We start from the raw sequence: 230,686 nt of genomic DNA, 5'->3' as shown, positions 1-230,686 counted from the left end.
GCGACGCCCCTTGGGCATGGCTGGTCAATATTGATCACCTGTATCTGGTGAAGGATGGCTTGAACATTGGTGAACAACAGATTCACCCACATGGACATGGCTGGCCGGTGACATCCAATCTGGAGGAATGGTCCTGGGATGATAACTCGAAGTAGGCAATATAGTGCGAGTTCTGACCGACATTGAGGAGAGATGGTATGACAGGCATTCTTGAATGGGGAAGGTTTGTTGGAGTGAAGCTGCTGCGACTCCTATCGCTGTTGGCAGGAGTCAGCGTGGTGGCTTTTATATTGATGCAGTTCTCGCCTGTGGACCCGATTGAGGCCTACATCGGGGGAGACATGATCAGAGTGAGCGCCGAGCAGCGAAGTCTTATTGAAGAACGGTGGGGATTGAATGACCCGCCTGCCCAGCGTCTATTCAACTGGGGACAGGCGCTGCTCCAGGGTGATCTGGGAACGTCGATGATCTACAGGCAGCCGGTTGCGGATATCATTCAGGAACGATTCCTGAATTCTGTTGCGCTTATGGCGGTGGCATGGATTTTATCCGGACTGATTGGCTTCAGTCTGGGTGTAGTCGCAGCAATGAAACGGGAATCCTTGCTGGATCGCTTGATCTGTTGGTATTGCTATACGCTGGCTTCCACTCCGGTATTCTGGATGGCCTTGCTGCTGCTCATGCTGTTCGGCGTGTGGCTGGGCTGGCTTCCAGTTGGCCTGGGGGTTCCCGCAGGGATGGCAGCCGATCAGGTCACATGGACAGATCGAGCCATACATATGGTTCTTCCTGCATTAACCCTGAGTCTGACCGGTGTGGCAGCCATTGCCCTGCATACCCGCCAGAAGCTGCTGGATGTGCTGGATTCGGACTATATACTCTTCGCCAGAGCTAGGGGCGAACGAGGCGTGCAGCTGTTCCGCAGGCATGGGTTCAGACATGTCGTGCTGCCTGCGTTAACGCTGCAGTTTGCTTCATTTAGTGAACTGTTTGGAGGAGCTGTTCTTGCAGAACAGGTATTTTCTTATCCTGGCCTGGGACAGGCCACCGTTCAGGCTGGACTGCGAGGGGATGTGCCGCTGCTGCTCGGACTTGTACTGTGCAGTACGATCTTTGTTTTTACCGGCAATCTGCTGGCAGACATTCTCTATCGGTTCATTGATCCGCGGATGAAGGAGGAACTGTTAACATGAAGCAGGAAATGGAGCAGTCCTCCAGACCCATTCGTACTGTGCCGCGGCTGCGGTCAGGGAGATCTGAAGAAACGGAGAAGCGGAATCACGGTAACCCGTGGAGGCGTCAAGCTGGATTATCTTCTGGGCGTTCTCGTTTCGAGAAGCAGCGGAGCTATGCCAACCCGCGCAAACGAGCCCTGATCTGGGGGAGTTTGGCGCTCGGCTGGATTGTTATCGTATGGCTGGCTGGGTTCGTACTCCCCGCAGAATCCACGCTAACTTCGTTGAGAGACCGGAATTTGGCCCCGGTATGGGTACATCCCTTCGGCACGGACTGGTTGGGACGGGACATGTTCATGCGTACGCTGAAGGGATTGACGACCAGCATTCAGGTTGGTTTGCTTGCCGCGTGCGGAGGAGGGATCGTGGCGCTAGTGCTGGGATTGATCGCTGCTTCAGGCAAGCTTGCCGACAGGGTGGTTTCATGGCTAATCGATCTGTTCCTGAGTGTGCCTCATCTGGTGTCGCTCGTGATGCTGGCCTTTGTCTTCGGTGGAGGCCTGCCTGGTGTGGCGACTGCCATCGCCCTGACTCACTGGCCGAATCTGGCCCGGATTGTTCGTGCGGAGATGATTCAGCTGAAATCGGCAGAATTTATTCATATTTCCCGCAGGCTGGGCCAATCCCGGTTTCGGATTGCTGTACAGCACATGCTTCCTCACTTGGTTCCACAGTTGTTCGTGGGTACATTGCTGATCTTCCCTCATGCCATTCTGCATGAAGCTGCAATTACATTTCTGGGGCTTGGGCTGTCGCCGCAGCAACCGGCCATTGGGATTATTTTGTCAGAGTCGATGAGATATCTGTCCGCAGGCATGTGGTGGCTTGCTTTTTTCCCGGGGCTGGCGCTGTTATTGGTCGTTCGTGCCTTTGATGTGCTCGGGAACAGTTTGAAAGTGTTGACAGGGACAGGTAGTTCAAGGGAGGGAGGATAACCATGGCTCTTCTTGAAGTAAAAGGGGTCTCCGTTTCATTTAGACGAGCTCGTGGCTGGTTTGCACATGAGGAGAGCGAGGTCATTCAGGATCTGGATCTGACCGTGAACGAAGGCGAGATTGTAGCTGTCGTAGGTGCAAGTGGATCGGGCAAAAGCGTGCTGGCACAAGCGATTATGGGCATCCTTCCTGCCAGTGCCAGGCTTGAGGGACAGATCTGTTATGCTGAAGAACCGCTGACGAGAGAGCGGCAGCTTCGTCTGCGCGGAGATGAACTGGTGTACATCCCTCAATCGGTTACTCACCTGGACCCGCTGCTCAAGGTAGGTAAGCAGGTTCAGCCAGTTCACCGGAAGTCGGGTGAGCGCCGGGAATCCTCCAGGTTACAGATGCATAAGGCTGAGAGGGAACTTACGGATCGCTATCAATTGCCCAAGGGAACCAGCAAGAAGTATCCATATGAGCTCTCCGGAGGCATGGCACGGCGGGTACTCATGGCAACGGCGACTTCCGGTGAGCCCAAGCTGATTATTGCAGATGAGCCGACACCGGGAATCCATCCCGAAGTGCTGGCAGACACAATGAAGCAATTCCGGGACATGGCTGACCGGGGGGCAGGCATCCTGTGGATTACCCATGACATTGCCTCGGCACTGACTGCAGCAGATCGTATCGCTGTATTCTATGCCGGTTCCTGTGTGGAGATCGCACAGGTCGCGGATTTTACGAACACAGGAGATGGATTGAGACATCCTTATACACGTGCACTGTGGAATGCTTTACCGCAAAATGGCTTCCAGCCCATCCCGGGCTCTCAGCCACTAGCGAATCAGCGGAGGGGAAGCGGTTGCCCGTTTGCACCCCGCTGTACTGCTGCGACCCCTGCGTGTACAGATCAACATCCTGAATTGAGGAAGCTGCGAGGCGGAGAAGTGAGGTGCATTCATGCCACTTGAAGCACGGAATGTCAGCTATGGATACGACAAAAACCATTGGATATTTCGGGATATGAACCTGAAGCTGGAGCAGGGAGAAGTTGTAGGATTGTGGGGACCCAGTGGATCTGGCAAAACGAGCCTGGGACGCATCCTGGCAGGGTATGCAGAACCAATGGCAGGAGAAGTGCTGATGGACGGGAAGCCGCTTCCCCGAGCTGGAGTCTGTCCGGTTCAACTTGTATTTCAGCACCCGGAAAAAGCAGTCAACCCACGCTGGCGAATGCGACGTGTGTTACATGAAGCCGAGATGGCGGAACATCCCATTCTGAATGCTCTCGGCATTCAGCCTGAGTGGCTGGATCGCAGACCGGATGAATTGTCTGGTGGAGAGCTGCAGCGCTTCTGCGTGGCCCGCGCACTGGGCAAGGAAACACGTTACCTGATTGCGGATGAGATGACAACGATGCTGGATGCCATCACGCAAGCCCAGATCTGGCATACCGTAATGACAACGGCGCGACAGCGTAATTTGGGGCTGCTTGTGATCAGTCATGACCTGGACCTGCTGAATAGACTCAGTGACCGAATCATTCCCATGCCTGTAACCTAGCTGTAATGATAAGAAAAGCCATCTTCCTTCGACTTGATCGAGGAAGATGGCTTATTTTATAGGCATTAGTTTTGTTTGTTCAATTGATTCACCATCAGGGATAATCTGCGCATGGCTTCTTCAACGGTGGACCGTGGACAGGCGACATTCATCCGCATGTATCCCGTGCCTTCCGGTCCGAATGCGGTACCGTCGTTAAAGGCAAGACCTGCTTCGTTCAGGAGCAGCCGTACAAGTTCTTCCTGGGGAACACCCAGCTTGCTGAAGTCCATCCAGAGCAGATAAGTCGCTTCAGGCAAATCTATGCCTACATCAGGCATGTGCTTCGCCGCATACTCCTGAACGTATTCCATGTTTCCCCGAATATAGGCAAGGCAGTCGTCCAGCCATTGTTCGGCTCCGTTGTAAGCAGCCTCGGCTGCAATGGCGCCCAGTGTGCTGATGCTGGCGAGGCCCATCGTTTTGACGCCCTGGGCAAAGGATGCACGCAAGGAGGCGTTCGGAATGATGATATTGGAGGTGCATAGGCCGGGAATATTGAATGTTTTGCTTGGTGCCGTGCAGATGATACTTAGGTCAGCGATGGCCTCCGAGATCTGGGACAGCGGAGTATGCGTGCCGCGTTGGTGTACAAGATCGGCATGAATTTCATCCGACACCACAAGTACATTATATTGCACGCACAGGGCAGCAAGGCCTTCAAGCTCATCCCGAGACCATACACGTCCAACAGGATTATGAGGGCTGCAGAGGATGAGCATCTTCACCCGGCCTGTCTGCAGGCAGGATTCCAGATGATCCAGATCCATGGAATAGCGTCCGTCTTCGAAACGGAGGGGATTGGTCATCAATTCTCTGTCCTGGCCACGTACCACTTCGTAGAAGGGGGCGTAAACTGGAGTTTGAATCACAACAGCATCACCCGGTGCCGTAAAACGTTGAACGGCAATGCTTAGGGCTGGAACGATCCCAGGTGTAAACACAACCCAATCATCGTTGATGTTCCAGTTGTGGCGTCGTTCCATCCATCCTCTTAGTGCTTCGTGATATGCATCCGTACGCATGGTGTAACCGAAAATGCCATGTTCCATCCGTGCCTGCAATGCCTCGATAACGGATGGTGGTGCGGCAAAGTCCATATCAGCCACCCACATAGGGAGCGCATCCGCCACGCCAAAGATTTCCTCAAGTGCGTCCCATTTTTCCGAACCGGTAGAGAGACGATTAATCGGCTCATCAAATGTGTTTTTCTTCATCATTAGGTTCCCCCTTCTAATCCGTTCATTCGACCACAATCGACAGATAATTATCTAATATATTCGTTATTTTCGCAACTCTTGACCTGATTCTAAACTCCCTACGGTATGGTCCAAATTCCTTGGGTTTATTCAACTGAGCATTTACTTCAATGCTGACCTATGTAGTCTTTTGATCTCTTTCAACTCTAACCGTTATATAAAAGCTGCTGTTTGGCTAATAGGCTTAGTTCACACAAATAAAAAAACCATCGCAGCGCCATCTTCCCGATGACTTCCTTCCTGCGATGGTTATATCTCTACTTGGCTTGTCCCATGAATAACTTATAAGTGCTCGTTGAACCATCCGGCAATGTGCTCAAGTCGTCTCACTCTCAGATGCGGGTGACCGCCTCTGGAAAGTTCATGATTAGCCCCAGGGAAACGAACGAGGCGGGTCGTTTGTCTGCGTCGCTTCAGGGCAATATACAATTGCTCAGCTTGTTCAATTGGACAACGAAGGTCCTGTTCACCATGCAGGATCAGCAGGGGCGTGTTTATATTCCCTACATAAGCCAGAGGGGAGTGCTTCCATAACAGTTCCGTATCCTCCCATGCATTGCCGCCAATCTGATCTTCGGTGAAAAAATATCCAATGTCGCTGACACCGTAAAAAGAGAGCCAGTTGGAGATAGATCGCTGCGTGACGGCTGCCTTGAACCGGTCTGTATGTCCAACAATCCAGTTGGTCATGAAGCCCCCATAACTGCCTCCGGTGACGCCCAAGCGGCTTTCATCAATGAACTCATAGGTGGACAAGGCATAATCAACGGTCTCCATAAGGTCGCGGTAATCGCCACCGCCATAGTCACCACGACAGGCATTCACGAATTGTTGTCCATAACCCAATCCACCACGCGGGTTGGTATATACGACGGCATAGCCCTGCGCAGCAAGCATCTGGAATTCATGCATAAAGGTAAAGCCATACATCATGTGAGGACCGCCATGAATCTCAAGAATGGTTGGGATTTTGACACCGTCTACCATGCCGATTGGTTTCATGATCCATCCCTGCAGCTGAAGCCCATCCGAGGTATCAAACCAGAACGTTTCCGGTACGCTGAGCCGGATTTCTCCCTGCAGCTGGGGATTGCTGCGAGTCAGCTGGATGGACTCGGCTCCGTGATCATCCGGATTGGGATACCAAAAGAGATCTCCTGGGCTTTGCGTGTCAGCAGCGGCCGCTACAATGTCACCATTCTCCAGTTCCGCAAACTGATAAAACTCTTTCTCCGCAGGCAATACATACTCCGCTTGACTGCCATCCAGCGCAACGCGTGCGATTCGGACGCTGCCATGAACGGTTGCCAGACAGAGAATGGAAGAGCCGTCACGAGTAAATATTGGCCCCGTTGTTGTCAGGTGGGCACGCATATCTCCAACGATACTATGATTCATCTGTACGTCCCAGTCACGGGTCAGGCACAGAGGTTGACCGCCCGAGATCGGGAGTGTATAGAGCTTCACCAGAGTGGCATTTCCGTAAGAGCGATCACTGGCAAGCAGGGCGAGAGATTGTCCATCCGGTGCATAAGCCAATCGGCTGAAGGTGAACCCTTCCGGAGTCAGCTGCTGTATGTCAGACCCATCTGGTTTTGCGCGGTACACATGATTGGTCAGTGCATAATCGTTATGCTCCTCGCCTGCTTCCGGCAGCTGGGCAATCCAGGCAATGGCCGCTCCGTCAGGTGACCATGCATAATCACCGACGTCGAAATGACCAGAGGTAACTGGAGTGGCTTCACCGCCGTCAACCGAGATGCGGAAGAGGTGAGTGCGTCTGCCATTCCATAATCCTCCGCCGTCCGATTTCATACGAATTCGGTCAACAACAAGTTCTTGCGGCAGTTTGTTGTCTGAATTGGATTCGTCTTCAGCTTCACTGTGCATATCGACAGAGGATTTCACAAGTAACGCCTGGCAATCCGGAGACCAGATGAGGGAGCTTGCTCCATGCTTCAACTGGCTGACTTGTCGTGCTTCTCCGCCATCTGCGGCAATGATCCAGACTTGTGTTTTTCCCTCATGCTCCCGTAAAAAGGCAAGCTGTGACCCGTCCGGCGACCAGGAGGGCGAGTGATCCTTGTCACCGGAGGTAAATGCCCGGTCCTTCTGACTCTCCAGATTCAGAAGTCTCAGGTGAGAAGAATAACTGTCCCGTTTGTCGTTCGTCTTCCGGCTTACATATACCAGCTGTCCGCCTCCAGGAGACGGGGTTGGATCATTCACCCATGTAATCTCAAAAAGATCTTCCGATGTGATGCCACGCAGACTGTTCATTGATTGTCCTCCCACCTTGAATTCACAAATGTAATTTCCTAACCTTTCCATTTATATTAAAGGAAAGCAGGGGGGAGGACAACATGCTTCTGCATAAATGAAGATTGCTGCTCTGCATATGTTGTGCCCAGAAGGAATTGCTGAACGTATGGCGAATCCTAAAGGTTGAATTGTCAGGAACGAGATGGATTAGAGCCTGATTGTGCTGTTTGAAATTTGTTTGTTTTGGTTAATGACCTATGTATTTTCTGCTTTGCTGCAAACGTTACGAATCATATATAGAAGATATAAATCATTGCATATTTCGTTCAAATTAAAGGAGGAGCACGAGATTGTCGACATCCTATGACCAACAGCATGTGGAATATCCGAGCCGTAAACGAATGGGATGGCTTGCGTTAGGAGCTGCGCTTTTTGTGGCGGCCGGATTTTTTTTGATGTTCAGTGATTCTTCCAATACAGGGGATTCCGTAATTTCCGCGGTGGTGGGTCTGGTCTCCGTCCTGTTTTTTGGACTTTGTCTCGGATACAGCCTGGTGAAGATCATGAAGAAGGAACCTTCCTTTGTCGTCAATGAGCAAGGATTCGTGGACTCCTCCTCGTATACGTCGGGAGGCTTCATCCCGTGGAGAGATGTAGAGAACATTTTTATGTATGAGTTGATGGGGCAGCCCATGATCGGGGTTAAACTATGGGATGAGCAAGCCTTCCTGGATCGTCAGACTGGAGTGAAACGCAAGCAGATGACCGTGAATACACAGATGGTGGATGCTACGGTGAGTATTGCCCAGAGCAGTCTGTCGCTGCCGCTGGAACAGCTGTATATGATGATGGTTGGACGGTGGAAGCGGGCGAGTGAAGCCTACAAGCCGGGCCAAGACGACAATTCATAAGATCGAAAATACTACATAGAATAGGAGGAATGCAAAGTGGCGATACACGGAGAGAAGATGCGTACAGTTCAGCTCCCTGACGGTACGGCGCTGCCTGCAATAGGACAAGGTACATGGTACATGGGAGTAAACCGTACAGCTCGTGCACAAGAGGTACGAGCATTGCGTAACGGGATTGAACTTGGCATGACGGTGATTGATACGGCAGAGATGTATGCTGAAGGCGGGGCGGAAGAAGTCACCGGAGAAGCGATAGCGGACTGCCGGGATGATGTTTTTCTGGTCTCCAAGGTCTATCCGCACCATGCAGATCGCAAGCAGATGCTTACCGCCTGTGAGAACAGTCTCCGGCGTCTGGGGACAGACCGGTTGGATCTATATTTGCTGCATTGGCGTGGAAACGTACCGCTGGAAGAAACGGTTCAAGCGTTGGAAGAGCTGAAACAAGCGGGTAAAATCATGCGTTGGGGCGTATCCAATCTGGACACAGAGGATATGCAGGAGTTATGGGACGTTCCAGCTGGCCAGCATTGCGCCGTGAATCAGGTATTGTATCATGCGGCTTCGCGCGGCATTGAGACGGATCTGCTGCCCTGGCTCCGGGAAAAGCATGTTCCCGTAATGGCGTACTGCCCGCTCGCTCAGGGAGGCAGGCTGCGTACCGAGCTGCTGGAGCATCCGGTCATTCGCGACATTGCTGCAGAACATGGAGTGAGCACATCACAGATCGCATTGTCCTGGGTTATCCGGGATGGGGATGTGCTTGCGATTCCCAAAGCTGTACAGTTGTCTCATGTGGCAGAGAATGCCGCAGCGATGGATATGGTTTTAACAAGCGAAGAAGTGGAACGGTTGAATGAAGCATTCCCTGCACCTGAAGGTAAAGTTCCTTTGGATGTTGTATAAATTGGCGAAGTGCACCGGGCTAATTCACCAATTAGCTTGGTTGAAGATAGAGCAGATCATATATGATCTGCTCTTTTTTTATTTTGGCCCATAGTCATAGGACATCCATGTGGAATTGCAGCATAAGGATAGAAATAAATAGGCTTTACAACAACATAGCACTAGTGTACTATTTAACTAACACACCGGTACAGAGAGGAGCGAGTGCTTTGTGGCTATGGAATTCGATAACAACTTACCTATATACCTGCAGATTATGCAGCACATTAAGAAGCAGATTGTGACAGGCACACTGAAGGCAGGTGATAAGATTCCTTCGGTCCGGGAATTGGCGGCTGAGCTACAGATTAATCCCAACACGGTACAGCGGACATTTCAGGAATTGGAACGGGAAGAAGTGGTCGAAACGAAACGGGGTCTGGGCAGATATGTTACAAGTGAGGAGTCGAAAATAATGACCATCAAAAAAGAAATGGCAGGAGAACTGCTGGAGCGTTTTTTGACAGGCATGCAGGAACTCGGGATTGAAGAACAGGATATTGTTACGATTGTTGCGGATGCCATTGCTGGAGGTCAGTCGTCACAGCACAGTGATGAACAGTGGAAGGGAGGAGCAGGGCATGAGTAATATCCTTGAATTGAATCACATCAGTAAAATGTATGGCGGCAAGCGGGCACTAAGCGATGTCACGCTTACGGTTACGCCAGGCAGGATTGTCGGGCTTCTTGGCAGCAACGGCAGCGGCAAGAGTACCCTGATGAAGCTTGCTGCCGGATTGCTGCATCCTTCAAGTGGGACCATTCAGATCACGGGTAAACCGGTTGGGCTTGAGACCAAGTCACTCGTTTCCTTCATGCCGGATCGCCCATTGACCGAAAAATGGATGAAGGTTCGTGATGCGATTGCATACTACCGGGATTTTTATGCTGATTTTGATGAGGCGAAGGCCAGGGAAATGCTTGATTTCATGAAGCTTGCTGAGGGTGACAAGGTAAGACACTTATCCAAAGGTATGAATGAAAGACTTCAACTAACACTGGCACTTTCCCGCAAAGCTCGTCTGTATCTGCTAGACGAACCGATCGGCGGTGTTGACCCCGTTGCCCGCGGCAAAATTCTGGATGCCATCGTAAAATTCTATGACGAAGACAGCAGTCTGATGATTTCGACACATCTGGTGACCGATATTGAACGAATTTTTGATGAAGTCATTTTCATCCGTGAGGGCGAGAAAGTGATGCAGGAAGAGGTCGAGACGCTTCGTCTGAAATACGGTAAAAGTGTGGATGAAATGTTCAAGGAGGTGTATGCGGAATGATGACATTGTTGAAATATGACTTTAGAAGGAATTGGAATACCCTGTTGGCAGGGCTGGTTGTATTGATCATCGTTCAGATCGGTCTGGCATTGTTCATGTCCGAGGTGGCAGGGCTAATTATTGGTATTATTGCTTATGCGGGGGCAGGTGTAGCCATCTATGTGAGAATGATTAAGACATACTGGTCCAACATCCGTGCGTACAATCGTCGTCTCGTACCCGTAACAGGGCTGTCTCACCTATTGTCTCCGCTAATATTTGGTACACTGTGTGGGCTGGGGCTAACAGCAGTTGCCATCATTCATTACTTCCTCTATGTTGCCACGAATGCAAGAATGCACTTTCTCAGCTACATCCATCTTTCGGGTATCCATCTTTCGGATTGGCTTACTCTGCTGTTGTTTATTTGGTGGGTTGCCATCTTTATGACCATCATCATTTTTCTCTCCATATCCATTGGAGGCAGCTTCAGGTGGAAAGCAGGCCCGTGGATTAGTATCGTCTCATTCTTCGTGCTGACCAATCTAATCAGTTGGTTGGAGAATGTCATTCTTGCTGGTCGCTTCAACCCGAACGAGTTGTTCCGGTTTACTGAAGAGAGTACAGGGATCACACTTACAGCGAATGGAGTATTGTGGTCAGATGGAAGGTTGGGGAGTATCATATTTGAGATTATTGTGGCGTTAATTATGGTTGGAGCTGCTGTATATCTGAATAATAAAAAGGTAGAAGTTTAGCAGTATACTTCGGGGCGATATGAATCACACGGGCGATCACGATCGTCCGTTTTTTTATGGCTAGAATGCTAAGAATTCGACAAGTTATGAAGCCACTTCCAATTTACATACGTAAATACATATATAGTATGGACTTTACCGGGCAGGTTTAATTTCAGCAAAAGGGGAGGATGTTATGGAACTATACTTCAGAGATAACTTTTTCAACGCAGGATACACCGAAATCATGAACGGAAATCAGGAGCAGGCAGGACATTTGGATCTGAAAAGTCTATTCGGATCATCACTAGATGTGTTTGGTCCAGCGGGACTGATCTGCAGTGGTCGATTTGGGATGTTAAGCAATCGCTGGGATGTCACTTCAGCGGATGGAAGACACCTTGGGGTCCTCCGAGCCAGAATGAGCTTTTTTAGTAAACGATTTGAATACGATGCTGGACCACGAGGAATCTATGAAGTATCTGCCCCGGCATTTTCCCAGGAATATGATGTTACCGGAATGGGAGGCAGAACGGTGGCTAGCTTCAGGCGCACGAGCGGCTGGTTCAGTTCAGGAGCTTTTGTATTGAGTAACGAGTCCGAGCAGCTGGATACCTATGAGTTGATTGCTGTCGTTATGGGTGTGCATGCCATCAACAAAAGACGGAACTCCGCTGCCACATAGCGCGCTGATGAACAACCCGAACCACTTGGTTCGGGTTGTTGTTTGTTATGTGGACACCTTGGCCTCAGGAGTCAGGCCTGGCTCACCTTGAGCCTCGGGGGCTGCATAGCGTGCAAGCACCTTGGCTGCTGTCTCGGACATGCGATTGCGCAGCACAACGTTGTCTACAATCCGCACCCGTTTGCCAAGAAAACGCATTTTGGACAACACATAATCCATTTCACTCCGGGGGATTGTCAGCTCAATCCGGTAGGTATGCTGAGCTTCCACATACTGTACCTGTTTCTCGAAGCAGGAGAAGGCATATAGGATTCGTGATAATTCCTGATTGAATTCCGGCAGTACTTCAATCGTGATGGTTGTCTTACGTTTCTCAGTCAAATAGCGGATTTGCTCCGTATAACGTGAGATGTTTTCCGGTTCAAGCTGCTCGGACTCCGCAGTGATGATGCTGCGCAGCTTGGTTGACATCAATTTCCCGAAACGAGGGGCGTACCAGAGCACATACCACTCTTTTTTGACCATGGAGTATTCAAGCTTGTATGGGAATCCGAATTGATCCTGAATGATTCTTCCATTGCGGACATGCCCCGTTAGTCGAAAAGCTTGTTGGTTCATTATGATTTTGCGCAGTGGATTGAGCAGGGGGTGGGAGACGCTGTGTTCTTCGCTTTTGGCTTTCTCGGTCAAGTACTCCTGCAGGTTCATGTCCGGCTCGTCATCCAGCATTTCTTGCAGTTTATGGTAAGTGGAAGGAGTTAATGCTTCCTGGGCGGCAGTGTGATTCAGCATCATCCGGAGCCAGGCCCGTTCCTGTGAAGTCCAGGTAAACAGTCCAGTCTCATTCAATCTCGTCATGATCTGATAGTTGAACATCTTCTCGAACAGATTCATAATATTGCGCAATCTCCTTCCATTCCTTAATCATCTCCTGGCGAAGCCTGTGAGGTGCAATGACCTCGCAGCTGGAGCCAAAGCTCCGAAGCCATGGTTTTATCTCCGTCGTACCGTTAACCCGGATCTCATACAGAAAGGTATGCTCGGTTTCAGGCGTAATGGTGCCCCACTGGCCTTGCAGACGTACCCGATCCAGAATGAAGTTGCGCTGACCGCTCTCGGGATGGAAAAAACGGGCTTGAACCGTAACTGTCTTCGCCGTATCCACCAGCCAGCTGAACCGGCTGACTTCTGCCCATTGCTGTTTGAGATCATGCATATACTCTGCGCTTACCGCATCCAGTTCCTCCATCTGGGTGATGCCCTCCATTCGAAACTTCACGAACCCCCGGCGTCCCTGATATCCAATGACATACCACCGGCCATACTGGTGATCGTAAACGACTTCGAGCGGCAGGATCTGATTGGAATGTCCGCCGGCTTCGCGTTCAAATCGCGGATTCGTATTCTGCGAGCTGTAGCTGGATGGCTTTTTGGGTGAAAAATAGACAAACTGGACTCGCTTGCACTGGCGAATGGCACTAAGCAGGGTGTACAGATGTGCCTCATCCAGAATGCGGGAATAATAATGGTACTTGTATATAAAAGGTTCGGTTACTTCCTGCTTGGGATAGCTTGCGGCTATTGCCTTCTTCAGGCTGTCTCTTAGCAGATATCCCTGTACCGAGGGGACCTGGGTATTGGCCATGATGTCCACAAAATCATACAACTCCAGCTGTTCCTGGGCCGTTAGTTTGATGAGAACGTCCTGCTGCAGCATATACCGATAAGGTCTGCCGCCCGGCTCTTTCCGGATTACACCGACTTCCTCCAGATACTTCAGATCGGTGCGGATCGTTTTCTCGTCAGGTAATGCCAGTTCCTCAGGCAGATCGGCACAGCAGGCATCCAGCAGTTCCATGGCCGTCATCGCGCTGCCTTGCAGGGTATGTAAAATGACGGAAAGCCGCTGAACCTCTGTTTCTTTCATCGATTTGGCCCGAAAAAGGAAAAGCAGCAGGGGTTCCGCAGATTCCCCATATTGGAAACGGACGAGGTCTGTCATCTCTTTGCTTGGCTCTGAACCCTGGTGCTGGTCCGCCACAGATTGCATGATTTCTTTTAACCTGCGCGTTGTTTTATCAAAGGTATGTACGGATATGCCAAGTCGTTCGGCATACTGTTTGCGATTGTAAGCACCGCTTGTTAGTGACAGCATACGGAGAAACTGAATTTCTTTGTCAAAGCTTTCTTTGGCCATGAATCATCACTCCTTGGTGGCCTGGAGTCAGGCAAATATGGATAAAACAATGTGGAGCTTCCACTTCTCGTATCCCTTCATTGTAACAGGAAGACTGGCTGGTTTCATTTTAAACTTATCAAGGTCGCCATACTTTCGCCATGTTCTTGTGTGAATGAGTTAGGCATAATGAGGGTATGAAGAAGCGCGTAGCAAGCAACAGAAGAGATAAAGGAGGCGGGAGACATGACGGACGTCCATGAAGAAATGAGAGAAACGATCCGGCAGCAGCTTGCACTGATTGAACAGGAGGAACAGATTCGCATTATCTATGCATGCGAGTCGGGCAGCCGGGCCTGGGGGTTTCCTTCGCAGGATAGTGATTATGATGTACGTTTTCTGTACGTGAGGCCGCTGGATTGGTACTTGTCGATTGAAGATAAACGGGATGTGATTGAACGTCCGATCAGTGACCAGCTTGACATCAACGGCTGGGATCTGCAAAAGGCGCTGAAGTTATTTCGAAAATCCAATCCACCGCTGCTGGAGTGGCTGCAATCGCCCATTCGCTATGATGAAAAGTATAGTGTTACTGAGTACATTCGTGCGTGGTCTCCGCTTACGTTCTCGCCCAAGTCCTGCATGTACCATTATCTGAATATGGCCAAAGGGAACTTTCGGGATTACTTACAGGGTGAGCAGGTGAAAATCAAAAAGTACTTCTATGTGCTGCGTCCACTGCTCGCCTGCAGCTGGATTGAACGTTATGACGCCATGCCGCCTATGGAGTTTGATCAGTTGGTTGAAGAACTCGTTCCTGCCAATACGCCACTGTATGTGGAGATTCAAGAGCTTTTGAGAAGGAAGAGAGCTGGAGAGGAACTGGATCTGGAGCCGAAGCTGCCAGCCATTCATTCCTATTTGGCAGAGAAAATCGAGCATTACGAACATGTGGCTGCGGGCATGACGAACGAACAGGTTGTTGATTACGAAGAACTGAATCGAATTTTTCGATTTGCGCTGGATGAGGCATGGGCGGATGAAGAGTAGGAGCATAGGAAGAAGGAGGAGTAAGCAATGCATCTGATATTAAAAGCAAGCGGAGAGGGTGCAGGCATTGTATCACATCTGCTCTCGAAGAATCCCAATAATGTGTATGACCGGACCGACAAAGGTGTGCGCGTAAGAATGGTATATACGACAGCTACGGAAAGCGAAACCGAAGTGTTGATGCACGCCGAACCTGATCCCGTTGATCTGGTTAGAGGCACACCGGATGGTTACGATATTAAGCAGTATATTAATGACCGTGAATTTGTGACCAGCAGCTTGTTCTGCTCTTACATACGTTCGGCGCTGGGAACCGCGCTTAATGGCAAACCGAAGGAAGCTTATGCGCAGTGGGTGGGGCATCCGTTCGATATGGAGCTCTCATTCGGACCGGTAGCATCGGATCTCCCTGACCCAGCCATTGAGGAGTTGTTCTCGCCACTTGGTTACGCTGTAACCCTGGAGCGAGACGAGCTGACTTATACGTTTGATCTGAAAAAGAAAAGCACCGTCCGCCGCATCATTCTTCGCGGTCAGGTCACTGTGCAGAGTGCTTTGTGTCAGTTATTTCTGCTCATTCCCGTGCTTGATAACTATAAACATTATTTCATCAGCGAGGATGAAATCGATAAAATCAAGCGTTACGGCGAAGGTTGGCTGGATAGTCATCCACTGAAGGAAATGATTATCAAACGTACGCTGCGGTTCGCCGAATTGATTCGGCAGTATGAGCGTCAGGAGGGGGCTCTGTCTACACCTGCGGAAGCGGTGAATGCTGAGGACGATAACGTAAGTACAGAAGGAAAAGGCGATGGGATTGACGATCTTTCTCTGCAGGAGGAACCACCCGTCAGGTTAAACGAACTTCGCTATCGGGCGATCACAGATGTGGTCGCAGGTCTTCCGCTCAAGCGCCGCATTGTGGATATGGGTGCCGGTGAAGGCAAGTTATCCGCGAGGCTGGCCTATATTCCAGGGGTGGAGTCCATCTTGGCTGTGGAGCCTTCGGGACAGTCCCGGTTGCGGGCCATGGAACGATTCGCCAAGCTGGAAGGACGAAGTGGAATTGTGGCCATGCCGGAGCCGATTATTGGCTCACTGTTTTATTTTGATGAGCAATTGCAAAATCAGGACGTCATGATCCTGTGTGAGGTCATCGAACACATTGAAGCTTACCGTCTGAACAGCATCATGGATACGATTATGAACGAATACCAGCCGGAAGTTCTGCTCGTGACCACTCCGAACAAGGAATACAACGAAGTATATGCCATGGAACAGGAGAGCTTCCGCCATCACGATCATCGTTTCGAATGGACCAGGGCGGAACTGGCGGCCCAGTGCGAGACGTGGACGAAGCAGGGAGAGTACACCTTTGAACTCAAGGGAATAGGGGAGCATGCAGAAGGCTTTGGTCATCCGACACAGCTGGTGATTTTTAGGAAGGAAAGGAGAGATCAACATGAGGGATAAGCCGAGTAGGGCAGAGGAAACGGACACAGGCAGGATGCATCATGATGAGATGGCTGGAAGGGATCACAAAAGACGCCGTGAAATACGTCTGCCTCATGCAGGAATTGTCGTGCTTGTTGGTCCGTCCAATAGTGGCAAAAGCACATTGCTGGATCGTCTCGTGGCCGAAGGAGTCATCAAGCGAACAGAAGCCGTCTCATCGGATCAGTTCCGCATGCTGGTCGGAGATGACGAATATGTAGACTGGAAAAATCGCCCGCGAAGCGAAGCGGATGTGATCTATGCCGAATACCAGCAGGTATCGGCCAAGGCTTTTGAAGCCATGGAAGCGATGCTGGCGACACGCTGCAGGTTGAACAAGCTGACTTGGGTCGATGCGACCCATCTGTATACGGAAGATCGTCAACGTCTTATTCATCTCGCCAGAAAATCCCATGTACCTGTCATTGCGATCGTACTCGATGTTCCGGAAAAGGAACTGCTCGAGCGAGATGCTCAGCGTGATTTTCCACGTGGCCGTCAGCGGGTGAAGCAGCAGGTGCAGCAGTTCAAACGAACGCTGCGCGCCATCCGTGAAGATGGCTTCGATGCCAATTATGTGCTGAAGCAGCCGGATGAACTCGCATTTGTCCGCACGGCCAATCCGCTGATAATCGACATGGGCGCAGGAATTGATATCATTGGCGATATTCACGGCTGTTATGATGAAATGATGGAGTTAATCCTTCGTTTGGGGTATGTGAAAGAGGAAGAAAGCGGGTTATACCGCCACCCTGAGGGACGAAAGCTGGTTTCGGTAGGGGATGTATCCAGCCGCGGACCTGCATCGCTTCCATGTTTAATGTTCTGGCAGCAGCACTGTGCCGCAGGGTTAGCCTATATGGTTGACAGCAACCATGGGTGGAAAATCGCCCGTTATTTGGACGGTCGGGACGTTACGCTTAGTCATGGAGATGAGTTTGTTGAGCAGGAGCTGAGCGACCTGGAACGGGAACATGGCACAGAGACAGCGCAGCGAATACGCACAGATCTACGAGAGTTTCTGCTGAATGCCCCTTCCCATCTGGTATTCTGTCGGAACGGGGTACGCCAGGTGGTTGTGGCACACGCGGGTATTCGGGATCATTTTATCGGAAAACAATCCAAACGCATTCAGGATTACTGCCGCTATGGTGATGTGGATGGAACAGATGAGCATGGACGGCCGGTTCGGAAGGACTGGTACGTGGATCACGCTTCAGGCGAATGTATTGTCTGGGGGCATGACCCCCGTCCATATCCTACAATCGTCAATGATACGGTCAATATCGATCAAGGCGTTGTATTCGGGGGCCTGCTGACGGCCTGGCGCATGCCGGAACGGGAGTCCGTCAGCGTCGCGGCATTGCAGGATTATGCAGGGGATCCGGATAGCCCGCTCAAGCGTTGGGAACAGCGCCGGTTTGCACCGCCAAACCTTCGAAAATTTAAGGAAGGATTTACGGTGCAAACCGGATCCAAACTGAACGTATCCATCCAGGGTGAGGTGGCCCGTACAGCCATTGATACCTTTTCCCACTTTACTGTACCGCTCGAGGAATTGGTCTATATCCCGCCTACGATGAGTCCGCCACCAGTGGCCTCTTCGGTTGAAGGTTATCTGGAGCATCCACGTGACGCATTCCAATATTACCGCTCACAGGGCGTTACGCGCATGGTAGCAGAGAAGAAGCATATGGGAAGCCGGGCCATTCTGCTCCTCTTCCGCGACCAAGAAGCTGCGAAGCAGCGAGTGGGACGACCGATGCTGGGGAACATCGTGACCCGGACAGGACGATCTTTTTTTGACCCCACAACAGAACAGAAAGTACTGACCAGATTGCATGCAGATCTGACCACACACGGTTATTTTGAACGCCATCAGACGGAGTTTGTATTGCTGGATGCCGAGATTGTCCCCTGGAACCTGAAGGCTCGGGAACTGATTGCTTCGCAATATGCGCATGTGGCAGAGGCTTCGCTCATGGATCGCGGAACGGTGCTGGACAAACTGCGGGAAGCGAAAGCCGCCGGACGAGATGTGAGTGAGTGGTTGCAGGAAACCGAAGTCAAACTGGCGAATGCGACTACATTCCGTGACGTATTTCAGAACTACTGTTGGGATGTGAAGGAACTCGGGGATATCCGTATAGCTCCGTTCCACACCCTGGCTCACAGCACGGGAACGTTCTGGGATCAGACACATGAATGGCATATGGAGCAGAACCGCGAGTTCACCCGGATGTCCAGCTTCATGATGGAGACGGAATATCGGGTGATTACGAGTGAGGCGGATGAAGCGGAGGTTATTCGCTGGTGGGATGAGATGACGGCAGCAGGACATGAAGGCATTGTTATCAAGCCAGAAATATTCCGCACGTGGAACGGAAACAAAATGATCCAGCCTGCGATTAAAGTACGAGGGCGTGCATATTTGCACATCATCTATGGGATGGATTACCTGGCACCTGAGAATTTGTCCCGGCTCAGCAAACGTAAAACATCCAAAAAGGAACGCCATGCCCTGATGGAAAGTGCTCTGGGAATGGAGGGAGTTGAGCGTTTTGTCCGCAGGGAGCCTGTGGAGCGGGTTCATGAATGTGTGCTTGCAACACTGTCCCTGGAGTCCGAAAAGGTTGATCCGAGATTGTAATTGGCCTTGTGAAACAACGGAATATCCCTTTTTGGTTGTCATAAGAAGGCAGGCTTGGACGAGATCCAGGCCTGTTTTTCTTTTGATTTGTAAAAACTTTACATTTAAGATCATTCGAATTAGGAGTCTTAATTTCAATATAAACGAACCAAAGCCCTATATCCTTCCCCTGCCATCTGGGTAATAATGTTATATATAGCAAGTAGTCATTGGAATCTCATAACGTAACGATAGGAGGTAACCTGTATGGCGTCCATGATTCTGCTGGTAAAACAGACGGAAGACGATGAAAAGGTTATTTATCGATTCGGACCCAATGAGCGGAAGATGGGACTGATTGAAATGAACAAGATCAAGGAAAGTGTGAAGGAACTGGAACCTGTTCAGGTCGAAGGGGTAAACCCCAGCTTTTTCTTCAATCGGGCGGCACAGCGTCTGGTCCGATGTTTGTTCAGGGAAGGCGGCAAGTTTCCGGAACGGACGACGTTTGAATCCTAGTTTTTCTTTTTGGCTGTGCAAGTAGGGGTTACTCGCACAGATCGCATATGTCTTAACCAAAAAAAGTCCAAGCTCATCCGACTTGCGGAGCGCATGGACTTTTTTAGTTTCATCAAAACGTTTTGGCAAAAGAAATGAGTGCCGTAATGGTAATAATGTTCAAGAGTGTCGAGATCAGTACCGTTTGGGCGGCAAAGTCGGGTTCGTTATCATATTCCTCGGCCAGAATGGACGCATTTACCCCAGTAGGCATACCGGAAGCGATAATAAGTGCCTGTGCGGCAACCCCCTCCAGACCAAGAAGCAGTACAATGGAGATTCCGATGGCCGGGCCAATCAGGAGACGCAGAAATGTGCTAATATACACATCAAGACGGTACAGACGGATCGGATATTTGACAATCTGTGCTCCGAGGGTCAGCAGCGCAACGGCAACCATACTTTGCTGTGCATATGTCAGCGGCATGGAGAGGAACGTAGGCAGCGGCACCTTCCACATGTGGAACAGAATTCCCAGTAAGAGCGCATAGGGAACCGGCATTTTGAGGAATCCGATAATGACCGCACGGTAGTTACCTTTCAGCTTCGCACCCTGGATGGATAATACCCCATACGTGAAGGTCAGCAACGACTGTAAGGACATAACCAAAGCTTGGATGGAAGAGGCCAGCGGGTCTCCGCGAAATACGAGTGCATTAATCGGCAGACCATAGTTGCCTGCGTTGTCCAGCATGACACTATTGTTGAAGGCAGCCTTCATGCCTTTGTTCAATCGAAGTGTACGTGCAAATACGGATCCCACGATGTACAGAATAATTACATATATGGCATAGAAGAGAGTGACAGTCCCGAGCAGTTCACCCGACATATCGGAATGATACATGCTCATAAAGACGGCTGCGGGGGTAATACAATAGAAATTGATTTTGGCGAGGGTGTACAAGTCCAGCTTGAACACCTTTTGCATCCAGGACCCGACTCCGATCAGGAGAAAGACGGGCAGGACGACTTCAAGCATGATGTCTGCTATCATCAGTTCAGCTTCCTTTTTCATGAAAATTTCAGTCCGATTTCGAAAACACTTCAATCATTATATCATTTTATACACCAAGGAGGTCATGTGAATATGATTCCAGATCATCTGGATGTTGGATTATCGATTCTGTTTATCGGATTCAATCCCAGCATTACATCAGGCGAAACCGGCCATCATTATGCCTACAAAGGTAACCGTTTCTGGCGCATTCTTGAACGTTCGGGCCTAACCCCTCGATTGTATCATCCGGAAGAAGATGGAGAGCTGCTCAAGCTAGGGTATGGATTTACCAACATTGTAGCCCGGCCTACGAGAGGCGTGGAAGATATAACACGTGAAGAATATGCGGAGGGACGTCAGATTCTTCGGCAAAAGCTGGAACAGTACCGACCGGACATCGCCTGTTTTGTCGGGAAAGGGGTATACACCCAGTACAGCAAGCGTACCAAAGTGGAATGGGGATTTCAGGACGATCCGGTTGTCCCGGAAATTCAGGAATTCGTTGCACCTTCTTCGAGCGGACTGGTGCGCATGTCGATGGATGAGATTGTTGCTATTTACTCACAGCTTAGTGATTTTATTGCGCAGAAACGTTGAGGCTGACTATAGTGGATTCGCCCAACCGGCTTTGAACCGGACTTGAGCGAATTCTTTTTTTGAAGAAAGTGAGAAGTTTTGGAAAGTACTTCCGTCTATATAGTACAGAACCATGCATGGAAGCTGTAGAGAAGGGGGATTACATGACTCAACATATGCAGGAGGAGGAGCTCATCGAGCGTATTATTGCGGGGGATAAACAACTGTTCGCCTTGCTCGTGGATCGATATAAAAATAAAGTCTACGGCATTCTACGCGGAATGGGCGCGAGTCATCCGGATGCGCAGGATCTTGCACAGGACACGTTTATTCGGATCTATCGCTATCTCCCGTCCCGAAGGGTAGGAAGCAGTTTTTCTTCATGGGTATATACCATCGCTGTGAATCGGATGCGGGATTTTATACGGCAAAAGAAACCGGTGATGACGGCAGATGAACCGGTCATGGAGCGAGCCAGTGAAGAATCGCCGGAAAGGCATGTACTGCACAAGGAGATGCAGCGGGAAATATACCGCCAGATGGAACAGCTGCCGGAATCATACCGGCTTGTGCTGCTGCTGAAATATACCAATGAGCTGAGCTATGAAGAAATTTCAGATATTACCGGCATGAGTGCAGCGCAGGTCCGAAACGCAATGTACCGCGGGAAAAAGATGCTCAAGAAACAGATGGAGCGCAAAGGAGGGTTAGCCACATATGAAGCCTATTCCAAATGATGAGGACCGGTTATGGGAACAGCATTTATTCCGTGAGGAGCCTGAATCCGATTTTACGCTTCAGGTGATGAAAAAACTGGATGGTGTCTCCATGGAACGTGAAGCAGAAGTGAATTTTTCCGTGAAAAATGCTCCCAGAACCCATTGGATGCGCCGTACGGGAATCGCTGCAGCGGCTGTTGTAATTCTTGCAGGGGGAGCCTGGTTTGCTTGGGATTATAAAGTAGGACCTGAGCAACCGGCGGTGAATGCCGTGAATAATCCTCCTTTACCCAATATTACCGTACCGGAGGAGCTGAAGTACTCCTATCTCGCCGATGATTACAAACGTCTCAAGCCGCTTGGTCTTGTGGTTAATCCAAATATTCATATCGAGGATCAGGGTTACACGCTTAAAATCGAGGATGTACTAGTGGACCGTTCGCAGATCGTGATTACTACGCAACAAACCACGCCTGATGGGTTGAATTTAACTGCATTAACTCCTGAAATGGGAAGAATCCATATTACGGATGATCAAGGACGACAGGTTGCCAGTCTCGCTAGAGATACCCGATCAAGTAATTCTACAGTTGAACGATTTGCATTTCAGCTGCACGATGATATCCCCGACGAGGTGGTTGTACGTGGGGAGCTGGGGCATTTGAATATAGGAAGCTATTATAATTTCGAGACAAAATCGTACGAAGACAAAGAGGTCACGGTGGATTGGAGCTTCCAGTTCAACATTGATATGACCCAAGCCAAATCACTGGCTGTCGAAGCTCCTATGAATAACACATATACGACACCAGAAGGTTTGAAATTGGATATGACGCAGCTTGTACGAACGCCAAGCGGAACCCGGCTTGATATGAATGTAAGTCTAGACGATCAGTTGCTTGATAAAGTCGGAGAGGATTGGGCGGATTATGTGAACATTATGTATCATCTGGAAATTCCTCAAACCAATGAATATCGTATATTTAATGGGATTAGATCAGATACCCGCCAAGCCAAGTTTCGGCTCCGTGATCAAAGTGGCTTGAGGGATGGTGGGCCGTTAAAGTTGTCAGAGACATGGGATCCTGCGTTTGTAACAGTAGATGCCAAGGACATTCATTTTGTCCTGGACGGTTACACTATCCCCGTGAAAGAAGAGAAGTCAGTAGAAGTAGATCTGGACAAAAGGCGTAAGGACACCAATTTTTACACTTTTGTTGAATTTGAACAGCTGGGAGATCGAATATTATTTTACGATTATAATTACAAACCCCTGTTGGAATCCTATAACTCGCCGAATGGTGATGGGAAGGAAGGTTCGTCACTAGTTCTCGAGGGAACTGGAACTTTTCGTAATGCATTTAATGGGGATCGCTGGGTGGCCATAGATACAGAGGGGAAAGAGTATCCTGTTGAAGTGATCGGTTATCCAGATGAGCCAAATAATAACGGAGAATACGTTGCAGATAGTTTAAAATTGATCATACGAAATTTTTACAAAGAGAACGGTACGAAATTCACATTGAAACGTGTGGTAGTTGATCAAGAGTATCGTAATGTGAACTGGGCAGTGGATCTCCCTTCATTTAAAAGTCTACCTTGGCAAAAATAACATGGATTAGATGAGTCTTATAAACACGAAAGCCCCGCATTTAATGCGGGGCTATTTCCATATGTGCACGGGCCTTACTTAAAAAGTAGCACAGCGTATATCAAGCTAAGCGGAGTCCCGCGGAATAAGGGAAGTGGCGAGCATGACGGTCTCTTTCGGTGTCCCGGGGCGTTCAATTCGTCTCTGCAACGCTTCAATGGCACGCTGTCCAAGCTCTTCCTTGCACAGGTTGACTGTTGTCAAAGGTGGGGAGGATGCTGCGGCGGAGTGGACGTTATCAATGCCAATCACGAGGCAGTCTTGGGGTGTGGAGATTCCGATCTCCTGCAGTTTGTTCATCCATTGCAAGGCAATATCATCATTCACCCCGATCCAGGCATCGGGTCGTTCATGCTCCGGCATGTTTTGGATTTCGGCAGCAAGCTGGTCAACCCACTCTCCTTGCTCATAAGGAACATTCCATTCCCGGAATGTGGCAGCGTGACCCTGGCCTGTATGAAAATGATTCAATGCCAGTTCCATGCCGATCTTGCGCTGGGCGAAACTGGCCGCACGGCCATCGTCGGTGATTAACCCGATCCTGCGGGATTGCAGGGATAGTAGATATCGCACAACAGTGATACCTGCCTCCAGATTATCATGACTGATCGTATCACAGTTCAGGAGTGGTTCTTGATGATCCACCAGAACGATGGGACGGCCTGTCTGAGCCAACCGCTGTAGAACGGCATGAGGAAAGGCTCCCATGACAATGATGCCAGCACATCTTTCCCAGTCCAGATGGGGAGCGATTGCCCGTTCCGGTGGGGTATGTTCGTCCCCGGTACCAAGCGAAGGGGACACAATGGCGTGATGCCAGCCCCGTTCATTACAGCCCGAGATCATGCCGGACAGCACCCGCTGCCAGTAGTGAGGCTCCCCGCGGTTTAGCTGATTCATGCAAATGAGCGCAAAGGGCGGTTCCGAATGGTCTGCAACAGCGGGGGCACCGTGACTTCCGGGCGTATTTTGGCGGTATCCCAGAGCTCTGGCGAGTTCCAGCACACGGGCGCGGGTCGACTCGCTGACTCCTGTCTTGCCACTGAGTGCACGGGAAACGGCATATTTTGATAATCCAAGCTGGTCAGCCAGCGTCTGAATGGATACTTTGCGGGACATGTTCATGACTCCTTTATATGTAAACGAATATAAATGTTGAGATGCATTCGTGGCAATTATGAATTGACGACATCACCCAGGCACAGTACACTACATTTAATATCGTTATTATATATTATGATAACAAAAATAACAATAACAAAACCTACGAAAAGAATACATCAGCTCTGGGAGAGAAAAAGATTCACTAGATCCAAACACCCAACCACACTTCATGTCGAAGGAGACTACATCCATGGAACAGTTCAGATTACCGAAGATTCCCATGCCGCATCTGGAGTTGCCGCAGGCAGTGCAAGATATTCTGGTCGAGGCAGACAAGAAGCTGCAGCACAGACCAAGATTGCTCGCACAGTTCCGCAACTGCTTTCCGAGTACGTTGGAAACGACGACCAAACTGCTTGATGATGGGACAACGTTTGTCATTACAGGAGATATCCCAGCCATGTGGCTGCGCGATTCCGTGGAGCAAGTCATGCATTATGTGCCGCTCGCGAAGGAAGATGTGGCATTGCAGCGGATCATCGGCGGACTGATCAAGCGGCATATGTTCTACGCTGACATTGATGTGTATGCCAATGCATTCAACGAAACGGCCAATGGCTGGCACTGGGATGCCAATGATGAGACAGAGATGTCGCCATGGGTATGGGAACGAAAATTTGAACTGGATTCCCTTTGCTTCTCCATGAAGCTGGCCTACGCGTACTGGCGTGAGACGGAATTGACCGATATTTTCGATGAACGCTTCAAAAGGGTGATGGAGAGTGTGGTCCATCTCTGGCAAACGGAGCAGCACCATGCAGAGCAATCGCCCTATCGGTTTATGCGCCGCAATTGTCCCGCTCATGATACGATGCGCAATGCAGGACTCGGAATGCCAGTGAACTATACCGGAATGATCTGGTCCGGTTTCCGTCCGAGCGATGATGCCTGTGATTTTCATTACAATATCCCTGCGAATATGTTCGCTGCGGTGACCCTGCGCCAGATGGGGGAGATCGCCAAATGGGTATTCCGGGACGAACAATTGGTTAGCGAAATGGCAAGGCTTGAAGAAGAGATTCGTCATGGAATCTCTCTATATGGCATATACAATCATCCGGTCTATGGACGAATCTATGCCTACGAAACAGACGGATACGGCAATTATTGCCTGATGGATGATGCGGGTACGCCAGGACTGATGTCCATTCCATATTTGGAATATGCACCTGTTGAGGATACCGTGTATCAGAATACGCGCAGGTTTATTCTAAGTCAGGAGAATCCGTTCTATTATGAAGGACGAGCAGCCAAAGGGATCGGAAGCCCGCATACCCCGCCGGGATACATCTGGCATATGGCACTATCCATGCAGGGACTGACCGCGGACAATGACGAGGAAATGCTGGAGATGATTGAACGGTTGGAAATGACGGATGCAGGGACCGGGTTCATGCATGAAGGCTTTCATGCGGATGATCCCGATACATTTACAAGACCGTGGTTTGCCTGGTCCAACAGTCTGTTCTCACAGCTCGTGTACAAAGCCATGCAAAAAGGAATTCTATAGAGGGATATAATCATGTAAAAACGAGTTTCATTTTATAAAATGCAGCAAAATACGAACCAACCAAGCCCAACCTGCATAGATTCGCGGGTTGGGCTTGGCTAGTTCTGAAGTTAAGGAAGAAGCCATCTCTACGTTGCTTGCATCAGATCAGCAATGAGCACTTTCTGTCCGGTGCGGGCACTTTCGAGGGAAGCGAGCACCATCGCCATGCTAAACTGGTTGTCACTGCAATCCGTTTCGGGCAATTGCCCGGATTCCAGTGCAGTGAACATGTCTTCAAGACAGCCGTGATGTCCGCTTTTCTCCATGACAGGCAGCTGACCCTCGATTCGCTCTGAAGGCTGGAAGAAGGAAGGCTTACCGCTTGCATCCAGGTGCTTTGCAGCCACGACATCTGCATAAATGTCATCATGTCCATCCCAGATGGCCGTGCCTTTTTCCCCGGTTACACGCCATGATGCTTCCCACGAGGTTGGGGCGCCTTCTGCGCACCAGGACCCGCGGTAGTTGAATACGGAGCCGTCAGACATTTCGAAGATACATAGCGCCATCGCATTACCTGTGTACCAGGAGCCTGGAGGGTTGAATTCGTGACAATAGACCGATACCGGATTGGCTCCAAGAATAAGTCTGGCCTGATCAAACGTATGAATCGCCATGTCCAGCAGCAGCGGACTGTCCATCATATCCCGGAAACCGCCAAAGTGGGGTCCGAGAAAGAAGTCTGCGCCAGCATAACCGACCTTACCAATGGTGCCTCCGGCAATGAGCTTCTGAAAGGCACGAATCCGCGGGTCGAATCGGCGGTTCTGCATCACAGCCTGGATGTTGCCTGTTTTGCGTGCAGTTTGGACAATATCTTTACATTCAGCGAAAGATTCTGCCAGTGGTTTTTCACCAAACACATGGCAGCCTTGCTGCAGTGCTGTCATGGCAATGCCGTAATGACTTGCGGGAATCGTGACATCGAATACAATATTGGCTCCCGTAGCGGTAATGGCCTCAGTAATATCCGTGAAAATGGGACACGATAGGCCGTGCCTTGCCGACAGCGCCATAGCATTTTGTTCTTGCAAATCGACAAGCCCCACGATCTCCGTGTCATGTCTTTGCATAGCGTAATCTACCCAGGTGTTGGCCATGGCCCCACAGCCTGCGACAAGCACCCGATGTTGCTGACTCACTCGATCATCTCCTTATTCCGGATTGGGCACAAAATCCCCGCCGCGGCATTGTTTCAGATAGCGCAGGGCATGTACTTGCCCTGTCATTTCCAATTCGTCTTTGTATACCGGATCATGCCAGCCTTCAATGTCGATCGTTCCCTGGTATCCGTTTTGCCGCAGGATGGTGATGATGTCGGACCAGTTGGTATCCCCGAAGCCGGGCGTACGATGCCAGACATATTCATGCGGACCATGAACCCCGTATTCCTTGACGATATCCCAGGCAATGGTTGCATCTTTGCCATGCACGTGGAACACTTTGTTCGCCCATTTGCGAAGCTGGGGAATCGGGTCGATGAGGCTGGACATCTGATGGCAAGGCTCCCATTCAAGCCCAATGTTTTCTTCCGGAACAGCATTAAACATCATTTCCCAAGCCGTCGGATTATGAGCGATATTCCAGTCGCCCGTCTGCCAAGTTCCACCCATATCACAGTTTTCAAAAGCAATCCGAACTCCCCGGTCTGCCGCCCGGCGTGCCAGTTCGCCGAATACCTCCTTGAACCGCGGAATGGACTCGTCAATGGGCTGATTCGTCAGTCGTCCCGTGAACCCGGAGACAATGTCTGCTCCGAACAGATGGGCATGATCAATAACCCGTTCCCAGCTTGCTAATGTGTCTGCGTTGTTCCCGGCTCCCGTGAGCGGGTTGCCAAAAACACTGAGTGCAGAGATTTTGATATCCTGTTCGTCAACTAGTTCACGCACGCGTTTGGCTGTTTCGGCAAGGTCCAGTTCACCGGTGGTTTGCCAAAAGGTCAGATTGAACGACTCGAAACCGTGTTTCATGATCTGAGGGATGACGCGGACAGCGTCCGCTCCACCCACAAGGGTACCGATGCGTAATTGATTTTTCATGGTTGTATTTCACTCCAATATTGGCTTATAGTACTTCGTGACACACTCATTATAGCCGCGCATCTGCTGCATGGCTCTATACAATCTTGTGCAATATTAGTCTGATTTTGTGAGGGAGGGGAAGAGGCCGTGCTGGATCTGAAAGCGCTTCACGAAAATACCCGAATTGATCATAAATCACATCCGTTTCAACTGTTTCAGAATCGTTGTTCAGGTATGAAAACGGAGGAGTGTATCATGTATTTGCACTGGCATGAACACTTTGAGCTCATTGCCATGCGCAAGGGCCACGCCGTATTTCATATCGACAGCAGGCCTTATACGGCCGGGCCGGGCGAGGTGCTCGTTATTCCGGGAGGCACGCTTCATGTGGGTTATGCCCTGGAAGAGGGGGATGTGGAGTATGATTCGGTTGTCGTGAATGCCGCCTTATTCCACGACTTTACGCATGATCCGCTGCACCTGCAGTATGTGGCTCCTTATTTGGAGGGACGGATTCGCTTTCCGGTGAAGCCGGCGGATCAGGACAGAATCTGTCTGGATTACTATTCGCTCATCCATGACGCGATTGAAGAGATGGTTGCGCAGCCACCTGCCTACCAGCTCGTGGCGAAGTCCAAACTGCACGCCTTGTTTACCATGCTGGCTCGTACGTTTATGCCCCAGCAGCTGCCGGAAAAAACAACAGGCTCGTATTTTCCGAACCGCGAGCGGTTCAAACAATTGATTGAGCAGATTGAAGCCAATGCGGCGGAGAAAATATCCGTGACCGAAGCTGCCAGTCAGGTAGGGCTCAATACATATCATTTTTGCAAAATGTTCAAAAAACTGACGGGACGTACCTTCGTTGAATATGTGAACGGCTGTCGGATGACCGAAGCCGAACACCTGCTGCGAAGCAGCAATCTGACCATTACCGAGATTGCAGCCAGGGTGGGGTGCGACAATGCCAATTATTTTACGAAATTGTATAAGCAATACAAGGGAATGACTCCTTCCGAAGGACGGATGAAGAAGGAGAGTGGGGGCCTGCACTAAACAACCTTGCAGGTACGAGAAAACCCGGACACCTGCCATCTCTGGCAATGATCCGGGTTTAATTATTCATATGCTGAAGCGGGGGAGCTATCCAGCCCTGCCTTTTTATTTCATAAATCTGGCAAACAGGCGATTGGCTTTCTTGGAAAGGTCGTCCATCTTGAGGTTAGCCTGATCCAGCTGATTATAGCCCCATTTGATCGTTTGCAGCATACGCGGGGAAATGGGCGTGCCTTTGATTCTTGGATAAATGTTGTGATAGGCCCAGACGAGGTGTTCCCACCGATTGTCATTGCCTTCCTTAATGTACTCGGATACATCCAGAACCTTTGCGCGTCCGTTCTGGAGAAGTACATTTTTGAGGTGGATATCCCGTGGGTTGAGGCCTCGGCTGCGTACAGCTGACCGTGCTTCGTCCACATCGATCATCACCTGTTCGGGAACAGGGATTCCTTTTTCCAGACACTCCAGCAGCGTATCTCCCGGTTCAAAACTGATGACCAGAATATTTCGGCCACAGCCATAATAGGTGGGGAAATAGGGTAATCCACGGAGCTGTTCATAGACCCGCTTTTCATTTTCCAGTTTCTCCAGCGCATGATCCGAATACACTTTGAAGGCATACTGGGGCAAGCCGTCGTACGTAAAAACAGCCGCATCCGTACCTGTTCCGATACAATGTATTCCTTCTGCATGGCCGATGATGTTCACCAGCTCATTTCGGTCGCTGCCAATGACCTGGATCTGTTGCAAAGCCATTTCCGCCTGGAACCAATCCGGTCGATTCATGGGTGGTGCCTCCTTTTAGGATATGCCTGTACATGATTTTCCATATAAGATGAATCGATTAGGTTACACAAGTCTACTCCGCGTTCAGAACAATCTTCCAATCGCTGTTATCCCCAGATTTCTTCTATCCCTTTCAATAAGGGGAAATCCGGTGATAAATGCGAACGCTCCGCTTTTCCAGATTTATTCTGCCCTCTTCGTAATCGTGTAAATTTTTAATGCATCTTATATAACTGCAACATCCTGTCCTCTATTTACTATATTATGCGTTTTGCTTCGCCATTTCATCTTTTGGTGATGATACTATATAAACGTTACGCTTCGAATCGGAAACGGTTGCGTTCAGTACAAAATAGCAGGACAGCTTGCAGCATTTTTATCCTATCCTTTATACTGTGAGCATCAAGGGATCTTGTACAGATCCGGTATACAGAAAGGCAGAACAGCTTATGGCACAATACCCGCAGTGGTCGTATTCGCAGTCGCGGGCAAGCATGTTCGATGAGTGCCTGCGCAAATATTATTATCATTATTATGGAGCCCATAACGGCTGGAAAACAGAATCGGCGGATGAGATGCAGGTCCGTCTGTATCGATTAAAACAGCTCAGCAATCTATATCTCGTCTTTGGTGACCTCGCACACCGGATGTGTGAGTCAGCGGTCCGCAGCAGGGAGGAAGGCAAAGACAAGCCGCGTGAGTCTTTTTTGGAACAAACGATGCGGAAGCTGCTTAATCAGGCCTATGTGGAATCGATGGATCAGGATCAGTGGCGTCTGGACCCGAAGAACCGGGTGATGTTATCCGAGATCTATTACGGAGATGACACGCTGAATGACCGAATTGCGACCATCAAGGAGCGAGCTTCGGCATGTGTAAGCCATATGTATCAGACACTTACCTGGGAAGACCTGTCCCGGGCAAGTACGGATATTTTGGAAATTGAGAAATGGGACACCATGATTCTGCATGATACGCGCGTATATGTGAAGATGGACTTGTTGTATCGCCGCAGCAATGGCAACATTGTGATTGTGGACTGGAAGACGGGCAAGGAGGATGACTTCACGGATCAGCTGATGCTGTACGCCGCGTATGTGAGGGACCATTACCGGGTGCCGCTGGAGCAGATTGAGCTGCGAGTAGAATACCTGTTGACCGGGACACATCGCGAGTTTACGCCGACGGAAGAGGAGCTGCAGAAGGTCGAAGACAATGTGGGAAGATACATCGAGGAGATGCGTTCCTGCGTGGCAGATGAGTATTACAATCGTCCGAAGGACATGTCGTACTTTACTCCGATGCCTTCACGTCGTGCGTGCAGGGATTGTAACTTTCGTGAGGTGTGCAGCGAGCGGGCCGTTTGAACCGTTGGAATATCTCATAATCCAGAACTTATAACCTAACAGAACCTATTTCATGGAAAATAAACCGAGAAGCGCCAGTCCGGACTACATATGCCCGGACTGGCGCTTCTGTTCGTTCCACAGGCCAGAAAGACAAGGCGCCGGGTGGGAACGATCATCTACAGATTACTGGACAGCGGCGGGATGCTCCAGCGCCTGTCCTGCAGGAACATAAGCATGCCCGAGATCCCGGGCCACCGCCTCATACGTGATATGTCCATTCAGCACGTTGACCGCGCTGCGAATGGCTGCACTGCCGCGAATCGCGGAGGCTGCACCATGGTTGGCCAGCTGCAGCGCATAAGGCATGGTGGCGTTGGTCAGCGCCACCGTGGACGTGCGCGGCACCGCGCCAGGCATGTTCGCTACCGCGTAATGCACGACACCATGTTTCACATAAGTCGGTTCATCGTGGGTCGTGATATGATCAATGGTCTCGACAATTCCGCCCTGATCAATCGCGACATCCACAATGACCGAACCCGGTGCCATGGTCATTACCATCTGCTCGCTGACAAGTTTGGGCGCCTTGGCGCCAGGAATCAGCACCGCACAGATCAGCAGATCAGCTGCTGCGACCGCTGCCGCAATGTTGGATGCGCTGGATACCAGGGTATGGATCTGATTGCCGAATATGTCATCCAGCTGGCGCAGACGATTCAGATTCAGGTCGAGGATGGTCACGTCCGCTCCGAGACCAATCGCAATCTTGGCTGCATTGGTACCGACCGTACCTCCGCCGATGATGGCCACCCTGCCACGACTGACGCCAGGCACGCCGGATAATAGAATGCCTTTGCCACCTTCGGTTTTCTCCAGCAGTTGTGCCCCGATCTGAGCCGACATCCGTCCGGCAACCTCACTCATTGGAGTCAGCAAGGGGAGGGTACCGTTAACCTCCAGGGTCTCATACGCAATGGCAGTCACCCGGCTTTCGAGGAGGGCTTTGGCCAATGCGGGTTCTGCAGCCAGGTGCAGATAGGTGAAGAGAATCAGTCCGGGACGAAAATAGATATACTCACTCGCCAGAGGTTCTTTGACCTTGATAATCATGTCAGCCTCCGACCAAACGGATGGGGCCTGAGCCTGAATTACTGCTCCGGCGGCCTCATACTCGCTGTCAGTGAATCCGCTGCCCAATCCTGCGCCCTGTTCAATCACCACTTGATGCCCTGCTTTGACAAAATCAGCCGTTCCGGCAGGGGTTATGGCTACACGGTTTTCATTGTTTTTGATTTCTTTTGGGATACCGATTCTCATGCCCATGCACCTCGTCCATTTATTGGTTGTCAACTTATACTACAAGTTTATGACCTGACTATCCGTTTTGCACCTTACTTTATGTCTATGTTTCGAGAGATTCAATCAACATAATGTCGAAAAGGACTGTTCAGGACATTTGTCCATGAATTATAATGTAAGAAAAAATAACACTACGAGGGATCGATATTGAGAAATGATCGCGTGTTTACAATAAAGGATCTTTTGGCACGTCCTGTTTTTTCCAGAGCACGTCTGGTTGCAGGAAGTGAGGGAACATCCCGTCAGGTCGGATGGGTTCATGTATTGGAGATTACGAATGTATCTCCGTATGTCAGCCCCCATGATCTTATATTATCCACAGGGCTGTGGCTTCAATCGGAAGAGGGGCGTGAAGAATATCTGCTCCAACTGATTCACAGTGAAGCGGCGGGATTGTGTGTGGAGTTTGGCACCAGCATTCATGGCATCCCCGAACAATTGATTGAACTGGCGGACAGACATCAGTTTCCGCTCATCGTATTTGAACAGCCAGTAAGGTTCGTTGAGATTACGCAGGATATCCATGCTCTGCTCATTAATCATCAGCACCAGCTGCTGAAGAGTCTGGAGACATACTCCCGTCAGCTTCAGCAGCGGACATTGCAGAGCACCGACATGTCTGCTGTACTGGATCTGCTTCATGAATATGCGGCCAAACCGGTTGTCTACATTTCTTCCATGGAGCCAGGCAGCTTCGTGCCGGGTCTTCCCCCGGAGATGGAACAGGCAATCTATACCTGGTATGAACAGGAAGTGGAGCATTTGGATCTGAATGATTCGGATACCGAATTATGGTTTCGCATCGACGAAGAGCATATGCTGCTGTGTCATCCGGTGGTCTGCTTTGGTCAGGTATTCTCTGCTGTAGGCATGGTTGTGCATCCCTCTGCGCCAGTGGAGTATCTCAAATTGCTGCTTGATTATACGGCGAAGGCAGCAGCCGCACTGACGCTTCGTTCCCAATTTCTCGAAGAGAAGATGGTACGCAATCAGAATGAATTAATTCAGGATCTGATGAATGGTCACATCCATCAGGAAGAACAGGCACAGACCCGGATGGGACTCCGATTGCTGGTGAAGGGACAGTACTGGTTTGCAGGAGGGGTGATTGAGATTGAGCATCAGCTGAAGGGGACGGGACGGGAACGGATGGAGGCGAACCATCAGGATATTCTGGTTTTGCTTAGATCCTTGCTGAAGAAAAACAATCTGCCGAGCCTGATCATGCTGAAAAATAATCAGGTCTACCTGTGCTGTGCCAAGGAAGAGAGTGCTGCATCCTCCTCCGATAAGCTGGTTAGATCTCTTGAAAGTATTATTGGAGATGTAAAACGCTTCGCAGGTCGCAACCTGAAGCAGGTTGCGATTCATGCCGGGTTTGGCAAAATTCGCAACCGCTTGACCGGCATGCCGGACAGTCTGCAAGAAGCGTATCAGGTTATCGAAGTTTCACGTTCAGTGAAGCGGATGGAACATATCTACTTTTACGAACGTATGGGTATATATCAAATGTTGAAGGCACTGCCTCAATCCTTCCTTCAGCCCTTCGTGGAAGACCACCTTGGTGTGCTGATTGAATATGATCGGACACACCATCTGCAGCTTGTGGATACGCTTGAAGCCTACTTGAAAAATTTTGGTTCCAAGCGTGACGCTGCTGCCCAATTATTCATACATCGACAGACTTTGTACAATCGATTGGAGAAGCTGGAAGAACTGATGGGATCCGGTTTTATGGACCAGGGAAGAAGAATATGCCTGGAGATTGCGCTGCTTGCTCACGCGATGATGGAGGATGAACAGGCTCATCATTCTTGATGATGGGGAGCATCAGCGTGTGGTTTAGTAGTTTTTGCCGATATGGCGGGATGGACGGAGCTGTGGCAAGATCGAATGACCAGACATGGAACGCCTGCCGCGAAAGAGTTTGGGATGACCCGTGGAGGGAGCAAGTGATAATGATGTGGGGGCCGCCAATCGGTACGGAGATGACGCTAGATCCGCCCTGACCTCTGTCTCAAGCTCATGGGAATGCAATCCGTTTTCCTTGAACCATTCAGCAAGTCTTTCCTGTTGGATTCCGAGTTGTCCGCTCAGATTACAGATATCGAGTTCTTTTCTCACACAAATCCGCCTTTCCTGGAATCTTTATGGTTTTTGGAAGGTAAGCAAAAAGGTTGAGAGCGGTGAATGCTTATGTACTTCAGCATCTGGTATAGGCAAATGCGACTAGATTGGTGTGCTCGATAGGCGGAACGGTTGATGATGTTCAAGCCAGTAGAGAGATTCTAAAATGAAGTGCATGTATCCCGTGTTAAACGTTTGCAAGATGCTGCTCGGGTATTATCAATAATTTGGCTTTCTTCAAGATTTTATCATTTCATATGTCAGTGCGCGTCTCATTATAGTCTCAATTTTGCTAAGAAATGGCGTATAGTAAAAGTACCAGTATCTAGTACGGAGGACACAAATGGGAAACAGTAGTGAGGTACAAAGCGATAGACACTATGATCATGGCAAACGTTTCGTAGGACGAGTCAAGGAATTAAAGATCCTGGATCACTGGTTTGACCATCCGGAAGCTCCTTTGACCATTTTTTCGGTGACGGGAATGGGAGGAATCGGGAAATCCTCCCTCCTCTCGGAGATGTTGTCTGTATCCCGTGAGCGAGGGGCTACGGCCATATGGATGGATGGAAGATCCTGTGGTTCAACCCCCTCGGTCTTTCTGGAGTATCTGTCCTCGACATTGGGATTGGAAACGATGGGGAGTGAGGGCCATTTCCGGCCACTTAGCCGTCTGAATGAAACGTCGGTACACAAGAGACTGGTGATCGCCGTGGATAACTATGAAGAACTTGCTCTGCTGGAAAGTTGGTTTATAGAAGTTTTTGTCAATAAACTCTCCTCCAGCGGGGTGCTGATCATTTTGGCCTCGCGATCTGAACCGGCAACGGCATGGCGAACGCACCCTCGCTTGAGGCAGCATCTGGTGCAGATGCCGCTACAGCATTTTACGAATGAAGAAGTGTCGGAATACATTGCCGGTGCAGGACTCGTGAATATCAGCATGGCAGGCACGTTTGCACGCATGACGGACGGGCATCCGTTCGGACTTGCCCTTGCGGTAGAAGCCGCTGATCATCGACGAAACGTGCCTCTTGCTGAGTGGGCCGAGCTATCTTACATGATCAGTGCACGCTTATTGCTCGAATTGACGCTTCCGAGGCTGCATCCCATGATCGAGGTGCTCACACTGCTCGAAACAGCCAATCAGGAATTGTTATCCTCGGTCCTGCAAACGGAAGTAACGCTGGACGAATACCTGGCACTGAAGCGAATGTCGTTCATCCGCTCCGATCCGGATGGCCTGGCGCTGCATGACCTGGCCAGAGTGCACCTGCTTCGGGACTTTCGTCAGCGTGAACCGCAGCGTTTGCAAGCAATGCGAGTACGTATTGCGGGCTTATTAGTGCCCCTGCATGCACAGGCCGGACCACATGAGCAGCGGCAGATTGCTCGAAGAATGCTCCTGCTCTGTCAGGAATCCATGCTTCAGCATCGGAAATATGCGGATGTATCCACCGAGGCCCTGTTTTCACCGCTGGAGGTGATGCGGGAAGGAGACCTGCCCTTACTGCACAGATTATTGGAGGAATGGTGCGAATACAGTGTGGAGCCATGGCAGGCGGACCCTTACCGCCCCTTTTTGAATGAGCTGGCACAGCGTTATCCTGAAGGGATTGTGTTAATGCGTGACCGGAACGGGGAGCCTATTGCCATGTTTATTACGGTACTTGTCCACCGGGAGAGCAGTGAAATGCTCTTAAGGTATTTCCCGGCGGAAATGGAGGAATGCTTTAGCACGCAGGAACTGGAGTGCGATCCGGATCAGACGGATACTCATTTTGCCGTACTGGCTGCTGCCCGTGACGACGTACCAGGATACAGACGCGAAGAGCTCGTGGGCTACATGTCACTGGACAGGCTATCCCTTCTGGGTGATGGAGCAAGAGTCATGCTGGTGGCGACCAATCCGAATCTGAAGCTGTTTTTGCAGAGCATCGGTTTTCGGATGAGAAGAACACGTACTCGGATCTGTGACCGATATGGTGATCAAGCCGATGTCATGGACCTGGATTTGCGTAATGGCCTATTTGGGGAGTGGGTCATGTCGTTGCTGAATCCCGAGAAACAAGGGAGCCGGTTGCCGTATGAAGCGACGACGAGTGAAGAGACGAACCGGATTCCGTGGTCTGAGTCGGATTTGCGAAAAATGCTGGCGCATTTGCACTCCCCGGGAGAACTTCATACGTATGCTGAGCGGGTGAGCGGTGTAAAAGACGGCATACAGCTGCAGATGCATGTGCTGGATCTTCTGGAGGGTCGTGCTCATGGAATTTCCCAGCAGGATCAGATGCTCCTCTATGCAGCCTACTGGACTCATGAGGGCAATCCAACGGCAGCAGCCCAGGCCCGCTCGATGAGCCGCGCCACGTTTTACCGTCATTTGCGAACTGCACTGATTCGGCTGGCGCGCGTGTTATAACCGGATACGGATAATTAAATACGGAAGAGGCTGGTCATAGACCAAGCCTCTTCATTCGGTTATAGAGCGTCGCTCTGGAGATGCCAAGCTGCCTTGCAAGTGTGCGCTTATTTCCACCTGCCGAGTTCAGACACTGACGAAGGAGATTCGCTTCATATGAATCCAGCCTTTCCTGATAGGACAGAGGGGAGACTTCGAAGGACTCGCTCTTGTTCCCTTTTGGAATGATATCCGGGAATTCACGGGTTGAAGCCAGCGTGGGTTGTTCCGGTATGATGTGCAGGGCTGCGTTCTCATCCGGTATGGAAGAGTGGGGCTGCATGAATGAGGTAAGGGATTCCGGCAGATCATCCGGCTTGACTTCACCGTCCGTTGTAAGAATGGTAATTCGTTCAATGACATTGCGCAGCTCCCGTACGTTTCCCGGCCAATCGTAGCTGAACAGCAGCTTGAATACTTCGGGAGGGACGAGTTCGATGTGACGGTTATAGAGCAGCGAGAACTCCTGAAGGAACGTTTGAGTCAGTTCATATATATCTTCCTTGCGCACGCGTAGGGGTGGGATGTTGAGACTAATAACATTCAGGCGATAGTAGAGATCTTCCCGAAACTGATTCTTGGCAATCATGCCAAGCAGATTCTGATTGGTTGCCGCGATAATCCGGCAATTTGCCTGTTTCATGCGGGTTCCGCCAACTGGAAAGTAGCTTTTCTCCTGCAGGACACGCAGCAGCTTAACCTGCAATTCCAGAGGCATTTCGCCGATCTCATCCAAAAAAAGCGTACCGCCTTCGGCAAGTTCGATTTTCCCCTTTTTCCCTTTGGGATCAGCTCCGGAGAATGCCCCTTTTTCATACCCGAATAACTCACTTTCGAACAATGAAGCAGGTATGGCACCGCAGTTAATGGCGATAAAGGGCGCGGATGGCGACTCGCGCAGGTCATGAATGGCTTTGGCAAACAATTCCTTGCCTGTTCCACTTTCACCAAGGATGAGGACTGTAGCTGAAGTAGTGCTGATTTTGCGTATAGTTACGAGACACTGTTTGAGGACCGGGCTGCTGCCTTTGATTCTCGCGAACGGATCGGAATCCGGACGTAGTCGCGCCACGGCCTTCTCCAGGTGCTGGACTTTGGAGGTCATATGCAGCAGTTCCTGATGCAGACGGATTTCAGTCGTTATATCGACTTCGGCAGCTACCGCACCCACGATGCGACCATCAAGTATCACTGGACGTGCATTAATGAGAGCAAACAGCTCCGGACGGGGCTGGTGTTGTTTACGGTAGACCGTGTCGCCCGTGTACAACGTTTTGAGCGATTGAAGCCGATCAGGCGGAAAGAAGTCTGCTGCCGGCTGTCCGATAATGTCTTCTTTGTTAATGGAGAAAACACGCTCCGCATCCGTTGTCCAGTAAGCCACCTTGGCTTCTTCGTTAATCAGGGTAAGTGCTGTGCCTGCCGTTTCAATTGTGGTTTCAAAATAAGCCTCCATGAGACGGTAGGCTTGCAGCATGGATTGCAAAACATCGGTTACTTCAATATATCCAATAAGGGAGCCTTCATCCTGGATCAACAGGTGGGGGCTTTCGCTAAAATAGGGAATGGCTTCAGGCAGTGCAGTGGTCGAAGAAATAACAGGCATGTGCGCACTATCTTTTAGAATATTCAGGTCTGTCCGCAGAAGGGACATCACATCTGGAAGTACATGTTTCATCAATTTCACCTCGGGTTCGGGCATGACGATCAGAAACGACACTCGTGTGTCACTACTTGCAATGCGAATCGTTGTAGAGCAATAAAGTGATCAGAACGGAAAAGGATGGTTAGACCTATTATAGCGACCGAAATAAGTTGTGTATATATTTTTTGACATGAGGTGTAGGTGTTGTAGGGAAGGATTAATTGTATAGAAATATTTAGAAATTTTATGAACGAGTATACGCTTACATGTTGCTGTGATGCTTCTCTAATCAGCTGTTCCTAAGAGATTAAGCACTTAAAGTCATAGGGAGGTGAACTTAGATAACATCAAAGTGGTGTGCTTTAATTTTCGTTGACATCCAAGAGTGTCTCAATTGTTAGACATTTCAATTTGGGGATGCTTATTTTTTAGACATTGCAGCGTGGGAGGAGGTCATAAGTGTGAGGGGATAAAAAAACCATGCGATCTGAGGAAACAGCGATCACATGGTACCATATGAATGAGGAAAGTTTGATTATCTAAACATGTTTTTGACAACCATCCAGAGGTTTGCCGGTTTCTCAGCTAGCCGGCGAGTGTAATACGGGTACCACATGGTTCCATAGGGAACATAACAGCGAATGCGATATCCTTCCCGTGCAAGCCGTTCCTGTTCATTCATGCGCAGTCCGTACAGCATCTGGAATTCAAACGCATCAGGAGAGATACCCCGGTCTCTGGCATACTGTTTGGTCCACGAAATAATGTGATCATCATGCGAAGCGACCGCTGTGTATACGCCCTGATCCAGATGCTGGCGGATCATGGATTTGAATTGATCAATGACTTCGGAAGTATTCTGATACGCTACGGCTGCGGGCTCTTTGTAAGCGCCTTTGACGAGGCGAAGCCGAATGCCTTCACGAATCATGTCCCGTGTATCCTGCTCGGTGCGATGCAGGTAGGCTTGCAGTACTGTTCCCGTGTTATCAAGCCCCTCCGCGTGCAGGCGGCGAACAATATCCAGTGTAGCCTGGGTGAATGGGCTGTCCTCCATATCAATCCGGACAAACAGATCATGCAGCTTCGCCTGTGCCGCTACCGAACGGATATTCCGGTAACCCTCCTCTGGGTCGAGCGCAAGGCCCATCTGGGTTGGCTTCAAGGATACGTTGGAGTCTGCTCCCTGCCTAGCAATGCCTTCCACAAGTCTTATATATTCATCACGATACAAGGCTGCCTCGCTCAACCTTGTGATGCCTTCACCCAGATGATCCAGCGTTGCCATAATGCCCTTGTTGTTAAGAATACGGATCTCTTCCAATGCTTCTTCCAGTGTGCTGCCTGCGATAAACTTGCCTGCCAGCTTTTTGCCGTATTTAATGGACAGATTCTCCACAGCTTTATTGCCCGCAACGGTCAGTAGTGTTTTGCGGTACATTTCCGTTCCAATACTCACGCTAGTTTCCTCCTTAGGGATCATGCTCGTATAACCCTTTACCGAAGCAAGAATCGTGCCAGACCATTTATTTTATTAAAATATTCATTCTTAATCGGAGTTGGCACGGATCTTGCTACATATATTGGGTGAGAGTGAAATAGCATGGTAAATCAGGCGAGCAGCCAGCGATTCCAACATCCTGAAGGAGGAATTATTCATGAATATCCCTTTTGTTAACGAACCATTTACGCCCTTTGCTGTACCAGCGAACAAGGAAGCCTTTGAGAGCGCACTTCGCAAGGTGGAATCTGAGCTTGGACAGGAATATTCCATGATTATCGGCGGGCAGAAAATAACGAGCAGTCGCACGTCAACTTCCGTTAACCCGGCGGCTAAGGATCAGGTGATTGGAACCGTTTTTCAGGCTAATCAGGAGCTGGCAGAGCAGGCGATTCAGACAGCAGCAGAAACGTTCCGTACCTGGAAACATACAGATCCGAATGAACGTGCACGATATTTGTTCAAAGCAGCTGCGCTTATGCGTCTGCGCAAGCATGAATTCTCTGCATGGATGGTGTATGAAGCAGGCAAAACATGGCCGGAGGCGGATGCAGATACAGCGGAAGCTATTGATTTTATGGAGTTCTATGCGAGGGAAATGCAGCGTCTAAGCGAACCCCAGCCCTTGACCCGGATTGCAGGTGAAGATAATGAACTGACCTATATCCCGCTTGGCGTGGGGGTTGTTATTCCGCCGTGGAACTTCCCGCTGGCCATTATGGCTGGCATGACTTCTGCCGCGCTTGTTTCAGGAAATACGGTCGTTTTAAAGCCGGCCAGCCCGACGCCGGTAATTGCAGCCAAATTCATGGAACTGCTGGCTGAGGCAGGAGTACCGGATGGCGTAGTGAACTATTTGCCAGGCCCGGGCAGCGAAGTGGGCGATTACCTTGTGGACCATGCGCTGACCCGATTTATCAGCTTCACCGGTTCGAGAGATGTGGGTCTGCGGATCAATGAACGGGCTGCCCGCACGGCTCCAGGGCAAAAGTGGATCAAACGGGTGATTGCAGAAATGGGCGGTAAAGATTCCATCGTTGTGGACAGCGAAAGTGATCTGGAGCTGGCTGCGGACTCCATAACCGCTTCGGCATTCGGATTCTCCGGACAGAAATGTTCCGCGTGTTCCCGAGCCATTATTCATAAGGATGTATATGATGAAGTATTGCAGATGGTCATTGAGCGTACGAAGAAGCTTACGATGGGTAGTCCGCTCGAAGTGGGCAGTCAAGTAGGCCCAGTAATTGATGACAAGGCGTATGGCAAAATCAATGAATATATTGAAGTGGGCAAGGGAGAAGGAAGGCTTGTATTAGGCGGAGGCACAGGGGATACCCAAGGCTATTTCATTGAACCGACGATTATCGCGGATGTTGACCCGCTGGCCCGGATTGCACAGGAAGAGATTTTTGGACCTGTACTTGCGTTTATCAAGGCAGATACGTTTGAGGAAGCACTTCATATTGCGAACAACACCGATTATGGCTTGACAGGTGCAGTCATTTCACGGAATCGTGCGCATCTGGAACTGGCGAGACGAGAGTTTTTTGCCGGGAATCTGTACTTTAACCGGAAATGCACGGGTGCTTTGGTTGGCGCTCATCCGTTTGGCGGATTCAATATGTCAGGCACGGACTCCAAAGCGGGCGGAAGAGACTACCTGCTGCTGTTTACTCAAGCGAAGCTGGTTTCGGAAAAGTATTGAGGGGAACAGTCGCTGTGGCTTCTGACAAACCATTTACTTTTGTGCTATTTTTCTGGAAAATATAAATCAAATTCCAATCCGCGCAGAAGGAGGGGGAATCATGCTAGAGATGCAGCTGGTTCAGGAGCAGCGTGTTCGGCTGTCCATGACGCCAGAGATGAAACAGTCCATTCACTTGTTGACGTTAGCCGGTCAGGATTTGAACCGTTATTTGCAGGAAGCGGCAGATGAAAATCCGGTACTTGAAGTGGAGGAGCACACAGCACCGCTGGTCCGCCTCTCGCGGAAAGGAAATCAGAGAACATTTGCTTCCTACGACCCGCTGCTGCAGGCCAAAAGTGCTGAGCCAACGCTTGAGCAGCTGCTATCCGCTCAGATTCGCTTGCTGGATCTCCCGCCTGCGCTGGAGGCAGCAGCTGAATATTTGGCGGGGTGTGTCAATGATGACGGTTATCTGACGATGGATCTGGCCGAATTGTCATCGGTATTTCGCATATCCGCGGCTGAGGCGGAAGCAGGATTGGATATCCTTCAGTCGCTGGATCCGGCAGGCGTGGGGGCACGCACCGTGCATGAGTGCTTGCTGCTTCAGATCCGTCGGGATCCGTCAGCCGCTCGTCATGCAGAGCGGATGGTCGAGGCAGGGCTGGCGGAACTCGTACCATTCCATCCGGGCAAAGCGGGAACTAGGCTCGGCATATCCTCACGTGAGGCAGAAGCAGCGTATAATTACATTACTGGGCTTAATCCTAAGCCCTGCCGTTCCATTGGATGCCATGAGCGCCCTCATTACATCATTCCGGATGCCGTTGTGGAACTGCGGGATGGCGAGATTTATATGGAGCTCCACTCGGCAGGGAACCTTCGTGTATCCATGAATGAAGAATGTTCCCGCTGGATCAGGCGTGAAACTCCTGGTGAAGTCTGGTCGGCGCGGGCAGCGGAGGCGAGAGCCATTGTTCGCAGTGTGCAGCTGCGGCGCAGAACCTTGATGCGTGTTCTCACGGCGGTGATGAGTGAGCAGGTATATTTTTTGCATGAAGGACCAGCTGGCCTGAAACCGCTCAATCTGGCAATCGTTGCCGAGAGGATTGGCATGCATGAGTCCACGGTAAGCCGTGCCGTTAACGGAAAATATGTTCAGACACCCTATGGGGTATTTGAATTGAAGTCCTTTTTTACGACAGGTATTGAGACGGCTTCTGGAGATCCGGCTTCTGCCGCAGCGGTTAAACTTCGATTGAAGGTGCTCATCCGTACGGAGCAGGTTTGCCGGCCGTATTCGGACAGCCAATTGGCAGAGCTGCTCGCCGAGGAGGGAATCAGGATCTCCCGCAGAACGGTGGCAAAGTACAGGGAGGAGCTGCACATCCTGTCTTCGCTTGAGCGCAAGCGCTGGAGGTAAACAGACATTTGCAGTTATGTCTTCCTACTTATAGCAAGCATTATATCAACAGAAAGCCCCTGCTCACCAGAATTAACGGTGTGCAGGGGCTTTCTGTTTTGATCAATAATCATAATGAGTTCGAGTCAGTCAAACCTCATTACATATTGTGCAGGAAACGCTCACCAGCAATACCCGGTGTAGTCATCTGTTCGGGATGCATGATTTCTTCGAGCTCCTCGATTGTGAGCAATCCGCGTTCCAGAATGATTTCTTGGAGCGAAGCACCAGTTTTCAGAGCTTCCTTCACAATGGAGGCAGCCACATCATAGCCCAGATGCGGATTGAGTGCCGTAATGACGCTGAAGCTTTGCTTCATGATCAGTGCACAGCGTTCACGGTTTGCTTCCATTTCCTCCACGGCATAACGGGTGAACACATCAATGCCGTTATTCATGATTTTCAGGGATTGCAGCAGGTTGAACGCGATGACAGGGCCCATTACATTCAATTCGAATTGTCCGGCTTCACACGCCATGCAGATGGTATGATCGTTCCCCATGACCTGGAAGGAGACCTGGTTGATCACTTCGGCCATAACCGGATTGACCTTCCCTGGCATGATGGAGGAGCCTGGCTGACGGGCCGGAAGACGAAGCTCATTGAATCCTGCACGCGGTCCGGAAGCCATCATTCGAATATCATTACAGATCTTGGACAGGTTGACTGCGCATACCTTGAGGGCAGCAGACAGCTCCATATAAGCATCTGTATTCTGAGTAGCATCCACGAGATCATCAGCCGTCTGAAGCTTCAGTCCGGTAACATCGGACAAATGTTCCGTGACCTTAACGATGTACTCCGGCTTGGCATTGAGCCCTGTTCCTACTGCGGTAGCTCCGAGGTTGATCGTCAGCAGGCGGCGATTCGCAAATTCAAGACGCTCCATATCGCGTCCCAGCACCCGTGCATAGGCACCGAATTCTTGTCCCAAACGGATTGGCACGGCATCCTGGAGATGGGTGCGTCCTACTTTGACAACATCATTAAACTCCACTTCTTTTTTCAGAAATGCGTCCTTCAGGCGCTGCATGGTAGCCAGCAATGTTTCAGACAACTGATACGCAGCGATCCGCAGTGCTGTTGGAATGACATCGTTGGTAGACTGGGACATGTTCACATGGTTGTTGGGGTTGCAATGGAAGTAATCCCCTTTGTTCTGCAGCAGCAGTTCAAGTCCGCGATTGGCCAAAATTTCGTTCATATTCATATTCATGGAGGTGCCAGCACCGCCCTGAATGGAGTCAACTATAAAATGATCCAGATGATGACCTTTCATCATTTCTTCAGCGGCCATCACGATGACATCGCCAATTTTCGGCGGCAGCATTTTCAGCTCCATATTCGTGATTGCGGCAGCCTTCTTCACGGCAGCGAGGGCTGTAACTAGCTCCCGATGCACGGGTACGCCAGTAATCGGAAAGTTTTCCACGGCCCGTACCGTCTGTATTCCGTAATAGGCATAAGCAGGAATTTCTTTTTCACCAATAAAATCTTTCTCCGTCCGTGTGGACATTGTAGACATTTCTTTCGCCTCCAGTGGCATCCAAAAATAGGTCAGCTCCGGCGATGCCGAAGCGCACTCAGTATATCACTTAAGCAAAATGGATGCCAGGCTAAATGATTTAACCCAATTTGCCGATAATAATTAAAATTAGGGGTATTAACCTGGCTTCGTACTGGGTGAATCGAAGTGTAACAAACTTATCTTATAAATTATGCACCACAAGGATGAAAAGGTATTCGTGCTGGACAAGATGGGTCCCTGATTTAGCGTTTTCAGTGATGTAGATCACATGTTATTTGGTCGACGATTGGTAAAATAGGAAAAAAGGACTATGAGGTGCGAGCATGAAATGGACTTTAGGCGCAAAGACAGTCGCAGGTCTGGTACTCATTTCGATTATTACATACGGAACTAGCGGCTTTTTTATATTTTTTCTCCAGGACTGGCTCTCTTTCTCCATGCCAAGCTGGTTGTATATCACCTTAGTACTCATTCTAGGCGTGTGCTGGAACGGAATTCTGGGATGGTTTGCCTCCCGCTGGCTGACCCGTCCAATCGTTCACCTGTCCAAGGCAGCCCAGCAAGTTTCGTCAGGAGATCTGACAGCTGAAATTCCGCAGCGCCGTACGCAGGACGAGCTTACCGTGTTATATGATGCGTTTCGCGCAATGGTCGTTAATCTAAGAAGTATTGTGAACGACATTGCGGATAGTACGCGTACGACCTCACAGAATGCGCAATCTTTAAGTGAAGCCATTACCCAGGCAGCCGAACAAATTGAAATGATGTCGGAAGCGGTGGATCACATTGCCGTAGGGGTAGAGGAACAAAAAGTGACTTCCCACGAGTCTCTGATCACGGCAGATGAGATGTTGAACGATTTTCAGCGCATGCATACCCAATCGATCGGTATGACAGAGATGTCAGGGCAGATGGAACAGTCGGTGGATCATACGAAGCAGACATTTTCGTTGCTGATGAAAGGAATGGACGAGCTGGCTGTATCGCATAATCGTTCCCGGGACATCATGCTGGTTCTAGAGAAGGAAGCCTCGGATATTGAGGCCATTACGCAATCGGTCAAAAACATCGCGGAGGAGACAGCACTTCTTGCTCTAAATGCATCCATTGAGGCAGCGCGTGCCGGAGAAGAGGGAGCAGGTTTTGCTGTGGTTGCCCAGCAGATTCGCAAGCTGTCGGACGAGAGTACACAATCGGTTCACCGAATAAACGAACTGATCAGCCGTGTTCAGCAGCGTATCCGCGATACGGCACAGCTGATTCATGAGCAGCACGGACTTGTCGTGAATGAGTCCCAGCGCACCATTAATGTCGATCAGACGCTGCTGGAGCTGACTGGAACGGTTGAGGTATTCATGAAAGGCGCTCATGAGATCGGCTCCAAAATTGCAGAGCAGACCGTTCGGGTTGAACGGACACATGGTCACGTTAAACAGATTCAAGGAAAAGCCGGCTCGTTCTCGGACGAGGCTAGACGGATTATGGATGCCGCTCATGAGGAGACGGCAATCATGCAGGAAATCTCCTCTTCGGCTGAAGAGTTGAGACAATTAACGGATCGTTTGATGGACAAAACAAAAGCATTTCGGATGCAGCCTTAAGCTGTTTCCGGAATGTTTTTTTCTTTATATGGATAAACCCGAACATTCTTTCGCAAAATTAGAGGTTTGTAAAGTTTTTTTTATGAAACATTAACAAATTCGCAACGACTGGGCGATAAATGACGATATAATAGTTGTAGTATTCCATTTTTAAAAGAAGGAGCCCAGAATATTGAAAACGTGGACAGGTATCCTGCTGATGATCGTTTTGGCGGTTGTTACGATCAGTACAACCTCAGCGGCCAGAACATCCAATGAACAAAAACAGCTTAACATAGATGATCAATCCAGCCAGACCGATGGGGTCGTGGCATCCAATATAGAAACCAATGAAACATCCTTTACCTCAGAAGAGAACGCTCCTGTAAAAAAAGAGAACGTTTCCGTTGCTCCCGAAAATGAAAAGGTAAGATTATACCCGATGCAAGTGGAGGGTTCAGGATATATTTATAACGGCATGATTCTTGAAGTAAATGGACAGACGCGTGAATTCAGCAAGTGGCAGGGAGAAGGCGGGTCTTACAAACCCGAAGTGCATGAACTGGATCTGAATGGGGACGGCAAAAAAGAGATTATCGTGCTGTTCACTTCCGGACACGGAACAGGTATTTATTTGGGTCAGGCACACATCATAGATTCGGATACGCTAGAAGAGATGAACATGCAGCCTCTGGATGAGGTTGTGAAGCAGCACATAAGCTCCAAAGTGAACGTTACGCCTGGGAAAGTGACCATTGACGTAACGTTGGATGGGGTAAAGTTAGAGCCTTCTCAAATTGAGGAAGAAACGGATGGCATAGCCTATAATGATGAACTTCAATTCGGCGATGTCGTGTATTACAGTGTGGAGAACGGCAAGTTGAAAGTCACGGCGTCTGGCGCATATGGACCGGCTGGGTACGACGGAGATCTAACATTTGCTTATGAATATCAGGATGGCGGATGGAAGGCAGTGAATGTGGAATACAGTACTGAAGCGTATGAAGATGAGTATTATGAATCGTTTGATTGAAGCCACGGAGTAGAAGATTTAAGAGATTGATGCTTGCTTGTCATAAAAGAATAACTTATGCTTCTGCCTTATTAGGCAGGGGTAGGAACGGTGGGGCTGAAAAAAAACGGGGATACTCAGCCTCACTTTGTGCTGTTCTTATACAGAGATATTTCCAAAATATTGAATTAAAAATGGTTGACAATACCACTTTAGTCGTTTAAATGTATAAAGGACAAACCAATTTGGTTACAGGAGGGATTTATAGTGAAGAAAAAAGCCGTAATCGGACTGATGGTGGGCACACTGACACTCGGTATTGGTACAGGGGCACTGGCAGCAACAGGACTTGAACCAATTAAGGCCTATCTGAACAGCAAGATTTCTCTGAAAATGAATGGAGCAACCGTGACAGCCAAAGATGCCAATGGCAAGACGGTACTGCCAATTACCTACAATGGAACAACGTATTTGCCAGTGCGTGCAGTGGGGACATTACTCGGTACGGAAATCACTTATGACAGCGCAAACTCCTCGGTTCTGATCGGCAGTAACAACGGATCTGCTGCACCTGAAGAGAATAAGTTGACATTGAGTTCACTTGGAGCAACTGTGCTCGGAACCTCCGGTTGGCACACCAAGGATCCGAGCGACACCTCGTATAAAGGGAAAGACTACAAAGATGTATATCTTCATACGGACTCCGTGAAACAAGGCGAAAGCTTTCAGATCATGACACAAAAAAAGTATTCCAAATTACATCTGGAACTGGCAGCCATTGCGGGTTCCCACGAGATCAGAATTATAGATCATAATAATACAACCCTGAAAACACTCACCGTTGCAGCAGATCGTGGATTGCAGGGTGTAGATGTTGATGTTTCCGAGGCTGATTTTGTTTTTGTGGAGATCGTTGATGAAGAACCGGGTTCTTCGCTGTTCGTTCCATTGACTACTTCTTATCTGACTAAATAATATTTTATTGTTTATAAAAAAACGATTATTGTCATTACGTTAGAAGGTTCAGCTGAACCCCCGACGCATGCAATAATCGTTTTTGGTTTGAGAGAAATAGTCTAGAGTTATGAACTCTTAACGAATCATTGTATCGAGAGGTTTGAGATTGGCTTCAATCTCTGCCCGGCGGCTTTCCAGGAATGGTGGCAGAGCGAGCGATTCTCCCAAATGGGCAAGTTCCTCGTCTGTATCGAAACCAGGACCATCCGTTGCGAGCTCAAACAGGATGCCGTTCGCTTCACGGAAATACAGGGAACGGAAGTAAAAACGATCGACGAAACCGGAATTCGGGAAACTGAAGTTACGAACACGTTCCACCCATTGTCTCAATTCCTCTTCATTATCCACCCGGAATGCAACATGGTGTACGCTACCACGTCCAGGTCTCTCGATTGGCAAGTCGTTACGCTCCTCTACATGGACCTCGGAACCACTGCCTCCTTCACCAGATTCAAATATAAGGACATCCGGTTGTCCTGCAACAAAAGCAGGGTAGGTTCCTTTTTGGCGGAATCCAAGCAGCTCCGTGAGAACCGTTGCCGTCAACGATGCGTCCTGAACGGTGAGGTGTACAGGACCAAGGCCTACAATACCGTATTCAGTCGGTACCGGGCTCTGATCCCATGGTTTTCCCCCAGGTACACCTGTGTTGTTCTCGTCAGACACCAAGATCAGACGCTGGTTTTCAAAATCAGTAAATGAAAGTGTTGCACGGCCACCACGATTCGTAATTTCACCATGAGGTACTTCATATTCATCAAACCGTTGGATCCAATACTGGAGAGCGGCATCATTAGGAACGCGCAGCGAAGTAGCAGAGATGCTGTTCACGCCTTCGCGTGTCTGTCCGGCCATCGGAATCTCGAAGAATGTCAGCTCGGTGCCGGGATTGCCTTTTTCATCTCCATAGAAGAGGTGGTATACGGAAACGTCATCCTGGTTTACTGTTTTTTTGATCAGGCGAAGGCCCATGACATTGGTGTAAAAGCGATAGTTTTCAGCGGCATGTGCGGTCAGTGCGGATACGTGGTGAAGTCCTTTGATTTGCATTGTTAATTCCTCCTGAATAATTGGGATTGGGTATTCTTGATTATGTGTAAGTTGTTATTTAACTTTTATTAAGCGACTAACTTTTTGTTTGTTTTGTTCTGAATTTATCTTAACATGAAGATAATTATAAAGCAACACATATCTGAAACACCCAACGGATAGACTTTCGCTTCAATTAATGCCAAAATGAAAAATATTACATTTCAAGGTATCACTGTTTGTGATGGGAAGGAGAAGTACATGGGATATCCCCAGTGGCTTGACCCTTATGATGAACGGCCTTTTATCATGTTTTCGAATCCACACATATGGGCGATAGCCTGCACGGCAATAGTGATTATCTTGCTGTACCTGCTTAGAAATAAGTTGAGAGCATGGCCAGAACGTACACGGCGGGTGCTGCGAATGAGAATAGCCATCTTCATGATTGGTTGTGAAGTTCTGCTTCAGTTATGGTATGTCTACGGCGGGGTGTGGGGTGTGAGGACATCGCTGCCGCTGGAGCTGTGCAGTCTGTCCCTGTTGTTGTCAGCCGTGCTGCTGTTAACACGAAGTCGTTTGCTGTTTTCGGCGATATTCTTTGCCGGGATTGCAGGTGCACTGATGGCGATCGTAACTCCCAACCTGGGTTACACCGTTCCACATTTTCGGTTTATTCAATTTTTTACGGCTCATGCCTGTATTATACTTGCACTGCTCTATATGACCTGGGTAGAACAGCTTCGTCCAAGCTGGAGATCAGTCGTGGGTTCGATGGTATTTGTGAATGTAGCTGCGCTGATTGTATATGGAACGGATGTGCTTGTGGAAGCCAACTATATGTTTCTTCGTCATAAACCGGAGACGGCATCCGTACTGGATCTCCTGGGACCTTACCCGTTATATATTCTGGGGGAAGAAGTACTGGCAGCTGTATTGTTTTCGTTAATGTACTTGTTGTTCTTCGCCATTCCGGAGCGAATGAAGAACCGGGTGAAGAAGGAGAGGAGTTCTGCGGTGTGACTAGTAAAGGTAGAACACTGAAAATCCCGCAGCATCCTGAGACTCAGGATGCTGCGGGATAATTGGTTTTCCGAACCCCATATGATGTGGCAGACAACTTATCCCCGAAGGAGGGATTCTGCACCATCTACGTAAATACGTGTACCTGTGACATGAGAAGACTCGTCGGAAGCCAGGAAAAGTACCAGATTGGCTACCTGTTCAGACGTGCCGGGTTCCCCTTTGAGCGGATGTTCATGGCCTTTCGGGAATTCCACCGGGATCTGAACATCTTTCAGATCATCTGAAGGATAGGTGTTGTCATCAATATTGGTATCAATGGCACCAGGACAGACAGCGTTGACACGGATCTTGTAGCGCGCCAGTTCGAGTGCAGCCATCTTCGTAAAAGCAGTCTGACCAGCCTTACTGGAAGCGTATGCAGAGAATCCGATGCCCGAGAACACCCGGTTACCGTTAATGGAACTGGTGATGATGATGCTGCCTCCATGATCTTTTAGATGGGGGATGGCATATTTGACGGTTGCGAATGTACCGCGCATATTAATCCCCATCGTTTGATCCCAGTCCTCCGGTTCCATCGTTTCAATTGGAGCCATTGTGCCGTTGATCCCCGCATTTGCAAATACAATATCCAGTTTACCGGTTTCTGCTGCAGCTTGATTAATCGCTTTTTGTACATTGTCCGGTTTGGAGATATCACATTCGATAACAGAAGCTTCTCCGCCGGCTTTTTCAATCGTTTGTTTCGTTTCTTCGGCATTTTCCGGTGTACGGTCCAGCAGATATACTTTGGCTCCATGCTCGGCGAAACGGATTGCGGTAGCCTTCCCAATGCCCGAACCACCTCCGGTTACAATTGCTACTTTTCCTTTCAAACGCTGTTCACTCATCCTGATCCCTCCGCGTCCTATAAATTTCAGTGTACTCTCTATCTCTACATACCCGGCTCAAGGGAGGTGAATCATATTCCCTCATACTTGTCCATACAAAAAAACAGGACCGCTAATCGGCCCTGTATCTGAATATTAAAATGACGTCAATATGCAATTCGCCTGGCTGAAAGGTTATTTATGTTTCTTCCAGTCCAGTGAGCTGTTATTCAATAAATACTCGAAGTCGTTATCCCGCCGCTTCTGTTCCGCTTTCCGAGCTTCTTCCGCCTGCTGGCGTTCCTGTTCCTTGCGCTGAGCTTCGGCAGCTTTGGCTTCATCAGCTTGAGCCTTCAGCTTCTCGAGCACATCACTGCTGAGCAGATCCTTCAGCGTCGCCGGTTTATCTTGAGCTGCTTTGGGGGCAGCAGGTTGTTTTTTGGATTTTGCCATGGAAAATTCTCCTCTCAGACGTAAATCAGGTTCCCTGTTTCGATCCGTAGTCATAGTATATCAGGTTCCCGGTATCCGTTCCATGAAACGAGACTAGAAAAGAAGGAAATCGACTGTTCCGTGACGAATGAAAACGGGTATAAAATCATATAGTATTACCGATACTGCGACTATTCCCTGGAGAAAGGAGTCGTTGTTCGTGGAAGTTGACCGCAGCTTGTTGAAAGGGCTTGCATGGGGGATTGCCTTCAGCTGCCCGCTATGGATTGCGATTATTGGCTGGTTCCGGTTGTTGGGGTGGATGTTGTGAGATCAGCGGGTTGCAGAGCTGCTGTGTATATATGTGCGTAGAGGGCTTTTTTTTTAAACCTCTCATGTAAACGCTACCATTTAATAAAGCTCTGCCTTGCGTATTTATCGCAAGACAGAGCTTTTGTTTGTAATGTACCCGTGGAGTCTTATTCCTCTGGTATTTTTACAGGTTCAGGATATTCCAGGCCATGCGTGTCGACGGTCACTTTTTTCATCACTTGATCGGTGACCGGTTTGTCTTGTTGACCTATTTCCTGAGCTGCGATTCCATCGACTACATCCATACCCTCTGTGACTTTCCCAAAGGTTGCATAAGCATTGTCCAGATAATCAGCATCCGCTAACATGATAAAAAATTGGGAGCCAGCCGAGTCTAGGTTATCAGCTTGACGCGCCATAGAAATCACTCCACGTGTATGATTCAGATGGTTTTTGTGACCGTTGGATGTGAATTCACCTTTAATGGCGTATCCAGGGCCGCCTGAACCATTACCATTTGGATCTCCACCCTGAATCATGAAGCCCGGAATGACGCGGTGAAAGATGAGGCCATCATAGAAACCCTGATTAGCCAGCGAGATAAAATTGTATACCGTGTTAGGCGCAATTTCGGGATAGAGTTCGATCACGATTTTTTGCCCGTCCTGCATTTCGATCGTGGCTACCGGGTTTTGACCTTCAGGCGGAGCCGGAACGGGTTCCGTAGCGCCGCTCGAAGGGCGTCCACAGCCGCTAATAACAATAAGCAGCAGCGCCATGATCAGCGATGCAGCAGTTGTTTTTTTCCATCGTAAAGACATGAGAATGTTCCCCCTTGCATCTCTGCTTAATGTGTTTCAACGGAATTATTTTGGGATAATCCATCAACTATCATACCGTTTTTTGGGACAGGAAGGCAATCCATGCTTTGCTTTTGCAGGTGCCAGGGATGGTCTTCATGGAAGCATAGGTGTAAAATAAGGAAAATGCTTCCGCAGCAGGGACGTACGGGTCTGTTCCGTCCGCTCCAATACACGGCAGTCCCGGCGTCAGTAACGGAAAGGACGTGCGGGTATATGGACTTCTCGTGGAAGCGTAATCTGGTGATTTTGTGGATTGGTGTATTTTTTTGCAGCACCGCATATTCAATCTCCATCCCGTTTTTGCCCTTGTTTTTGAGCGGCGATCTCGGGGTTCGTGATCACCTGGAGTTTTGGTCAGGGCTGGCTTTTGGCATCACGTTTCTGGCGAGTGCGCTGGTGTCTCCGTTCTGGGGGTCGTTGGCAGACAAATACGGACGCAAGCCAATGCTGATCCGTTCGGGATACAGCCTTGCGGTATTGTATTTGATCAATTACTTTGTGCAGGATCCCTATTCACTTATCGTTGTCCGGCTGTTTCAGGGATTGCTGGCTGGCTTCGTTCCGGCTGCAATTGCACTTGTGGGTACGAATACGCCGGAAGAGAAGACAGGATACGCACTGGGTATCATGTCCACGGCCGGGGCTACAGGCGGTATCATCGGTCCGTTGATTGGCGGGGTTGTAAGCCACTACTACGGAAACCGGAATGCATTTTTATTTTCGGCCATTGTGGTGCTGGTTTCTGCGCTAATCGCGACCTTCTGGGTAAAAGAAGAGAATTTCAATCGCAATAAGCCGCGTTCTCATGTCATGGATGATATTCGTGAAGCCAGAGCGAATCGTCTGTTTATTACCGTACTTGGCATGATGGGCATCTGTACATTTTCCGTCATGATTCTTGAGCCGCTGCTAACGGTCTATGTCATGGAGATGGGCATTCAGCCCGATCGGGCCTCGCTCAGCTCAGGTATTATTTTCTCAGCCGTAGGTATAGCTACAGTCATTATGGCACCGAGGTGGGGGAAAATCGGTCAGCGCATCGGTTATGGCAAAGTGTTGATTATTGGACTCGTCGGTGGGGCTGTGGGAAATTTGCTGCAGTTTTTCACGACAGGTTATATCGGCTTTGGTGTTTTGCGGTTTGTATACGGGCTGTTTTTCGCGGCCGTGTTCCCGGCGATCAATGCCATGATTGTACAGGCGACTGACCCGGGATTTCGAGGCAGGGCATTCAGTCTGAATCAGTCGGCGTCTCAGATCGGTACGATGGCAGGACCCATTATTGGCGGTATTCTCGGCGGATGGCTGCCTATTCGCTGGATTTTTATCATCAATGGACTGGCGCTGTTAATCACGGCGATTGCAGCCAAGTGGTCCGGTCTGGAACATAAACTTCCGGGTTCAGGAAAATCAACATCGGAGAAAGCGGTATCAGCGGATCGTTAGATGGAGCTTAAGGGGAAAGATGGCGCTGTAGCAATACAGCAGCCATCTTTTTGATATGACTATTTATGTGGACCAGTAATATACATGAAAAAGGGAAACCTCTTCAACAAGAGATTTCCCTCTTCTTCAGCCTGCTCTATTATATAGGCTATCTCTATTACTCTTCGGAATCGGATTTCTCCTTAGGAATAGCATGCTCAACAGCATCAAGCTGATCCTCTTTCTCCAGAGCATCCGGAAATGAATCTTCCGTAAAAAGTCCGAAATCAGGATCGATATCCCGCTCAGTCACCAGATTATCCGGTGTATCAACGTGCTTTGGGCGATTGTCCTTCATTAAGCTGCACCTCCTTATCCGTGCATCGGGGATAGCAAATACTAACGTCGAGGGAGAATATCATCCTGAGGTTTGGCATCGGCCCCCGCACCATTGAGCAGATCGGTACCATGAAGGGCGTCCGGGTCAGGTGCAGCCGGGTCAACCGGGCTATTCGGCTGCAGCAGATCGGCATCAGGTACCGATTCCAGTGCAGGTTCTGCCAAACGTGATTCCAGCTCCTCCTCCTCTATGGTCGTTGCAGCTACAGGAGGCAGGTCCGTCTCATCGGTTTCAATTCGTCTTCCGGACACTTCATCAAATGTATCCATATCGCCCTGGGGCACTTCTGTTTCAGGCGGAATATCGCGGGACCTCTGGTATCGGTCATAATAACGGTCGCTTTCGTCATTGCTAATCGGTCTGTCTGTCATAAGTAGCAGCTCCTTTCGGGAAATGTTATTGGTTTGACTGCATGTATGATTGTGTTGATATCTTCAAAGGTTCTTACCCCGTAGTTACCCAAACCGCAAACGTTGTAATCGTGCACGTGTTAGCATTCCCTGGGTTGCACCGAATATGAATGACTTAAAATTTAGGGAATACATATTTGACGAGAAAGTAGAGGAAGCCGAAAAAAATGATTACATAAGCCGCATATTTAATAAAAGTGGAGGCGACCATGCTGGAATCCGATTTATGCTGGATGTCTTTCCGTTCTACTTCTACCGTTTTGTGTGGCTCGTTCATTTAAATCATCTCCTTAATAGGTGATTGGTTGCTTTGAGGAACCATTACACCCATAGAAGCGAATTGAATCGTAGAACAGCCAGTACAGCTTTCAAGCAAGGCCTATGTTATGATGGAGCATGATGAAACAGGGAGGGATTCCAGTTGGAATGGTTTACACTTGGCAATATGATCAGTCGAATCCGAATTGGACAAAAGGCATCGACGCCTGGCTTTTCGCGTACGGTCATTCGTCGGCCCGACGGATTGTTCTGGGTTGGTGGCATATGGGCTGGACAAGTTGTCCAGCTACGTGATTTTCTTTTTTCGGATATATGGACGATTTATGAGGATGAGGAAACGGAGCAGTGGCTGAAGTTTCGGAGCGCCTATGAACGGACGGAACGCGAGATGATCGAGAACCAGTTCGAAGATTTGCGCGGCTAAGACAAGTGATGGCTGGATTCCTTTCCTCTAAAAATGGAAATAAATATGTAGTTAAACTAAAATGTGATTTTTTTCGTTTGCCTTTAGAAGGTGACACGTTAAATCATGGCGAATCATAAATGATAGAGTTAGGGGATAGATTCAGCATTTTGCATCATTGGAATGTTGCTAAATGCTCAAAATATGAACTTTGAGGTGCTGTGAATGAAAAATGTGCCCAAAGCTATCATCGTCCTATGGATCAGCCTGTTATTCATGATGTATTGGCCGCAGGGAGTAGGCGCGGCAAGTGTACAGGAAGATAACAGACCTGTCCCCATTACGACATGGGAAGTAAAATGGGGAAATGCACACGATCAGGGGTTTATCAGCGAAGTAGAAAGACCCGATGAAGTCTGGGAGCGGCAAGGGTTGGAGAAGCCGGATTACACTACGGTTAACCCTTCTAAGTCACTATGGACTCGCTTGACCATTCCACAACTGGGCGAGGATAATTCTGCCATTCGTTTTGAAAATATTAAAGGTCAACATATTGTGATCTACCTTAAGGATCGTAAGGTGTATGAGAATTATCATTATAATTACGACAACAATGCGGTACTGCTGCCTTTATCCATCAAAAATTCAAACGAGCAGCTGTATATATGGACTGAAAATGCCAACGGCCGACTCGGAATCTTCGGGACGATTGAGGTAGGGAGATATACCATTTTGCAGGAGAGATATATTCATAATGGCTTGTTGGATGTCATATTAGGGGCAACCTTTCTATTTACAGCCATTACGATGCTCAGCTGCACATTCTTCTTTGGAAAATTCCATAAGGGATTATGGATCTCGCTATGTGTTGTCATGGGTTCCATCGGAACGATGATCATTACGTATTCACAATTTCTATATACGTTCTACCAGATTTACGGGGATCTGTACTCCATATTGTTCGATATGGCGATGCTGGCGGGAATGCCTGCACTATGTTATTTTTTCGAACAGATTATCGGAAAGGGTCCTTATGGGATCTTCACGAAGTTACGAAAATTCCAGCTCGTGTATTCCGGTATTGCCATCCTCGCACTGCTCCTGTATTTCATATCGAGCGGTCAATGGGATGTACTTTATGTATTTCTGGTTCAAAAGGCCATCGGCATCATCTTGGTAATTCTGCTGACCTTACTGATGATTGGCACCATATCCCAAGCACTAAAGCGAAACAAGGAAGCGATACTGCTGGCTGCGGGATACAGCACGTTTGCGCTGATCAGCGTAGCGGAACTGTTATGGTACTACCAGCGCAACGGCACGTATCACCTCATATGGTGGAAGTGGTCCATGGTTGCTTTTATCATCGCGCTTATTGCCATTCTGGGTAGTCGTTTTGCGGAAAAGCATAGACAGGTCATTGAATACTCCAAGGAACTGGAACTGTTCAACAATGAATTGCAGCGATCCGAGAAGATGGAGATTATTAGTGAACTGGCCGCATCGGTCGCACATGAAGTTCGAAATCCACTACAGGTGACCAGAGGATTTTTACAGCTGATGACTGAACAGGAAGACAACAAAAACAAGGGGTATGTGCGAATTGCACTCGAAGAGCTTGACCGGGCATCCGGGATCATTACGGACTTTCTGACGTTTGCCAAGCCGGAGTTTGACCATATCGCTTCGCTCAATATTGCCGAAGAATTTACGCATATTGAAGGGATTCTGGTGCCAATGGCCAATCTGGAGGGGGGTAAAATAACAACTGATATACCGCCGGATCTCTGGATTCGAGGCAACTCCTCCAAGTTCAAACAGGCTTTTATTAATATTATTAAAAACAGTATCGAAGCTCTGCAAGGCCAAGGCCAGATTGATATATGGGCATATGCCCAGGATGGAATGATCAAAGTTCACGTGAGGGATAACGGGGAAGGCATGGATGAGGAAGCTTTGGTCCGCCTGGGAGAGCCCTATTTCTCCAACAAAATCAAAGGAACAGGGCTTGGCATGATGGTGACCTTCCGAATTGTGGAAGCGATGCATGGCGAGATATCATTTACAAGCACCAAAGGGGTAGGAACGGAAGCTGTCGTATCTTTTGCCGAGTTCGTCGATTGACGGGCTGGCAGAAGATGGACAGCTTTTTCGTTCTCTACCCCTCGTACCTGTAATGCTAGCTCAGAGTCATTTCAGATGTTTAGGTTCTCCAAGGTCCGCAATTTACATCATAATTCACTTTGGAGGGATTGGGCGGAATGACAAGAACATAATCATTCTGCTGTTCTTCTACTGTACGAATCTTTACGTGGTCCGGAATATCAATGCCGAATGCATCGCGCAGTGCCTGTTTTGGATTGGAATGCAGCTGTTGTCTGAAATGTTCATCGGTCCAGGCCTTTTCAATAATATCCTCATGCAGTGTTCTCTCAGATACCATCATCGTTCAACAATCCCTTCTTATATGAAATATAAACTGTCACAGCTTCATGACTTCCCTTGTGGGTTTAAGGCATGTTCACTGATCCAGTAATGAAACCCGCCTTGATGAAGCATTTTTTTGTGCTGTTTGATTGCTTCGACAGCTTGTACAAGTGTTTGGCATAAGTGCGTGTTGAAGGTCAAAAGGTGCGGAATTCCTGAGTTAGACGATGCTAGCATGTCATGATATCGGTAAGCAATCTCTACATAAGAGTTCATGATCGGGGTGCTGTACATATTATCACGGATACGCCCACTCAGCGGCTGTACAGGATAAGATAGTTGAAGAGCAGTAGAAATATGAGAAAGGAAACTGTTGTAATTTCCCTGTGCTGCATCCAGGTTCATGTCGTTGAAATCATCTGCCATCTGGAGGGTCATAAGTGCGATGTTAACGGCAGAATATACGGAAATGATTCGGTCTTCTTGTTCAAGAAGAAGAAGAGCACCTGCTGCTCCAAGCTGAAGGGGTGCTGCCTTTTGGGCGATCAGAAGTGGGTTGTCCTTGAAGTAATCCAGCGACTTCTCGCCGTTAACACTAACAGCCCAGTCCGTCACATATTGTCTGAAATAGGTCCAAAACAGGGAAGAGGGGCTAAATAAGTCCGAGTAGATACGTAAAGCATCCATGTAGTATAAATTACCCAAGGATAACTTCATTGTACTGTCGTCAGGACGCTCATCCATCACTTCATCCTGATTGAGAAAATACAACATATGAATCAAACAGGCCGTGCTTAACTTGTGTGCAGTCTGGGGGGAGAGTCCGTCTGAAATCTGTATCCAGAGCGGAATAATGTAGCCAATATAGCTGTGACCTGAATCGCGTAACAGGGGATTAATCAAATGAAGTTGTTTCAGCGCATGTTCTGACAGGGATTCAGGATAGTTCTGAACCAGCTGCTCGGCAGCAGCGAACACCACCTCCAAATCGGATCTAAACGGATCTAACCATTCTCTCCGCATCGTTTGCTTACGCCCTTCCGCAATAAAATAATTAAGGACTATTCGACTAGATCATGGAGTTATACCCAGTATAGCGGATATGAATTGAAAAAAATAGGATCTTTTGTGATGAATTGTGAAAGAAATGATGACTTTTTGTATTTTTATGGGATAAAAACGGGTGGATTGGGCTCAAACTAGATGTAGACCACAGTATTTCGACATACGAAAGGCGGAAGAGAAATGAAACACGGATGGAAAACATGGCTTGCAAGCAGTTTGGCGGCCATGCTCATTTTGGCAGCAACAGGAAATGCAGCTTCAGCAAGTGCGGCAGGTAAGCCTGACAGCTCTGGAATTACAACTCCAGCTGTCTCTCAGGGTGACAAACATCCTTGTATGCAAGCAGGGCATGGATTATTTATGATTGGTGAAACAGCGGATCTGCTCGGCATTGGACTCAAAGACCTGAAGGAGCAGATGGAGCTCGGCAAGACATTGACCCAGATTGCCAAAGAGCGCAAAGGGCTAAGCGAAGAGCAGCTGCTGCAAAAGCTTAAACCATCGCTTGCGAAACGTCTGGATCAAGCTGCGGCAGAAGGTTGCTTAACCAAGGAGCAGGTCTCAGCAGCCAAGGCAGGTATGGATGAGAAGTTGAAAAAGGTCATCAATACCCCGCTTAGAGAGCTGCGGAGGGAATTTGCAGGTCATGGAAGAAAACATGCTTCCTTGAACCACAAGGCGATTGCCCAATTTATCGGCATCACTCCGGAACAGCTTCAGGAACAATTAAGAAGTGGCAAGTCTCTTGCTGAAGTTGCCAAAGCACATGGAATTAGTGAAACACAACTCATTGATAAGCTGAAGGAGCAATTGACGGGGGATCTGCAGCGGCTTGTGAACCGCAAGGGCGGGACACATCCGGTTCCACGGGAGCAAGCACCAGGGCATCCGGCTTCGACCGAGTCAGATTAATCCATGTATATGCAGGGCGCCTTGTCTTCCTTGGAAGACAGGCGCCCTGTTTCTCGTCAACATAGGTGGAAAACAGAGGTGACTGCGTTTCAATTTTGCTAAAATATGCTACATGGACAGCCCTTCTAGCTTGTTTCGGAAGGATGGCTTGCACTAGCACTTATCGGTGTAACAGGTCCGCGTTTTCTTCGAGGCTCTACTGTATTCGAACCTTGAACAGACGAGTTCCGGCTCGGCTTACGCTGTAAACCAACCGTATACCGGGAACCCGGCAGTCGGGAAAATCCATAGCTAATGGTCAGCGCTATGACGGCCGTCACCAAAAATGACAGCAGGGTTATCGGCAGATGCCAGCCACCAAGCTGGAGTGGTCTGGTGAAGTAGGCGATCGCATAGATGACCAAAGCATGCACAAGATACCCGCCGAACGAATAGCGGCCGATCCAGGACAGCACGCCCAGGAACTTCGTTGTTTTGCCTCTTAAAAGGAAAATCAATCCATATAACATGAACATCTGCGCCATAATAATAATGAACGTTGTCGGTTTCAGATATGTTGATATATTGAGGTTAACGACATCCCCAGACCCTCTGAGCACGTCGTAGCCCAGCCAGAAGTACATGCCAAGGAAAAGACATATCATCCACGGGAGTGCACGAACGGTCCAGTTTCTCCAAGTATCCACCGCCCAAGCACATACCGCGCCAAGTAAAAAGTAGAACCAGTACATCACCCAGGAGTAGGAGCGATACTCCAGCAATGTTGACCAGGGCTGCGAAAGCGCTGCTGTCCAGTCGGCCATGTCATAATAGGACCACTTCATCAGCAGGCTGTACAATCCTGCTGCAAGCAGAACTAGCAATAGGACGGATTGTGTGCGTGTTATTTTAGTGATTCTCATAAGCTGGCTGTACACGAATTGAACCCCGAGCCAGAACAAAGGGAATAACACGTAAAACTGAAAAATCATGATGACAAACCAGAGATGATAGCCTGTCTGAGGGATGAAAAGTTCGCGGATCAGGCTGCGTACATCAAGCGTACCTGAGACCCAAAATGCAGGTGTGAAGACTCGAACAGACAGCCAGTAGATCAGTGTCCAGAGAACAAAGGGGACATAAATATCACCAAACCGTTTTCGGATGAACCGGCTGTAGTCCGGCTTGGCCTGACGATGATGGTAAAAAAGCATCACACCGGACAAAAAGACAAAGGTCGGCGTTCCGAACCGGGTGAGATGATAGATCATGGTCAGCATAACGGAATCCGGTTGTTCAATATCCGAACGATAGATATATTCTGCGATATTATGCTGCATGACGATGGCGAGAAACGCGATCCCGCGCAGCTGCGTCCACTCTTCTATACGCGGTTTACCCAAGATGGCCCGCCTCCTTCCAACACACATAATCATTAAAGGGTACTATTTCAACATTAAGAGGAGATTAAATGGTGAGAATAGGATAAAAAAGAGGCGGCCAGAAGGCCGCCATTTTTCTTCTTATTTATTGTTTATTGTTGCTCTGCCTGAGCATCTTCCTCGAACAGATTTTGAATGAATGCCTGGAGTTTGGTTTGGCCCACGCCCAAGACCTGAGCAGAACCTGCAAGTTCATTGGTTAACAGTTTATTAGGCGGGATCTGCTGTTTGTCCACTTCATTTACATTAATATCAAACCCGAGCGAGGCCAGCTTCAGCATCTGTGTAGGGCTGAGGTCTGTCTCAATATACGGAGCAACCGCCTCCAGGATCTCCGGAATTTTGAAGAGGGAGGTGGTGCTTTGCAGCTTCTTGGCAAGTTCGGTCATGAAGATGCGCTGCCGTTCGGTGCGTGTGAAATCTGAGGTGGCATCATGCCGGAAACGAACATATTGGAGGGCCGTTTTGCCGTCCATGTGCTGAAGTCCTTTTTTGAGATCAATATCGTACATATGTTTATCGGCTTTGCTGGTATAATACATGTCTTTTTCCACATCAATATCAATGCCGCCTACAGCATCGACAAGGGCCATGAAGCCGATGAAGTCCGTGTATACGTAATGCTGAATCGGAATACCGAGCAGATTGCTTACCGTTTGTTTGGTTAATTCAGCGCCCCCGTAGGAAAAAGCTGCGTTAAGTCGGCTTTTGCCATGTCCGGGTATATCCACATATGTATCTCGCAGGACAGAGAAGAGATGCGCCCGTTTGGACACAGGGTCAATTGAAGCCACCATGACGGAATCCGAGCGTCCAGCATCATCACCTCGGGAATCACCCCCGAGAAGTAGGATGTTTACGCGTTCCTTGCCTTCCCACTTGGGGATTGGAGTTGTTGTAGTCTCCGTACCGAGGTCTGCTTGTGGATTGGATGTGGACGATGAGGAAAGACCTGAAGCGGTTGAGATGCTATTGGCAAAATGTACAATGGAGTATCCGTAATATATGAGGACGCCTGTTACGGCAAGTGCCAGGGTCAGGGCTGTCCCCCACAACCATTTTTTAAGCATAATCTTCACCTTTCTATTGTTGAACTGATATGTAACCCAAACTATTTTAACAAAAAGTAAGGAGAATGTCCTCTTTGATTTCGAATATTCGGTCAGTCGGCACTTTGTTTGACAAATAGTTGGTGAGTATTATAGTGTAAAAGCGGTGTAAAAACGAATCACGTATTAGGTCATGGAGGTATCAACGCAGTTATGAATCAATCTGTTTTTAACTGGATCAACCAGTTTGCGGACCGTGTTCCGCTTCTGGACTGGTTTATGATTACTTCAGCAGAATATGCAGTGTGGGTTATGATTGCCCTTCTGGTTATTGTCTGGTTCCTGGGTAATCCAGCCAAGCAGCGTATTGTCTTTTATGCATGTGTGGCGTCTATTGCAGCTCTTGTTCTTGCCAAGTGGGGCATTTCCCCAGCCGTAGGTCATCCAAGACCATTTGTGGAAGGGAAAGTGCATCTGCTGGTGCCTCATGTGCCGGACCCGTCTTTTCCAAGCAAGCATGCTTCATTTGTCTTTGCACTTGCTGCCGCTTCGTTTTTCATCGGGCGTCGTTTCGGATTGTGGATGCTGCTGCTTGCCGTGCTGACAGGTGTATCGCGAGTATATGTAGGTGTGCATTATCCGGGAGATATTCTTGGCGGATTCATTCTGGGCAGCCTGGTGAGTGTTATTCTGATCACGACGCGTAACTATACCAAGTCGGTTCCTGATTTCTTTATCCATATCCATCGGCGGGTTTTCCGGTAGAATGGAACTAATGATGTGGGACGCGGATACGGCAAGTTAACCATTAAAGTCTTGAGTTTTTGGCAGTGCCAAAGACTTGAGGCTTATTTTGTTTATATTTCGAAGTTATATGAAATTTGTTGAAAATTAAATTCGGATATCTACAATTCGTGTCGATAGGTGTCGATATACTATACATATGTATTGGTTTATGGCCAAGTTAGGAGTGGGGAATATGAAAAGTACGCGGGAGAACGCGTTGGGGAGATTGAGGTTGACGATTCGCATGAAATTGTTGACCGGGTTCATGATTGTGGTAGCATTGCTTGCCTTCGTGAGCAGCTACGCCTTGATTCAGATTTATGGTATGTCCAATACTTCTGAAGAGATCGATCAGACGTGGATGCCTAGCGTCAGCCTTCTGGGCATGATGAATGGTGATATCTCAGACGTGGAGCGTCAGGCTCTTGCAGCCATTGTTGAGACGGATGAGAATTCAATCGCAGAGATAAGTGAATCCTTAGAGCAGCTCCAGACGAAGATTGAGGAAGAGCGAAAACAGCTAATCGAGCTTATTAAGGGCAGTGATGAAGCGATGGCGCTGTATGATACGTTCAGTACGAACTATGATGCCTACTTGGCCAAAATGCCTGGATTTGTCGAGCTGGGTATGGCTAACGACTATGTTGGAGCCAGCAGGCTGCATTCAGAGGCATTTCCATTATGGGATACAGCCAATGATACCATCGCCCAGCTGATTACGATGAGTAATGAATTAGCAGGACAAGCGACAGCTGAGTCGCTGGATGAAGCAAATAGTGCATTTATTATCATTTTAGTGGTGACGATCATTTCCTTCCTGATCGCACTCTTTATCGCTTTCTTCATTGCAAGCATCATCTCAAGACCGATTCAGAAGATGAACGCCTCGGCGATGCTGATTGCAAACGGTGATTTGACAGGCGAAACAATCACACTTAAAAATAAGGATGAGCTTGGTACGCTGGCTGCTTCCTTCAATACCATGACGGGCAACTTGCGTGCGATGATTCAGTCCGTTTCTGTGACTTCCGAGCAGGTAGCTGCTTCTTCGGAAGAACTGCTGGCGAGTGCCGAGCAAAATACACAAGCATCGGAGCAAATTTCTGCAACCGTCGAGCAGCTGGCTGTGGGCACATCTGACCAGGTGAATATGGTGAAACGTTCTTCCCAGGCGATGAGCGAAATGGCTATTGGTTCGGAACAGATTGCTGAGCTTGCGCAGAGCGTATCCGTATCCGCTGTGGATGCAGCGAACCAATCGGCTGAAGGGAATATGATTATCCAACAGGCTGTTGATCAAATGGGTTCCGTCCGAACGTCCATAGCGTCGTTGACTGAACTTGTTACCGGACTCGGAGAACGTTCTGCAGAGATTGGCAGCATCACGGAGGTCATCAACAATATCGCCCGTCAAACCAACCTTCTTGCATTGAATGCCGCGATCGAGGCTGCACGTGCAGGCGAGCACGGACGAGGTTTCGCGGTTGTTGCCGGAGAGGTTCGTAAATTGGCCGAAGAATCTTCAGAATCCGCGCAGAAGATTACGGACCTGGTTCAGCTCATTCAGAATGACACGAACCACGCGGTACAGGCAGTGAAAGTGAACAGCAGTGAAACCGAAGCCGGAATAGAGATGGTTACAGCGGCGGGACAAGCCTTTGAGCAAATCTCAGAAGCAGTGAACAAGGTTGCAGGTGAAATTCAGGAAGTATCTGCCGGATCGGAAGAAATGTCAGCAAGTACGGATGAAGTGGTTCGGTATGTGGATCAGATCTCCAATATTGCTGAAGAAGCATCAGGCGGAGTACACAATGTATCTGCGGCAACCGAAGAACAGCTGGCTTCCATGGAAGAGATTGCATCGTCTGCAGGTTCTCTCTCCAAGATGGCAGAAGAATTGCAAGAACAGATCAATAAATTCAAGGTATAGAAAATATCAGAGACTGTTACTTCATGCGCGATCAGGCGTTATAAGTAACAGTCTTTTTTTTAATCCAGGCTGGATATGACCTGTTTAAAAGGAAGACAGAAGGAAGCGATCGTTGAAGTTGATTGGTACAAAATGGGTGAATGAAGGCTCAATCTTGCCTTTTTCGGTCGTAGTAATGTTTACCACTTATGGATTCTCTGTTTTTTTTAGTGGGCCTATAGACCTATGGATAGAATGGACGGATTTAACGTGCGATTACAAGTGGAAACGAAGTGGTATCAAATAGTTACAATATTTTAACCTTTGGAAAATGCTTATTATTTAAGTGGTTTTCCATGTTGATGTCGGTTTCACTACTGATCCTTAGTGCTCAATCAGCCTGAGGTGAATACAGGACTTTGGTCTGATGATCACGAAGGACAGCCCGTTTACAATGGGGCAAGCCCGGAGAGAACGAAGCCAGGTTAAAATTCTGTAACATCAGGGGGAACACGACATCATGAACTGGAAAAGTAAAATCATTACCGCGGGTCTAACAGCAACGATGCTGATGGGAAGTCTGACGGCAGGAGCACTGACGGCACCGGTATCCGCAGCAACGGTTGAAAATGCCAAACTGAAAGTGGTCTGGGGAGTTAACATGCGTACATCACCGTCAGCTTCTGCGAGTGTTGTTCGTATGGTGGCCAAAGGGGAAACGGTTACCGTACTTCAACAATCGGGATCAGCATGGTATAAAGTAAAAGATTCCAGCAACCGCACAGGATACATATCCTCTTCTTCTAAATACACCAAAGCCGCTAGCGGCAGCACAACGACATCTGGTTCCAGCAGCACTTCTGTGACAGGCAGCGCAGCTGTAGAGAAAGTTATTGCTGCAGGCATGAAATATTGGGGAACACCTTATGAATTCGGAGCGAGTAGAAACAGTACCGCTACGTTCGACTGCTCCAGCTTTGTCCGCCAGGCATTTATCGATGCACTCGGGATCAAGCTTCCTGCAGATTCACGCCAGCAGGGAACTTATGTAAAAGGCAAAGGTAACGTTCAGACGGATTGGACCAAACTGAAGCGAGGGGATTTGATGTTCTTTATGTCGTATAAAGGCACAAAAGCTTCCTCTTATGCTGGGGTTAACAAGTCTACGGCAAGAATTACGCATGTCGGAATCTATCTTGGCGACGGAAAAATATTGCACACCTATTCCAACGCTGGTGGCGGAGTAACGACCAGTGACATCTCAGGCAAGCACTGGGAACATCGCTTCCTCTATGGAGGAAGTGCACTGTAAGGCTCAGTACTAGTCCAGTTTCTGGGCTCACTTCGAATCGAATGAACCGAGAAACGGGAAACCTGGATATAGTGAAAAGACCTTCCATCATCGCCGAATAGGCAGATGGAAGGTTTTTTTGGCTTCTTTTTTAAGCCTTCTAATCCTGGTAGTAGAGACGGAACAGAATATCCTGGTTATAGTTGCCGAATCCCTCACCGTATAAGGTAAGACCTCCTACATGCTGTGCATCCTCTTCTACCGACAGTCGCAATGTCCATTGATTGCGCTCCACCGGAATATCCGAGAGCGTTACTTCGGAAACGCGCTGCCCATCGATAAACGTGCCCTCCTGCGTAATTCGTAGCACCTTCAGCATGCCATACTGATTGACACTTTCACTCCACCACTCAGGCGTGAATACCCCACGGCCATTGCCCGAATCACCAGGGCTTGTCCACTCACCGACCTGAATTCCGTTGAGCATAAAGGTAATATCGGAGGGCCAGTTCGGATTGACCGAAGGTGCCTCTGAACCGATTTCCAGCGATAGTTCAATCGAGTTAATCTGTTGTCCCGATAAGAGGTAGTTCGGAATTTTGTATTCCACGAATCCACGTCCAAACCAGAGAATATTGGCATGCATCCGCTCGGGATCCAGGAAGTACCGCGGGTCATCATATTGCCCGATCACATGACTGACCGTAGCCAGACCACAGGTTGGATAAACGTCAAAATGGGTATAGTGCCCGACGGGCACAGCGACTTCATGAACCTTGCTCGACGTTCCGCTTTCCTGCGGCATGGAGATGCCGATCCAGTCGATCGCAAGGCTGTTCATTTTGTGGGTACCGCCATCCTTGCGGACCATTTTGGATTGAATGATGCCGACATCCTGCAGCTTGCGAACGTGCATCGTTACGATGGCACTGCTTAGTCCAAGTGAGGCGGCGATATCTTTTACGTTCATCGGGTTCTCGGCAACAAGTCGAATAATTTGCAACCGGACTTCACTTGCAAGTGCTTCGTATAAGGGCAGCCATTCGGTATCCGTATTTGCTCTAATCATTGGGTTCCTCCATTATTGAATATAGAATTAAGTTAAACATAAATCCAACAAAAAGAATAACATTTTTAAAAATTCAGGTTGAAATTAGGGTTATAATCGATTTTAATATAAATATGAACGTTGATCCATAGATTATCAATTAATTTTTATATTAATCTTAAGGAGCTGAACTTCACGATGGTAAAAGCAAAAATGACGGTAGACAAGGATTTCACAATTGGGGTAGTCGACAAACGTTTATACGGTTCATTCATTGAGCATCTCGGACGCGCCGTATACGGCGGCATTTATGAGCCGGGGCATTCCTCAGCGAATGAAGCGGGATTCCGCACGGATGTGCTGGAGATGGTCAAGGAGCTGCAGGTGCCGATTGTGCGTTATCCTGGGGGAAACTTTGTATCCGGTTACAATTGGGAAGATTCTGTAGGTCCCGTAGCTGAACGTAAACGCAGACTTGAGCTGGCCTGGAGAACCATTGAGACAAATGAATTCGGTTTCAACGAATTCGTGGATTGGTCCAAACTTGCGAATTCCGAAGTCATGATGGCCGTCAATTTAGGGACACGGGGTGTAGATGCAGCCCGGAACATCGTGGAGTACAGCAACCATCCGGAAGGTTCGTATTATAGTGATCTGCGGATCAAACATGGTTACAAGGAGCCGCATGCGGTCAAAACATGGTGCTTGGGTAACGAGATGGACGGCCCATGGCAGATCGGCCACAAAACCGCAGAAGAATATGGACGGGTTGCGCTGGAAGCGGCGAAAGTCATGAAGTGGACAGATCCAACCATTGAGCTGGTTGCCTGCGGAAGTTCATCACTCGGCATGCCAACGTTCCCGGAATGGGAAGCAACCGTGCTTGATCATACCTACGATCACGTGGAATACTTGTCCCTCCATCAGTATTATGGCAACGCAGATGATGATACACCGACGTTCCTGGCGCGTTCATTGGAGATGGATCAGTTTATTGAGACGGTTATGGCGACCTGTGATTACATCAAAGCGAAGAAGCGCAGCAAGAAAACGATGTATCTGTCCTTCGACGAGTGGAACGTGTGGTATCACTCCAACGAAAGTGACAAGAAGCTGGATCCATGGCAGATTGCACCTCCACAGCTGGAGGATGTATACAACCATGAAGATGCGCTGCTTGTCGGCTGTATGCTAATTAGTATGCTCAAGCATGCGGATCGCGTGAAGATGGCCTGCCTCGCACAATTGGTCAACGTTATCGCGCCGATCATGACGGACACAGGCGGTGCTGCCTGGAGACAGACCATTTTCTATCCGTTTATGCACGCTTCCGTCTTTGGACGTGGAACCGCACTTGTGCCATTGATTCAATCAGCGAAGTACGATACGAAACAGATTACGGATGTGCCATACCTGGAAGGGATTGCGGTTCATAATGAAGAGCAGGGTGAAGTGACTGTATTTGCCGTGAACCGTCACCTGGAAGACTCACTCCAGCTTGAAGTGGATCTGCGCAGTTTCGGACAATGCAGCCTGCTGGAGCATATCGTACTGGAAAGTGATGACCTCAAAGCCGTGAATACCGCTGCACAGCCGAATCGGGTGGCTCCGCATAACCGTGGTGGTGCGGAAGTATCGGGTACGCTGGTTACAGCAAGTCTGGCGAAGGCTTCCTGGAACGTGATTCGTTTGAAAATTCAATAAATTGTCATTGAAGAAGCGTAATTGAAAAGGGTGTCCCCGCCATCATGTGACGGAGACACCCTTTTTTTGTATTCGGATTATCGGATTTACTCCAACTTCGATTCTGAATTAAATACAAAGCTTTCGCCATCCCGGGGAATGAGAATCTGCCCGTCCAATTGTTCGGAAGCCAGATAACTGGCGAGATCCGTCCGTGACATCATGCAGTGGTTAATGGCATCCATATGAACGGCGATGACATGCGCATCGGGTGCATGTTGTTTCACTGCAGCCACATCAGGTCCGTCCATGGTGATTGGATCACCCTGGGTAAAACGGGCACCCCCAGCGTTCACAACGATCACTTCGGGTTGATAACGCCCGATGGCCTCGGCCGGTTCGTCACACCAGATTGTGTCTCCGGCAATATACGATACGGGTTCGCCATCGGCCTCAAGCACAAAACCGGACACCTTGCCCATCCGCTCCGCGATTTCCCCAGTGCCATGACGGCCTGAAGTTCGTGCAAAACGCACGGAATGATATTCATATTTTTCATCGACCGCATGAACGTTGGTGAAACCGGCATCGATAAATACATTCTCATCACCAGGCTGACACAGTAGAGGCACGTCCTTACGGAGCTGCTCCGCTGCAACTGCATCCCAGTGATCAACATGGGTATGGGTAACAATCACTACATCCGGATTCATGTAATTGGTCTCTGTCTCCGGCAAGGCAGCTCTCGGATTGCGCAAATCATTAGGCGTGTTGGGAAAAGCAGGCATAGCCTCAGGGTCCATAAACATCGGATCGACCAGGATATTCAGATCGGAATATTCAAGCCACAGTGTGGCATGACGAATCAATTGAATTTTCATTGCATCTGCACTCCTTCAGGATATAGATATATATTCTCCTATATGGTATACAACCCGTTTTCGCGGTAAATAACACGGCGGCTTAGTAAGATTGATTGGATATGAGTGGTCAAGTATTTCGTTGCTGGTTTTCACGCAGGTTCAACTGCAGCCGAATCTCAGCTTGCAGCAATTCTTTGGAGGTAAGTAAATGACCAGTCTGGATGTGAATCCGTTTACCGTCCTTCAGATGCAGGGCAAGCAGGGGAGCATCGGACAAGATCCAACGGCTGGACCCGGATGATGTAAGTTCTATATGACGAATCTTATGCCAAGGAACGGTCCTTCCCTGTGTAACGATTGCTTCATCACTCCATGACAATAACACGGTGGATCGTCTGGATAAGCCAGACACAAGCTTGAAGAACAGTGGACCTACGAGCCACATGCCGAGAATGGCAGCAATTGAGTAAGGCAATGTCTGCAATTTTCCCGAGTACTCAACATAGTTGATCCACAGTAGAGCCACACATAACAATAGAATTATAAGACACAATGCGCTTTTCCAGAGCACTGTACTCCGGCGATAGCATAAATGCTGATCACTATACTCAGCTGACTCACGCTGCAAAAAGCACTCCTCCTTATTAATCATCTGCCTCAAAACCAAAACATGCCGCACTGCAGCGCAGGCGGCACATATTGGCATTCATTACCCTGGAATGGCCGTGTCACCACCGGTTTCCCGTGCATGGGCGTACAGATCGGCGTAGATACCCTGGGCTTCGATCAGTTGCTGATGCGAACCTTCCTCGACAATTTCGCCATGTTCCATGACCAGAATTCGGTCGGCGTGCATGACCGTAGACAGGCGATGCGCGATGACAATCGTGGTTCGACCCTGCGATACCGTCTCCAGTGCTTGCTGCACCAGCTGCTCGGTATGGGAATCCAGATTGGCGGTTGCCTCATCAAGGATGAGAATGCGGGGCTGAAATACCACGATCCGGGCAAAAGAAATTAACTGGCGCTCCCCGGCAGACAGACCACTGCCGCGTTCCGATAGGCGGGTATCGTAACCCTGCGGCAGCCGCGAGATCATGGCATGCGCCCCGACAAAACGACATGCCTCAATCGCCTGTTCCCTCGTAATATCCTCCCGAAACATGCGGACATTGTCAATAATGGAGCCTGAGAACAGGAATGGTTCCTGCTGAATAAGCCCCACAATACGGTGAAGTTTGGCCTGAGGCAGCTGCCTGATGTCTGTGCCGTCAATTTCAATGCTGCCTTGGTTTACATCGTAGAACCGATTAAGCAGGGAGATCAGTGTGCTTTTCCCAGCTCCCGTTGTACCCACAATGCCGACCATTTCCCCTGGATAGAGGTGCAGATTCAGATGCTGAATGAGTGGACGATCTGCCCGGTAGCCAAATGACACGTCGTTAAAATCAATCTGTCCCATCACGTGCCGTGGTTCCAGTGAGGAGGCGGTCCCTGGTTTTGGATCTGCGACCTCAGGTTTGGTATTCAGAATGTTCCAGATCCGATCCATGGAAACCGTAGTGGACTGGAACGTATTCCATTGCATCGTGATCTGGTTGATCGGCTGGAAGAACTGGCGAATATAACTGATAAACGCATAGAGCACCCCGACCTGCAGCGATTCACCCAGCACGGCGCGTCCGCCAAGCCATACCATCATTACCAGGGCGGCATTACCCAGGATGTCAAACGTCCGGTTGAAGATCACATTGGAACGGGCCTGCGTAATGTTGGCCTTCAAGTGAAGTTTGTTTTGCTCCGTGAAGCGTTTCTTCTGTTCTTCCTCCTGGTGAAAAGCCTGAATCAGAAACATGCCGGACAGGTTTTCTGCTGTAAATGCAATCAGACGGGAGAGACGGGTGCGGGCATTCTGATAGGCCTGGCGCAGCTTGCTGCGAAACAGGATCGCCACAATGGCGATAACGGGCAGCACAATCAGAGAGTAACCTGCGAGCACCGGATCAAGCTGGAACATGAAAAAGATAATGAGCACCAGCATCATGCCATCCCGGATCAGGCTGAGCAGAACCTGGGTGAAGAAGCTGCTGATCGTCTCCGTATCGCTGGACACATTCGTAACCAGACTTCCGATATGGAAGCGGTCGAAGAAGGACATGGACATTTTGGAAATGTGCCGGAAGAGGTCTTTGCGAATACGGGAGACGATGTTCTGACCGACATGCTGCAGCAAGTTATTTTGTACATAGGTGAAAATAAAGCTGATTACAGCCAGTGCCAAATAGATGGCAGCCAGCTTTACAAGAAATCCCACGCTGGTCTGGCCGATCGCCAGATGGTCATCAATAGCGATTTTGACCAGATACGGCTGAAGCAGATCGGCGGAGATCCCGAGCAAGGAGCAAAAAAAGATGCCCAAAAAAGCAAACCGGTGAGGTTTGGCGTAGCTCATCATCGCTTTGAAAGAAGAACGCTTGCTGGGTTCTTTTGCTGTGCCCGAACCAATATTGTTTCCGGACGAGGCCTGAGGTAAGGGGCTCTTGTCGGTATGGGTGCTGGCCTTATGATCCTTCATGATGCAATCCCTCCTCCTGCAAACGGTAGGTCGCAGCATATAGCCCTTCAGCGGCCATCAATTGCGAGTGCGTGCCTTGTTCTGTGATTTGCCCCTCATCCAGCACGATAATTTCATCCGCATGGCGGACGGCACTGATGCGATGGGAAATAATCAGGGTGGTCTTGCCTTTACCAATTTCCCTCAGGCTTCGCAGAATGCCGCTTTCGGTGACAGCGTCAACCGCACTCATGCTGTCGTCGAGAATGAGGACCTGGGCTTTTTTGATCAATCCCCGAGCCAGGCTGGTACGTTGACGCTGACCGCCGGACAGCGTGAGTCCGCGTTCACCAAGCAATGTGTCGAATTGATCCGGGAAGCGAATAATGTTGTCGTAGATCATGGCCTGCCTTGCACTGCGTTCCACGGTATCCAGTGGTACCTCCCGGTCACTGAATGCGATGTTGTCACGAATGGTGGTGCTGAACAGGAAACCATCCTGCGGGACATAGGCAATGCGGGAACGAAGACTTTCCAATGACAGCTGACGAATGTCTGTGCCATTCATTCGAATCGTGCCTTCAGGCGGTTCATATGTACGAAGCAGCAGTTTGACCAGGGTGCTTTTACCGGATCCGGTTTTGCCCACAATGCCCACGGTCTGTCCGGCCCCAATCTTCAGACTGATGTGTTTAAGTGCGGAAGCCGAACTTCCCGGGTAGGAGAAGGACAGGTCTTCAATGGTAATGTCATTCACTGCATTCAGCGTTTTGGCCCCGGAAAATTCCCGGACATCCGGTTCTTCTGTCAGCAGATCGTTAACCCGTTCGAGGGAGGCTCCCGATCGCTGCATGGTATTAATTACATTGCCAATCTGCTGAAGCGGTCCCATGATAATCCGCAAATATAGCGTCAACGCGACAAAGCTTCCGAGTGTAATGGAATTTTGCATCGTCAGAATTCCGCCGACAAGCAGGGAAACGACCAATGAGATGGCTCCGAGCAATGGCAGCAGCGCCTGAAAGAGGGAAGAAAGGCGAACGAGTCGCAATTGCTTTTCCTTAATGGCATCTACTGTTGCACCAAATCGAGCACGGGCACCGTCTTCAATGGCGAAGGTCTTCGTCACGCGAATTCCGCCGAGCTGCTCTTCCGCAGATTCGGTCATGTTCGCAAGAGCGTCCTGCACATCACGAGACCGCTTGCGAATGCGGGGACCGAAAAACACAACCAGAAAGGGTATGGCCAGCAGGGGAACGATACTGATCAGAATAAGGCTCATTGGAATTCCGCTAAGAAGCATCATGACGATACAGGATATCAGCAGGAATGTGGCATTCGTCATCATCGTCACTCCGTTGGAAATGGCCTCGCGTACGGAGGTGACGTCATTCATGACATAGCTGAGCAGTTTCCCGTTTCCCTGCTTGGAAAAATAGTGCTCGCTCAATTCGGAAAACTTGCCGAAAATGCGTTCACGCGTCATGAATTCGAAGCGGCGTCCAAGTCGCATGATCATGAACTGTCCTGTTCCGAAGAGAAGGTTGTAGGCAATGGCTATGGCGAGAAGCCAGAGACTGTAACGGATGACCGTATTCATTTGAAGCGTATTCTGCATGAGCTGGTCCGTGAAACTGCCCAGAATACGGGGCAAAGAAGCCTGACCGACATTGGAGACAATGATCAGCACAACGGCAGCCAGATACACGGGCCAGTTGGAGACGACATAGCTTCGAAGCAATCCTGTCTTGGACATATCTTGGTTCTCCTTTGTTCAGGTGGAAGTTAGGTAAGGTACGGAGGCAAGAAAAGGGCCGACACCTGAAATTAGCGCGTCGTGCCCTCTTACTTTATGCGATCCAGTTTGCTGTTTATCCGTCAAATCCGTGATTTCTTCTTTTCTTATTTTTGCGCTAATCCGAATCATTGTCAACGAAGCAGGGAAGAAGGGCATGAAAGTGAAAATTCGCAGGCCATACAGACATGTATATGTAGTTTTTTGCACAAGATTACCCTAATGTCGAATTCTCTGAAACATTTTCTGAAGGGATCCCGTCTGTAGGATTGAAGAATCCAAAAATAGGGTTTACTAATCTTAGGAGGTGCCAGGAAATGAAACATAAAAAAGGATTGGCTGCAACACTTGCGCTTTGCGTTTCTCTGACGGCAGGAGGTGCTTCTGTTCTCGCTTTTTCGGATGTAAAAGATGAAGGACAAAAAACGATTGTCGATGCCCTGAAATCCAAAGGGATTGTCAGCGGGGTGACGGCGGATCTGTTCCGTCCGGATCTGGCGTTATCCGAGCCGCAGGGTGTTCAACTGATCGTGAAGGCATTTGGATTGAAAAATGAATATGCTGCTGCATCCGCGCAAAACAAAATTAGCCCGGATACCTGGTATGCAGATGCTGTACAGGCTGCAACCCAGAATGGTCTGTCGATCCCAGTAGAATTGAATCCACAAGGCAAGATGACACGCGAGCAATTTGTAATTTTGCTTCATGAAGGCATTAACACAACCGGGAATTATCCGGTGATCATGAAGTATAATCTTGTTAAGGACGAAAATAAAATTGGTAAGGACGCCATATCTGCAGTCCAGAACCTGCTGAACATGAACATCATCGAACTGGATAAGGACGGTAACTTCCGTCCAGATCAGTCGCTTACCCGTATGGAGGCTGCAAGCATGATCTTCAATGCACTTGAATTTGTGGATAAGCACGGCAATGGCGGCTCGGCTGAGCCGGCTCCCGAGACTCCGGGCGAAGGCCAGCAAGCCATCGTACCTGAAGTGACCACAACGAAGGTTGATGACAAAACAACCAAGGTGAAGCTCACTGCTGAAATGCCTCATCCTGGTTACGGTTTGAAGATTGATGACGTCAAACTGGAGAAGGATGGACGTGCCATCGTGCTGTATTCCATCGTTCAGCCGGATCCGGACATGATGTATCCAATGGTCATTACGGAAGTTACGGCAGAGACAGACATTCCGGCCGGGTATACTGCTGAAGCACAGCCTTCCGGCAAGTAAGCCAGATTGTTTTCGGGATTTAGCTAGGTTGATTCAATGTAAGAAACGACTCATTTGCTAGAATATACTTAAAACCCACCGCGGCCAGATCAACATGGACGGTGGGTTTTTGGTTTGTTTTGATTAGCAGCTTATGAAAGATTACTCTGGTGTCTCCTCCAGCGGTTCGTAATCAAACCAATCGAATTGGGCTGGCGTACCTGCACCGGATGGAGCATGGGCATACATGGCGATGATGATGCCGGTGAAGCCGCCGGCCACTTCGGTAGAGAGCAGATGGGTTTCACCAGATCCAATCCAGATGTCCTCCCCTAACTCTTGCTGCAGGTAGAATTTGAATTGATTGCGCTCTGTCCTGATTCTTAATTTCACAAGGCCGGTTGCACAGTCTTGAACTTGTTCGGTTTGTAATGAACCTACGGTTCGGCGAAAGACGATTTTCTTCTGTCCGTTGATCCGCTTAATCGCCAGATCATAATGATATTTTCCATTCATAAAGGCCGTTAATCCGGCTTCTTCATCATCCTGAAGAGGGTCATAGTTCAGCTCGGCAGCCATGCTGCATTGGAAATGACTCAGACGCCGTCCAACAAATGCGGGATTCCCCAGATCATGAAGGGAAAGGGAGTTTCCACATAAGGTCAAGTGGCCTGGATGCGTCGTTAGTGACCAGCTTCCTGGGGCGGGGTTTCGCAGGAATACCCAGTCCAGCCCCAGCGTGGGCAGGTCAAAATGGTCCCGAACCGGCGGTAGTGGCCATGGCGTTTCCGGCAGCTTCGGTCCGGTCATAACAGGCTCCATATGACCGTTATAACCGATGATAGGCCAACCATCTTCAGTCCATGTGACGGGGGCGAGAAACGTCTCACGCCCCAGATGATGCCGCAGCGGGTAGGCAGCGGGACGGATGCCGAGGCAGACCGCCCACCAGCTTCCATCCTGAATCTGGATGAGGTCTGCATGCCCGGTCGCATGGATGCTGGTCTGCATGCTCCGGTTGGACAGAATCGGATTGGATGGGCATGCTTCATATGGACCGTAGGGATCATTACTTCGGGCAATGGTAACCATGTGACCATATTCCGTACCACCCTCAGCGATCATGAGATAATACATGCCATTTACTTTGTACAGATGGGGTGCCTCAGGTGCGGCTCCTCCTGTTCCTTTCCAGATTAATCGGCTGTCGGTTATTCGTTCCCCTGTTGCGATGTCGATCTCACACTGATAGATGCCTTCACCTTCTGCACCGTTACAGGCAGATTGGAAGTATACCCGGTCATGTTCATCGAACAAAAGGGAAGGATCAATCCCAGCTTGATCAACATAAATGGGTTCCGACCAGGGGCCTTCAGGCTGGCGGCTGCGAACATACAGGTTGCCACCTGCACTTACATTGGTCGTTGTCATATAGAACCAGCCGTCATGATGCCGGAGGGTTGGCGCATAGATTCCACCAGAGACCCATGCGTTTGCCAGTGAAAGCTGTTGTTCAGATGTAAGCACATGACCAATCTGCCGCCAGTGGACCAGATCCCGGCTGTGAAATATGGGTACTCCAGGGGAGTATTCGAAGGTACTGGTCACCAGATAATAGTCTTCATCTACCCGGCAGATACTCGGATCAGGATAAAAGCCCGGTATCACGGGATTGCTGTATTTCATCATTTTATTACTCCTATTCATTCCATAGTTTAACGCGGTCCTGCACATATTTGGTGAATCCTTGTTCCATTTTCTCAACTCCGACGTCAATCAGCATCTGCTGATAGTCATTCCAGATGGCCTCGAATTCCTCCGGTTTGGCCATGATCGCCTGTGGAATTTGCCTCCATGTAATGTCCTTGACCTTACTCGAGATAATGTTGATATCATCCTCACTTGGCACGGAGATGTTCCATACGGCTCCCCAAGGTTTTGCCGGAAAGTCCTTTTCATTCGGGAACAAATCCATCCATGTTGTGGCACCATAGGCTTTCAGCGTTTCTTTATCGGCATCCGTGTAGTTTTCCACGATCTGTTCCGGGAAGTTTTTGGTGTAATAGTTACCGGTAGAGTCTTTGACGCCGTCTCCATAATGAGCGCCGAGGTTCGTGTAAAAGCCGACTCCCGATTCCCTGCTGAAAGCAATGTTATCATTCACGATACGCTCCTGTACTTCAGCGGGAACAACACGGGTTCCATCCTTGATTTCATAATGCTTGCCTTCAATGCCCCAATTGTTCAGTACCTGGGCTTCTTCTGAAGCAAGGTAGTCCAGGAACTTGATTGCCCGGACCGGATCTTCGCAATCCACGGTGATCCCTACACCCCAGCCCGCCATAAAGCCCGTGGATTGGTAACGGTTATCCTTGTATTGATCTGATAACATGACGGAATAGTGTCCGTAAGTCTGATCATTTTTCCCCGCAGCTTTCAATGCCTTTTCTCCGTCAGCGTAGCCCCAGTCCACATCGGTCAGTCCGATCACCCGGCCAGAAGCGACCTTGGACAGATACTGGTCATTCTTCTGCACAAAAGATTCCTTATCCAGCAATCCGGTATTGTACATGTGGTTCAGCCACTGGAAATATTCCTTCTCGCCCTCTGTGCGGAAATGATAAGTAGCCTCATAGGTATCCGGATCGATATAGTACTCACCATCGCCTGATTTGCCGGTCGTTTCGGCAGCCTGGTTCGTTACGGTAATCTGAATGTGCCAATCGTCCGCATTCAGCGTCATACCGATGTTTGGATTGCCGTTTTCATCGATAGGATGTTTCTCCAGATAATTGCGGATGACATTCTCGTAATCCTGTAACGTTTTGATTTCCGGATATCCTGCTTCCTTTACAGCTCGATGCTGAAGCTGGAAGCCACCGCCTGCAACGAAGCTGACTCCATCAATGGCAGAGTACGTTGGGATGACGTAGATAGAGGGGGCCTCGTTGCTGTGGCGAAGCCGCTTGATTTCGTCGCCAAACAGTTTTTTGAGGTTGGGAGCATGCTCTTCAATCAGATCAGTTAGATCAAGCATGGCCCCGGCATCAATTAATTTGTCCAGATCCCCTTTGGGACTGATCAGGTCAGGGTATTCACCACTTGCCGCGATCAGTGCCAAGCGCTGGGAAGGATCCGACATGGCGAACTCTGCATTCAGCGTTACACCTGTTTGTTTCGTAATTTCCTTCCCGACATCATCCTGCATGTTGCTCCAATTCGGATTGGCATCGGCGCCGAAGAACGTGAAGGTTACCGGAGCTGTTTCATTACCGCTGGAATTTCCATTCGTTGAACCTTCACTGCTGCATCCTGCAAGTAAGGTGAAGGAGAGTGTAAGCGCGACTGACCATTTTGGAATTTTTGTAAGCGATTTAACCATGCTAACCCCCTGAGTTGTCCGTTATATTTTTGAATGCGTTTACAAATTTGCCCTTAAAAAAAGAATGGGCTGACTGTAGAGCAGAATCATGATCATGTGTTTTTAACCTTCGATACCTCCTCAATCTGTCTATCACTGGCGTCTCTACATGATGAATTATATCGGTGGAGTAAGGTGGGTACCTTGATTTTTCGGTCTTGGAGTAGCATGATATAGACATTCATTCCAAGCCGGAATCGTGGAGGAGAAACGATTGAGCAGCACGTATCTGAACTGGTTTACATCTGACTTGCAGTTTCCATTTTATATTCAGTACGGTGGGCATGAGGAGGATACCGAACTGCATCAGCACGTCGATTTTTCGGAGCTCGTGATTGTGCTGAACGGTAATGCGACTCATGTTGTAAATACGGAGGAGTATTTTATTAAAAAGGGTAATGCCTTTGTCATTAACGGTTCCACACCTCATGCCTACAAGGACCCTCATGATTTTAAGATCTGCAATATCATGTTTAGACCGGAGATGCTTGCATCGATTGGACCGGACCTGAAGAAATCGAATGGGTATCAGGCTTTGTTTGTCTTGGAGCCATACTATCGCAATATTCACTCTTATCCTGGCAAGCTAGCACTGCCCATTCCCAGTCTGGAGTATGTGGAATCGCTGATTGCAGTAATGATTGAGGAGTATCATGGCAAGCTGCAGGGGTATCAGACGATGCTGCTCTCGCGGTTTACAGAGCTGGTCGTCTATCTGTCGAGGCATTATGATACGCAGGAAAAGGGGATTGAGGGCAACCATCTGATGCACTTGGCCAATGCCATATCTTATATGGAAGATCATTATTTGGAGCCATTGACGCTTGAGGCGATTGCGGGTAAATCGAATATCTCGGTAAGACATCTGAATCGAATCTTTCGCTCCCATTATCAGATGACGCCAATCACCTACATGTTGACGCTCCGCCTGGAGAGAGCATGCAGCTTGTTGAAACACAGCAGCTTGACCATAACTCAGATCTCCTATGAATGCGGATTTAATGACAGCAACTACTTTACCCGTCAATTCCGGAAGGCATATGGGGTCTCCCCCAAGGCATACAGGCAAGATCACTCCGATTAATCATCATTGTAAGTTACCAAGATGAAGTAACCAGAATCATTTTTCAACGTATACAATCCATAGCTGAAGAATTCATCGAACATACAGGAGGAACACATATGGATTCACGTGAAACATTGGATCAGGAGCTTGAACAGATTTTGAAGTGGGAAAAAGAACAGAAGGATTTGTTTATTTGGGATAAAATCGGGCGTTTGCCATTTGCGATGCTGGATAAAGTTATGCCAAAAGTGATCAAACAAAAGATTGGCGATGCCCTGAACGAAGTTGGCCAGTATGTACAGAACGGCGGCAAATTTCTCGTTCAGAAAAAGAAAGTGGCCAAGCTGCTTCAAGAGGAAGCGAAGAAATCCGGTTATTCCATGACGGACAATACCTATCGTCTGGAAGAGGATGCCGAAGCAGAAGGGACTGCAAAAATTCATAGTGTGGAGCATCTGCCGCTTGAGGTGTTGGACCGTGTGGCGGACAACATTACGGAGAGCCGAACCAAGTTTGCCGCAGCACAAGGTGCCGCAACAGGAATTGGCGGCATTGTAACGATCGCAGCGGATATTCCGATGGTGATGGGGCTTTCCCTGAAGGTACTTCAAGAGATGGCATTATGTTACGGATATGATCCCGACGATCCACAAGAGAGGATATTTATTGTGAAATGCCTGCAATTCTCCTCCGCCGACATCGTAGGCAAGAAGGCGATTATCGATGAACTGGCCGAGTATGACAATCCGGACAAGCAGGTACAGGTCGTTTCACAGATGCAGGGCTGGCGTGAGGTTTTCAATTCCTATAGTGAATCCTTCGGTTGGAAAAAGCTGTTCCAGCTTATCCCGATTGCCGGCATGGTGTTTGGTTCGGTAAGCAATAAAAACACGATTCGGGATGTTGCCGAAGCAGGTAAAATGTTATACAAAAAAAGGCTAATTCTTCAGCGCTTGAAGTAATAAACCACTTCATAAATAAAAGGGCTCCCGCTAATCTGTATACCAGATTAAAGCGGGAACCCTTTTTGGCGTTTATGAGGTTTATATAAGTGCAGTATCAGTAACTTTTTTTATTCTTCACTGCCGTTTTCATCCGCCCAGCGTTTCAGTACCTTATCCGAAGGCAGCAGGAAGGTGAATATGCCGATCAGCGGCAGGAAGCTGCACATCTGCATGACTGGAGATACACCGAACACGTCGATCCAGTTTCCCAGGACAAGCGCACCGAGCCCTCCCATACCGAATGCGAGCCCGGTGATCAGACCGGAGACGGTTCCGATTTTGCCCGGAATAAGCATTTGAGCATAAACCACGGTCACAGAGAAGCTGGACAGCATGATGAATCCGATAATGGTCAGCAGCACGCCGGTCCAGAACAGATTGGCATAGGGCAGCAGCAGCGCCAGTGGAGCGGCTCCGGCCATCGACAGAAAAATCATATTGCGTTTGCCGAAGCGATCTGCGAGTGGACCTCCGAAGAACGTGCCGAGTGCGCCAGCGGCTAGGAACAGGAAGATGTAGATCTGTGCATCCTCTGTGGAGAGGCTGAACAATTCCTTCAGATTAAACGCATAGAAGCTGCCGATGGAAGCGACATACCATGAACGAACAAAGACGAGCAAAATAAGAATCGTGATGGCAGCAGCTATCTTTTTGCGAAGTGCCGGATTGGGGGCACGACGGGCAGCCGCCTGTTTGCGGAGATACCCTCCCGATTGCAGCATGCGGCCGTACCAACGTGCGATATAGATCTGTACAGCGATCCCCATGGCTGCAATGCCGGTGAACCCGATGGCGCCGAACAAACCAAACGGGATGAAGATCCATCTCGTCAAGAGCGGAGCAAGAGACTGTCCGGCATTGCCGCCCACCTGGAAGATGGATTGTGCGAGACCCCGACGGGGTCCTGCGGCCATATGGGAGACCCGGGAACCTTCCGGGTGAAAAGCTGCCGAACCAAGGCCGACGAAAATGACGGAGATCAGGACAGCCATATAACTGTCAGCAAAAGCCAGCAATAGCATACCGGTGAACGTGAAGCCCATACCAATCGGCAGAATTGAAGGTGTCGGCTTTTTATCTGCAAACCAGCCAACGACCGGCTGCATAATGGATGCGGTGAAGTTGATGGCGAAGGATATCCATCCGATCTGTGTATATGTAAGATGCATGGAGTCTTTCAGGATTGGAAAAATGGCCGGAATGACAGACTGGATCGAATCGTTAAACAAATGAACCAGACTGATGGCAATCAAGATCCGGTAAACGGTGCTCTGGGCATCCAATCCGGGTTGGTTTTTCGAACGCATGGCAGCGTCCTTGGATAATGAAGTTTGCATGGACATGTACTTTTCTCCTTTGGTCGCGGTCACGAGGGATCAGCGCCTGATCGTGTATTGTGCCTAAGCATATTGTTACATAATAGGATAGATTGTTGGAGGCGACAAGGGGAACAGGTGAAATAAAGAAATTACATATATCATATTAACCGTTCTTTATAAGTTCGATCTATAGATTGAGCGATTCAGGTTTACATAAATAAAAGCCGAACGTCTTCTGAGTGAAGAGTTCGGCTTTATGTGTTCTATGATTTTATCTATGCTGCACAGCGAACAGAATTGCCTGAGAATTAACGGTTATCGATCGTTTCCGGATACATATCATGATTCATCATGCGGTGCTCAGCCATCTGTTCATACTTGGTTCCCGGCTTGCCGTAGTTGGTATACGGATCAATGGAAATGCCGCCGCGCGGCGTGAATTTGCCCCAAACCTCAATGAAACGCGGGTCCATCAGCTTGATCAGGTCGTTCATGATAATGTTCACACAATCCTCGTGGAAATCCCCATGGTTGCGGAAGCTGAACAGGTACAGTTTAAGCGATTTGCTCTCTACCATTTTCACATCGGGAATGTAGCTGATATAAATGGTGGCAAAATCAGGCTGACCCGTGATCGGGCACAGGCTCGTGAATTCCGGGCAATTGAATTTTACAAAATAATCGCGGTATGGATGCTTGTTATCAAAGCTCTCCAAAATACCGGGATCATACTCAAACGTATATTTCACACCCTGGTTACCCAGCAGCGTTACATCTTTCATTTCATCAGGTTGTCTCGTCAATGTGTTAACTCTCCTCGTTCCGTTCAAGCGCGAAGCTCTCCGGTGTATATGATAGGAATTCCAACTCTTATATTCAAATATATTCAAAGCCTCTGGTTGTTTCGGGAAAAATGACATCATGCCGCCCATTCCACCCAAGCTGCCCATGCAGCCGATCAGACGCCGCGTTTGTTTCCCCACACCAAGGTGTGCAGCTGTGGAAGCACACGGACATCGTTCAGGTCATCTGATGCACTGACTTGATCAATCAGCCACTCATAACGGGCGAGCAGCGACGAAGCCAGATCTGGCGTCTCTTCAGAAGTGACATCCGGATTTCCGGTCTGCAAAAACAAATCGGTAGCCGGATACCGTGCATGCACGCGGCGGGCATAATCCAAGTCTACTTCATCGAAGATGACAATTTTCAGGCTGTGGCTGCGTCCTGCAGGGCCTGTGGACAATCGCTGAATGAGATCATCCAGCACGTCCCAATTGGTGTCCATGCCGGAGCTCGGCGGTTTGGGGGAGACGGTGACTTCGTCAATGTCCGCCAGCCAAGGCTGCCAGCGGGAGCCCTGCGTCTCCACCGCAGTGCGAATGCCGTTCTCCCGAAGTAAAGAAACCAACCCACCTAGCGAAGCCAGCAGGGCGGGATTCCCGCCCGAGATGGTGACATGGGAGAATCGCGAACCGCCAACGCGGCGCAATTCAGCCCATACGCCCTCCGGTGTAATCATCCGGATCTGGTCCTTGCCACTGCCGTCCCAGGTAAAGGCAGAGTCACACCAGGAGCAGCGATAATCGCAGCCTGCGGTGCGAACAAACATCGTTTTCTGCCCGATGACCATGCCTTCGCCTTGAACGGTCGGACCGAAAATCTCCATGACAGGGATGCGTGCTTCTTTACTTCGTACGTTGGAAGCGGAAGCCGCGTTTTCTTGCACGCTACTCATCGATCATCCACTCCCGTCTAGCCTCGGCATAGCTGGTGGGTGTCTCGTAGAGGCGTACAAATTCGGTTCGGCCACCCTCAGTAAGTCCTGCATACGGCTCAGTCTGCAGTGCCTGTTCCATTTGTTCGAACAACCAGACGACCATGTTTTCAGCCGTGGTATTCATAAGGGGAAGGGTCTCGTTCAGGTACTGATGATCCAGATATCCTTCAATTTGTGTTTTCCATATATCCTTGATGTGTCCAAAATCAACTGTCAGTCCGGTCTCGCCCGGATAACCGCTGATACCAAAAACGACTTTATACGTATGGCCGTGCAAGTTCTTGCACTTGCCTTCATAACAATGCAGGTGGTGCGCAGCATCGAAGGTGAACTCTTTGCTGACAAGTACACGTTTGCGGTGATAACGCAGCTGTGAAGGCAGGATATCCTCCCCAATCCGCTGCAAATGCTCAACAATGCGGAACGTTCCTGGCTCTCTCATCGTACATCTGCTCCTACAGATGCACCAGCAGAGCGCTGCTCCACGTAGCGATCCAATCCGGCTTTGCGTAGTTTGCATGCAGGACATTCACCGCATCCATCTCCAATAACCCCGTTATAGCAGGTCAGTGTCCGCTCGCGTACATAATCGAAGGCACCGAGATCATCTGCCATTTTCCACGTTTGAGCCTTATCCAGCCACATGAGCGGAGTATGAATGACAAACGGGTAGTCCATCGACAGGTTTAGCGTTACATTCATGGATTTAACAAACGAATCCCGGCAATCCGGATATCCGCTGAAATCTGTCTCACATACGCCGGTGACCAGATGACGCGCTCCTTTTTGCTTTGCCAGAATGGCGGCAAAACTGAGGAAAAGCAGGTTGCGTCCATCCACAAAGGTACTGGGCAGCTCACCTTCTTCATGCGTAATTTCCACATCCGTACGGGTCAATGCATTAGGTGCGAGCTGGTTAAGCAGACTCATGTCCAGCACGGTTTGCTGTACATTCAGATCGCGTGCAATTGCAGCAGCACATTCGATCTCCAGCTTATGACGCTGTCCATAATCGAAGGTTACCACCTCAACTTCAGCAAATTGCTGTTTGGCCCAGAACAGACATGTGGTACTATCCTGACCGCCGCTAAATACGACGACCGCTTTTTCTTCGTTTAACATAAAAAAACCTCTCCATCTTCTTAAGATCAATCCATGCATCTAGGCACAGAGTGTCGGAAGAACAGAGAAGTTCATGAACTGGCATCCATCAAAAAACACACCTTTCCTTAAGCTGCCAAAAAAACAGCACGGTAAAAGTGTCCTTAGTTTTTTACGTACGTCATGCACGGTGTACGCAAGACTTGTAATGACCTGCAGAAGGTCAAGTCTTATAGAGGGAGTTCGCGAACCTCTCCCATGCCAGGAGGCATGGATTTTCTTCTTCAATTGTCTGAACCATTATAACACGAAACCGCCCGGTGACTACCCCGCATGTGTAATAAATGCGGATCACCGAGCGGTTCATTTAATGATTACATTGCCGAAGGGAATGACTTCCTTGAGGATGCGTTTGAATAGTCCTTCATCATTCAAATCCCGTTCCAGTCTGCTATTCTCCCGTCCTGCCTGAAAGAGCACCGAGCCCTGTCCCGTCATTTTCCAGTGGTAGTTCATATGCTGGCTGGCGAGATTATTTCCATACACGGTAAGTTCCAGCTTGGCATTCTCGGGATAGGCTATGATGCTGCCTGCATCTACGTAAAGCGGGGCGGTCGGATGTAGTTCCTGCTGGCAGACCTGGCCTTGGGTTAACAGTCCAATCTTGCCTTTGCCTGAAAATTTCAATTTGACAGCATCTTGAGTGATCAGCATGTTCTTGATCTTCTGGATCTTGGTATGCATGGTCACGCCGTCTGAGTAAAAGAAGAGATGCCGAAAATCGTAAAGCAAATCGCTTTCCTCGGTAAGCTCCACTTCTTTCATGGTAAATCCGGGAGGGAGTGCAGCCACAAACTGGCAAGGTCCCGTGATTTCAGACTTGATCAGCTTTTTTTTACGGACCATGCCTGAGATGTTCATGAACTTGTCATTGCGGCTGCCGCTTGATCCGCGAAAGGCAACGATTTGCTGTGGATGCAGAATATGAAGCAGGTCATCCTGGATCAGCGAGAAGGTAACCACTTGTCCAGCTCCTCCGGCTTCAGCAGTGTTCAGGTGTATGTGCATGTGCTTGCTCCTGTTCTTTTATGCTCGGCCCGAACGACGACGCATTCCCCAGCGCATCACGCGAATCAGAACAAAATAGCCTAATATGAGGACAATCACGGTGATAATCATCGTTTGAATTCGTTTGGTCGTGGCATTTTTGGCATCTTGATCTTCCTGCAGTTTCGTGACCATATCCGTCAGCTTCTGGTTTTGTTCTATTAATTGCTCGTTCTGGGCCTTGAATGCTTCAACATTGGCCTGGGCTTGTCCCAATTGAGCAGAAGTTTCATTCAGTTGGTTCAGTGTCTGCTGGTAGCTTTCCTGCAGGGCGTTCACTTCACCGGGGAGCTCGGAAACACGTTCCCACCCGCTGTATATATCAGAAAATATATTGGCACTAGCTGCACTTACTGTAGAGGACAGCGTAACGGTAAATAAAATGCATGTGGTGAATAACACCCGAATAAAATGACCCTTCATGGGTTTTGGCATCATGGGCACCTTCTTTCGGTGAGGTTTATCGTCTGCCGAATTCGTCGTCATTTGTTGAAATACGGCTCTTACATTATACGCCAAAAGGGGCGCGTTGGGTTCAGGACATTGCAAATTTTCAAGATGGATAACTTGTTTAATTCAGAGATAAGCAGGGTAATATACGTTCAAGGCAGCGCGCGGACAGTATGAACACATATTATTACCCCGGTTCCGGGTGCTTGCCATTCACAATGACGAAAATAATAAAAAATAACAATATATCCGATTTTAGAAGAAGATCGTGAACGAAGGAGAAGAAATTTATGTATACGACAGAGCAAACGACACCAACCAAAACGATTATGATTACCGTAAATGGCGAGCCAATCGGGCGTAAATTAATCATTGATAGCGTGACCTATGCACCTGTGACAGAACCGGAATGGGCAGCATCCATTACCGAAATGGGAATCAATCAGCCTACTGTATAAGTTGGGACTTGTCATAAATATGGAGAGGGAAAGCTTGGTATAATGCCAGGCTTTTTCGTCGTTTTATGTCGGATTTAGACGGATTTAGGGATGAGAAAACATTTAAATGTAAAAATATTATGCGAACATATGTTCCGTGACAATATAGTGTCCATTCACCCTGATAACTTATAAGATAATACACATAAATCGGGGGAGAGACTACCAGTGAACTCAGTCTTTGAAGTATGTTATTCGTGGAACAGAGAGGCCATACCGACAGGGGGGGCCGACCCCGTATATATGATGGTGGAATGGCGTTACGGGGCCCCTGCCAAAAGACTTAGGAAAGTAGCACCTAAAATTGTGTCAAGAGACATGGAGCTTTTGCTCAAACCGGAATTTGGAATTGAACTCAAAGGGATATATGGTTGCCGATCTAAAGAGACTGATATCGGCTTTATTCTGCGGCTCGGCGATGTATACAAGGGGGAGAGCAAGCAGATTCTCCTCGAATTTGCCATGGGCCCTCGTGCGTCGGGAAAAGCAGCCATATGCTCTGCCTACTGGAGCACACGCAAAGTGAAGCAGAGTCAGAGAGTGCTGCTGCGCCGTGAGCAATTGTATATTCAATATACCAGCCACCTGGGGATGTTAAGGCAGCCTGAGGATCCGAAGGTGGAGAAGACGATTAAATTAAGTGAGACCGTGCCGCTGATTAAACAAGCCCTGCGGGCCTATGAAAGAGGCCGTGCACAAGAAGGAAGCAATCTGCTTCGCAGGCATGCAGATGCCTTGTTGATCGAGGCGGCACGCAAGCAGGATCTGGATTATTACCAAGAAGCTGAGATTGTGGAGAAGCTGCGTTACCACTACGGAATTACGTATGGTGGAGCGTACAACAGCCACGAAAAAACCATGTTATGTGAATAGGGACAAAGAACTACTGATGACGATATGAAAATGGGACGTTTCTACATAGATTTTAAAGGTGAAAATAAAGAGTAAGTCGAATGTACTATAAATCATGATCAACAATTGGATGGGGTTGTATCGAATTTTTTGACAAGATAGTGGAGGGTCCGGCAAAATGACAGACCGACTGATCCGATTAATGCGCATTATAACTCTCGTGCAGGCGAAGCCGGGGATCCTTGCCCGGGAGCTGGCCGAGCGATGCGAGACAACGGAAAGGACGATATATCGCGACATGGAGGCCCTCAGCGCAATGCACATTCCGATCGCCAATATGGGACACGGGAGAGGTTACATGTTTATCAGCAACTTCGCCATGTATCCGCTCAATTGGTCAGACGAGGAGGCCCAAGCTTTCGTCCATTTGGGTGAGGTTATGGATGATATTCGTCCTTTTCTGAAGCCGGCCTTCGAGAGCGCGTATGAGAAAGTGGTTGCTTCGAATCAGAAGAACAAAACGGAACGTGTGGAGTGGTCAGAGCAGATTAGCGGTTTATTCAAAACAGGGCTTCCCGCGTGGCAAAATGACACCGATGAATGGAAAAATAATTCCCTGGTAACCCTGCTCCAGGCCGGTATGTCACAGAACACTATCGAGGCAGAATATCTCACTCAAAACATGAAGATGGGGGTACGACTTGATCCCTACTGCCTGATCCCGCGTGAGTACCGTTTTGATCTGCTGGCATACTGTCACCTTTCGGAGATGCTGCGGATTTATGAAGTGGAGAACCTGCAAAAAGTAAAGATCTTGCCTCGTACATTTCGCAAAGATGACTTCCTTTTGCAATCCCATTTCCGTAAGCTGGGAGCCAGCCAAGGACAAGAATGGACTGCGTTCAAGATCCGTTTTTCCCGCGATGCAGTTGAACACGTGATGCAGCAAAAATTTTTGGTGCGTCCCATTCTTACCATGGAACCAGAGGGAACATTGCTGCTGGAAACCATTTTGGGTGATGATCAGGAATTTATGAGATGGCTTGGCCAATATGGACCAGAGGCAGAGATCCTTGAACCGGAGGGATACCGAAGCATCATGAAGGAACGCCTGAAACGCTGGCAGCAGTTATATAGCTAATGCCAGCGTGGACAGGCGTTCTTTTTCATAATTAGGCGGAAAGATGAAACAGGCTATTCATTGGTTTTGAACAGATGTGCCAGATTGCCAAAGGGTGAATCTTTCACATCGTCTTCTGTACTGCTGGAATAGACGACTTTGGAAGCAACGCCTTCATCATCAGCGGCACAGTTTGTTTCCAGACTGAAGCGGTCAAATTGATGCATAAATACTTTGGCGGTATTAATGGCGTCATCCAGTGCACGATGCTGGGTGCCGTCGAACTCGATTCCGCATAGTTCAAGCGCTTGAGCTAGTCCAAGCTGACGGAATTTGCCTTCCTTGCGAACGGTTCGCGACCACTGCTGTTGCAGGTCATTGTGGTTCGTGATCCAGGCAACGTCAAGTTGGTGTGTACGACAATGGGAAATCAGCTTGCTGCGGTCATCGGGTCCCCAGGAACACATGTAATATACTTCGCTTCCCATCCAGGCGATAAACTTTTGCAGTGCTTCAGGAAAAAGAGGAGCGGCATCAATATCTTTTTGCGTAATTCCTGTAAATTGAATGGTGTCGGTGGACAGCACCGACTTGTTGGAGGGACGAACATAAGTATGAAACGTGTCGGATACATATAAGCCGCCAGGTCCTTCCGTAACTTTTACCGCACCGATATCGATGATTTCAGAAGAGTAGCGAGCGTTACGGCTAACCGTAAATTCAAGATCATAGATAATATATGGCATAGGACAAGCTCCTTTATTAATAATACATGTTCTCTATCTCTCTATATTACAGGGAAGCCAGCGGGATGTCAGCATCATAGCGGAATTCTTCCTGCCCGTTATCTGCATGTCACGCAGCAGTTGACAATTGCTTGCAAATACACTAATGTGATCAAAAATGATAACAGCGATTAGTGAGGACATAATTACGTCAGCCAGCTTCAAGCAGAGAGGAAACCGTTTGGTGAGAGGTTTCTGTTGCTGCTTCGTAATTCCCACCTCGCGAGCTGCGGAGGAGAATGCCAGCAGGCTGCAACCTCCGCCGGATGGGCCCGTTACGCCTCAGAGGACTGCATGATCCCGTATCGCACATTGGTGAACGGGACGTTTGTTCAGCATGGCCGGGGAACCCGAGACATGTCAGCGAACGAAACCATGCAGTTAAATAAGGGTGGTACCACGACACATTCGTCCCTTGACGGATGTGTCTTTTTGCTGTTTATCCACTCATTTTCAAAAATGATCAGGAAGATAAGGGGTGTGGAATTGATGCATCAAAGTGAAATGCTTGTTCCAACATTACGTGAAGCACCGGCTGAAGCAGATGCAGCCGGACATCGCTGGCTACTTCGTTCAGGCATGATTCGTCAGCTGGCAGCAGGGATATACAGTTATTTGCCGCTGGGGCGGCGTATACTGCTCAACGTTGAACGGATCGTTCGCGAAGAGATGGACCGTGCCGGTTGTCAGGAAGTGCTGCTGCCTATTATGCAGCCGGCAGAGCTGTGGGAAGAATCGGGAAGATACAGCCAGTACGGCCCTGAGCTGATGCGTTTGCAGGATCGACACGATCGGGAGTTCACCCTTGGACCAACCCATGAGGAAGTGGTGACCGCTCTTGCACGTGATGAAGTGAATAGCTACAGGAAGCTGCCTTTTACGTTGTATCAGATCGGAACCAAATTCAGGGATGAACGGCGTCCAAGGTTTGGCTTGCTGCGGGGACGCGAGTTTATCATGAAGGATGCGTACTCTTTTGCTTCCGACTGGGAAGAGCTGGATCGTACGTATCAGGCGATGAATAAGGCATATTCACGCATTTTGGAGCGCTGCGGTCTGGAATATATTCGTGTAGAGGCGGACGCGGGCACCATCGGCGGTCAGGGGGAGACGCATGAATTTATGGCGCTGGCTGATGTCGGCGAAGATACGATTGTATCCTGTAAGCAATGTGGTTATGCTGCGAACCTGGAGAAGGCCGGATACCAGACATCTGGAGTTGTAACACAGGATACGGATGAATCCCAGTCCAATACCGCAGACTCATCGCTCGTTCGAATTCATACGCCTGCAATTCGTACCATTTCCGAACTCAGTTCCTTTGTCGGTGAGGGACCGGAGCACATCATCAAAACACTGCTCTATCAAGCAGATGGACAGCTGATTGCTGTGCTTGTTCGTGGGGATCACGAAGTCAATGACATTGCCCTGAAGCAGGTATTGGGTGCAGAAGAACTCACTTTGGCTGACGAAGCGGCACTTGCAGGACGATCGGATTTGAAGGTCGGTTTCCTGGGACCTGTCGGTCTGGATCTGCCAGTCGTCGTGGACGCGGATGTGGCTGTGATGGAAAGTGCCATTACAGGCGCCAACGAAGTGGATATGCACTTTTCGGGTGTTCGTCCAGGTATAGATTTTGTCTTGAACAAAGTCGAGCGAATTCGCTTCGCGGCTGATGGGGATAATTGTCCTTCATGTGGAGCAAAGCTTGTATTCACCAAAGGCATTGAAGTAGGTCACATTTTTAAACTGGGCACCAAATATAGTGATGCTATGAATGCTTCATTTTTGGACCGAAATGGTCGCCAGTGTGCCCCGGTGATGGGCTGTTACGGTATTGGGGTTTCTCGTCTAATGGCGGCGATTGCCGAGCAATATGCCGGAGAGGAAGGAATAAGGTGGCCGGCGGCCATTGCGCCATATCAGATTCACTTGATTCCGGTAAGCTGGAAAGATGAGCAGCAGCGTCAGCTTGTCATGGAACTTGAACAGCAGCTGGGCGATGCGGGATACACGGTGCTGACGGATGATCGGGATGAACGTCCTGGAGTAAAATTCAAGGACGCTGAATTAATTGGTCTGCCTGTACAGATTGTGGTTGGCAGGGGCGCTGCAGAACGGAATGTTGAAATAGGGTCCCACGCTCTTGCCAGTAAAGGGGAAACCAAGCGGATTAGCATGAGTGTGGAAGAGGCATTGAATCATGCCAAGGAAGTGCTCTAGCTCGGAAAGGATCTCATTCGTTGAAGGGTCATCACACGGTGAATTCGTGTCATAAAGTGGCATATTATATAGGTCCGCATATTATGCGATACTCCATTTTGGTCGTTTATTTTAGATTAAAATATCGAAACAAGGCCTATAGACATATGAATCAACAGATCCGTCTGCATAATATCGTACAAAATGACTATTCTTTACTACAGTGTATTTTGTATATTATCCTTTTTGAAATGTACACGTGTCGCGAAATTGATTAAAACGTGCAAATAAGTGCAAATATGCAAATTCCAATTGTTCATTTTGCTCGGCTCGAATACGGAAAAAACGCGTAATAGTGGCAATTATGCACATATTTTCTATAGTTCATGATTCGGGACTGAGGGAGCGTGTGTGCAGCAGAGTGGATTTGTGGATTTATTTTTGCCGTAAAGGTATTTCCAATCATTTATGCCTGTAAAACCCATAGGAAAGATGTATCGTTTCTTTCAAATGAGAAAAAAGGTGCTCCTTTAGCCAGGTTGGCTTGAGGAACACCCTTTTTCCGTTACTGCTTTAATACTTCTGGTCCAATCGATTGCTGGAGCGGATCACACTACTCGATCAATGCTCGGTTTAAGAAGCGGCAGGCAGTTTCAGTTGTTGACCTGGATAGATCCAGTGAGGATTTTTGATGTTGTTCAATTTTTGCAGCGCTTGCCAGGTTGTGTTGTATTTTTTGGAGATGGAGTACAGGGAGTCTCCGGATTTTACAACATATACTTTGGCAGGAGCTGGTTTGTTTGGTGTCGGTTTTGACGGTTTTTCTGGTTTTGGTGTTTCCGGTTTAGGCGTTTCTGGCTTCGGTGTAGTTGGAGCCGGTGTCTCTGTCTCTGGAGCTTCCGGTTCAACTGCAGGTGTTTTTGCTTCCTTGATTCGGCCATCTGTTTTGATGTCCACCGCGCCAAGCTTCTGCATGTATTCAATCAGTGCTTCGTCCATTGCACCGTACATGCCGGAGATGGTGTATTTGTTAAACATGGTGTACTCGTCACCGCCAACGGCTGTGAAATCGTTCGTAGCCAGTGTATAAGTGGCTTCCGGATCAAGGGCTTTGCCGCCGATCATCACGGAATGGACGCGGCTGCCTTCAGCAGCTGAAGCATCAATACTGAACGTCATGCCGGACACTTGCGGGAAGCCACCGCTTGGTTCCGGGTAAGAGGCTACGCCGTTTTCAAGGGCTGCCAGAACGTCCGATCCTTTTACTTCAAGCGTTACAACCTGATTACCAAAAGGAAGAACAGTGATGATGTCACCTTTGGTTACGATACCTTTTTCAATGGAAGCACGGATACCGCCGCCGTTTGTGAGCGCGATATCTGCATTGCTGACGTCACGAAGGGCATCTGCGAGCAGGTCACCCAGGTTGGTCTCACCAGCACGAACTTGTTCACGTTGACCATCAAGCAAGATCGCTGTATTGGCTACTTCTTCTTCAAGAATAGGTTCTTGTTCCTTTTGAATGGAGTTCACGAGTGCTGCTACTTTCTCATTCGGTTTAATATCTTTGGCTTCCGTTTCATCAATCAGCGTAGCTTGTTTCTTCGTTACCTTGCCACCGTCTACCCACAGATCGATGACACCTACGAAGTTGGTGTACTCTCCGGCACTCGCGATCAATGTTCCGTTATCGGAGACGAGACCGTCCTGCAGGATGGTGTGGCTGTGTCCGTCGATGAATACATCGATACCCGGAACTTCTTTTACTACTTTGAAGCTAGTGTCTGTACTGGAAGCATCTTGTCCAAGGTGTCCCAGAACAACAACCACATCTACTTTGCTGCGGATTTCGTTCACCAGAATTTTGGCTTCCGCAGCTGGATCTGTAATATCAAGACCTTCAACGTTCTTTGGATTTGTTTTGTACATTGTTTCAGGTGTAGTCAGTGCGATGATTCCGATTTTGACACCGTCAACTTCTTTGATGAGATACGGATCGAAGAGACGGGTTCCGTCTTTTTTCTTCACATTGGCACTGAGCATTGGGAAGTTCATCATGTCCGCAAGTTCGACAAGGTGCTCGGAGCCGTAGTTGAATTCGTGATTACCCGGAACGATGGCCTGGTAGCCCATTTCATTCATGACTTTGACTATACTCTCGCCGTTCACGAGTGTTGCAAAGGTTGTACCATGCACAGCATCTCCTGCATCAAGCAAAAGGGTATTGGGATTCTCGCTGCGGTATTTGTCAGCAATCCCTGCCACTTTGGCATAGCCCATTGCAGGTGAAGCTTCAACTGCACGTGCATGTGTGTCATTCGTATGTAGAATCGTAATGTGTGTACCTGTGCCCGGAGTTGTATCCGTTGCAGCGGCCGCAATTCCTACACTGCCAAACAGTAAACATACCGTTAGCAGAAGTGAAACGTAAGTTTTCCAGATTTTCATATGAATCTGTACCCTCCCAAAAATATGATCTGCCTGAGCTCTCGCACAGCTCAAATTGTATTTTAGCAGACAATGATTAGGAAATCTCGTGATTTACGTAAAAATAGGTAACCTGAAAGTGACATCTAATCGACTGGCTGGGAATTAAAGTTTAACATCCATCGGAAAGAAACATATGTTCTTATATAGAGTAAAAAAAATGCTGCGCTTCGCGCGGCAGTCCGGTACGCAAACAGAATTTCTCCAGGGATTCATCAGGTTCCGGCATGACTCCTGAAGTCAGTAATTGAATGGCGAAACGGTTGGCCTGTCTTTCCAGCTTGCCGGGAGCAAAATAGGAGTGCTCCTCCAAAAAGAAACGATTGATGCCTTTGTGCAACCGGTCATGTCCAAGTTCATGAGCACATACAAACCGCTGCCATTCCGGCGGCAGTTCACTGTGAATGACAATAAATCTGCGGCGGAGCTTGCGGAAATACAGCCCTTTGGTCGATTTGCCCAAATTGGTGAAACGGATCTGTATTCCAATGGCTCTGGCAATGCTGAAGGGGCAGTTTGTCCGGTGTTTTCGAATCAGCTTTGTTACCATGTCATCCATATCATCTCACCTGCTGCTTCATTGTAATCAGCTTTCTATGCCTCATTGGCGATGGTCTGGTTCATCGTTTTTCTTGCGTTTGTTCATTTGCTTGGCTTCCCAGAACAGACCCGTCAGCACATCCTTGATGCGTTTTTTGTCCTCATCATCCAGTGGGATCCCGTCAAACATCAGATCATCTTCGTCCTCCAGCATTTTCTTGAAATCACGCCGGTCTTTATACGTTGCCCATTCGGGGATGTCCTGAGTGTCGCCTGCTGCGTTTGCTGCTTCGATGTACCCTGCCTGTTTCATCATATCGGCATAGGGAACGGAGAGGGCATCTGCCAATTTGCGGATCGTGGCGGGCTTTGGAACACCGCGGACTCCATTTTCGATGCGTGAAATTTGCGAGTTGCTGATTCCTGCTGCTTCGGCGAGCTGATTGATGCTATAGCACTGCTGTTCCCGCAGTTGTTTCAGATAAGGACCAAAAGCGTGCTCCACAATTCATGCCAACTCCTTCAATTCGTATAAGCAACTGAATGATAGTTCAAGAAATCCCAGTTACACCGGGGCACTCCGCTGGCAGAACAACCTTCCGATCGCTGTTATCCCCGGATTTCCTTATCCCCTTTCGAAAGGGAGAAATCCGGTGATAAACGCGACCGCTAACGCTTCTTCAGGTTATTTCTGCCCTCTCCGTTAACGGTGATTTGGTAACAATCTTAAACTACAAAAATTCATCCTTATACGAGGGATCTGTAATTATCTGTACTATAACGTATATATACCATTAGGTAAAGGGAATTGAAACAATTATGCCAAAAGGTATAGAAAATAAGAGCGAGGGTTTTATTTTATCGTCAAAATGACCTAAAATGAAGGTTTACTCTAATCTCCAATAAGTGGTATCCTCAAATAGAAATACGAACAAGATACGAACATAACATTAAATTCGAACGATTTGTATGTACTGGAAATCGGAAGCTTCAAGGTGTGCTGCCCTGCGGAACTGATTCCAAAAGGCAACGCAAGAGACCTGGATAATGGCCGTTACTATCTGAACAAACTGAATAACCCTTATAAAGGAAGTGAAGCTTAGCGGGTTTCACTTTATATCTAACCCTTAAGGAGGAGAATGAATATGGAATTATTACTGCCTGAACTGGACCGACGTAAAACACAAACAGCCGTGGAAGCCGCGCTGGAGAAATATCGGATTTATAAAACGATTGCCTTTGAAGAACGTGAGGTCATGGTCACGGCCAGTTATACGGAACGTTTCCATGGTCCAACCAACATTACCGGGGATTCAACCGCCAGAACGGCGATCTATAATGTCGATGTACAGCGTGCACGTCAGGCGTATTGCGATACGATAGATTTTATCGTGTCTCGTCTAAGTGAGAAGGAGCGGGTACTGGTTTGCGAACGGTATCTGAAGGATGATGACGTGTTTGATTACAAAGTGTACAACCATGTATTTGATCCGCCTGTGAGCAAGGATACGTATACGAAAATCAGAACCCGTGCCTTCTATAAAATGGCCCTTGCCTTATCCGACCGGGGACTGATCAACGTGGAGCCACTATCCGTATCCCGAAAGAGCCGTCAAAAGCTTGGTTAACACGAAAAGAAGTTCATCCTTTAAACTCCCGAAATGATTGTATACAATAATGAAACAACAACACTTCGAGAGAAGAAAAGGAGAGAAATCCGTATGTCGCAAGATTCCGGAATGCAGGAATTGTACACGCTGAAGACCATTGCGGAGACGCTGAACACGTCCAATGACCTGAGTCCGATGCTGGATACGGTAGTAGGCAAGCTGCTGGAATTGACCGGACTTACGGCAGGCTGGGTGTTTCTCATTCGTGAGAGTGGAGAGTATTCGTGCATATCGGACTATAACCTGCCGCCGGCTCTGGTCCATCAAGACAAGGAACCGATGCGCTGTGGAACATGCTGGTGCGTTAACCGGTTCCGCGATGGGAAACTCAATAATGCCGTTAACATAATTAACTGCAAACGGCTTGAGGATGCCACCGAGCATCAGTGGGGAGACACGCAAGGCATCACCCATCACGCAACGGTTCCCCTGCGATCCGGTGACAAAATGATGGGACTGCTCAATGTTGCCGCACCCGGTAAGGAGCATTTCAGTGACGGGGAGCTCGCACTTTTGCAGGCAGTTGCCTACCAAATCGGCAGTGCCATGGAACGTATGCGATTATACCGTGCCGAGCAGAGAAGAGCGGATCAGTATGCCAGACTGGGGGAGTTCAGCAGATCGCTGGGTCTGGAACTGAACGAGTGCAGCAATGCTGACGATATGGCCAGGACGGTGGTCAAGCTGCTTGAACAGCACTACGAATGGCCTTTTGTTGCTTTGTTAGTCCAAAAGAATGGGATTTTCACTGTACAAGCTGCCCATGCCAGTGATTCGGAAGAGCTGCAGACATTTAACGAGATTCCTGCAGAGACAGATCGCTGGTTGCGCCGTGTGATTCAATCACATCGCGCTGGTATACTATCGGCAGAGGAGATTGTAGAATTGTCTCAAGTGTGCGGCACAATGCCTCGCGATTCCATTAGGTCGCCGGGTCTGGCTGCTGCCATACCTTTGAGTCCTCCCGGTGAAACGGCCGTGCTGATCGCCCAGCTTGACTCGGAGAGTGATTCTCTTCAGGCAGACCGGGAGGTTGTGGATGCGCTGGCAGAACATATTACAGCGTCTTGGGAAAGCCTAAGACTTGTAGATAAACGTCGTGAGTTGACCCGGCTGGAGGAGCGAAACCGACTGGCCCGGGATCTGCATGATTCAGTAAACCAAATATTGTTCTCTCTCTCGTTGACCGCCAAGGGAGCAGAGAGCATGTTGTCCGGTACAGCGGATCTGCATCCGGCGGCTGAAGCCATGAGAGATATTCGTTCGTTGTCCCAGGAGGCTCTGAAGGAAATGCGCGCACTGATCATGCAGCTTCGTCCCGCCGGGCTGGAATCGGGTCTGCTAAGTGCGCTGCAGGAGTATGGTTCAAGCCAAGGTTTACAGGTCGTCGTAAACCGAACCGGCATGCGCAGCCTGCCTCGCAGTATTGAAGAAGGGTTATGGCGAATTGGACAGGAAGCCCTGAATAATGTACGTAAACATGCGGATGTAACAGCGGCAGATATCACTCTTCAGTTAAGGCAGACCGAAGCCGTGTTCATTGTTAAGGATCGGGGAAAGGGTGGAGCGAAAAGAAAGCAGCCCCTGCCTGCACGTTCGCTCGGTCTGTCCATTATGAGAGAACGGGCGCAGTCGCTGGGAGGCAAGCTCGAACTTATAAGTTCATCCCGAAAGGGAACATCGGTGACGGTAGTTATTCCACTCCCGTCCGAACAGGGTTAATGTCAGGGGGAGAAACACATGCCGATTACGATTTTATTAGCAGATGATCATGCGATGGTGAGACGCGGACTGCACGTATTTTTATCCACGCAGACGGATATGAAGGTGGTTGGCGAAGCCTCCAATGGGCAGGAGACAATCGAACAGGCGGAGAAATTGCAGCCTGATGTAGTGCTCATGGATTTGCATATGCCTGTGCTGGACGGGATTGAAACCGCCAGACGGCTGCGCACGCTATTGCCTGGAATCCGCGTTATTGTACTCACGTCGTTTTCCGATCAGGATCATGTTATTCCTGCTGTACGCGCTGGGGTAAAAGGGTACCTGATGAAAGATATTGAACCGGAGGATCTTGCCGTTGCGATCAGGAACGTGCACGCAGGACAGGCCCAGCTTCATCCTGCGGCGGCGGGGCAGTTGATGCATGTGATGGCTTCATCTGACAACCAATTAGAAGAGCAGGATACTATAAGCACAGATTCAACAGCATACGGGAAAGTTCAGGATCATGAGAAGCTTAAACAATCCGTACAAATGAAAGAACCATCGCCGAGTCTGGATGCGCTGACCCGCCGCGAACAAGAGGTATTGGGTTTGATTGCACGCGGAATGAGCAACAAGGAGATTGCCGTCCAGCTTGTAATTACGGAGAAAACTGTAAAGACACATGTCAGTCATCTGCTCGACAAATTGGGACTGGCCGATCGTACTCAAGCAGCGATTCATGCCGTGAAAAACGGCTGGGTTTGACCGATTCCGATCCATTCATTCTCAGCCTAAAGTCGTAGAAACTCAACCGAAAGGTTGAGTTTTTTTGTGCTGCAAGTTAAGTCTATCTGCTGACGATTTGGAAGAAGAAGCAAGGTAAGATAGGTACAGAAGAGTTGAAGGTTGGTTGTGGAAGAACATACAAAAACAAGAAGGAGTGTGACATAGATGAAGATCATCGTATTGGCAGGAAGCAACCGAAAGAATGCAACCAGTACACGTTTAGGGGAATATGCGGTCGAAGTCATCCGCAGCCAGGGACATGAGGCGAGCCTGTTTGATCTGTATCAGACACCAGTTCCATTCTACGCACCGGATGAGAAGCAGGCAGATGATCCTAACCTGGCAGAACTGAACTCGCGCATGCTCGCGGCAGACGCCATTATTTTATCGACACCAGAGTATCACGGCAGCATCAGCGGGGTGCTCAAAAATGCACTGGATCACCTAAGCCAGGCTCACTTTAGTGGCAAACCGGTCTTGTCGATCAGCTCAGCGGGAGGAGCGGTGGGGGTTAGCTCTCTTTTACAGCTGCAGGCTATCGTTCGCAATCTGCATGGGATTAATGCGCAGGAGTGGATCTCTATCGGCGGTGCGCAGCGTAGGCGTTTTGAAGCAACCTTTGACGGATATGAGGAATATGAAGGCAGCCAGGACATTGAGGATCGGATTCAGCGGGTGATTGGTTCGTTCCTGAACCTGGCCCAAATATTAACGTCTGCTCGGGAATCATCCGGAAGCTGAGGGTCTCCTTATGGCAATGTAGAGAATTGAAATGAGATAAGAAAGAGAAGTAGACAGAGAAAGAGGTAATGTACATGATCAGAGGTATATTTGAAACCCATTTGAACGTAACGAATCTGGAGAGATCACATCATTTTTATGAACAAATTGTTGGTTTGCCACATGCTTACGGGCAGAAGGAACGCGGTAACTCGTTTTACTGGATTGGTGGTGAGGGGAATGCCATGCTGGGACTTTGGGAAAAGGAGCCAGAGCAGGTGCAGCGGCAGCATTTTGCCTTCCACGTATCGCTGGAGGACATGAAGCATGCGGTCACTTATTTGGAGGATAAAGGGATTACAACGCACAACTTCCTTGATGATGATATCGGTGAGCTGTATGTATTCGGCTGGATGCCGGCTGTATCGGTATATTTCACGGACCCAGATGGTCATTCTCTTGAATTCATATCCATGCTTCCGGATGAAGCGAAGCCGGAGCTAGGTATGGTGCCTTGGAGTGCATGGGAGAAGATGCACGGAAGGGTGTGATCGAGAGGAGGCAATCAGATGATATTTGAAGAAGTGAAGCTGTACACCGCTCGTTTGGCAGAGATTAAACATTTCTATAGGGATACTCTCGGACTGAAGGTGGTTGCTGACTGTGATTCTTCCTTCACCCTGCAGATCGGATACTCAAACATGATATTTGTCCACAGTGAAATGGAGCACGAGCCCTTCTACCACTTTGCCTGGATGATTCCAAAAAATCGTTTTCAGGAGGCCAAAGCCTGGGCAGCAGCACGTGTAGAGCTTCGTACGCAGGATGGAGAGGATGAGACTTATTCAGAGAACTGGAATTCCCATTCCCTCTATTTCGAGGATCCTGCTGGCAACATTTTGGAGCTGATTGCTCATCACAATACCCATCATGAGAGTAACCGTCCTTTCTCGGCGGAGGATCTGCTGCAAGTGTGCGAGGTGGGGCTTGTATCCGAAGATGTACTGTCTACGGTGGGGGAATTGGAGCAAGTGGGTTTAAACCAATGGGGAGCGATAAGTGAAACCTTTGCCCCGATCGGAGACGTAAGCGGTCTGTTTATCGTGGTGAAAAAGGAACGGATCTGGTTCTTTTCGGAGCAAAAGGCACAACGATTCCCGCTCGAAGTTGTCATACAAGGTGTCAGCAGATTACAGTTTGGGTAAATGATTGAATCTGGGAAGCGAAACGGGCATATATGCACGATTTGATTCATTTTATAGAAGTAAACACAATGTAAACATGGTGTTATGAAGTATATTATTACGGTGAAGGAGTGATGACGTTATGGATCGACGTTTGTTGGAAGAGGGTCTGAGGGTCATCGTTTCAAGTCGAGAGCGTACGGGTGACCTGTGGCATGCCCATTATGGAGCAGGAGCTATAGCCGCTTATTTCTGGGTTCGGGAGAATCGTCTGTCCGCTCTTGCGGCGGGCAGCGTTACCGCAGAGGCGAAAGCGATGCTTCGCAAACACGGAATAGATCAGGAGCCACAATCTACCCGTGGTGAAATGCTCGAACGGGAAGAAGCAGAGGCACGGATCACGGAAGCACTGGACCGTACGATCGGGGAACTTCACTGGGTTGGACACCAAGCAATCTATGGGGCCCTTACGCTGAAGGCCATCCGCGAGCTGGATGGCTGGGGCACAGCGCAGGATATCGAACAGATGGTGGAGCTGATCGATTCGTTTGAGAAGACCATCCCGGGAAGATCGTGGCTGAACACAACGGTTAAGGAAATCCGCAGTCTGCAGATTGATGACAAGGATGAATTCCCTCATATCGAAGGACCGGAGCAGCTATCCCGGTTGATTCTGGATGAGCTTGGGGCCTTCCCTGCCATCTATCAGGCAGAAGCTCATCATGATCTGATCGGTCATATGCTGACCTACGGACATGCGCTCAATATATTACATGAGCTGGGTTATCCGGCACTGTTCCACAAAGGAATCCCACCGTTCCTGACGATGATAAAGGCCCTCCGATTGAGCCGGGAAGCGGTAAGTGAAGATGGACAGTGGACATTGCAATCTCCGGTTGACGTGCTGCCGCTGGTTCCTGCCGAACGTTCGACGGCTCTGCCGCACGAGCTGGAATACTGGCTCACCGACCGAAGATCTCGCGATTGGAACACAGGCCATGTGTTCAAATTTCCGTTCAGCTTCTATCATCATACAAGAAACGGGAATTCGTTCCCGGAGAGCTGGGAGAATTTTCGATATATTATTGCTTAAGTATAAAATGTTAAGGCGCTCGCTCATGGCATTAAAGGATGCATAGTGAACGATAGCAAACATATAAATGATGAAGAGCACTGCCTGAAATGGCTGGTGCTCTTTTTTGGTTTTAACGAGGTTAGAACTCAAGGATAAACAGGATAAGAATGACACCGGAGAAGAGTAAGAAGAGACGTTTAATGGAAGGATTGTGAGCAGCCCAGACACCCCAGGAACTCATAACTGCGATACTCTCCCAGAACACTAATAATGGGATGCCATCAGGTGTGAACGGAAAAGAAAGTCCTGGCAGTCGGGAAGTTCCTGAACCCATAAGAACAGCAGTCATATACACGGGTATGAGGGAAAGGAGCATATAGAGCAGTGTTTGCAGCCAAAAGAAATAGATCTTTAGCACACGCAAGAGGATGACCGTAAGCAGATAAAACAGTATAACAACGGACGAAAATGTTGCAGCAGTCCATCCAAGAAGGGGGACAGTCAATACGTTCGTTTCCTGGTAGAGAATATACATTGTCATGGCGTACATAACGGGCCCTGCCATATAACAGGGTATGGCTATCCACAAATAGAACCAATCCGATGCTTTCATGATATCCACCCTTTACACGGTCTTGTTTATATGTACTAAACGTACAATATAAGCGTAAAGTTTGACGATCGTAACAGAGATCATTTGGAACCGACTTTTTACCTCCGGGAGGGCGACGACAATCAGACGGAAACCGTACCTTTCACCGTCAGCAGAGCCGGAAAAAGGGTGTAAGATTGTATTATCGGATTAGCAGCAGGGGACACAGTCGATAGCACATACGCTAATGTACAGCCGGCCTGGGGGGCCGGTTTTTTGATGCGGTGATGGTGAGCCTGCTCTAATCGGGTACTTATATAAGACTGAATTTAATAAACAGGAGGTTACATGATATGAAAACCGTATTGTATGTTCCACTGGATGATCGGCCGGCTAACCTGGATGACGTCATTGTTCAAGGGAAGGCAGCAGGCATCCATATCGTAACGCCAAACCCGGGTGACATTCAAAACCGCCTCGATTCGGAAAAGACGACAGAAGGCACAACGCTGCTCGGCACGTCTGCACCTACGTATGGCATTCCAACCAACATTTATACGTTTATTCTGAAGCATGCTGCCCAAGTCGATGGTTTCATTATTTCATCCGATATGCTGGCCTATGGGGGCCTCATTGGCAGTCGTCAGCTTCGGGAAGACGGAGGAGGCACTTATCCGGAGTATGATGAAGAAACGACGCGTTTGCTCAATGTGATTCAAGTGATCAAGGAAAAATACCCGCGTAAACCGGTGTATGTGATGGATACGGTAATGCGACTGGCGACCACGTCATTTGCAGACGGTCTTGCACTTGATGCCTACAACGAGTCCCGTGCGCTCATGCAGCAGCCGCGTCAGGCCTATACCGAGTTTGAGGACATTATTAACGGCTACAACCTGTCGCCAGATGGTGTGGAGTATGGTGAAACGACTTTTTTCAACAAAGAGCAGTATTACAACACCAGACAGCACAAGTTCAAAACAAACCTGTACATTCTGGATCAGCTGGCCCGCAAAGGGTACATTGATTTCCTCGCAGTAGGTGTCGACGATGCGAATACACAGGGAGTTCAGATTAACGAGATTAACTATGTAGAAGCACGGATTAACGAATGGCTGGGGGGAAATGACGGACAAAATCCAGAACGGGCCATCATCCTTCCGGATGCGGACGGCCTCGGTCACGCGCTAGTCGCACGGATGGCAAATCAGCTGCTGCGGGGCGGTACGAAAACACGTTACGCTGTGAATTATTACGGTCCTCACGGTTCCACGATTATTAATACCTATGAATATATGGATGTTCACGAGAATGTAGCTCGTCACATTGATATTGTAGGTGGGGTGCTTGTGGCAGATGCGGCTTATCCAGGAGATGCTGAGGAAGCTACTTCGCTTGACATGTCCTCGGAACTGGATCGCCTGACAAACGGGCCTTCAGGAAAGCCGGGACCAAAGCCAGGTGTGGATATCGAGATTATTGCGATTACGGCGCTGGATCAGGTCCAAGCCGCGGTTGAACGCCTGACGAGCATTAGTGAGCAAGGATTGCCGGCGGTGCTGATTGATTTTGTCGGAAAAGGACCAGCGAATGTGGATGTAGCGGAAGCCCTGCTGAACAGTCCGTATACCGGCCGGGTTCTGGGTTATAGCGCCTGGAATACACCGGGGAACAAGATGGGCCTTGCCGTAGGCATGGGACAATCCCGATATGCTTTTGTTACCACAGAAAAGCGCGCTTCTGCTCTTCACGAAGCTGTTGATGCGCATGGATCATTGCTGTTCAAACGGTTCCTGAAAGATTACTACTATAAAGCGGTAGCAATCGCGGATATCCGCACGTACTCCAGAGCTCATGCGCTCTATACCAATGTGGCTACCCTTGCGGACCAGAATATGGTGCTGTTCAACTCCGAGGAAGATTACGCTCACCTGCAAACCCTGCTTCGGGATCTGATGCAGACGTACACCGCGGGACTGGCGAGCAAAACAGCTTTTGCTCCGGGTAATGTGGCGATCAACCAGATCCGCGACTGCGATGTGTTGTATGCGAAATATTGCAGTGCTGCACTCGACTATGCCAATCCGGATTTCATCTGGGGACGTGCATTTGAAATTACATTGAGTCCGCATGTTAATCTTAAATAATGTTGGGCGGATTGACATGAACGGACTCGTCTTTTTTCCGCCGAAGATACGCCTCAAACCATACTGAAGTCATCCGATTCACCGTCCGCGCTAGGGAGAAAAGGGTGTAAGATTGTATTATCGGATCAATCGCAAACGGACACACACCGAAAGCTCATACGCTTATGTACAGACCGGCCAAGAGGCCGGTCTTTTTGATGCGGTGATTCGTGTCCGGCATTGATCTCGGTATTTATCATTTACTCAGTCACTGAGATCAAGGGGGAGTCATGGGCTGCCGCATGGCCGCTGCATCATGCGAGCAGATGACAAACGTGCAGCTGAAGGGGGCGAGATGAATGTGTCTATCCAAAGTGAAACAAACATTATAGCTACAGGGACAAACCAAATGAGTGTGGCTGTGAGACAGACACTGAAGCAAAAGCTTGCAGCACTCGTTCCGGCATGGGATGGCCGGGTGCTGGATGTGCCTGCACAGGGTGAGGTTCTGACAGGGCCTTGTGCGGTCGTTGCTTTTGCTGAAGAAGTACCAAAGTCTGCTTGGGCAGGGTACCGACGAATTATTAAAATCTCTCCGTACGTTCGCCCGGATGATGGTGGAGCAGAACGGCTGGAAATGTGGTCCGCGGAGCTGGTAAAAGGACTTCATCAGGTGCGGCTGGAGGATGAGGAGGGTGCAGCATTTACCTGCATCTATTTTGGCTCATCCGACTGTGACCGGGTGGACGCCGAATCGGGAATGATGACGCGAAGTCTGCGATTCGGGGTGTATGTTCCTGAATCCACTGAGGAGAGTGTATCTGTGGATACGCAGGATTCTTGGATGGCTGCGCTCCAGGACTGGACCAAGGCAGAGCTTGGCTCCGACTGGGCCGTTCATGGGGATATCTGGCCAGGAGGTTACGAGACACAGTCTGTACTGTGGCGGTTGACGGGATACAATTCAGCTGCGGCGGGCACCTCGGCGCTGGAGATACGAAAGCAGTGGACTGGACATGTAGTAGCTTCCAATGCGGGGGTCATTCGTCATACAGTTACACGTCTGGTTGAACAACTGGCTGTGCAGACCCGTATTGCTATGGCGAATACAGATGATACCCGGTACCTGACAGTGGACGAAGTTTCAGCTGATTTGCAGGCAGATGCCTACCTGAACGGGCAGATTCGCCTGACGCTGCAGCAGCGAATTCGCCGTCCGGGGACGGATGTACCGTTGATCCGCGAGATTCATCACAGTAAGGGAATCGAATAGTCAAGAATGGCAAGAAACCATCCCTAGGGAGGAAAAGTATCCGTAATTCAAAGATGAGGTGAATGGCGATGGCAAGCTCCGTTAAAAAAGGCAAACCGGCTGCCCCGCAGTATACGCGGGCTGAGCTGATGAATCATGCGGAAGCCCTCTTTGCCGTTAAGGCAGAGGTGCTGCATGGTGCGCTGTACGAAGCAGCGCAGCAGACGTTTTCCATTGAGGAAACGCAAGAACGAATCAACCAATTTATGAAAGCGAAGGTGAAGGGATAATGGCAGGTGGAACATGGGAGCAAACGAATCGTCCGGTCCTTCCGGGCTTATATATGAATTTTCAAGCGGCAGCATCTTCAGCCATTCAGGCAGGCAATCGGGGAACGGTTGTCGTTCCAATCAAGGCAAACTGGGGTCCAGTGGGAACCTTTGTGGAGGTTGGCAGCGAAGCGGCGATTGAACGTATTTTCTCCGCACATGCACTGGATAATGGGACAGCCTATACATCCTTGAAGCTAGCCCTGCTGGGCGGCCCGAAAAAGTTGCTGGCCTATCGGGTAGCAGGCGCCACGGCAAAAGCAGCCAGTCTAACGTTGAAGGACAGCAGCGATGCGGACGTATTACAGCTGGCTGCCAAGTATCCGGGAGATCGTGCGAACGGATTCTATGTCACCATTCAGCCGGGTGTAATTGATAACACGAAGCATGAAGTGCGCCTGTTTGAAGGAAATCGGATGCTGTATGCACTCCTGACCGCGGATATATCGGCAGCATCTCTAGCCAAACAGATCAATGAGGATGAGCGCAATGAGTGGGTAACGGCTCAAGCGATTGGCGATGGTACGGGTGTGGTTGCAACCGTTTCGGGTGCGGCATTCAAAGGCGGTGTCAGTGGCAACGATGATCTGACGAACGCGGAATATATTGCAGTACAGGGTGCGCTGGAAGGCGAGCAATTCGATGTATTGGCACTGGATCAGGCGGCGGATGCGCCTTTGTTGGCAAGCTTTGCGGCTTGGGTGAAACGTGTACGCAGCGAGGGTAAACCGGTGATGGCTGTATTTGGCGGGACTACAGCAGACGATACGTCTGCAGGAGCTGCACAGAAGGCTGCCGCACGTTCACTAACATTGAATCACGAAGGCGTGATCAATGTGGGTACCGGTGTGCGTTTGGGGGATGCGTACTACAGTTCAGCGGAAACGTCTGCATATGTTGCCAGTCTGATCGCCGGACAACGTCTGAACGAATCGACAACGTACGCACCGACTCCATTCGATGACGTGACGCGTCGCTGGACGCGTGCGGAACAGGAGCAGGCCGTGCAGAATGGCGTATTTATTTTCTTCCATGATGGCCGTCAGGTGAAGGCGCTTCGCGGTGTGAATACGCTGGTGACTCCTGCTGCGGGACAAAATAATGCATGGAAAAAAATTCGTTCCATTCGAGTTATGGATGCGATTAACATGGATTTGCAGCGCTCTGCGGAAGATTCGTATATCGGCAAAGTAAACAATACCGAAGAGGGGCGCCAGGCACTGATCGGTGCGATGAAGGCCTACCTTGCGCTGCTCGCACAGAGCAATGTGATTGAGGCTGAGGGATACGATGTCATTCTAGACCCAGCCTATTATGGCGCAGCACCGATCTTGAAACCGGAGGCAGATCAGGTATTCCTGCAGTGGAATGTGAAGCTGACTGATGTGATGGAGCAGTTGTTTGGTACATTTTACGTGCAATAAGTAGTGTAGAAGAGCGAGGCGAGAGCCTTTGCTTGGATATAAGATGAATTTGGGTTTTACATTTAAAAAGATCCCAAGGAGGAATTGTACATGTTGGATGCATCAAGAGTTATTCTAGGTACCCATGGTCAGCTGCATATTGATGGGGTGTGGCAGACGAACATTAACAAGCTGGAAGCCAGTGTGGAAATTGAAAAACGTGAGTTGAATCTAGTCGGCAACGACTGGAAAGTGCACAAAAATGGCGCAAAAAAAGGGACAGGTACGATGACAGGTTACAAGGTCACGTCGGACATGATCCAGCGCGGGTTTACCAAGTTTCAAATCATCTCGAAGCTGGACGATCCAGAGTCATATGGACATGAGAGCGTTCTACTGAAGGGTTGCATGGTGGACAAAATCCAGCTCGCAAACTGGACAGCGGGTGAGGAAGTGCCGGAGGAAACGGGCTTTACGTTTGAAGGATTTGAACTGTTGAATCCGATTGTTGCGTTGTGACACAGTAGGTGATGGCATAAATGAGAGTTTTATCAATAATTCAAAGATATACCAGGTATCAAAGGTATCGTTAATATTAATGTTTTGGGGAAAATCAGGGATGGGGAAACAAAATAACTGTAAAGGGTTATGCTTCAATACATTCCGAATCAAGGACATCAAGGTCAGACCAGCAGAATTTGCATAGAAAAACAAACAAAAAATGGAGGTTTTTAATATGGAAAACGTGCATGTGTCTATCGAGAAATATATCGATTTGGTGTCTAACCGTACAGATCCAAGATCCGAATGGGATTGGACTGAAGCTTTTGATGCCCTGATGAATGATCCAGCAGTACAAGTGTTTCTACCCCCAGGAGCTTACCGTGTAAGATTCCCTAAAGCAATTACAAAACTTAAAACCATCAATGGTGATGGTGCAACGTTGTACTCCAGAGGTGCACTTAATCTTGAAGCCCACGGTATTCGTATCATTGGTTTGACCATTGCAGGTAAAACAACAAATGGTGTTCAACTGAGTGAAGGTCATGGTATTACGTTGCTTGGGGTAAATGACATTGAGATCATTCGCTGTAATCTCCAAGATATCAATCAAAATGCCATTCAGTTCAGTAACCAAGTGAATTACTCTTCAAACATCAAAATTGATTCTTGTAAAATCAATAACATTGGTATCAATACAACAAATATTCAGACAGAGGGCATGGGTATTTATATACAACATGCCAAGAACGTTCTGATCACCAACAGTGTTATTTCTCGCACATATGGCCAATCAGGTATCATGATTCAAAAAGCTAATACCGTTGCAGTTGAACACACGTTGATTGAGGACACCAAATATCGTGGAATCCAAACATTTGCAGGAACTAGTTCCACAGATGTAACAGATGTCATCAACAACATTATTATCTTCAGATGTACGATCCGTCGTACAGGTGAACTCAATCAGACAGGCAATGGATTGGCAACAAACGGAATCTTTATCCGTAATCCCAAAGGTAGACCTGAGGATGTAAGAATCACGCATACCTTGGTCGAATACTGTGGAGAGAATTTCATTGAAGGAACATTTGATGCTCAATTCAATACGTTTAAGTTCTCTGGGTGGTACGATTCCCTCGAGACTCCATCGAAAGAAGGATTGTACCCACACTCCAGAGCGATCATCGCAAACAATAAAATTATTTCTGCTAAGAAAGAAGGCGTAAAGCTTTTCGGTAATCGCGTTGATGTTATCGTGCAAGGAAACTTGATTATTGATTCAGGAATCTCTGGTGTACTTGTCCAAGCTCATGGTGCTGGAACAATTGCTACAGGAATCATTGTTGTAGATAACATTATTCGTGATACCACAAAACAAACTGTTCGTGGCGTTGAGTTGGTAGCAAGTCAAGGTGGTGTTCTGGACATAGTCAACATTATCAACGAACGGAACCACGTATTAGGCATTTCCTAATTATAAACAAGAGTAACAAAAGGCTAATTGAGCCAGTTGAGTAAACAAGATAGGGACACACATGAAGGCTGAGAGTATCTCGGTCTATTTGTTGTCCCTAATTGTTGAGTAGAGTAACCCAATTGTGAAATGAGAAGGAGATTGCGCCCTATGAGTATGAATGAAAACATGTCCGAAGAGCAGATTCTGGATCAGCTGTTTGAAGCAGCGGAACGTTTGCCGGAAGAGAATGTACGCATTCAGCGTCTGGATCTGCTGCTGACCTTGCGTGGACTGACGTCCTCCAAAGTGGATCAGATCCGCGAACGCTGCACGATTCGTAAAACGACGAAAGGCCGCACCGAGGAAAAGGTGGATACCGAAACCTTTAACGCGCTGCTAATTTCCGAAGCCACGGTGAAAATGAATGTCCGCGGCCTGGAACTGTCCGGTTGGGGAGATAACCGTATCACGGGTCGCATGAAGCTGTCCGGTGGGGAACAGGCGGTTCGCCGCATGCTGCTGGCGGGTGAACTGGATGCCGTAGGTGACAAGGTGCTGGAGCTATCCGGCTTCGGTGTGGAGATTGAAGACCTAAAAAACTGATTCACTCCGGCGGGATGACCACGTTCCTGTATCATATGTGGGTTCGTCACCATCTTCGTCCCGGAGAGTTTTGGTCTTTGCCGCGAGGCGAACGCTCACTGTTGATTGCGTTCTCGGAAGAGGAGATGGCAGCGCTGACTTCGCAAATGAATCGATAATTAGCTTGGACAGGAGGTGAAAGAAATGGCAGAAATGATTGTGGGTTTATCCAAATCCAACGCGGAAATGCGTACCACGATCCGTTATCTGGATCAGATTCAGCGTTCGACCGAACGTCTGGGCAGGGTTCGATATCAGAGTTTAATCAAGGTGAACAATGAACTGAGAACAACCGGGCGCAGGCTGGAAAGCATCTATAGTACCGCTGTTCGATTGAGCAGGCTGCGAATCATGCCGAAGATCGGACTGGATGATCAATTAAGCCCGGCATTGGACCGTGCACTCGCGAAACTGAACCGTTTCCGAAACCAGATGGTGAAGGCTTCGGGAACGGTGTCGGTGGAGGTAAAGCAGAAGGTTGAAGTAGCGATGGGGAAAATGAGTCCGGCGAGCGGGCCTTCCATGTCAGTTGTGATCGGGAGTCATAATACAACGATTAATAATGTGGCTAAAGAAGAAGATAAAAAGTGGTATGAACACCTTTACGACATTACGGACTTTGTGAATAATGCAACTGACTTAGTAGGAAAAGGTAAAGACGCTTGGGATAAAATTTTTAAAAAGGATAAGAAATCAAAAGGTAAGAACCAGACACGAACCAGTTCGAGAGCGGGAAGCGACTCTCCAAGCAAACCGCCTGCCCGGAGAGTTTCCGGGGGAAGACGTGGGGGAAGATTTTCCTCTAGGGCATCAACCCCAACACCTGCCCCAACGCCTAGTCCAATCACTACAGATACCTCTGATCGTGCTTTCAATGAATCCAAAACTGTTGCAAGAAACAGAAGGATCGGCAGCGGTAAGAGGTCCAATTTAGTCTCAGGTCTAATGTCCGGTTCGCCGATGGCAATGTCTAACCTATTTTCAGGTGACGGAATGCTCGGCAAATTGGGCGGGGGACTTGCCAAAGGAGCGGGGAAACTGCTTCGTCCAATAAGCATGCTGGCTGATGTGGCGAACATAGCGACCGCACCTCCCGAACAACGGGGCCGAGCTGTTGGCTCCATGATCGGTGGCACCGCAGGAACTGCCATTGGCACGGCCATCGGTAGTGTTCTTTTACCTGGAATAGGGACATGGGTTGGTGGTGCAGTCGGCGGATGGGCTGGTAGTGCAGCGGGTGGCTGGATTGGCGATAAGGCCAAGGATATTGGAAACTTTATGTCCAACGCCACGGAAGGTGCAGGCAAAGCGTTGTCGACTGCTGCGGATTTTGTTTCTGAAAAAACGAAGAACATGGTGAGTGGCATCTCCAATTTCTTCGGCTTTGGTTCCAAAAAAGAAGAAAAGACCGTCTCAGCAACAACGGTTGCTAACCGAACTCCAGTACCCACTGGTCCCTCGATGCCCCCGGCTTATATTCCATCTGCGCTCACCATAACTGGGCCTATGGCTTATGCGAACAGCATGGGCGGTCAATCCACGACTGCTGCTCTTATGGGAACAAGCGTGATGCAGTCCCAAGCGATGGCGCTCGGTAACGGTGCACAGACGAATGGCAAATCGTCTACGATGACGGTACAAATTTCAGAAGACCAGATGAGCAGTCTGGCCGGTTACCTTAAGGATTTTAAAACTGAAACGACCAACCAGATCGCCATCAACGTGCCTCAAGGGGCTGTGCAGCTGACTGTCCGTGAAAATGCCATCGACTACGATGCAATCTCACATCAAGTTGGACAGCGAATTTCGGGAGAGTTCCGCCGGGCGATGGAAAACCGTAAAACCATTATGGCCTAAGCAGAAAGGAGGCCTGTTATGAGTGTAATTAAAGACAATGTGGAAGGAATCCAAATGGAGTTCACCCTGAAGGACGGGACGACATCGTTCAAGTTCCCGGTGAAGCCGGAAGAGCTGACCATATCAAGGTCCAAAGGATACGAAACGATAAATATGCTCGAGTATGGCGAATTTGATTTTGCACAGGGAGAGAAGGTGAAGGAGATTACCTTCTCTTCTTTTTTTCCAAAAGAATACGACGCGTCCTATTGCATGTACGAGCCTGTACCCGATCCGCGGGTGGCGATGAATATCCTGAATACGTTTCTGGTATCGAAAAAACCACTTCGTTTCATCATTTCCAACACAGGGGTGAACGTGCCAGTGTATCTGATCTCGCACAATACGACCTTCCGGGGCGGTGAGAGTGGGGATATTTATTTTGACATTACGCTGCGTACCTGGCGGGATTCCAAAGTGGAGAAGGTCGGCGCGGCAACATCTGTGAGCAAGTCGGGTTCTCGTACTGATCTGAAAAAGAGCAGCAAAACCTACACCGTCAAATCTGGCGATTCTCTGTCCAAAATTGCAAAGCTTGAGCTGGGCAGTAGTTCCAAATGGAACGAGATCTATAAGCTCAATGTGAAAACCATCGGCAGTGATCCGAACCGGATCAAGCCTGGACAAAAGCTGGTGATGCCATGACCTACAAGGTTATTGTGGATGACAAATATGACCTTACCAAGCTGGTGGAGACGATTACGCTGAAGGATTCGCTGGACCAGATTGCCTATCAGGCGAACATGCGGCTGGCGGTGTCTGCCTCTTCCGGGTTGCCTGCGATATCACCGGGGATGGCGGTACGAATCAGTGGGGTTCCTTTTGGCGGAAAATCCATGGTTCATCTACTGCATCCTGCGGTCATCTGGGAGGTGGAAAGCTCCAACAGCGGCACCAAGCGGCTTTCTCTCACGGTGTACGACCGGATGATCTATCTGGAAAAATCGGAAGATGAGTTTCTTCTGCCCAAAGATCAAACCGCCACGCAGCGGCTCAAAACGTACGCCAAAGAGTGGATGATTCCATACGGAACACTGCCAGATACCAAAACAAAGCTGGGCAAAGCGGTATATCGGTCGCAGACGATCTTTTCGATGATGTTTGCCGATCTGAAGGAAACGGCGAAGTCTGGCGGAGACATGTATCATCCCCGGATGACTCCGGGAGGGCTGCAGCTCTTCAAGATAGGCAGTAATGCGAAGGTGTACGAGCTGGATCGGCTGATCGATGTGACCCAGATGCGTACGCTTGAAGGTGCAGTCACCAAGGTTAAGGTTATGGCCGCATCGGAATCGAGTAGTGGCAAGGAAGTGCCATCGAAAGTGCTGGCGATTGAGCAGGCTGGTGTGGAAGAATTGGGCACATTGCAAAAGCTGATCGAGGACGATCAGGTCAAAACGGCAGCAGCTGCTAAGAAGCTGGCGAAAAGCCGTCTGACAGGCATTCAGGAGACATTTACCGTTTCCGCACCGGATATCAATACGATTCGCGCTGGAGATGCGGTGCTGCTCAAAGGTTTGAAGTTAATCGTCATGTCAGTCAGTCGAGACCTATCGGCCGGGCCTGGAACGATGACCCTGGAGCTGGGCACGGCGGAGCTGGTGAAAAGGAGGTATTACCTTGAATAAGGAAGATCCGTATGGGCATTTTGCCGAGGTCATGCGGGGTGCGATGAGTACGCATACCCGTCAGGCCGTGAGCGGCATGGGCGCGGTGCTGGGGACAATGACATCGTCCGGCGTGAAGCTGGATGATTTCAAGCACGAAGTGCAGGACTATCTCGTGGCCGAGCTGCCGGGCACGCTTGGGTTGCCGGAGCGCGGGGCTGTTGGTGCGATCTCCGGGATACCTGACGTGGCGAATGGCGGAACGACGGGCACGGGAAGGTTTCTTTTGCAAGAAGAGGAAGTGGAAGAAGCGGTGTGGTCTCTGGGTAAAGGCTTGAAGGCTGGGGACCGTGTGCTGGCGATGCGGGTAAATGGCGGTAACGACATTGTGGTGCTGTGTAAGGTGGTGAGTGGGAATGCCTAATTTGTTCCCGGAAACGGGTGTGGTCTGGGGAGATGAAGAGGACCTGTCGGGTACGGCTTCGGAAGAGGTGCGCTTTGGACGGAGCTGGCGATTCGATTATGATGCGGGGGATTTTGTGCTGACCCCAAGTGGCAAAGTGGCTGCGGCAGGTCCGCAGGAAGCCTGGGTGCAATGGTGCATCAAGGCGGTGAAGACGCCGCGGTACAGACATGTGATTTACTCCCGAAACTATGGCTCGGAGCTGGAAGAGTTAGTGGGTCAGGGTGACAGCCGGGGTGTGATGGAAAGTGAGATTACCCGGATGGTAACGGAGACGCTGCTGGCTGATCCGCGCACAGATTCGGTAGACCAGTTCACGTTCGATTGGAACCTAGAGCAGTGCATGTTCTCGTGCCGGGTGGCGAGTGTACAGGAAGAGATGTTTATTCTGGAAAGTGAGGTGATCTGACGGGATGGCTGAGATTCCGCGTTATTTGGAGGACCAGACGGAGGAACAGATTATGCAGCGCATGCTGGATCGTCTGCCCGCGGATCTGGATAAGTCGGAGGGATCGTTTCTGTGGGATGCGGAGGCTCCGGTTGCGTTTATGCTGTCTGAAGCGGCGCTATGGGCGCAGGAACTGCTTCGGCGAGGGTTTGCCAGTACGGCTGCGAGCAGTGATCCGAATTTTCGTTCGGAAGAGCTGGATCTGCGGGCGGGAGAGCATGGTATTACGCGGCGGGCCGCAGTAGCGGCACAAGGCACGGTTATGTTCACGGGTACACCGGGGAAAGTGGTGCCGGCAGGTACAGTTGTGGCTACGCTCGCGGATGAAGTATCTGGTGAAGCTTCGCTGGAATACGAGACCGTTGGGAGCGTAGAGCTTGGAGAAGATGGATTCGGTGTGGTTGGTGTGCGGGCGCTCGTTGCTGGAAAAGAAAGCAATGTGCCGGCAGGCACGTTAACCGTGCTGTCTACACCGGTAAGTGGCGTGACGTCTGTGGTGAACACGGACGTTATCAAAGGCGGTGCGGATATTGAGGCGGATACGGCGCTGCTGGAACGCTTTTATGCCAAAGTCCGCAATCAGGGGACAAGCGGCAACAAGGCACAGTATGTGCAATGGGCCAGTGAAGTGCCAGGCGTTGGAGCAACGCGTGTAATTCCGTTATGGCAGGGGCCGGGCACGGTAGGATTGTATCTGCTGGATACGGACAAACGTGCGGCAGGCAGCGATCTGGTGGCTGCTGTGCAGAAGTACGTGGACCCGACGCAGGATGGTCAAGGTGAAGGCGTTGCCCCGGCAGGTCCGGTGGTGTCGGTCATGCCAGCCGAGGAAGTGCCGATGAACATTGAGGTGAAGCTGACGCTGGCGAGTGATGCAACCTTGGGAGATGTAAAGGCATTAATCGAACGCGGGGTGACCGCGTATTTGAAGCAGCTTGCTTTTGCCGATCCACTAGTACGTTACACCCGTATTGCTGCAATTTTGCTCGACATTCCGCCGATTATCGACTATTCGGAGCTTACCGTAAATGGTGTGAGCGACCAGAATATCGAGATGACCGCGAGTCAGGTGGCGGTGCTGGGGACGGTGGATGTGCATGAGTAGTCTGCCGGGAGCTATGGCTTCTACAATCACAAGCCCGAAGGGAAAAGAGCTGTTCTCGTATTTGCCAAGTTATTATGAGACTTCGCGCGTTATGCAGGCCGATATGCAAGCCAAAGGAACCGAGATGGATCTGCTGTATCAGGCGCTGGATGAGACATTGGATCAGTTTTTTGTCCGTACGGCGACGTGGGGATTGGACTTCTGGGAGCAGGAGCTTGGCCTTGAGACAGACCGACTCAAACCCGTGGACCAGCGACGTGCCGTGGTGGAATCGAAGCTGCGCGGTGCCGGGACATTTTCCGGAAGGCTGATTGCGAATGTGGCTGAAGCATATGCCGGAGGCAAGGTAGATGTGACGTTTCAACCGGAGGCGTGGAGTTTTACGGTGAGCTTTGTGGATACGATGGGCATTCCGCCCAATATCGATGATCTCAAACGTGCGATTGATGAACTAAAACCGGCCCACATGGCCGTAGAGTTTGAGTATCGCTATCTGGTGTGGGACGATTTGGATAGAAAGCAGGTAACTTGGGATGAACTGGATGCCGCGTCCCTGACGTGGAATGAACTGGAGGTGTGGGCGTAATGCCACAAGAAACGGATCGACTGAAATTGCCTCTTCCCTTGGGCAACGAGAACGTAACCCGGGAGAGTATTAATGGGATTTTTGAAAAGATTGATGCAGGTGTGGCGACACAGACCGATTTGAATACGCTTCGTGAAGCGGTGAGCAAGATGGATATCCCCGATGCGTCTTTAACGCAGAAAGGGAAGGTGCAGTTGTCTAGTAAGACGGATGGCACGTCTGAAACGGTGGCGGCGACGGAGAAGGCAGTTAGGGATGCGAGGGTGGCGGCGATCAATGCAGCGTCTACAGATGCGACAACAAAAGCTATTGCGGCGGTAGCGCCCGTTATCAGCTTGGATTCGTCCAACCTTGTTCAGAATTCGGCCGCAAACTTAGGGCTTTACGGATGGAGTGACTATGGGTCAGCTCCATGGTCTGTGACCGCAGGTACTAACTATAGAACGCTGAAGTATTTTCAAGTGACAGGAGCTGTGGCGGCTAACGCTTATGCAGTTCTTGATTCTAATCCAACCAATGTCATCGCTGGGACATACAACTTACAAGCAATGTTTTATACATTAGGAATGACAACGGGAGTTTTGCTTATTGAAGTTAAAAATGCCAGTGATGATATAACAATCAATTCGCTTGTTGCCGACGCTAATTCCAATTGGCATCGGAAGTCGAAAACAGTAACTATTCCTTCCGGTGTAACATCGGTAAAACTTCGTCTAGTTGTTGCGGGTGGAGCATCCGGGGCTCCCGGGAGTGTTAAAGCTATTTCAAGGATTAAGTTTTCAGCGGGTGCGATGGATGTACCGTACACCGCTGAAGCTGATGACCTTGCGCTTTTTCAATCTGGCGTTGATGCAAAAAAAGGTATCGTGGATGCCATTAACGCCAATGGTGGCAGTGCATCCACTTCAGACCCATGGGTAACCTTATCCAATAAAGTAAGTGGTTTACGAAGGCCAGTTCAAGAAATAACACCCAATATCGCTTTCGGACCACAAGAATTCACAGACGCAACGAGGCTGTTCTATTTGGATATCGCAACCTTCCCAGCAGCAACAAGGTTTATTCAAATCAATAGAGTGAACACAGGGACAAACGCAATCCGATTAGGAAGTAGTTATAGTGGAACAACAGCAAGTGTTGTCCTTCATGACTCTAATGGTATGGAATGGGTTATTTCCACTAGCGGAGTTGGTAGTGGAAAGTCATTCATTCACATAACTATTGACTTACAAAGGGGAACCGCTAGTTATTTAGAAGCCATTGCCGTGGGTGATCAAATTACCAATATGCCGAATGGGTTTAATGTTAACGGGCAAATATTCTTTAAATATAAACACACAAAGGGTCCTAATTATTCGGATTTTTATGGGTACTTCACCGCGGGAGCTAAGATCATCTATACATGAAAGACTATAGGAAAGATTGACGGGTGCAGTGAAGTAAGTGCTTCATACTACGAGGATTAACCTATGAAATAATGAGCATCTTGTGATATCACACAATAGAATATGAAAGACGTAACATGTTCGGAAGTGGACTTGTTGTCATGAAGTGAAAGAAAGCTCGTAAACCTTGCTTAAGGAGGTGAAACCATGGAAAAATGGGACACCATATGGAAGTCTTTTATCGCCCTGCTAAGCAGCTCAGCAACCTACTTCTTCGGTGGCTGGTCAGGCGTGCTCGGTGTACTGCTCGTATTCGTCATCCTGGACTACCTAACGGGTATCGCAGCCGCGGGGGCGAGCGGCAAGCTCGAAAGCAATGTCGGTATGTTTGGCATCGCGCGAAAGGTATTTATTTTTGCAATGGTATCGGTGGCTCATCTGGTGGACGGTGTTCTGGGAGACGGACATTTGTTCAGGGATGCGGTCGCCTTTTTTTATATCGCGAATGAGCTGTTATCTATTATTGAAAATGGGGGCAAACTGGGAGCACCGATACCACCTGCGATCCGGCAGGCCATTGAAGTGCTCAAGGGCAAGGGAGGGGACGGGGGGATTCCCGGCAACTACATTCCTCATGCCAGAGAATCTATTGCACCATCAGATCCTAAGGATGTGGATCAACAGATCAGGGATGACACGAAGTAATGACGCAGCATTCATTCCAATGTGCCCTGTGACAACAGACAGAGCGCTACTGAGTCAAAGGTATTTGTATGTGCCATTAGCTACAAGTAGTGAAAGAGACGGAATCGATTCTGAAGAAGCGAAGCGGTCGCCTTTGTCTCTGAATTTTACCCTTTTAAATAATGAATCAAAAAAAATTTGGAGACAACAGCGATCGGAAGAACGATCCGGATCTGGAACGGTCAGGTGCCGACTGGGTATGTTTCCCTTGGTGAGTTAATAGATAACCAACTTGCTGTACTGTACCTTTTACTATCAACAAGGGACACGCACACAAGCAATCCCAAACCTCCTGGCATTAACTATATACAAAAGGCAATTGCCGTATAAAGGGTGTGAGAAACATGCAAACCAGAAGCTCAGGCAACACGCAGGGCATTGACGTCTCCCGCTACCAGGGCAATATCGACTGGACCAAAGTGAAGGCAAGCGGCATGACGTTTGTGTTCATTAAGGCAACCGAGGGACAGACGTATACCGATCCGAACTTTCAGAAAAATGTAAGCGGCGCACTGGCGGCAGGCATGCTGGTCGGAACGTACCACTTCTTCCGCGCAACGTCCACGGATGGTGCCAAGGCGGAAGCGGCGCATTATGCCAATACACTGAAAAAAGTCGGAGGCGCCAAGGCACTGCAGCTGCCACCGGTTATGGACTACGAGAACAACCCGGGCAATCTGAGCAAAGCACAGATCAACACGGTAGCCAAAGCCTTTTTAACTGAACTGCAGCGTCTTACGGGTGTAAAACCAATCATATATACGGGCAATTCATTTGCCGGCAATTTCGATACCTCCCTTGGCACGTATGATCTGTGGATTGCGCGTTACAGCAGCACACGTGTGCCGGATGATCAGCCTGCTTGGAAACGTTGGACGTTCTGGCAGTACACGGACTCAGGCAAGGTGGATGGAATTGGCGGCAATGTGGACATGAATGAGTTCGAGGGATCGGCAGCCGAGCTGCGGGCCAGATATGCAGCAGCAGCACCGAAGCCGCCTGAACCATCCCAGCCAACGAAGCCAACAAAACCGACTGAACCACCGAAAGGGGGCGAACCGATGACAGCCGAAGAGAAAGCAGCGTTTGATGCGCTGAAAGCACAGGTAGACAAACTGCAGGCACGCCAGCAGATGGAAGTTCCGGTTTGGGCCAAAGCAGCCGTAGATGCGGCCCTGGCGTATGACACCAAAAATCCGCTGTTCAGTATCGATAATGGGGCAAGTTATGATTTCTACCGTTTTCTTACGGTCATGTATCGCAGAGGTTTGTTCAAGAAGTAAGTTAAAACAGATCTGATAGAGATACGATAGACATTTACAGAACAGGATCAAGAGGGGACACATCGGCATTTTCTTGTCGAATGGTGTTCCTTTTTTGTGTTTTATGTAACTAAAATTAACGCGTGAATAAAGTTGAAGACTTATGTCCGCAAAACTCTTGTCTAAATCATGAATGTGATGTAAAGTAAGTTACACCAAATTGTTTTCAACCACTGTTTATTTACATAAACCTCCTCACCATGACAAAACCATAACATAACAAGTTATTGTAATGTCTCCCTGCTGTCCAATTCTGCATCTTCGAACACACATCATTCATGCAACTCAAAACAACTACCTTTATGTGAAACACTGAAGTGTTTCATCCATTACAGAATTTAACGGATGTTAGATGCTGCCCAACCCTTCCAATGGTCAATGCCAAACTTCATGAGCAAACAAACAATATGTATCTAAAACGAGCGATGTTCTACTACCATGTCGTAATGCAATTCTCTTGTTTTTTTGTCTTCTAACTCGATTTAACTTCCATCCAAATAGTAGAATGCTGTTGCTAATTGACCTAAGTTCAATTATTGCGCAACTGGGCCGAACTAACCTTTTTTCTAAAAGGTAATCTATTGAATTCACATAATCTTATAATCTGTGCTCGGTCCGCAAAACCGTAAAAAACGAATAGTAATCCATCTTATCCTAATACGATCACAAATACAGGTATCACAGGCACCTAAAGCCTTTCATTGATACAAGCAAGCACCGAACCAATGGCTATCATTGAAGTTTTTTCACGCCAGCATTACACACATTATGAGACAGGGAAGGGTGTTGTACGTATGCGAATGAGAAAGAAATGGATGTCCAGTTTTTTGACTCTGGCTTTGAGCACCGTCTTGGTATTGTCAGGCTGCTCCAGCAATGAAGAAGCAGGTAATTCACCTGCTCCGGCAGAAGGTACAGATCCCCCAACGGAAACGGCAGCTCAGGATACAATGATCATGGGTCGCGGCGGGGATTCAGTGGCTTTGGACCCTGCAATTGTAACAGACGGGGAGTCGCTGAAGATTGGGCACCAGGTGTTCGACTCATTGCTGGATTACAAGGAAGGCGAGACTGAGGTTGTTCCTGGTCTGGCAGAGAGCTGGGAGATTTCGGCGGATGGCCTGAAGTACACGTTTAAGCTGAAGTCCGGCGTGAAGTTCCATGATGGAACGGATTTCAACGCCGAGGCTGTTGTCTTTAACTTCAATCGTTGGAGTGATCCGGCGAGTGAATATAAATTTGAAGGGGATTCCTTCGACTATTACGATTCCATGTTTGGACCAGAGGATGGCCGTGTCATCAAGGAAGTGAAGGCGATTGACGAGACGACCGTCGAGTTCACGCTGAACCAGCCGCAGGCGCCTTTCCTGCAAAACATCGCGATGACACCGTTCGGAATTGCCAGCCCAACAGCGATTCAGGAGAAAAAAGAGAATTTCAAAAGCGAGCCCGTGGGCACAGGCCCATTTGTATTCGTAGAGTGGAAGCGGAACGACTCCATCACCCTGGAGAAAAATCCGAATTACTGGAAAGAAGGATTACCGAAGCTGAACAAAGTCATTGTTCGTTCGATTCCGGACAACACGGCACGTTTCAATGCCTTGCAAAATGGCGAGATTGATGTCATGGAAGACTTGAACCCGGATGATCTGTCCATCCTTGAGGGCAACAGCGAGCTGCAAAAGATCGAGCGTCCACCGTTCAACGTGGCGTATATCGGCTTTAACTTTAAGAAGAAACCTTTTGACGATGTAAAAGTGAGACAGGCCCTCAATCATGCGGTAAACAAGCAGGGCATTATCGATGCTTTCTTTGCCGGACAGGCTCAGCCTGCGGTAAACCCGATGCCGCCAACCCTGTGGGGTTACAACGATGCCATTGAGGATTACCCGTATGATCTGGAAAAAGCAAAAGCATTACTGGCCGAAGCTGGCTTCCCGGACGGATTGCCAGACCCGGTGACGTTCTATGCAATGCCGGTGTCCCGCCCTTACATGCCTGATGGCAAGAAGGTTGCCGAAGCGATCCAAGCTGATTTTGAGAAAATTGGAGTGACCGTCAACATCGAATCGCCGGAGTGGGCGACATATCTTGATGATGCAAAAGCCGGAGAGAAGGACGACCTCTACATGCTCGGCTGGACCGGAGACAACGGCGACCCGGATAACTTCCTGTACACACTGCTGGATAAAGACGCGATTCCGGGGAACAACCGCAGCTTCTATGTAAACGAAGAGCTGCATGTGCTGCTGACCGATGCGCAGAAAGAGACCGATCAGGACAAACGCGCCGAGCTGTACAAACAGGCTCAAGTCATTATCAAGGAAGATGCACCGTGGATTCCACTTGTGCACACGACACCTATTCTGGCAGGCAAAGCAAACCTGAAAGGTTTTGTGCCTTCCCCACTTGGCAGTGAATCCTATGCAAATGCTTATTTTGAATAACGGATAGATGTGAGCTGAAATCATTTTTCTACGTTAAACCTTTCAAGGCGCTGGTGAACACGCAATGCTTGGCAGAATCCACATCTGGTCGTAACAATCTAAAGCATTCTTGTCTGCCAGCGCTTTTTATAATTGTATGTTGGATGATACGTCAAAGGCAGGTGAATAAGGATTGAACAGTTATATTGTCAAACGCATACTCGTGCTGCTGCCCGTACTGCTCGGCATGACCCTGATCGTCTTTTCCATCATTCATGCCATCCCTGGTGACCCGGCGGAGACAATACTTGGGCAAAAGGCAACCGAACAATCCAAGCAAGCCCTGCGGGACCAGCTCGGACTTGATAAACCGTGGTTCCACCAGTACTTCGCTTATCTTGGCGATTTGCTACAGGGGGACTTGGGCACATCCATCCGCACCAAGGTGCCTATTGCCCAGGAAATCGTGCCGTACCTGACGGCTACGCTCGAACTAACGATGGCGAGTATGTTATTTGCCGTTATTATCGGCGTTAACGCGGGAATCGTCAGTGCATGGAAACATAACTCCTGGTTCGACTACTGCTGTATGGTCATTGCGCTCGTTGGTGTGTCGATGCCAATCTTCTGGCTCGGTCTGATGGAACAATGGCTGTTTGCCAACAAGCTGCACTGGCTGCCGTCCATTGGACGAATGAATGCACGTGATCCCGTTGAAGCCATCACCGGTCTCTATGTACTTGATACGATGATTGCCGGGCGTTGGGACCAGCTCTGGACCGTAACCAAACATCTCATCCTGCCAAGTGTTGCGCTGGGAACTATTCCGATGGCTGTTATTGCACGGATGACTCGCTCCAGCATGCTTGAGGTGATGAGCTCGGATTATATCCGTACCGCGAAGGCGAAGGGGCTCGGGCCGTTTTTTGTCGTATATGGGCACGCGCTCAAAAATGCCTTTATTCCCGTCCTGACCGTTATTGGCATCCAAACCGGCTCTTTGCTCGGTGGCGCAGTATTGACCGAAACAATCTTCGCTTGGCCTGGTGTGGGACGCTATATATATGAAGCAATTAGTTCGCGGGATTATCCGGTCATACAGAGTGGCATTCTGATCGTTGCCTTCTTTTTCGTATTGATCAACCTGATTGTCGACTTGCTTTACGCTGTGTTTGATCCACGAATTAGCTATAAGTAGGAACTCCATCATTTGTTTTGTTGAATGAACATTTAAATAAGATAGTTATCACAAATTACACGATACGAAGAGTGCAGAACCAATCTGTAGAAGCGGAGCGTTTACATTTATCAGCAGATTTTTACCATTAAAAAAGGTGGATCAACAAATCTGGGGATAACAGCGATCGGAAGATGGTTCAGCAATCGTAGTCCGAAGTGTTATTGGACTCATTTTTCTTATCTTTCATTCATAGCTAAAGAAGGGAGACGCCGCATGGCCAAATTATCACCCAATACCGGACAATCCATAGAAGCAGCATCGGCACGTACGTCCGGTCCATGGCGGGAAGCCTGGAGAACATTTCGCCGCAATCGGCTGGCGCTCGCCGGACTGATCATTATTGTGTTTTTCATCCTGCTGGCTTTCCTTGCCCCGTACATTGCCCCCTACGATTACAAGGAACAAGTGCTGACAGATCGGCTTCAGGCCCCTTCGGCAGAGCATTGGTTTGGTACCGATGATCTGGGGCGTGACGTGTTTTCCCGAGTGCTTCACGGAGCGCGTATCTCATTGTGGGTGGGGTTCTTTTCGGTGATCGGTTCCATTATTGCAGGAGCATTGCTTGGTCTGGTGGCGGGTTTTTATGGAAAATGGGCAGACATGCTCATCTCGCGTCTATTCGATATCCTGCTGGCCTTTCCAGGCATCCTACTCGCGATTGCCATAGTGGCAATCCTCGGTCCCTCCCTGCAAAATGCATTACTCGCCATAGCCATCGTGAACATTCCGACCTACGGACGGTTGGTGCGTTCGCGTGTACTTAGCTTGAGACAGGAGGAATTCATTACATCTGCCCGCACACTGGGCGCAAATAATATGCGAATTCTGTTTCGCCATATCCTGCCAAACAGCCTTACCCCGCTGATCGTTCAGGGGACGCTGGGCATCGGGACGGCCATTATTGAAGCTGCTGCTCTTGGATTCCTGGGCATGGGTGCACAACCGCCTGACCCGGAATGGGGCAAAATGCTCTCGGATTCCCGTCAGTTTCTGCAAAAGGCCCCGTGGACACTTATCTTTCCGGGACTTTCGATCATGCTGACCGTGCTTGGTTTCAACCTGCTCGGGGATGGCTTGCGTGATACCCTTGATCCGAAGATGGTGAAGTAAATTTTGAGGTGCACTTCAGCCCTCCAACGATCTGCTCTTTTTAACCACATTATTAAACAGACTTACCATTAAGCTGCATTAAGCCGTAAAAAGCTGGTTCGAACGTTGATTCGAGCTGGCTTTTTGTATTGTCTGATGGATTACGTTAAAATCAAATATGCGTGTATAAACGACGTGTTAATCTACCATTTTGTTAAAATAACGCACGGCGTATTGACACCCAATTTTGCCATATGTTATATAAAAGAAAGGGTTTAGCACTCCGCTCATCTGAGTGCTAACAAATGATGCTTTATACTACAGCGACTACATATGGAATGATTGTGTTTTTGAATGTAGAAGTCAACTGAAAGAGCGCGAGGCCACATTGTGGACGGAAAATACTTTGATAAAGAGCGTAATTGATCAACAGAACTTGTACTTGTCTCAACTTAAAATTGGCTCTGATTAACCGCGAAAGTAGTGCAGGGGACGAAATCGATTCTGAAGAAGCGAAGCGGTCGCCTTTATCACCTAATTTCTTCCTTTTAAAAAGGGGATCAAAAAAATTAGGGGATAACAGTGATCGGAAGAACGATTCGTAACCGGAACGGCTACACCGCGCAACGTCATGTTTTTAATTGAGCTTATACAAGATACAAGAGTTTCAGAAAAGGATCATAGCGATCAAAGAGTTCTATCCACTTAGCGGTATCGTGAATGTTCAGCTTCTAACTATATTCAATTCAATCATTCTATATCCCAAATTGAAAGGAGAACACCCATTCATGGCCAAGAAACAGTTCCAGGCAGAATCCAAACGTTTGCTGGATATGATGATCAACTCCATCTATACCCAAAGAGAAATCTTTTTGAGAGAATTGATCTCCAACTCCAGTGACGCCATTGACAAAATATATTACAAAGCCCTTACCGACGATACGCTCGTCTTCAACAAAGAGGATTACTACATCAAGCTGAACATCGACAAAGAGAACCGTACGCTCACGCTGACCGATACCGGTATCGGGATGAGCCAGGAAGAGCTGGAGAACAATCTCGGAGTAATCGCGAAGAGCGGCTCGCTGGCATTTAAGAAGGAGAATGAAGCCAAAGATGGCCACAACATCATCGGACAATTCGGGGTAGGTTTCTACTCTGCATTCATGGTGGCGGACAAGCTGACTGTAACAAGTAAAACGCTGGGCAGTGACGAAGCGTGGAAATGGGAGTCCGAAGGTGCGGACGGCTACACGATTACTCCAGCTGAGAAGGATTCCGTAGGTACGGAAATCGTCCTGACGATCAAACAGAACACCGAAGAGGATTCATACGATGAGTTTTTGGAAGAGTATCGCCTGAGATCCATCATTAAGAAATATTCCGACTTCATTCGTTACCCGATCAAGATGGATGTGACAAGTCAGCGTCCGAAGGAAGGTACGGAGAACGAGTTTGAGGAGTACAAAGAAGAGCAAACCGTGAACAGCATGGTGCCAATCTGGCGCAAAAACAAAAGCGAGCTGACCGAAGAAGATTACAACAACTTCTATATGGAAAAGCGGTACGGTTTTGACAAACCGCTTAAACACCTGCACATCAGCGCAGATGGCGCAGTGGTCTACAACGCAATCCTGTTTATCCCGGAGAACACACCGTTTGATTATTATACAAAAGAGTACGAAAAAGGTCTGGAATTGTACTCCAACGGTGTCCTGATCATGGACAAATGCGGCGATTTGCTGCCGGACTACTTCGGATTTGTCAAAGGTATGGTTGATTCGGAAGACCTGTCCCTGAACATCTCCCGTGAAATGCTGCAGCATGACCGTCAGCTCAGCCTGATCGCGAAAAATATCAAAAACAAAATCAAGAGCCAACTGCAAAGCCTGCTGAAGGACGATCGTGAGAGCTACGAGAAGTTCTATCAAGCGTTTGGACGTCAGTTGAAATATGGCGTATACAGCGACTATGGTGTAAACAAGGATACACTGCAGGATCTGCTGCTGTTCTCTTCTTCCAAAGAGAAGAAGCTGGTCAGCCTGGACGAATACGTCTCCAGAATGCCTGAAGATCAGAAGTATATCTACTACGCTTCCGGTGAATCCATTGAGCGGATCGAGAAGCTGCCTCAGATTGAGGGTGTGCTTGATAAAGGGTATGAAGTGTTGTACTTCACCGAGGACATCGATGAATTCGCGATCAAAATGATCATGAACTACAAGGAGAAAGAGTTCAAATCCATCTCTAGCGGTGACCTGGGTATCGAAGACAGCGAAGACAAAGAGAAAAATGAAGCAGACGACAACGACAACAAAGAGTTGTTTGAAGCAATGCAAGCACAGCTGGCAGGAAAAGTAAAAGCCGTGAAAGCTTCTAAACGCCTCAGAAGCCATCCGGTATGTTTGTCCACCGAAGGTGAGTTGACCATCGAGATGGAGAAAATACTGAAAGCCATGCCGAACAGCGAGAATGTACAAGCGGATAAGGTGCTGGAGATCAACGTGAATCACGATGTCTTCAAGTCTCTGAAGGACGCTTACGCACAGGATAAGGAAAAACTGAACCTCTACACAAGCCTGCTGTATCATCAGGCATTGCTGATCGAGGGTCTGCCAATCCAAGATCCAGTAGAGTTCACCAACGATATCTGCAAAGTGATGGTGTAATAGCTTCACCGAGCTGAGTTTTTAAGTAGCGTGCAATTTCACGCTATCAGCACTCTCAATAAGTAATAGGCCAGCAAGATCATCGCTGACCATCTGCACCCGACAGGGCATTCCGTCCCTGTCGGTTTTTTATTTTCTCTCCCTCCAAGGAAACAAAATAGGAGACAGAGGATCATGAAAGTGCTGCATAGGAATTTTGAATGTGTCTGTCTTTTACAATTTATTAAATGTTATGGTCCTCAACCAATGTACTGATCACATTAAATCTATAACACTCAGCAGTGAGGTAGTGGAGGGGACGGAATCGATTCTGGAGAAGCGGAGCGGTCGCGTTTGTCTCCGGGTTTTTCCCTTGCCAAGGGAAATTCAGAAAACCTGGAGACAACAGCGATCGGAAGAACGATCCGTAACCGGAACGGCCACGGCCACCAATGCTCATTAGCACTTTTATCCTATCTTTTTGCGTTATCGGAATGTATCTCTACATTCTCTAAATGCTTTCATATTTTCAGTATATCAATATTCATTTAGGTGCACGGATGATAGTCTGTCGGGGTATAATAAAAGAAGAAGACTGTACATCACAAGTTGATGTGAGAAGAGATGACAATCGCAGACAGGTTTTGCTTTTCGAAACGACGGATGTTGTGTATAATCACTCAAAATAGAGACAGTCGGCTAGGAGTGATCACATGCAATGGAACGATTTGAGAGAACATAGACAATATCCTGAACTTACCAAACTGGATGGAGCTCGCGCAGCATATGAGCGGGACTACTCCAGACTGATTCATTCACCGACCTTCCGTCGGTTGCAGGGCAAATCCCAGGTGTTTGGCGCCGGAACAGGCGACTATTATCGCACCCGGTTAACCCACTCGCTTGAGGTGGCGCAGATTGCGCGAGAGGCGGCGAGAAGCCTGCTTCGTCGTTATCCCCAAGTGGACTGGAGCCAGGCGGACAGCCCGGGGCTTATTATTGATTCGGAAGTGGTGGAATGTGCCGCGATCGCACATGATTTCGGACACCCGCCTTTTGGACATAAAGGGGAAGAAGTGCTGGACGGCATTTTGGATGACTTGATCAATACCGAGGTTAAGAAAATCATGAAGAAGAGCCGTGGGGCGAAATCACCCCAGCAGGAGCCGGAAATTCGTGCAGAGCTGAAACGGAAATATGAGCATTTTGAAGGTAATGCGCATAACTTCCGTCTCATCATGTTCCTGGAAAAGCGGGAAGATATCGATGGGCTGAACCTGTCCGATGCCGTGCTGCTCGGAATCAACAAGTACCCTTATCCGGGAACGGAGAGCAAGAAGGGCATGTATCATCATGAGTGGCAATATATCCACGAGATTCGTAATCGGTGGAATATGCCGGCAGGCAAAAAGACACTTGAAGCACAGCTCATGGACCTCTGTGACGATATCGCGTATTCCGCACACGATCTGGAGGATGGGATTAAGGCAGGCAAGATTGAAGTGCATGAGCATTTTCTGCAGGACCCGCATATCCATCGACTGATTGTGGATAAGATTACCACGCTTGAGGATCTGTTCTGGAACGGATGGACCAGAGAGGCGATTGGGCAAAAGGTAGAAGAAGTGCTCGCTTCGTTCCTGCGCGTCTGGAATGAAAAGATGCCGTTCTGTGAGCATGACTATTCCCGTACCCGCCGCGAAGTCAAAGCCTACTGGGTCAGTCTGTTTGTCGGCAGCCTGGGCGTGATTGACGACGGGGATTGGAAGAAGGTGACTTTTGTCCGCGAAGGTGCCGAGGATCTCGACATGCTGCGCACGGTAAGTGTGCTGAAGAGCTTTGCCTGGGTAACCATGATTCGTGACCTGCGCGTGCAGCGCCTGCAAAAACGCAGCGAATGGATGATCAAGCGTCTGTGGGATGCATTCCTTGACCCCGAAACGTCCAAATCTATTATTCCATCCGACTGGCTGCAGCGATATGAGAAAGACCAGGCGAAGGCTCATCCGATTTGGACATGGGAGCACATGGTGATTGATTATATTGCAGGCATGACCGATGCGTTTGCCGAGAAAATATACAATGAATTGTATGGTCTGAAGGTAGGTTCTATCTACGATCTGGACTAGGGATAAGGGGTGAGATGCTTGGATACAAACACAGGCGAAGGCACAAACAACATCGTAAGCCAAGCGTTCAGTCTTGGCGTGCTTGACCTTGTGCCAAGGTTGAATAGAGCTACAGCGGAAGAGGCTTTGCAGCAGTCCGTATCCTTGGCTCAAAATGCTGAAGCCTGGGGTTATACCCGATATTGGACGTCCGAGCATCATGATATGGATGAACTCGCATCAGCTTCACCTGAAGTGTTGCTCTCGCATATCGGAGCTAGAACAGCAACCATTCAGCTTGGTTCGGGTGCGGTGCTGCTGCCACACTATAGTCCGCTCAAGGTGGCCGAGTCGTTCCGGCTGCTGGCTGCACTTTATCCGGGACGAATTGAGTTGGGTCTGGGACGGGCTCCTGGAGGTGGACCGCATGCCACCATGGCGCTAAGCGGAAATTATTTGCAGCATGTGTCCAAATTGCCTGAATCACTCGCGGCACTCACTGAATTGCTCGAGGATCGGTACAGCTATGAGGAGCATCGCGTAACGGCACGTCCGATCCCTGAACTTCCCGTATCCCTGTGGATGCTGGGTACCAACGTCAAGAGTGCCGAGTTTGCTGCACGGTTTGGCATGGGGTATGTATTTGGTCAGTTTATGAGTGACGCCGATGGTACCGAAGCGGTGAAGCGTTATCGGGATGGGTTTACCCCCAGTAAAACGTTGAACGAACCGCAAGTGATGGTTGCGGTCAGTGCAATGTGTGCAGAGACAGAGGAGGAGGCTCGGGACTGGAGCCGCGAAATGGCAGATCGGCGCAGGCAGAGTGGACAAGATACACCAGCCCTGCACGCTGCCGAGAAGGAATCTAACTCCACTACAGGTACGGGTGGTCAGATCAGTATTGAAGAGGACAAGGATCAAAGTGAAGCACGCAAGCACTTTGCGGGAACAGCGCCTCAAATCTGGGAACAATTCGGCCAGGTGAGCAAACAACTGGAGACGAATCAATTTCTGGTGGTTACGGCCGGTCCTGATTATGAGCGAAGACTGGCGTCATATCGGTTACTTGCCGAGTTTGGTAAAACCATGGTGGAGTAAGTGACGCTTCTCCAGTTTGCATAGGATTACCTGCACAATCTAACACGTCTGAAGGGTTGCAGATCGGAATTCTCCGAATGCTGCAGCTCTTTTCCATTTTATCTCGTTGCATGCTCCCTGATGTATTCCTATCACCTCCTCGTGTGTACGAGGCACAAGATTTTACAAAACGAAGCATGTCTTAAACAAAATAATGTTATAATACTTTACGTCAGTTTACCTATAAAGATATGATAAAAGAGTATTTTGCAAGATGCCAAAAGAAGGGTAAAACCAAGACCAAAGAACCGAAAATTCGGAGGTAGGCCGAATCCGGTATAAGGGGGAAGTCACATGTTCAGCAGATTCAAGGTCAGGAGTATCGGTCTGCGTATCAGCATCGCGTTCTATTTGTTAATCCTCTGTTTAATTCTCCTTAGCGTCACCATTATTACCCGGTTAAACTCAATGGAAGCGAGTACGAATGAGATTACGGGGAACTGGATGCCTTCGATACAGCAAATTAACAGGTTGAACTATACCACAGAACATATTTTGTCATTGAGTTACCGCCACTTTGATGCCCAGGATGAGGACAAGGCTGATCTCGCTGAAGAGCGTACCAATTACATTCGCGAAACGGTTCAGACCATTAAAATATATGATCAGCAGGAAAAGGCGGCAGACGAACAGGAACACTGGGATGCATTCAAGACGAAGTGGGCAGCTTACCTTAAGCTGAATACCCAAGCGATCAATTTGAGTGATCAAGGACAATCCCAACTGGCCAAGGAAGTATCGGAAAAAGGGGCTGATTCCTTTGACGCCATGCAGGTCGATCTGGATTATCTGGTGGAGTACAATCAGAATCAGTCGGATCTCTCGGCTGCACAGACGATCAGGTCCGTGCAGAATGGCCGAATGATTATTATTGCTGGGGTGCTGATCATGATTGCGATTACGGCCATCACGATCCCGATTATCCGTTCCCAGGTCGTGAAACCGCTGCTCCGGGTCATCAGTGCAGTGAAGCTGATTGCAGAAGGCCAGCTGAATGTGCAGGATGTACATACCAAGCACGAAGATGAAGTAGGGCTATTGGCCGAAGCGGTAAACACGATGAAAGGTAATCTGACTTCCATGGTGTTGAATGTCAGACGTGTTGCCGAAGCGGTGAATCGTCAAAGCAACGAGCTGGCCATATCAACGGAAGAAGTTAAGATTGGAAGCCGCCAGATTGCCATAACGATGGAGGAGTCGGCCAAGGCTGCTGAGAGTCAGGCGGTTACGGCAGTTGAATCAGCACGTACGGTTGAGGGGTTGAACGAACACATCCAGAAACATGCAACTCAAGGGAGCCAGCTTAGTCTGATGTCAGAACGTGTGCTGGAGCAGGGATTGAATGGACGCAAGGCCATGGAGCAATCAGTGCAGCAAATGCAGCAAATCTCCGGTGCTGTCTCGGCTTCGATGGACCGGATGGAGCAGCTGAATCGTAAAAATGAGGATATCTCCAAGCTGGTCCAGGTGATTAGAGACATTGCCCGTCAGACCAACCTGCTGGCATTGAATGCTTCCATTGAAGCAGCTCGCGCTGGAGAGAGTGGGCGTGGGTTCGCTGTTGTAGCAGCCGAGGTCCGAAAGTTATCGGAAGCGGTGCAGACCTCTGTGGAGGAAATTACAATCATTACGGAAGATATCCAGCAGGATTCCCAAGGGGTGGTTGCTGAATTGCGTACAGGCGTCCGGGAGACTGAATTGGGACAAGAGCATGTGCGTACTTCGGGCAGTCTGTTCCAAAATATCAATGAATCCGTAGAGGAAATGGTTCATGTGATTGGCACGATGACAGCTGGTTTGGAAGGCATGCAGGATGCAAGTGGACGCATGAATGATTTCAGCCAACAGATCTCAGCGGTATCGGAGCAATCTGCAGCAAGTGTGGAAGAAGTTTCGGCTTCAGCTGAAGAACAGGTAAGCTCCATGGAAACGATCAGCGGCAGCATTCAAACACTGAAGGAACTGTCGGATGACCTGCTTACTTCCATCGAAAAGTTAAAAATATAAACCTTCTTCTTATAATAGAAGAAACATGAAGGACGGCTGCGATTTTGACTGAAATCAATTCGACTGAATTAACAGGTGGCTCAACGACCAAAGATTACGTCTATACTTTTGCCTGTCATGAGAATGAGCGTGAACTATGCTCACTTGAGCTCAGTACGCTGCTCGGTTCAAGACTGGAGATGAATTCGAGTTTACGCTCCTATGTACGGTCCGGCATATGCATTCCACCAGGCAGAAGCCCTTTTATTCATGGAAGGCTGGACGTGTTATCGGAAGCTGATACCGTGAATGATTTGCTGCCAGCTGCAGCGAAGATCGATTTGCTTCCGGAAGAAACGTTTAAGGTGGTATGTCTGAAAGAAGGAGATCATATGCCTGATTATGAACATTCCCGTCAACTGGAGAGAGAAGTGGGGATGTGCATCAATGGCAAGGCGCAGATGAAGCACCCAAAAGTGACCTTTGGACTAATACAAACAGGTAAGAAATGGATCTTGGGGCGGTGGACAGAAGCAGATCGATCGTGGCAAAGTCATCAGCAGAAGCCGCAAAATTACTCAACCGGTTTCGGAGTTGCGCTAGCCAGATCACTCGTCAACATTGCCGTACCGGACATCCCGAATCATCGGCTGCTCGATCCATGCTGCGGCATGGGTACGGTGGTCATTGAAGCACTATCCATGGGGATCGACACAAGAGGGAATGACTTGAATCCCCTGGCCATTCAAGGAGCGCGGATTAATCTTCCACACTTTGGTTATGATCCGGCTTGCCTTACGCTGGGAGATATGAATGAATTGAACGTTTATTACGACGCAGCGATTTTGGACATGCCCTACAATCTGTGTTCCGTCCTCCCGGATGAAGAACAGCGCGTCATGCTGACAAGTCTGCGCAGGTTGGCGGGACGGGCTGTAGTCGTATCCACGGAATGGGTGGAAGAGCATTTGCTTGCAGCAGGGTGGGAAGTGAATCAATATTGCACTGTACGTAAAGGAACGTTTATACGTCACATTTGGTTATGTGCATAGTTATATAGTAGAAGAAAACCTCCATCACGGAAGAAAAATTTCCGGGTATGGAGGTTTTTTATATCCATTTTTAGAAATAATGGTAAGGCATTTGTACAATTGTGCATGGAAAATAGAGGGTGAATTAGTATTTATGACTATAGTCGACCAGATTGAGCGGCAGCGTTTTACCCGCCAGGTAGGCTTCCAAATTTTCCACAAAAATATCAAGTGCACGATCCGTGTATTGCTCCGTACTTCCCGCGATATGGGGAGTGATTAACACATTATCCTTTTTCCATAACGGGTGCTCTGCAGGAAGGGGTTCTTCTTCAAAAACATCCAGTGCAGCATAGGCGACCTGTCCGCTATCCAGCGCACGAATCAGCGCTTCTGTATCTACACTTGGACCTCGTCCTACATTTACGAAGCAGGAGCCTGGTTTGAAATGTTCGAATGCGGTCTGATCATATAAATGATGGGTTTCGTCTGTGAGGGGCAAAATGTTAATGATATAGTCTCCCTTGCCCAAAGCTTCATGCAGTCCGGACATATCGTACATGTGATCGACATTCGGGACGTCTTTGCCGGACCGACGAACCCCGAGGACATTCATGCCAAACGCCTTGAGTATACGGGCAGCTTCGGTGCCAATTTCCCCCACACCAACAATAACAGCCGTTTTGCCATGCAGTTCCGGTAGTGGTTTGCCGGGATTTTTCCACTCGGCTTGCTGTTGATGGAGCATGGCTTGTCTCAGCCAGCGGCTGTGCGATAACATCATGCCTACAATAATTTCGGTGATCGGGATGGCATGCACGCCATTTGCACTGGTCACCTGAATATTTTTTTGTTCCAAATCCGAAAATGGAAGGTTATCCACACCTGCGGACCAGACCTGTACCCACTTCAGGAGGCTGTCGTTCTTCAGGGCATGTTCTGTGACGAGAGGAGACCAGCCAACTATGATTTCAGCTCCTGTTAACTCTGCAGGGTCAATCTCCTTGGCTTTGCTAACGGTTAGCGTATAGCCTGGAGCGGCGTCTAAAATGCGCTGCTGTTGTTCCGCAGATAAAGATGGAAAACATACAATTTTACCCATAGTGTGTAACCTCCTGAATTCAATTGAGTTGTGAGATAAGTGTAGCAGATTTGAGAAGATGCTGCAGAAAGGCAGGAGTGCAGCCTCATGTGCAAGTGCCGAAACTTGTGTCAATCTATAATTACCCAACTTGAAACGATACATATGATTATGAAATAATAGAACGAACTTTAGAGAGGTGTATACGATGATGAATAACTATTCATATACGGATCAACCATCACGGCGGGAAAGATTATTTACGGCGATACGTCTTCCGGCAGCTATTCAGGAGTCCCTTCGACTCGAAGCAGGAATGGTAAAGAACAGGCTGGATTTTCGCAAATGGACAGACCATCGGGACTATCATATAACGCTGCAATTTCTGGGAGATACACTGGTGAGTGATATTGGGCATCTGCGGAAAGCACTGCGCATGGCGATCAATGGATTGAAGCCGTTTGAACTGCATATTTCCGGATGGGGAACATTTGGACTAAAAGATGCTCCGAAGGTGTTATGGAAGGGTGTGGACGGTGAAATGGAGTCATTGAATCTTCTTCACAAACGGATTGTGGAGGCCACATCCGCACTTGGATATGAAGCAGAGTTGAGACCCTATTCTCCGCACATTACAATTGCACGCAAATTTCTGGGTGTAGCCCCAGGAAATGAAGATAAAGGGATTTATGGGATGCTTCCGGAACATTCCTTGGGTGCTAAATCATGGATTGTGGAGGACTTTGTACTTTATGTGACGAGGCTGGGGCAATCGCCAATGTATGAGGTTGTGGATACGTTTTCATTTTCCTAAAACTCGTTTTTATGACATAAAATCACATTGACATTACGTTTATCCCTATGTAATATTAGCCATCGTTATTCAAATTCTTTTTTTTGGGTTACTTAGTTAAGGGAATTGTTGCGACAGGAGGAATCTTTCGAATGGATATTATAAGCAAGAATCGTTGGGTAGCACCGATGTTATCTGTGCTGCTTGTATGTATAGTGGGGGTTAATGTAGTTCAGGCAACTGGGAAGTGGAACGAGGCAAGTGATAGTAAACAGATGACCGATCTGGCGGCTTCTGTGCAAAATAGCGCATCAACTTCTTCTGCTGGGGACAGGCGAATGATGGCGGACGGGACAAGTCTGTCTGCTGATTCATCGATTCATACGGCAAACTGGACGGCTTCATTGCCAGCCAAGGACTGGCTTACGGCTGCTCAGGAAGAACAGGAATTGAAGGAAGCCAAGGCCAAGCATAAAGCCAGAGCTGCTGCGGCGGCCCAAGCCAAAAAAGACGCTGCCTTGAAATTGGCCAAAATAGAGAAGGCCAAAGCGGCTGCTGCAATTACAACTCCCCCCCAAAAACTTTACTTTACGCGGACCGAACTTTTGAACCAGGAGGACTCAAAACTTGCAACCTGGTCATACAGTGTGTCCGATAAAGAGCTGCTTCTGCTGCAAAAAATTGTCATGGCAGAGGCGGAAGGTGAACCGTACGAAGGCAAAGTGGCAGTTGCCAATGTTGTCTTAAACCGGCTGCGGTCAGCCAATTTTCCCGATACTATTTATAAGGTAATCTATCAGAAGTCTCAATTCAGCCCGGTAGCCAACGGACGTCTGAAGCGTGTAGTTCCCAATGAGGACAGCGTGAAGGCAGTTAATGCTGCACTGAATGGACAGAAGGAAGTCGCTGATGATACGTATTATTTCTTGTCATTAACGCTTGCCGATGATCTGACGGTTGCCCGTTCGAAGAAAAAAGTGAAAACGATCGGTCATCATACGTTTTACAAGTAATTGACCTGAAAATTCTGCAAACAGGCAGGGTAGTTAATGTGTTTACATTACACGAACCTTTAAAAACACCTGAAACAGAGTTTTATTTCGGTATTTATTATGGATCTGTATAATATAAGTTACCCTTTTTTCTGGTAAAACATACGTGATTTTAAATGAAATTAAAGAAGGTTCCCTTCCAAAATGAGAAGGGAACCTTTTCTGTATGCTTTTCGTCTCAAATAAGTTGATCTTAATCATAGGCGATGCTCATCCATAATCAACACCCTCCTAGAAGCGCTCCAGGGGGCCGTAGAGGCCTTAGAATGGAATTCTGGTACCTGACAGCGTCGCGGCAGGAATTCCGGCCTTGAAGCGTTCCTTCGTCGTGGAGGAGAGCTCGGCTGTAGCCGGAAACAACAATTCGTGAACAGCCTGTGCACAAGACGTTGGATCATAGGACTGCCGGTTCCAAGGCTTGCGTACAACCTTCAGCTGGCTTTCAGCTTCATTCGGTGCCTTGGTCGGCTCGCATAGCTCTCTGAACCGTGTGGTAATGACGTCTGCTGAATGAATAACCTGGCCATATCCGGCTTGTACAAAATACTCACAATTCTCTTCTTCCTGGCCTGGAAGTGGTGGAATGAACAACATTGGCAGTCCTTTCGCCAGAGCCTCTGTGCAAGTCATGCCGCCCGGTTTCGTAATAAGGACGTCCGATACGTCCATCAGCTTGCTGACTTCCTTTGTGTAACCGAGAATGCGGATGTTTGGATGTTGGAAGCAAGCCATCTCTTTCATTTTGGAGATCATCTTCTCGTTGCTTCCGAGACAGAATACGAGCTGCACCCGATCGGCCCAGGAGGTTAATAGTTTCATATGCTCTTCATCAAAGGAAAGCCCCCATCCACCGCCCATAAGCAGTGCCGTAGGCATATTCTGAAGCCCCATTTCCTGACGCAGCCGCACTTTGTCACCTGCTTCCCAGAAATCAGGGTGTACGGGAATTCCCGTAACCTGGATTCGAGAGGGATCGACCCCCCTGATCTCGAGTAATGCTTTGACCTGTGGGGTAGAGACAAGATACTGGTTTACTTCAGGATTGATCCATGTGCCGTGTACATCATAATCCGTAATGACCGTGTACAGCGGTATGTTCAGCCCTTGTCGTTTCAGCCTGGAAATGACCGCATTTGGAAACGGATGAGTGCAGATAACAGCATCCGGCTTCAACTGGGATACAACCTGTGCCGTCTGAGTATAGAAAATCCGATGCAAGGCGAGTTTGGTAAATCCGTTCAACGATTTATTGTATTGTGTCCGATACAGCATGCTGACCAGTTTGGGCTGGACGGATAATGTTTTTCGATAGGCGGAAAAAATAAGCGGAGCCACTGTCGGATTCAAAAATTTGCCGAGTTCGATGACACGGCTATGGACGTGTGGACTGACTTTTTTGATGCCGCTTGCCAGCGCATGGGCGGCCTGGGTGTGACCGGTGCCGAAACCTTCGGATAATAAGAGCACTCTTGGTTTTCGCATGAGTTCACCTTTATTCATAAGTTTAAATTTGATAAGTTCACCGTTATGCCGTACCCTTCAATACATGGATATACAGCGAAACGGAAAATCATGTTCATTCCATAAATATTTACACGAAAGTTGATGGACTTAGACAGTTCATCTTCGTTCTATCCGTATTATTGGAACCATCATACACTATAGACGACGAATGAATCACTTTCCACTGCATTTCGGTTAAAATAAATTAACACAAATTTGTAATGTTAGGGTTGCAATCTGTTGTCGAAGGTGTTAATGTAAGTTTTGACCAAGTGACCGAATTGTATTTTTGGTCACTTTATAAGAAAACAATGAAGGAGGGGATATAATGGCTCCGATTGACCGGAGGCAGCAGGTCATTCAAGCAGCAGCTCAGTCGTTCGCCATGTTTGGATACAAAGCTACCACGATGGATCAGGTGGCCAAGATTGCGAATGTCGGCAAAGGGACAATTTACACTTTCTTTACGAATAAGGAGCAGCTGTTTGATCAGATTCTGGTGGAAGTAATCCAGGAGATGAAAAATATTGCCCATCGTGAAGTGCATCAGGAAAGTGCTTTTTTTGATAACCTGTTTCGTGTGCTGGATTCATTGCTGGAATTCCGTCGTGATCATGATTTATTGGTGAAGCTATCCCAGGAACTCAAGGATTTTGGAACGCTTCAGGCCAAAGAGGGTCTGGACAAGGTGGAGAAGGTCATTTCCGATTTCCTGTCCAAAGAGCTGGAGAAAGCCAGAGACAGCGGTGAGATTCGGGATTGTGATCCGCAAGTGGTGGCCTTTATGATGATCCGTCTGTACATCGCGCTCACCTCGGATTGGAACAAACAGCACGAACCGCTCAGCAAAGAGGAAATCAAAAATTACTTTCGTCTTTTCTTAATGGAAGGAATTGCTGCCGTCATGTAGTTTCCGAATTTCTCTACTATAATATAGGGAGAAGATGGAGAGTCATTTTGCGTGAAGGCAGTGAGGCTTGCCGAGAGGCAGGTTTGTTTTTTTGTTCTAAATTGACCGTTTGGGGAAAATGGTCAGTTCGTATTTCAGCAAGTTGCTGAATCGATTCATATGTTTACATCAAGTTAGTTCCTGCTCATGAAGCAGAGAGTTAGGGGAGATAATGACATGAAATCTTTATCCGTGTTTTTCAAGGATGTGGGATCAGCCGTGAGAAACCCGAAGGTGTTGATCCCCGTCATTGCAGTTATGTTTATTCCGATCCTGTATAGCGGTATCTACCTGGCTGCTTATTGGGACCCATATGGCCATGTAGATCAGATGCCGGTGGCTGTGGTCAACCTCGACAAGGGAGCGGAGCTCGAAGGCAAATCCTTGCAGGTGGGCGACGATCTGGTGGATGAGCTGAAGAAAAATGGAGATTTTGAATGGGAATTTGTCAATGCTTCTCAGGCTAAAGAGGGTATGCAGAACGACAAGTATTATATGCAAATTACGATTCCTGAGAATTTCTCTTCCCAGGCCACCACGCTGCTGGATGATAAACCACAGCCAGCTGAATTGATCTACGAACCGAACGGCAATTACAGCTTCGTAGGTGCACAGATCGGCAAGACGGCGATCAAGGATCTCAAGGCGAAAGTATCTGCCAAGGTGACAGAGGCGTATGCCGAAACGCTGCTCGACAAGTTCTCCGAAGTGTCTGATGGACTGGCGGAAGCCGGAGATGGCGCGGGCGAGCTGAATACGGGGGCAGGCAAACTGGATGATGGTGCCGTCAAGCTGAAAGACAATTTGGCCAAACTGGCATCCGGAACGCTGGAGCTTCAGGATGGATTGTCCCCATTGAGTGATGGTGTTAATGCACTGCATACCGGGGCCACCAAGCTGGAAAGCGGAACAAGCAGCCTTGTATCCGGTCTTCAGCAGCTTCAGGCAGCAGCAGCGGATCAGCTTCAAAGTGGGGCAGACCAATTAAAGGATGGCAGTGAAAAGCTGCAGGCAGGCCTTCAATCATCTCTTGATGGCACAAGCAAGCTGCAGACCGGGCTGCAATCATCCGAACAAGGCAGTGAGAAACTGTCTGAAGGCCTGCAAAGCGCAGTACAGGGTAGTGGAACTCTGGCAGCAGGCTTGCAGTCTGCCGTTGATGGAAGCAGTAAAGTTGCGGACGGAGCCCAAGGTGTGGCGGACGGTTTGAAACAGCTGGCCGCCTCCAATCCGGAGCTGGCTGCGAGCGAGGATGTTCAGAAGCTGCTCGCAGCAAGTGAGGCTGTGGCAGAAGGCAGTGCGCAGCTGCACGAGAGCGAACAGAAGCTGGCGCAGGGTGCGGATCAGCTTCACCAGGGCAATCAGCAGCTTGCAGCAGGTGCGACAGAGCTGCACGGCGGGCAAGAGCAGCTGCTGGCTGGTGCAGACCAGCTGGTTGATGGACAGCAGCAGCTGCTGGCTGGAGCCAATCAGCTTAGTGAAGGCGGAGCGAAGCTCTCCGACGGCCTGAAGCAGTTTAGCGGCAAGCTGGGCGAAGCTGCTAGCGGCGGTACTCAGCTGGTCAATGGAGCCAAACAACTCGGCACAGGAACAAGTGCCCTGCAAACAGGCGTAGGCAAGCTGAGCAGCGGTGTGAGCTCGCTGACAGACGGTTCCCAACAGCTTGGCGATGGAGCCGGCGAGCTGGCTAATGGTTTGACTGAGCTTAAAGACGGCTCCAGTGAACTGGCGACCAAGCTGAATGATGCCGCTCAGAAAACGTCTGAAGTGAAGAAAACCGATGACGTGGTCAACATGTTTGCTGAACCAATTAATTCGGCTGAGAACGAAGCGGAAGCCGTGTCCAACTACGGTACAGGATTGACACCGTTCTTCCTGTCCATTGGATTGTTTGTTGGATCCCTCATCTCAACCATCATTTTGAAAATGCGTGATACATCCGTACCTGGTGCATCCGGTTGGAGCCGTTTTGTAAGCCGTACGCTCGTATTTGGTTCCATGAGCATTTTCCAATCGGTGATCGTAGCAAGCTTCATGCTGTATGGCCTTGGTCTGGAAACGCACAGCGTACCGCTGTTCTATCTGTTCACAATTATTACGGGACTAACGTTTATGCTGATTGTTCAGGCGCTTGTCACCTGGCTTGATCTGCCTGGCCGTTATGTGGTTATTCTGCTCCTGGTATTCCAGCTGGCGGCAAGTGCAGGAACCTTCCCGGTAGAACTGATTCCGTCCTGGCTTCAGGCCTTTAGCCCATGGTTACCAATGACGCACAGCATTATGGGCTTCAAGGCAGTCGTATCCAGTGGGAATTTCGATGTAATGTGGCATCAGGCTGGGATCCTGGCCATCTATGCAGGGGTATCCATTCTGTTGACGCTGGCGTTCTTCCTCTGGAATGGCAGACGCCCGAAAAAAGAAGCTGAAATGACTGAAGCGGCCGAATCGGGTCAAGTTGTGACAGCATAAGTCTGAATGAATGCAGGGCAATGACCTGGATCGAAAAATAAAGTTTGTTAACCAGTATCAAAATTATGCAATATAGTAGTCAAAAAGTGCAAAGAGCTTGTGGCCCTAAAATGGGCCGCAGGCTCTTTTTGTATACAAATGCATGTGCGGGCTGCGCTTTGCTCAAAAAAGGAATGGGAATTTGGTGATATTAAGCAGAAATGCAGGCTGCATATGGAATGATTTTCTTTTGCCAGCAGATAAAATCAGTTGTACTCTGACTTAAAATGTGTATAATTATTCGAAAAAGAGATGAGTTTAAACGTCATTACACTAAAGCTGTGCTGCAAAACATTTCTTATCACAGGTATTAAAAAGTTTAAATTGCGCTGATGTTAGCTCGGTGTTAAAATAATAGAACTATATCAAAAAACGTCGCTCCATATCAGTGGTCGTGCCAGCGACTGCGAGTAATTATATTTGTGCTCTTTACCGGCTCATCCGGAAGCACTTCTGAAGAATGACTTCTTCTCCAGCAGCAGAAGCACTCTAAGTCTAATGACCCGATTGTTGCGGTCACCCCGATTATTCAGCAGGGTTCTCAACCTTTAGGCCCGCTCCTCCCGTTTCATTGTTGCTTGTTGCCTATGTTCTTGATCTTTCCGAAATACTTCATTATAGAAAGGTTGCGTTCCATGAGACACATCGGATTACCTCCTAAACAGGGTTTGTATGACCCACAGTTCGAAAAAGATGCATGCGGTATGGGTTTTGTTGCCAACATCAAAGGAGTACCATCACACGATATCGTTAGTCAGGCACTGACCATGCTCGGTAATATGGAGCACCGCGGGGGACAGGGCAGTGAGCCGAATTCCGGTGACGGAGCCGGTATTTTGATTCAGATTCCACACCGTTACTTTGCACAGGAAGCAGAGCGTCTCGGCTTTGCGTTGCCAGAGCAAGGAGCGTACGGCGTGGGTATGCTGTTTCTTTCTCAGGATCCTGAGATTCGTAACGCTCACCAAGAGAGCCTGAAGAAGATCATTGAAGAAGAAGGACAGACATTCCTCGGTTTCCGGGATGTGCCTACCTTTGATGAGATGCTGGGTCGTTCTGCACTGGCTGCGAAGCCTTATGTGCGTCAGGTGTTCATCGGCAGATCTGCGGATATCAACGATGAGCTCGCGTTCGAGCGCAGGCTGTATGTGATTCGCAGACGTGCTGAGCTGGCGATCCGGTATTCGGCAGATGAGAAAGAAGGCGGTTCGTTCTACCTGCCAAGCTTGTCTTGTCGTAAAATCGTCTACAAAGGCATGCTGACTACCGAGCAGGTTGGACAGTTCTATCTGGATTTGCAGGAAGATCTGGTTGAATCGGCGATTGCATTAGTACACTCCCGTTTCAGTACCAATACATTCCCAAGCTGGGAACGTGCCCACCCGTATCGCTTCATGATCCACAACGGTGAGATCAATACGATGCGTGGTAACGTGAACTGGATGCATGCGCGTCAATCGCTGTTTGAGAGCGAAGTGTTCGGCAACGACATCTCCAAAGTGAAACCGATCATCAATCCGGACGGTTCGGATACGGCAATGTTTGATAACACACTGGAGTTCTTGTATTTGAGCGGACGTTCATTGCCACACGTGGCGATGATGATGGTTCCTGAACCGTGGAGCACGGATGAGGGAATGGATCCGGCCAAAAAAGCATTTTATGAATATCACAGCACAATGATGGAGCCTTGGGACGGGCCGGCAGCCATGGCCTTTACGGATGGTCTGCAGATTGGTGCAACACTCGACCGTAACGGTCTGCGTCCGGCACGTTATTATGTAACGAAGGACGACCGCATCATTTTGTCCTCCGAGGTTGGGGTACTTGATATTGCTCCGGAAGAAATTCTGTATAAGGATCGTCTGCGTCCGGGTCGCATGCTTCTCGTGGATACACAAGAAGGCCGCATCATCTCGGATGAGGAAGTGAAGGCTCTAATTGCAGCCGAGAATCCGTATCAGGAGTGGCTCGATGAGCACTTGATGGATCTGAATGAATTGCCGGAAGCGCCGGAACTTCCAGATCCAAAACATGATAACGTAACCCAGCTTCAGCTGGCCTATGGATATACATTTGAAGAACTGCGCAAAGTGCTGGAGCCAATGGCATCCACAGGTATGGAAGCTACGGGTTCCATGGGTTATGATGCACCGCTGGCAGTCCTGTCGGATCGTCCGCAGCGGTTGTATAACTACTTCAAACAAATGTTTGCACAGGTAACCAATCCGCCGATCGATGCCATCCGTGAAGAGATCGTCACGTCTACGGCAACAACGATTGGTCCAGAGCGCAACTTGCTCAATCCTGAACCGGAAAGCTGTCGTCAGATTCGTCTGGATACACCGGTCTTGTCGAATGAAGATTTTGCGAAGATTCGTCACGTACGCCGTCCAGGCTTCCGCTCGATGACCATCCCGATCTTCTTCACGGCCAAAGAAGGAGCGGAAGGACTTCGCAAAGCGATGGATCTGCTCTTCGAAGCAGCTGACCGTGTCATCGACAAAGGGCATAACATCCTGATCTTGTCCGACCGCGGCGTGGATGCGGAGAACGCGGCTATTCCGGCACTGCTTGCAGTGGCAGGTTTGCATCACCACCTGATCCGTCAGGGTACAAGAACCAAAGTCAGCATTTTGCTGGAATCGGCAGAGCCACGTGATATTCATCACTACGCATTGCTGCTGGGCTACGGCGTAAGTGCTGTGAACCCTTATCTGGCGTTTGAAACGCTGGATGACATGATTCAGCAAGGGCTGCTGCGCGGCATCTCGCATGAGAAAGCTGTCAAAAATTATATTAAAGCCGCAACCAAAGGCGTTATTAAAATATTGTCCAAAATGGGAATCTCGACCATTCAATCCTATCGCGGCGCTCAAATTTTCGAAGCGGTTGGTCTGAAGTCTGATTTTGTTGATCGTTACTTTACCTGGACGCCATCCCGGATCGGCGGTATTGGTCTGGAGGAAGTGGCAGCAGAGGTGCTGACTCACCATAACCGTGCCTTTACGGACAAAGACGGCAATGACAAAGTACTGGATTCCGGCGGTGAATATCAGTGGCGTAATGATGGGGAAGAACATCTATTCAACCCGCAAACGATTCACACGCTGCAGCACGCCGTTCGTACCGGCGATTACAACCTGTACAAAAAATATGCCAAACTGGTACAGGGTGAGAATGATCAGTTGCTGACCATTCGTTCCATGCTGAAACTGAAACCGGTAGGACCGGCAGTTCCTCTGGAAGAAGTGGAATCCGTGGAAAATATCATGCGCCGCTTCAAAACAGGTGCGATGTCCTTCGGTTCCATCAGTAAGGAAGCACACGAAGATTTGGCGATTGCCATGAACCGTGTCGGCGGTAAATCGAACACGGGTGAAGGCGGGGAAGATCCAGCTCGCTTCATTAAAGATAGCAACGGTGATTCACGGCGCAGTGCCATTAAACAGGTTGCGTCCGGACGTTTCGGTGTTACTTCGAACTATCTCGTGAATGCTGACGAAATCCAGATCAAAATGGCACAAGGTGCGAAACCGGGTGAAGGTGGACAGCTGCCAGGACGTAAAGTATATCCGTGGGTTGCTGAGGTTCGTGGCTCAACCCCAGGTGTGGGTCTGATCTCGCCGCCACCGCATCACGACATTTACTCTATCGAAGATCTGGCTGAGTTGATCTATGACCTGAAGAACGCGAATCCACGTGCAGATATCAACGTGAAGCTGGTTTCCGAAGTCGGCGTAGGTACCATTGCTGCAGGTGTAGCCAAAGGACGTGCCGATATTATCCTCGTAAGTGGATACGACGGAGGTACGGGGGCATCTCCACAAGGTTCAATCCGTCACGCGGGTATGCCGTGGGAGCTGGGTCTTGCCGAGACGCATCAAACACTGATGCTGAACAATCTGCGTGACCGCGTGGTTCTGGAAACAGACGGTAAAATGCTGAATGGCCGCGACCTTGCGATTGCTGCATTGCTTGGAGCCGAGGAGTATGGTTTCTCCACCGCACCACTCGTGGCACTGGGATGTATCATGATGCGTGTTTGTCAGATGGATACATGTCCAGTCGGTGTAGCAACCCAAAATCCGGAACTCCGCAAAAATTATATGGGTGATCCGGCTCACGTGGTGAACTTCATGCGTTTCGTTGCTGAAGATGTACGTGAAATTATGGCTGAACTCGGTTTCCGTACCATTCAGGAAATGGTTGGACGTACGGATTGTCTTGAAACAGTTGAGGCTGTAGACCACTGGAAGAAAAAAGGTGTGGATCTGTCGGTGCTTCTGCATGTACCTGAGATGCCGGAAGGTTCTGCACGTTATCGTACACAGCATCAGAATCACCAATTGGAAGAGACACTCGACATGCAGCAATTGCTAACATTGGCTCAGCCTGCAATCGAATCCGGCCAACCGGTTGAAGCTGTGCTTCCGATTACCAATGTTAACCGGGCGGTAGGTACCATTCTGGGTAGTGAAATTACACGGAAGTATGGTCTTGCAGGACTGCCGGAAGACACTGTCCAATTCAAGTTTGTCGGCTCAGCCGGACAAAGCTTCGGGGCCTTTGTACCTAAAGGGATGACCCTGACGGTTGAAGGGGACTCCAATGACTATGTTGGTAAAGGCTTATCTGGAGGTAAACTGATTGTTATGCCTTCCCCTAAAGCAACGTTCGATGCCGAAGATAATATCATTATTGGGAACACGGCTCTGTACGGAGCAACCAGTGGTGAAGCCTATATCCGCGGTATTGCAGGTGAACGGTTTGCCGTACGGAATTCGGGTGCAAAAGTTGTTGTCGAGGGTGTGGGTGACCACGGTTGTGAATATATGACCGGCGGACGTGTCGTTGTTCTGGGCGATACAGGTCGTAACTTTGCAGCCGGGATGTCCGGAGGGATTGCTTACGTATATGATCCGAAAGGCACATTCCTGCAGCGTTGTAACCTGGAAATGGTTCTTTTGGAGCGAATTGAAGATGTATCGGAAAGTGCAGACCTGCGTGGCATGATTCAACGTCATGTGGCTTATACAGGCAGTGCTGCAGGTGAGCGAATTTTGGATAACTGGCAGGATTCAGTGAACCAGTTCGTTCGGGTTATTCCGAAAGACTTCAAACGGATGACAGAGCAAATCGAACGTGTTCAGGCAACAGGCTTGACGGGTGAGGAAGCTTTGCTGGCTGCATTTGAAGCCAATATGCGTGAGCTTGCACGTGCAGGTGGTTAAGTCCCTCCTATTGACAGGAGTGCGTGAATAGATTGTATGATGAATAAATAGGAGCTTTATGGCTGCCAATCAGGCGCGATAAAGCTCCTATTTGCGTTTCGACAAAATTAGAACCCGGACCAAAAACGCTCTCGCCATGAGACGACAACATTGAGGAGCATTCTCAAGTATAATAAGGCTAGTTTTGGAGTGCAGAGAAAGTATATATAGATAAGAGAGGTTAGCGGAATGAATATGAAGAATCCAAACAGGGGCGAACGTAAGCCGACAGGTAAACAAGTGGAAGCAACCGAGATGGACATCATGAAGGTTTTACTGCAATGCGGAATCGACCCGGAGCGTTGGAACGAGTTCATATCCTCCGTCAACAATGAGCATCATTAACTAGGTCATCATACACAAATATGTATTGAAGGGAGTTCAGACGCAAAAAAACCCAGGAACCGAAGAGAAAGCTACTCGGGACTGGGTCTTCCTTTGGTGGAGTTAATCCATGCTGCGTTCCATTCGGACAAAAGCAATAAAACGACGCGCCTCTTCTTCTGTTAAGGGTTTGCCGTCAATCATCAGATCGAAGCGATCCAACACTTCCTTATCCGATAATTCAAGCGAGTCCACAAATTCTCGAACATCCTCATCCATAACCACATCGCTCTGCTTCGTACGCCCAATGAGATAATCAATAGATACATTAAAAATGTCAGCAAGTCTGGTTAATACTTCAAAATCCGGTTTGCGTCGATTTTTCTCATAATGGGAGAGAGCGGCCCTGGTAATATGAATGGAGCTCGCAAGTTCTTCTTGAGTAAGTCCCCGCTGTTCCCTTAATTCAGCAATGCGATTTCCGTAGTTCATACGCTTTTCCCCCTGAACGCCATGTCAAATATATTAAAACAATCCTGAGCTATTTTTTGATCAGGGCAGCTTTCCTGCAAAATGATGACGCCTGGACAGACCTATATCCGAAATAGGTCTGTCTAAGGACATCTCATATTGTCGTAAATCAAAAGAACCATGTCCAAATACTGCTTGACATGATACAATTTGTATCGTAAATTGGACGTATGGAAGTTACAAAATGTATCATTTGGAATAATTTAAGTGTCTCCAAGTTGCCTATGCAATATACCCGTGAGAAGGAATAATGGCAACACTTGAAGGCTAATCCATTCTAAAGGAATGAAACGATGAATTCAATGATTCAGGAATGGGCCGATCTAGAATTAAATGTCCATATGTACATTCAGGAGTTTCAGGGTAAGACAGTAGACCGCAAACGACGTCCCGTTCTCCTGCTTGGGATGGATACAAAAGCGATTACTTTCCTGAGTGACCTGGTTTTACCGGTATCGTCAACGATGTTGATCGGTTTGGATGTAGAAGATCGCCAAGTATGTGTAAGGCTTCAGGCAAGGTTGCAATGGAAGCAGCCCTTCGGGGAGCTCACATTGTATCATTCAAGCCTGCATATTCAGCAAGAGCAGAAACTATATATAACTGGACAGTTAAATCAGATGCTTCGAGAAGTGCAGTTTCCTACGGTATCCCGATTGTCCTATGAAAAGGCAGCGGAACAACCAGACCTGCAGAAAACCTATCATTACATCGATTTTACCATATGAAGCCTGACAAATTCTAAACATTTTCTGAACAAGCATGTACTTAACGCCATTTTACTATATTTCATAGCGTTATGCATTAGTTCTTTAACACCAAAAGCATTTTGCGCGATGAATAAAAGGGCGAGGGGGATCATACATTGAGGAAGTTTGGTTATGGTTGAAATACACTGCCACATTTTATCAGGTCTTGATGATGGTCCGGTTCACATGGAACAGTCCATCGACATGGCCCAGAAGGCGGCAGCCTCGGGAGTTACCTCGATCATTGCAACTCCGCATCACCTGAACGGGCATTACAATAATGAACCGATTGTGGTCAATCAGGCAGTGGATCTGCTTCGTGCAGAGCTTCGCAAACGCAACATTCGCTTGGAGATCCGCCCCGGACAGGAGATCAGGGTTCATGAAGCTCTGATTCGAGACTTACACGCAGGCAGATGCTGCACACTTGCCGGGAGTCGCTACATGTTGCTGGAATTGCCCTTTGGCTATATTCCCTCGCAGTTCACCGGAATACTCCATGAACTTAGAGTAGCCGGTATCGTACCTATCATTGCTCATCCCGAAAGGAATCTCCCAATCCAGAATAATCCTGGGTTATTGGTTGAATACATTCATCAGGGCGCACTGATTCAGATTACGGCCCAGTCCATCATAGGACTTTTCGGACGAAAAGTTCAGAAATGGTGTTTCCATTTTTGCAAAGAAAACCCGTTTCATTTCATTTCATCGGATGCCCATGACATCCACATTCGTTCATTTGCTATGAATGCAGCATATGAGCAGCTAGGCCGCCGATTTGGAAAAGAACTGGTTGGGCGCTTGAAAAATAATGCTTGGTCGTTATGGAACAACCAAAGTATAGACATAGAGCAAGAAAAACCAATGGTCCTCAAACGAAGATTGTTGTTCTGGTAAACAGTCAGATCGAAAGAACAGTCATCATAATCGCTGAGTCGAATGGGAGGAATAACAGGTGGAACTGAAAGAGTACATGCAAATTTTACGCAAGCGAATTTGGATCATCGTAGCTTTTGTTGCTGTTGCTTGCATTGGAGCAGGTGTCAAAAATTATTTTTTTACCGTCCCTATCTATGAAGCGAACGCAAAATTGATTGTTAATCAGGCATATAACGCAGAAGGTGTTCCCAGTCTGGATATTGGGTCAATTCAAACCAACATTAAAGTGATTAATTCGTATATGGAAATCATCAAATCTTCAGCAATCCTCGATAAAGTAGCTGCTACATACCCCGATCTCGGCATGAACGGCAATCAACTTGCACAGAACATCTCGGTAACCACAGCAAATGAATCCCAGGTTATGAGTCTGACTGCTACTGGTTTGTCTTCCGAAAAAGCAGCCAAAACAGTTAACGCCGTTGCCAAAGTGTTTGAATCTCAAATCCCCGTAATTATGAAAGTGGATAATGTAACCATTCTGAGTGAAGCCAAACCCACGGAATCGTCCAGACCCATCAATGTGAATCCAATCGTTAATATCCTGATCAGCTTTCTCGTAGGACTTCTGCTGGCAGTAGGTTTTGTATTCCTCTTGGAATACTTGGATGATACGTTGAAAAGCGAAGATGAATTGGAAAAAGAACTGGGAATTCCCGCACTTGCTGTCATATCCAAAATCAAAAAAGAAGAAGTTCGCGGCTCTAAACAGACAACATCTCAAAAACAGGTAGGTGACGGCCAGTATGCCACGGTTAACCAATGATAAAGGAAGCCTAGTAACAATGGCTAACCCCAAGTCCAGTTCGTCTGAAGCTTATCGGAAGTTGAGAACCAACATCCAATTTTCATCCATCGATAGTCAGATTCAAACAATCATGATTGCTTCCGCTCTGTCGGGTGAAGGTAAAACCACAACAATCGGCAATCTGGCAGTGACCTACGCACAGGAAGGGAAAAAGGTTCTGCTTATGGATACGGACCTGCGCAAACCTGCCGTGCACCGCATGTTTAATGTACCCAATCATGTAGGACTAACCAGTGTATTATCGAGCCAATATAAAGTGACGGAAGTTTTGAGAGAAACGGATGTGGAAGGATTGCATGTTCTCTCTTCCGGTCCGATTCCGCCCAATCCTTCCGAGATGTTAGGTTCCCGTAAAATGACAGCTCTGCTGGAGAACTTAAAGGAAGAATACGATGTCATTCTGTTTGATACTCCGCCTGTTCTGGCAGTGACTGACGCATTGATCATCAGCTCATTGTGCGATGGCGTAATTCTTGTCGTGAGTGCAGGCAAAGTAAAGAAAGATCTGGTCAAAAAGGCAAAGGCGCATCTCGAACATGTAAATGCGCGAATTCTGGGAGCAGTTCTGAACAATGTACAGGTACCGAAGAATCGGATTGCTGACTATATTGAGAATGTTTAAGAGATTCGCGTTATAAATCCAAATAGCATTGTCAGGTCATGTCTACTACACCTTTATCAAGGTAGGCACTCGGTCACACTGTGGGTAGTGTACCTTAGACGTTAATCGTCAAGGGTGTGACGTGAGGTTGGGTTGAATGCCCCTTTATGAAATTGAAAGTAAGAATTGCATCAATTTATTTCAAGGTTTCATGGATTTAAGTGGTCCAACTCATACTTTTAAACCATAAAAATATGAAGGATAGGGTGGTATTTATGACTAAAGTGAGGAAAGCAATCATTCCCGCAGCAGGTTTGGGGACCCGATTTTTACCCGCTACAAAGGCAATGCCTAAAGAGATGCTCCCTATCGTAGACAAACCGACGATTCAGTACATTGTGGAGGAAGCAGTAGCTTCCGGTATTGAAGACATTATTATTGTAACAGGCAAAGGGAAGCGTGCGATTGAGGATCATTTCGATAGCGCATTTGAACTGGAGCACAATCTGCTGGAGAAAGGCAAGCTGGGTTTGCTGGAAGAAGTCCGGAAATCCTCCAACGTTGATATTCACTACATAAGGCAGAAGGAAGCCCTCGGATTGGGGCATGCAGTCTGGTGTGCCCGGAACTTTATCGGCAATGAGCCTTTTGCCGTGCTGCTTGGCGATGACATTGTCGTATCTGATGTGCCGTGCACGAAGCAGCTGATTCAACAATACGAGAAAGTTAACCAGTCCGTGCTCGGTGTGAAAACGGTAAGTCCAAGTGAAACCTATCGCTATGGAATTATTGATCCGCTGCATACCGATGGAAGACTTTCTTCAGTAAATAGTATGGTAGAGAAACCGCCACTCGGTTCTGCTCCTTCCAATCTGGCAATCATGGGCCGATACATTTTGACACCAAAGGTATTTGAATACCTGGAAGAGCAAAATGTTGGTGCTGGTGGTGAAATTCAGCTTACCGATGCTCTGCAAATGCTTAATCATGATGAAGGAATCAGCGCGTATGATTTCGAAGGTTCCCGGTTCGATGTGGGCGAGAAACTAGGCTATATCCTGACCACACTAGATTTTGCTTTGAAAAATAATGAGCTGCGTGCACCTGTCTTAATGGCGATCGAAGAGATATTAATGAAGGAAAAATTGAACCAAGTGCTTGTTGCAGGAGGGGATGGTCTGTGAATCTCTCGGGACCAGAGTATTATGGAAGCGGCGGAGAGGCCATTGCCAAGGAAGGCCATGGGAAACTGCTGGAACAACCGTACTCTCAACGTGTTGGCGGGTACGCCGATGTTATGAAGCCATTCATCGATTTCTTTGTGGCTGCTTTGCTATTACTGCTCACATCACCGATCATGCTTGTTATCGCAGTAATGATCAAACTCGATTCCAAAGGACCTGTGATCTTTAAACAGGAGCGTTACGGAAAAAATGGAATCAAGTTTAATATTTATAAATTTAGAACGATGCGTACGGACGCACCGAAGTATGGGTTATCTCCAACGACAAGTCATGATCCAAGAATCACCCGTCTGGGTCGCTTGCTTCGCAAGACGAGTCTGGATGAGCTGCCGCAATTGCTTAACATTATCAAGGGTGATATGAGCTTTGTGGGTCCGAGACCTGAAATGAAACGAATTGTAGAAGAAAGCTATACCGATCTGGAGCGCAGACGTTTTCTGGTAAAGCCAGGCATTACCGGATTATGGCAGGTGAGCGAAGCTCGCAAGGAGCCCATCCATCACAATCTGCAATATGATTTCCATTATATCTCCAACGTCTCACTGCAGTTAGACATTAAAATCATCTTCAGAACGGCCATGGTAATGATCAAAAGCAATACATTTTGATGGATGGAGCGTGAACGAATTGAAACATATTGTAGTGACGGGCGCAGCTGGCTTCTTGGGCTCACACCTGGTCAAATCTTTAATTCATCAAGGTCATCAGGTTACAGGAATTGATAACCTGTCGACAGGCGTGGCCAGTAACCTGGAAGAGGTGGCGAATAGCCATCTCTTCCATTTTCAAAAAGCCGATGTCACTCTGCAGGCTTCACTCGATTTTCTGGCTAATCAGCCTGTGGATGAGGTGTACCATCTCGCGTCGCCGGCCTCACCCAAATTTTATCAAGCGGATTCAATCGGTACCATATGGGTGAACACACAGGGCACTTATCATATGCTTGAACTCGCTCGAACCAAGGGAGCGAAGTTCCTATTTTCAAGTACAAGTGAAGCGTATGGAGATCCTGAGGTGCATCCACAGCCTGAGAGTTATCGCGGAAATGTGAACACCTGGGGACCTAGAGCCTGTTACGATGAGGCCAAACGTTTGGGCGAAGTTTTTTGTTATGAATACTACACGAAACACAGAGTTCCCGTTAAAGTAGCGCGCATATTTAATACGTATTCATCCGGTTTGCGGAATGATGATGGCCGTGTCATTTCTAATTTTGTGACTCAGGCACTCACGGGGCAGGACATCACCGTTTATGGGGATGGCTCTCAAACCCGCTCGTTCTGTTATGTGGATGACAATATTCGTGGTCTGCAAAAAATGATGGAAACCGAAGAGGCGAATGGAGAGATTATTAATATCGGCAACCCAACGGAGTACACTGTCCTTGAAGTGGCGTATTTGGTAAAAAAGTTGGCCCAATCCGACAGCAAGCTGGTATTCCTGCCTTTGCCTCAGGATGATCCCAAAGTCCGTCGTCCTGTGATTGATAAGGCACGTACAGTGCTCGGCTGGGAACCGGAAATTTCACTGGAAACAGGGCTGAAGCTGACGATTGAGAATGTTCGTGCCACATTGCAGGAAACGCCATGAAGCTGATCAAAGTGAGATGAGATAAGTGCATAAAATATTAATTGCCCACAGTTTATATCCTCCGCATATCATTGGCGGGGCTGAGATATCAACGCAAATCCTTGCACAGACACTGAGTAGTCATTATGAAGTCGAAGTCTTGACTGTCGGAGAACATAGTCAAAGAGAGATTCGATTAGACCAAGTGAATGGAATTCATGTTGTCCGTTTACCTTACAACAATCGATATTGGATTGGAGACGCCAACCGAAGTGTATCCGTTCCGAGCAAAATCATGTGGCGCCTTCAAGATATTTTTAATGTAAGACAGTACCAGCACATGAAGCAGTATCTAGCCAAAGCAAGGCCTGAGCTGATTCATACACAGAATCTCCCGGGTCTTAGCCTGGCGATCTGGAGAGCAGCATATGAAATGGGCATTCCTGTGGTGCATACGCTACGGGATTTTTCCCTGATTGATCCAATCAACCTATCTGCATACTCCAAAATATACAGAACGATTTCAAAGAGATTCAGTCGGACAATATCTTCGGTCATAGGCATTTCCAACCATATCTTGGGCAGTCATACTTCGCTGGGGTTCTTTGAAGACTCAAACAAACATGTAGTTCATAATATCGTAGAGAGTGGCCGATCCGTTACGGAATTGTATAAACAGAAAGTGGTTAACGTGAACCATCCGTTGAAAATTGGATACTTTGGACAGTTAACTGAAGTGAAAGGTGTCCATTATTTAATTGATGCTATTAAATCACTGGATCAAAATATTGCTGGTCAACTATGTATTTTTGGAGAAGGGCCGCTACTTTCTACCTTGCAGCATTCAGCGGCTTCGGATGATCGCATCGAGTTTAAGGGAAAAGTGGCGAAAGCAGAAATTGCAGGACAGATGGCAGCGATGGACCTGATCATCGTACCGTCAACATGGGATGAGCCATTTGGAAGAGTTGTAATAGAAGCTTACCAGGTAGGGACACCTGTGTATGCTTCGCGTGTTGGAGGCATGGCAGAGATACTATTAGACACTGAAGAGTTTGCCTTCCCTGCTCATCATGCCGAAGCCATTGCACAGTCAATCACGCATTACTATCGCTTGAGCGAGTCCGAGAAATTGCAGCTAAAAGAGCAATGCCATTTGCATAGCCAAACCTTTAATGAAGCTTACCTGCTTCAGGAGCATATGGACATTTACGAAAAGCTGATCAGGTAATGGAGGTTAACATGCACATTATTTCCATGAATAGAGGCACACCGGTATACGTAAGAACCCAAGATGAATCCAATCATGCCTTGTTCAAAGTACTCATGCATATCTTAGTGGTTTACCTTTCATGCTACGGGCTTATATCCATTTACGTGGACAACATTTTTATCCGTTCTCTAAAGGATGCTGGAATGGTACTAATCGCTGTATATGCCTTAAGTAAAGTATATCGTAGCGAGCAAAAATTCATCATTCCTTTTCTATTTTTGCTCGGGTCCATAGTTGTAATTGGTTCACTTAACCTACTTTTGGGCAAAAGCATAGTTACGTTAATCTACGGGCTTAAAATAACATTCTTACCCATCCTAATGATTTTTGCGGGAATGTTTATTGCCAAGGTAAAAGGGATTTACGTATTTGCCAGAACGAATCTGATCATCTTCTTTTTGTTGATTGCAGGCTGGTTGATCCAATATTCACTTGGCATAGATAAGTTGATTTCACTTGGTTTTATCTATGGAGTAAACATTAAACACTATCTCGAAGGTGTGCCGAGACTGTCCTCGATCACATATTCGCCTGACGGCTACGCGTATGCTCTATTGATTTCAGGTTTGATCGCTGAGAGAATTCGTTTGGCGGAAAAGAACAGACTAATACGTCTAAGTATCCAGTTGCTGACGATCAGTTTTTTGCTTTTATCCACCATTCGGTCTGCGTTGGTTCTTTGGATTGTTTATCAGATTGTTATGTTTCTTCTCCGTGTTCGGAAATACAATAAACAAAACGTGCTACTGCTGGCAGGTGTGTTTCTGCTGCTTCCCGCTGGCGCAATGCTGGGCACCCAGATGCTGAATAGCTATAATCTTCTGTCCGTGAGCTCCTTGATGGACCGTTTTCAGGCCTGGGGTGCAAATCTGACCTCACCTTACTCAATGGCAGGAATAATAGGAAATGGGATTGGCTCTGTAGGTGCAGCCAGTAGAAGAACACATGTCATTGGTTTACAATCGAATAACTTTGCCGTAGACAATCAATATTTTTCGTTTTATGAACAGACAGGGTGGTTTGGCATGTTGTATTGGCTTGCCTTATTTATGTGGATCATGATCTGCCTTGTGAAACGAATGAATCGGCTGCCTTCTGTAAACATCATGGGTTTACCGCAAATGGCGATTGCTCTTGGCGTCGGAGTGGCGGCATCAAGTCTTACGACGAACGTACTCGAGATGTTCCCCGGCAATATATCGATCTGGATCGTCATCGGCATGGCCCTTTATCAACAACGCGAAGCAGGCGATATACCATATGAAACGGGTGAGCTTAAATGAAAGTGTTGCATATAGGGGAATACGTTGTTGGGGGAGTGGCAACTTATTTAAACGAAGTTGTTGCATATCAACGTCGTTTTTTCGATGTGTATCTGTTAATGAGTGATTACAATTCTGCTTCAGATTTCGATTTGGAACCGGATCGGATTGTACGATATAAGTATAAGCGGCATCCGAAGCACTTTTTTTCTGCTATGAGACAGATCCATCAAGCCATTAAGCAAATTCAACCAGATATTATTCACGTTCATAGCTCTTTTGCGGGGATGCTTGCAAGGGGCTTGTTTTTTGTTTCTCCACGCAAAGCAAGTGTATTGTATTGCTCGCATGGTTGGTCTTTTCTCATGGATACCAAGCCTATCAATAAAAAGGCTTATTTCATGATTGAGAAGATTCTTGAACTAAAAACGGATTTCATCGTCAATATTTCCAAATATGAACTGGAACAGTCCGTAAGGCTGGGCATGTCTCCAGTCAAATCAAGGTTTGTATACAGTGGCCTGCGGGATCGAAAAACAAATGCTCCAGCCGAACAGACTGCACTTCCTGACTGGAACTACGCTGAAGCTTCAGAGGTAATTCAACTTTTGTTCGTTGGTCGGTTTGACCGACAGAAGGGACTGGACGTTCTGCTTGAGGTGTTGGGCAAACATCCGGAACTTCAAGAACTGATCCGGCTGTATGTTATTGGGGACAGCGTGTTGGAGAAGAACGAATGGCATTTCCCTGAAAATGTTACTCGACTGGGTTGGGTGGATAATGCCTCAATTGACCGTTATTACCAGCAATGCGATGCAGTGATTATGCCATCCAGGTGGGAAGGCTTACCGCTGGTCGCTCTGGAGGCAATGAAGAATCGGAAAGCGGTAATAGCAAGTAATCGTTCATCCTTACCGGAAGTAGTCTCGCATGAAGTGAACGGTTACATCTTTGATCTGGACCAACCAGAAGAACTGCTGGAGATTTTGAAGAAGTTAGACAAACAAACGTTGACTGCTATGGGTGAAGTGGGTCATGGCATATACAAGGATAAATTTAGTGCCGATCGCATGAATGAAGAATTTGTGAGCCTATATTATGAGGCTCGGAATATGAGTGTTACTTCTCAAGAGGCTCACATGACCTCACATCTCGAAATTCCGAACAGAAATGGAGAATGACATGATTACAATATACATTAACGCCCGTTTTCTGACCCAGACCGTTACGGGGGTACAACGATATGCGATTGAACTCGTAAAGGAGATCGACAAGTTGATTGACATTGGGGAAGTGGATGGAACGAGATACGAGTTTTGTCTGCTGTCTCCGGCTAATGTGATTACTCAGCTTGAACTGAAGCACATTCGTCATCAGGTAGTTGGCAAATTGAAGGGACATGTGTGGGAGCAATTGGAACTTCCCCTATATTCAAGGGGAGGGTTGCTGATCAATCTTTGCAATACGGGACCAGCCTTTAAACGAAATCAAGTTGTAACCATTCACGATGCTTCCGTATTCAGTTATCCTAAAGCATTTTCGTTTGCGTTTCGTTCGTGGTACCAGTTTTTGACGGTTAGGTTGGGGAGGATATCCAAAAAGGTAATTACGGTATCCAATTTCTCCAAAGGAGAACTGATCCAACATTGTAAAATTGCTGCGCAGAAGGTTTCTGTTACCCATTTGGGAATAGATCATATTCATGACAGGCAGGCTGCTCAAGGAACTTTAGAAAAGTATGGTATTCAGTCACCTTATGTACTGGCTGTCAGCACAATGAATCCATATAAAAATTTCAAATTAATTTTAGAGATATTACCTGAAGTGAAGGCTCAAAATCTGAGCGTTGTTATTGTCGGATCCAAAAACAGCAAGGTATTCGGCAATCACGAGGTCAGCGATTCAGATGGGGTTAATTGGGTTGGTTACGTCTCTGATGAGGAGTTAAAAGCATTGTATGAACATGCGGCCGGTTTCATTTTCCCTTCATTGTACGAGGGGTTTGGATTGCCACCGCTGGAGGCAATGGCTCTGGGATGTCCGGTGATTGTTTCCTCCCGTGGGTCTATTCCGGAAGTATGCGGTGACGCAGGGCTGTATTTTGATCCACACCATCCGCAGGAAGCTGCTGCACGTCTGGTGGAGATTACATCCGATCCAGAGCTCGGACGTCAGTTGTCCACCAAGGGCAAGGAACATTCTGCTTTCTTTTCCTGGAACAAATGTGCCAAAGATACGGTCAATATTATCATGAATACGGTATAAAGAGGCTGGCCACGGTCTTTCAAGGGAGATACGGATATGAAAAAAGTTTTTGTAGCAATTGATTTCCCCCCTGAAAAAGGCGGAATTCATGATTATGCTTATGGGCTAATCTCCCAGATGCCTGCGGAGGAAACCACGGTTCTGACCAATAAAATCAAAAATACGGAGCAGGCCAGGCAGTTTGACGAGGAAGCAGAATTTGAAATTATACGCAAGCGCATTTTCTGGAACTCGAATAAAGTACTCTTGCTTATCTCACAACTTATTTTAATGATCCAGCTAGTCGTGCTGAAATGGCGCAAAAAGACAGACGAAATCCATTTTATCAATGTGTTTCCTGTGGGGATTGCTGGACCAGTCATGAAAACTTGCTTTGGTACCAGATACTTCACCTACGTTCATGGACTGGACGTCATGGGTATGCAGAACAGCAAGCTTTTTCCGGTTTTAATGTACATTTTGCGACGTTCCGATAAGGTGATAGCCAATAGTCAATATACCAGATCGAGACTGATTGAATTAGGCATTCGGGAAGAACGAATCGTGATCATTCCACCTGGACTAAACATAGGTAAGTTGAAGAGTGCTGCAAGTGAGGAAGAGGATGTACGGAATAAGTATGGTTTACATGGAAAAAAAGTGTTGATTACCGTTTCAAGGTTGGTGGAGCGGAAAGGACATGACATTACACTGAGAGCGATTCGTCATGTCACTCAGCACATTCCCCATCTGAAATATGTCATTTGTGGTGAAGGTCCTTATCGAAGTGAACTGGAACGTTTGGTTGGACTGTATGCTCTGGAAGATGTCGTGGTTTTTACAGGGGGCATCCCCGATCACGAACTTCATCAATTGTATCAATGCTCTGACCTGTTCATCATGCCCAGTCGAGATATTAAGGAAAAAGGTGATGTCGAAGGTTTCGGGATTGTATTTCTGGAAGCTAACTATTACCGGTTACCAGTCATTGGCGGCAATAGCGGCGGTATTCCCGATGCCGTCAGGGATCGCGTTACCGGTTATCTCGTCGATCCATTGGACGAAAGCGAGATTGCGGACCGGATCGAACAATTGGTGGTGGATGAGGAACTGGCACAAAAACTCGGTGAAAATGGCCATGACTGGGTCATCAACCATTGTCTTTGGTCACATCGGGGTCAGCTGTTAAGACAACTGGCCTGAGCACAAAAAAACTGCATATTTTGAGGTGAGAAGATGAGGGCATCAGTAGCCATCTGTACACATAACAGGGGTAATGACACCATGCAGGCTGTTGATAGTATATTAAAAGGTGATTCGGACTACACGGCGTATGAAATTTTGGTTATTGATAATCGTTCTACAGATAATACGAAAGAATTGTTCGCATCCTTGGGTTTTCCCGAACATGTGCGTTATATTTTTGAGCCACAGTTAGGGTTGTCCTATGCAAGGAACAGGGCTATTGAGGAAGCAAAAGGCGAGTTTGTGATGTTTTTGGATGACGATGCCCTTGCTGCTCCCACCTGGGTTGACGAAGTTATCAAAATATTTGATATGGACCCTGACATAGGTTGTGTGGGTGGTAAGATCGTGCCCATCTGGGAAGGTGGAAAACCGGAGTGGATTCCAGATGATATTGTGAGTTTGTATACCGTAATGGACTTTTCTGACAGTATCGTGGAGATGAAGGCTCCCCATATTCCATTTGGAGCAAATGTATCATTTAGAAAGAGTATATTTAAGGAGATCCAGCCATTTAGAGTGGATCTAGGACGTGTAGGAAATAACCTGATGTCGAGCGAAGAGAGCGAACTCATTGGCCGGGTCCGATTAGTTCATAAAATATATTACAGTCCATATGCGGTTGTAGAACATAAGATTGCCAAAAGCAGGCTAAATAAGCGTTGGTTGTTGCGCCGGGTATACTGGCAGGGGATTAGTGATGCAACCCGCTATCAAAAGAGCGCATGGGGAATTTATAAACATCTGATTCGAATTGCACAGTCGGCTTTACTTATTGCAATCTCCTTTAACAATGTAAAAAAGGTAACCAGTCAGATGGCCAAAATTTCCTATCGTAATGGAACGATAGTAGGCTCATTCCGCAATGGCAAAGGATTGAATACGTAATGAGCATAGCGATCGCTAAGCCCCCCAGACAGCGCAGTATGCTTCAAACCATCTTCATGACCAGTTTTGCGAACATTGCTATTATGGCACTAACTACAATTACATCCATTCTGACGGCCCGCATGTTTGGAGCAACGGGCAAAGGGGAACTTGCCACCGTGTTGTTCTGGCCAGCACTGCTGTCCGGACTCGCGGCATTTGGCCTGCCTACTTCGTTGATTTACAACGTGAAAAAGTATCAGCAGCAGTTATCTACCTATATTGGAATGAGCTTCGTCGTACAGCTACCAATCAGTATAATTGTCGGTTTGATCAGTTGGCTGTGTATGTCCTCTTGGCTAGCGGGATACTCGGATACATTGGTCACACTGGCGCGCTGGTACACGGTGCTTATGGTCCCGGTCCTTTTATTGACAGGAGTGTTGGCAGCTGCTGCCCAGGGCACGGAACGATTTCACATCTATAATCTGTCCAGGCTGCTCGTACCTTTGTTGAATTTGTTAGGTTTGATCGGTTTCTGGCTGGCTGGTTCACTAACGGTAGAACGAGCAATTGCAGTAAGTCTTGCTTCGACACTTCTTGTATTGGTCACCTACATGTTCATGATGAGACGACAGATATTTGCTTCTATTTCTCAATTGATCCATCAATTTAAGGCTTGTGTGCATTTGTTCAGTTATGGTATCCGCGTGTATGGTGTTGAGCTGCTGGGAACGCTTTATACCCAGTTCGATAAGATTATCATTATTGCTCTCCTTACACCTCGTGATTTCGGCCTTTATTCGGTTGTATATGCTCTTTCGAGGATGTTTAATGTCGTACAGAACGCAATTACCAATGTTATTTTTCCAAAGGTAGCAGGCATGGAGAAGGAGCAAGTACTGCTGCTTGTTGGCAGAGCTTTTCGAATTAGCATGGTTCTAATGACCATCGTAGTCATACCGAGTATGCTCATTGGACGTTTTTTCATAGGCCTTCTTTTCGGGCCTGAGTTTTTGCAGGCCAGTGGCGTATTTTACTTGCTTTCGTTGGAATGCATCGTTGGTGGAGGATCATGGATACTGGCGTCGGCTTTTAATGCGCTCGGTAGGCCAGGTGTTATCGTGCTCAGGCAGGTCATTGCGTTGACCGTGACAGTCACGTTATTTTTTGTGCTTACCCCTATGCTCGGGCTGTTGGGCATTGGTGTTGCATTGCTAATTGGTTCGTTTGTTCGCATTCTAATGTCACTGATCTCGATCTCGGTTCTGTTCAAGCTGCCCGTTCGCAGCATGCTCTATGACAAGGAAGATATCAAATTCCTGAAGCAGCAGTTTAGAGAGAAGAATCCATTCAAAGGAGCCCGGAAAGATGCCAAACTCGCAAAGAACTCACCCCATGGATGAGTTGAAGCAACGGTTGAAGCAAATATTGGAGGTTGTCCCTCCAAAATCGAAAATTTTCTATATTGATTATCCCGTTCATAGCAATTGCGGTGATCTGTTGATCATGAAGGGGACTGAAGTCTTTTTCAAGGATTATCAGATTAAGGTGACCAAGAGGTACAGTGTTTATGATTTTACCGAACAGGTTGAGATCCCAAAAGATCATATCATTGTGCTGCACGGTGGCGGCAATTTCGGTGATTTATATGAAGCACACCAAAGTTTGCGTGAGAAAATCGTGAAAAACTATCCTCATCATCGCATAGTCATGCTTCCTCAAACCGTTTTTTACAAAAATGAAAGTGCCCTACAGAAGACAGCATCCATCTTCAACAAACATTCGGATTTACACCTCTTTCTTCGAGACGAGAAATCATATCAGCTAATTTTCAAGCATTTCCCGAATTGTAATGTCAGTCTGCTTCCCGATATGGCGCATCAGCTCTGGCCTATTGAGTTCAAAAATGCACCGCGAAAAGAAAGATTGGATTTTTTGCGAACAGATATTGAAGTGAACTCGGAGCAATCCTCCATTTCGCCAACGCAAGGAAACACTTATGATTGGCCTACCTTATATAACAGGTATGAACGCAAACTGGTTCATTGGATCGGGAAAGCTCTGCGCAAGTATAAGGGGAGTGTCATGGTGCACTGGACATGGAAAGTGTATAGCGACTACCTGATGCATAAGGCCATTCGCCTCTTTGCTCAATATGAAGTAATCCATACCTCCAGATTGCATGGACATATCCTCTCGTGTCTGATGGCAAAGCCAAACGTACTTATTGATAACTCGTACGGTAAAAATTCGGGTTATTATCAGCTTTGGACGCATGAGGTGAACACGGCAAACATGGACGGTTCCGCCAAAGGCAGAACTTCCGTGGAACAGGGATTTAGGGAAACAACGACTGCAACCGTATAAAAATAGATATAAAGGAGTGAGTGACGACGTCATGAGAATCGTACTTCTTTCTGGTGGTTCGGGCAAAAGGTTGTGGCCCTTGTCCAATGATACACGTTCCAAGCAGTTCCTCAAAGTGCTTGAAGGTCCGCAGGGGCAATCGGAATCAATGGTGCAGCGTGTATGGCGGCAGCTGCAGCAGACAGGTTTGAGTGAACAGGCTACAATCGCAACCAGCAAGCCACAGGTGGAAATTTTACAGAGCCAACTGGGTGAGGATGTTGACCTTGTAGTTGAGCCGGAACGCAGGGATACCTTTCCTGCTATCGCATTAGCGGCTGTCTATCTCTATTCGGTGCAGGGAGTAAGTCTGAACGAAACGGTGGCTGTACTTCCGGTTGACCCTTATGTGGAGGAATCCTTCTTTTATAAAGTTATGGATCTAGAACAGATTCTGTTGGAATCAGAAGTAGATTTAGCATTAATTGGGGTGAAACCAACTTATCCTTCCGAGAAATATGGTTATATCGTTACTGAACCAAGCGAAACGAGAGAAAAAGTGCATATGGAATACGCCAAGGTATCCCGTTTTCAAGAGAAACCTCGCGAGGCTGAAGCGGCAGAGATGATCGAGCAATCTGCCCTTTGGAATTGCGGGGTTTTTGCGTTCAAGCTTAATTACCTGATTAATCTGCTGATCGAGCTTGAGCTGCCCATTCAGTATGAAGAGATGCTCAAGCAATACGGAAGGCTGGAGAAAATCAGCTTTGACTATCAAGTCGTCGAAAAAGCCTCTCAGATTGTCGTTACACCTTACGATGGATATTGGAAAGATTTAGGGACGTGGAATACGCTGACGGATGAGATGAGCACCAATATTGTGGGAAAAGGAGTCGTTACAGACAGCTCATTAAATACACATCTGGTCAACGAGTTGAATATCCCCGTATGCGTACTTGGTGTTTCCAATGTGATTGTGGCTACAAGCCCGGATGGTATTCTGGTCAGCGAGAAAGAGGCCAGTCCACAGATCAAAGAAATTCTTAAAGATAGTGCGGAACGCCCCATGTATGAAGAACGACGCTGGGGCTGTTATAGAGTTCTCGATTATACACGGAATTCCAAGGGCGAAGAGGTACTGACGAAACGCATTATTATTGGAGCCGATAAAAATCTGTCTTACCAGTATCATCTGAAACGAAACGAAGTTTGGACCGTCGTTTCCGGGCAAGGTGAGTTCATTCTGGATGGTGAATTAAAACAGATTCATCAGGGCGATACCATTTCAATCCCATCTGGCGGAAAGCATAGTGTAAGAGCTATCACAGAACTTGAAATTATCGAAGTCCAGATGGGCAGCGAGCTGATCGAAGAGGATATTGTAAGGATTGAAATGGAATGGGCGGACATCATCCAAAATTGTGTGAACTGGGGGAAAACAAGATGAATATTGCGGTAATTGGAACAGGGTATGTAGGTCTAGTATCGGGAGTCTGCTTTTCTGAACTCGGCAATCGGGTTATCTGTGTAGATAACAATCAGGACAAAGTGGAGATGCTGAATGCAGGTGAAGTCCCCATTTACGAGCCTGGACTCCAGGAACTCATGATTGCCAACAAGCGGGCAGGAAAGTTATCCTTCACGTCTGATATCGCAGCGGCCATACGTGAATCCGATATTATTTTCATCGCAGTCGGAACCCCCTCTTTGCCAAACGGAGAGGCCAATCTGGGATACGTCGAGCAAGTGGCCATTGAAATTGGAACCCATCTGGAGAGCTATAAAATTGTTGTGACCAAGAGTACAGTGCCTGTGGGCACTAATGATCGCGTAAGAGAGTTAATCCAGAGTATTTCCACCCAACCGTTTGATGTCGCTTCGGTACCTGAATTTTTGCGTGAAGGTTCTGCAGTAAAGGATACATTGAACCCTGATCGTATCGTGATTGGTACGGACAGTGAACGAGCAATTCAAGCGCTCAAGAAACTTCACCGCCCGTTAACCGAGAACTTGATTATTACGGACATCCGGTCAGCTGAGATGATTAAGTACGCTTCCAATGCATTCCTCGCAACCAAAATATCATTTATTAACGAAATCTCGAATATATGTGAAAAAGTTGGCGCCGATGTTACACGCGTAGCGGAAGGCATGGGATATGATAAACGAATCGGTTCTTCATTCCTGAAGGCTGGTATTGGCTACGGGGGTTCATGTTTCCCAAAAGATACACAGGCTCTGATTCAAATCGCGGGCCAAGTTGATTACGATTTCAGATTATTGAAATCCGTCGTCCAGGTTAATCAGGACCAACGTTTCAATGTCATTCGCAAGCTTGAAGAAATTTTCGGAACCCTTAGCGGTAGAACCATTGCTGTCTGGGGACTTGCTTTTAAGCCTGATACTGATGATGTCAGGGACGCACCAGCTATCGATATTATTAGGTATTTGACAGAGGCCGGGGCTGTTGTTAAGGCTTATGATCCGATTGCCACAGCCAACTTCCGCAAAGAAGTTGATGCCACCTCGATTGTTTGGGAAGAAAACCCGCTTCATGCTGCCAGAGGAGCCGATGCACTTTGCGTGCTGACAGAGTGGAAAGAGTTCTCCCAGATGAATCTGATGGAGCTTGCGAGCATGATGAGTGAAGCGATCATGATTGACGGACGTAACGTGTATAACAAGGAACAAATTAAAGCCTCCGGGTTCCAATATTACTCTGTGGGCCGTCCTGGCCTCAATCATGCTGAAGGCAAAGCAGCAGCGATTATCTAAAGGGGAACATCATCATAACGTGAGTGAGGAAATACCATGAAAAAATGGATGAAAATTTCGATCTGGGTGGTTTCCATTTTCATCATTGCTGTATTTGGTTATGCGATGTACCTATACCAATCCGTCAAATCTACGGCTGATCAGATCTACGAGCCGCGTGATCCTGCTCAGCCTGTCTCAATTTCGGATAGTAGAGGCGGGCTGCCTGTTGATATTAATAGTAAAGAGCCCTTCAATGCTCTTATTCTCGGAGTGGATGAACGTCCGAATGATCCAGGGCGCTCGGATACAATGATCGTATTAAGTGTGAATCCTGGCAAAAAACAAGTGCTTATGTTTAATATTCCGAGGGATACACGAACCGAGATTGTTGGTCACAACACAGAAGACAAAATTAATCACGCCTATGCCTTCGGCGGAGTAGACATGTCCGTGAGAACCGTGGAACAATTTCTAGATGCTCCTATTCATTATTATATGAAGGTGGACATGGAAGGTTTTGCGAAAATCATTGATTTGGTCGGCGGTGTAGACGTAAATAATCCGTTTGCATTCGATTATGACGGCCGGCGTTACGAGCAGGGGAATATTCATCTCGATGGCGTGGCTGCACTCGGTTTTTCAAGAATGCGGTATGATGATCCCCAAGGAGACCTGGGTCGTAATGGACGGCAACGTGAAGTTCTGAAACAAATGATGAAAAATACAATGCAGTTCTCCAGTGTGCTCAATCTTCAAAATATGCTGGATGAGCTCGGGACGCATGTCAGGACGGATCTGACTTTTGACGAAATGAAGGAACTTATCCTCGATTACCGCAGTGATCTGGAACATATTGATACGGTGGAGATCAAGGGCAAGGGCGAAAAAATCGATGGTATCTACTATTACATTGTGGAACAGCAGGAACGGGATCGCATTCATGGGATAATTCAAGAGAATCTGCAGAAATAAAAGGATTTTTGATTGGGCAACGAAAGTGGTGATTACAATACTGATGGAGGAGGGCTCCAGAAAAAGGAGACACGGACGCAGACGGAGATTATACGGTTTTATCCTGTCCTTGTTATTGGTTGCAGCTTGGGTGCTGGTGATTTGGTCCATGTCCAAACAATCCTACCAACAGCAGACCATCCAGCCTTGGCTGCATCAATTGTCCGAAAAAGTCAAAATCGGATTTGCACTGCCTGATGTACAGTTTACTTACGGAGATCATGACTATTCACTGAGACAGAGACCCTATGATTTTGCCGAGTTTATATTTCGCAAGAGTGCACACCTATTTGTCTATGCTGTGCTGGCGGTTCTTGTCTACGGTGGACTGCGATACAGGAAAATGCGAATGCTGACCTGTATCGCTGCTTCGCTGATTGTGGTAGCTATGATCGCCTCTATCGATGAATATATACAGCAGTTCAGCCCTAATCGAACAAGTTCGATACGTGATATCGGCGTGGATCTGATCGGAGGCTGCTGCGGAATTGCAATATATGTGGTGACGAAGGCTACAATTCGTAAATTAAGGTCTCGCGGAAATCCGGGCTCCTGAAATTAAACGTGAATAAAGTGATTTCCCAGGAAATGCTCTGGGCCCTCCAGCTTCTACTTTCCTCCGATCCATCATAAGAATGGAGTAGGACAGGAGGGACGGACATGCTGCGAAGGCGCAATCGGAATGCCTTGTTCAAAAAGATCGGATTCGTTGCACTTGTGCTGCTGCTATTATGGCTAATTGGCAGAACCATCCCCTATCTCTTTCGTGCCGATGCGCCAGACGAAGCTGCTTCGGTGGTTGAAGAGTTTTACAAGTTCGAACAGGCGGGTGATTTCGGCAGTTCATGGGAACTGTTTCACCCATTGATGAAGGAGCGTTTCTCCAAAAGTGCTTATTTACAGTCCAGGGCTCATATTTTTATGCAGCATTTTGGCGTGGAAACCTTTGAGTTCGAGATGGAAAAACCGGAGCGGGAATTTGATGTTACGGTGATGGACGGTGTAGAGCCATTTGGCGAGGCGTACAAGATTGGAATAACCATGAAGTACAGAAGCACCTTTGGGCAACTGGACATTGTACAGACCTGTTATGTTGTACAGGATGGGAAGGAATGGACGCTGCTCTGGTATTACCCTGATAAGGGCGAGGAACAGGATTCAAGTGATAGCAGTGAGTGATTCCCTTGATGTCGGCAGGTAGTTTGATATACACCCATACTTTGCATCAATTTGTATCATTGTTCCTAAAAAAGGCTCTATAAATGCGAGACTTTTGTCGCATTTATAGAGCCTTTTTTGCGTTTTATCCCTTTTTAAAGGCAGAAGGGGCTTGACAATAGTCCTGTGGTCAAGTAAATTACGAGGTAGATACAAAATGTATCAAAATTCAGCTTCTAACGACAAATAACAGGGACTACATTACTCCTTGTTGAGGGGAAGGAATTTCAGTGATCGAAACGAGCCGCTTTTACTGTGTCAGTTGTGGGATGATTGTGTCGGTTGGTAGAGGCTCTGTCGAATTAAAGGAAGAGGGCTATGGAGGCAATCACGTATTTCGCACCGGATTTTACCGGAGTGAGATGCCGCTTGGATGCTGTGGAGCGTGTCAGATCCATATGAAGCGTAAGGAGAACACCCAGTTTACGGGACATTATGCCAAAGATTATGATACACTATGTTCATATGAGAGGCGGGCATGATTCATAAGCCTGTCGATGAGGGAGGGAATTGCATGCAGCAGGAGCCGGTCGTCCGACTTCAGGGCGTCAGTAAAATCATATCTTCCCGATCGTTGGTCAGCGACCTGACTCTGGATATTTCTCCGGGGCAGGTTTTTGGTTTTTTAGGGCCAAATGGTGCTGGTAAAACAACAACGATCCGAATGATGGTCGGACTTATGTCCATTAGTAAGGGAGATATCTTCATCTCGGGACATAGTATTAAAAATGAATTTGAGCAAGCGGTGGCCCAGGTGGGTGCCATTGTAGAGAATCCGGAAATGTATAAGTTTCTCACCGGATATCAGAATCTTGTCCATTTTGCCCGCATGTCGCCAGGGATTACGAAAGAACGAATTGCGGAAACCATTGAGCGTGTAGGGCTTACCGCCCGTATTCATGACAAGGTGAAAACCTATTCTCTGGGTATGCGTCAGCGTCTTGGTGTCGCCCAGGCCATATTACATAAGCCGAAGCTGCTTGTGCTGGATGAGCCAACCAACGGTCTTGATCCGCAAGGGATTCGGGAACTTCGGGATTATCTGCGTCAGCTCACCCGTGAAGAAGGCATTACGGTCTTTGTTTCCAGTCACTTGTTGTCAGAGATGGAACTCATGTGTGATACGGTTGCCATAATCCAAAATGGCAAGCTGATTGACGTGAGAAACCTCAAAGCGGAAGCCGGGACGGATGCACTCACAGAAGTTGCCTTTGAGGTGAATGATGTACAGCGTGCCTCGGAACTGATTGAAGATGCTGTGATCCAAGGTAACATGCTTGTGGTACGTCTGTCGCGTGAACAGATTCCGGACTTGAACGCCAGACTGGTAAGCGAAGGCATTCAGATATACGGTATCCGTAACGTAACACATACACTCGAAGATCAATTTTTACAAGTGACTGGGGGCGGAGGTATTGCCTAACTTTGGTAATCTTTTATTGAATGAAAATATGAAAATATTCCGGCGTCCCCGTACCTGGATCATGCTTTCCTTTTTGGCCTTAATCTCGCTGCTGCTTCCGGTGCTGCTGAGAGAAGGCATGGGAGGCGGTGACGTTTACTTCTGGGAAGCGGCGATAACGACGGTTCAGATCGTATTTTTCCTGAATACCATCTTCTGTGTGGTTATTGCGGCTGAAGCGGTAGCTGGTGAATTTACATGGGGTACAATCAAGCTGCTGCTCATTCGTCCGTGGTCCCGCAGCAAGATTCTGGCTTCAAAATACATTACGGTACTGGGGTTCAGTCTGCTCAGTACAGTTCTGATTCTCTTGCTCGCAACGGGCATGTCCTATATCCTGTTCTCCCATGACGGAAGTGCCAATGGAGGCGTAACCTCGGCAGCGTATGCCTTTACGTTATGGGCCTATCTGTACGTGGATCTGTTTATAACGCTGGCCATTGCCTTTATGGTTTCCTCTGTGTTTCGTTCGGGAGCACTGGCGATTGGTTTGTCACTGTTTATCATGTTTACCCAGAGTATATTTGCCTTAATCTTCAATCCGGCTCGCTATGACTGGGCCAAATATGTACTATTTAATAACATGGATCTCAGCCGGTATATGAATTCGGGAATGGACCTCGGATTGTTCGGCGGAGGTAATGCGGGAATGACCCTTGGCTTCTCGGTTGCCGTGTTGGCCGTATACTATGTAATTTTTATGGTTGTTTCGTGGGTTGTTTTCAGCAAAAGAGATGTGGCAGGCTAACCGCCTGCTTCTTTTTTTTGTTCATTTTTCATCGGCAAGAGAAAGGTCCTTCACGTTAACTGACATGCAATGTGGCAATACTTGCATTTAAGGGTACATATAATCAGGTGACTGAAGAAGGTGCACCAGATTATAGCCTAGTGCTGGCAGAGCAGTGTATGGAGGGATCAATTTCTTGATAAATAACAAGTTCTACCGAATTTGCACAGCCATTATTTTGCTGCTGCTCATTGTGTATTTGGGGGATAAGGTTAATTTTATTTTCCGCCCGTTAACATCACTCATACATATCATTATTATTCCGCTGTTAATCGCGGGCTTTTTCTATTATTTGCTTCGGCCGCTCGTTGATTTCATGGAACGACATCGGTTGAAAAGGGCCCTATCTGTTCTAATTATTTATGTTGTGATTGCCCTGCTGATTGCCGGGTTCAGCGTGCTCATATGGCCGTCACTCCGGGAGCAACTGTGGAACTTTATTGAAAATACGCCTGCTTTGATCTCCTCTCTTAGCACACAGCTAAATGAACTGGAGAGAAACGGGTTCCTGTCCAAATACTTGCCGGAGGATTCGGATATTGTTTCTAGATTTTCCGACTTTCTGACACAGGGAATTACACAGGTATCCGATTATTTGTCAGGCTTGTTCTCGGTTGTATCCAATCTGGTCATTATTTTGGCCACGTTTCCGATTATGCTGTATTACATGCTGAAGGAAGGCAGCAAGTTTGGTACCAATCTCACCTTGCTTCTGCCGCGACGATACCGGAAGGACGGAGAAGAGACCGTTCACGAAATTGATGAAGCGCTGAGCAATTTTATTGTAGGGCGGGTTATTGTCAACGTCGCGCTAGGGATCCTCATGTACATTGGTTTTCTCATCCTTGGTTTGCCTTATGCGCTGTTGCTGACGGCTGCATCCATCATCTTGAACTTTATTCCTTATGTGGGTGCGATCCTGGCAGCGATACCTGTCGTGATTGTGGCCTTTATTGAATCTCCATCGATGGCCATTTGGTCACTGATTATTATCGTCGTGGCACAGCAGATCCAGGATAATCTGATATCTCCTTATGTATATGGCAAGCAGTTGGATATCCATCCGCTGACAACCGTTATTCTGTTGCTCGTGGGTGCCGATCTGTGGAACATCTTGGGTATGATCATCGTTATTCCGCTATATATGATCCTGAAAATTATAGTTCGCAGAATCCATTATCGGATTGTCGAAGATAAGACTGAACTTTGAATGGATTGTGAAATACAACACGCTAATGTTTGCCCTTGAATCACATAAGAAAAGCTCATGAGGATAAGCCGCATATCAATGGTGAAGGGTCAGGTAAGCCTGCCCTCACCATTGATATGCGGCTTTGTTTCCATATGTATTGCCCACTTATGTTATATCTGTTATACTTGATATATAACATATAATAAAAAGAAGGTGTACACTTGATTATTCAACTGGATATGCAATCCGAACTTCCCATCTATTCGCAACTTGTTTATCAAATTATCGAAGGCATTGCTAGTGGTGAGCTACAGCTAGGTGAGGCGCTACCTTCGGTTCGGAATTTGGCAGCAGATATTGGTGTTAACCTTCATACGGTCAACAAGGCTTATACCTTACTCAAGCAAGATGGATACATACTAATTCACAGACAAAAGGGTGTTGTAGTAAACCCTGATGGAATGCCTGGTCTAACGGATGATTTTTTGAAAAAGCAGCAAACAGAATTAAGACCGATTATTGCCGAAGCGATATGTCGCGGAATGACCAAAGAGGAACTGTCTGCGGTATTAGACCAAATGTATGATGATGTAAAGATGGGTCACAACAAGGAATAAAAGAATCGAGGAGTGTGTTATGTATGCAACTATTTAGTATATTACCTATCATTTTAATCTTTGCTCCATTAGCCTTACTCCTATCCTTTACACCTTATCTAACAAGGGAAACCATTAGCTTTGGGGTTACGGTAAGTGAATATAATTACTACACACCAATCTTATGTAAGCTACGGAGAAGGTTTGCTACAGTAAGTCTGATCGGAAACGGGATGGTTATACTTGTCTGCCTGTATTTACTCCGATCTGCTAATGAAGAGTCTACCGCAATGATCACCGGTGTTTGCACAATGATATTCATTGTGTACTGGGCAGTACTAAACATGTTATTTCATTTCAAGATGAAAAAGATAAAGGGAACACTTACAACTGTAGAAGCGCCTCAAAGGGTTAAAATCGATACCACCTTCCGCCAAAACAAACTCACCTATTCCAACTATTGGTTTCTCATTCATATTGCTATTATTGTAGCCATTGCGATCATTTCGATCTTGAATTATAAGGCCCTGCCTAACGTCATTCCAATGAAATATGATCTTCAGGGCAATGTCACTTCCAGTGTGCCCAAAACCTACCTTTCGGTACTGGCTATTAACCTTGTACAGCTAGGAATAATTGCACTTATGATGCTGGTGAACTGGAGTATTAAAACAAGCAAACAACAGCTTACACCATCTAATCCTGCCCAATTTACTGCTGATCATATCCGATTCCGCCGTAAGTGGTCCCTATTTACGATCATAACAGGGTTGCTTCTTACCATTTTATTTGCCTTCATTCAGATGAATATGTTCGTCCCTAATCTGGTCTTGTTAACAGGTATTAGCTTCATCATCCCTGTGCTGATCGTGTTAGGCGCTGTATGGCTGTCTCTCACAGGCAGACAAGGCGGTGGGAAAATTCGTAATCATCGAGAGGATCGCGAACGCTCTAAGGAGCAGCCTGTGAATGACGATAATTATTGGAAGCTCGGTTTTATTTACTACAATCCCAATGATCCTTCTCTAACCGTAGAAAAACGATATGGCATAGGCTGGACTATTAACTTCGCTCGCCCATTATCCTGGGTCCTGTTCTTATTCATCATTGCAATTGTGGTTATAAGCATAGTCCTGAGCCAATAAATGATTATTCATCTATGCATTTAATATAAATATTTAGGAGGAATTATTACGATGAACCATTGGAAAAAGCTATTACTTTCTCTTATTTCTGCATGTCTCATCCTGCCAGTGACATCCATCTCAGCAGCTGCTGAAGAACCCGCTGGTAGGGAAAATCTAGTTCCTATTCGCGAGATTGCAGAGAAGCATGGGGCAGAGGTATCTTGGCAACAAAAAACAGGACAAATCACAATAAGTAAATATGAGCTTACGATTGTAGTTAAGGTAGGGGAGAAACAGGCGATGGTGAATGGGCAAGTCATCCGCTTAGACAATCCTGTTCAGTTAACTAAAGGAGTTACCTTTATGGATGTGGGATTTATTACCGAGGCACTGAAAGCAGCACCTGAGGATATATTTATTTCACTTATAAGTGAGGGTGACGGCAAGGAAGCAGCAAAGTATGTTCATACTTCTGTGAGTGGGGTGTTGTCACCCGCGTTGTTGAGTCAGCTGTGGGCGGCATTAGAAGGACAAAATGGCAAAATTACAAGTAAAGCCATAGCTAAACACGTAGAAAATAACTCAGTGCATCGTAATGTCACCTATACTTTTAAGACAGCGCTTACTAGTGTAAATATTACAGTCAGAATGAATGATGACGGACTTGTGGATGACTTGTATATTGCTGCCGCTACTCCAGATGTTTATCAAAAACCAAGTTACGACGACGCATCTGCCTATACAGAACAAGACATTACGGTTGGTCGGGGTGATCTAGCTTTACCAGGGACATTAACTTTGCCCAAGGGAGAGGGACCTTTCCCGGTTGTCATTCTGGTACACGGTTCAGGGGCTAGCAATCAAGATGCTGCCATTGGTGGGGCAAAGCCATTTCGCGATCTAGCGGTAGGTTTAGCTTCACAAGGAGTTGCTGTATTAAGATACGATAAGGTCACATATGAGCATACCTATAAGGTGGCTTCACAGCCTAAATTCACCTTAAAACAAGAAAGCGTAGATCAGGTAACCGATGCAGTAGAATTACTTAAAAAGAATGCACATATTGATTCTACAGCGATTTTTGTAGCTGGACATAGTCAAGGCGGGTTTGCAATACCGTTAATCATTGCTGAGGATAAACAACATGATATTGCAGGAAGCATCCTACTTGCTGCACCAAGCAGTAGCTTTGTGGATGTACTTACCGAGCAGCAGGAGGAATTGGTAGATCGGATGAAGCAGCTTGGTTTAGACACGGAGATCATGAAAGAACAAGCTGATTTTTATAAAAATGTTGCTGCGATAGTGAAAGATCCTAAATATTCTGTAGATCATCTTCCTGAGGCGTTTCCACTTCAACCTGTTTATTGGTGGTTTGAGCAGAGAGATTATGTGCCTGGGGAACTGGCTAAAACACAAAATACCCCCATGCTTATTCTACAAGGCGAAAATGATGTGCAAGTGTCTATGAATCAATTTCAAAACTGGAAAAAGGCTCTTCAAGGTCATTCCAATGTAACGTACAATAGCTATCCAAAGGTAAATCATCTGTTATCCAGCTATGATGGACTTTCGATTGGTCGAGAGTACGCTGAGCCATCTAATGTCTCCAAAGCCATCATCGATGATATTGCGCAGTGGGTATTAAACATTGAGTGATAACATAAGGGATGTGACAAATTGAGCGGGAAATAATAAGAAGAGCACTTACCAATGTTGGCAAGTGCTCTTTGATATTGCTATTATAACCACAGGTGTTTAACTGTGACGATTACGATTTCTTTTCGGATTCATCTTCTGCATATTCAGACATGACAAGTGGTTCTTTAGGTACAACAGCCACCTTGTAGAAACGGTTTTTGTCTTTTTCCAGAAGTACAAACGTCAGGTTTTCAAATTCATACTCATCCTGCTCGTTCATTTCCGGTCGATGGCTGTAGAGCCATCCACCAATGGTATCCCATTCATCGGCATCGAGGTTAGACATAAACATGTCGTTTACCTTCGACAGGGATACCTTGCCATCCATAATGACATAGTTTTCATTGATGATCTGGATATCTTCGACTTCGTCCGCATCGAATTCGTCACGAATTTCCCCGACAATCTGTTCAAGCACATCTTCAATTGTTACGATCCCTGATGTGCCGCCGTATTCATCGACCAGCACGGCGATATGAACGCCATCCTTCTGCATTTTCTTGAGCAGATCCTTAACTGGAGTCGTTTCGTGAACAGCCGATACCGGCTGAATCAGGGAAGACAGATCGACAGGTTCGTCGTTTCCGTATAACTCCAGGAAAAATTGTTTGGTATTGATGATACCGATAATATCGTCTTTGCTCTCATTTACAACCGGAAAACGGGTGTATTGTTCTTGTCGGATAATATCCAGATTTTCCTCGTTCGATCTATTCACATAAAGGCAGACCATATCGGTCCGGGGAACCATGATTTCTTTGGCTAACATCTCATCAAAAGCAAAGATTCGGCTTACATAACCGAACTCGGCTTGGTTGATTTTACCACTTTCAAAACTTTCATTGATAATGATCTGCAACTCTTCTTCAGAGTGCGCTGCTTCATGCTCGGAAGCAGGTTTGATCCCGAACAGTTTCACCAGTTGGTTCGCTGAGCCGTTTAACAGCCAGATAAAAGGATACATAATTCGGTTAAACCAGATGATAGGTGTAGACGTCAGTAGTGCGACAGTCTCGGCTTTGCGGATTGCAATCGTTTTTGGAGCAAGTTCACCAACCACAACATGCAGATACGTGATGGAAGCAAACGCAATAACAAACGATAAGAACGAAGACACCGCCTCAGGAATTTGCATGCTTTCGAACACAGGGTGGAGAATCTTCTCTACCGTTGGTTCACCCAGCCAGCCCAGTCCCAGAGAGGTGATCGTGATTCCAAGCTGGCAGGCGGACAAATAGCCATCCAGATTGGCAACGGCCTGTTTAACAGCCAGCGCACGCTTGTTCCCCTCTGCAATCATTTGGTCGATCCGGCTCGGACGAACCCGTACCAGAGCGAACTCCACTGCAACAAAAAAAGCCGAAAGTCCTATCAAAAATGCAACCATTACTAAATTTAACGCATACCTCTCACTTTCCATTCACTGCTCTTCTCCTTTAGGTAATAAGTTTTTAACGAATATTATATCGAATTTAACGCCAGAAGACCACCTCCTGCGGAGCAAAAGAGGAAGACTATGGAAGGTGAAATGCTCAAAATGGCGGTGTGATGCGGTTTCTCAGACTTGATGAAGAATATGTAGATGCAAACACAGTCAGAATAGACAGCCATTTCAGAAGAAGCAGGCGGGCTGGAAACCTTAAGGTTAGTTTGCGTATGTAAAGTTTTATCTATGCGGACGTTACGAATAGGTCCAACATTGGGTATCTATGATTAGCTATATGCTTTATCGTCAAAGCTGGTGAAGTGAGAGAGAAAGGCAAGATTGTCATCAAGGGGGAAGCCGGATGTTTTGGCTGGTCATTATTTTACTCGTTTTTATTTTCCAGGCAGCCACCATTATCATATTGGAGTTCAGAAATCCGTCCAAAGCGGTGGCCTGGCTGTTTATTTTGTTTTGTGTGCCTCCAATTGGTTTTATCGTGTATTACTTCGTGGCACAAGACTTCAACAAGCGAAAAAAAGTGCGGAAAGCCGGATCCAGAATTTTCAGGGAGATTAAGGAAACGATATGGGAGCAGGCTCATATTGTGAAGGAAGCTGCCGAAATGCCGGACAATCGCTTTATACATCAGCAGCGGCTGTTTAATCTGCTGTCCCACCTGTCGGAGAGCCCTATCACGGGCTGCAACCGAAGCAGAGTGTTAACGAACGGGAAAGAGGCCTTCCCGGCCATGTTGAGGGAAATGGAGAAGGCGAAGCATCATTTGCATGTGGAGTTTTACATTTTTCGTGATGATGCAATCAGTACCAAGTTCCAGGAAGTCATGATTCGCAAGGCACGTGAGGGTGTGAGAGTCCGCTTCATCTGTGACGGCCTTGGCAGCCATAAAATGAGCTTGGGCTTCATCCGAAAGCTCCAGGATGCCGGGGTGGAATTCCATTACTTCCTTCCTCCGCTGATTGCCACCATCGATCGGAGGGTCAATTACCGGAATCATCGGAAAATTATCGTCGTGGATGGAAAGGTTGGATTCGTAGGTGGTATTAATGTGGGGGACGATTACCTTGGAAAAGACCCGAAAATGGGGTTCTGGCGAGATACACATATGCAGCTGGAAGGTGACGCCGTTTATTTTCTGCAAAATACGTTTCTTAATGACTGGAAGCTTGCTTCCGGCGAGCAGATTACCGAAGCACAGCTGAAGGAACTGTTTCCGCCTCATATATGCAGCGGAAACGAAAAAATCCAGATTTTGGCCAGTGGTCCCGATCAGGAGTGGGATGCGATTCAGGAAATGTGTTTTGGGGCCATCTCGGTTGCCTGTGACCGCATTTATATCGCAAGCCCTTATTTTATCCCAGATCCAGCCCTGTACGAAGCGCTTAAGACCGCAGCCGTCAGCGGAGTGGACGTAAAAATCATCATTCCGTATCAGTCTGATTCCCGTCTCGTACATCTGGCTTCCCTCTCATACGTGGAGGAACTGCTCCGGGCAGGGGTGGAGTTTTATCAATACCGAAAAGGGTTCATACACGCCAAGGTCATGATTGTAGATGAATTGCTTGCCACCGTGGGGACAGCCAACATGGATATGCGCAGTTTTTTCTGCAACTTCGAACTGACTGCCGTTCTGTTTGAGTCCTCCTCCATGGATCGATTGGTCGGGGATTTCGAGCGGGATTTGAAGGTGTCCAGCAAGATCGACCTGAAGGCATTCCAGGAGCGTTCACGAGTGCAAAAAGGGGCGGAAATACTTTCTCGCATGCTTTCTCCGCTGCTTTAGCCGTTTTAGGTTCGATTTCTGAAGATAAATTCACTTTTTTTGAATTTATCTTCTTTTTGCTAACTATTTTGCTCAAATTTGATCTTTTATGATATAATAAATATATAAATCATGTCTTGGCGAAGGAGGGGAGTCTGCGGGAAACAGGCTCCCTTTTGCTCTCTTTTCGAAGTGTAAACCGGAATTAAGACATATTTGAATCCATTTCATATTGCCTTTAGTTACTTATAGGAAGGGTACGTATAGAGTTAAGCAAGATCGTTTTCTACTATATGTAGGTTCCCCGTTCGGTATTTAAATGCTTTATGAAATTGATTCACATATCAATCAAACGGGGGGGATACCATGTCCAATGTAACGGTTAAAGAAATAACATCGAAGCCGGATCGGAATGTAAAAAGCTCGGTATTTACGCTGAAGCTCCTGCAACGTATTGTGATGATTCTGATCGGTGCAGCACTGATGGCTGTATCACTTGAAATATTTCTCGTGCCCAATGGCGTAATTGATGGAGGAATCACGGGGATCTCGATTATGGTGTCAGAGCTTACGCATCTGCCGCTGGGGATTTTCCTAACCTTGCTCAACTTGCCGTTTCTGATTTTGGGTTACAAACAAATTGGTAAAACGTTCGCACTGTCCACATTGCTCGGCATTGTGGTCATGTCCATCGGAACTTCATTATTGCACCGTGTTCCTGCCTTGACACCGGGTGAACCGCTGCTCGGAGCTGTTTTCGGCGGATTGATCCTGGGGGTCGGTGTGGGTCTCGTTATCCGGTCCGGGGGATCGCTTGATGGTACGGAGATCGTGGCCATCCTGCTGAGTGAGAAGTCGCCACTGTCTGTGGGACAGATTGTTCTGTTCATTAACGTGTTTATTTTCGCAGGCGCTGGATTTGTATTTGGTTGGCCAAATGCCCTGTATTCGATGATCGCCTACTATATTGCCATGAAGATGATTGATATCGTTAACGAAGGTCTCGATCAGTCCAAATCGGTATGGATCATCAGCGAGAAATACCGGGATATCGGTTCAGCCCTGACAGACCGTCTCGGTCGCGGGGTTACTTTCCTGGATGGGGAAGGCGGATTCAGCGGGGATGAGAAGAAGATTATCTTTGTGGTCATCACTCGTCTGGAAGAAGCGAAGCTGAAGTCTATCGTGGAAGATTGGGACCCGCAAGCCTTTGTGGCGATCGGTAACATTCATGACGTGAAGGGCGGACGTTTTAAGAAAAAAGGTATCCATTAGCGAGTTTTATCCGATATAAAAATGCTTCAAACAAAGAAATAGCCGGGACCCTTGGTTTGAGGGTAGCCGGCTATTTCTTTTTCAGGTGCTGTGTGATCAGCTCAACGGGTTGCGGCTCAACAGTGGCAATGAGATCGCCTACCTGCTGGAGCCGTTCCACGATATTCATCAGATGATAATCCTTAACCGACACATTGTTCCGAACTTCATCCCAAGTGAGCGGAGTAGATACGGTACCTCCGGGTTTGGCTCGAGGTGTGTAAGGAGCTGCGAGGGTTTTGCCGCCATAATGCTGCAGGTAATCAAAATAAATGCGGTCTCCGCGGTCTTTTTTGAGCCGCTCCAGTGTAAACAGGTCAGGATGCTTCTGTGTGACATATTTGCCCACAAAATGACCAATATCCCGCAGTTCATCAAAAGTGACGCCCTGACGGATGGGAACGATGATCTGTATCCCCGTAGCACCGGAGGTTTTGGGTACAGACCGGAGGCCGAGGGAAGTCAGCGTTTCCCCTACTATCAAAGCAGCCTGCATAATGCGTGGCTCCTCTTCGAGAGAGGGGTCCAAGTCAATCATCCACTCACAAGGCAGATGGCTGCCTACGGCATGTAAAGAGGGGTGGAACTCCAGGGCGGCAAGGTTGCCAAGCCACAGCAACTCCGGGAGACCGTCCATAACCACATAGCGGATACCTTCGTGGATTTCCGTACGCACAAAATCGGGAAGGGGTTCAGGAGCATTTTTTTGATAAAAAAATTCACCGCCCGCACCATGCGGATATCGGATGGTTGTCAGGAGCCGATTTCTGGTGTACGTCAGCAGAAATGGTGCAATAGCGGCCAGCTTCTGCAAGTAGATGGCTTTGGTTACCCCTGCCTCAGGCCACAGCAGTTTGTCCGGATTAGTTACGGTAAGCTCTGTGCCCTCTATGGTAATGGTGCCTTTGATCGTACGTGGCATAGGAGCACCTCCTTCTCATGAGATAACGAAATGAAATATAACGTGACCACTACACCTTGATGGTGAGTTGGCTGGCAAGACAGTCTTCACGGGACACTTCCGCGAATGCTTGTATGCTCGGGTGACGCAGGGTGCGATGCTGGGTCAGTTCCATGTATTGCACTTTGACTCCGATTTGGGGCTTGATCCACGTCGTTTCTGAGCTTCGTTCGGGCACGTTATGGAACGGCCTCTCCTCTTGAATCAAAGGTTCAACTTGCTCGGTTAGCTTACGCCAGGTGGCTGAGTTCAGCTTGCCGGTGCCGACATGACCAATATAGACAAAATGAGGCCCATCATATACTCCAACAGCAATGGCGTTAACGATGCCGCTCCGATAGGTGACCCCGCCAATCATGGCGTAGAGATCATGCATAATTTTAACTTTCTGCCAGCGCTGATCCTTGCCGTTGATGGCATAGGTACTTGTAAGGTCTTACTGACGTATCTACATAAAAGTTATGGACATTAATCGTGTAAATTTATATCTTTTCTTGTTTTATGAGGGTAACAAGGATTAATAAATACATGTACATAAATAATGCGTTGTACATAAAGGCATGAATTATGTACACTCATTTACTTGTGTATCTGATTTATTGTGCATTCATTTTTATCAACATCAATAATAGTTTGAATACTTGGGTGTCTCATTGAACCCCCTGGAGTAAACTCAAGATACTCTACCTTCACGGTTAGCTCTGGCTTCACCCAAAAAACATCTTTGGATTTCTCTGGATCATTTGAAAATGGACATTTTGTTGAAACAATCTTATTCGTCTGTTCAGTGAGGAATGCCCAATCATGACGCGTTAATTTCCCTGTACCTGCACTACCGATATAAATAAAGTCATCTTTATCGGTATACAGACCTAATAAAAGTGAATTAACAATGTGATTAGTTCGTGTTACCCCACCTACCACTGCAAATAAATCATTTACAATCTTATGTTTTCTCCATCGATCATCTTTACCATTTATTCTGTATTTACTGGAGATGTCTTTATAAACTACACCCTCCATTTGATATTGACCCATAAGATTAAAAAGAGCTGGTCCATCGCTGAAGTTTTGTGCAATTTGTATATTATTTCTGGGTACGATAATTTCATCAAGCAGTTGTTGTCTATATTCTAATGATTTATCAGTAACCCAGGTGCCGTTGTAAAACAAGATGTCAAAGATCATATATGTCACAGGTGTTATGTTTAAGGAATGCCTTATACTTTGTTTTTGTTTCAAACGATCCCTTTTCATAACTTCATGAAAGGAAGGCCTAGTGTTGTCAAAGGCAATGACCTCTCCATCAAGAATGACAGAATCAGCTTTACAGAAGGAGTTAGTGTCAAGTAACTCAGGATACTGCACTGTACGTTCATTCAATCTTCGATTGAATAATCGAGATTCATTTCCATCACAATAGTGTAAAATTCTTACCCCATCCCATTTTACTTGGGCTACCCAATTGGCTCCTGATGGAGGGTTCTGCATCCTGGTTGGTTCAAATGGAATGACCGGATCTAGTTCCATAACTTATCCCGCCTCCTTATATTCTTAAATTTCATTATTTCCATTTTCAGAAATTTTAGTTTGTGCATTGTTATGAAACAAAAGAAGTTAGTCGTATTAGTCAGAAGAACCTCTACTGGCTATTCTGGCTGTTCGAAAAGAGGAATCTTGCCCGTTCAGCTTTTGTGTGATATTTGAAGGAATCCCGTGGCCCAGTTACTACACATGGTTGAAGCGAAACAGAGTACCAGGGAGATTGAATGCGAAACTTACAGAGGTTATGCTCCTAAAGTGTGAAAAGATGTAGCGGAAGCATTGGTATCGATCGTCATCAACGCGACGAGTATATCGTCTGATGAAGCTGCGAGGCATCTAATCTGTAAACCCGAAGCAAGAGGAATAAGACGTAGGCTCTAAGCCGCAGCAGGATACAGAGAGTCCTAGTGGGCCTTTGAAGAGTTTTGAAAAGACATTGATCTACATACACTTTTACAATTACGAACGGTCACAGGCAAAACTAAGCGGCCTCAGTCCCCATGAATTCAGGACCAAGGCCGCTTAACCATCTTTTATATTTGTACTGTCTATTTAACGGGGCAGTTCATCAGTGGGATGGTCCTTCTATATTTCAAGTTAGGAAGAAGGTAACATTAGATCGATTAGATCTATTGCTAAAGATTTTGATCCACTCACGCCTTTTATATATTTTAAAGGTCCTTCCGAAGACCAGTTCAAAGATGTAAGTCTGTTCACGTACTTATGCATCAAATCATAATTCATTCTTCCACGATCATTAACGCATTTGGTTAGAACTTTTGCTCCAGCAATTGAAAGAGCATCCAAACAAACAATATGTGTTATGCGATAATCCCCATAATTCATCCATTCCTTTGCGAAAATATCCTTGATATATCGATAATAATTTAAAGCTACTTGATATTTCTCTTCACTCGTCATACCTGAAAATTGTTGTTCTTTGAACAAGTGTTTAAGTGTTCTATAAAGATTTTGAAGTGTAACGTGTCTACCTCGAGTACGTTTACCGATGATACTCCCAATGTTGTGAAAAGGGCTTTCAGGGCGTATTACTAGCTCAGTTGCGATCCAGCTATATTCATCGTCTTTACGTCGTAAGTACTTGCTTAAAGAAGTGCCAATACCTTTAGCTTTCGTATTAATGGTATCAAAAAAATGTATTTCTTCGTCTTCATCGAGGTAATGGAAAGCGAGAAATGGAACATTTATCTCGGTATTTGTTTCTTTAATATATCGTTCAATACCACCAAGACGATGCTGACCATCCATAAGTGATGCTTTTCCTCTGCATACTAGCCTTCCGTAATTTGTTCGCAAGTTATCGTAAGACGAGAATTCCCAATTCCCTGCAGCATTTAATAAAATAGGTGAAAACAAAGCATCTTCACCTTTAGATAAATAAATTGCAAAATCGGTACTTCTTTTTTTGTCTACCGGTCTCTGGTATCCTTTTCCAGATGGATCATCATAACGCTTGACATAGGTTACGTTTATGGCAGTTGAAGCAGTTAAGTAACTCTGGTAGGCAACTTTACCACGCATTTTGTATTGAAGGACATTCTCAATAACAATCGTCGTAGGCAAGTTATTCATAATATATTCACCTTTCCTGTATCTCAAAGTTGTTATAGCATAATATAGTCCTGAATTTATATATTTTCAAATAGTAATATATAACATGAGTATCTGTAATACATAAAGCAACTTACCTAATCTGTTAAGAGAGGTGGTTGCTTTGGGAATTCGAATTACTGAATACGTAGGAGAACAAGTAAGAATTATTCGAAAAAGCAAGAACTATACTCAAGAACAGTTGGGTGAGAAGGTTGGTCTGCCTCAGCCTTATATTGGAGGCATAGAACGAGGTGAAAGAAATATTTCGTTAGACACCTTAGAACGTATTCTAGAAGCTCTTGAAGTTTCTCCTGGCGAATTCTTCAGAGGTTACAATGATAATTATTTTTCTGAAAATGAGAAAGCGAAAGAGTCGGTCTTATTAAACTTGAGTGAACTCCTATCCAAAAGGCCTATTCGAGATATTGAGATGATTCAAAATTTGGCGAATGATGTTCTAGCAACAATTGATTTTCATGTTAAAACTGAAAACGAGAAAAAATAACCTCCATCAACATTTTTGGTAGGTTATTTTTCTTTTAGTACTCATCTAGAGGCAAGAAAAAATTTTATGTCCGATTCGCTCAACTAAGGAGATAGTTTAAGATTAATAGAGCAGAACCTAATCATATGTAAAAAATAATAGTTAGAATCAAAAAATAATGAAATCACAGGTGCAACTATTGGATAAAACTGTATTGAAATGGTACAATTGAACTAGTATAAGCAATAAAATGAAAAGTAGAGGATTAAATATGAATAACAACCAAGCCGAAACTATAACTACACAGATTCCTGCTCTTTTGCCAGATGGATTTCTTCCTCCAGGGATTCACTTAACTACTTGGGAGGAATTTGAACAGAGGTATTCATGGAGTATGACAAGAAGAACACAATTAAAAGGTATGAAAAAGGCATTAGACGAGTTTAAAAGAGCTGGTTGTTCTAAAATATATATTGATGGAAGTTTTGTCACTGGTAGAAATCATCCTGGTGATTTTGATGCACTCTATGATCTAGATGAACTTATAGTAGATTCTATTGATAAAGTTTTAATTGATTCAAGTTTTAGCGGAAGGGAAAAACAAAAAAAAAACTATGAGGGTGAGTTTTTCCCTGCTTCAGCAAAAGCGGATCCGTATGGAAACAAGTATTTAGACTTTTTCCAAAAACAGAAAAAAAATAAAAAGCCAAAGGGAATAATAAAAATAGAATTGAGGTGAATGATTCATGATAAAAAGTGATATAGAGTTAACAATTACACAGGACACTTTAAAAGAGTTCATGTTCACTTTACAAGAAGCTCAAGGTGAAAATGATTTAGATGAATTAGGTTCTTTCAAAAAAGAAATATACTTAAAAGCTCTGGAGGGCCAAGTAGAAGAACTAACTAAACAAGTAGAAGATTATGAAAATCTTAAAAATGGTGTAATTGAGCCTTTTAAGGTTAGTGAAATTATGAAATTACCTAATTACATCATAAGAAAAAGAATTGCTTCTGGTAGAAGTCTAGAGGAATTGTCAGAATATACAGGTATAGATGTACGACAACTGGAGGAATATGAAGAAGAGCTTTTCGTAGAAGCCCCTCCATCAGATTTAGCAAAAATTATTAAGACTTTACAGATTCCTGTACCAACACCTTTTTTTAGTATGTTACAAGTTAAATTGATAGATTTGAAAAAAAATATCGCCAAAAGCCTGAAAAATCTAGAGACATTTATATTACCTGAAGAAATCAAGCAAGGTGAGAATCAATCGTTAGGCTACTTAAAGCTTTTTAGTAGGTTAAAAGGAATATATGATGAGTATGCGGAAAAATTCTTACTAGATTCTAGTCAACCTATTCAATTTTCAAGTGTGAGCTCTTTTAAATATAAAGTACCTAAAGGTGTTTCTCAAGAACTCGTGTATTCTTATACTACTTTCGCAACTTACTTGGCTAAAGTGGTATCTACTTCTTATACAGTAGAAGCTGCTTCTTTCTTAACTGACTATAGAATGTTTAAAGAGCAAGTTCTAAGGGGATACGGAATTCTAAATTTGGAGTCTTGTGTGAATTATATGTGGGACTTAGGTATTCCAGTGATCCCTTTAAAAGCTAAGGGAGGATTCCACGGTGCTTGTTGGAGATCAAATGGAAAAAACGTCATAATACTTAAACAACAAGCTAACTCAGAAGCACGTTGGTTGTTTGATTTGCTACATGAGTATTGGCATGCTACACAAGAGCCAGAATTAGAAGAACGAAGTGTAGTTGATTTTACTGAAACCTTATCTCAAATAGAGCAAGATTCAGAAGAAATTGCTGCTAATAATTTTGCTAGTGATGTATTATTTAACGGAAAAAGAAACGAGTTAATTGAAGCATGTTATGAAGAGGCCCAATTTAAACTTGCTTACTTGAAGAATGCAGTGATAAATATATCTAATGCTAACTATGTAGACACTGGCTCTTTAGCGAACTTTGTAGCTTACGATGTACAAACTAAAGTTAAAAGTAAAAATCAGACATGGTGGGGAGCAGCACAAACTCTTCAAAATAAGAATAATCCTCACGGTGTTGTGCTTAAAGTTCTAGAAGAACGCCTAGATTTCAATAATATTGAAGATAAGCTTGACAGAGAAATGGTTATAAATTTAATAGAAGCTGAGTAAACAAATTAGAAAGTGTATTTTGATATAACTATAACTTCTATATATTGGTTTTAAGACGAAAGTGTATATTTCTCTGCTTAGTGCCCTGATTTTCTAATGTTACGTTTCTTGTAGTTAGCCAGGATGCATAACGCCCACAATTGGCACATTGAAATATCCCTGATTCAATTAACGGAAAATGTTAGCTCAATAGAATAAGGCTAAGAAAAGCAGTTGAAAAATTTAAGTGACTCCTTGAAGTTAGACAAATATTTTTATGCAACTTGTTGGGCATGAGCTCGGTATTGTACCGGGCTCATGCCTTTTAATTTTGACTTGATACTTTTGTGATTGTAGTAATACATGTATCGAGCTAGTTCTTGCTTGAAGTGATCTGCAATTTCAAATTCAGTAAGATAAAAACTCTGATTTCATAATGCCAAAGAAGTTTTCCATTACTGCGTTATTATAAGAATTCCCATTGGACGACATGCTCTGGATAATGCTTGTCCCACTAAGCCTGTCAATACTGCTTCATCTGGTAGTGCCAGCGTTGATCCGAATGCAGGAGGAGCTCATCCCAGTTGGATAGGCGTCTAAAGGCTTTATTGTGCATCTTGGAGACTAATGAATACGTATGCGAGACCCCACTGTGTAAGCCAAAATTTCTTCGTTTAACAAGTCCGTAACAGGTGATAAATACAGCTTTTCTCCAAACAACTTTATCTCTAGATAAGTATTGATGAATAGCATCTATCTTCAAGTCTAAATTAAATTATGACAAAAAAACTGAACTACCAATTAGTAGATAATGTCTAACAATTGAGGTACAGTTCATATGATCGGCGGCTTTTGTTCAACTAACGGCAGGTTAGTTTAATAATATCTTTTTATATAATATTTAAAGATTCAAAAACAAGGAACTAATTAGTATAATTATGTAAAACAAAGATAGGTGGGGATCATTATTTTAACCCGAAGTGAGGAAGGTTTTAAAAACAAGCTAAAAGAATGTCTTGAAATAATATCAATAAATATTGAAAACGGAAGAACTAACAAAACATTGACTAATGTACTAGCTGGACAGTTAAGATTACTACTCTGTGACACAAATAAGGGTAGTGAGAATTCTTTGATTTATAAGGTAATTGAAAATCCTTCAATGGATTATGTTTGCAATAATTTCATATCATTTCAAGACACAAAAAGAATAGAGTTTATTCCACCGACATCACTCTTCAGGAAAGATGGGTTGCAGTTGCCTTTAAATGATTGGTTAAACCAAGAAATTATAAAATCTAATATTAAATATGAATCGTTAACTAACTGCGTATGTTATTATTGTGATCCTTTTCCTCAGGCAGGTATAAGTTATCCTCAAGTGACATTAGAAAAAGATGAATGTTTTATTTCGGTTATGTGTGCTGCGTGCGGTAGCGACTTTCCTGTCAATATAGAAGAAATAGGCAATTCATATGAAGGTAAAATAGAAAATGTAGAAATCACTACTATTACTATTAGGGATATCATTAAAAATAATGCAAACAAAAATGGTGGAGCCCATGTTGATCGGAACTTGGATATAAAAGGTTTCTTATGTGCTGAGATAGGCGGTGGTTATATCGAATCAATATCGAATTATATTTTAGAATATTTTAAAGGTGAGAATATTATATGATTTTTATTATATCTTTTAGTAGTTATAAAACCACATACTGCTAAACTAACGGGATATGTGAATTCAATAAGTTCAATGTACCGCTCAACATGAGCGGTGTTTATTTTCGACGAAAATCAAAAGTACACAATGGTTAGACTGATTGTCCTGTCCGTTCATTAAATTAGTGGTGCAGTTAACAGAACGAGTGTGCTTGAAAGTGGAGTTGAGGTAACATTCACTTTTGCGGATTATAGAGCTGAGTAAATACCAAGAGCTACTCCGCCCCACCCTCACAAAAAGTATCGAAAAGACATATGACACCGTGAATAAAACGGGCGTGATCTTCGTCTACAGATATCAAGCGGCTGTAACTATGGGAGACTTCTCAAAGCTGGCTATTGCATGAATCATAAGCTTATCTGTTTCCTGTTCTACATTAAAATGGTTATTGTGACAAAGTAAGAGTTATGGTACGATTTTCCTATTGAAAATGACGACATTAAAGTAGGGTGATTGACATGTTGATTAGACCGAGACTTAACGATTTTCATGATCTTCCATTTACACAAGAAGAAGCGGATTTCGCAATTCCATTTCTTGATGAAGATATTCCGCTATATTTAGATCCATTTTTACTGTGGAAATCACCATCAATGCAAGACAACGCTTTACACGCTATCATTTCGAATTCTTTCAATCATTTAGGACATCTAATTAAGAAGAATAATGAAAAAGAAGCTACGGAGATATTAATTCGAGCGTCAGAATGTACTGAAGTTGGATTAGGCACTTCGGGTAATAAAAGTGGAATGAGAATTGGAGGGAAAACAGCAACTTCAATTTTATCGCTCTTCAATTCTGTTCCTCAGATCACAGAAGGCGGATTTACTCATTTTGAAGAAATTCAGCTTTATGTTAATCAGATTTCAAAAGATCGTGTGAGTGACATTGCCTGTAATTTTTTGAAATCGTTTTTAATTGATTTCACGATCCAACAGTGTGAAAAGCATAAAATACCAATGGAGAAGACAAAAGTCCAGGATTTGTACAATCATAAAACATATCAGATCATTGAAGAAGATACATACTTACCTATTAATCCAGAAACTAAAAAGCCGGTGCTACTTGTTCCAAAGCGATGGCTTCGTTATATCCCGTGGATTAACTATGAAGATTACTTTGATGGTTATTTCGTAAAAGAGGTTTGGCAAGATAAAGATAACGTACCTTCTAGAGTTGAAATTTTGGAATACAACCGAAAAAACTATGATGTGGTTCAAAACTTTATCAAGATGAAAGAAAGAACATTTGAAGATTGCAAAAATGATCCACTGTTTAAATCGATACCTGTTACATCAGCTAAAAGAAAATTAAATGAAATTATAAAATTGCCATCAGGTAAAACCGATAACGCAGATAAAAAATATGAAGATCATGTTTGCCAGCTAATGGCTTCTGCACTTTACCCTCATTTGGATTTTGCTCAAGCGCAAAGCAGAACTGATTCCGGAGCTTTAATACGAGATTTGATTTTTTATAATAATCGTTCTTTCGATTTTTTAAAAGATATATATGACGATTACAAAAGCAGACAAATCGTAATGGAATTAAAGAATGTCGCCAAAGTTGAACGAGATCATGTTAATCAGCTTAATCGTTATCTTACAGACTCATTTGGCAGCTTCGGTATTTTAATAACAAGAAACCCTCTGCCAAAACCAATCTTCAAAAATACGATTGATCTTTGGTCAGGTCAACGAAAATGTATAATTGCATTGACCGATGAGGATCTAAAAATGATGGTTTCCGTGTATGAAAGTAAACAACGGCATCCGATAGAAGTTATCAAAAAGAAATACTTAGAATTTAGACGAAGTTGTCCGTCTTAATCATTTTCTAGGAGGAAGAATCATGAGCATTAATGTTAGCGCATTTGAGAAAGTACAAGCTCAACTTCAGGGGCTGTTTGATGAAGTCGGCACGTTATCGAAGAAAAAGCCTGATGATGCCATCAATAAATTTAAATTGAAGTTTATTAATCCAATACTGGTGGAAGCAAACAAACTGTTAACGGGAGACTACAAACCGTTTTTAGATTTTGAACAATTCGATGAGGATAGTCTTCCGACCAACAGTGATACTGTTTTGATTTTGTCTCAGTACCTTAACTGCTTAGAAAAGCTTAGAGCTGATAACATCAAGCAATATTCAGCATCCTGGTTTTGGATGGAAAACGGAAACAAAACTGATATTCGAACGGCTCCACCAAAGAAAATAACCTGGTAGCTTATTAGGGGAGGATTAATTGACCATGTCAAAAGTAAGAAATACAGACTTGCCTACTGAAGCAATTGCTGCTAAGTACGATATGTTGTCTCCGATGTTAGATTCTGCATTATTGGAAATGCGTGAATTTTCGAAGAAAAAGCAAGATGGTGTTTTGAATCCATTAAAGGTAAAAGTATTAAATCGATTATTGTCTGATATTAAAGAAATACTAAATTCCGACCCAAGTACTGATTATTTAGATATACTGGACGACGAGTCACTACCGCAAAACAGTGATGCTGTTCTAATTCTTGGTCAATTTAGAGCAGCTATGAACCAATTTAGAGGTAAATACTATGGTTATTATGGTGGAAGCCATCGATGGTTAACCGTAGAGAAACCTCAAAGATAGCAACGTGTGTGACTATATGGATGGAGCAATCAATTAGCTTGTTTGAAATTATATCAAGAATTGCTTCTACAAATCAGGGATAAGCAGATAGGTACGTGTATCAGTGGATTATTTGTTCATGAAACGTAAACAAATGAAGAAAAAGTTTTAGTCCAAAATTGGGGCTAAAACTTTTTCTTTATTTTTAATCTGATATTGTTGATAGATTACTAAATTAATTAAAGTAACTGCTTAATGTTATCCCTCATTCGACTTACAAGAATAGCTTCCGGAGTTGTCTGATAAAGTTTAGCTTGGGTCTTGTCCAGTATATTCCCGATGACTTTAGAGTTCCCACCAGAATGCTCTAGCGCTTTTTCGATGCAATTTAATAGTAGTCCTGCTAAGGGAATAGTGGTACTGGTTAAAGATGTACCAATATCAACTAACACACCTCTTATATCCCATGCATTAACCCTGTTCTTATTTCTTTCGAAGGATTTAACAGTATTGTTAAATGCATCAATAATTTGTTTTTGTTCTTCTGAATGTTGATGTTTAGAAATTCTCTGGATCAACATATGAAATCGAGCTATATCAGCACCTTTAAATGCAGTTGCTAATTCTAAAACAGGTACACTGTTTGCGATAGTTAAAATTGCTTCTGTTGCTATATTTGGTGTACTCATGAACTCCATGTTCCATTCATTATTGACTCCTGAATATATGTTCGCTAAAGTCTCAGAATTTCTAATGTGAGCTTTATCTCCAGTAGGACATAATGTAGACTTTAGAGCTCCTGCCCATTCGACTGCGTAAGATGCTGTAATTATTTCGAAACTGTAGTCTTTACCAGTCTGACTATCAATAATAGCAGCAATTACAGCTCCGTAACCAGTTGGTGCAGTTCCCATAGCACCTCTGAATGCTACTAAAGTGTTAGCGTCCCATATTTCTGAAAGTTTGATAGCTAGGGCTCTAACCCATGATTGTGATTTTGGATCATTTAACTTTAGGGCTAGACCATGAAGAGCTGAGAGTAATCTTTGTTTTTCCTCAGTTTCAAGAGTAGGATACAAAAGTGGATTTCTTCTGCGACTATCAGCAATAGTTCTAAGAGCTAATTGTCGAGAAAACATAAGATTGTGAGGAGCCGATTCTACTAGCTCTTCAAGAAATTTTTGTTCATAATGGTCGATATCTTGAGGAAATAGTATTTTTACCCTATTGAGTCTAACGAGCTCAATAAGTTCTTTTTCTGATATACCGAGAGATGATAGTACACTTGCATGGTCTAATGATGGAGGAGCAACGATGTTCACTGTTTGATACATCGTGAGGTAGTTACGAATGTCATGTGCACCAGAGATTGAAAGATCCAATAAACAGGATGATCCGTTCTGTTTCCATTTTGCAGGTAATGCTTCTTCTTCAATATAGTCATCAGAAGTCAGAATCGGCACTGACTGATCAACCCATAATTGTTCGTCAAATTCCCATTGCTTTTTTAATTCTGAGCTTACATTCATCGAGGATCTTCTACTTGGTATCAAGTCTAAGCTAGGTTCTGTATTAATATTTTTAGAATGAATGTGACTGTTTAATAATAGTTTGATGTGATCAGGTCTGGTGAAACCTTGGAGCCTATCTAAAGAATAAATGAAACAATCATACTCTGAATCAGTTAGCGTACGCTCAACTTCAAGAATCCATCCTTCTCCTTGTTGAAAGTAAAATCTATAATTTGGAAAATCGGGAGGTATGAGCAAAGCGATTTGATCATCGAAATCATTTTGGTTGAGCATTTCACCGACTACTTGGACAGCTTCTTGCAACGGGCGATCATCTAATCTAATAGCTCCTGATGGTACTTGCTCAACTAGGAAAATGGGGGTAGCCATTGCTCTTACTGTCGTTTTAAAGAAGTCTTCTAATGACAATGAATCAATATTGTTAAGTGGCTCAACTGATAAATCCTTGCATTTGATATAATAAAAATTATTGAAATACCAAAGTCCGTTAGTTACAATATGTGGTTGCAAAATTCTAAACCTATCATAAGACCAATGGGCACAATAATAGATTGAATCGAATTTAATACTCATAGCTAGTCACCTCATGGAAAGTTATTTAAAGAATATTTACGGGTATTGTTCGAGTTAGGTTTCTTTAAAGAAAAACAATCTGATGTCCGTGGGCCGAAATAATATCTGGTACCGAAAGATTTCCGATGAAGCTCTAAATACAGGCATAATGTTAGAAATCTATCTATTTCCCCTTAACTTTAGAAATTAGAAAACTCATGAGAAATGGCGCTAGGCCCCTTAAAGATTGGTGAGAAACATCATTTTATGTGAAAAGATTAGGGAACATTTCCTTGAGTTTATCTTCTTTCTGAGCTTCGCTTCCGGGGTCTGCAAATGATTTTTTTAAATGTTGTTGCTCAACGTTTGTATTTGTATATATTTCTTTGTTGAAATCAAGAAGATTGCTCTGCATGCCTTTCTCTTCTCTCAAGTGGGGGAAGGCACTCGATACAACTAATGTCTTGTACAAATTTTCATAATGAAGAACTTGATGTTTTAACTTGTCTATTTGAAGCTTTTGTTTTTGAACAGTTGTCTCTAACTTATTTAAGTCTTTAGCCTTTCTCTTCAATTCCTTGTTTTCCAGATAAACACTATGCAATGTTTCTATGATAGCGTGAAGTTCCTGCACAATCTTTTCTTTACTATTATTGTTGAGGAGTTCCTCGATATCCGGGAAGTAAATGTCCAAATCTGATTGTTCATAAGATTGCATAATGGGGGCATTTAATTCTTGAATATAATCAGCAATTCTCCTCTTCCAGGTATTCCGACTAATGCCTGTTTCTTTTTCGAGCATGAGAAACGATAATTTCTGTCCCTTATGTTTAGTTTTAATTTGGAGTGCCATTTCTTTTAGCTTTTGATCTTCAATAGTTTTAGGTCTTCCTTTATTATTTTTCATAATGATTCTCCAATAATGTAGAATTAACAGCTGAGAGATGGTCCATCATTTGCACGAGTCGTTGAGATGCTGCATTTAATTGATCTTGTCCTGTTTTTTGATTGGATAGGTTCTTCAAGTCATAGTACATATGCTTGCTGATCGTTAGCATGAATTCCGTTGTTTCTCTAACTTTTTGAGTCAATATGTCAGAATAATCTTTGAGCCAACGAATTCCCATTTCAATTTCATTAACTGGTGGTTTGAAAATATAGTGTGGACAGACTCTGCAATCTTCCGCACAACCTTCGGGAAAATCAGTTTCTCGATAACTACAGAAGCCGTAAGTCGTCGAACGGAAGCTTATCAGGTCCTCATATTCGTAAATTTTCCCTCGATCGATCAGTTCCCTTGTTTTGCCTAGAAGAGGGCCACCGATGTTTTTTTTGAATGTTACTTTAGATTTTTCTTGGGCCATTAAGTAAACCTGTGACTGAACGTAATGATCGATATGGGAGTAGTAGTTTTGCTGTACTCCAAGAGTGTCGTGCCCTGCCATACGAGCGATGGATAACATATTGAAACCTTGTAGGAACATGTTCATGATGGCAAAATGCCGTGTATCGCCGCAGGTGACCCTATCCACTGACTCATCTTGTATGATTTCATTGTAAAAATCATCAATAAGGCGCTGCAGATACTTATCAATTAATCGATTTTGCTTGCCCTTACGTTGTTGTATAGTTTGACGTGGTCTAATCAAATACCTGACATAAGCATCAAACGGAATCAGATATTCAGAATGAATGTTTAAGCTTGCTAGAGTACTAATGTATTTATTAATTATTGAATACATCTCGTAGTTAATCTCTAATGTATCTGTCACATCCACTTTAAAGGGTGAATCCGCTTGTTTCTTTTCGCGAGGAATCTTAATCCAGTATGTTTCGTCGTCTCTTTCTACAATACAGTTCTTTTGCAATGTTAAAAATTCGATGACGCGCATAGGTATAACATTGGTTAGTTTCCACCAAATATAAACCGGAAAAAAACGAACATGTTCTTCTCCATAGGAAATGTAACTAAAGAAATCAATGATGTGTTCATCAAATGTGAGAATGTCTTTATAATCAGGCAACTCCCTGTTTTTTCTATCAGGCTTAGGTATCGAGTTGCAGACATTGTTGATTTCTGAAGCATTGTTGTGGTTATAAAATAAAAAGAAATTTTTGATGATTAATGCATGCCCGTATGCAACCAACGGAGTTTGTTGGAGTAAATGAGTCTCTAAATTTGAAATATCTTTGAATCCGTTCGAAGCTAACGCCGAGTATTTCAAAGCTTGAAGCATGTTATGACAAGAAGAAACTGACCTGCCACTGGTTCTCTTAAGCAGTATGAAACCTTTCAATGCGAGGTTTAGTTCTTTAAATACTTCTAAATTAAAGTTGAAAAAAATATCTCGGTCTTTGCGAGCGTCAGGGAAGAACCATACAGTATCTTCAAATGATGTTGCGGTAATAAACTTATGTTTTTTAAGGTATTCGAAATGCTCTTCAAAAACATCATTGGACATATTTTGAAAAAATACGTTCTCAATTGCACTTAATGTATTTGTTTGAGTTAAATCTCCAAGTCTCCTACGGATTAACAGATGAATTCTCCTTTCTTTATTTTTCTGCAAAGAGCCGATCTCTGATTTCGAAGACATTATTGCGAACTTCATGAAGGTCTATAAAACTGTTTACATACAATTCTCCATAAAATAAAACTGCTTCGTTTAAAATAGTTAGCAGTTTTTTTAGGAAGTTTGAATCACGAAGTATAACCGTGAGATGCTCCGTTTTTTTTATTGACTGATACAATCGAAAGATCTCGTGTTTTAGTTGGAATAACAAATACAGTTGAGGGATGAAATTTTCGCAATAAAAGCAAGATTGTATATGTGTCTTGCCACAGTTGGGAAAAGTGAAACATTGGCCTTGAGCATCTTTGGATGAACACTCACCTCGGAGAATTTTTTTGAATATATCAATTAGTTCATTGTGAGAAAGAGATAGCAATTTTGTTGTTAATGTATCTCTGCTTTCATTATTTTTTCTAATAAATGCGGCCCAATTCTCTAATTGAATTGGAGTAAGATCTTGACGGATACTTGAGATTAGCATTGTTCTTTCTTCGAAGGTGGGGTGAAGTTCTTGAGTCGTAAGAATCTGCTTAATCATAAAATTAAATAGCCAACCAAAGTGTCCACGGTTTAACAAATTGACAGATACATGGTTTGTTGAACCATCTAGGTTTGTTGATTGGACATAAACTGCAGTAGACTCTTGTCTTTCATGTGAACGCAGAGACATCGTGTATGATAGCGCCAACTCTGGATCTGGAGCACTATCGATAATGCTATTAAATAAATAAGTCATAGTAGATCGAATCATAACTATGCTTTTGAAGTTCTTAAGCTTTTCATTGAACTTAAAAAAGACGAGATGTCTGTGTGTGGGCTTCTTTGCATTAAGTGCATTGGTTAGTAAGGTTTGCATCAAAAAAGAATCCTGATACTCAGCTCTATGCAACTCATTGATGAGAAAGGCTGTTCCTGCTGCTAATGTCATATCTAAAGGAACAAGAAATGTGAGGAGTGCTTTAGTTTTAGAAGCAGAAGAATGTCTGGTCTTAATATATACTTGGTTTACTACCTGTTGAGCTTGCTCAACACTTAACTCGTTTGAGATAAACCATTCTAAATGATAAATCCCTAACTCATCCAAATCTAGGCTGGGTAGTTCGTTGACAATATCTGAAGGGCGCCAGGCATCCATTAAATGCATGAGCGTGAATAGCCACATATTTGAATAATACTGGCTTTTAATGGCCTCTCGGGTATGGAGTTGAACCTTTTTTACATACTGAACATACTCCAAATAAATTTCTGGTTCGTAGACATCTTTCTCCGTAGAATTCTTGCTTTTTTGAGTGATAACAAACAATTTCTCTCGTTTTATACCTAAGGTCTGAAAGGAATAGTGAAAAAATTGGTTTGCATAAATTCTAAAAGTGATGGGTATTGATTCATCTTGTAATATGTTTCTAATCTCCTCTTCGGATAGATCAATACAATTCTTGGATAATTTAGAGATGACAGTTTCAAAAACTGCTTTAATTCTGTTACACTGATTTTTGATGTATGGCGGTCTGCCGCCTAGTGACGCAATGCGCATTTCTGTGTAGCTTTTATATAATTTTTTTGTCTGTGAAAGATAATTTGGAGTAGGAATACGATTGATTTTTTCTAGTATTTCAGGGATTAAATTTTGTGTAGTGAGTTTTTTAATAATTTCTTCTTTGTTTTGTCTAGGTGAGCCTTTTCGTTTTGGAAATATATTTAACGTTTTTAGTTTTATATACTCATCTAAATCTGATTGTGGAATCAAATTTTGATTATATTCAATGAACGCATTTGGAAAATAACCTTTTTTCACTAACTCATTCACGTAATTATAATTTGGTCTTTGTAGATAAGTTGCAGCTTGTTTTGTTGTAAAGACCTTTTCACTAGAAATACTTTTTTTTAGAAATTCCTCTACTTCAGATTTTGGAATTAAAATATATTCACTTCCTTGAATTTTATGTCGTTTTACATCTTGGATTTCTCCATTTTGTATTAGTTGTTCAATCGTTTTTCTACGTGCATTTACTAATCTACTAAAATTACGAATGGTGAGAAGGTCTTCAGGAATACGAGAAAGATTGGTGCATTGATTGTTTGCTTTGAGTTGAGATACACTATTAGCTCTTCTCTTCAAAGCAAAAGACAAATCATCACGATTAATGAGTATTTCTGTTTCTCTTATTTGTGTAAATGGTACATCACCATTCTTAATTAGTGCTGTTATTTGTTTTCTTGATATCTGATATTCTTGACTAGCCTGAGATACAGTAATTGAGTTGTTTCGCGAATCCATTTTAGCAAGTATAGTTAACATAGCTTTTTTTGGGATGTACCATTTTTTCAGCCAGAGAATTGCTCCTGCAATTTTATTTATAGAAATCCACCTATGGATAGTGGTTGTAGAAACGTTCAGTTCTTTTGCTGCTACTTCAACAGGTATAAAATTTTCATTTAAGTTTCTAACGTAATTCTCATATTCATATACAGAATTTTTGGGGATGATATAAAAGCTAGAAGATGTAGAGGAAGCCCCGAACTTCTCTACTCCCTTGAATCGTTCTTGTCTAATCCAACGAAGAATTTCGATTTGATCTACGTTAAATCGTTCTACTAGCATGTTTGTATCAAAGTAATCTTCTGGAATACCTGATTTATGGTAATTGATTAGGTCAGCATATTCTTGTTTCATTTTTTCGAAATCTGATTTTGATAATAGATGCGTTTTTCCAATCATTGACGGGATTCGGTACTTTGATGAAATATCCGAAACTATCTCATAGGGTATTTCTAGCATTTTTACCGCCTCTAATAATGGAATCATCTCTCTTTCTCGTTTTAATTCATTCTTTAGCAAATTAAGTTCATCTAATGGTATGTAACGTACGCCATACCAGGTTATAACCTTTTGGATTTTCTTCTGCCTCAACCAGCTCAAAATTAAATAATTCGATATACCCAACATTTTTTGGGCTTGCTCGACTGTTAAGTGGAAATCCTTCAGTTGTTTTACTCTATTTTCATATTCGATTATGGAGTAAAGTGGAACAACGATAAGATCACCACAGGGAAGCCCAGTTAATTTTTCTACCTCATTAAATCTGCGTTGTTTTATCCAAAGACTTGCAAGTGAAAGTTTAATATTAAACCTTTCAGAAATCATTCTAAGAGTTAAATACCCCCTGGGAGCACCCAATTGATAATAATCAAATAGAAGCTCGTTATTTTCCTTAAACTCAATCAAAGTGTCTTTACTTATAAAGATACTGTTTCTTACCCTTGATTCGTTTTTGATTGAAGGTATTTTATTGATTTTTATTAAGTGTTTTAACGTATCAGCCTTTAATCCAAGAAACTCAGATGCCTGTGATATTGTCAACACTTCTGTTGTGAATTGCATTACATTTAATCCTCCTGTCTTTCCTCTATAAGCCGGGGTATATAGTTACTGTGCATATGATTCATCCGCTCTTCCAGCTTTATCCTGAACCGAGAAGTCTTTTTTAGATATGAAAGGGCAGACAGTATTGAACTGTCACCTCTGGGCACAGAGATGTCATATGGATTTTGAGCAATCTCAGCAAGAAGATTACTAAATATTCCTCTACCAATGTGTGTTGACCACTTTGAAATGTTCAAGTGATGTGCAAGGAGTTTGTCTTGAATATTGGAACTTTGTTGTAGTGTTTTGATAAATTCCTTTTTCAATTTGACAGATTGTCAAACCAAGTGCGACAGTTCCTCTGTGAAAGATTCGTGAGCGGTTCTCCAACCCAAGCATTTTCGTGGTCTGTGGTTTATTAGATCTAGTGAACTGGCAAGATCTTCATCCTCGACTTGAGCGAGATCGGTGCCTTTCGGGAAAAACTCTCGAAGCAATCCATTCGCATTCTCATTGGAACCGCGTTGCCAAGACGAATATGGATCAGCAAAATAAACGTGCAGGTCATGGCTTGTTTCCAGATTGGCATAGCATGCAAACTCCTTTCCCCGGTCAGCCGTGGCTGTGAGGAAAGTGCCTGTGGGATACTGTGAGATGGCTACACCAAGCGCAATTTCCATAGACAGAGCAGTGCGATCAGGCATGAGAATGGCGGTATATAGACGGGTTTTGCGTTCAATGAGCGTGGCTATGCATCCTTTACTTTTCCCACGACTAGATACGACGGTATCCAGTTCCCAGTGCCCAAACGTTTCACGAGAACGAACCTCTTGGGGACGATCCGAAATTGATCTGCCAATGGCAAATTTACCGCGAGTTTCTGCGGGTTTCTGACGCTTTCCTTTGTGCCGAAGAACCTGTAACGTGCCTTGAACCAGTCGACCTGCGTAGATCCAGCGATAGATCGTTTTGAAGGATACTGCTGGCAAGCCTTCGGTACGGAAGCGTTGATTGATCTGTTCCGGAGACCACGTTGCCTTCAGTTTTTCCTCCAGTGAAGCAGCTAAGGTGCTTGACCATTTACCTGAAGAAACAGAGGATTGACGACGCTTCTCATAAGCGTTCTGAGCGTGTTCTGCCTGATAGGGATACGATGAATTAGCACGATCTAGTTCGCGGCAAATCGTGGACGAATGTCTCCCCAGTTCTTTTGCAATAGCTCTTGAGCTTTTGCCTTGTCTGTGGAGGATTTCTAGCTTGCTGCGTTCGATTATGCTAAGATGTGAATAACTCATGGACTGATTCTCCTTGTGTGAATGCTGGTGTGGTAACTTTCATTCTACACGAATCAGGCTGTGAGCCATTTTTTTATTTCAGTAGGGTGTCGCACTTCATATTACAATCCGTCATTTATTAAAGTATTGTCTGTAACTTTTTGCGGACATGGCCTTTCCATCACGGTTAACGAAGAGAGCATCTGAACCATCTGTGCTTCTAAACAACTCAAGGTGATCACTATAGATACTATCGAACCAATCTTTATAGATGAACACTTGTTGTTTTCTTTCTTTTTTTACAAAGTTAGCTCCATCAGAATCTTTAATATCCGTTCGTAATTGTCTCTCCCTTATGTTTAATAACACAACTTCACCATCTAATCGATATCTCACACCTAACCTTGTGATATTGACCACTTCACCAACTCTTAGTCCTCCGAATATTTGGAAATACAAGCCAAGGACAATGGGTTTGGCCACTATAATTGCTGTTTCAAATAATAAAGGGATATAGTGAGAGGGGAAGGTGTGCTCTAATGGAGAGCTTGCTGTTGATGGTAAAATCACATTCCTAAATATAGAGATCTGAACTTCTTCACCGAATTGATTATGATATGTCTCAAATGCATTTGGGGTAACGTTGGGAAGGCATTCATTCTTGTATAAATAACGGTAGAAAGTATTAAGCGTACGATCTACACTTTTAATGCTTGTTCTGCTGTTTCCTCGTTTACTTAATTCATTTAAGTAACTATCACCATGAATAACATTAAGATCAGTAAGTGATTTGAATTCAAACGATCGATTTTCCTCCAATAAATAATTCAAGAATGCAATAACATTAACAGCATGTTTTCGTTGAGTGTTATACGAATTGTATCTCCAGTTTTTATAGATAAAGTCTGTTAATGGGTGAAGCGTATCCGTGTTGTTTATAACATCGGAGACACAGATCATAGCAAGTTGCTTTTTACTGTTACGCTCCCAATCAATCCAGATTGAATCAGCACGAAATCGATACCTAATTTTCTTCTTGAAAGGCATGAGCTCAGAGATCATATTCCCTCCTCCATTTTTTGAATTAGACATTAGCTTCGGTTATATACCATATCTTAACAAAACCATTCAGGTATTTGTACAAATTTATAAGCGAATTCAGCATTAAGTTCCCGACTTTTGATATAAAAAGTAGAGAGAATGGGTGTACAGTAAAGGGCTACTAATAAAATAAAGAATGCCTTGTACCACAGGCATTCTCTTGGACTAATTATGTACAATTTATTTTTGTAACAAAGTTATATAGATACTGCAGACAATACCCTCCATCTGATGCTGTCTCATAACCGTGAGCAAGGAAGCCGCATCGGAGGTGTTAGTCACCTCCTGAACGTGTGAGCCCGGATTGAGAACGCGGTGCAGCAGGCGCTGGCGTTCTGCTAGCGGTTGATCGGTGACCCATTTTCCATCACAGTACAAAATGTCAAAAACCATATAAGTCACCGGAATCCGGTACATCGCCTGGGCAATTCCGTCCGGTTTACTCATGCGATCCCGGCGTAGCACATGGTAAAAAGACGGTTTTCCCGTTTCCGGATCCAGCGCAATTACTTCGCCATCCAGAATGTAGGAGGGAACGCTGCACAGATTCCGGTCAGAGACCAGCTCCGGATACTGAACCGTCCGGTCATGCAGTCTGCGATTAATGAGCCTTAGCTCATTACCATCCTCGTAGGCCAGCATGCGAACGCCATCCCATTTCACTTGGGCAATCCAGTTGGATCCGTTTGGAATGTGGTCTCGAGATATGGGTTCAAAGGGAATCAGAGGTGTGAACATGACAGGGTCTCCTTTCGGGTGGAGGTATTGAGCAACCTGGTTAAACTGCTTACCGGGTGGATCGTTATATTTTTGACAGATGAGACTTCCATTTATGTACCAAAATGAGCAGCACAGGGATTGCGATGCCGCACGTAAGATCCCAGTTGATCCAATATGGAATAATCACTTTAAGATAAAAAACTTCATCCGGAGCGACCAGAATGGACATGGCCAAAATCAAAAGTGCAGCAGGCAGGATAAGCGAACGGTAGCTGGAAAGTCGGAACAGGTGGGTAACCCCCAGGATAAAGCTGTAGAAGAACAGAATGCTTTTGAAAAAAACGGCAATAATCCAGACCGATGCCATGAAGGCTTCAATCCGCTGCAGGAAGTTGCCTATGTTAATCTTTTGCGACAGCTGAAACGAGGCAAACCAGTGATGCTGCGTCATGAAGGGCCCCATGACAAGAAGACAAATGGTCAGCGTCAGTGTCAGCATCAGGCCGCCAATGAGTCCAGCCAGAAGAATATCTTTCTGCAAATGAGGCTCCTTCTTGGTGTACGGGAACAGCATCATGAAGATGCACAATTCACAATAAGGATAAGTCAATACGGCGATAAAGCCTCGAAATGGAGCGGCAAAGCCTTGGGCAAGAACAGGCTGGATGTTATCCAACTTCACGTGAGGGAATAGACAAACCGTCAGTATAAGCAAAAACAAGACGATCAAAGGAAGCAAAAGCTCTGCACTCCTGGCTATACACTCAAGGCCGCATATAAGTCCCCATACGAGGGAGCAAACAAAGAGCAGGTGCACAACCAAGAGAGGCGATTCAGGCAGGATCTGGGTAGACATGAAATCGCCAATCTCCCTGACGAATGTGGATGTACTGATCAGAAAATAAAACAAATAAAAGCAACTGAAGAAGGCTCCGATCCAGGGACCAAATGTTCGAAGAACATTTTCAATCAGATTGAGTTTGGGGTGCAGCTTATAGGCAATGAGCATAATGGACAAAATCCCCATCCCGCCTGCAACGCCCAGTAACGCGGATATCCAGGCGTCTTCGTGGGCGAAAGAAGTAATCATGGCAGGGAATACAAGAATTTGTTCACCAATTGTACAGAGGAACAGTAAGGTGGCAAGCTGCCTTACAGTCAAACGTCCCTTTTCAACCATGTCGGTTCTCCTTCGTCTGTCGGGCTAGATATTAAGTTAGGGTGTGCCAAATTCACCAAATTTATAATAAGAAAAAGCCCGGATATGGCATCATCTCTCAGCAAAGGGGAAAGAGATGTATACTGTCCGAGCTTCCTTGGTATGGAATGGATCTAGAAATGATGGGATAACGCGTTTATTCTGCTGTAATCAGCTGGATACGGATGTTCTGCGGATCGATAGTAAACCACCGACCCCCCTGTTCTTCGAGAGCGGCACCTTCCTCGCGCAATTGTTTCAGAGCTTGCTGCAATTGTTCCTGTCCAGCATACACAATGGTAAAGTAGTCAATTCCCGTAGCATGGTTCGGATTTGCAGGAGCGCCTGTACCAGCCCAGATATTCAGGCCGATATGGTGGTGATATCCACCTGCGGAGACGAACAAAGCCGACATGCCCGCAAAATTGCCAACGACGTCAAAACCGAGCACACCTGTGTAGAAGCGGCGGGATTCTTCCAGGCTGCGTACATGAAAGTGTACATGACCAATAACCGTTCCGGCCGGAAGGCCATTCCATGGCTCATTCTCCGAGATGTCAAACAAACTCTGCACATCCACCGGATCGCTTGCCATAATGTAGTTGTTGTCTGTGTCACGTCTCCAGGTATCACGCGGACGGTCAGCGTAAATTTCGATGCCGTTCTGGTCCGGGTCCGAAATATAGAATGCTTCACTTACCAGGTGATCTCCCTGACCGATCTCAATGCCGGAGGCTGCAAGGTTACGCAGTGCAAGTCCGAGGGATTTGCGGTCAGGCAGCAGAATGGCAAAATGGTACAAGCCCGCATGCGAGCGTACAGGCAGAGTCACCGCATCCGTCCGTTCTTCTAGGCGCAGCAGCGACGTTTTGCCGTCAGCGGTCAACGTTGCCACCTTATCCCGACGTTCCAATAATTGAAGTCCAACCACCTCGGTGTAAAATTGAATGGATCGATCCAGGTTGCTGATTCGCAGGCTTACTTCACCCAAGTGAGTCGTTGCAGGGATTTGGTATGGGGTAGTCATCATGATTTCCTCCTAAAATTAAATGGGTTTGAGATTATCTCATCTAAATGGCATGAAAGTATCGGTTGTTAGTTCATTTTTGCTTCGTTCCTATAGGCTAAACTTTATAATTATAAATAAGTTACTTTTTATAAGTTAATATAAAATATAAATCTTCTTTCGTCAATTGTATTTTCACATTGCAAGCAATCCTAAACTAGCGAACGGGAAAGCCCCTAAAAACAAAAATCCGGCTATCGGAGCCGGATGGGTTGTGTCGTACATAAATTTATGTTTGTTATGTTTTGGGCTTAGAAGCTGCTCTTTTCTTTTTGGCTGGAGCTGCTTCGGTATCGCCTCCGACCACGGCTTGCACAGTTGTCTTTTTGGGAGCACGTTTCTTGGGTTTGGCCGTTGTTGTTCCCGGGTCAGCAGGGATGGGCTTGACTGCCTCAATGCTGGCTTGAAGGGCTGCCATCAGATCCATGACATTGGCTTCCGGTTTAGCCGGCGCAATCTTGATCTCTTCACCCGCAACTTTGTGATTGATGAGATCCAGCAGTTTATTGCGGTAATCGTCTGTATATTTGCCGGGTTCAAAAGGGGTGGACAGTTGATCGATCAGCAGCTTCGCCATCGTCAATTCCTTGTCATTGACATTTTGAGCTTCCGGCAAGTTTGGTACTTGTGAGACCGGACGAATCTCATCCGGATAGAAGATGGTTTCCATGGAGAGGCAATCCTCCAGTACCCGAATGGCAGCAAGGCTGCTTTTGGAACGAATGGAGACCTTGGCGATGCCGATTTTGCCTGTATCCCGCATGGCTGTCATCAGCAGCTGATAAGCGTTACCGCCGGCCTGATCGGGAGAGAGGTAATATGTTTTTTGAAAATAGATGGGATCAATCTCCGTCAAGTCCACAAAATCCAGAATGGTGATGGTCTTGCTGGCCGAATCATTCAGGGCCTCCAGCTCGTCTTTTTCGAAGAGCACAAATTTTCCTTTTTCGTATTCATAACCTTTGGTAATTTCTTCCCACTTCACATCCACTTCACAGGAAGGACATTGACGCACATAAGCGAGCGGGCTGCCGCAGACTTTATGGATATATCGCATGGAGATGTCTTTGTCTTCGGTAGCCGAGAACATTTTGACAGGGACATGCACGAGACCGAAGCTGATTGCACCTTTCCAGACCGTATGCATGAGTCGGCTCCTTTCCGAGGTACCTTTTTATTATGTAGTATGGGCATCTCGGTGCTTGGATAATCGCTTACAGGATGAATTCGTATGGTTCAGGCTGACTGGGGGATGATAACAGAAACATGCTCGAACATCGTATGGTCATAAGCATGTGAGTCAGGAAGTGAATGATATTGAACAAGCTGGGAGGTGCCGAAATGAAGAACAGTAGGGATGAAGAAGAAGCACACAAGCATGCCTTTTCTCCATACCCCATTGCCGAGGCAGAGGGTTCCGAAGAATTTCATACGCCCGCTGCAGCGGTGAACTGGGAAGCGGTAACTTCTGAAAAGCTGCCGCTAGACCGGGAGTCATTCATGCTCGACATTGACCGAATGGTGAATGAAGGGCTAGGTGGAGGTCAGGTTACCGAGGATAACGGGTTTATTGGTGAAAGTACAACGGACACGATGATTCGTGAACCACATGATGATCCGGAAGGAGAGTATGAATAAAATGATGGATGCAAAACGGGCCAAGGCGATTTACGATTCAAAAGATACCATCGCTGTTACCCTTGAGGGGGATCCGGTATGGATCGAACATGTGGATGAAGCTAACGGGATGGCAACGGTTCAGGTAGGCAGCAATCCCGGTAATACACAGACGGTTCGTGTGGACCGCCTGGAGGAGTAGAAAGTTAGCGAAGGTACTGTTAGATAACAAGATGTCTTAGGAAGGCCGGTGCCGTCAGGTGCCGGTTTATTTGACTTTATGACGACCCGTATCGCTTTTGCTGTCCATCCCCGATGCTTGCGGGGGAAGAAAGGGACCGATATAATAAGGTTCAAAGTGAACTCAGGCGGCTGACCGCCAAAGGTGGGGCGTATATTGAACAAAACGCATGAGCAATGGGTGTTTGAGTCCCATGGCATTGCAGATACAGAGGCGCTTGCGTCCGCACTTGCTGAACAGGCAATTGCCGGAATGGTGATTGCACTTGACGGTGATTTGGGCGCGGGCAAAACGGCATTTTCACAGAAGTTTGCCTGGCATTTGGGTATACGTGAAGTGGTGAACAGTCCCACGTTTACGTTAATCAAGGAATATGAAGGGCGTTTGCCTTTATATCACATGGATGTGTATCGTATTTCACTGGAAGAAGCGGACGAGCTTGGACTGGATGAATACTTCTATGGAGCGGGAGTCAGTCTGGTGGAATGGTCCAGTATCATTCCCGAGCTGTTGCCCGAAGACCATTTGCATGTACAGATCGAAACAACCGGTCCGGAGGATCGCATGATTACGCTGGATGGATACGGTGAGACTTATGCCGCCATGTGCCGGCAGTTCAGACAGAATGGAGTCAATGGATGATGGAAGATTTGCAAAATAAGCCGCGTCAGCGGTTTTTGGCGTTGGATACGTCCACCGCGGTGATGGCAGCCTCGGTGATGGAAGATCACGCCTTGCTGGAGGAGCGTAATGAACGTGCCGAACGGAACCACTCCGTGCACGTGGTGCCTGTAATGGAGCAGCTGCTGGCAGCCAGCGGCACGGCGCCTGGCCAGCTGGACGGCATTGCCGTAGGGATCGGCCCAGGCTCATACACAGGTATCCGCATTGCGGTAACGGCGGCGAAGACACTCGCCTGGGCATGGGACATCCCCGTTGCCGGGGTGTCCAGCCTGCAGGCGATGGCCTGGGGCGGCTGGCACCGCGGCCTCGCGGCCAAGGCTGAAGCTGCGGCAGATGAACCTACCGCAGGTGGGGCTGGCGGAACGCCATCCGCGGACCAGGGCGGCACAGGTGCTGCCCCTGTCCACTGGATCGTTCCGCTCGTGGATGCACGGCGCGGTCAGGCTTACACCGCGCTGTTTGCCTCCGCCGGGAGCGATGCGCCCCGGCGGCTTGCGCCAGACGCCATCCGCCTGATGGACGGATGGCTGGAAGCCCTCGCCGCCCGCGTGGCAGAGGCGGCGCCGGAAGAGCGGCCCGCAGCCGTCTGGATCGTCGGCGAGACGGGCCCACACGCGGCAGCAGCGGCTGAGTTCCGCTGCCCTGAAGGAACGGCGCTCCAGCTCGTTCCCTATGAGCTGGAGGGCCGCTGGATCGGGCGCCTTGGCGCCGAAGCGCTGCTTGCAGGGCAGCGCGACGATGTGCACGCGCTGGTGCCGAACTACACCCAGCTTGCCGAGGCGGAAGCCAATCTACTGCGCAAAGGCTGATGGAAGGGTGGCGAGCGGATGGACGATATGGAAGGTTACGGACAGGATGCAGCACTTCAGTTCAGACTTATGACATTGAATGATATTCCGGATGTCATGGTTATTGAACATGAGGCATTTACGATGCCCTGGACGGAAGAAGCATTTCGAAACGAATTAACGAATAATCATTTTGCCAAATATATGGTCATGGAACTGGAAGGCAAGGCTATTGGGTATGCCGGGATGTGGACCATTATGGATGAGGCTCATATTACAAACATCGCGGTAAGAGAGGCCTACCGGGGTCGCAAGCTTGGCGAAAAGCTGCTGGATGAGCTTATGAGAACAGCGGCATATCTTGGCATGGAGCGAATGACGCTGGAAGTGAGGGTATCGAACCTGGTTGCCCAGCGTTTGTATGAGAAAAAAGGGTTTGAATCGGCAGGTCTTCGCAAAGGGTATTACTCCGACAATCAGGAGGATGCGATGATTATGTGGGCGAATTTGCCGCCTGCAGGCCGGAGCGGCGAAGAGGAAGGAAGCGTAACGGATTCATGAACGAACTGAGTGAACAACAACAATCGGCTCCATCCTATATTTTGGCGGTGGAGACAAGCTGTGATGAAACATCGGTTGCTGTGGTCAAGGATGGACAAGAAGTGCTGTCCAACCTGATCTCGAGCCAGATTGAGACACATAAGGCGTTTGGCGGAGTTGTGCCAGAGGTCGCTTCGCGTAAGCATGTTGAGGTGATCACCTTGATGATGGAGCAGGCGATTGAACAATCCGGTATCCGTCCAAGAGACCTGAGCGCGATCGCCGTGACGCAGGGACCCGGACTGGTGGGTGCATTGCTGGTGGGTATCGTTGCGGCCAAAACGCTTGCCATGGCTCTGGGCAAACCGCTGATTGGCACGCATCATATTGCTGGCCATATCTATGCCAACCGGCTTACACATGAATTGCAATATCCTGCGATGGCTCTGGTTGTGTCTGGCGGACACACGGAGCTTGTGCATATGGAATCCGAGGGTAAGTTCAAACTGATTGGCCGTACGCGGGATGATGCCGTAGGCGAAGCATATGACAAGGTAGCACGTGCCCTGGGGTGCCCGTATCCGGGGGGGCCTCATGTGGACCGGATGGCATCTGAAGCAGAGCAGGTTGTGCCGTTACCTCGGGTATGGCTGGAAGCCGGTTCTTACGATTTTAGTCTCAGTGGATTGAAATCTGCTGTACTGAATGCGCTCAATCAGGCCAAAATGCGTGGAGAAACGCTGGAACCATCTGCTGTTGCACGCGGCTTCCAGGAAGCTGTTGTGGAAGTGTTGGTGGAGAAAGCCGTACGGGCCGTTCGCGAATACGGATCACGCCAGCTGCTTCTGTGCGGAGGCGTTGCGGCTAACCGCGGTTTACGCTCGGCATTGCAGGAGCGTTGTGCCAAGGAAGGGCTCGAATTGCTGATTCCTCCGATGGAGTACTGCACGGATAATGCAGCGATGATCGGAGCTGCCGCTTATCTGAAATGGCAGCGGGGTGAAATCTCGGAATTTGATGCCAAGGCAGATCCAGGGTTATCCTTGGAGGCGTGGTCTGTTCAATCTGTTTAGTCAGACGTTTGAATTTAAGAGTTGACAGCAGCATGTGAAGAATGTATATTAGTTACAAATTTAAACAGGATATTGAAGTCCTGAACTGAAAAACGCAATGAACAGGAATAGTAAGGTAAATCCGGGTCATAGAGAGCTGTGGGGTGGTGCAACGCAGTCGAAGGAAACCTGAAACTCGCCTGGAAGCGGAACGATGGAACGCGGAAACTCCCCAGGAGGTCCGAAGACCGAACAGGTCGTGAGAAAGTACATCGTTACGGGTTGCCTCCGTGATTGGGCCGTTGTCGTGTGGATGACCTGAATGTTAGGTCAGAGCTCGGCAATAACTAAGGGGATTTTTCATCCTTGAGGAAACAGATCCGTGTGGACGCATTACGGAAGCTGTCTTAGGAGAATGGAAAGTCAACAAGAGTGGTACCGCGATGGTTACAGCCTGTCGTCTCTTGCAATATTGCGAGAGATGGCAGGCTTTTTTGATTGAAAAAAAGGTACATACGATAAATGTAATGAACGGGAGCAGTAAAACGATGAAGCGCTCAGAGAGCTGCGGGGTGGTGCGACGCAGTGGGTGGAATCGTTTGAATCTCGCCCGGGAACGGAGCTGTGGAAACAAGAAGTCCTGTGTACACAGCAACGGTTGACCCCCGTTATCGGGTGTTTCTCCAGAATGCTCCACTAAGCAGCGCCATGAACAGCGTAGCGGTGGTGAGCCTGGAGACGACGAGGTGGATGATGACGGCGCAAGCCGGGATCGTCAAGCGAGAGTGGTACCGCGGAGGGGATATAACCCGCCGTCTCTTAGATGAGATGGCGGGTTATTTGTTTTGCTGCCGGCAGCAAAAGGGTAGGGTAGAGCATCGATTTGGAATATGAGTAGGTATTGAATCCAGGAGTGCAAGTCGACGTGCACCCAGGCAAGAAAAAAACAGCATAGATAATGTTTATCACGGAATACACATACATTGAAATTGATGGAGGATGAGTATAATGACAACGGAAATAAATAAACGGAAGATTGAGATTTTTGATACTACGCTGCGTGATGGAGAACAGGCTCCGGGAGCCAGTCTGCAGCCGGAACAAAAAATTGAACTGGCTCACCAACTGGCTGCGCTTGGTATTGACGTCATTGAGCCTGGATTCCCGATCTCCAGCCCAGGTGAGTTCGCGGCGGTTCAGGCGATATCCAGACAACTGCAAAACGTGGAAATCTGCGGATTTGCCCGTGCGGTCAAAGGAGACATTGACGCCGCAGTAAAAGCAACCGCTGATGCTGCTCGCCGCCGGATTCACCTGTTCATCTCATCGTCGGATATCCATATTGAGCACCAATTACGTCGTCCGCGCAGCGAGGTTGTCGCTACTGCACGGGAGATGGTGTCCTATGCACGCCAGTTTACCGATATTGTGGAATTCACTGCGATGGATGCAGCCCGGACGAAGATGGATAACCTGATCGAGATGATTGAGGTGGCTATTGAAGCCGGGGCCAGCATCATCAATCTGCCGGATACCGTCGGTTACGCGCTGCCGCATGAATACGGAGAGATGTTCCGTCGTGTCCGCGAGGGTGCAAGAGGCGGCGATCAAGTAAGGTATAGTGCTCACTGTCATAATGATCTGGGACTTGCGGTGGCCAACAGTTTGGCTGCGATCGCGAATGGGGCTTCCCAGATCGAAGTAACAATCAACGGAATCGGCGAGCGTACAGGAAACTGTGCATTGGAGGAGCTGATCATGGCACTGGAGACACGCGGGGATGCCATCGGTGCCACAACCAATATCAAACTGAATCAGCTATACGAGACTTCTCGCCAGATCAGCCGGGCCATGCACTTCCCGATTGCCTATAACAAGCCGGTTGTTGGACGCAATGCGTTTCAGCATGAATCGGGAATTCATCAGGATGGACTGCTGAAGAATCGGAACACTTATGAAATCATGGATCCTGAAGCACTGGGTATCCCGCGCAGCATGATTATTCTGGGTAAGCATTCCGGTCGTCATGCTCTGAAAGACCGTGTTCGCAAATACGGCTTCGAACCGGATGAGCAGCAAATGGAACAGTTGTACGAAGTATTCAAGGAAACGGCCGACAAGCAAAAAGTGGTCAGTGACGATCAGTTGCTGCAAATGGTCAGCCAGACGATGAACATCCCTGCGCAGGATTATGAGCTGGTTGAACTGCAGGTAACGGCAGGCAGCATGACGGATCGGATGGCAGCTGTTCGGATCCGGACAGGTACGGGTGAACAGACGTATTCTGCAGTTGGCAGCGGACCGGTAGAAGCGGCCATTCGTGCGATTGGTCAAAGCATCTCGGATGATATCACCTTCGTGGACATGGAAATCCATGCGCTGAGCGGAGGAGAAGAGGCGACAGCCGAGGCGGCTGTTGCGGTGGAACGTGCAGGACGAGAATTCAGAGGGACAGCTACGCACAATGATATTGTTATGGCTGCAGGTCTTGCTTATGTGGCGGCATGTAATGCTGCGGGACTCAAGGCAGAGTCCGCGGAAAGCGACAAATCGGTACACGTATAGAAAAGGGTGAATGCGCAAGACAAAGAATGAAGTGGCTCATCGGAATTCGAAAAGCAGACCTTAGTTCTGAGGGTCTGCTTTTGTCTGATTATGTGAGATAATCTAAAGGAGTAAAAAGCGATCTGTCAAGATGTGATTATAGTTATACACATATTCAGGATAATTTGTGGGTAACTATACCAAAGCCAATCCAGCAATGTTTTCGAAAATAAAAGGTTTTAGGGGATAGTGTACAGGTGTTATATCCACAAACTTGTGGATAACGTGGATAACTTGGTGGATAAATATGGTTTTTCCTATAAAATGCGATTCTACCGCTGTATAATTAACTTAAGTGTACTGCTTGCTATCTTGCTTTTCTGTGGATAAATGTGAAAAGGAGTAGAGCAAAAATATTTTTCGCAATTCGAGTAAATTTGACAAATGCGAAAACTCTAAATTAATCCCTGATGTGATTCAAATTCAACAAAAAAGCCGGTTCCGTCAAGGAATCGGCTTTTACTAATTTGCTTTTTATTATCTTGGCTTGCACTTGTGGTTTGAAACGTGTGCTGGTGAACGAGAGGTCAAGATTCCAGCGCGAGGACTTCCCAATCTTCGTACGCTTTGGACAGCTGCAGCTTCCGCGCTTCCGTGTCTTCCTGAAGCTCCTGCAGCCTCATGTAATCCTGATACACCTCTGGCAGGGCCATCTGGGCTTCAAGTTCTGTAATTTCCGTTTCCAGCTTGGCAATTTGCTGTTCCAGTGCTTCCTGTTTCCGCTGCCGGTTACGCTCTTCACGCTTGGCCTGTTTGTCTGCTTCGAATGAAGCGGCTCCGGATTTTTCGGTTGGTTCCTGATCCGGTTTCACAGACCGTTTAGAGGAAGAGAGAGCTGCTTCTGCGGCTTCGCGTGCGATGTCCTCAAGCTCCTGCTTCTTCTCAATATAATCATCATAGTTACCGAGATAATGCTCTGTTCCTCCAGGATGCAGCTCCACGATACGTTCAGCCATCTTGTTCAGGAAATACCGGTCATGAGAGATGAACAGCAGTGTGCCCTCATAGTCCATTAGTGCAGCTTCCAGCACTTCTTTGGCGAAAAGGTCGAGATGGTTGGTAGGCTCATCAAGAATCAGCATATTGGCTTCCTTCAGCATGAGCTTGGAGAGGGAGACACGAGCCTTCTCACCGCCGCTCAGCGAGGAGATCTTTTTGAGTACATCGTCTCCGCTGAATAAGAAGTTGCCAAGCACGGTGCGAATTCTTGCTTCCTCCATGCCGGGATATGCGCTCCAGAGCTCTTCCAGAACCGTATTGTTGGGGTTTAGTCCCGTTTGCTCCTGATCATAATACCCGATCTGCACCTTGGTTCCCCACTGGATCTGGCCGCTTACCGGACGCAGGCTTCCGGTGAGACACTTCAGCATTGTGGATTTCCCGATCCCGTTCGGTCCGATCAAGGCTACCGTTTCCCCGCGTCTAAGATCAAAGGAGACATTGCGAAATAATGGCGAAGCTTCATCGTATGCGACGGAAAGATCGTCCACACGAAGCACTTCCTTACCCGACATGACAGCTGTCTCAAAAGAAAAGTGAGCTTTCTTCAAGTCACCCATCGGCTTGTCCAAACGTTCCATCTTGTCCAGCGCTTTACGGCGGCTCTGGGCACGCTTTGTCGTGGATGCACGTACAATGTTTTTCTGTACAAAGTCCTCCATCTTGGCGATCTCATCCTGCTGTTTCTCATACTGTTTCATCTGACTCTCATACTCGGCAGCCTTCAGCTCCATATAACGGCTGTAGTTCCCTGTGTACTTTTTGGAGCGGTGCCGTTCGATCTCCACAATGGTGGTCACCAGCCGATCAAGGAAATACCGGTCATGGGATACAACGAGCAGTGCCCCTGAATAACCTCTTAGATAATCTTCCAGCCAGGTTAGGGTCGGAATGTCTAGATAGTTGGTAGGCTCATCCAGCATGAGCAGGTCAGGTGCCTGAAGTAGGATGCGGGCAAGTGCAAGACGTGTCTTTTGTCCGCCGCTTAGGGTAGCAATCGGAGTATCGGGTGAAAACTCGCCAAAGCCCATTCCGTGCAGGACGCTGCGGATGCGTGTTTCCATCGCATAACCGCCATGGTCCTTGAACCAGTCCGATCGCTGCGCGTAGCGTTCAAGCAGGTCCGCATACTTTTTCTCGTCCTCCATCTGGGCCGGATCGGCAATATCCTGTTCCATCTTCCGCAGTTCAGCCTCAGTCTGGGTCAGGTGAGAGAAAACATGCATCATCTCCTCCCAGATGGAGCGGTCGGATTGCAGACCACTGTTCTGGGCGAGATAACCTAGGGTTGTCTCTTTGGATTTGAAAATTTGTCCGCCGTCATAGGACATTTCGCCCGCAATGATTTTGAGCAGGGTGGATTTCCCCGCACCGTTCACGCCCACGAGTCCGATGCGCTCACGTTCTAATATTTGTAGGTTCACGCCGTCCAGAATCGGATCGACACCATAACGTTTAATAATTCCGGATACTTGCAGCAGCATATAATTAAGTTCCTCCATAGGTCCAGTTCTTGATTACTCAACTACATTCCAGTTTACATGAAATACTGATCAAATGCACCGATAACGAGCGCCCCGGCGTGTAGTCTTTTTGCTCAATCAATGATAAACTGAAAGAAGACATGTGAATATATGAGGATTTTGCAGAAAATCACTCATTTTATTTTTTTCAACGAGACGACAACTGGTCTTAACATATAATTTGTTTTGAATGGACGCTTTTTTACTACCTTCCACATCAACAGGAGGTTATTCAGGAACATGCAGGACCGGACGGAACCCAAAAGCCAGCTTCGTTCCAGACTGATGAAGAGTCGTGATCTGATGGATGAGGCAATTCGTCAGCATGCCATGAGGGAAGTTAGCCTTGTGGCTAAACAGGAGCTGCAGCGACTTCGGCAGGACAAGCAGAGATTGACAATCTTCAGCTACTTGTCTTATAGAAGCGAAGCCTCCACGACCTTTCTGTTTGAGGATGGTTGGAAACACGGCGACAGGATGTTCGCACCAAAGGTACTGGCGAATCCGGCCCGTATGGAATTAAGACGGGTGGCCGGAGAGCAGGATATAGAGCCTGGCGTATGGGGAATCCCTGAACCCAAAGACACCTGTGAGGTGCTTCAGCGTGAGGAATGGCCGGATATTGATCTCGTCATTGTACCAGGCCTTGGATATGATCTTCATGGCGGACGAATCGGTTATGGTGGCGGTTATTATGACCGATTTGCTGAAATGCTTGAAGCGGAGTGTCACAAGGCGGGGAAAAGGCCGCTTCTCGCTGCGCTCGTCTTGCCGGGACAACTGCAGGCTGAAATTCCGATGGACCCGTTTGATCTGCGTATGGATCTGTTGATGACAACCGAAGGTATACTACATATCGAATAAAGGGTTGTGATGGTATTGAACTCCAATGCGAGGAATGGATCGGATTCCAGTGAAGGCAAGCTGACACATTTTAACGAGCAGGGACGTGCCCGTATGGTGGATATTTCGGGCAAGGAAGTGACAGTACGTACGGCAGTGGCCGTATCCAAAGTAACGATGAACCCCTCCACGCTGGAAGCGATTCGGGAGGGGCGGATCGGGAAGGGCGATGTCCTCGCCGTGGCTCAAATTGCGGGAATCCAAGGCGCCAAGAAAACGTCTGATTGGATTCCGATGTGCCATCCGCTGGCACTGAATGGTGTGGATATTCGTTTTGAGGATAACGGCCTGGATGAATTATCAATTCAGGTCACTGTCAAAACAGAAGGCAAAACCGGTGTCGAGATGGAGGCGCTCACGGCGGCTTCGGCAGCGGCACTGACGATCTATGACATGTGCAAAGCATTGCAAAAAGACATGATTATCGGACCAACGATGCTGCAATCCAAAAGTGGTGGCAAAAATGGTGATTTCAACCGATAAGGGACATTTATTTTCATAGAGGAGAAGGGTGATCTTTATGGTGTGGAGAACAGCAATCCTGACAGCCAGCGACAAAGGGGCCCGCGGGGAACGTGAGGATACGAGTGCACAAGTAATCCGGGAGCTAGTGGAAGAAGAACTGGGTGGGGAGATCGTGGAATACCGCATCGTTCCGGATGAACCCGATGAGATTATTGCGGCCTTGATTGAGATGACAGACTATTTTCATGCAGACCTGGTATTAACGACCGGGGGTACGGAGCTGGCGATTCGCGATATTACGCCGGAAGCCACGCGTCGGGTTATTGAACGTGAAGTTCCAGGAATGGCAGAAGCAATGAGATACAGCGTCATGAGCAGGAATCGTTCCGCCATGCTGTTCCGCGGCGTGTGCGGTATTCGTGGACGTACGCTGATTGTTAATTTGCCGGGTACGCCGAAGGGTGTGCATGAGCATCTGGCGGCGATCATGGATCAGCTTCCCGAAGCGCTCCTGATGGTTACTGGACAATTCAAGCAATAACGGCAATGCACCAGAAAAGCAGCAGAATTTAAAATCGGTTCTTTTATACTCCTTAGTTGATTTTGCGGGTTATGTAAGTGGTTACATCTGTGGTATGATGGACTTAATTGTAAAATACAGCAGAGGCATCTATGAGTGTAGGGCCAAGTGTACGCATCTTCGAAGCTTGAGACGAGGAGGAATATCAATGTTAAGTTCCATTGGACCAACAGGTTTTATATTGCTGGCCGTGATCGCTTTGTTGTTGTTTGGACCCAACAAGCTGCCGGAACTGGGACGTGCTGTCGGACGTACCTTCCGTGAATTCAAAGAAGGCGCACGTGAAATCATCTCTGAGGATGATTCGTCCAAACGCAAAGAGCAGGAGAAAGCCAAGCCGCTGGCAGTGGATAGTGAGCCTGAGTCCGCCCACAAGCCTGCAGACAAGCGTCTGCCGGAGTAACCTGACGGCAACGAATGAGAAATCCCTTCCTGCCGGAAGGGTTTTGTATTTTAAGCTGGCAACAATGGAGGGCAGGAATGACGCAGCAGAATGAAGAAATGACCATTACGGAACATTTGAGTGAGCTGCGCAAGCGGCTGATCTATGTGTTGAGCGTTTTTGTGCTGGGCCTGGTGGCAGGATTCTTCGTAGCAGATCCGGTGTACCGGTATTTGACGAAGGCGGAATCGGCTCAGGGGTTTGTGCTGCATGCCTTTTCCTTCTGGGATGGAATAGGGATCTATATGAAGATTGCCGGTCTGTTTTCATTAATTATTACGCTGCCCTTTACGGTGTTTCAGATCTGGAAGTTTGTGAGTCCAGGCCTGCGGCCCCGTGAACGGAAAGCGACACTGAAGTATGTACCTTATGTATTTCTGTTATTTTTGGTTGGACTGGCCTTTGCGTACTATGTTGTATTTCCGATGGCACTCGCCTTCACCACCACAATCACGGAGAAGATGGGGCTTGTGGAGACCTATGGGATGAAACAGTATTTCAGTTTTCTGTTTGGAATTGTGCTGCCGGTATCGCTGTTATTCGAGCTTCCGCTGCTCATCATGTTTCTGACAGGGCTCCGGATATTGAATCCGATTCGTCTTCGGAAGATGCGGCGGGTTGCTTATTTTGTCCTGATCTTCATCGCAGTTGTCGTGACGCCGCCGGATTTCATATCCGATCTGCTTGTCATGATTCCTTTACTCCTGTTATATGAAATCAGTGTGTTTCTGTCTGCCATTGTATACCGCAAGCAGCTTGCGGCCGATGAAGCGGCAGAGGCCAGATATGTACGTGCAGAGAATGAGCAGAGCGCAGGTTAAAAGGACCTTCCTGTGCTCTTATTCTTATAGGTTTCAAAAAAAGATTTCATCGGTGTACCGGATTATGGAGAGACCTACTGGACAGGCAGGCATATTTTGTCCAGCAATGGATACAATGGTGAAGGGCTGTTTAGGGATGCGGCTAGAGCTCATGGGTTGCTTGGAAAAAAGGTTGTTCAGCATGCGATCCGGTGCTGAGCGCGTCATTTCGGTGTCCAGATGTTAATGCAGCGTAAATTCTCGCATGAATTCTTCAAAAGGACTTGAAATCATGCTTCAAGTTGAGTATCATAAAGTTGGTTGTTAGCACTGAACACTGTCGAGTGCTAATACATATGGCTACAACCTACAAAGCAACGTTATATAATTTCAAAAGGAGGCTATTTTTCATGATCAGACCTTTAGGTGAACGCGTATTGGTAGAACCACTGGAGCAAGAGCAAACAACTTCTTTCGGGATCGTACTTCCGGACTCTGCTAAAGAAAAACCGCAAGAGGGCAAAATTATTGCCGTTGGAGCGGGCGCACTGAAAGACGGCGTACGTGTAGCTCTGGAAGTGAAAGAAGGAGATCGCGTAATCTTCTCCAAATATGCCGGAACAGAAATCAAATTCGAAGGTAAAGAATATTTGATTATGAAAGAGAGCGATATCCACGCGATTCTCGACTAATTCAAATTTAATCGGTTAACCGAACCATATAGGAATATCAATTTACAATATACTAGGGAGGTTTTCTTACCATGGCTAAAGACATTAAATTTAGTGAAGACGCTCGTCGCTCCATGCTTCGCGGTGTGGATGCATTGGCTAACGCAGTAAAAGTAACACTCGGTCCTAAAGGCCGTAACGTGGTTTTGGAGAAAAAATTCGGAAGCCCGCTCATCACGAATGACGGTGTAACCATCGCTAAAGAAATCGAACTGGAAGATGCATTCGAGAACATGGGTGCACAACTGGTTAAAGAAGTAGCAACCAAAACAAACGATGTTGCCGGTGACGGTACAACAACAGCGACTGTACTCGCTCAAGCGCTGATTACAGAAGGTCTGAAAAACGTAACTGCAGGCGCTAGCCCAATCGGTATCCGTAAAGGGATCGACAAAGCGGTTAAAGCTGCGGTTGCTGAACTGCAATCCATCTCCAAACCAGTTGAAACTAAACAATCCATCGCACAAGTTGCAGCTATCTCTGCAGCTGACGAAGAAGTAGGCGAACTGATCGCTGAAGCTATGGAAAAAGTGGGTAAAGACGGCGTTATCACGGTTGAAGAATCCCGTGGATTCGCAACGGAGCTGGAAGTGGTTGAAGGTATGCAATTCGACCGCGGTTACATCTCTCCATACATGATCACGGATACGGACAAAATGGAAGCTGTTCTGGACAACCCGTACATCCTGATCACAGACAAAAAAATCTCCAGCACACAGGACATCCTGCCATTGCTTGAGAAAATCGTACAACAAGGCAAACCACTCGTTTTGATCGCTGAAGATATCGAAGGCGAAGCACTGGCGATGCTGGTTGTGAACAAACTGCGTGGTACTTTCAACGCTGTAGCGGTTAAAGCTCCTGGCTTTGGTGACCGTCGTAAAGCGATGCTGCAAGATATCGCTGCCCTCACTGGTGGCCAAGTGATCACGGAAGAACTGGGTCTGGACCTGAAATCCGCTGTTGTGGAACAACTGGGTACAGCTCGTCAAATCCGTGTAACCAAAGAAAACACAATCATCGTTGACGGTGCTGGCAACAAATCCGATATCGATGCACGTGTTAGCCAAATCCGTACGCAACTGGAAGAAACAACTTCCGAGTTCGACAAAGAGAAACTGCAAGAGCGTCTGGCTAAATTGTCCGGCGGCGTAGCGGTAATCAAAGTCGGTGCGGCTACTGAAACTGAATTGAAAGAACGCAAACTGCGTATCGAAGATGCCCTGAATGCAACTCGCGCTGCGGTTGAAGAAGGTATCGTATCCGGTGGTGGTACTGCGCTCCTGAACGTATATCAAGCTGTTGCTGGTGTAGCTCTGTCCGGTGACGAGCAAACTGGTGTGAACATCGTGCTGAAAGCACTGGAAGCACCAATCCGTACGATCGCTGCTAACGCTGGCGAAGAAGGTTCCGTCATCGTGGAACGTCTGAAAAAAGAACAAGTGGGCGTAGGCTTCAACGCCGCTACTGGCGAATGGGTAAACATGATTGAAGCAGGTATCGTTGACCCTGCGAAAGTAACTCGCTATGCGCTGCAAAACGCAGCTTCCGTAGCAGCTATGTTCTTGACGACTGAAGCGGTTATCGCTGACAAGCCAGAACCTGCAGGCGCTGCTGGCGCTCCTGATATGAGCGGCATGGGTGGAATGGGCGGCATGATGTAAGCTAAGGTTTAACAACCTTTGTCATACATCTAGCAACTCATATCCATGAGTAGAAGAAGGCCCCGAGAGATGTGCACTTGAACAAGTGACTTCTTTTGGGGTCTTTTTGTTTCGTTCTATAACATCAGGATGGGGAGGTTGCTTACGGTTCATTCTAGAAATTTGATATACCTTTCATCTCAATTTCAGATTCATTTAAGGTGGCGAAGGTAATATCAATCTTGTAAACCCCTTCTCGTGTTAAATAGATGTGTGATTGGTCCTATCGGATTCTCCTCCGGTAGGGCACTTTTTTTCCTAAATTATTCTACAGATGATATGATATAGAAAGAAATAGATGATTGAAATAGTTATCCTTACGTTTGGGAGGGGAGTTTTCGGTGGACGCCAGGCTGCACCCGTTATTCAGGCCGATCCAGATGAATGGGACCGATGTACACACCTATTACATAGAACAACCACCGTCTCACCCGATGACAGCCTATATCGCTTGCTTCTGGGAATCGGGAACGACTTCTTATGCTGGTTGTAACCTCGTAGAGAGTGTACCCGGCAGAGTATTACCTGATGGTTGTACGGATATCCTGATAACATACGATGCATTTCGTCAGCAGCATTCTTTTGCCTACTGTGGCAATTATACGGAGCCGTTTGCCATTCCTGTGTGTATGGATGTCCATCCGCCCGCAGACTACACCTTTGGTGTTCGATTTTTCCCCGGTGGAGCACGCCACTTTCATGGTTTGCCGCTAGAATCCTTCACGGACAGACGCATCCCCTTGGAGGAATGTTGGCCGGTAAAGATTGACGAGCTTCGCGAACGGATGGCTGGGACGGAACATTTTGAAGAGAGGGTACAAGTCATGGAGACGTATTTGTGCCTATTATCCGGTGATGGAAGTACATACGAGAAAGATTTGATGAAAAACGCCATGCACCGGATCTTTGTTAATGGTGGACAAATGAGTGTGAAAGAACTGGCCAGCTGTGAGGTTGTCAGTGAACGGCAGCTGCATCGCAAGTTCGGTGAATGGGTTGGGATCAGCCCCAAACGGTTTAGCGAGGTGGTTCGATTTCATCGTGTTCTGAGAGATATTCATCAGGAGCATCGTACAGACTGGGCGGCACTGGCTCAGAATCATGGATTCTTCGACCAGGCGCATCTGATTCGGCAATTTCGCAAGTTGTATGGAGAAACGCCGCTGACCGCTGCCAACGAGCATCGCCGGATGTTGTCCGAATTGTACAATAGAACAGACGAGCCTTCGTTTATACTGGATACGTGAGAATTTAAAATAAAGGAGATTTAATCCATGAATGGAACAATGCAAATTCGGGATCATTTGTTGAATGAATTAGAGACAGGCGTAAGGACCGGAGCTTCTCTGATTCGCCTGATTCGTCCGGAAGACTGGGCTTATCGCCCTCAGGAAAACATGCGTTCACTGGTGGAACTGGTTCACCACTGGATCCAGATTACGGCATCAGACCTTGCCATCATGCAGGAGAAAAGTGAAGCGGAAGTTGGAACGATAGAGAATAGCCTATCTGGTATCGAGGATATTGAACAGCTGGAAGCAGTCCTGTGGCGTAATTTTGAAACGTACAAAGCATACATCGTATCACTGAGTGAAGAAGATCTGTTGAATCGATCGACCACAGCATTTTATATGGAACATGGACATGTACAGGTTAAATGGCAAATTGAGACGGTAACCCATGTATTCCATCATCGTTCCCAGTTGTACAACTATCTTAAGCAGCAAGGCCATGAACTAAACTTTTTCATGTTATACGCATAATAATGAGGCCCCGAAGGCAGACACATCTTGTGTCGCTCCCTTTGGGGCCTTTTTGAGTAAGTCGCCCATACAAACTATGAAGTCTATCAAAAATAGACATAATTCCTCGGTCAATTTACCGTTACAATACTAGATTTCAAACATAGAATACCGTATCAAAGCAAAAGGAGGTGATTTCAATGGCCATCCTTTTACCACAACAGTTTTACAACCTGGCTGCTGGCGTAGGGAAATCGTATTACGAGAATCTGTTTGGAGGTACCAATGCCAGCATCACGGTGAACAACTTCGGACCTGCTCCGGTAGATCTGGTTGTCACTCGTGTCAATGCACCCGTGATCACGTATACGATTCCTGCGGGTAACAGCCTTACGTTGTCGGTTCATTTGCTGCTCGTTGCTGCCTTGTTGACTACGGCTGCAGGAGCTGCATCCGGTACGATCCAAATCGCAACAGCTGATTTCTAATGAACGTAGCATGCTTTGATGAGCCCTTGTCGGACTTGATGTCGACAGGGGCTTTTCTTGTTTATTGAGAGAATCTTAGTCATATGTATCAATAGAGTCACAGCCTGCTAGTTCTTTTATTGCATCGTTCTGTTTATGAGGAGAGCTATTCGAGTAATTTATAGTAGAGGCATCCAGTAGGCTATGCATAGAGACAGGAGGGGTTAAGATATGGAACAAACCAATAAAATAGGTATGAAGAGCAGAGATTCATTTCTGGAAACGGAACGCCTTGAATTCTCCACCTGGAGCGAAGAGGATCGGCCTTTGGCTTCTGCGCTCTGGGGAGATCACGAGGTGACGAAGTGGATTAGCAGCAAAGGTTTTTTGAGTGAGGATGAGATCGAAGCCAGACTTGCGCAGGAAATGGAACGACAGCGGGAAATGGAAGTACAGTACTGGCCCATTTTTGATAAGGAAACAGGTGTGTTCTTAGGGTGCTGCGGATTGCGTCCATATGCACCAGATGAGAAAATCTATGAATTGGGTGTCCACCTGACCAGGGATCACTGGGGTAAAGGGTATGCACTCGAAGCGGCAAAGGCCGTTATTCGCTATGCATTTGAGCATTTGGGCGTTAAGGCGATCTTCGCAGGACATCATCCCGAGAATGGTGCTTCAAGAAGACTGCTGCTGAAGCTCGGATTTACGTATAAAAAAGATGAATTTTACGAGCCGACAGGCAAGATGCATCCGTCCTACTTTTTATCGAGATCAGACATGAAGTAGTCTTACTTATACGGCCGACTTTCCGTTTTTCATTGTTTTTTTATGCGATTTTCAGCTTCTATTAAGGTACAAGGGGTAAGATATTTCTTGTAAACCCCTTCTCGTGTTAGATAGATGTGTGACTAGCCCTGCCGGACTCCGGCAGGGTATTTTTTTTGTGTTGTTTCAAAATAAGGGTAATCAAATATAAACAAAAATAAATAAAGATCATTTATGGTTATATCATTGACTAATAAAGATAAACAAAGGTATAATGAATGTGAAAAAAGGAACTTACTAGTACGTGAACCGTATCAATATTTCCCAAATAAGGAGAGAATCATCATGAACGTGACCCTTAGAAACGAAGCGGCGCAAGTAGCAGGTTGGAATATTCCCTTTATCCGTGAGATGGCGGAGATTACACAGCATATGTGGAAAAATGGCTGGGATGAGCGTAACGGGGGGAATGTCAGTTATCTGCTGGAAGAAGAGGAAGTTGCGAGATATATTGATGTCCATCAGGTTACAAGGCGGATTAAACCGGCATTTTCGGTACATGAACTGGCAGGCAAATATGTTATCGTGACCGCTTCGGGTAAATATTTCAAAAATGTACTCGCCGATCCAGAGAGCAATCTGGGATTGCTGCGTGTCTCGAACGATGGTGAGGAACTGGAAGTGCTCTGGGGGTTGAAGAATGGAGCCAATCCAACGAGTGAGCTGCCTACGCATTTTATGAGTCACATCGAGCGTCTGAAAGTGGACCCGAACCACCGGGTGGTCATGCATAACCATGCCACTAACGTACTGGCGATGACGTTTATCCACGAACTGGATGAAGCCAAATTCACGAAAACCCTGTGGCAGATGTGTACGGAATGTGTGGTCGTTTTCCCTGACGGCGTTGGCATCATCCCGTGGATGGTGCCTGGATCGAATGAGATCGGCCGTGAGACGGCGGAGAAAATGAAGGAATATCATGCGGTCATCTGGCCGCAGCACGGGATCTTCGGAACTGGAACAACCATCGATGAGGCCTTTGGTCTCATTGAGACGATTGAGAAAGCAGCCCAAGTTTACATGTTGGTTGCGGGTCAAGAGATTCGGCAGCGAATTACGGACGAACAGCTGACAACGTTGGCGCAGGCATTTGGAGTTACCCCGCGTGCAGGTATACTGAACTCGAATATTTAACGAATAGATCAATAGAGATTGCGATTCTTGTGGAAAGGGCTATCCTCAAGAAACACCTAAGAAGCTTCTAAATTGGTGAGAAAAGCATAAGGAAAACATCTAAATTAATGGAATTGACAACCGTCCTAAATCTTGGTAAAGTTCTATAAAACCGCATAATGCATTCTGGGAATGTTACCGATATGGGCATAACCTGAGCTGGCTTGTTTACGCTACATGTGTAGACAGGCTGGTTCGGGTTTTTTTGTTGTCTTGGATCGGAAGACGTGGTTGTACATTACTTAATGGAGCTGAAAGGAGAGTTTGGTATGAACAATTTCAAATTTCCCGAAAACTTTTTGTGGGGTGGTGCGATTGCCGCCAATCAGGCGGAAGGGGCTTACCTGGAGGATGGCAAAGGGCTGAGCATCGTGGACCTACTGCCTTCCGGAGAGAATCGTAGAAGCATCATGAAGGGGAATGTACCGGGATTTAAGCCACAGGAAGGAGAATTTTATCCTTCACATGAAGCAATTGATTTTTACCACCGTTATCCGGAGGATATCGCGCTATTCGCTGAAATGGGGTTCAAGGCGCTTCGCGTTTCCATTGCATGGGCACGCATTTTCCCGAGCGGGGAAGACGCGGCGGCAAACGAAGCCGGGTTGCAGTTCTACGACAATCTTTTCGATGAAATGCTGAAGCACGGAATTGAACCGGTTGTAACGCTTGCCCACTTCGATGTGCCGGTCAACCTGATTGAGAAGTACGGGAGCTGGAGAAACCGCAAGCTGGTGAATTTGTTCGAAACCTATGCCAAAACCGTATTTACTCGTTACAAGGGTAAGGTTAAATATTGGATGACGTTCAACGAAATCAACATGCTGTTGCATCTGCCGTTCCTTGGCGCTGGTTTGGCTTTCAAGGAAGGCGATAATGTAAAAGAAATCCAGTATCAAGCGGCTCATCATCAGCTGGTCGCAAGCGCACTAGCGGTTAAGGCCTGCCATGAGATCATTCCGGGGGCAATGATTGGTTGCATGCTTGCAGCGGGCAGCTTCTATCCGTATACCTGCAATCCAGACGATGTATTCCAGGGTATGGAGAAGGACCGGGAGTCATACTTCTTTATCGACGTGCAGTCGAGAGGAGCATATCCAGGCTATGCGAAACGCTTCTTTAAGGATCATGGTCTGAACATCGTGATGGAACCAGGGGATGCTGACATTCTGAGAAATCATACCGTTGATTACATCGGATTCAGCTATTATTCCAGCCGAACGACAAGTACCGATCCGGAAGTGGTCAAGAACATGACCAGCGGTAATGTATTCGGTTCTGTCGCCAACCCTTACTTGGAGAAATCTGATTGGGGATGGACTATCGATCCGAAAGGTTTCCGCATAACGGCCAATCAGCTGCATGATCGCTATCAAAAACCACTTTTCGTGGTCGAAAATGGTATTGGGGCCAACGACGAGGTTGAGCCAAACGGAGAAATTCACGATGATTACCGTATTGATTACCTGAAGCGGCATGTTGCCGAGATGGGAGAAGCGCTGCAGGACGGCGTAGAAATTATCGGTTATACTAGCTGGGGGCCAATCGATATCGTGAGCGCATCGTCTGGCGAGATGAAAAAACGCTACGGTTACATTTATGTAGATTGCGACAACGCGGGTCATGGGGATTTGAAGCGAATCAAGAAAAAAAGTTTCCATTGGTATAAAAAAGTAATCGCATCCGGAGGTACGGATTTGGAGGCATAAGACCATCGTTTGTTATTTAGGAAGGTCCACCAAGCCTGGTGGATCTTCTGCGTAACATGGTTCCTGTGAAAGCGTTGACATATCTGTGAGTTCGCGATATACTTTACGCAATTATATCGTTTTGGGATTGTTACTACATAAAATGTAGGCAAAACCTAAGCATGCAAAAGTAGGCGTCGGTTTATTTGTCGGTCGTACCGGCTAGTCACGCTCCCATGGGCGTTACTTGCTGCCTTACGACAAAAAACTGTCCGTCTTCCGAGAATAACGTTTAAGGACGTTTTTCCGTTTTGTGATGCTTCAGGTTTTTTTTGCATTTCCAAAAGGCGATAGGTTGCAGTTACGAGTGGATCGTGAATGGGGGATGGAAGTGAAAATAGCCAAGGTCATTAACAACAATGTGATCAGCACATATCAGACTGATGGGGCTGAGCTTGTCGTGATGGGACGAGGAATTGCCTTCAAGAAGAAACCGGGAGACAAAGTAGACGAGACCCGTATCCAGAAGGTATTTACCCTTAAGAACAAGCAGACTTCTGATAATTTCAAAATGCTGCTGCGTGAGGTTCAGATCGAGCTGATTGAAATTGTCGAAGAGGTCATCACCCATGCTAAGGATAACATGGGTAGAAACCTGAATGAAAATATCTACGTGTCCTTGACGGATCATATTAATTTTGCGATCGAGCGATATCGCGAAGGCGTCGAGATCAAAAACGTGATGTTATGGGAGATCAAGCAACTCTATAAGTCTGAATTTACCCTAGGATTGAACACGCTGGAACAGATCAAATCCAGGCTTGGATACGAACTTCCCGAAGATGAGGCGGCCTTCATCGCGTTGCATGTCGTCAATGCCGAAATGAATGAAGAGGTCGTGACCACGATGAACATGACCAAATTCATTCAGCAAATCATCAACATTGCGAAATATCATTTCAAGATGGAATTTGACGAGGAGTCCCTTAGTTATTTTCGATTCATTACCCATCTGAAGTTCTTCTCGCAACGAGTATTAAATGGAACGCACTATAACAACAACTATGACCATATCTACGACATGATTAAAGAGAAACATCAAGAAGCAGCAGCATGCACGGAAAAAATCCAAATGTTCGTCAAAAAGGAATACAATCACGACCTGACGAACGAGGAAAAACTGTATCTGACGGTGCACATTGAAAGAGTGGTTAATCGTTAATAAATAAATGTTGACAAATATGGTTTTATAATTATATTATGAGATTAACAGGAAATAAATAAGATTTAACTGGGATTGTTACTGGTTATGCAGGCAAAACCTAAGCCATGAAAGGGTATGCATCGTTTGTGCACCTCTCTTCAAGGCTTAGGTTTTTTGCGTGCAAAAAATCAAAAAGCCTGTCGCCAAAAAACATGGGGGTGCAGAGTATGAGTCATGAAAAGCTGGCCAAAGAAATCGTTCAGCTGGTCGGTGGGGAGAAAAATGTCGTTTCTCTGGTGCATTGCGCAACGCGCTTGCGGTTTGTATTAAAAGACGACGCTAAAGCCGACAAGAGCAAATTGGAAAAATTGGATGGTATCATTGCCGTAAAGGAGAACGGTGGACAATTCCAAGTTGTCGTTGGCAATACGGTACCAGAGGTATACAATGCTATCGGAAAAGTGAGCAACATTTTGGATGATTCCTCACCCAAGGAAAAATCGGGTAAATCCGTCAAAGGTATTGGCGGCATTATCGACGTGATTTCAAGCATTTTTGCTCCGCTTTTGGGTGTCATGGCTGGAGCCGGTATTTTGAAGGGACTTCTGCTGATCGCCAGCAATGCAGGCTGGCTTGAAACAACAGATACAAGCTATATCATCCTGTATGCTGCTGCGGATAGCCTGTTTTACTTCCTGCCGATGCTGTTAGCGGTTACAACCGCGCGAAAATTTCAGGGTAACATTTTCGTTGCGCTGACCATAGCGGGCGCGTTAATATATCCGACCATTATTACGTTGAAAAATGAAGGTACACAAACCGAGTTCTTTGGCATTCCGGTGGTTATGATGAGTTATTCATCGACGGTTATTCCCATCATCATCTCGGTTATCGTGATGAGTTTGTTGGAGAAATGGTTCAATAAAGTTATCCATCAGAGCGTCAAAAATTTCATTACGCCGCTGCTGCTCTTAGTCATCATGGTTCCACTGACGCTAATTGCATTTGGACCATTCGGTGTATATGTAGGTAATGCCATCGCATCAGCTCTGGTTGCCGCATTTGGTTTCAGTCCTTTGCTTGCGGGAGCCGTCATGGGTGCGGGCTGGCAATTGTTCGTCATTTTCGGAGTGCACTGGGGCCTGGTGCCAATCTTTATCAACAACGTTGCGGTACACGGCCGTGATGGCATTAAGCCTGCCGCAACAGCTTCGGTATTCGCTCAGACGGGAGCTGCTTTTGGAGTCATGCTTAGAACGAAGAACAAAAAGCTGAGAACCCTTGCAGGGTCCTCCACGCTGACGGCTTTGTTCGGGATCACTGAACCGGCGATCTATGGGGTTACGCTTCCACTGAAACGCCCATTTATCGCAGGTCTTATCGGAGGTGCGATCGGAGGTGCGATTATCGGCCAAGCGGGGACCCAAGCTTTCGCCTCTGGTGCGCCGGGGTTGCTGACCCTACCGATCTTCTACGGCCCGGGCGGTCAAGGTTTCCCTGGATTGATTATCGGAATTGTCGTTTCCTTTACCGTATCGGCAGTATTAACGTATATTATGGGCTTCAAAGATCCGGTGAGTGAAGAAGAGAATAAGGACGGTACAGCTGAGAAAACCATTCAAATGGCACCCTCGGCGCAGGCAGCAGACCAACTGGTGCTTAGCCCAATCCAAGGCAAAATCGTTGATCTGACGGAAGTTCCGGACCCGGCCTTTTCATCCGGCGCTATGGGTCAGGGCATTGCCATTGAGCCAAGTGTAGGAAGAGTGGTTGCTCCATTTGATGGTACGGTTACTGTGGCCTTCAAGAAAAAACACGCACTGGCTGTCATATCCGACAGCGGTGCGGAAATATTGGTTCATGTCGGTGTGGACACCGTCAAATTGGATGGGCAGCATTTTGTCTCGCATATCAAGGAAGGCGACCGGGTGAATGCTGGAGATCTGCTGTTAGAGTTCGACATTACCCAGATCAAGGCTGCCGGGTATCCTACGGTAACACCGATTATTGTAACGAACTCCGCTAATTACCAGCAAGTGCTGCCGGTTAAAGCAGGTGGAGAGGTTAATGCCCAAGATCCGCTGCTGAGCCTTTACGGTGCAAAGTAGACTACAAAAAACTTCACTATTCAAACCATTATTGTGTTTGTGAGGGAATGGCTTTCGAATTTTGTAGCCACTGCTGTAAGTTACTTAATAAATACATGGGCAAACTTATGGTTAAGTCACAATAGGAGTCATTTGAAACGATAGCACCTTGCAGTGATACAATGTAAATACATGTATTCACCTTCCATAACATAAATGGCCTTTGGTTCGATGAACCGAGGGCCATTTCTTATTTTTCGGCGAACAAACGTCATTTTGGTTCAAAAAAGTTCAAATCACTGATAAAGAACCGCTTTGTTATCCATTATTGAATCGTAGAATGCATTATCACACGCTGGCGATTTTCGGGTGAAATGACGTATTGTCAGGTAGCCTTGGATTTTGCATAATAACAATGCTTCACAGATGAGAGATGGAAGGAAGTAATGATGATGCTTGGCAAAATGAAGAGAATCTTAATCGGCAGACCGATGAAATCGGCTGAACTGGACGCAGAAAAATTGGGGAAATGGAAGGCGCTCGCCATCCTATCCTCCGATGCGCTGTCCTCCGTGGCCTATGGTACGGAACAGATCTTATTGGTGCTCGTTGCGGCCGGATTTGCCGCCTTGTGGTATTCTGTGCCGATCTCCATTGCTGTGCTGGGATTACTCGTCATTTTAATTTTTTCCTATCGCCAGACGATATTTGCTTATCCTACAGGTGGCGGTGCGTACATCGTAGCCAAGGATAATCTGGGGACAACATCCAGCCTGATCGCTGGAGGATCTTTGCTGGTCGATTATATTCTAACGGTTGCTGTAAGTTCATCTGCAGGGACGGATGCTATTACATCTGCTTTTCCAGTGCTTCATGATTACAGCGTAGTGATTGCACTGATGATGATTGTTTTTCTGACGATTATGAATTTGCGGGGAGTTACGGAATCAGCTTCAGTGCTGGCGATCCCGATCTACCTGTTTA

Annotated in this window: 205 protein-coding genes, 1 pseudogene and 2 other annotated features (2 of these 208 cut by a window edge); of the genes and pseudogenes, 142 read left to right on the top strand and 64 right to left on the bottom strand. The window is 47.1% G+C overall.

The window, feature by feature from the left end; translation table 11 throughout:
* The 5 genes in view from ABGV42_RS15730 to ABGV42_RS15710 are tightly spaced (at most 42 nt apart) and all read left to right on the top strand, a layout consistent with a single transcriptional unit that may run on beyond the window.
* Positions 1 to 155, top strand: the end of a protein-coding gene (locus tag ABGV42_RS15730; protein WP_347382473.1) for an ABC transporter substrate-binding protein. It extends 1,489 nt beyond the left edge of the window; 155 of the gene's 1,644 nt are visible here — the last part of the coding sequence; its start codon lies beyond the left edge, outside the window; its stop codon occupies positions 153 to 155.
* A 42-nt stretch (positions 156 to 197) separates the two neighbouring features.
* Positions 198 to 1,193, top strand: a complete 996-nt coding sequence (locus ABGV42_RS15725; RefSeq protein ID WP_347382472.1) for an ABC transporter permease — start codon at positions 198 to 200, stop codon at positions 1,191 to 1,193.
* Positions 1,190 to 2,170, top strand: a complete 981-nt coding sequence (locus ABGV42_RS15720) for an ABC transporter permease (RefSeq protein WP_347382471.1) — start codon at positions 1,190 to 1,192, stop codon at positions 2,168 to 2,170. The genes ABGV42_RS15725 and ABGV42_RS15720 overlap by 4 nt, the downstream gene beginning before the upstream one ends.
* Before the next feature lie 2 nt (positions 2,171 to 2,172).
* Positions 2,173 to 3,126, top strand: a complete 954-nt coding sequence (locus ABGV42_RS15715; protein ID WP_347382470.1) for an ABC transporter ATP-binding protein — start codon at positions 2,173 to 2,175, stop codon at positions 3,124 to 3,126.
* A complete protein-coding gene (locus tag ABGV42_RS15710; RefSeq protein WP_347382469.1) occupies positions 3,116 to 3,718 on the top strand; it encodes an ABC transporter ATP-binding protein in 603 nt (200 codons plus the stop codon). Before ABGV42_RS15715 ends, ABGV42_RS15710 begins: the two co-directional genes overlap by 11 nt.
* A gap of 65 nt (positions 3,719 to 3,783) precedes the next feature.
* Here ABGV42_RS15710 and ABGV42_RS15705 read toward each other — a convergent pair whose 3' ends face one another.
* Together ABGV42_RS15705 and ABGV42_RS15700 are read right to left on the bottom strand one after the other, a co-directional pair.
* Positions 3,784 to 4,977 carry a MalY/PatB family protein gene (locus ABGV42_RS15705; protein ID WP_347382468.1) on the bottom strand — a complete coding sequence of 398 codons (1,194 nt, stop codon included), beginning with the start codon at positions 4,975 to 4,977 and terminating at the stop codon, positions 3,784 to 3,786.
* 321 nt (positions 4,978 to 5,298) lie between these two features.
* Positions 5,299 to 7,296 carry a S9 family peptidase gene (locus tag ABGV42_RS15700; RefSeq protein WP_347382467.1) on the bottom strand — a complete coding sequence of 666 codons (1,998 nt, stop codon included), beginning with the start codon at positions 7,294 to 7,296 and terminating at the stop codon, positions 5,299 to 5,301.
* A 332-nt stretch (positions 7,297 to 7,628) separates the two neighbouring features.
* On the opposite strand from ABGV42_RS15700, the gene ABGV42_RS15695 reads away from it, so the two are divergent.
* The 6 genes from ABGV42_RS15695 (at position 7,629) to ABGV42_RS15670 (ending at position 11,815) form a co-directional block, all read left to right on the top strand.
* Positions 7,629 to 8,189, top strand: coding sequence for an STM3941 family protein (locus ABGV42_RS15695; RefSeq protein ID WP_347382466.1), 561 nt, complete (start codon positions 7,629 to 7,631; stop codon positions 8,187 to 8,189).
* Positions 8,190 to 8,231: 42 nt separating this feature from the next.
* A complete protein-coding gene (locus tag ABGV42_RS15690; RefSeq protein ID WP_431523653.1) occupies positions 8,232 to 9,095 on the top strand; it encodes an aldo/keto reductase in 864 nt (287 codons plus the stop codon).
* A 211-nt stretch (positions 9,096 to 9,306) separates the two neighbouring features.
* Complete coding sequence (locus ABGV42_RS15685; RefSeq protein WP_347382465.1) at positions 9,307 to 9,723, top strand: GntR family transcriptional regulator; 417 nt, start codon at positions 9,307 to 9,309, stop codon at positions 9,721 to 9,723.
* Complete coding sequence (locus tag ABGV42_RS15680; protein WP_347382464.1) at positions 9,716 to 10,414, top strand: ABC transporter ATP-binding protein; 699 nt, start codon at positions 9,716 to 9,718, stop codon at positions 10,412 to 10,414. Before ABGV42_RS15685 ends, ABGV42_RS15680 begins: the two co-directional genes overlap by 8 nt.
* Positions 10,411 to 11,151 (top strand): hypothetical protein, encoded by a 741-nt coding sequence (locus tag ABGV42_RS15675; RefSeq protein WP_347382463.1) that lies wholly within the window; start codon positions 10,411 to 10,413, stop codon positions 11,149 to 11,151. The genes ABGV42_RS15680 and ABGV42_RS15675 overlap by 4 nt, the downstream gene beginning before the upstream one ends.
* Before the next feature lie 175 nt (positions 11,152 to 11,326).
* Positions 11,327 to 11,815: a hypothetical protein gene (locus ABGV42_RS15670; protein ID WP_347382462.1), complete on the top strand. Its 489-nt coding sequence runs from the start codon at positions 11,327 to 11,329 to the stop codon at positions 11,813 to 11,815.
* Between the two features lie 45 nt (positions 11,816 to 11,860).
* Here ABGV42_RS15670 and ABGV42_RS15665 read toward each other — a convergent pair whose 3' ends face one another.
* Together ABGV42_RS15665 and ABGV42_RS15660 are read right to left on the bottom strand one after the other, a co-directional pair.
* Complete coding sequence (locus ABGV42_RS15665) at positions 11,861 to 12,709, bottom strand: WYL domain-containing protein (RefSeq protein ID WP_347382461.1); 849 nt, start codon at positions 12,707 to 12,709, stop codon at positions 11,861 to 11,863.
* Positions 12,657 to 14,012, bottom strand: coding sequence for a helix-turn-helix transcriptional regulator (locus ABGV42_RS15660; protein WP_347382460.1), 1,356 nt, complete (start codon positions 14,010 to 14,012; stop codon positions 12,657 to 12,659). The genes ABGV42_RS15665 and ABGV42_RS15660 overlap by 53 nt, the downstream gene beginning before the upstream one ends.
* Positions 14,013 to 14,237: 225 nt before the next feature.
* Between ABGV42_RS15660 and ABGV42_RS15655 the strand changes: the two genes are divergently transcribed.
* The 4 genes from ABGV42_RS15655 (at position 14,238) to ABGV42_RS15640 (ending at position 19,683) form a co-directional block, all read left to right on the top strand.
* Positions 14,238 to 15,041, top strand: coding sequence for a nucleotidyltransferase domain-containing protein (locus tag ABGV42_RS15655; RefSeq protein WP_347382459.1), 804 nt, complete (start codon positions 14,238 to 14,240; stop codon positions 15,039 to 15,041).
* Between the two features lie 27 nt (positions 15,042 to 15,068).
* The gene (locus tag ABGV42_RS15650; RefSeq protein ID WP_347382458.1) at positions 15,069 to 16,514 is read left to right on the top strand and encodes a 3' terminal RNA ribose 2'-O-methyltransferase Hen1; all 1,446 of its coding nucleotides are present in this window, start codon (positions 15,069 to 15,071) and stop codon (positions 16,512 to 16,514) included.
* A 49-nt stretch (positions 16,515 to 16,563) separates the two neighbouring features.
* Positions 16,564 to 19,185 (top strand): polynucleotide kinase-phosphatase, encoded by a 2,622-nt coding sequence (locus ABGV42_RS15645; protein WP_347383259.1) that lies wholly within the window; start codon positions 16,564 to 16,566, stop codon positions 19,183 to 19,185.
* Positions 19,186 to 19,431: 246 nt separating this feature from the next.
* Entirely contained in the window at positions 19,432 to 19,683 is a 252-nt protein-coding gene (locus ABGV42_RS15640) for a hypothetical protein (protein WP_095288864.1), read from the top strand.
* Between the two features lie 112 nt (positions 19,684 to 19,795).
* On the opposite strand, the gene ABGV42_RS15635 is transcribed toward ABGV42_RS15640, so the two are convergent.
* Positions 19,796 to 20,716, bottom strand: a complete 921-nt coding sequence (locus tag ABGV42_RS15635) for an AEC family transporter (protein ID WP_347382457.1) — start codon at positions 20,714 to 20,716, stop codon at positions 19,796 to 19,798.
* Positions 20,717 to 20,809: 93 nt separating this feature from the next.
* Here ABGV42_RS15635 and ABGV42_RS15630 point away from each other — a divergent pair, with 93 nt between their 5' ends.
* The 3 genes from ABGV42_RS15630 (at position 20,810) to ABGV42_RS15620 (ending at position 23,626) form a co-directional block, all read left to right on the top strand.
* Positions 20,810 to 21,316: a mismatch-specific DNA-glycosylase gene (locus ABGV42_RS15630; protein ID WP_347382456.1), complete on the top strand. Its 507-nt coding sequence runs from the start codon at positions 20,810 to 20,812 to the stop codon at positions 21,314 to 21,316.
* A 143-nt stretch (positions 21,317 to 21,459) separates the two neighbouring features.
* A complete protein-coding gene (locus ABGV42_RS15625; protein ID WP_095288867.1) occupies positions 21,460 to 22,032 on the top strand; it encodes an RNA polymerase sigma factor in 573 nt (190 codons plus the stop codon).
* Positions 22,013 to 23,626, top strand: a complete 1,614-nt coding sequence (locus ABGV42_RS15620; RefSeq protein ID WP_347382455.1) for a hypothetical protein — start codon at positions 22,013 to 22,015, stop codon at positions 23,624 to 23,626. Before ABGV42_RS15625 ends, ABGV42_RS15620 begins: the two co-directional genes overlap by 20 nt.
* A gap of 105 nt (positions 23,627 to 23,731) precedes the next feature.
* Here the strand turns inward: ABGV42_RS15620 and ABGV42_RS15615 are convergent, their stop codons facing one another.
* Positions 23,732 to 24,784 (bottom strand): LacI family DNA-binding transcriptional regulator, encoded by a 1,053-nt coding sequence (locus ABGV42_RS15615; RefSeq protein ID WP_347382454.1) that lies wholly within the window; start codon positions 24,782 to 24,784, stop codon positions 23,732 to 23,734.
* A 235-nt stretch (positions 24,785 to 25,019) separates the two neighbouring features.
* Between ABGV42_RS15615 and ABGV42_RS15610 the strand changes: the two genes are divergently transcribed.
* Positions 25,020 to 26,339: a glycoside hydrolase family 125 protein gene (locus tag ABGV42_RS15610; protein ID WP_347382453.1), complete on the top strand. Its 1,320-nt coding sequence runs from the start codon at positions 25,020 to 25,022 to the stop codon at positions 26,337 to 26,339.
* A 128-nt stretch (positions 26,340 to 26,467) separates the two neighbouring features.
* On the opposite strand, the gene ABGV42_RS15605 is transcribed toward ABGV42_RS15610, so the two are convergent.
* Entirely contained in the window at positions 26,468 to 27,523 is a 1,056-nt protein-coding gene (locus ABGV42_RS15605; protein WP_347382452.1) for a Gfo/Idh/MocA family protein, read from the bottom strand.
* A gap of 12 nt (positions 27,524 to 27,535) precedes the next feature.
* Positions 27,536 to 28,423: a sugar phosphate isomerase/epimerase family protein gene (locus ABGV42_RS15600; protein ID WP_347382451.1), complete on the bottom strand. Its 888-nt coding sequence runs from the start codon at positions 28,421 to 28,423 to the stop codon at positions 27,536 to 27,538.
* A gap of 129 nt (positions 28,424 to 28,552) precedes the next feature.
* On the opposite strand from ABGV42_RS15600, the gene ABGV42_RS15595 reads away from it, so the two are divergent.
* The gene (locus ABGV42_RS15595) at positions 28,553 to 29,461 is read left to right on the top strand and encodes a helix-turn-helix transcriptional regulator (RefSeq protein ID WP_347382450.1); all 909 of its coding nucleotides are present in this window, start codon (positions 28,553 to 28,555) and stop codon (positions 29,459 to 29,461) included.
* A gap of 105 nt (positions 29,462 to 29,566) precedes the next feature.
* Here ABGV42_RS15595 and ABGV42_RS15590 read toward each other — a convergent pair whose 3' ends face one another.
* The gene (locus tag ABGV42_RS15590; protein WP_347382449.1) at positions 29,567 to 30,250 is read right to left on the bottom strand and encodes a serine/threonine protein kinase; all 684 of its coding nucleotides are present in this window, start codon (positions 30,248 to 30,250) and stop codon (positions 29,567 to 29,569) included.
* 449 nt (positions 30,251 to 30,699) lie between these two features.
* Here ABGV42_RS15590 and ABGV42_RS15585 point away from each other — a divergent pair, with 449 nt between their 5' ends.
* On the top strand, positions 30,700 to 31,617 hold the full coding sequence (locus ABGV42_RS15585; RefSeq protein WP_347382448.1) for a PD-(D/E)XK nuclease family protein: 918 nt from the start codon (positions 30,700 to 30,702) through the stop codon (positions 31,615 to 31,617).
* Positions 31,618 to 31,782: 165 nt separating this feature from the next.
* On the opposite strand, the gene ald is transcribed toward ABGV42_RS15585, so the two are convergent.
* Complete coding sequence (gene ald, locus ABGV42_RS15580; RefSeq protein WP_347382447.1) at positions 31,783 to 32,916, bottom strand: alanine dehydrogenase; 1,134 nt, start codon at positions 32,914 to 32,916, stop codon at positions 31,783 to 31,785.
* A gap of 189 nt (positions 32,917 to 33,105) precedes the next feature.
* Here ald and ABGV42_RS15575 point away from each other — a divergent pair, with 189 nt between their 5' ends.
* Positions 33,106 to 34,776, top strand: coding sequence for a PucR family transcriptional regulator (locus tag ABGV42_RS15575; RefSeq protein WP_347382446.1), 1,671 nt, complete (start codon positions 33,106 to 33,108; stop codon positions 34,774 to 34,776).
* Between the two features lie 24 nt (positions 34,777 to 34,800).
* Here ABGV42_RS15575 and ABGV42_RS15570 read toward each other — a convergent pair whose 3' ends face one another.
* Positions 34,801 to 35,082: a hypothetical protein gene (locus ABGV42_RS15570; RefSeq protein WP_347382445.1), complete on the bottom strand. Its 282-nt coding sequence runs from the start codon at positions 35,080 to 35,082 to the stop codon at positions 34,801 to 34,803.
* A 346-nt stretch (positions 35,083 to 35,428) separates the two neighbouring features.
* Here ABGV42_RS15570 and ABGV42_RS15565 point away from each other — a divergent pair, with 346 nt between their 5' ends.
* Positions 35,429 to 37,507 carry a hypothetical protein gene (locus ABGV42_RS15565; RefSeq protein ID WP_347382444.1) on the top strand — a complete coding sequence of 693 codons (2,079 nt, stop codon included), beginning with the start codon at positions 35,429 to 35,431 and terminating at the stop codon, positions 37,505 to 37,507.
* Between the two features lie 34 nt (positions 37,508 to 37,541).
* Here the strand turns inward: ABGV42_RS15565 and ABGV42_RS15560 are convergent, their stop codons facing one another.
* Both ABGV42_RS15560 and ABGV42_RS15555 read right to left on the bottom strand, forming a co-directional pair.
* Positions 37,542 to 39,224, bottom strand: a complete 1,683-nt coding sequence (locus tag ABGV42_RS15560) for a sigma-54 interaction domain-containing protein (RefSeq protein ID WP_347382443.1) — start codon at positions 39,222 to 39,224, stop codon at positions 37,542 to 37,544.
* A gap of 502 nt (positions 39,225 to 39,726) precedes the next feature.
* On the bottom strand, positions 39,727 to 40,650 hold the full coding sequence (locus tag ABGV42_RS15555; RefSeq protein WP_347382442.1) for a proline dehydrogenase family protein: 924 nt from the start codon (positions 40,648 to 40,650) through the stop codon (positions 39,727 to 39,729).
* 199 nt (positions 40,651 to 40,849) lie between these two features.
* Between ABGV42_RS15555 and pruA the strand changes: the two genes are divergently transcribed.
* Positions 40,850 to 42,397, top strand: a complete 1,548-nt coding sequence (gene pruA / locus ABGV42_RS15550) for an L-glutamate gamma-semialdehyde dehydrogenase (RefSeq protein WP_347382441.1) — start codon at positions 40,850 to 40,852, stop codon at positions 42,395 to 42,397.
* 100 nt (positions 42,398 to 42,497) lie between these two features.
* Complete coding sequence (gene rpoN, locus ABGV42_RS15545) at positions 42,498 to 43,802, top strand: RNA polymerase factor sigma-54 (protein WP_347382440.1); 1,305 nt, start codon at positions 42,498 to 42,500, stop codon at positions 43,800 to 43,802.
* A 139-nt stretch (positions 43,803 to 43,941) separates the two neighbouring features.
* On the opposite strand, the gene ABGV42_RS15540 is transcribed toward rpoN, so the two are convergent.
* Positions 43,942 to 45,366 carry an aspartate ammonia-lyase gene (locus ABGV42_RS15540; protein WP_347382439.1) on the bottom strand — a complete coding sequence of 475 codons (1,425 nt, stop codon included), beginning with the start codon at positions 45,364 to 45,366 and terminating at the stop codon, positions 43,942 to 43,944.
* Between the two features lie 326 nt (positions 45,367 to 45,692).
* Between ABGV42_RS15540 and ABGV42_RS15535 the strand changes: the two genes are divergently transcribed.
* The 3 genes from ABGV42_RS15535 (at position 45,693) to ABGV42_RS15525 (ending at position 48,936) form a co-directional block, all read left to right on the top strand.
* Positions 45,693 to 46,970 (top strand): methyl-accepting chemotaxis protein, encoded by a 1,278-nt coding sequence (locus ABGV42_RS15535; protein ID WP_347382438.1) that lies wholly within the window; start codon positions 45,693 to 45,695, stop codon positions 46,968 to 46,970.
* A 172-nt stretch (positions 46,971 to 47,142) separates the two neighbouring features.
* Positions 47,143 to 47,982, top strand: a complete 840-nt coding sequence (locus tag ABGV42_RS15530) for a hypothetical protein (RefSeq protein WP_347382437.1) — start codon at positions 47,143 to 47,145, stop codon at positions 47,980 to 47,982.
* 246 nt (positions 47,983 to 48,228) lie between these two features.
* Positions 48,229 to 48,936 (top strand): stalk domain-containing protein, encoded by a 708-nt coding sequence (locus ABGV42_RS15525; protein ID WP_347382436.1) that lies wholly within the window; start codon positions 48,229 to 48,231, stop codon positions 48,934 to 48,936.
* Between the two features lie 117 nt (positions 48,937 to 49,053).
* Here ABGV42_RS15525 and ABGV42_RS15520 read toward each other — a convergent pair whose 3' ends face one another.
* Complete coding sequence (locus ABGV42_RS15520) at positions 49,054 to 50,028, bottom strand: ring-cleaving dioxygenase (protein ID WP_347382435.1); 975 nt, start codon at positions 50,026 to 50,028, stop codon at positions 49,054 to 49,056.
* Positions 50,029 to 50,268: 240 nt separating this feature from the next.
* Here ABGV42_RS15520 and ABGV42_RS15515 point away from each other — a divergent pair, with 240 nt between their 5' ends.
* Complete coding sequence (locus ABGV42_RS15515; RefSeq protein WP_347382434.1) at positions 50,269 to 51,030, top strand: TIGR02206 family membrane protein; 762 nt, start codon at positions 50,269 to 50,271, stop codon at positions 51,028 to 51,030.
* A gap of 98 nt (positions 51,031 to 51,128) precedes the next feature.
* On the opposite strand, the gene ABGV42_RS15510 is transcribed toward ABGV42_RS15515, so the two are convergent.
* The 3 genes from ABGV42_RS15510 to ABGV42_RS15500 all read right to left on the bottom strand — a co-directional run bounded on the left by ABGV42_RS15510 (position 51,129) and on the right by ABGV42_RS15500 (position 53,467).
* Positions 51,129 to 51,923: an SDR family oxidoreductase gene (locus tag ABGV42_RS15510; protein ID WP_347382433.1), complete on the bottom strand. Its 795-nt coding sequence runs from the start codon at positions 51,921 to 51,923 to the stop codon at positions 51,129 to 51,131.
* A gap of 174 nt (positions 51,924 to 52,097) precedes the next feature.
* On the bottom strand, positions 52,098 to 52,355 hold the full coding sequence (locus ABGV42_RS15505; protein ID WP_347382432.1) for a YqkE family protein: 258 nt from the start codon (positions 52,353 to 52,355) through the stop codon (positions 52,098 to 52,100).
* Positions 52,356 to 52,813: 458 nt separating this feature from the next.
* Positions 52,814 to 53,467: a peptidylprolyl isomerase gene (locus tag ABGV42_RS15500; protein WP_347382431.1), complete on the bottom strand. Its 654-nt coding sequence runs from the start codon at positions 53,465 to 53,467 to the stop codon at positions 52,814 to 52,816.
* A gap of 255 nt (positions 53,468 to 53,722) precedes the next feature.
* On the opposite strand from ABGV42_RS15500, the gene ABGV42_RS15495 reads away from it, so the two are divergent.
* Positions 53,723 to 54,955, top strand: a complete 1,233-nt coding sequence (locus ABGV42_RS15495; RefSeq protein WP_347383258.1) for an MFS transporter — start codon at positions 53,723 to 53,725, stop codon at positions 54,953 to 54,955.
* A 157-nt stretch (positions 54,956 to 55,112) separates the two neighbouring features.
* Here the strand turns inward: ABGV42_RS15495 and ABGV42_RS15490 are convergent, their stop codons facing one another.
* The 3 genes from ABGV42_RS15490 to ABGV42_RS15480 all read right to left on the bottom strand — a co-directional run bounded on the left by ABGV42_RS15490 (position 55,113) and on the right by ABGV42_RS15480 (position 56,021).
* On the bottom strand, positions 55,113 to 55,292 hold the full coding sequence (locus ABGV42_RS15490) for a hypothetical protein (RefSeq protein WP_347382430.1): 180 nt from the start codon (positions 55,290 to 55,292) through the stop codon (positions 55,113 to 55,115).
* 41 nt (positions 55,293 to 55,333) lie between these two features.
* The gene (locus ABGV42_RS15485) at positions 55,334 to 55,705 is read right to left on the bottom strand and encodes a hypothetical protein (protein WP_347382429.1); all 372 of its coding nucleotides are present in this window, start codon (positions 55,703 to 55,705) and stop codon (positions 55,334 to 55,336) included.
* A gap of 154 nt (positions 55,706 to 55,859) precedes the next feature.
* Positions 55,860 to 56,021, bottom strand: a complete 162-nt coding sequence (locus ABGV42_RS15480; RefSeq protein WP_175398102.1) for a hypothetical protein — start codon at positions 56,019 to 56,021, stop codon at positions 55,860 to 55,862.
* Positions 56,022 to 56,165: 144 nt separating this feature from the next.
* On the opposite strand from ABGV42_RS15480, the gene ABGV42_RS15475 reads away from it, so the two are divergent.
* Positions 56,166 to 56,447 (top strand): hypothetical protein, encoded by a 282-nt coding sequence (locus tag ABGV42_RS15475; protein WP_347382428.1) that lies wholly within the window; start codon positions 56,166 to 56,168, stop codon positions 56,445 to 56,447.
* Positions 56,448 to 56,651: 204 nt separating this feature from the next.
* Complete coding sequence (locus tag ABGV42_RS15470) at positions 56,652 to 58,550, top strand: HAMP domain-containing sensor histidine kinase (protein ID WP_347382427.1); 1,899 nt, start codon at positions 56,652 to 56,654, stop codon at positions 58,548 to 58,550.
* Positions 58,551 to 58,629: 79 nt separating this feature from the next.
* Here the strand turns inward: ABGV42_RS15470 and ABGV42_RS15465 are convergent, their stop codons facing one another.
* Entirely contained in the window at positions 58,630 to 58,872 is a 243-nt protein-coding gene (locus ABGV42_RS15465; protein WP_347382426.1) for an NHLP leader peptide family RiPP precursor, read from the bottom strand.
* 44 nt (positions 58,873 to 58,916) lie between these two features.
* Entirely contained in the window at positions 58,917 to 59,876 is a 960-nt protein-coding gene (locus ABGV42_RS15460) for a hypothetical protein (RefSeq protein ID WP_347382425.1), read from the bottom strand.
* A 222-nt stretch (positions 59,877 to 60,098) separates the two neighbouring features.
* On the opposite strand from ABGV42_RS15460, the gene ABGV42_RS15455 reads away from it, so the two are divergent.
* On the top strand, positions 60,099 to 60,830 hold the full coding sequence (locus ABGV42_RS15455; RefSeq protein ID WP_347382424.1) for a hypothetical protein: 732 nt from the start codon (positions 60,099 to 60,101) through the stop codon (positions 60,828 to 60,830).
* Between the two features lie 125 nt (positions 60,831 to 60,955).
* On the opposite strand, the gene ABGV42_RS15450 is transcribed toward ABGV42_RS15455, so the two are convergent.
* A complete protein-coding gene (locus ABGV42_RS15450; RefSeq protein ID WP_347382423.1) occupies positions 60,956 to 62,212 on the bottom strand; it encodes an acyltransferase in 1,257 nt (418 codons plus the stop codon).
* Between the two features lie 131 nt (positions 62,213 to 62,343).
* Positions 62,344 to 63,321, bottom strand: coding sequence for an LCP family protein (locus tag ABGV42_RS15445; protein WP_347382422.1), 978 nt, complete (start codon positions 63,319 to 63,321; stop codon positions 62,344 to 62,346).
* A 192-nt stretch (positions 63,322 to 63,513) separates the two neighbouring features.
* On the opposite strand from ABGV42_RS15445, the gene ABGV42_RS15440 reads away from it, so the two are divergent.
* From ABGV42_RS15440 to ABGV42_RS15430, 3 genes are all read left to right on the top strand, one after another.
* Positions 63,514 to 64,065 (top strand): undecaprenyl-diphosphatase, encoded by a 552-nt coding sequence (locus ABGV42_RS15440; RefSeq protein ID WP_347382421.1) that lies wholly within the window; start codon positions 63,514 to 63,516, stop codon positions 64,063 to 64,065.
* A 214-nt stretch (positions 64,066 to 64,279) separates the two neighbouring features.
* Positions 64,280 to 66,016: a methyl-accepting chemotaxis protein gene (locus ABGV42_RS15435; RefSeq protein WP_347382420.1), complete on the top strand. Its 1,737-nt coding sequence runs from the start codon at positions 64,280 to 64,282 to the stop codon at positions 66,014 to 66,016.
* A 499-nt stretch (positions 66,017 to 66,515) separates the two neighbouring features.
* Complete coding sequence (locus tag ABGV42_RS15430; protein ID WP_347382419.1) at positions 66,516 to 67,307, top strand: C40 family peptidase; 792 nt, start codon at positions 66,516 to 66,518, stop codon at positions 67,305 to 67,307.
* 139 nt (positions 67,308 to 67,446) lie between these two features.
* Here the strand turns inward: ABGV42_RS15430 and ABGV42_RS15425 are convergent, their stop codons facing one another.
* Complete coding sequence (locus ABGV42_RS15425) at positions 67,447 to 68,355, bottom strand: ArsR/SmtB family transcription factor (RefSeq protein ID WP_347382418.1); 909 nt, start codon at positions 68,353 to 68,355, stop codon at positions 67,447 to 67,449.
* Positions 68,356 to 68,532: 177 nt separating this feature from the next.
* Here ABGV42_RS15425 and ABGV42_RS15420 point away from each other — a divergent pair, with 177 nt between their 5' ends.
* The gene (locus ABGV42_RS15420) at positions 68,533 to 70,038 is read left to right on the top strand and encodes an alpha-N-arabinofuranosidase (protein ID WP_347382417.1); all 1,506 of its coding nucleotides are present in this window, start codon (positions 68,533 to 68,535) and stop codon (positions 70,036 to 70,038) included.
* 86 nt (positions 70,039 to 70,124) lie between these two features.
* On the opposite strand, the gene ABGV42_RS15415 is transcribed toward ABGV42_RS15420, so the two are convergent.
* From ABGV42_RS15415 to ABGV42_RS15400, 4 genes are all read right to left on the bottom strand, one after another.
* Positions 70,125 to 70,898, bottom strand: coding sequence for an MBL fold metallo-hydrolase (locus ABGV42_RS15415; RefSeq protein ID WP_347382416.1), 774 nt, complete (start codon positions 70,896 to 70,898; stop codon positions 70,125 to 70,127).
* Between the two features lie 109 nt (positions 70,899 to 71,007).
* The gene (locus ABGV42_RS15410; RefSeq protein WP_347382415.1) at positions 71,008 to 71,508 is read right to left on the bottom strand and encodes a hypothetical protein; all 501 of its coding nucleotides are present in this window, start codon (positions 71,506 to 71,508) and stop codon (positions 71,008 to 71,010) included.
* Positions 71,509 to 71,589: 81 nt separating this feature from the next.
* Positions 71,590 to 73,455 carry an ABC transporter ATP-binding protein gene (locus ABGV42_RS15405; RefSeq protein WP_431523621.1) on the bottom strand — a complete coding sequence of 622 codons (1,866 nt, stop codon included), beginning with the start codon at positions 73,453 to 73,455 and terminating at the stop codon, positions 71,590 to 71,592.
* Positions 73,442 to 75,190 carry an ABC transporter ATP-binding protein gene (locus ABGV42_RS15400; protein WP_347382414.1) on the bottom strand — a complete coding sequence of 583 codons (1,749 nt, stop codon included), beginning with the start codon at positions 75,188 to 75,190 and terminating at the stop codon, positions 73,442 to 73,444. The genes ABGV42_RS15405 and ABGV42_RS15400 overlap by 14 nt, the downstream gene beginning before the upstream one ends.
* 356 nt (positions 75,191 to 75,546) lie before the next feature.
* Between ABGV42_RS15400 and ABGV42_RS15395 the strand changes: the two genes are divergently transcribed.
* Positions 75,547 to 76,470: an S-layer homology domain-containing protein gene (locus tag ABGV42_RS15395; RefSeq protein ID WP_347382413.1), complete on the top strand. Its 924-nt coding sequence runs from the start codon at positions 75,547 to 75,549 to the stop codon at positions 76,468 to 76,470.
* A gap of 141 nt (positions 76,471 to 76,611) precedes the next feature.
* Here the strand turns inward: ABGV42_RS15395 and ABGV42_RS15390 are convergent, their stop codons facing one another.
* Together ABGV42_RS15390 and ABGV42_RS15385 are read right to left on the bottom strand one after the other, a co-directional pair.
* On the bottom strand, positions 76,612 to 78,135 hold the full coding sequence (locus ABGV42_RS15390; RefSeq protein WP_347383256.1) for a glycoside hydrolase family 43 protein: 1,524 nt from the start codon (positions 78,133 to 78,135) through the stop codon (positions 76,612 to 76,614).
* A 13-nt stretch (positions 78,136 to 78,148) separates the two neighbouring features.
* Positions 78,149 to 79,831, bottom strand: a complete 1,683-nt coding sequence (locus ABGV42_RS15385; RefSeq protein ID WP_347382412.1) for an ABC transporter substrate-binding protein — start codon at positions 79,829 to 79,831, stop codon at positions 78,149 to 78,151.
* Positions 79,832 to 80,084: 253 nt separating this feature from the next.
* Here ABGV42_RS15385 and ABGV42_RS15380 point away from each other — a divergent pair, with 253 nt between their 5' ends.
* Together ABGV42_RS15380 and ABGV42_RS15375 are read left to right on the top strand one after the other, a co-directional pair.
* Positions 80,085 to 80,954, top strand: coding sequence for a helix-turn-helix domain-containing protein (locus tag ABGV42_RS15380; protein ID WP_347382411.1), 870 nt, complete (start codon positions 80,085 to 80,087; stop codon positions 80,952 to 80,954).
* 98 nt (positions 80,955 to 81,052) lie between these two features.
* A complete protein-coding gene (locus tag ABGV42_RS15375) occupies positions 81,053 to 81,898 on the top strand; it encodes an EcsC family protein (protein ID WP_347382410.1) in 846 nt (281 codons plus the stop codon).
* A 110-nt stretch (positions 81,899 to 82,008) separates the two neighbouring features.
* Here ABGV42_RS15375 and ABGV42_RS15370 read toward each other — a convergent pair whose 3' ends face one another.
* The 7 genes from ABGV42_RS15370 to ABGV42_RS15340 all read right to left on the bottom strand — a co-directional run bounded on the left by ABGV42_RS15370 (position 82,009) and on the right by ABGV42_RS15340 (position 87,685).
* Positions 82,009 to 83,283: an MFS transporter gene (locus tag ABGV42_RS15370; RefSeq protein WP_239302698.1), complete on the bottom strand. Its 1,275-nt coding sequence runs from the start codon at positions 83,281 to 83,283 to the stop codon at positions 82,009 to 82,011.
* Positions 83,284 to 83,567: 284 nt separating this feature from the next.
* Entirely contained in the window at positions 83,568 to 84,041 is a 474-nt protein-coding gene (gene queF, locus ABGV42_RS15365; protein WP_183523012.1) for a preQ(1) synthase, read from the bottom strand.
* Positions 84,042 to 84,217: 176 nt separating this feature from the next.
* Positions 84,218 to 84,997 (bottom strand): 7-carboxy-7-deazaguanine synthase QueE, encoded by a 780-nt coding sequence (queE, locus tag ABGV42_RS15360; protein WP_347382409.1) that lies wholly within the window; start codon positions 84,995 to 84,997, stop codon positions 84,218 to 84,220.
* Positions 84,990 to 85,481 (bottom strand): 6-carboxytetrahydropterin synthase QueD, encoded by a 492-nt coding sequence (gene queD, locus ABGV42_RS15355; protein WP_347382408.1) that lies wholly within the window; start codon positions 85,479 to 85,481, stop codon positions 84,990 to 84,992. The genes queE and queD overlap by 8 nt, the downstream gene beginning before the upstream one ends.
* Positions 85,478 to 86,161 carry a 7-cyano-7-deazaguanine synthase QueC gene (gene queC, locus ABGV42_RS15350; RefSeq protein WP_347382407.1) on the bottom strand — a complete coding sequence of 228 codons (684 nt, stop codon included), beginning with the start codon at positions 86,159 to 86,161 and terminating at the stop codon, positions 85,478 to 85,480. The genes queD and queC overlap by 4 nt, the downstream gene beginning before the upstream one ends.
* Before the next feature lie 342 nt (positions 86,162 to 86,503).
* On the bottom strand, positions 86,504 to 87,208 hold the full coding sequence (locus ABGV42_RS15345; RefSeq protein WP_347382406.1) for an AIM24 family protein: 705 nt from the start codon (positions 87,206 to 87,208) through the stop codon (positions 86,504 to 86,506).
* Between the two features lie 18 nt (positions 87,209 to 87,226).
* Complete coding sequence (locus ABGV42_RS15340; RefSeq protein WP_347382405.1) at positions 87,227 to 87,685, bottom strand: hypothetical protein; 459 nt, start codon at positions 87,683 to 87,685, stop codon at positions 87,227 to 87,229.
* 302 nt (positions 87,686 to 87,987) lie between these two features.
* Here ABGV42_RS15340 and ABGV42_RS15335 point away from each other — a divergent pair, with 302 nt between their 5' ends.
* The 3 genes from ABGV42_RS15335 (at position 87,988) to ABGV42_RS15325 (ending at position 90,187) form a co-directional block, all read left to right on the top strand.
* Positions 87,988 to 88,155: a hypothetical protein gene (locus tag ABGV42_RS15335; protein WP_347382404.1), complete on the top strand. Its 168-nt coding sequence runs from the start codon at positions 87,988 to 87,990 to the stop codon at positions 88,153 to 88,155.
* A gap of 207 nt (positions 88,156 to 88,362) precedes the next feature.
* Positions 88,363 to 89,067, top strand: a complete 705-nt coding sequence (locus ABGV42_RS15330; protein ID WP_347382403.1) for a hypothetical protein — start codon at positions 88,363 to 88,365, stop codon at positions 89,065 to 89,067.
* Between the two features lie 157 nt (positions 89,068 to 89,224).
* Entirely contained in the window at positions 89,225 to 90,187 is a 963-nt protein-coding gene (locus ABGV42_RS15325) for a helix-turn-helix transcriptional regulator (protein ID WP_347382402.1), read from the top strand.
* A gap of 53 nt (positions 90,188 to 90,240) precedes the next feature.
* Here the strand turns inward: ABGV42_RS15325 and ABGV42_RS15320 are convergent, their stop codons facing one another.
* Positions 90,241 to 90,912 (bottom strand): 3'-5' exonuclease, encoded by a 672-nt coding sequence (locus ABGV42_RS15320; protein WP_347382401.1) that lies wholly within the window; start codon positions 90,910 to 90,912, stop codon positions 90,241 to 90,243.
* Positions 90,913 to 91,440: 528 nt separating this feature from the next.
* Here ABGV42_RS15320 and ABGV42_RS15315 point away from each other — a divergent pair.
* On the top strand, positions 91,441 to 93,174 hold the full coding sequence (locus tag ABGV42_RS15315; protein WP_347383255.1) for a proline--tRNA ligase: 1,734 nt from the start codon (positions 91,441 to 91,443) through the stop codon (positions 93,172 to 93,174).
* A 612-nt stretch (positions 93,175 to 93,786) separates the two neighbouring features.
* On the opposite strand, the gene ABGV42_RS15310 is transcribed toward ABGV42_RS15315, so the two are convergent.
* The 3 genes from ABGV42_RS15310 to ABGV42_RS15300 all read right to left on the bottom strand — a co-directional run bounded on the left by ABGV42_RS15310 (position 93,787) and on the right by ABGV42_RS15300 (position 96,688).
* Positions 93,787 to 95,601 (bottom strand): 5'-nucleotidase C-terminal domain-containing protein, encoded by a 1,815-nt coding sequence (locus ABGV42_RS15310; RefSeq protein ID WP_347382400.1) that lies wholly within the window; start codon positions 95,599 to 95,601, stop codon positions 93,787 to 93,789.
* 181 nt (positions 95,602 to 95,782) lie between these two features.
* Positions 95,783 to 96,199: an ImmA/IrrE family metallo-endopeptidase gene (locus ABGV42_RS15305; protein WP_347382399.1), complete on the bottom strand. Its 417-nt coding sequence runs from the start codon at positions 96,197 to 96,199 to the stop codon at positions 95,783 to 95,785.
* A gap of 42 nt (positions 96,200 to 96,241) precedes the next feature.
* Positions 96,242 to 96,688 (bottom strand): helix-turn-helix transcriptional regulator, encoded by a 447-nt coding sequence (locus ABGV42_RS15300; protein ID WP_347383254.1) that lies wholly within the window; start codon positions 96,686 to 96,688, stop codon positions 96,242 to 96,244.
* Positions 96,689 to 97,325: 637 nt separating this feature from the next.
* Here ABGV42_RS15300 and ABGV42_RS15295 point away from each other — a divergent pair.
* The 7 genes from ABGV42_RS15295 to ABGV42_RS15265 all read left to right on the top strand — a co-directional run bounded on the left by ABGV42_RS15295 (position 97,326) and on the right by ABGV42_RS15265 (position 103,340).
* Entirely contained in the window at positions 97,326 to 97,808 is a 483-nt protein-coding gene (locus tag ABGV42_RS15295; RefSeq protein ID WP_347382398.1) for an ArpU family phage packaging/lysis transcriptional regulator, read from the top strand.
* Positions 97,809 to 97,901: 93 nt separating this feature from the next.
* Positions 97,902 to 99,572: a GAF domain-containing sensor histidine kinase gene (locus ABGV42_RS15290; RefSeq protein ID WP_347382397.1), complete on the top strand. Its 1,671-nt coding sequence runs from the start codon at positions 97,902 to 97,904 to the stop codon at positions 99,570 to 99,572.
* A gap of 18 nt (positions 99,573 to 99,590) precedes the next feature.
* Entirely contained in the window at positions 99,591 to 100,322 is a 732-nt protein-coding gene (locus tag ABGV42_RS15285; RefSeq protein ID WP_347382396.1) for a response regulator transcription factor, read from the top strand.
* Between the two features lie 186 nt (positions 100,323 to 100,508).
* Positions 100,509 to 101,084 carry an NADPH-dependent FMN reductase gene (locus tag ABGV42_RS15280; RefSeq protein ID WP_347382395.1) on the top strand — a complete coding sequence of 192 codons (576 nt, stop codon included), beginning with the start codon at positions 100,509 to 100,511 and terminating at the stop codon, positions 101,082 to 101,084.
* 74 nt (positions 101,085 to 101,158) lie between these two features.
* Positions 101,159 to 101,614 (top strand): VOC family protein, encoded by a 456-nt coding sequence (locus ABGV42_RS15275; protein ID WP_347382394.1) that lies wholly within the window; start codon positions 101,159 to 101,161, stop codon positions 101,612 to 101,614.
* A gap of 18 nt (positions 101,615 to 101,632) precedes the next feature.
* The gene (locus ABGV42_RS15270) at positions 101,633 to 102,268 is read left to right on the top strand and encodes a VOC family protein (RefSeq protein ID WP_347382393.1); all 636 of its coding nucleotides are present in this window, start codon (positions 101,633 to 101,635) and stop codon (positions 102,266 to 102,268) included.
* 121 nt (positions 102,269 to 102,389) lie between these two features.
* Positions 102,390 to 103,340 (top strand): hypothetical protein, encoded by a 951-nt coding sequence (locus ABGV42_RS15265; protein WP_347382392.1) that lies wholly within the window; start codon positions 102,390 to 102,392, stop codon positions 103,338 to 103,340.
* Between the two features lie 121 nt (positions 103,341 to 103,461).
* Here the strand turns inward: ABGV42_RS15265 and ABGV42_RS15260 are convergent, their stop codons facing one another.
* The gene (locus ABGV42_RS15260) at positions 103,462 to 103,935 is read right to left on the bottom strand and encodes a hypothetical protein (RefSeq protein ID WP_347382391.1); all 474 of its coding nucleotides are present in this window, start codon (positions 103,933 to 103,935) and stop codon (positions 103,462 to 103,464) included.
* A 332-nt stretch (positions 103,936 to 104,267) separates the two neighbouring features.
* On the opposite strand from ABGV42_RS15260, the gene ABGV42_RS15255 reads away from it, so the two are divergent.
* The 25 genes from ABGV42_RS15255 (at position 104,268) to ABGV42_RS15135 (ending at position 134,868) form a co-directional block, all read left to right on the top strand.
* On the top strand, positions 104,268 to 106,061 hold the full coding sequence (locus ABGV42_RS15255) for a DUF4127 family protein (protein WP_347382390.1): 1,794 nt from the start codon (positions 104,268 to 104,270) through the stop codon (positions 106,059 to 106,061).
* A 340-nt stretch (positions 106,062 to 106,401) separates the two neighbouring features.
* A complete protein-coding gene (locus ABGV42_RS15250; protein WP_347382389.1) occupies positions 106,402 to 107,313 on the top strand; it encodes a hypothetical protein in 912 nt (303 codons plus the stop codon).
* Positions 107,314 to 107,381: 68 nt separating this feature from the next.
* Positions 107,382 to 107,582, top strand: coding sequence for a hypothetical protein (locus ABGV42_RS15245; protein ID WP_347382388.1), 201 nt, complete (start codon positions 107,382 to 107,384; stop codon positions 107,580 to 107,582).
* Positions 107,582 to 109,045: a phage tail sheath subtilisin-like domain-containing protein gene (locus ABGV42_RS15240; RefSeq protein WP_347382387.1), complete on the top strand. Its 1,464-nt coding sequence runs from the start codon at positions 107,582 to 107,584 to the stop codon at positions 109,043 to 109,045. Before ABGV42_RS15245 ends, ABGV42_RS15240 begins: the two co-directional genes overlap by 1 nt.
* A gap of 90 nt (positions 109,046 to 109,135) precedes the next feature.
* Positions 109,136 to 109,543, top strand: coding sequence for a phage tail tube protein (locus ABGV42_RS15235; protein WP_347382386.1), 408 nt, complete (start codon positions 109,136 to 109,138; stop codon positions 109,541 to 109,543).
* A gap of 217 nt (positions 109,544 to 109,760) precedes the next feature.
* Positions 109,761 to 111,002 (top strand): right-handed parallel beta-helix repeat-containing protein, encoded by a 1,242-nt coding sequence (locus ABGV42_RS15230; protein ID WP_347382385.1) that lies wholly within the window; start codon positions 109,761 to 109,763, stop codon positions 111,000 to 111,002.
* Positions 111,003 to 111,152: 150 nt separating this feature from the next.
* Positions 111,153 to 111,587, top strand: a complete 435-nt coding sequence (locus ABGV42_RS15225; RefSeq protein ID WP_095288941.1) for a phage tail assembly chaperone — start codon at positions 111,153 to 111,155, stop codon at positions 111,585 to 111,587.
* 183 nt (positions 111,588 to 111,770) lie between these two features.
* A complete protein-coding gene (locus tag ABGV42_RS15220; protein ID WP_347382384.1) occupies positions 111,771 to 113,483 on the top strand; it encodes a hypothetical protein in 1,713 nt (570 codons plus the stop codon).
* A 54-nt stretch (positions 113,484 to 113,537) separates the two neighbouring features.
* Positions 113,538 to 114,167 (top strand): LysM peptidoglycan-binding domain-containing protein, encoded by a 630-nt coding sequence (locus ABGV42_RS15215; RefSeq protein ID WP_347383253.1) that lies wholly within the window; start codon positions 113,538 to 113,540, stop codon positions 114,165 to 114,167.
* Positions 114,164 to 115,150, top strand: coding sequence for an XkdQ/YqbQ family protein (locus tag ABGV42_RS15210; RefSeq protein WP_347382383.1), 987 nt, complete (start codon positions 114,164 to 114,166; stop codon positions 115,148 to 115,150). The genes ABGV42_RS15215 and ABGV42_RS15210 overlap by 4 nt, the downstream gene beginning before the upstream one ends.
* Positions 115,143 to 115,553, top strand: coding sequence for a hypothetical protein (locus tag ABGV42_RS15205; RefSeq protein WP_347382382.1), 411 nt, complete (start codon positions 115,143 to 115,145; stop codon positions 115,551 to 115,553). The genes ABGV42_RS15210 and ABGV42_RS15205 overlap by 8 nt, the downstream gene beginning before the upstream one ends.
* Positions 115,546 to 116,001 (top strand): DUF2634 domain-containing protein, encoded by a 456-nt coding sequence (locus ABGV42_RS15200; RefSeq protein WP_347382381.1) that lies wholly within the window; start codon positions 115,546 to 115,548, stop codon positions 115,999 to 116,001. The genes ABGV42_RS15205 and ABGV42_RS15200 overlap by 8 nt, the downstream gene beginning before the upstream one ends.
* A gap of 4 nt (positions 116,002 to 116,005) precedes the next feature.
* Positions 116,006 to 117,145, top strand: a complete 1,140-nt coding sequence (locus ABGV42_RS15195; protein WP_347382380.1) for a baseplate J/gp47 family protein — start codon at positions 116,006 to 116,008, stop codon at positions 117,143 to 117,145.
* Entirely contained in the window at positions 117,138 to 117,731 is a 594-nt protein-coding gene (locus ABGV42_RS15190) for a YmfQ family protein (RefSeq protein WP_347382379.1), read from the top strand. The genes ABGV42_RS15195 and ABGV42_RS15190 overlap by 8 nt, the downstream gene beginning before the upstream one ends.
* Positions 117,731 to 119,137: a phage tail protein gene (locus tag ABGV42_RS15185; protein ID WP_347382378.1), complete on the top strand. Its 1,407-nt coding sequence runs from the start codon at positions 117,731 to 117,733 to the stop codon at positions 119,135 to 119,137. Before ABGV42_RS15190 ends, ABGV42_RS15185 begins: the two co-directional genes overlap by 1 nt.
* Positions 119,138 to 119,323: 186 nt before the next feature.
* Positions 119,324 to 119,821, top strand: a complete 498-nt coding sequence (locus ABGV42_RS15180; protein WP_347382377.1) for a phage holin family protein — start codon at positions 119,324 to 119,326, stop codon at positions 119,819 to 119,821.
* Between the two features lie 383 nt (positions 119,822 to 120,204).
* A complete protein-coding gene (locus ABGV42_RS15175; RefSeq protein ID WP_347382376.1) occupies positions 120,205 to 121,143 on the top strand; it encodes a glycoside hydrolase family 25 protein in 939 nt (312 codons plus the stop codon).
* An 839-nt stretch (positions 121,144 to 121,982) separates the two neighbouring features.
* A complete protein-coding gene (locus ABGV42_RS15170; RefSeq protein ID WP_347383252.1) occupies positions 121,983 to 123,629 on the top strand; it encodes an ABC transporter substrate-binding protein in 1,647 nt (548 codons plus the stop codon).
* Positions 123,630 to 123,801: 172 nt separating this feature from the next.
* Positions 123,802 to 124,806 carry an ABC transporter permease gene (locus tag ABGV42_RS15165; RefSeq protein ID WP_347382375.1) on the top strand — a complete coding sequence of 335 codons (1,005 nt, stop codon included), beginning with the start codon at positions 123,802 to 123,804 and terminating at the stop codon, positions 124,804 to 124,806.
* 255 nt (positions 124,807 to 125,061) lie between these two features.
* Complete coding sequence (gene nikC, locus ABGV42_RS15160; RefSeq protein ID WP_347382374.1) at positions 125,062 to 125,958, top strand: nickel transporter permease; 897 nt, start codon at positions 125,062 to 125,064, stop codon at positions 125,956 to 125,958.
* A 767-nt stretch (positions 125,959 to 126,725) separates the two neighbouring features.
* Positions 126,726 to 128,606, top strand: coding sequence for a molecular chaperone HtpG (gene htpG / locus ABGV42_RS15155; RefSeq protein WP_347382373.1), 1,881 nt, complete (start codon positions 126,726 to 126,728; stop codon positions 128,604 to 128,606).
* Positions 128,607 to 129,298: 692 nt separating this feature from the next.
* Complete coding sequence (locus ABGV42_RS15150; protein WP_347382372.1) at positions 129,299 to 130,714, top strand: deoxyguanosinetriphosphate triphosphohydrolase family protein; 1,416 nt, start codon at positions 129,299 to 129,301, stop codon at positions 130,712 to 130,714.
* A gap of 18 nt (positions 130,715 to 130,732) precedes the next feature.
* Positions 130,733 to 131,791: an MsnO8 family LLM class oxidoreductase gene (locus ABGV42_RS15145; RefSeq protein ID WP_347382371.1), complete on the top strand. Its 1,059-nt coding sequence runs from the start codon at positions 130,733 to 130,735 to the stop codon at positions 131,789 to 131,791.
* A gap of 333 nt (positions 131,792 to 132,124) precedes the next feature.
* Positions 132,125 to 133,837, top strand: coding sequence for a methyl-accepting chemotaxis protein (locus ABGV42_RS15140; protein ID WP_347382370.1), 1,713 nt, complete (start codon positions 132,125 to 132,127; stop codon positions 133,835 to 133,837).
* A 53-nt stretch (positions 133,838 to 133,890) separates the two neighbouring features.
* Positions 133,891 to 134,868: a TRM11 family SAM-dependent methyltransferase gene (locus tag ABGV42_RS15135; RefSeq protein ID WP_431523652.1), complete on the top strand. Its 978-nt coding sequence runs from the start codon at positions 133,891 to 133,893 to the stop codon at positions 134,866 to 134,868.
* A 124-nt stretch (positions 134,869 to 134,992) separates the two neighbouring features.
* On the opposite strand, the gene ABGV42_RS15130 is transcribed toward ABGV42_RS15135, so the two are convergent.
* The gene (locus ABGV42_RS15130) at positions 134,993 to 135,949 is read right to left on the bottom strand and encodes a D-2-hydroxyacid dehydrogenase (RefSeq protein ID WP_347382368.1); all 957 of its coding nucleotides are present in this window, start codon (positions 135,947 to 135,949) and stop codon (positions 134,993 to 134,995) included.
* A 187-nt stretch (positions 135,950 to 136,136) separates the two neighbouring features.
* On the opposite strand from ABGV42_RS15130, the gene thpR reads away from it, so the two are divergent.
* Together thpR and ABGV42_RS15120 are read left to right on the top strand one after the other, a co-directional pair.
* On the top strand, positions 136,137 to 136,742 hold the full coding sequence (gene thpR, locus ABGV42_RS15125) for an RNA 2',3'-cyclic phosphodiesterase (RefSeq protein WP_347382367.1): 606 nt from the start codon (positions 136,137 to 136,139) through the stop codon (positions 136,740 to 136,742).
* Between the two features lie 131 nt (positions 136,743 to 136,873).
* Positions 136,874 to 137,734: a cell wall hydrolase gene (locus ABGV42_RS15120; protein WP_347382366.1), complete on the top strand. Its 861-nt coding sequence runs from the start codon at positions 136,874 to 136,876 to the stop codon at positions 137,732 to 137,734.
* Positions 137,735 to 138,034: 300 nt separating this feature from the next.
* Here the strand turns inward: ABGV42_RS15120 and ABGV42_RS15115 are convergent, their stop codons facing one another.
* Positions 138,035 to 139,255 carry an MGDG synthase family glycosyltransferase gene (locus ABGV42_RS15115; RefSeq protein ID WP_347382365.1) on the bottom strand — a complete coding sequence of 407 codons (1,221 nt, stop codon included), beginning with the start codon at positions 139,253 to 139,255 and terminating at the stop codon, positions 138,035 to 138,037.
* A gap of 349 nt (positions 139,256 to 139,604) precedes the next feature.
* On the opposite strand from ABGV42_RS15115, the gene ABGV42_RS15110 reads away from it, so the two are divergent.
* The 4 genes from ABGV42_RS15110 to ABGV42_RS15095 all read left to right on the top strand — a co-directional run bounded on the left by ABGV42_RS15110 (position 139,605) and on the right by ABGV42_RS15095 (position 148,351).
* Entirely contained in the window at positions 139,605 to 140,186 is a 582-nt protein-coding gene (locus tag ABGV42_RS15110; RefSeq protein ID WP_347382364.1) for a TetR/AcrR family transcriptional regulator, read from the top strand.
* Positions 140,187 to 140,402: 216 nt separating this feature from the next.
* Entirely contained in the window at positions 140,403 to 142,694 is a 2,292-nt protein-coding gene (locus ABGV42_RS15105; RefSeq protein WP_347382363.1) for a YhgE/Pip domain-containing protein, read from the top strand.
* A gap of 674 nt (positions 142,695 to 143,368) precedes the next feature.
* The gene (gltB, locus tag ABGV42_RS15100; protein WP_347382362.1) at positions 143,369 to 147,967 is read left to right on the top strand and encodes a glutamate synthase large subunit; all 4,599 of its coding nucleotides are present in this window, start codon (positions 143,369 to 143,371) and stop codon (positions 147,965 to 147,967) included.
* 228 nt (positions 147,968 to 148,195) lie between these two features.
* Entirely contained in the window at positions 148,196 to 148,351 is a 156-nt protein-coding gene (locus ABGV42_RS15095; protein ID WP_347382361.1) for a hypothetical protein, read from the top strand.
* Between the two features lie 102 nt (positions 148,352 to 148,453).
* Here ABGV42_RS15095 and ABGV42_RS15090 read toward each other — a convergent pair whose 3' ends face one another.
* Positions 148,454 to 148,822 carry a helix-turn-helix domain-containing protein gene (locus ABGV42_RS15090; RefSeq protein WP_095360712.1) on the bottom strand — a complete coding sequence of 123 codons (369 nt, stop codon included), beginning with the start codon at positions 148,820 to 148,822 and terminating at the stop codon, positions 148,454 to 148,456.
* A gap of 332 nt (positions 148,823 to 149,154) precedes the next feature.
* Between ABGV42_RS15090 and ABGV42_RS15085 the strand changes: the two genes are divergently transcribed.
* From ABGV42_RS15085 to ABGV42_RS14955, 27 genes are all read left to right on the top strand, one after another.
* Positions 149,155 to 149,589, top strand: coding sequence for a hypothetical protein (locus ABGV42_RS15085; protein ID WP_347382360.1), 435 nt, complete (start codon positions 149,155 to 149,157; stop codon positions 149,587 to 149,589).
* Positions 149,590 to 149,742: 153 nt separating this feature from the next.
* Entirely contained in the window at positions 149,743 to 150,507 is a 765-nt protein-coding gene (locus tag ABGV42_RS15080) for a tyrosine-protein phosphatase (RefSeq protein ID WP_347382359.1), read from the top strand.
* A 58-nt stretch (positions 150,508 to 150,565) separates the two neighbouring features.
* A complete protein-coding gene (locus ABGV42_RS15075) occupies positions 150,566 to 151,315 on the top strand; it encodes a YveK family protein (protein WP_347382358.1) in 750 nt (249 codons plus the stop codon).
* Positions 151,296 to 151,979, top strand: a complete 684-nt coding sequence (locus ABGV42_RS15070; RefSeq protein WP_347382357.1) for a CpsD/CapB family tyrosine-protein kinase — start codon at positions 151,296 to 151,298, stop codon at positions 151,977 to 151,979. The genes ABGV42_RS15075 and ABGV42_RS15070 overlap by 20 nt, the downstream gene beginning before the upstream one ends.
* A gap of 254 nt (positions 151,980 to 152,233) precedes the next feature.
* A complete protein-coding gene (gene galU / locus ABGV42_RS15065) occupies positions 152,234 to 153,142 on the top strand; it encodes a UTP--glucose-1-phosphate uridylyltransferase GalU (RefSeq protein WP_347382356.1) in 909 nt (302 codons plus the stop codon).
* Complete coding sequence (locus ABGV42_RS15060) at positions 153,139 to 153,810, top strand: sugar transferase (RefSeq protein WP_347382355.1); 672 nt, start codon at positions 153,139 to 153,141, stop codon at positions 153,808 to 153,810. Before galU ends, ABGV42_RS15060 begins: the two co-directional genes overlap by 4 nt.
* A gap of 19 nt (positions 153,811 to 153,829) precedes the next feature.
* Positions 153,830 to 154,792, top strand: a complete 963-nt coding sequence (locus ABGV42_RS15055; RefSeq protein WP_347382354.1) for a UDP-glucuronic acid decarboxylase family protein — start codon at positions 153,830 to 153,832, stop codon at positions 154,790 to 154,792.
* A gap of 25 nt (positions 154,793 to 154,817) precedes the next feature.
* The gene (locus ABGV42_RS15050; RefSeq protein WP_347382353.1) at positions 154,818 to 156,002 is read left to right on the top strand and encodes a glycosyltransferase family 4 protein; all 1,185 of its coding nucleotides are present in this window, start codon (positions 154,818 to 154,820) and stop codon (positions 156,000 to 156,002) included.
* An 11-nt stretch (positions 156,003 to 156,013) separates the two neighbouring features.
* Positions 156,014 to 157,327 carry a hypothetical protein gene (locus ABGV42_RS15045; RefSeq protein WP_347382352.1) on the top strand — a complete coding sequence of 438 codons (1,314 nt, stop codon included), beginning with the start codon at positions 156,014 to 156,016 and terminating at the stop codon, positions 157,325 to 157,327.
* Positions 157,324 to 158,487, top strand: a complete 1,164-nt coding sequence (locus tag ABGV42_RS15040; protein ID WP_347382351.1) for a glycosyltransferase — start codon at positions 157,324 to 157,326, stop codon at positions 158,485 to 158,487. Before ABGV42_RS15045 ends, ABGV42_RS15040 begins: the two co-directional genes overlap by 4 nt.
* 1 nt (position 158,488) lies before the next feature.
* On the top strand, positions 158,489 to 159,571 hold the full coding sequence (locus ABGV42_RS15035; RefSeq protein ID WP_347382350.1) for a glycosyltransferase family 4 protein: 1,083 nt from the start codon (positions 158,489 to 158,491) through the stop codon (positions 159,569 to 159,571).
* Positions 159,572 to 159,607: 36 nt separating this feature from the next.
* The gene (locus ABGV42_RS15030; RefSeq protein WP_347382349.1) at positions 159,608 to 160,753 is read left to right on the top strand and encodes a glycosyltransferase family 4 protein; all 1,146 of its coding nucleotides are present in this window, start codon (positions 159,608 to 159,610) and stop codon (positions 160,751 to 160,753) included.
* A 33-nt stretch (positions 160,754 to 160,786) separates the two neighbouring features.
* Positions 160,787 to 161,683 carry a glycosyltransferase gene (locus ABGV42_RS15025; protein ID WP_347382348.1) on the top strand — a complete coding sequence of 299 codons (897 nt, stop codon included), beginning with the start codon at positions 160,787 to 160,789 and terminating at the stop codon, positions 161,681 to 161,683.
* On the top strand, positions 161,683 to 163,068 hold the full coding sequence (locus ABGV42_RS15020; protein WP_347382347.1) for a lipopolysaccharide biosynthesis protein: 1,386 nt from the start codon (positions 161,683 to 161,685) through the stop codon (positions 163,066 to 163,068). The genes ABGV42_RS15025 and ABGV42_RS15020 overlap by 1 nt, the downstream gene beginning before the upstream one ends.
* Positions 163,034 to 164,032, top strand: coding sequence for a polysaccharide pyruvyl transferase family protein (locus tag ABGV42_RS15015; protein ID WP_347382346.1), 999 nt, complete (start codon positions 163,034 to 163,036; stop codon positions 164,030 to 164,032). Before ABGV42_RS15020 ends, ABGV42_RS15015 begins: the two co-directional genes overlap by 35 nt.
* Before the next feature lie 31 nt (positions 164,033 to 164,063).
* Positions 164,064 to 165,458, top strand: coding sequence for a sugar phosphate nucleotidyltransferase (locus ABGV42_RS15010; RefSeq protein WP_347382345.1), 1,395 nt, complete (start codon positions 164,064 to 164,066; stop codon positions 165,456 to 165,458).
* Positions 165,455 to 166,786, top strand: a complete 1,332-nt coding sequence (locus ABGV42_RS15005) for a UDP-glucose dehydrogenase family protein (RefSeq protein ID WP_347382344.1) — start codon at positions 165,455 to 165,457, stop codon at positions 166,784 to 166,786. Before ABGV42_RS15010 ends, ABGV42_RS15005 begins: the two co-directional genes overlap by 4 nt.
* A gap of 36 nt (positions 166,787 to 166,822) precedes the next feature.
* Positions 166,823 to 167,740: an LCP family protein gene (locus ABGV42_RS15000; protein ID WP_347382343.1), complete on the top strand. Its 918-nt coding sequence runs from the start codon at positions 166,823 to 166,825 to the stop codon at positions 167,738 to 167,740.
* Between the two features lie 43 nt (positions 167,741 to 167,783).
* Positions 167,784 to 168,335, top strand: a complete 552-nt coding sequence (locus ABGV42_RS14995; RefSeq protein ID WP_347383251.1) for a VanZ family protein — start codon at positions 167,784 to 167,786, stop codon at positions 168,333 to 168,335.
* Between the two features lie 104 nt (positions 168,336 to 168,439).
* A complete protein-coding gene (locus ABGV42_RS14990) occupies positions 168,440 to 168,958 on the top strand; it encodes a hypothetical protein (RefSeq protein WP_347382342.1) in 519 nt (172 codons plus the stop codon).
* A gap of 269 nt (positions 168,959 to 169,227) precedes the next feature.
* A complete protein-coding gene (locus ABGV42_RS14985; protein ID WP_347382341.1) occupies positions 169,228 to 169,479 on the top strand; it encodes a hypothetical protein in 252 nt (83 codons plus the stop codon).
* 32 nt (positions 169,480 to 169,511) lie between these two features.
* Positions 169,512 to 170,420 carry an ABC transporter ATP-binding protein gene (locus tag ABGV42_RS14980; protein WP_347382340.1) on the top strand — a complete coding sequence of 303 codons (909 nt, stop codon included), beginning with the start codon at positions 169,512 to 169,514 and terminating at the stop codon, positions 170,418 to 170,420.
* On the top strand, positions 170,413 to 171,207 hold the full coding sequence (locus ABGV42_RS14975) for an ABC transporter permease (protein WP_347382339.1): 795 nt from the start codon (positions 170,413 to 170,415) through the stop codon (positions 171,205 to 171,207). The genes ABGV42_RS14980 and ABGV42_RS14975 overlap by 8 nt, the downstream gene beginning before the upstream one ends.
* 175 nt (positions 171,208 to 171,382) lie before the next feature.
* Positions 171,383 to 172,456: an AI-2E family transporter gene (locus tag ABGV42_RS14970; protein ID WP_347382338.1), complete on the top strand. Its 1,074-nt coding sequence runs from the start codon at positions 171,383 to 171,385 to the stop codon at positions 172,454 to 172,456.
* A gap of 203 nt (positions 172,457 to 172,659) precedes the next feature.
* Positions 172,660 to 173,055, top strand: a complete 396-nt coding sequence (locus ABGV42_RS14965; protein ID WP_347382337.1) for a GntR family transcriptional regulator — start codon at positions 172,660 to 172,662, stop codon at positions 173,053 to 173,055.
* A gap of 290 nt (positions 173,056 to 173,345) precedes the next feature.
* Entirely contained in the window at positions 173,346 to 174,179 is an 834-nt protein-coding gene (locus tag ABGV42_RS14960) for a DUF1648 domain-containing protein (RefSeq protein ID WP_347382336.1), read from the top strand.
* A gap of 51 nt (positions 174,180 to 174,230) precedes the next feature.
* Positions 174,231 to 175,820, top strand: coding sequence for an alpha/beta hydrolase family protein (locus ABGV42_RS14955; protein ID WP_347382335.1), 1,590 nt, complete (start codon positions 174,231 to 174,233; stop codon positions 175,818 to 175,820).
* 112 nt (positions 175,821 to 175,932) lie between these two features.
* On the opposite strand, the gene ABGV42_RS14950 is transcribed toward ABGV42_RS14955, so the two are convergent.
* Positions 175,933 to 177,282, bottom strand: a complete 1,350-nt coding sequence (locus ABGV42_RS14950) for a hemolysin family protein (protein WP_347382334.1) — start codon at positions 177,280 to 177,282, stop codon at positions 175,933 to 175,935.
* A gap of 367 nt (positions 177,283 to 177,649) precedes the next feature.
* Here ABGV42_RS14950 and cls point away from each other — a divergent pair, with 367 nt between their 5' ends.
* Together cls and ABGV42_RS14940 are read left to right on the top strand one after the other, a co-directional pair.
* The gene (gene cls, locus ABGV42_RS14945; RefSeq protein WP_347382333.1) at positions 177,650 to 179,089 is read left to right on the top strand and encodes a cardiolipin synthase; all 1,440 of its coding nucleotides are present in this window, start codon (positions 177,650 to 177,652) and stop codon (positions 179,087 to 179,089) included.
* 345 nt (positions 179,090 to 179,434) lie between these two features.
* On the top strand, positions 179,435 to 180,343 hold the full coding sequence (locus tag ABGV42_RS14940) for a YitT family protein (RefSeq protein ID WP_347382332.1): 909 nt from the start codon (positions 179,435 to 179,437) through the stop codon (positions 180,341 to 180,343).
* Between the two features lie 70 nt (positions 180,344 to 180,413).
* Here the strand turns inward: ABGV42_RS14940 and ligD are convergent, their stop codons facing one another.
* The 3 genes from ligD to ABGV42_RS14925 form a co-directional block, all read right to left on the bottom strand.
* Positions 180,414 to 181,304: a non-homologous end-joining DNA ligase gene (ligD, locus tag ABGV42_RS14935; protein ID WP_347382331.1), complete on the bottom strand. Its 891-nt coding sequence runs from the start codon at positions 181,302 to 181,304 to the stop codon at positions 180,414 to 180,416.
* A gap of 49 nt (positions 181,305 to 181,353) precedes the next feature.
* Complete coding sequence (locus ABGV42_RS14930) at positions 181,354 to 181,719, bottom strand: hypothetical protein (protein ID WP_347382330.1); 366 nt, start codon at positions 181,717 to 181,719, stop codon at positions 181,354 to 181,356.
* Positions 181,720 to 181,922: 203 nt separating this feature from the next.
* Positions 181,923 to 182,873 (bottom strand): DNA ligase, encoded by a 951-nt coding sequence (locus ABGV42_RS14925; protein WP_347382329.1) that lies wholly within the window; start codon positions 182,871 to 182,873, stop codon positions 181,923 to 181,925.
* Between the two features lie 430 nt (positions 182,874 to 183,303).
* On the opposite strand from ABGV42_RS14925, the gene ABGV42_RS14920 reads away from it, so the two are divergent.
* Positions 183,304 to 183,414, top strand: a complete 111-nt coding sequence (locus ABGV42_RS14920; RefSeq protein WP_431523620.1) for an IS3 family transposase — start codon at positions 183,304 to 183,306, stop codon at positions 183,412 to 183,414.
* A 71-nt stretch (positions 183,415 to 183,485) separates the two neighbouring features.
* On the opposite strand, the gene ABGV42_RS14915 is transcribed toward ABGV42_RS14920, so the two are convergent.
* Positions 183,486 to 184,481, bottom strand: a complete 996-nt coding sequence (locus ABGV42_RS14915; protein ID WP_347382328.1) for a DGQHR domain-containing protein — start codon at positions 184,479 to 184,481, stop codon at positions 183,486 to 183,488.
* A gap of 142 nt (positions 184,482 to 184,623) precedes the next feature.
* Here ABGV42_RS14915 and ABGV42_RS14910 point away from each other — a divergent pair, with 142 nt between their 5' ends.
* From ABGV42_RS14910 to ABGV42_RS14900, 3 genes are all read left to right on the top strand, one after another.
* Positions 184,624 to 185,007: a helix-turn-helix domain-containing protein gene (locus ABGV42_RS14910; protein WP_347382327.1), complete on the top strand. Its 384-nt coding sequence runs from the start codon at positions 184,624 to 184,626 to the stop codon at positions 185,005 to 185,007.
* Positions 185,008 to 185,257: 250 nt separating this feature from the next.
* Positions 185,258 to 185,725 carry a DUF6932 family protein gene (locus ABGV42_RS14905; RefSeq protein WP_347382326.1) on the top strand — a complete coding sequence of 156 codons (468 nt, stop codon included), beginning with the start codon at positions 185,258 to 185,260 and terminating at the stop codon, positions 185,723 to 185,725.
* A 7-nt stretch (positions 185,726 to 185,732) separates the two neighbouring features.
* Positions 185,733 to 187,160: an ImmA/IrrE family metallo-endopeptidase gene (locus tag ABGV42_RS14900; protein ID WP_347382325.1), complete on the top strand. Its 1,428-nt coding sequence runs from the start codon at positions 185,733 to 185,735 to the stop codon at positions 187,158 to 187,160.
* A 254-nt stretch (positions 187,161 to 187,414) separates the two neighbouring features.
* On the opposite strand, the pseudogene ABGV42_RS14895 reads toward ABGV42_RS14900, so the two are convergent.
* A pseudogene (locus ABGV42_RS14895) lies at positions 187,415 to 187,868 on the bottom strand (IS3 family transposase); the annotation flags it as partial.
* 226 nt (positions 187,869 to 188,094) lie between these two features.
* Here ABGV42_RS14895 and ABGV42_RS14890 point away from each other — a divergent pair.
* The 4 genes from ABGV42_RS14890 to ABGV42_RS14875 all read left to right on the top strand — a co-directional run bounded on the left by ABGV42_RS14890 (position 188,095) and on the right by ABGV42_RS14875 (position 191,479).
* Entirely contained in the window at positions 188,095 to 188,817 is a 723-nt protein-coding gene (locus tag ABGV42_RS14890) for a hypothetical protein (RefSeq protein WP_347382324.1), read from the top strand.
* 500 nt (positions 188,818 to 189,317) lie between these two features.
* Complete coding sequence (locus tag ABGV42_RS14885) at positions 189,318 to 190,688, top strand: hypothetical protein (RefSeq protein WP_347382323.1); 1,371 nt, start codon at positions 189,318 to 189,320, stop codon at positions 190,686 to 190,688.
* Positions 190,689 to 190,710: 22 nt separating this feature from the next.
* Positions 190,711 to 191,085 carry a hypothetical protein gene (locus ABGV42_RS14880; RefSeq protein WP_347382322.1) on the top strand — a complete coding sequence of 125 codons (375 nt, stop codon included), beginning with the start codon at positions 190,711 to 190,713 and terminating at the stop codon, positions 191,083 to 191,085.
* 25 nt (positions 191,086 to 191,110) lie between these two features.
* Positions 191,111 to 191,479, top strand: coding sequence for a hypothetical protein (locus ABGV42_RS14875; protein WP_347382321.1), 369 nt, complete (start codon positions 191,111 to 191,113; stop codon positions 191,477 to 191,479).
* 218 nt (positions 191,480 to 191,697) lie between these two features.
* On the opposite strand, the gene ABGV42_RS14870 is transcribed toward ABGV42_RS14875, so the two are convergent.
* The 10 genes from ABGV42_RS14870 to ABGV42_RS14825 all read right to left on the bottom strand — a co-directional run bounded on the left by ABGV42_RS14870 (position 191,698) and on the right by ABGV42_RS14825 (position 205,985).
* Positions 191,698 to 193,563, bottom strand: coding sequence for a hypothetical protein (locus ABGV42_RS14870; RefSeq protein WP_347382320.1), 1,866 nt, complete (start codon positions 193,561 to 193,563; stop codon positions 191,698 to 191,700).
* 244 nt (positions 193,564 to 193,807) lie between these two features.
* A complete protein-coding gene (locus tag ABGV42_RS14865; RefSeq protein WP_347382319.1) occupies positions 193,808 to 194,449 on the bottom strand; it encodes a hypothetical protein in 642 nt (213 codons plus the stop codon).
* Positions 194,439 to 196,112 carry a hypothetical protein gene (locus tag ABGV42_RS14860; RefSeq protein ID WP_347382318.1) on the bottom strand — a complete coding sequence of 558 codons (1,674 nt, stop codon included), beginning with the start codon at positions 196,110 to 196,112 and terminating at the stop codon, positions 194,439 to 194,441. Before ABGV42_RS14860 ends, ABGV42_RS14865 begins: the two co-directional genes overlap by 11 nt.
* Positions 196,099 to 199,497, bottom strand: a complete 3,399-nt coding sequence (locus ABGV42_RS14855) for a helix-turn-helix domain-containing protein (protein WP_347382317.1) — start codon at positions 199,495 to 199,497, stop codon at positions 196,099 to 196,101. Before ABGV42_RS14855 ends, ABGV42_RS14860 begins: the two co-directional genes overlap by 14 nt.
* 320 nt (positions 199,498 to 199,817) lie before the next feature.
* Positions 199,818 to 200,774, bottom strand: coding sequence for an IS30 family transposase (locus ABGV42_RS14850; RefSeq protein ID WP_110755421.1), 957 nt, complete (start codon positions 200,772 to 200,774; stop codon positions 199,818 to 199,820).
* Positions 200,775 to 200,885: 111 nt separating this feature from the next.
* Entirely contained in the window at positions 200,886 to 201,815 is a 930-nt protein-coding gene (locus ABGV42_RS14845; RefSeq protein ID WP_347382316.1) for a site-specific integrase, read from the bottom strand.
* A gap of 219 nt (positions 201,816 to 202,034) precedes the next feature.
* On the bottom strand, positions 202,035 to 202,592 hold the full coding sequence (locus tag ABGV42_RS14840; protein WP_347382315.1) for a hypothetical protein: 558 nt from the start codon (positions 202,590 to 202,592) through the stop codon (positions 202,035 to 202,037).
* A 64-nt stretch (positions 202,593 to 202,656) separates the two neighbouring features.
* The gene (locus ABGV42_RS14835; RefSeq protein ID WP_347382314.1) at positions 202,657 to 203,754 is read right to left on the bottom strand and encodes a GerAB/ArcD/ProY family transporter; all 1,098 of its coding nucleotides are present in this window, start codon (positions 203,752 to 203,754) and stop codon (positions 202,657 to 202,659) included.
* A gap of 175 nt (positions 203,755 to 203,929) precedes the next feature.
* Positions 203,930 to 204,799 carry a VOC family protein gene (locus ABGV42_RS14830; protein ID WP_347383250.1) on the bottom strand — a complete coding sequence of 290 codons (870 nt, stop codon included), beginning with the start codon at positions 204,797 to 204,799 and terminating at the stop codon, positions 203,930 to 203,932.
* Between the two features lie 277 nt (positions 204,800 to 205,076).
* On the bottom strand, positions 205,077 to 205,985 hold the full coding sequence (locus ABGV42_RS14825; RefSeq protein ID WP_347382313.1) for a Ku protein: 909 nt from the start codon (positions 205,983 to 205,985) through the stop codon (positions 205,077 to 205,079).
* 194 nt (positions 205,986 to 206,179) lie between these two features.
* Here ABGV42_RS14825 and ABGV42_RS14820 point away from each other — a divergent pair, with 194 nt between their 5' ends.
* The 7 genes from ABGV42_RS14820 to ABGV42_RS14790 all read left to right on the top strand — a co-directional run bounded on the left by ABGV42_RS14820 (position 206,180) and on the right by ABGV42_RS14790 (position 212,325).
* Complete coding sequence (locus ABGV42_RS14820) at positions 206,180 to 206,476, top strand: hypothetical protein (protein ID WP_347382312.1); 297 nt, start codon at positions 206,180 to 206,182, stop codon at positions 206,474 to 206,476.
* A gap of 4 nt (positions 206,477 to 206,480) precedes the next feature.
* Complete coding sequence (locus ABGV42_RS14815; RefSeq protein WP_095289132.1) at positions 206,481 to 206,657, top strand: H-type small acid-soluble spore protein; 177 nt, start codon at positions 206,481 to 206,483, stop codon at positions 206,655 to 206,657.
* 195 nt (positions 206,658 to 206,852) lie between these two features.
* The gene (tsaE, locus tag ABGV42_RS14810) at positions 206,853 to 207,338 is read left to right on the top strand and encodes a tRNA (adenosine(37)-N6)-threonylcarbamoyltransferase complex ATPase subunit type 1 TsaE (protein WP_347382311.1); all 486 of its coding nucleotides are present in this window, start codon (positions 206,853 to 206,855) and stop codon (positions 207,336 to 207,338) included.
* A complete protein-coding gene (gene tsaB, locus ABGV42_RS14805) occupies positions 207,338 to 208,189 on the top strand; it encodes a tRNA (adenosine(37)-N6)-threonylcarbamoyltransferase complex dimerization subunit type 1 TsaB (protein WP_431523651.1) in 852 nt (283 codons plus the stop codon). Before tsaE ends, tsaB begins: the two co-directional genes overlap by 1 nt.
* A gap of 27 nt (positions 208,190 to 208,216) precedes the next feature.
* On the top strand, positions 208,217 to 208,729 hold the full coding sequence (gene rimI, locus ABGV42_RS14800) for a ribosomal protein S18-alanine N-acetyltransferase (RefSeq protein ID WP_431523650.1): 513 nt from the start codon (positions 208,217 to 208,219) through the stop codon (positions 208,727 to 208,729).
* Entirely contained in the window at positions 208,726 to 209,781 is a 1,056-nt protein-coding gene (gene tsaD, locus ABGV42_RS14795; protein ID WP_347382308.1) for a tRNA (adenosine(37)-N6)-threonylcarbamoyltransferase complex transferase subunit TsaD, read from the top strand. Before rimI ends, tsaD begins: the two co-directional genes overlap by 4 nt.
* Positions 209,782 to 209,869: 88 nt before the next feature.
* Positions 209,870 to 210,228: a binding site (T-box leader), on the top strand.
* Positions 210,229 to 210,278: 50 nt separating this feature from the next.
* Positions 210,279 to 210,583 (top strand) — a binding site (T-box leader).
* 185 nt (positions 210,584 to 210,768) lie between these two features.
* Positions 210,769 to 212,325, top strand: coding sequence for a 2-isopropylmalate synthase (locus ABGV42_RS14790; protein WP_347382307.1), 1,557 nt, complete (start codon positions 210,769 to 210,771; stop codon positions 212,323 to 212,325).
* 566 nt (positions 212,326 to 212,891) lie between these two features.
* Here the strand turns inward: ABGV42_RS14790 and ABGV42_RS14785 are convergent.
* On the bottom strand, positions 212,892 to 214,847 hold the full coding sequence (locus tag ABGV42_RS14785; protein WP_347382306.1) for an ABC-F family ATP-binding cassette domain-containing protein: 1,956 nt from the start codon (positions 214,845 to 214,847) through the stop codon (positions 212,892 to 212,894).
* 279 nt (positions 214,848 to 215,126) lie between these two features.
* On the opposite strand from ABGV42_RS14785, the gene ABGV42_RS14780 reads away from it, so the two are divergent.
* The 16 genes from ABGV42_RS14780 to ABGV42_RS14705 all read left to right on the top strand — a co-directional run.
* The gene (locus tag ABGV42_RS14780; protein WP_347382305.1) at positions 215,127 to 215,750 is read left to right on the top strand and encodes a 5-formyltetrahydrofolate cyclo-ligase; all 624 of its coding nucleotides are present in this window, start codon (positions 215,127 to 215,129) and stop codon (positions 215,748 to 215,750) included.
* Between the two features lie 15 nt (positions 215,751 to 215,765).
* Positions 215,766 to 216,272 carry a cyclic pyranopterin monophosphate synthase MoaC gene (gene moaC / locus ABGV42_RS14775; protein ID WP_303621385.1) on the top strand — a complete coding sequence of 169 codons (507 nt, stop codon included), beginning with the start codon at positions 215,766 to 215,768 and terminating at the stop codon, positions 216,270 to 216,272.
* Between the two features lie 37 nt (positions 216,273 to 216,309).
* Positions 216,310 to 216,795 carry a MogA/MoaB family molybdenum cofactor biosynthesis protein gene (locus tag ABGV42_RS14770; RefSeq protein WP_347382304.1) on the top strand — a complete coding sequence of 162 codons (486 nt, stop codon included), beginning with the start codon at positions 216,310 to 216,312 and terminating at the stop codon, positions 216,793 to 216,795.
* 187 nt (positions 216,796 to 216,982) lie between these two features.
* The gene (locus ABGV42_RS14765; RefSeq protein WP_347382303.1) at positions 216,983 to 217,237 is read left to right on the top strand and encodes a twin-arginine translocase TatA/TatE family subunit; all 255 of its coding nucleotides are present in this window, start codon (positions 216,983 to 216,985) and stop codon (positions 217,235 to 217,237) included.
* Between the two features lie 77 nt (positions 217,238 to 217,314).
* A complete protein-coding gene (tatC, locus tag ABGV42_RS14760) occupies positions 217,315 to 218,097 on the top strand; it encodes a twin-arginine translocase subunit TatC (RefSeq protein WP_347382302.1) in 783 nt (260 codons plus the stop codon).
* A gap of 389 nt (positions 218,098 to 218,486) precedes the next feature.
* On the top strand, positions 218,487 to 218,768 hold the full coding sequence (gene groES / locus ABGV42_RS14755) for a co-chaperone GroES (RefSeq protein WP_090918205.1): 282 nt from the start codon (positions 218,487 to 218,489) through the stop codon (positions 218,766 to 218,768).
* Between the two features lie 71 nt (positions 218,769 to 218,839).
* Entirely contained in the window at positions 218,840 to 220,471 is a 1,632-nt protein-coding gene (groL, locus tag ABGV42_RS14750; RefSeq protein ID WP_347382301.1) for a chaperonin GroEL, read from the top strand.
* Positions 220,472 to 220,851: 380 nt separating this feature from the next.
* Positions 220,852 to 221,757, top strand: a complete 906-nt coding sequence (locus ABGV42_RS14745; RefSeq protein ID WP_347382300.1) for a helix-turn-helix domain-containing protein — start codon at positions 220,852 to 220,854, stop codon at positions 221,755 to 221,757.
* A gap of 27 nt (positions 221,758 to 221,784) precedes the next feature.
* Positions 221,785 to 222,273, top strand: a complete 489-nt coding sequence (locus ABGV42_RS14740; protein WP_347382299.1) for a DinB family protein — start codon at positions 221,785 to 221,787, stop codon at positions 222,271 to 222,273.
* Positions 222,274 to 222,452: 179 nt separating this feature from the next.
* The gene (locus ABGV42_RS14735) at positions 222,453 to 222,740 is read left to right on the top strand and encodes a hypothetical protein (protein ID WP_347382298.1); all 288 of its coding nucleotides are present in this window, start codon (positions 222,453 to 222,455) and stop codon (positions 222,738 to 222,740) included.
* Between the two features lie 210 nt (positions 222,741 to 222,950).
* Positions 222,951 to 223,508 (top strand): GNAT family N-acetyltransferase, encoded by a 558-nt coding sequence (locus tag ABGV42_RS14730; RefSeq protein WP_347382297.1) that lies wholly within the window; start codon positions 222,951 to 222,953, stop codon positions 223,506 to 223,508.
* Positions 223,509 to 223,832: 324 nt separating this feature from the next.
* Positions 223,833 to 224,684: a rhamnulose-1-phosphate aldolase gene (gene rhaD / locus ABGV42_RS14725; protein ID WP_347382296.1), complete on the top strand. Its 852-nt coding sequence runs from the start codon at positions 223,833 to 223,835 to the stop codon at positions 224,682 to 224,684.
* Between the two features lie 308 nt (positions 224,685 to 224,992).
* Positions 224,993 to 226,432, top strand: coding sequence for a 6-phospho-beta-glucosidase (locus ABGV42_RS14720; RefSeq protein WP_347382295.1), 1,440 nt, complete (start codon positions 224,993 to 224,995; stop codon positions 226,430 to 226,432).
* A 370-nt stretch (positions 226,433 to 226,802) separates the two neighbouring features.
* Positions 226,803 to 227,633 carry a BglG family transcription antiterminator LicT gene (gene licT / locus ABGV42_RS14715; protein ID WP_347383249.1) on the top strand — a complete coding sequence of 277 codons (831 nt, stop codon included), beginning with the start codon at positions 226,803 to 226,805 and terminating at the stop codon, positions 227,631 to 227,633.
* A 209-nt stretch (positions 227,634 to 227,842) separates the two neighbouring features.
* The gene (locus ABGV42_RS14710) at positions 227,843 to 229,723 is read left to right on the top strand and encodes a beta-glucoside-specific PTS transporter subunit IIABC (protein ID WP_347382294.1); all 1,881 of its coding nucleotides are present in this window, start codon (positions 227,843 to 227,845) and stop codon (positions 229,721 to 229,723) included.
* A gap of 431 nt (positions 229,724 to 230,154) precedes the next feature.
* Positions 230,155 to 230,686, top strand: the start of a protein-coding gene (locus ABGV42_RS14705) for an APC family permease (protein ID WP_347383248.1). Its footprint extends 1,286 nt past the window's final position; 532 of the gene's 1,818 nt are visible here — the first part of the coding sequence; the start codon lies at positions 230,155 to 230,157; the stop codon falls past the right edge of the window.

This window comes from Paenibacillus pabuli (genome assembly GCF_039831995.1).
Lineage (GTDB): Bacteria > Bacillota > Bacilli > Paenibacillales > Paenibacillaceae > Paenibacillus > Paenibacillus pabuli_C.
Note: the sequence above shows the minus strand (reverse complement) of the source record. Positions and strands in the feature narration are given on the sequence as shown.

Excerpts from the sequence above, each read along its gene's own strand:
- ABGV42_RS15600 (WP_347382451.1), bottom strand. The coding sequence starts at position 28,423 with ATGAAAAATCAATTACGCATCGGTACCCTTGTGGGTGGAGCGGACGCT.
- ABGV42_RS14815 (WP_095289132.1), top strand. The coding sequence starts at position 206,481 with ATGGATGCAAAACGGGCCAAGGCGATTTACGATTCAAAAGATACCATC.
- ABGV42_RS14735 (WP_347382298.1), top strand. The coding sequence starts at position 222,453 with ATGGCCATCCTTTTACCACAACAGTTTTACAACCTGGCTGCTGGCGTA.
- ABGV42_RS15260 (WP_347382391.1), bottom strand. The coding sequence starts at position 103,935 with ATGAAAGCATCGGATTGGTTCTATTTGTGGATAGCCATACCCTGTTAT.
- ABGV42_RS15080 (WP_347382359.1), top strand. The coding sequence starts at position 149,743 with ATGGTTGAAATACACTGCCACATTTTATCAGGTCTTGATGATGGTCCG.
- ABGV42_RS15420 (WP_347382417.1), top strand. The coding sequence starts at position 68,533 with ATGGTAAAAGCAAAAATGACGGTAGACAAGGATTTCACAATTGGGGTA.
- ABGV42_RS15370 (WP_239302698.1), bottom strand. The coding sequence starts at position 83,283 with ATGTCCATGCAAACTTCATTATCCAAGGACGCTGCCATGCGTTCGAAA.
- ABGV42_RS15390 (WP_347383256.1), bottom strand. The coding sequence starts at position 78,135 with ATGAAATACAGCAATCCCGTGATACCGGGCTTTTATCCTGATCCGAGT.
- ABGV42_RS15010 (WP_347382345.1), top strand. The coding sequence starts at position 164,064 with ATGAGAATCGTACTTCTTTCTGGTGGTTCGGGCAAAAGGTTGTGGCCC.
- ABGV42_RS15415 (WP_347382416.1), bottom strand. The coding sequence starts at position 70,898 with ATGAAAATTCAATTGATTCGTCATGCCACACTGTGGCTTGAATATTCC.
- ABGV42_RS14820 (WP_347382312.1), top strand. The coding sequence starts at position 206,180 with ATGAAGAACAGTAGGGATGAAGAAGAAGCACACAAGCATGCCTTTTCT.
- ABGV42_RS14980 (WP_347382340.1), top strand. The coding sequence starts at position 169,512 with ATGCAGCAGGAGCCGGTCGTCCGACTTCAGGGCGTCAGTAAAATCATA.
- ABGV42_RS14880 (WP_347382322.1), top strand. The coding sequence starts at position 190,711 with ATGAGCATTAATGTTAGCGCATTTGAGAAAGTACAAGCTCAACTTCAG.
- ABGV42_RS15400 (WP_347382414.1), bottom strand. The coding sequence starts at position 75,190 with ATGTCCAAGACAGGATTGCTTCGAAGCTATGTCGTCTCCAACTGGCCC.
- ABGV42_RS14865 (WP_347382319.1), bottom strand. The coding sequence starts at position 194,449 with ATGAAAAATAATAAAGGAAGACCTAAAACTATTGAAGATCAAAAGCTA.
- ABGV42_RS15275 (WP_347382394.1), top strand. The coding sequence starts at position 101,159 with ATGATCAGAGGTATATTTGAAACCCATTTGAACGTAACGAATCTGGAG.
- ABGV42_RS15005 (WP_347382344.1), top strand. The coding sequence starts at position 165,455 with ATGAATATTGCGGTAATTGGAACAGGGTATGTAGGTCTAGTATCGGGA.
- ABGV42_RS15095 (WP_347382361.1), top strand. The coding sequence starts at position 148,196 with ATGAATATGAAGAATCCAAACAGGGGCGAACGTAAGCCGACAGGTAAA.
- ABGV42_RS15015 (WP_347382346.1), top strand. The coding sequence starts at position 163,034 with ATGCCAAACTCGCAAAGAACTCACCCCATGGATGAGTTGAAGCAACGG.
- ABGV42_RS15140 (WP_347382370.1), top strand. The coding sequence starts at position 132,125 with ATGTTCAGCAGATTCAAGGTCAGGAGTATCGGTCTGCGTATCAGCATC.
- ABGV42_RS15565 (WP_347382444.1), top strand. The coding sequence starts at position 35,429 with ATGGGAAACAGTAGTGAGGTACAAAGCGATAGACACTATGATCATGGC.
- ABGV42_RS15435 (WP_347382420.1), top strand. The coding sequence starts at position 64,280 with ATGAAAAGTACGCGGGAGAACGCGTTGGGGAGATTGAGGTTGACGATT.
- ABGV42_RS14995 (WP_347383251.1), top strand. The coding sequence starts at position 167,784 with ATGGAGGAGGGCTCCAGAAAAAGGAGACACGGACGCAGACGGAGATTA.
- thpR (WP_347382367.1), top strand. The coding sequence starts at position 136,137 with ATGATGAATAACTATTCATATACGGATCAACCATCACGGCGGGAAAGA.
- ABGV42_RS15640 (WP_095288864.1), top strand. The coding sequence starts at position 19,432 with ATGGCGTCCATGATTCTGCTGGTAAAACAGACGGAAGACGATGAAAAG.
- ABGV42_RS15245 (WP_347382388.1), top strand. The coding sequence starts at position 107,382 with ATGGCAAGCTCCGTTAAAAAAGGCAAACCGGCTGCCCCGCAGTATACG.
- ABGV42_RS15045 (WP_347382352.1), top strand. The coding sequence starts at position 156,014 with ATGCACATTATTTCCATGAATAGAGGCACACCGGTATACGTAAGAACC.
- ABGV42_RS14855 (WP_347382317.1), bottom strand. The coding sequence starts at position 199,497 with ATGCAATTCACAACAGAAGTGTTGACAATATCACAGGCATCTGAGTTT.
- ABGV42_RS15655 (WP_347382459.1), top strand. The coding sequence starts at position 14,238 with ATGACGGACGTCCATGAAGAAATGAGAGAAACGATCCGGCAGCAGCTT.
- ABGV42_RS15020 (WP_347382347.1), top strand. The coding sequence starts at position 161,683 with ATGAGCATAGCGATCGCTAAGCCCCCCAGACAGCGCAGTATGCTTCAA.
- groES (WP_090918205.1), top strand. The coding sequence starts at position 218,487 with ATGATCAGACCTTTAGGTGAACGCGTATTGGTAGAACCACTGGAGCAA.
- ABGV42_RS14930 (WP_347382330.1), bottom strand. The coding sequence starts at position 181,719 with ATGCATGATCTCTACGCCATGATTGGCGGGGTCACCTATCGGAGCGGC.
- ABGV42_RS15490 (WP_347382430.1), bottom strand. The coding sequence starts at position 55,292 with ATGAAGGACAATCGCCCAAAGCACGTTGATACACCGGATAATCTGGTG.
- ABGV42_RS15170 (WP_347383252.1), top strand. The coding sequence starts at position 121,983 with ATGAGAAAGAAATGGATGTCCAGTTTTTTGACTCTGGCTTTGAGCACC.
- ABGV42_RS15090 (WP_095360712.1), bottom strand. The coding sequence starts at position 148,822 with ATGAACTACGGAAATCGCATTGCTGAATTAAGGGAACAGCGGGGACTT.
- ABGV42_RS15515 (WP_347382434.1), top strand. The coding sequence starts at position 50,269 with ATGGGATATCCCCAGTGGCTTGACCCTTATGATGAACGGCCTTTTATC.
- ABGV42_RS15535 (WP_347382438.1), top strand. The coding sequence starts at position 45,693 with ATGAAATGGACTTTAGGCGCAAAGACAGTCGCAGGTCTGGTACTCATT.
- rpoN (WP_347382440.1), top strand. The coding sequence starts at position 42,498 with ATGCTAGAGATGCAGCTGGTTCAGGAGCAGCGTGTTCGGCTGTCCATG.
- ABGV42_RS15340 (WP_347382405.1), bottom strand. The coding sequence starts at position 87,685 with ATGATGCCAAAACCCATGAAGGGTCATTTTATTCGGGTGTTATTCACC.
- ABGV42_RS15195 (WP_347382380.1), top strand. The coding sequence starts at position 116,006 with ATGGCTGAGATTCCGCGTTATTTGGAGGACCAGACGGAGGAACAGATT.
- ABGV42_RS15085 (WP_347382360.1), top strand. The coding sequence starts at position 149,155 with ATGAATTCAATGATTCAGGAATGGGCCGATCTAGAATTAAATGTCCAT.
- ABGV42_RS14835 (WP_347382314.1), bottom strand. The coding sequence starts at position 203,754 with ATGGTTGAAAAGGGACGTTTGACTGTAAGGCAGCTTGCCACCTTACTG.
- ald (WP_347382447.1), bottom strand. The coding sequence starts at position 32,916 with ATGAGAATCGGTATCCCAAAAGAAATCAAAAACAATGAAAACCGTGTA.
- ABGV42_RS15495 (WP_347383258.1), top strand. The coding sequence starts at position 53,723 with ATGGACTTCTCGTGGAAGCGTAATCTGGTGATTTTGTGGATTGGTGTA.
- ABGV42_RS15225 (WP_095288941.1), top strand. The coding sequence starts at position 111,153 with ATGAGTATGAATGAAAACATGTCCGAAGAGCAGATTCTGGATCAGCTG.
- ABGV42_RS15470 (WP_347382427.1), top strand. The coding sequence starts at position 56,652 with ATGAAAAATGTGCCCAAAGCTATCATCGTCCTATGGATCAGCCTGTTA.
- ABGV42_RS14950 (WP_347382334.1), bottom strand. The coding sequence starts at position 177,282 with ATGGAAAGTGAGAGGTATGCGTTAAATTTAGTAATGGTTGCATTTTTG.
- ABGV42_RS15280 (WP_347382395.1), top strand. The coding sequence starts at position 100,509 with ATGAAGATCATCGTATTGGCAGGAAGCAACCGAAAGAATGCAACCAGT.
- ABGV42_RS15235 (WP_347382386.1), top strand. The coding sequence starts at position 109,136 with ATGTTGGATGCATCAAGAGTTATTCTAGGTACCCATGGTCAGCTGCAT.
- ABGV42_RS15670 (WP_347382462.1), top strand. The coding sequence starts at position 11,327 with ATGGAACTATACTTCAGAGATAACTTTTTCAACGCAGGATACACCGAA.
- ABGV42_RS14990 (WP_347382342.1), top strand. The coding sequence starts at position 168,440 with ATGCTGCGAAGGCGCAATCGGAATGCCTTGTTCAAAAAGATCGGATTC.
- htpG (WP_347382373.1), top strand. The coding sequence starts at position 126,726 with ATGGCCAAGAAACAGTTCCAGGCAGAATCCAAACGTTTGCTGGATATG.
- ABGV42_RS15130 (WP_347382368.1), bottom strand. The coding sequence starts at position 135,949 with ATGGGTAAAATTGTATGTTTTCCATCTTTATCTGCGGAACAACAGCAG.
- ABGV42_RS15030 (WP_347382349.1), top strand. The coding sequence starts at position 159,608 with ATGAAAAAAGTTTTTGTAGCAATTGATTTCCCCCCTGAAAAAGGCGGA.
- ABGV42_RS15455 (WP_347382424.1), top strand. The coding sequence starts at position 60,099 with ATGAAACACGGATGGAAAACATGGCTTGCAAGCAGTTTGGCGGCCATG.
- ABGV42_RS15645 (WP_347383259.1), top strand. The coding sequence starts at position 16,564 with ATGGCTGGAAGGGATCACAAAAGACGCCGTGAAATACGTCTGCCTCAT.
- ABGV42_RS14840 (WP_347382315.1), bottom strand. The coding sequence starts at position 202,592 with ATGTTCACACCTCTGATTCCCTTTGAACCCATATCTCGAGACCACATT.
- ABGV42_RS15430 (WP_347382419.1), top strand. The coding sequence starts at position 66,516 with ATGAACTGGAAAAGTAAAATCATTACCGCGGGTCTAACAGCAACGATG.
- ABGV42_RS14730 (WP_347382297.1), top strand. The coding sequence starts at position 222,951 with ATGGAACAAACCAATAAAATAGGTATGAAGAGCAGAGATTCATTTCTG.
- ABGV42_RS15720 (WP_347382471.1), top strand. The coding sequence starts at position 1,190 with ATGAAGCAGGAAATGGAGCAGTCCTCCAGACCCATTCGTACTGTGCCG.
- ABGV42_RS14900 (WP_347382325.1), top strand. The coding sequence starts at position 185,733 with ATGATAAAAAGTGATATAGAGTTAACAATTACACAGGACACTTTAAAA.
- ABGV42_RS15705 (WP_347382468.1), bottom strand. The coding sequence starts at position 4,977 with ATGATGAAGAAAAACACATTTGATGAGCCGATTAATCGTCTCTCTACC.
- ABGV42_RS15175 (WP_347382376.1), top strand. The coding sequence starts at position 120,205 with ATGCAAACCAGAAGCTCAGGCAACACGCAGGGCATTGACGTCTCCCGC.
- ABGV42_RS14825 (WP_347382313.1), bottom strand. The coding sequence starts at position 205,985 with ATGCATACGGTCTGGAAAGGTGCAATCAGCTTCGGTCTCGTGCATGTC.
- ABGV42_RS14915 (WP_347382328.1), bottom strand. The coding sequence starts at position 184,481 with ATGAATAACTTGCCTACGACGATTGTTATTGAGAATGTCCTTCAATAC.
- ABGV42_RS15540 (WP_347382439.1), bottom strand. The coding sequence starts at position 45,366 with ATGTCTACAATGTCCACACGGACGGAGAAAGATTTTATTGGTGAAAAA.
- ABGV42_RS15320 (WP_347382401.1), bottom strand. The coding sequence starts at position 90,912 with ATGCCATATATTATCTATGATCTTGAATTTACGGTTAGCCGTAACGCT.
- ABGV42_RS15725 (WP_347382472.1), top strand. The coding sequence starts at position 198 with ATGACAGGCATTCTTGAATGGGGAAGGTTTGTTGGAGTGAAGCTGCTG.
- ABGV42_RS15630 (WP_347382456.1), top strand. The coding sequence starts at position 20,810 with ATGATTCCAGATCATCTGGATGTTGGATTATCGATTCTGTTTATCGGA.
- ABGV42_RS15710 (WP_347382469.1), top strand. The coding sequence starts at position 3,116 with ATGCCACTTGAAGCACGGAATGTCAGCTATGGATACGACAAAAACCAT.
- nikC (WP_347382374.1), top strand. The coding sequence starts at position 125,062 with ATGGCCAAATTATCACCCAATACCGGACAATCCATAGAAGCAGCATCG.
- ABGV42_RS14780 (WP_347382305.1), top strand. The coding sequence starts at position 215,127 with ATGCAGGACCGGACGGAACCCAAAAGCCAGCTTCGTTCCAGACTGATG.
- ABGV42_RS15715 (WP_347382470.1), top strand. The coding sequence starts at position 2,173 with ATGGCTCTTCTTGAAGTAAAAGGGGTCTCCGTTTCATTTAGACGAGCT.
- ABGV42_RS15150 (WP_347382372.1), top strand. The coding sequence starts at position 129,299 with ATGCAATGGAACGATTTGAGAGAACATAGACAATATCCTGAACTTACC.
- ABGV42_RS14830 (WP_347383250.1), bottom strand. The coding sequence starts at position 204,799 with ATGACTACCCCATACCAAATCCCTGCAACGACTCACTTGGGTGAAGTA.
- ABGV42_RS15465 (WP_347382426.1), bottom strand. The coding sequence starts at position 58,872 with ATGATGGTATCTGAGAGAACACTGCATGAGGATATTATTGAAAAGGCC.
- ABGV42_RS14765 (WP_347382303.1), top strand. The coding sequence starts at position 216,983 with ATGTTAAGTTCCATTGGACCAACAGGTTTTATATTGCTGGCCGTGATC.
- ABGV42_RS15210 (WP_347382383.1), top strand. The coding sequence starts at position 114,164 with ATGACCTACAAGGTTATTGTGGATGACAAATATGACCTTACCAAGCTG.
- ABGV42_RS15230 (WP_347382385.1), top strand. The coding sequence starts at position 109,761 with ATGGAAAACGTGCATGTGTCTATCGAGAAATATATCGATTTGGTGTCT.
- ABGV42_RS15070 (WP_347382357.1), top strand. The coding sequence starts at position 151,296 with ATGCCACGGTTAACCAATGATAAAGGAAGCCTAGTAACAATGGCTAAC.
- ABGV42_RS15625 (WP_095288867.1), top strand. The coding sequence starts at position 21,460 with ATGACTCAACATATGCAGGAGGAGGAGCTCATCGAGCGTATTATTGCG.
- ABGV42_RS15375 (WP_347382410.1), top strand. The coding sequence starts at position 81,053 with ATGGATTCACGTGAAACATTGGATCAGGAGCTTGAACAGATTTTGAAG.
- ABGV42_RS15115 (WP_347382365.1), bottom strand. The coding sequence starts at position 139,255 with ATGCGAAAACCAAGAGTGCTCTTATTATCCGAAGGTTTCGGCACCGGT.
- ABGV42_RS15700 (WP_347382467.1), bottom strand. The coding sequence starts at position 7,296 with ATGAACAGTCTGCGTGGCATCACATCGGAAGATCTTTTTGAGATTACA.
- ABGV42_RS15385 (WP_347382412.1), bottom strand. The coding sequence starts at position 79,831 with ATGGTTAAATCGCTTACAAAAATTCCAAAATGGTCAGTCGCGCTTACA.
- ABGV42_RS15110 (WP_347382364.1), top strand. The coding sequence starts at position 139,605 with ATGGCTCCGATTGACCGGAGGCAGCAGGTCATTCAAGCAGCAGCTCAG.
- ABGV42_RS15000 (WP_347382343.1), top strand. The coding sequence starts at position 166,823 with ATGAAAAAATGGATGAAAATTTCGATCTGGGTGGTTTCCATTTTCATC.
- groL (WP_347382301.1), top strand. The coding sequence starts at position 218,840 with ATGGCTAAAGACATTAAATTTAGTGAAGACGCTCGTCGCTCCATGCTT.
- ABGV42_RS15425 (WP_347382418.1), bottom strand. The coding sequence starts at position 68,355 with ATGATTAGAGCAAATACGGATACCGAATGGCTGCCCTTATACGAAGCA.
- ABGV42_RS15675 (WP_347382463.1), top strand. The coding sequence starts at position 10,411 with ATGATGACATTGTTGAAATATGACTTTAGAAGGAATTGGAATACCCTG.
- ABGV42_RS15680 (WP_347382464.1), top strand. The coding sequence starts at position 9,716 with ATGAGTAATATCCTTGAATTGAATCACATCAGTAAAATGTATGGCGGC.
- ABGV42_RS14785 (WP_347382306.1), bottom strand. The coding sequence starts at position 214,847 with ATGCTGCTGCAAGTATCCGGAATTATTAAACGTTATGGTGTCGATCCG.
- ABGV42_RS15585 (WP_347382448.1), top strand. The coding sequence starts at position 30,700 with ATGGCACAATACCCGCAGTGGTCGTATTCGCAGTCGCGGGCAAGCATG.
- ABGV42_RS15240 (WP_347382387.1), top strand. The coding sequence starts at position 107,582 with ATGGCAGGTGGAACATGGGAGCAAACGAATCGTCCGGTCCTTCCGGGC.
- gltB (WP_347382362.1), top strand. The coding sequence starts at position 143,369 with ATGAGACACATCGGATTACCTCCTAAACAGGGTTTGTATGACCCACAG.
- queF (WP_183523012.1), bottom strand. The coding sequence starts at position 84,041 with ATGAAAGATGTAACGCTGCTGGGTAACCAGGGTGTGAAATATACGTTT.
- ABGV42_RS15295 (WP_347382398.1), top strand. The coding sequence starts at position 97,326 with ATGGAATTATTACTGCCTGAACTGGACCGACGTAAAACACAAACAGCC.
- pruA (WP_347382441.1), top strand. The coding sequence starts at position 40,850 with ATGAATATCCCTTTTGTTAACGAACCATTTACGCCCTTTGCTGTACCA.
- ABGV42_RS15325 (WP_347382402.1), top strand. The coding sequence starts at position 89,225 with ATGACAGACCGACTGATCCGATTAATGCGCATTATAACTCTCGTGCAG.
- ABGV42_RS15180 (WP_347382377.1), top strand. The coding sequence starts at position 119,324 with ATGGAAAAATGGGACACCATATGGAAGTCTTTTATCGCCCTGCTAAGC.
- ABGV42_RS14720 (WP_347382295.1), top strand. The coding sequence starts at position 224,993 with ATGAACAATTTCAAATTTCCCGAAAACTTTTTGTGGGGTGGTGCGATT.
- cls (WP_347382333.1), top strand. The coding sequence starts at position 177,650 with ATGTTTTGGCTGGTCATTATTTTACTCGTTTTTATTTTCCAGGCAGCC.
- ABGV42_RS15220 (WP_347382384.1), top strand. The coding sequence starts at position 111,771 with ATGGCAGAAATGATTGTGGGTTTATCCAAATCCAACGCGGAAATGCGT.
- ABGV42_RS14885 (WP_347382323.1), top strand. The coding sequence starts at position 189,318 with ATGTTGATTAGACCGAGACTTAACGATTTTCATGATCTTCCATTTACA.
- ABGV42_RS15445 (WP_347382422.1), bottom strand. The coding sequence starts at position 63,321 with ATGCTTAAAAAATGGTTGTGGGGGACAGCCCTGACCCTGGCACTTGCC.
- ABGV42_RS15025 (WP_347382348.1), top strand. The coding sequence starts at position 160,787 with ATGAGGGCATCAGTAGCCATCTGTACACATAACAGGGGTAATGACACC.
- ABGV42_RS15035 (WP_347382350.1), top strand. The coding sequence starts at position 158,489 with ATGATTACAATATACATTAACGCCCGTTTTCTGACCCAGACCGTTACG.
- ABGV42_RS15335 (WP_347382404.1), top strand. The coding sequence starts at position 87,988 with ATGTATACGACAGAGCAAACGACACCAACCAAAACGATTATGATTACC.
- ABGV42_RS15650 (WP_347382458.1), top strand. The coding sequence starts at position 15,069 with ATGCATCTGATATTAAAAGCAAGCGGAGAGGGTGCAGGCATTGTATCA.
- ligD (WP_347382331.1), bottom strand. The coding sequence starts at position 181,304 with ATGCCACGTACGATCAAAGGCACCATTACCATAGAGGGCACAGAGCTT.
- ABGV42_RS15560 (WP_347382443.1), bottom strand. The coding sequence starts at position 39,224 with ATGAAACATGTACTTCCAGATGTGATGTCCCTTCTGCGGACAGACCTG.
- ABGV42_RS15040 (WP_347382351.1), top strand. The coding sequence starts at position 157,324 with ATGAAAGTGTTGCATATAGGGGAATACGTTGTTGGGGGAGTGGCAACT.
- ABGV42_RS15480 (WP_175398102.1), bottom strand. The coding sequence starts at position 56,021 with ATGAACGAGCCACACAAAACGGTAGAAGTAGAACGGAAAGACATCCAG.
- ABGV42_RS14790 (WP_347382307.1), top strand. The coding sequence starts at position 210,769 with ATGACAACGGAAATAAATAAACGGAAGATTGAGATTTTTGATACTACG.
- ABGV42_RS15285 (WP_347382396.1), top strand. The coding sequence starts at position 99,591 with ATGCCGATTACGATTTTATTAGCAGATGATCATGCGATGGTGAGACGC.
- ABGV42_RS15305 (WP_347382399.1), bottom strand. The coding sequence starts at position 96,199 with ATGGATGACATGGTAACAAAGCTGATTCGAAAACACCGGACAAACTGC.
- ABGV42_RS14940 (WP_347382332.1), top strand. The coding sequence starts at position 179,435 with ATGTCCAATGTAACGGTTAAAGAAATAACATCGAAGCCGGATCGGAAT.
- ABGV42_RS15345 (WP_347382406.1), bottom strand. The coding sequence starts at position 87,208 with ATGCACATACACCTGAACACTGCTGAAGCCGGAGGAGCTGGACAAGTG.
- ABGV42_RS15310 (WP_347382400.1), bottom strand. The coding sequence starts at position 95,601 with ATGAAAATCTGGAAAACTTACGTTTCACTTCTGCTAACGGTATGTTTA.
- ABGV42_RS15590 (WP_347382449.1), bottom strand. The coding sequence starts at position 30,250 with ATGAATCGACCGGATTGGTTCCAGGCGGAAATGGCTTTGCAACAGATC.
- ABGV42_RS15485 (WP_347382429.1), bottom strand. The coding sequence starts at position 55,705 with ATGACAGACAGACCGATTAGCAATGACGAAAGCGACCGTTATTATGAC.
- ABGV42_RS15500 (WP_347382431.1), bottom strand. The coding sequence starts at position 53,467 with ATGTCTTTACGATGGAAAAAAACAACTGCTGCATCGCTGATCATGGCG.
- ABGV42_RS14850 (WP_110755421.1), bottom strand. The coding sequence starts at position 200,774 with ATGAGTTATTCACATCTTAGCATAATCGAACGCAGCAAGCTAGAAATC.
- ABGV42_RS15610 (WP_347382453.1), top strand. The coding sequence starts at position 25,020 with ATGGAACAGTTCAGATTACCGAAGATTCCCATGCCGCATCTGGAGTTG.
- ABGV42_RS15255 (WP_347382390.1), top strand. The coding sequence starts at position 104,268 with ATGAAAACCGTATTGTATGTTCCACTGGATGATCGGCCGGCTAACCTG.
- rimI (WP_431523650.1), top strand. The coding sequence starts at position 208,217 with ATGGAAGGTTACGGACAGGATGCAGCACTTCAGTTCAGACTTATGACA.
- ABGV42_RS15510 (WP_347382433.1), bottom strand. The coding sequence starts at position 51,923 with ATGAGTGAACAGCGTTTGAAAGGAAAAGTAGCAATTGTAACCGGAGGT.
- ABGV42_RS15660 (WP_347382460.1), bottom strand. The coding sequence starts at position 14,012 with ATGGCCAAAGAAAGCTTTGACAAAGAAATTCAGTTTCTCCGTATGCTG.
- ABGV42_RS15120 (WP_347382366.1), top strand. The coding sequence starts at position 136,874 with ATGGATATTATAAGCAAGAATCGTTGGGTAGCACCGATGTTATCTGTG.
- ABGV42_RS14870 (WP_347382320.1), bottom strand. The coding sequence starts at position 193,563 with ATGAGTATTAAATTCGATTCAATCTATTATTGTGCCCATTGGTCTTAT.
- ABGV42_RS14925 (WP_347382329.1), bottom strand. The coding sequence starts at position 182,873 with ATGGAACTAGATCCGGTCATTCCATTTGAACCAACCAGGATGCAGAAC.
- ABGV42_RS15265 (WP_347382392.1), top strand. The coding sequence starts at position 102,390 with ATGGATCGACGTTTGTTGGAAGAGGGTCTGAGGGTCATCGTTTCAAGT.
- ABGV42_RS15405 (WP_431523621.1), bottom strand. The coding sequence starts at position 73,455 with ATGAAGGATCATAAGGCCAGCACCCATACCGACAAGAGCCCCTTACCT.
- ABGV42_RS14905 (WP_347382326.1), top strand. The coding sequence starts at position 185,258 with ATGAATAACAACCAAGCCGAAACTATAACTACACAGATTCCTGCTCTT.
- ABGV42_RS14845 (WP_347382316.1), bottom strand. The coding sequence starts at position 201,815 with ATGATCTCTGAGCTCATGCCTTTCAAGAAGAAAATTAGGTATCGATTT.
- ABGV42_RS15105 (WP_347382363.1), top strand. The coding sequence starts at position 140,403 with ATGAAATCTTTATCCGTGTTTTTCAAGGATGTGGGATCAGCCGTGAGA.
- ABGV42_RS14960 (WP_347382336.1), top strand. The coding sequence starts at position 173,346 with ATGATATTCATTGTGTACTGGGCAGTACTAAACATGTTATTTCATTTC.
- ABGV42_RS15440 (WP_347382421.1), top strand. The coding sequence starts at position 63,514 with ATGAATCAATCTGTTTTTAACTGGATCAACCAGTTTGCGGACCGTGTT.
- ABGV42_RS15185 (WP_347382378.1), top strand. The coding sequence starts at position 117,731 with ATGCCACAAGAAACGGATCGACTGAAATTGCCTCTTCCCTTGGGCAAC.
- ABGV42_RS15665 (WP_347382461.1), bottom strand. The coding sequence starts at position 12,709 with ATGAATCTGTTCGAGAAGATGTTCAACTATCAGATCATGACGAGATTG.
- ABGV42_RS15520 (WP_347382435.1), bottom strand. The coding sequence starts at position 50,028 with ATGCAAATCAAAGGACTTCACCACGTATCCGCACTGACCGCACATGCC.
- ABGV42_RS15615 (WP_347382454.1), bottom strand. The coding sequence starts at position 24,784 with ATGTCCCGCAAAGTATCCATTCAGACGCTGGCTGACCAGCTTGGATTA.
- ABGV42_RS14875 (WP_347382321.1), top strand. The coding sequence starts at position 191,111 with ATGTCAAAAGTAAGAAATACAGACTTGCCTACTGAAGCAATTGCTGCT.
- queD (WP_347382408.1), bottom strand. The coding sequence starts at position 85,481 with ATGAGAGAGCCAGGAACGTTCCGCATTGTTGAGCATTTGCAGCGGATT.
- galU (WP_347382356.1), top strand. The coding sequence starts at position 152,234 with ATGACTAAAGTGAGGAAAGCAATCATTCCCGCAGCAGGTTTGGGGACC.
- ABGV42_RS15395 (WP_347382413.1), top strand. The coding sequence starts at position 75,547 with ATGAAACATAAAAAAGGATTGGCTGCAACACTTGCGCTTTGCGTTTCT.
- ABGV42_RS14710 (WP_347382294.1), top strand. The coding sequence starts at position 227,843 with ATGAGTCATGAAAAGCTGGCCAAAGAAATCGTTCAGCTGGTCGGTGGG.
- ABGV42_RS15505 (WP_347382432.1), bottom strand. The coding sequence starts at position 52,355 with ATGGCAAAATCCAAAAAACAACCTGCTGCCCCCAAAGCAGCTCAAGAT.
- ABGV42_RS15190 (WP_347382379.1), top strand. The coding sequence starts at position 117,138 with ATGAGTAGTCTGCCGGGAGCTATGGCTTCTACAATCACAAGCCCGAAG.
- queC (WP_347382407.1), bottom strand. The coding sequence starts at position 86,161 with ATGTTAAACGAAGAAAAAGCGGTCGTCGTATTTAGCGGCGGTCAGGAT.
- ABGV42_RS14770 (WP_347382304.1), top strand. The coding sequence starts at position 216,310 with ATGGTGTGGAGAACAGCAATCCTGACAGCCAGCGACAAAGGGGCCCGC.
- ABGV42_RS14955 (WP_347382335.1), top strand. The coding sequence starts at position 174,231 with ATGAACCATTGGAAAAAGCTATTACTTTCTCTTATTTCTGCATGTCTC.
- ABGV42_RS15290 (WP_347382397.1), top strand. The coding sequence starts at position 97,902 with ATGTCGCAAGATTCCGGAATGCAGGAATTGTACACGCTGAAGACCATT.
- rhaD (WP_347382296.1), top strand. The coding sequence starts at position 223,833 with ATGAACGTGACCCTTAGAAACGAAGCGGCGCAAGTAGCAGGTTGGAAT.
- tsaB (WP_431523651.1), top strand. The coding sequence starts at position 207,338 with ATGGAAGATTTGCAAAATAAGCCGCGTCAGCGGTTTTTGGCGTTGGAT.
- tsaD (WP_347382308.1), top strand. The coding sequence starts at position 208,726 with ATGAACGAACTGAGTGAACAACAACAATCGGCTCCATCCTATATTTTG.
- ABGV42_RS15460 (WP_347382425.1), bottom strand. The coding sequence starts at position 59,876 with ATGCGGAGAGAATGGTTAGATCCGTTTAGATCCGATTTGGAGGTGGTG.
- queE (WP_347382409.1), bottom strand. The coding sequence starts at position 84,997 with ATGAGTAGCGTGCAAGAAAACGCGGCTTCCGCTTCCAACGTACGAAGT.
- tatC (WP_347382302.1), top strand. The coding sequence starts at position 217,315 with ATGACGCAGCAGAATGAAGAAATGACCATTACGGAACATTTGAGTGAG.
- ABGV42_RS15215 (WP_347383253.1), top strand. The coding sequence starts at position 113,538 with ATGGAGTTCACCCTGAAGGACGGGACGACATCGTTCAAGTTCCCGGTG.
- ABGV42_RS15620 (WP_347382455.1), top strand. The coding sequence starts at position 22,013 with ATGAAGCCTATTCCAAATGATGAGGACCGGTTATGGGAACAGCATTTA.
- ABGV42_RS15200 (WP_347382381.1), top strand. The coding sequence starts at position 115,546 with ATGCCTAATTTGTTCCCGGAAACGGGTGTGGTCTGGGGAGATGAAGAG.
- ABGV42_RS14740 (WP_347382299.1), top strand. The coding sequence starts at position 221,785 with ATGAATGGAACAATGCAAATTCGGGATCATTTGTTGAATGAATTAGAG.
- ABGV42_RS15315 (WP_347383255.1), top strand. The coding sequence starts at position 91,441 with ATGCATCAAAGTGAAATGCTTGTTCCAACATTACGTGAAGCACCGGCT.
- ABGV42_RS15635 (WP_347382457.1), bottom strand. The coding sequence starts at position 20,716 with ATGATAGCAGACATCATGCTTGAAGTCGTCCTGCCCGTCTTTCTCCTG.
- ABGV42_RS15270 (WP_347382393.1), top strand. The coding sequence starts at position 101,633 with ATGATATTTGAAGAAGTGAAGCTGTACACCGCTCGTTTGGCAGAGATT.